Origin of the sequence: Halomonas sp. A29, assembly GCF_046723295.1 — a bacterium.
In the GTDB taxonomy this organism is placed as follows: domain Bacteria; phylum Pseudomonadota; class Gammaproteobacteria; order Pseudomonadales; family Halomonadaceae; genus Halomonas.
Map to the genome: position 1 here is coordinate 1 of NZ_JAXQPR010000007.1, position 224,248 is coordinate 224,248.

A 224,248-nucleotide genomic window follows, 5' to 3' on the forward strand; every position below is an offset into this window, starting at 1 on the left:
TCGAGCCGGGTATGCAGCTCGCGCAGCCGTTCGCCGTCGGTGTCCACCACCGTGATGTCATTCTCCTCGCGGGCCAGGTGCTCGGCCAGCGTGCCGCCGACCTGGCCGGCGCCCAGGATGATGATCTTCATATGCTGTCATGCCCATCAAACGACTCTGCGACGCCGTTATGGCGCCGCAGCATCCGTGGCTAGCATAAACCAGCCGAAGGTGATGTAACAGGTGCGTATGGTGCTGTCCGCCGTCAGTCTAAGGTGAAGCCCACCTTGAGAGTGACCTGCCAGTGGCCGACACGGCCGTTCTCGATATGCCCGCGGGTATCGGTCACTTCGAACCAGCGCATGCCGTGAAGGGATTGGGAAGCCTTGTCGAGAGCGCGCTGAATGGCGTCCTCGATGCTCTTCTCGGAAGAACCGGTCAGTTCGATATGCTTGTAGACATGATCGCTCATGGGTGCTCCTTGCTCGTGTGAACGATGGGCGGAGTCGGGTTCAACTCCGCTTCTTCAGTCTGGCATAAAAGAAGCCGTCGTGACTGTCGGGCTCGGGCAGCAACTGGCGCCCGGGACCCACCACGCGGCCCCAGCTCACTTCTGCGGGCGTGGTGATGCTGGCGTCGGGGGTGCGCTCGAGGAAGGCGCGGACCTGCTCGTCGTTCTCCTCACGCAATACCGAGCAGGTGGCATACAGCAGCGAACCGCCCGGACGCAGCAGCGGCCACAGGTTGTCGAGCAGGTGCGCCTGCAGCTCGGCCAGCTTGGCGATGTCGGAGGGGCGCCGCAGCCGCTTGATATCGGGGTGGCGACGAATCACGCCGGTGCCGGAGCAGGGCGCATCGAGCAGGATGGCATCGAAGGGCGTACCGTCCCACCAATCGCGAGCGGTGGCATCGGCATGCACCAGCGTGGCCGAAAGGCCGAGTCGCTCCAGAGTCTCCTCGACCCGGGCCAGGCGTACGGCGTCGCTGTCGAGCGCTAGCAGTTCGATGTCGAACAGCTCGAGCAGGTGGGCCGTCTTGCCGCCGGGAGCGCAGCAGGCGTCCAGCACCCGACCGCCGGGGCGTGGTGCCAGCGCAGGCCCCAGCAGTTCGGCGGCGAGCTGGGCGGCCTCGTCCTGTACGCTGACGTCACCCTCGGCGAAACCAGGCAGCGTCTGCACGTCGCAGGGTTTTTCCAAGGTCAGGCCATCGGGCGAGTGCGCGCATAGCCTTGCCTCGATGCCACTCTCCAGCAGTTTTGCCAGATAGGCTTCCCGGTCGCCACGGCGGCGGTTGATACGCAGCGTCATCGGCCCCGGCTGGTTGTTGGCCTCGGCAATGGCGCGCCAGTCATCGGGCCACGCCTGACGCAGCACCTTCAGCAGCCAGCGGGGATGCAGCATGGCTACCGCCGGATCCTGGTCGACCTCGGCCTGCAGTGCCGCGGATTCCCGCGTGAGCCGGCGCAGGCAGCCGTTCAACACGCGTGTCGCCCACTCCTTGCCGAGCTGGCGCGCGGCGCCAGCGGTCTCACCCACGGCGGCATGCGCCGGGATGCGCAGGTAGAGCAACTGGTAGATGCCCAGCAGCAGCAGCGCCTGGATGTCGGCGTCACGGGCCTTGAACGGTGTCTTGAGCAGGCGCTCGGCCAATGCCTCGAGGCGCGGCAGTGTGCGACAAACGCCATAGCACATCGCCTTGAACAGTGCCCGGTCGCGAATCACCACCTGATGATCGTCCAGTTCGTTGAGCGAGCCCTTGCCGGTGATCACCGGGACCAGCGCGCGGGCGGCGCTGGCGCGCACCGCCTGGCCGCCGTCCTGGACGTTCTTGCCGGCGCGGGTGGAGGGCGTGGAGCGATGCATCAGGCGCTCTCCTCGCTGGTCTGGCCCAGGATTCGCCCTGGGGCGAGCCTCTCGTTGCGAGCGTTGAGCAGGTCGCGGGCCGGCAGTGGTTTGCCTCCCGGCAATTGGGCGCGGGTGACCCGCAGTACCTCGTTACCCTGCGGGCCACAGGCGATGCGCAGGGCGTCGGCATCATGCTTGAGCAAGGTGCCCGGTGTGGCGGCGGATTCGTCATCGGGAAGGCGCATCGCTTCGGCCATCAGCAGCCGCAGCCGCTCACTGCCGAAGGCGCACCAGGTCACCGGCCAGGGGTTGAAGGCGCGCACCCTGGCGGCAAGCTCGCTGGCCGGACGGGTGAAATCGAGTTCGGCCTCGGCCTTGGAGAGCTTGGCGGCATAGGTCACGCCCTCCAGCGGCTGGGGTGTGGCGGCAAGTCCTTCGCCTGCCAGCGCGTCGAGTACCTCGACCATCGCCTCGCCGCCGAGCGTGGCCAGGGTGTCGTGCAGCTCACCGCCGGTGGTCGCCGCGGTGATAGGCGTGCGTCGCGTGAGCAGCATGGCGCCGGTGTCGAGCCCGGCGTCCATTTGCATGATGGTCACGCCGCTCTCGCTGTCGCCGGCCTCGATGGCGCGCTGGATCGGCGCGGCACCGCGCCAGCGCGGCAGCAGCGAGGCGTGAACGTTGAGGCAGCCCAGCCGGGGAACATCGAGTACCGCCTGGGGCAGGATCAGGCCGTAGGCGACCACCACCATGATGTCCGCTTCGAAGGCGGCCAGTTCGGCCTGGACCTCGGCGGACTTCAGGCTCTCGGGTTGGCGGACCGGCAGGTCATGCTCGAGGGCGAGCGACTTGACCGGGCTGGCGGTCAGCTTGCGACCTCGGCCGGCCGGCCGGTCGGGCTGGGTGTAGACGGCCACCACCCTGTGCTGGCTCTGCAGCAGGGCAGCTAGGCTGGCAGCGGCAAAATCGGGAGTGCCGGCGAAGATGACGCGCAGGGGACGGGACATGTGTCGAGCCTTGCCAGTGGATGGGTCCACTCCATCATAACGGAGACGGCCCCAAACGACGAAGGCTGACGCGGTTCGCGTCAGCCTTCAGGGTCGGTGTGCTACGGGATTCAGGCGGATTGCATCAGCTTGTGTCGCTTCTGCATCTTCTTCAGGACGCGGTCGCGCTTGAGCGCTGACAGGTAATCGACGAACAGAATGCCTTCGAGATGATCGTGTTCGTGCTGGATGCAGTGAGCCAGCAGCCCTTCGGCCTCGAGCTCGTAGGGCTTGCCGTCGCGGTCCAGCGCCTTGAGCTGCACCTTGAGCGCTCGCGGCACCTCGGCATAATACTCGGGGATCGACAGGCAGCCCTCGGACATCAGCTCGCGTTCGTCACCGATCGGCGTGTATTCCGGGTTGATCAGCACCAGAGGGTTGGCCCTGTCGTCGCTGACATCCATCACGATCACGCGACGATGGACGTCTACCTGGGTGGCGGCAAGTCCGATGCCGGAGGCATCGTACATGGTCTCGAGCATGTCGTCGACCAGCCGGCGCACCTCGTCATCGACCGTCTCGACCGGCGCGGCCTTGGTGCGCAGCCGCTCGTCGGGAAATTCGAGAATCGTCAATTTGGCCATGGCGTTGGAACCACCGTTATGCTGTCATTCGGGAATTGCCCCTATTCTAAGGGGCGGCAGGCCAGGGTGAAACCGCTGGCGTGCATATCAATTCAATAGCATTGGACTATAGCACGACACGCCGGTTCCCGGCGTGGTCGGGTGAGGGCGGCAGCGCCGAGGGCATGGGGGTGGCGGGATGGACGAGAATGCAAAGCGGCGGCAGGATGGCCCGCTGAGTCGAGCATGGGCGTTGGGGGCCGGCCTTGCCCTGCTGCTGGCGGCTTCGCTGGCCCAGGCTCAGGGGCTCAGTTGGGAGCAGGGGCTGCGCAGCGACGCGCCGGACCGCTATACGGTTGTGCGTGGCGATACCCTCTGGCATATCTCGGGACGTTTTCTGCGCCATCCCTGGCAGTGGCCGGAGGTGTGGCAGGTCAACCCGCAGATCCGCAATCCGCACCTGATCTACCCCGGCGACGTGGTCTATCTGTACGACTGCAATGGCCGCCCGTGCCTGGGGCTCGAACGCGGCCAGGGTGAAGTGCGGCTATCGCCCGAGGTTCGCCGCATCCCGGTACGCGAGGCGATCGAACCGATTCCTCTCGACACGGTCCGTCACTTCCTGCGCGACCATCGGGTCATCGACGACCCTGAAACCCTGGATGAGCTCGCCTACGTGGTGGCCGGCAACGATCGTCGCATCATCAGCGGTGCCGGCGATCGGATCTATGCCCGCGGCGAGCTGCAGCGTGCACAGCGCTACGGCATCTATCGCATTGGCGATCGCTACAGCGACGCTGCAACCGGCGAGACCCTGGGATTGGAGCTGATCAGCATCGGGCGCGCCCGGGCCGAGCGCAGTGACGGGGATATTGCCATCATGGAGGTTCTCTCCGCCAGCCAGGAGGTGCGTAACGATGACATCGTGCTGCCGCTGGAAGAGCGCGAGCTGGCCAGTGAGTTCGTGCCCCGCGCGCCGGATCATGACGTCAACGGCACTATCCTCGCCGTGCCAGGGGGCGTGCGTTTCATCGGCCGGCTGCAGGTGGTGGCGCTGGACCGAGGCCGCCGCGACGGGCTCGAAACGGGCCATGTGCTCGAAGTCGAGCAGCAGGGCGAGCGCGTCGTCGACCCGCGCACCGGCGAATCGCTGCGCCTGCCCGGTACCGATGCCGGGCTGATCATGGTGTTCCGGCCCTACGAAAGGATGAGCTATGGCCTGGTGATGCGGGCGACCCGCTCCCTCGAGGTCGGCGATCGCGTTTACAACCCCCGCCGCGGGGTGGGGGTGGCTCAGCGGTGAGCGAAGCGCAGCGTATGCCGAGCCAGCGCGATTGGCTGGCATTGATGCGGCTGCCCGGAATGGGCGCTTCGCGACTGGCAGAGATCCTGTCCGTCGCCCCGGAGTGGCCCGCCGGCTGGCTGGCTCGCTTGCCGAGCCCGGCGGCCATGGCACTGCGGCTATGGCTCGATCACCCTTCCCGCAGCCCGCTGACCCAGGCGGTAGATGCCGACCTGGCCTGGCTCGCGGCCGCGCCTGCCCGCCATCTGCTGCATCCAGGGCATCCCGCCTGGCCGGCCCTGTTGGAGCAGATCGGCGACCCGCCGCCGGTGCTCTGGGCCCTGGGTGACCTGGCCGCGCTGCAGCCGCCGCGGCTGGCCATCGTTGGTTCGCGTCGGCCCACCCGCGAGGGGCTGACCAATGCCGCGGCCTTTGGCCGTGAGCTGGCCCGACGCGACTGGTGCGTCGTCAGCGGCCTGGCACTGGGCGTCGACGGTGCCGCCCAGCAGGCTGCGCTGGAAGCCGGTGGGCGCAGCGTGGCGGTACTGGGTTGCGGCGTCGACGTGATCTATCCACCGCGCCATGCGCAGCTCTATCAGCAACTGCTCGACCGCGGTGGGCTGATTCTCTCGGAGCATCTTCCCGGTACGGCGGCGCGGCCGGCATTCTTTCCGCGACGCAACCGTATCGTTACAGGCCTTTCGCTGGGCGTGCTGGTGGTGGAAGCCGCCGAGAAGAGCGGCTCCCTGGTCAGCGCCAGGCTCGCCATGGAGCAGAACCGCGAGGTCTTCGCGCTGCCCGGCTCGATCCACAACCCCCAGGCTCGTGGCTGCCTGCGCTTGATCCGCCAGGGAGCCGTACTGGTGCGCCACGTCGACGATATCCTTGAGGAGTTGACCCAGTGGGCGGCCTCGAGCCCCGCCCTGGCTCGACCCCAGGAGATGGCATCGCAGGACGCCGGCGGCGGCGATCCACTGTTGCGTTGGCTCAGCGATGCACCCTCGCCACTCGATGCCTTGGTGAACCTGACCGGCTTGGCCGTGCCCGACTGCCAACGGCGCCTGCTGGAGCTCGAACTCGAGGGGCGGGCCGCCCAGGCGCCAGGCGGCTGGGTGCGCCTGCCTGAGGGCGCCTAGGCGTGTTAGCATGAGAGCCCTCATCAGAACCGCTGCGGTACTCTGCCGGCGGTTGCTGTACTGAATGACTTGGCAGGAGACATGACCGTGGCCGAATCGCTCGATGCAGCCGTTGCCGCGCTGCGCGCTGGCGGTGTGATTGCCTACCCTACCGAGGGTGTGTGGGGACTGGGCTGTGACCCCGACAACGACGAGGCCGTGGCCCATCTGCTGCGGCTCAAGGAGCGTGACCCGGCCAAGGGGCTGATCCTGGTAGCAGCCTCCATTGGGCAGTTCGCGCCCTGGCTCGAAGGTCTGGCGCCGGAGCTGCACGCTCCGCTGATCACCAGCTGGCCCGGCCCCAACACCTGGCTGGTGCCGCATAATGGGCGTACCCATGCGCTGGTACGCGGTGGCCACGACTGCGTCGCGCTGCGGGTCAGCGCCCACCCGGGGGTGGCGGCCCTGTGTCGGGCCTTCGGTGGCCCGCTGGTGTCGACCTCGGCCAACAAGGCCAACGAACCCTCGGCCATGAGTGCCGCCGAGGTCCGCAGTATCTTCGGCGACGAACTCGATGTCGTCGTCGAGGGGGAACTGGGCGGGCTTGACGGGCCCAGTACCATCCGCGATCTACGCAGTGGTCGGGTGCTGAGAGCCTGAGGGCACCTAGCGGCGTCTCCGGGTGGCCGGCAGGTTGGGCGCACATTCGCGAATGACACGCATCGGAAGCACAGGAAGACGACATGGCGCATGCCAATCTCGAAACGGTGAAGAGCTACCTGCTCGACCTTCAGGACAGGCTCTGCGCTGGCCTCGCTGCCGAGGACGGCGGCGCCGGCTTTCGTGAGGAGAGCTGGCAGCGCGAGGCCGGCGGTGGCGGCCGCTCGCGGGTGATCGAGAATGGCCGCGTATTCGAGAAGGGCGGGGTCAATTTCTCTCACGTTCATGGCGATCAGTTGCCGCCTTCGGCCACCGCCGCCAGGCCCCAGCTCGCCGGCCGCGGTTTCCATGCGGTGGGCGTTTCCTGGGTGTTGCATCCCGAGAACCCCCACGTGCCCACCAGCCATGGCAACGTGCGCTTCTTCATCGCCGAGAAAGCGGGTGAGGCCCCGGTATGGTGGTTCGGCGGCGGCTTCGACCTGACGCCCTACTATCCGGTGCGCGAGGACGTGGTGCACTGGCACCGGGTGGCCCGCGATGCCTGCGCCCCTTTTGGTGAGGATGTCTACCCACGCTTCAAGGCGTGGTGTGACGACTACTTCTATCTCAAGCATCGCGAGGAGACCCGCGGCGTGGGTGGGCTGTTCTTCGACGATTTCAACGAGTGGGACTTCGACGCCAGCTTCGCTTTCCAGCGCACCGTGGGCGACGCCTTTCTCGAGGCCTACCTACCCATCGTGCAGCGCCGCCGCGATACGCCCTGGAGCGAGCGCGAACGCGATTTCCAGCTCTACCGCCGTGGGCGCTACGTGGAGTTCAACCTGGTGTGGGACCGCGGCACCCTGTTCGGCTTGCAGAGCGGCGGGCGCACCGAATCGATCTTGATGTCGATGCCGCCCCTGGCACGCTGGGAGTATGGCTGGCAGCCGCAGCCGGGCAGCGCCGAAGAGGTGCTGTATCGGGAGTATCTCCATCCACGCGACTGGCTGGGGGAAGAGGAGCCTAACCCATGACTGACCGCTACTGCGTCTTTGGTAATCCCATCTCGCACTCGAAGTCGCCGGCGATCCACACCGCTTTCGCCGAGCAGACCGGTGAAGATATCGAATACACCGCCATCGCGGCGCCGCTGGACGACTTCGCCGGCGCCTGGCGCCGCTTCACGGCCGAAAGGGGGCGAGGGGCCAACGTCACCGTGCCGTTCAAGGAGGAGGCGTTTCGGCTCTGCGACACCCTGAGCCAGCGTGCACAGCGGGCCAGGGCGGTGAACACCCTGCTGCTGGGCAAGAATGGCCTCACTTATGGCGACACCACCGACGGCATCGGCCTGGCACGCGACCTCGGGCGCCATGGGGTCGCTCTGGCCGGTGCCCGTATCCTGGTGCTCGGCGCCGGCGGGGCGGTACGTGGCGTGCTGGAGCCGCTGCTGGCGGCGGGACCTGCGAGCCTGCTGGTGGCTAACCGCACCGCCGAGAAGGCCGAGGCGTTGGCTGCCGACTTCCGCGACCTCGGCACGATCAGTGGTGGCGGCTTCGACGCCGTGGCCGGCCCCTTCGATCTGGTGATCAACGGCACCAGCGCGAGCCTGGCCGGCGACCTGCCGCCGCTACCCGACGGCCTGTTCGCCGCGGGAGCCACCGCCTACGACATGATGTACGGCGCCGAGCCTACCGTCTTCCTGCGCTGGGCCGCCAAGCGTGGCGCGCACACCTTCGATGGCCTGGGCATGTTGGTGGAGCAGGCCGCCGAATCCTTCTTTCAATGGCGCGGCAAGCGTCCCGAGACCGACTCGGTGCGGGAGGCGCTGCGCGCGGGGTTGTAATCGGCGGCTCATGCCCGCCCATCGCGAATATTGCCGAAGTACGCATCCGAGCCGACCTGCCCGCCCTTGAGCGCCACCTCGAGCCCATCGAAGCCCGGTTCGTCGCTGTAGGCACGACACAGCGGTGAGCCGGGCGTCTCCGGTAGTGGTAGGCGGATGGTCAAGGCGTGGACTCGCAGCTCGCGCAGGGCGTGGCTCGAGGTATCCCCGCCGGCGATGGCGACCCGGCGCAGCCCATGGATCTCGACCAGCCGGCGCAGTAGTTGCCCCAGCGAGCGGCCGATGCGATGGCGTGCCTGCGAGCCCCCCTTTGCTATCGCCGAGGCGTTCGTCTCTGGCCCCATGGCGGTATGCAGGATCACGCTCATGCCATCGGCCAGGGCGCCATTGGCCGCCTCCAGCGCGGCCTGCATGATGTCTTCGCCGCGTTCGTCACTGATCAGTCCTTCCGCATCCAGCGCGATGGCGCGGAAGCCGTTGGTTTCGGCCCAGCGGATCTGGCGGGCCGTGACCTCCGAGCAGCTACCCGATACCACGGCGAGTTTTTCCACCGCCCTCGGCGGCGGAAAGGAAGGCGCCGCGGCGGGAATTTGCTGCTGCCGGCGCCAGGCCTCGAGCAGCGCGTATTCGACACCGGACGAGCCCACCACGTAGCCGCCCTTGGGCTGGCGGGTGCGCCACAGCTGGTGCCCGACCTCGGCCTGGTGTCGCATGTCGAGTACATCGTAGAGCAGCGCCTGATGGACTGCGCTTAGCCGGTCGATGCGCTCGTCGATATCCGGCTGGGCGAGACACAATACGTCCGCCAGGCCGATGGAGAGGGCGGTCTGGCCAGACAGGTGGCGACGCAGGTCGGCCTCGCCCATGGGGGTGACCGGATGACGGCTCATCACCGGATGACGGTCGAGACGATGCGCCTCGCCGTCGAACATGGCGAAGTGCTGGCCGAAGACGGTATAGCGCTTCAACTGCGGAGCCCCCACCACCAGCGGCACGCACGCCTGGTCGAACAGCGCCTGGCCGATCTCCAGGGCGCGGCCGATATTTCCCACTTCCGGTGCGCTGTCGAAGGTCGAGCAGACCTTGTAGTGGCAGAGTGCGGCGTCGAGCGACCGCAGCCAGGCGAGGGCATGATGCAGATGGTCGTCCATCCACGCGGGCGTCTCGCTGCGGCTGGTGCCGGCGAGCCCGATCGCTTGGCAATCGGCGAAGCGTGCCAACTGCTCATCGCTGGGCAGGTCGAGGAACAGTACGGTGGCAATGCCGCCGAGGCTCAAGGCTTCCATGACGTCGGTGGAACCGGTCAGATCGTCACCGTAGTACGACAGCAGCAGTGAAGAAGACATCAGCGGAAGCTCTCCATGGCCTGGGCGAGTTCGACGTGATCGCGTGAGTAGACCTCCGGGGCGATGCCGGCGGCGGCCGCTTCCCAAGCCTGGCGCAGGCTGGCCACGCCGCCGGCAATGCCGCCGGGATGGGCCATGATGCCGCCGCCGCAGCAGTAGATCAGGTCGCTGTTGCCCAAGGCCGCATGGGTATCCTCCACCTGGACGGCGCTCTGCCCCGAGGAGAAGACCGGCATCACCGTGTAGTCCGGCGTGGCCGGCCCGAACAGCGGTGCCTGGCAGGCCCGGGCGCTGGCGATGACGCTGTCATCCGCCTCGCTGAACTTGTTGCGTAGGCCGTTGACGTGGAGATGATCGACGCCGGCCAGGCGCCACAGCTTGTGATAGGCAGCGAAACCGATGCCCACATGCGGCGAGCGACTGAAGAGCCCCCAGCCGGCCCGGTGGCCATGCAGGGCGACCTGGCAGTGGCGGCGCAGGTGGGCGACGCCGGCCAGGCCGACGCTGTTGATCGCCACCATGACGCAGGTGCCGCCGGCGGCGACCACGTAGTCGTGGTGTACGCGCATCTCGTCGATGTCTCCGCTGATGTTGAAGGCGTACATCACCTTCTTCCCGGTGCGTTCGGCGTGGGCGTTGATCAGCGGCATGATCGCATCGACCCGCGCCCTGAGCGGGCTATGGGGACCATTGGCCTGGAGTTCGTCATCCTTGATGAAGTCGATGCCGCCCTCGATCAGTTGCTGCACCATCGCGGCGGTCTGGGCGGGCGTCAGGCCGACGCTCGGCTTGATGATGGTGCCGATCAGTGGTCCCTGCTCTACGCCGCTGAGCCACCGGGTCCCCGCGGTGCCGAACTGGGGGCCCGGATAGGCCTCGGCGAAGGCAGTAGGAAGCTCGAGATCGAGAAGCCTCAGGCCCGAGAACTCCTTCAGCTCGAAGAGATTGCCAGCGACTGTCGAAACCAGGTTGGGCAGCGACGGGCCGAGGTTCGCGAGGGGCCAGGAGAGTTCGACGAGAGCGCGCTGGTAACCGCGTCGGGCTGTTGGTGCCAGGTCTGCACGCATCGGCAGCGAGGGGCAATTGACGACTTCCAGGTGTTGGATGGACTCGACCCTGGCACCGTGCGCCTCGCGCAGGGCATCGGTTTCGCTGGCCAGACGGGTAAAGGTGCCCGAAGACTGTTCACCGGCCATTACCTGGGTGGCATGCTCGAGGTCATAGGGGGTTTCGACGAAATAGTGGGCGTGGATTCTGTCACTCATCCTGGCAGCTCCGGGGGCATTAGGGGCGCGGCTCAATAGAGCAGGTCGCGCAGCAGCAGGGAGATAGATGGCACATAGGTGATCAGCATCAGGCAGGTGATGATGGTCAGTACCGGCGGCAGCAGGTAGCGGAAGAGTTGCTCCACCGGCAGCTTGGCAACCTGGGCGGCGGCGAACAGGTTGACGCCGAGCGGTGGGGTGAACATGCCGAGGGCCAGGTTGACCACGATGATGATGCCGAAATGCACCGGGTCGATGCCGAAGCCAATGGCGATGGGGGCCAGGATCGGCGCCAGGATCAGGATGGCGGCCGAGGTCTCGATGAACATCCCCACCAGCAGCAGCAGCATGTTGATCGCCAGCAGGAAGGTATAGCGGTTGTCGAAGGAACTCTGGGCCCAGGCGCCGATGTCCGTGGCCAGCCCCGAACGCCCGATGACGAAGCTCAGGGCCGAAGCTGCCGCAATGATCAGCATGACGGCACCCGCGGACATGGCGCTCTCGCGGAAGATCCTCGGCAGATCCTGCAGGGAGATGGTGCGGTAGACCGCCATGCCCAGGAACAGCCCATAGGCCACTGCCACGGCGGAGGCTTCGGTGGGTGTGAAGATGCCGCCATAGATTCCCCCGATGATGATGACCGGCATCAGCAGGGCGAGAAAGGCGCGGCGAAAGGCGGGCCAGATCGGGCTGCGCAGCTCGCCGTCCCGGGTACCGTAACCCTTGATGCGGCACCAGATCGCGATCATCAGGATCAGTGCAGCGCCGATCAGCAACCCAGGGCCGAAGCCGGCCATGAACAGCTGGGTAATCGAAGTCTCGGTACTGACGCCATACAGGATCAACGGCACCGAGGGGGGAATGATGATGCCGAGTTCCGCCGAGGAGGCCTGGACCGAGGCGGCCATCGGGGGCGGGTAGCCGCGCTGTACCATGGCGGGAATCAGGATGGCACCGATAGCGAAGGTGGTGGCCACGCTGGAACCGGAGATGGCCGCGAAGAGCATGCAGGTGACCACGCAGGTGCAGGCCAGCCCACCCTGGATGCCGCCGACCAGGGAGCGGGCGAACTCCACCATGCGCGCGGCGATGCCACCGTTGCTCATGATGTGGCCGGCGAGGATGAAGAAGGGCACGGCCATCAGCGGAAAGCTGTCGAGGCCGACGAACATCCGCTGTGGCACGACCTGGAGAGGGACGCTGGTGAAGAAGTAGAGGCCCGCGGCGGCAGCCAGGGCGATGGCGACGGCGATGGGAATCGAGAGAGCGAAGAGCCCGACCAGCACGGAGCCGATGGCAAAGTTCATGGGTGTTCTCCTGCCTGCCGCTCACCCATGGCTGGGGCATGCCGAGCGCGGCGATGTTCCTGCTCCCGTACAAGCTGACGTGCGATGACGGCAATGGCGGCGGCGGCGCAGCCTACCGGGATGGCGGCGTAGAACCACGACATGGAAATCTCGAGCATGGCGATCTGCTGGCGGGAGACCCTTGCCGTGATCAGGTAGCCCTGCCAGACAAGCAGACCCAGCAAGGTCAACACTGCGGCGCATACCAGGCGATGGCCATGAATGCGCAGATGTGTTGGAAGGCGCGAGATGAACAGGCCGATGGCGATCATGGCGCCGTGCCAGAAGGCGGCGGCACTGACCAGGAATACGCTCCAGATGATCAGGCCGCGGGCGAGGATTTCCGACCAGGACGCGGGGTTGCCGAGAATGAAGCGGGTGAAGACTTGGTAGAAGACCAAGGCCACGGCAACGGCCAGCAGCAGGGCCGCGAGGTTATGAGTGAGCCTGACCAATCCCTGTGCCAGGGCACTGAACAGAGAGAACATGAGGGCGCTCCTCGTCATTCAGGAGGAGGCGCCGCCCGGAGGAGGCGCCCGGTCGGGGATCACTGGGTGTTGCGGATACGCTCCAGCAGGTCGCCGTTGAACTCGCCGGCGAAACGGTCGTAGACGGGCTGCACGGCGGCGCGGAACTGCTCGTAGTCGATATCTTCGACTACCTGCATGCCGTTCTCGCGTAGCAGCTCGACGCCCTCGGCTTCGATACGCGCGACCGACTCGCGGGAGGCCTGGGCTGCCGCCTGGGCCGCCTGGCGGAACCAGCCCTGTTGCTCCTCGCTGAGGCCATCCCAGTAGATCTGCGACATGACCACGGCGGTCGGCGAGTAGACGTGGCCGGTCAGGGTCAGGTGGTCCTGGATCTCCCAGATGCTGTTGACGGTCAGGATCGGGGTCGGATTCTCCTGACCGTCGATGGTGCCCTGCTGCAGCGCAGTGATCACCTCTGTCCAGGAGAGTGGGGCCGGCGCCGCACCCAGCTCGCGGAAGGTTTCCAGGTGCACCCGGTTCTCCATGGTGCGAATCTTCATGCCGCGCAAATCGTCGGGAGTCTCGACAGGGCGCAGGCTGTTGGTCAGGTGCCGAAAGCCGTTCTCGGCCCAAGCCAGGCCGATCAATCCCTCATTCTCGAACTCCGCCAGCAGCTCCTGGCCGATCTCGCCATCGAGTACGGCATGAGCGTGCTCGTAGTCACGGAACAGGAAGGGAAAATCCAGCGCATAGATTGATGGGATGAAGTTGCCGATGGGCCCTGTCGAAGTCAGCGTCAGTTCCACCGAACCGATCTGCAATCCTTCGAGAACGTCGCGCTCGCCCCCCATGGCGCTGGCAGGCTGCAGAATGATCTTGAACTCGCCGTCGCTGAGACGTTCGATCTCCTCGGCGAAGGCGCGACCGGCATCGCCGTAGTGGGAGTTCAGCGGCGGAGTGAAGGCCAGGTTCATTTCCTGTGCGGCGAGGGCGATGCCGCCCGGAAGCAGAGGAAGGGCAAGCGCAATGGCGATGGCTGTCTTCTTGAGGCTGTAGGTCTTCATGGTCGGCTCCTGATTGTTGTCGTTGTACTTGTGTCATTGTGCTGGCGGTGTCCCGAGGCTGACCTCAGGTGATACGGCGGATGCTCTCGGCGATCTCCTCGGGCTCGAAGACCCGCTTCCAGTCGTCGCGCATGAGCTGTGGCTTGGCATTCTCGATGGCTTTGTTGCAGGCGTCAGAGAACACCCCGGGCTGCTCCTCGAAGGTTACGGCGGCGAGGATATTCATATGGCCGAGCAGGAAGTCGCGGGCGCACTGCTTGTCCACTCCGCGTGCCACGACCTCATCCATGGCTTCGCGCATCACCGCCAGCAGAGTGGCGCAGACGGTTTCCGACAGGCCCGGCTCGAGCAGTGCCATCTGCTCCACGGAAACCTTGTGTGAACGCACCACGGGGGCGTAGATGGTCCTCGCGATCTCCTCGCCGAGGGCGAACATCTCCTCGGGGCCTTGCATCAGGGCACTGACGATATGCTGCTTGGCCAGATGGCCGCCGAAGAAGTCGCGCTTGGCTTGTGGATCGGTCTCGTCGTTGAAGATCGGTGGGTGACAGGGGTGGGTCACGAAGTAGACCAGGTCGTCGCGTTCCGGCAGGTGGCCGGCGAAGGGCGCGGCGGCATCGAGGGTAATCACCATGGTGCCACCGGCCATCAGCGGCGAGAGGCCCTCGGCGATGCGGCCGACCAGATTGTCGGGCACCGCCAGGATCACCACGTCGGCGCCGGGCACGGCTTGATCGGCATCCACACAGTGAATGCCGAGGCCTTGGGCGAGGCGTTCCCGTCCGGCGTCGCTGACTTCCACGTGGCTGACGTCATAGTTGGATCGTTGCAGGTTGCTGGAGAGGCGATAGCCCATCTTTCCGCCAGCACCGATCAGCGCAATTTTGGTCATGAGAGACTCCTGATCGAAGGGGTCACCGCCAGCCAGGCGGCGGTGTCGGCCGGGCTCGCGAAGCGGAAGAAGGCGTTGCCCGGCAACTGGTATGATGACATAATATCTGTACCACTTAGTCAAATGCTGCTTTAGTCGTATTTGAGCGCCACGGGGTGATGTCGATAGACTGCCAGCGCGCCTGGCACAGCTGGATTCCATCTGGGTTGGCCGTCGTCCAGAGGCTTGCGAGGAGAAGAAACATGCATCCGACACCCAAGATCACCCGGCGCAAGCTGTCCGACGAGGTCTTCGACCGGCTCTACGAGATGATCGAATCCGGGCAATACCGTCCAGGCGATACCCTGCCCTCGGAGCGGGAGTTGATGGATACCTATGGGGTAGGGCGGCCGGCGATTCGTGAAGCGATGCAGTCGTTGGAGAGAATCGGCCTAGTGGGGATCAATCATGGCCAGCGTCCCAAGGTGTTGCAGCCCACGGCGATGGGGCTGATTTCCCAGATAGACCTGACCGCACGCCATATGCTGGCCAGTTCCCCACAGGCGCTGGAGCAGTTGAAGGAGGCGAGAACTTTCTTCGAGCTGGGTATGGTAGAGAAGGCGGCGCGCCAGGCGACGCCTGAGGATGTGGCGAGGTTACGGGAGCTGGTGGCGGAGCAGCGCAGTCATTTGAATGAGGATGCTGCGGCCTTTGTGCAGGCCGACATGGCTTTCCATACGGCAATAGCCGGCATGACGCGCAATCCGATCTTTACCGCCACCAGCCAGGCGATGCTAGGCTGGCTCGCCCGCTTTCACGCCAGCATCCTGCACTGGGAAGGCAATGAAGCGATCACGCTCATGGAACATGAGCGGATCATCGACTGTATCGAAGCAGCGGAGCCCGAGCAGGCGGTCAGCGAAATGAAGAAGCACCTGGAGCGGGCTCGGGCGCTTTATGCCTTGGGCAAACCGACCTAGCCGATGATGGCTAGGCACGGTTCGCCAGGCAGGCACTCAACGCCGCTTCACATACAGCCCAATCATGCACATCACCACACCAGCCACCGACAGCAGCATGCCGCCGTTGACCAGCCATGGCTGGCGCTCTACCCAGGGAACGAAAGGCTGGGGTGTTTCACGGCATACGCCCGCCAGGTAGTCCCAGTAGCCGCTCTGGACCAGGGTGCATTCGCGTACGTCGCTGAGTTCCCAGAAATACACGCCCATCAGTACGAAGATGGGCAGAATCAACAGCAGCAGTCCAAGACGTAACATCAGCTTTCCAAAGTTGAAATAGGGCTTGGGGAGACGCTGATTTATGCCGCGAGCGATGAGAGGCTGGTCGCCGCCGGAGCGCAGAACCGAGCGAAGCGACAAACATCCAGAGGATGGCCCCCGAAGGGGCGAGAAACCGAAGGTTTCGAGTCAACCGGAGTGTAGCTCGCTACATGAGGATTCCGATCACCGCCGACGGGCAGGATATCGAGCGCAGCAATAAATCAGCGTTTCCCTAGGGGCGCGGGCAATTTGGCTGCCGCCCTGCCTGGCGGGCCTGCTCGTAGCGGGCCAGGGCATTGTCCATCTCGGCCTGCAGCCCTTGGGTACGCTGACCGTGGCTGGGGTGGGTGGACATCCAGGCGGGCGGGCGGGCCCCCCCCTCAGCGCCCATGTTCTCCCACAGCGCGATGCTGGCACGTGGGTCGAAGCCGGCATCGGCCATCAGGCGCAGGCCGATAACGTCGGCCTCGCTCTCGTGGCGGCGCGAGAAGGGCAGCATGATGCCGTACTGGGCGCCGAGGCCCAGGGCGCCCATCAGCTGCTCGCCACCCGGTCCCTGCATGCCGGCGGCGGAGCTCAGCACCGACAGTGCCAACTGGGTCGAGGTTTGGGTCGAGACGCGTTCGTTGGCGTGACGCGCCAGCACATGGCCGATCTCGTGACCGATTACCGAGGCGACCTGATCCTGGTCCCGAGCCACTTTGAGCAGACCGGTATTGATACCCATGTAGCCACCGGGCAGTGCAAAGGCATTGGCCTGTTCCGATTCGAACACGCGGATCTGCCAGTCCTGGTTGCGCTCACGCTCCGGCAATACGGCGACAAGCGCTTCGGCGATGCACTGCGCATAGCGCTGCTGGGCCTGGCCGGCCGGAGGCAGGTCCTTCTGGTATTGCTCGAAGGCTTCCTGACCCATCTGGTTGAGCTGCGCATCCGACATCAGCGTCAGCTGCTGACGCCCGGTCGGCGAAGTGGTGCAAGCGGTTACGGCGAGGGCCAGGGCACCCACGGCAAGGCAGCGAATCCAGCGCATGATAGTTTTCCTCGTATTAGTCAGAACCTGAGACCCTGGACGGGGGATAACGGTTCGCCACAAGATACCCCGAACCGTAGTAAGGTCAACTGTAAACAGTGAAAGTCCCGAGGAGATGCCAACGATGGACGCCGAGCTGAGCCGACGCCTGAGTCGCCTGTTGGATCACGTGGAGCACTGGCTGCCGCCCGCTCCGCAGGAGGTCGACTGGACGCGTGACGTGGCCGCGCTGTGGCAACGCCATGTGCTGGGCGGTCGGCTGTTGCCGGTGCCGCCCCGCGATGCCCTGTCGCTCGACGACCTGCTGGGCATCGAACGCCAGAAGCTGGCGCTGGTCGATAACACGCGTGCCTTCCTGCAGGGTTTGCCGGCCAACCATGCCTTGCTGTGGGGCTCCCGTGGCAGCGGCAAGTCATCGTTGATCCGCGCCCTGCTCAACAGCCTGGCGGTGGAAGGGTTGCGCCTGGTGCAGGTCGATCGCCACGACCTGGCCGGGTTGCCCATGCTGGTGGAGCAGCTGCGTCAGCAGCCGCATCGTTTCGTGGTCTACTGCGACGACCTCTCCTTCGAGGGCCATGACGACGCCTACAAGGCGCTCAAGAGCGTACTCGATGGGGCGCTGACCGGCCCGCCGGAGAACGTGCTGCTCTACGCCACGTCCAACCGGCGCCACCTGCTTCCTGAGTCCATGGCCGACAATGAGGGTTCGCGTCTGGTGGGAGAGGAGCTGCATCACGGCGACGCGGTGGAGGAGAAGATCTCGCTCTCAGACCGCTTCGGCCTCTGGCTCGGTTTTTATCCCTTCAATCAGGAAACGTATCTGGAGGCCTGCTGCCATTGGGTCACGCAGCTGGGTGGCACCCAGGACTGGAACGCCGAGGCTCGCGCCGAGGCGATCCGCTATGCCACCCTGCGCGGCGGACGCAGCGGGCGGGGCGCCTGGCAGTTCGCCTGCCACTGGGTCGGCCGCCGTCGGTTGCACGAAACCCAGCGCCAGGCGAAATGATCAGCGCTGCGGGGTCAGCTCGCCGTCCGGACCCACGGCGAAGCGCAGGGTCGGTGTCCACAGCCCGGCCGGCAGCGTCACACCGAGACCGCGCAGGCTGCCCGGGGTGATGGCCAGCTCGCTGCCTGCGGGTAATTCGCCCTGGCTGGCCAGTTGGGTGGCGAGTTCCACCATGGGGGCCAGGCGCCGGGTGTCGGTGGCCAGCACGTCGAAGGCCACGGGCAGACGCAGGCGGGTGTCGTCGCCGGAGGTCAGCGTCACGTCCTGCTGATAGTTGCCGCTTACCGGCTCGGCGCCGGGCACGTCCAGGGTCCAGCGGAAACCTGACATCTCCACCGCCGGCATGCCGACGGGAAGCGACAGCCCCATGGCCACGGTGGCCTGTATCGGCAGGCTGCCCATGCCCAGGCTGGAGGCCACCAGCGAGGCGATGTCGCTGGTATCGAGGCCGGCCTGGATTGAGTAGGGGCCGATGCGGACGTCCTCGATGCCGAGCGAGGTCACTGCGAGGCGGAAGGCGAACAGACCGGTCTGGGGAAGGGCCAGGCAGCCGGTGAGAAGCATGGCCAGACTCAGCGGGGCAAACAGGCGCCAGCGGCGGCGCGGTGAGACGAACGACAGTACGCGACTCAGGAACATCGGCTCCTCCTGTTGGACGAAGCGGGTCAGTAAATGGGGTTGGTAGCAGGGTAGCTCATGCACTACCGATGGTGCCCGGCCTTGTCAGCCGGGCACTTGGACAAGGGTCAGCGGCGTTTGTTGCGGGCTTCGCGGGTGCGCCCCAGTTCACGCTGCTTGGCTTTCTCCCGGTCGCTGGCGCCCGCCAGCGGGTCGAACGGGTTGTTGCCGGAGCGGAACTCGAAGCGGATCGGCGTGCCGCGCACCTTGAGTACCTTGCGAAAGGTGTTGGTCAGGAAGCGCTTGTAGGCTTCGGGCAGGGCTTCGGTCTGGTTGCCGTGCACCACGATGATCGGCGGATTGCTGCCGCCCTGATGGGCCATGCGCAGCTTGATCCGGCGACCGTGGACCAGCGGCGGTGGATGCTGGCTGACGGCGTCCTGCAGCAGGGTGGTGAGCCGGTTGGTCGACCAGTGGCTGTTGGCTGAAGCGAAGGCGCGCTCGATGGAGGGGTAGAGATCGCCCACGGCGGTGCCGTGCAGGGCCGAGATGAAGTGCAGCTCGGCGTAGTCGGCAAAGCCCAGGCGGCGCTTGATCTCGGCGCGCATCTTCTCCTTGGCTTCCTGCTCCAGGCCGTCCCACTTGTTTACCGCCAGTACCAGGGCGCGGCCGGTGGTCAGCACGTAGTCGAGCAGGTGCAGGTCCTGTTCCACCAGTCCGCTGCGCGCATCGAGCACCATGATCGCGACGTGGCACTCCTTGATCGCTTCCAGTGTCTTGATGATCGAGAACTTCTCGGCAATCTCGCTGACATTCTTGCGCCGCCGCACGCCAGCGGTATCGATCAGCACGTAGGGCTTGCCGCGCCGCTCGAAAGGGATCTCGATGGCATCGCGGGTGGTGCCGGCTTCATCGAAGACCACTACCCGCTCTTCGCCGAGCAGACGGTTGACCAGCGTCGACTTGCCCACGTTGGGCCGGCCGATGACACCGATGCGAATGCCCTTGGTGCCGGTATCCGCCGGAATGCTCAGGTCGCGTTCGGGGAAAGGCTCCAGCACTTCCTCGATCAGGCTGGTGACGTTGCGTCCGTGGGCGGCAGCGATGGGCCGAGGGTCGCCCAGCCCCAGTTTCCAGAAGTCGGCCATGGCCGAGTGTTCTTCAAGACCATCGGTCTTGTTGACGACCAGCCAGGTCTTCTTCTGGTTGACCCGCAGGTGGTTGGCGATGGCTTCGTCGGCCACATGCAGGCCGGCCCGGGCGTCGACCAGGAACAGTACGATGTCGGCCTCGTCGATGGCCGCCAACGACTGCTCGGCCATGGCGGCATCGATGCCCTCCTCGTCACCGCTGATGCCGCCGGTATCGATGACGGTGTAGGCCTTGTCACCGAGCAGACCGTTGCCGTACTTGCGGTCACGGGTGAGCCCGGGAAAGTCGGCCACCAAGGCATCGCGGCTGCGGGTCAGGCGGTTGAACAGGGTCGACTTGCCCACATTGGGACGGCCGACCAGGGCGATCACGGGTGTCATCGTTTGATTTCCAGGGCCTCGAGACGGCCGCTGTTGGCCAGCACGTAGATACGGCGGAAATCGGTGATCGGGCGCACGCTGATGCCTGAACTGTCGACCCGGGTGCGAGCCGTGAAGCGACCGTTCTGGATATCGAGCAGGTGCACGTAGCCTTCGAAGTCGCCCAGCACCAGGTTGCCGTCGGCAAAGGCCGGTGAGGTCAGCCAGCGGCCCTCCAGGTCACGGTTGCGCCATACCTCTTCGCCGGTGCGAGAGTCGAAGGCAATCACGTGGCTGGCTTCGGTAACGGTGAACAGGCGGTCGCCCACCAGCACCGGGGTCTGGAAGCTGGAGTGCTCGCGCTCCCACAGGACTTCGCCAGTGGGTGCTTCCAGGGCCACCAGGCGGCCGTTGTAGCTGGTCACGAATAGCCGGCCGTCGGGTGTCAGCACCGGCTGGCCACCCAGGTCGACCATGCGATCGATCTCGCTGCGCCCACGGGGCACGGCGATGCGCCGCTCCCACAGCGGCTGGCCGCTGCGGTTGTCCAGCGTGACCAGGCGGCCGTTGGCAAAGCCGGCGAAGGTCACCGGGTCGATGACCGTGGGCGTGCCGGTGCCGCGCAGTGTGAGGGCGGGTTCGGTGGTGGTGTGGACCCAGCGCTCGCGCCCGGTGAGGCGGTCAAGCGCCGTGACGGTGCCGTCGACGCTCTGCACGATGAGCAGTTCGTTGTTGGGCTGTGGCGGGGCGAGCACTTCGCTGGAGACGCGCGCGCGCCAGCTGACGTCACCGCTGGACTGGCTCAGTGCCAGCACTTCGCCGTTGCGGGTGCCGAGATAGACCTGCCCGGCGATGGCGGTCAGGCCGCTGGAAATGCCGACCTCAAGGTCGGTCTGCCAGCGGCGCTCGCCGCTCTGGGCGTCCATGGCCATGACCCGGCCGCGCTCGTCGGCAGAGTAGATCACGCCGTTATCGAGCGACGGCGCGATGGGATAGGTAGCCCGTCCCAGGCCCCGGCCGACCCGCTGGCGCCAATCGGTGTCGAGCTCGGCGCGGGCGTCGAAGCGCTGCAGCTCCTTGGGGCTGTAGCGCGGTTCCGCCTTGTTGGCGCAGCCGGCCAGCAGGCCGAGTGCAAGGGTAGCCACCAGGGCCAGGGAGGACTTGCGAGCCAGGGATGACTTGCGCGTTTGTGTCGTCTTCATAGCGTGGCCTCTTCGGCACCCAGGGCGTCGAGCTTGAGCTGGACGCCGTAGATCGGCTGATTGCGTTGTTCGGCGACCGCAAGGGCCTCCTGCCAGGCTTGGCGGGCATCGTCGTTGCGGCCCAGGGCGTGCAGGGCATCGCCGCGCACGTCGGCCTGCTGGGCGGCCAGGGCCGCCGGGACGTCACGTGACAGGGTATCGAGCGCGGCTTCTGCGTCACCTTCGGCTACCTGCAGCCTCGCCAGGCGCACGCGTGCCAGCCCCTGTACGTAAGCGCGTCCGCTGGATTCGATCACGCTCTCGAGGACTCGGCGGGCTTCGCCCAGGTCACCCTCGTCCACGGCGAGACGGGCGTCGATCAGACGGGCCAGGTCGGCATACAGCGTACGGCCGTGATTGTCGGTGATCTCGCCGACCAGATTGCGGGCCTCGCCGACTTCACCGCCGTCGGCCAGGCTGACCAGGTGCTGATAGCGCATCGAGGCCGCTTCCGCCTGGTTGTCCTGATAGTTCTGCCAGGCATTCCAGCCCACCACACCGGCGATGGCGATGGCTACGCCGGCGATCAGCGCGGTGCCGTTCTCCTTCCACCAGCGCTTGATGGCTTCCAGCTGCTCTTCTTCGGTTCTCAGCTCCGCCACGGGCGGTCTCCTTTATACAGCAAAATGCGGTTCGGTCAGGCGCGCTCGCCGCTCACCAGGGGGGCAAGGGTCTCGGCCAGGGCATCCTGGGACAGGCTCAGTTGATCGCGCTCCTCGCGCAGGAACTTCAGCGTGGCGCGGCCCTGGGCCAGTTCGTCCTCGCCCAGCAACAACGCCAGGCGGGCGCCGCTCCTGTCGGCCTTCTTGATGCGGCTCTTGAAGCTGCCGCCGCCGCAGTGCAGCTGCAGGCGCAGCGCGGGAAGCTCACTTCTGATTCTTTCGGCGAGCAGCATGGCCTGGGCGTTGGCGACATCATCCATGGGCAGCACGTAGAGGTCCAGCTCGTCCAGGGCGGCGTCGGGTACCAGCTCCAGGGTTTCGAGCAGCAGGATCAGCCGCTCGATGCCCATGGCGAAGCCCACCGCCGGAGTCGGTTTGCCACCGAGTTGCTCGACCAGGCCGTCGTAGCGGCCGCCGGCGCACACCGTGCCCTGGCTGCCCAGCGCGTTGGTGGTCCACTCGAACACGGTGCGGCCGTAGTAGTCGAGGCCGCGCACCAGGCGCGGGTTGATCACGTAGTCGATGCCGGCGGCCTCGAGCAGGGCGGTAAGGCCTGCGAAGTGCTCGCGTGAGGCATCGTCGAGGTGATCCATCAGCTTGGGCGCGTCGGCCAGCATCGGCGCCATGTCGGGATTCTTGGAGTCGAGAATGCGCAGCGGATTGCTGGTGAGGCGGCGCAGGGAGTCCTCGTCGAGCTGGTCGCGATGCTGCTCGAAGAAAGCCACCAGCTTGTCGCGATAGGCTGCGCGGGCCTCGCTGGAACCCAGCGAGTTGAGTTCCAGGGTGACGTGTTCGATGAGCCCTAGCTCCTTCCACAGTCGCGCCGAGAGCAGGATCACCTCGGCATCGATGTCCGGGCCTTCGAGGCCGAAGGCTTCCACGCCGACCTGATGGAACTGGCGGTAGCGGCCCTTCTGCGGGCGCTCGTGGCGGAACATCGGGCCCTGGTACCACAGCCGCTGAGTCTGGTTGTGCAGCAGGCCGTGCTCCATGGCGGCACGCACGCAGCTCGCCGTACCCTCTGGGCGTAGGGTCAGGCTGTCGCCGTTACGATCCTCGAAGGTGTACATCTCCTTCTCGACGATGTCGGTGACCTCGCCGATGGAGCGAGCGAACAGGGCGGTCTGCTCGACGATGGGCGTGCGGATCTCGGCATAGCCGTAGCGCCGCGTCAGCGCCTGGACGGTACCTTCGAAGTACTGCCACAGGGCGGACTGGCCCGGCAGCAGGTCGTTCATGCCACGAATGGCCTGGATCTTCTTCTGGCCGGACTCTTTAGTGCTCGGGGACTTGCTCAACGGTGACTCCTTGATGGTCGACGGCCGCTCAGGCCTCGCGGGCGATCACGTTCTGTTCGGCCTGTTCCTTCTCGCGTACCTTCGCGCGGATCAGGGCCTCGAGATCGTCGACCAGATGTTCATTGCCTAGCTTGGATGCGGGCTTGCCGTCGATGTAGACGAGATTGGCGGGGCTGCCGCCGGTCAGGCCGATGTCGCTCTCCTTGGCCTCGCCGGGGCCGTTCACCACACAGCCGATCACCGAGACGTCGAGGGGCGTCATGATGTCTTCCAGGCGCTCTTCGAGGGCGTTCATGGTGCCGATCACGTCGAAGTTCTGGCGCGAGCAGCTGGGGCAGGCGATGAAGTTGATTCCCTTGCTGCGTAGGCGCAGGCTCTTGAGCATGTCGTAGCCGACCTTGATCTCTTCCACCGGGTCGGCGGCAAGCGATACGCGAATGGTATCGCCGATGCCATCCATCAGCAGCATGCCGAGGCCGATCGACGACTTGACGGTCCCCGAGCGCAGCCCGCCGGCCTCGGTGATGCCGAGGTGCAGCGGTTGCTCGATCAGCTTGGCCAACTGGCGGTAGGCGGCCACGGCCATGAACACGTCGCTGGCCTTGACGCTGACCTTGTACTCCTGGAAATCGAGGCGGTCGAGGTGGTCGATGTGGCGCATGGCCGATTCTACCAGCGCTTCCGGCGTGGGTTCGCCGTACTTGCGCTGCAGTTCCTTCTCCAGCGAACCGGCATTGACGCCGATGCGGATCGGGATGCCATTGTCGCGAGCGGCAGAGACCACGGCGCGCACGCGATCTTCCTTGCCGATGTTGCCGGGGTTGATGCGCAGGCAGTCGACGCCGAGTTCGGCTACGCGAAGGGCGATCTTGTAGTCGAAGTGAATGTCGGCCACCAGCGGTACGTTGACCTGCTGCTTGATGCGGCCGAAGGCCTCGGCGGCGTCCATGCTCGGCACCGAGACACGCACGATATCGGCCCCGGCGGCCTCGAGGCGCTCGATCTGGGCGACGGTGGCAGCCACGTCCAGGGTGTCGCTGTTGGTCATGCTCTGCACCGAAATCGGGGCGTTGCCACCGACCGGTACCTTGCCGACGTGGATCTGGCGCGACTTGCGGCGAACGATGGGCGATGGGGAATGCATAGGCATCACTCTCCCAGGGTGAAACGGGCGACGTTGTTGGCCCCGGCGCGGGCGCTCAGGTCGACGCGCTCGCCAGCCCAGCTCAGCTCGACGCCCGTAGCGTTGCCGATGGTCAGGCGGAAGGGGGGCTCTCCTTCGACGGTTGCCGTGGTGCCGGGTTCCTGAAGGCCGACGAAAACGCGCCGATTGTTGGCATCGAAGATCTCGGTCCAGGACTGCTCATTGAAGGTCAGCTGCAGCATGGTACGGTCGGCGGGCGACGGTACCTCGGCTTGCTCAGGCTCTTGCTCGTCGATGATCGGCTGCTCGGTAGGTGCCTCGACGCTGGCCTCGTCAGCGATGACCGGCTCCTCCTCGCTCATGCCGGTGATCAGCTCGGCTCCGGCGGGGTCGACTTCGCTGGGCGGCGGCGTGGTCTCGTCGCCGAGCGGGTCGACGCCCTCCAGCGGCACCGGCGGCAGTGCCTCCTCGACCTCGGGGCGTGGCTCCTCCTCGATGGTCGTCGTGCCATCCAGGGTCTCGACCGAAACCGGACCGGTCGCATCGACTTCAGGGGGCTCGTTGCCGTCGCGGCTTTGCCACCACACCAGGGTCAGGCCGATCAAGCCGGCAATGACCAGCAGGGTGACCAGCTTGAACAGCCAGGCGCCAATGCGCGACGGTGGTTTGGTTATCTGTACCGGTGTCACCCGCTGCTCGGTCTCCTGGCTGCCGAAGCGGTCTGCGTAGGCTTGCAGCACAGGGCGATCGTCCACGCCCAGCAGGCGGGCATAGGCACGCAGGTAGCCGCGGCGATAGGTGGCAACCGGAATCTGCTCGTAGTTGTCCTCCTCCATGCCAATGACCACGGCAGGGCGCAGGTTCAATGCGGTAGCGACTTCCTCGCGGGACAGTCCTTGCGTTTCACGCTCACGGCGAAGCAGCTCCCCTGGGGAAGCCGGGGACGCGAAGTCGACGGCATCGATATCTTGATTGTCGCTCATGGCTGAGCATCCTTCGTCTAGAGTCGTTGATCAAGGTGCGTCACGCGGGGTATCGGATCCGGGGGTGACGGTCATGTTCGGGGCGCTGGTGATCTGCTGTGCCAGTGCCTGTGCGGCCGGCGTCAGGCCGGCAAGTCCTACGAATATTTCCAGCTGCTGCCGGGCGCGGTCGGGGTTGCCCTGTTCCAGCTCCAGCTCAGCCAGGGTGAAATAGGTTCTCGGGTTACGCGGGTCGAGGCTGCGAGAACGCTCCAGGCTATGTCGTGCCTTGTCTATCTCGCCGATGTCCCGCTGGCACTGGCCCAGGTTGGCAAAGAGCTGAGCCCGGTTGGCATAGCGGGTGTCCTGGGATGCCAGTTCGAGCTGCTCGCAGGCGCGCCGTATCTGGCCGTTGTCATAGAGAAAGACGGCATAGTTGTTACGGGCGCGGCTATTGTTGGGAGCCGCATCGATGGCCCGTCGGAACATCTCGTCGGCCTGCTGCCGCTCGCCCTGGCGCTGGTAGACGATGGCCATGGCCTGCAGCGCCTCGGGATCGTTGGGCGCGCGCTCCAGGGCACGATTGAGAGCCGCCATGGCGCGCGGCAGATTGTTGTGCTCCAGGTATGCCATGCCCAGCTCGGTAAAGGCCTCGGCCGGGTCTGCGTCGCCCTGCTGAACGGGTTGGCCGGCGCAGCCGGCAAGCCACAACGATACGATCACCATCGCTACCAGCGGCATTCGTCGGCTTGGCAGATAGGGGGAGCGCGTCATGGCATCCTCATGGTCGGGCCTGTCGGGCTGTCGTTGACTTGCGTGCCTGGCGCCCGAGCGGCGCTGGCCAGGGGTAAAAAAAGCCTGTCCATCAAAGCGCCGTGACGTGTTGAAGTCAAGGCAGCACACCGCTTCAATCGGCGTCGATCTGGATCGAGCGGATATAGCGCTCGTGGCGCCGCGTACGGTCCTTCACGCGCCCCACCAGTTGGCCGCAGGCGGCATCGATGTCATCGCCGCGGGTGCTACGGATCGGCGCCGTGTAACCCAGCTCGTAGAGCCACTGCTGAAAGCGCACCACCTGGTTGCGCGATGGCTTCTCGTAGCCCGAGTGGGGGAACGGGTTGAACGGGATCAGGTTGATCTTGCACGGCAGCTCGCGCAGCAGCTCGGCGAGCTGTCGGGCGTGCTCCTCCTGGTCGTTGACGTCCTTTATCACCGTGTACTCGATGGTGACCATGCGTGTATCGTCGCACTTGGCCAGATAGCGGTGGCAGGCGTCCAGCAGGGTGCGGATGTTGTACTTGCGATTGAGCGGTACCAACTCGCTGCGCAGCTCGTCGGTAGCGGCATGCAGCGAGACGGCCAGGCTCACGTCGAGTTCGTCGCCGAGCTTGTCGAGCATCGGCACCACCCCGGAGGTGGAAAGCGTGACACGACGCTTGGATAGTCCATAGCCGTTGTCGTCGAGCATCAGCTTCATCGCCGGCACGACGTTGTCGTAGTTCATCAAGGGTTCGCCCATGCCCATCATCACCACGTTGGTGACCGGACGGTTGGCGGTATCCTTGCGCGGGCCCACGCTGCGTTGGGCGACCCACACCTGGCCGATGATCTCGGCGGCGGTGAGGTTGCGCTGGAAGCCCTGCTTGCCGGTGGAGCAGAAGCTGCAGTCGAGCGAGCAGCCCACCTGGGACGAAACGCACAGGGTGCGGCGCTTGCCGCCGTCGGCGGGGATCAGCACCGTCTCCACGTAGCTGCCGTCCTCCACCTCAAGTACCCACTTGCGAGTACCATCGCTTGACGTGCCCTCATAGACCACGCCGGGGCCGCGAATCTCGGCCACCTCGGCGAGCCGCTGGCGCAGCGCCTTGGAGAGGTTGGTCATGGACTCGAAGTCGTCGCAGCCCTCGTGATGAATCCACTTCATCACCTGGGCGGCGCGGAACTTCTTCTCGCCGATGGAGAGGAAGAAGTTTTCCATCTCCTCGCGAGTCATGCCGAGCAGGTTGGTACGTTGGGCGGTGGTGGTCATGGCATCACGTAGGTCGGGGCGGGACGAGAGCGGGGGCTGGAGCGCCCCCGCGAAATGCTCGGCTGGCCGGAAGTGGCTCAGCGCGGGCAGATTTCGTCGCTGTTGAAGAAATAAGCCACTTCACGCTCGGCGGAAGCCGGCGAGTCGGAGCCGTGCACGGCGTTGGCGTCGATGGTCTCGGCAAAGTCGGCACGGATGGTGCCCGGCGCGGCTTCCTTGGGGTTGGTGGCACCCATCAGGTCGCGGTTCTTGGCAATGGCGTCATCGCCTTCGAGTACCTGGACGACCACCGGGCCGGAAGTCATGAAGCCCACCAGATCCTTGAAGAAGGGGCGCTCCTTGTGCTCGGCATAGAAGCCGCCGGCCTGCTCTTCGGACAGGTGCAGCATCTTGGCGGCAACGACCTTGAGGCCGGCCTTCTCGAAGCGGGAGATGATCTCGCCAATGGCATTCTTGGCGACTGCATCGGGCTTGATGATGGACAGGGTACGTTCGGTTGCCATGAGGCTCTCCGTTGATGGTGGGCTGATGGTCGAATGGTGATAGCGCCGCGTCATACCGGATCTCTCTGGGAGTCAGCATGGCGCGGCGCTACGGGGTACCTGATGCGCTCGATGTCACCGGCCTCGAACCTATCGGCAGGGCGACGGGGCTGCGCAAACGATAATGGGCGCAGAGTATACCGCTGCCGGAGGGCGTTGAACAATCGTCGTCCCGGAGAGAAGGGTCGCCCAAGTGGAGGGTTGCTTCAAACGGTGAAGCTCTCGCCGCACCCGCACTGATCCTTCACGTTGGGATTGTTGAAGCGGAAGAAGCGATTGAGCCCCTCCGAGACGTAGTCGACTTCACTGCCGTCGAGCATTTCCAGGGCCTCCGGGGCGACGAAGACGGTAGCGCCGTGCTCTTCGAACACCGCATCGTCGTTCGCGGCTTCATCGGCGAAGTCGAGCACGTAGCTGTAGCCGGAGCATCCGCTGGGCTTGACCGAGACCCGCAGGCCCAGGCCGTGGCCGCGCTCCTCGAGCACCCGCTGGATCTGCTCGGCGGCGTTGGTGGTAATCGATAGATGCGCCATGTCGTTCTCCTGCAGCGAAAAGTGGCTTGGCGACGGTCAGCGTCGCAGGCCCGGAAGGGCATGATGCAGAGCCCCGAGCGCCGCGTCGATATCGGCTTCGGTGGTGAAGCGGCCGAAACTGAAACGCAGCGAAGCCAGGGCCAGCGAGCGCGGCACGCCAATACCCTTCAATACATAGGATGGCTCGACGCTGGCCGAGTTGCATGCCGACCCGGTCGACAGGGCGATGCTGCGCAGCGCCATCAGCAGCGACTCGCCGTCTACGCCCTCGAACGCCAGATTGAGAATGTTGGGCACCGCCACCTCGATGGCGGTGTTGCAGTGAATGCCATCCAGGTCGGACAACCCGTCGAGCAGACGGTTCCGTAGTGCCAGGATGCGCGCCTGGTTGGCTTCACCTTCGGCGCCAGCCAGGCTGAAGGCTTCACCCATGCCGACGATCTGGTGAGTGGCCAGGGTGCCGGAGCGCATGCCGCGCTCGTGGCCGCCGCCGTGTATCAACGGCTCGATGCGCAGGTCCGGGCTGCGCCGGACGAACAGTGCGCCGATGCCCTTGGGGCCATAGGCCTTGTGACCCGACAGCGACATCAGGTCGATGCCCAGGCGACCTACGTCGAGATCGATGCGTCCTACGCCCTGTGCGGCATCGACATGAAAAGCCGCCTCGCCGGCATGCGCCACCTCGGCAAGGGCGGCCAGATCGTGCATGCAGCCCAGCTCGTTGTTCACCGCCATCAGCGATACCAGGATGGTGTCGGGACGCATGGCCTCGCGCAACTGCTCGGGCGTGATGAGGCCGTTGGCGCCAGGTGTCAGCCAGGTGACATCGAAGCCCTCCTTCTCCAGCGCCGTGGCGGTATCCACCACCGCCTTGTGCTCGATGATCGAGGTGACAAGATGCCGGCCGCGTTCGCGATTGGCGCGCATGAAGCCGATCAGTGCCAGGTTGTCGGCCTCGGTGGCGCCGCTGGTCCAGACGATCTCGCGCGGGTCGGCACCGATCAGGTCGGCTACCTGGCGGCGCGCGCTCTCGACCGCCTGCTCGGCCTGCCAGCCGAGCATGTGGCTGCGCGAGGCGGGGTTGGCATAGGTGCCATCCATCGTGAGGTAGCGCTGCATTACGCCAGCGACCCTGGGGTCGACCGGGGTAGTGGCGGCGTAGTCGAGATAGACGAGGGCGCTCATGGGCTCACGGAATCTCCGGTCTGTTCCTCTGCCGGGGTGTTCAGGGCGAGGAGGTCAGGATGGTGTTGTCTGAGTGGCGACTGCGCTGGCGGGCAGCGATGCGGCGCACGTCGCCATGCTCGACCAGCTGGCCGAGGGTGATGCCGTCGAGGAAGCCGCGGATCTGCTCGGAGAGGTCGCACCACAGATGGTGGGTCAGGCAGGTGTCGCCCTGCTGGCAATCCGACAGCCCCTGGCAGCGGGTGGCGTCGACCGATTCGTCCACCGCGTCGATGACTCGTGACACCGATATCTCGGCAGCGGGTAGCGCCAACAGGTAGCCACCCCCCGGGCCGCGAACGCTGTTGACCAGCCCGGCGCGACGCAGGCGGGCGAAGAGCTGCTCGAGGTAGGGCAGGGATATCTCCTGGCGACGCGAGATATCGGCTAGGCAAATGGCCCCCTTGTCCGCGTTCAGGGCCAGATCAAGCATGGCGGTGACGGCGTAGCGTCCCTTGGTAGTCAAACGCATGGCGGGCTCTTCAGGCGCATCGGAAAGCGTGCCTCAGCCCCGTGGAGGGGGCGGAAGGTCAGCGAGCGCTCGCCGCAGGCAGCGAGCCGTGAATCAATGCGCCATTATGGTAATGCCCGAGTGCGAAGGTCAACCATTCCCCCGCGGCGTGTCTTGGCCGCCTTGATCTGGATCATGCCCGGAGCCGTTGTCGACGGTTGGGCCGCAGCAGCCATCGACGTCGGAGAGCATGTCGGCGAAGTCCTCGTCGCGCAATGCGGGCAGTTTGCCCTCGCGATAGCTGGCGTCGAGCTTGCGCAGGGTGCCGCACATGCGCTCGATGCGCTCATCCACGGCGTGCATGTGATCGAGCATGGCCTGGATCGAACGTGCCACCGGATCGGGCATGTCCTCGCTCACGCCGTAGGCGTCGAAACCGAACTTGCGTCGCATCGCCTCGCGGCGTTCGGGGTCGATCTCCAGTACCTCGGTGGTATCCGGGTCGGCGCGCTTGACGATCTTGCCCGGGATGCCGACCACCGTGGCGCCGGCGGGCACCTCCTTGGTCACCACGGCGTTGGAGCCGACCTTGGCGCCGGCGCCGACGCTGAAGGGGCCCAGGATCTTGGCGCCGGCGCCGACGATGACGCCATCCTCGAGCGTCGGGTGGCGCTTGCCCTTGTGCCAGCTGGTGCCGCCCAGGGTGACGCCCTGGTAGAGAGTGACATCGTCGCCGACCTCGGCGGTCTCGCCGATCACGACGCCCATGCCATGGTCGATGAAGAAGCGTCGGCCGATCTTCGCCCCAGGATGGATCTCGATGCCGGTGAGCCAGCGCGAGAAGGTCGACAAGGTGCGGGCCAGCCACTTGAGATGCTTTTTCCACAGCCAATGGGCGAGGCGATGCAGCAGCAGCGCATGCAGCCCCGGATAGTTGGTCAGCACTTCCAGGAAATTGCGTGCCGCCGGGTCGCGGGCAAATACGCTATTGATGTCCTCGCGCAGTCGTTGAAACATGCAGCGGTCCTTGGTGGCGGTGAAGCGGCCTGGGCGGCGGGAGTGGGTGAATGACCCTCATATGGGGGCGCGCCGGGCAGCGTTCAAGGTGCTTCGCGTGCGAGCCATGGCGGCCGTCCTAGGTCTCTCCGTTGCGACACTCCCCGGCCTGGCTTGCGCTGGTCTTGGCGGAGGCATCCGTGTTGCCCGCCGCGCACTTCTCCGTGGCTGTCAGCATGCCACGCAGAATATTGAGCTCCATGCGTTCGGGGCGGGCGCGCAGGGTGAAGCGCCGCAGCCGGGCCATCAGCTGGCGCGGCTGCGCCGGATCGTGAAAGCCGATAGAGATCAGGGCGCGCTCCAGATGAGCGAAGTAGTGTTCCAGCTCCTCGTGGCTTGCCAGCGGCTGGTGCGGCTCCTCTTCCTGCTCTTGCGCACCGCTGCCGGCTTCGAGCCACGACAGGCGACACTCGTAGGCCAGTACCTGCACGGCGGCGGCCAGGTTGAGCGAGCTGAAGTCCGGGTTGGTGGGGATGTGCACGTGGGCATGGCAGCGCTGCAGCTCGGCATTGGAGAGCCCGCTGTCCTCGCGACCGAACACCAGCGCTACCCGCGCTTCCGGGGCGACGAGCTCACTCGGCAGGCGCTCGCCCAGGGCTCTTGGCGTGATCATCGGCCAGGGCAGGGTACGTGAGCGGGCGCTGGCACCCACTGCCAGGGTGCAGTCGGCGACGGCTTCCTCGAGGGTCTCGACAAGGCGGGCATCGTGCACGATATGGTCGGCCCCGGAGGCCCGCGAGATGCTCTCGCTGGTCAGCGGCTCGCAGCGCGGTGCCACCAGAGCAAGGTCGGCGAGTCCCATGTTGTGCATGGCGCGGGCAACGGCGCCGATGTTGCCGGGATGGCTGGTGCCGATCAGCACGATGCGAATACGGTCGAGCATGCAGGACTGCCTCTGCCGTTGGCGTGATAAGTACGGGTAATCAGGAAAGGGATAAGTCTACCATGCTCGCCAAGGGCAATGGCGGATGCCAAGCGATTCTGCTAGGATGCGCGCCACGCGTTCGACCCCGTACGCCGCGTTCGACTCGAGCTACGCGTTCGAACTAGCCTGTTCTTTAACATCACCGACGCTCCAAGGCCCGATCATGCATCCGATGGTCCAATTTGCCCTGCGCGCCACGCGCAGCGCCGCTGAACAGTTCCTGCGCATTCGTGAGCGCATCGAGAACGCTCACGAGGAACATAGTCTCGAGCGACTGCTCGAGGATACCGCCCGCAATGCCGAAACGCTGATCGTTCGTCAGCTAAACCGCGGCTACCCCCAGCATGGGGTCGTTGGCCGTTTCACGCCCTACCGTGCCGGTGAAGGCGAAGGGCGGGACATCGAATGGCGCATCGAGCCCTTCCATGGCTATTCCAGCCTGGGCGTGGCCGGCAGCGGCTTTGCCCTGTCGGTGGTGTGCCTGGTGAAGGGACGCCCGGAGCATGCGGTGGTGATCTGCCCCTTCAGCGACGACGAATACCTGACCAGCCGCGGCCGTGGTGCCCAGCACAACGGCAAGCGTATCCGTGTGCCCAAGTCCAGCGTCATCCTCGGCGCGCGGGTGGCCATGAGCCTGCCCGAGAGCGGGCAGCGCTCGCGCCACCTGCCGGCCTATCTGACCCTGATCCAGCAGCTCGGTCCTCAGGTCGAGGCCCAGCTGGCTACCGGCAGTGGCCTGCTCGACATGGCCGAACTGGCTGCCGGCCGCGTCGACGCTGCCTTCGTGCTGGGGCTGGAGGAGCAGGACCGTCTGGTTGGATCCCTGTTGCTCAAGGAAGCCGGTGCGCTGATGGGCACGCCCGACGGCCAGCCCAGCATCGAGGCGGAAAGCCAGCTGATGGCCGCCGGCCCGCGCCTGTACAAGGCGTTGGTGCAGCAGCTCAAGCCGCATTTCTAAGCATCGATTCAGCCCGCAACGAAACCGCCCCCGCAGCGCTGCTGCGGGGGCGGTTTGCGTTGCGCGCCCAGAATGGTGGGAAAGGCTTTAGAGCGCGGTAGACCTCAAGGCAACTGCTCCTCTTCCTCGTGCTCCTCCTTCTTCGGCGGGATCAGGTCCTTGCGCTCCAGCTTCACGGCCAGCAGCAGGGCCGCTGCCACGTAGATGGAGGAGAAGGTACCCACGACCACGCCCAGGATCAGCGCGATGGAGAAGTAGTGGATCATGTCGCCGCCCAGCAGCAGCAGGGCCATCAGCACCAGCAGGGTGGTGCCGGACGTCGCCAGTGTGCGTGACAGGGTGAGGTTGATCGCTTCGTTGAAGATCGCTGGCATGTCGTCGATCCGCGAGGTTCGGATCGTCTCGCGAATACGGTCATAGACGACGATGGTGTCGTTGAGCGAATAGCCGATCACCGCCAGCAGTGCGGCCAGCACGGTGAGATCGAAGTCGAGCTGGAACAGCGAGAACACGCCGACCACGATGATCACGTCGTGCATCAACGCCAGCAGCGCGCCGATGGCGAACTTGTACTGGAAGCGGAAGGCGACGTAGAGCATTACCACGCCCAAGGCCACCAGCAGCCCCAGGCCGCTCTGGTCGCGCAGCTGCTCGCCGACCTGGGCGCCGACGAATTCGGCACGTACCAGCTCCACGGCATCGCCTTCGGCGCGAAGCAGGGCGATCACCCGGTCGCCCACTTCCGGGTCGAAAGCTTGCTGCAGGCGGATCAGTACCTCGGTGGAGGCGCCGAAGGTCTGCACCGAAACGTCGCGGAACTCGGCAGCTTCCAGTGTCTGGCGAACCGCATCCAGCGAAGGCGCCACGGCGTAGCGCACCTCGACCAGCGTGCCGCCGGTGAAGTCGAGCCCCAGGTTGAGCTGCTGGAACAGCAGCGAGGCGATCGACACCAGGATCATCAGCGCCGAGATCGCGAAGGCGATCCGGCGCTTGCCCATGAAGTCGAACTGTCGGTTGACGAGGGTCTTCATAACCACCTCAAGTTGGTGAGCCTTAGATCCAGAGCTTCTTGACCGGTTTGCCGCCGTAGACGAGGTTCACCATCGCTCGGGTCACCAAGAGTGCGGTGAACAGCGAGGTGATGATCCCCAGCGACAGGGTCACGGCGAAGCCCTTGACCGGGCCGGTGCCGATCGAGAACAGGATGACCGCCACCAGCAGGGTGGTGATGTTGGCATCGACGATCGAGCTGAAGGCGCGTTCGTAACCTGCATGGATCGCCTGCTGAATCGACAGTCCTCCCCGCAGCTCCTCGCGTATTCGCTCGAAAATCAGAACGTTGGCGTCTACCGCCATGCCCAGGGTCAGCACGATGCCGGCGATGCCAGGCAGTGTCAGGGTGGCGCCGAGCAATGACATCGCCGCGATCAGCAGGGTCAGGTTCAGCGCCAGGGCCACGTTGGCGAAGATGCCGAACACCTTGTAGCGGATCAGCATGAACAGCACGACGAGCAGCAGGCCGATCTGCACCGACATCACGCCGCGCTTGATGTTCTCGGCGCCGAGGCTCGGGCCGATGGTGCGCTCCTGAACGAAGTAGATCGGTGCCGCCAGCGAGCCGGAGCGCAGCAGCAGGGCCAGTTCCGCCGCTTCGGTGGGCGAGTCGAGCCCGGTGATGCGGAAGCTGTTACCCAGTGCACTCTGGATGGTGGCCAGGCTGATCAGGCCGCGCTCGGTATAGGGCTCGCGAACCGTGACTTCCTCGCCATCCTCCATCACCACCCGGTCGCGGGTCTTGTGCTCGATGAAGAGCACCGCCATGTTGCGGCCGATGTTGGTGCGGGTGGCGCGGTTCATCAGCGTGCCGCCGGTGCCGTCCAGGTTGATGTTGACCTGTGGGCGACCGTTCTCGTCGAAACTGCGGCTAGCGCTGGATACGCTGTCGCCGGTGATGATGACGTCGCGCATCAGGTCGGCGGTGCGATTGGGGTTGTTGCGGAAGGCGAAGCTCTCGGTCTCGACGTCCGGCGTGTCCGGACGCGCCTCCAGGCGGAACTCGAGGTTGGCGGTGGCACCCACCACGCGCTTGGCGGCCACGGTATCCTGCACGCCGGGTAGCTCGACCACGATACGATCCGGCCCCTGGCGCTGCACCAGCGGCTCCGCCACGCCCAGCTCGTCCACCCGGTTGCGCAGGGTGGTGAGGTTCTGGTTGATGGCGTAGTCCTGGATCTCGGCCACCGCCTGGTCGGTCAGCGTCATTACCAGCAGCGAGGCGCGGCCTTCCTCCTCGTTGGCGTAGTCGAAGTCGCGGAACTCACGGCTGATCAAGCGGCGAGCGGTATCTCGGTCCTCGTCGCTGGCAAAGGTGATGGTCAGCGCGCGGCCGTCGATATCGGTACCACGGTAGCGGATGCGCTCGCTGCGCAGCTGTTCGCGCATGGCACTGGCGTTGACTTCGAGGCGCTGGGTCACCGCTGCGTCCATGTCCACTTCGAGCAGGAAGTGCACGCCACCGCGCAGGTCCAGGCCCAGGGTCATGGGCGAGGCGGCCAGGCTCTGCAGCCAGGTGGGGGTGGATTCCGCCAGGTTGAGCGCCACCACGAAGTCGTTGCCGAGCTGCTCAGCCACCAGGTCGCGGGTACGCAACTGGTGGTCGGCGTCGTCGAGGCGAATCAGCACGCGGGCTTCTTCACGCTCCACGGCCTTGATGCCGATGCCGGCATCTTGAAGGGACTGCTGGACGCGCTCGAGCTGCGCATCGTCGAGGGTCGTGTCGCCCTGAACGCTGCTGATCTGCACCGCCGGATCCTCGGGATAGAGGTTGGGCAGCGAGTAGACCAGGCCGACGAGCAGCACGATGAGTATCAGCAGATACTTCCACAAGGGGTAACGGTTGAGCATGGGAGCCCTGCCTAGGTTGCGTAAAGAAGGCTACAGGACGGCAGCGCGGCCGGGAGCCCCAATCCACGAATGGAGAAGGGCTCCGGCCGCCATGCGACCCTCGCCGTCACCCGGCTCAAGGAAGAGCCATCGGCAAGGGCGAGGAGCATTGCGTCAGATGGACTTGATGGTGCCCTTGGGCAACACGTTGGCCACGGCACTCTTCTGTACGTTGACTTCGGTATTGTCGGAGATTTCCAGGGTGATGAACTCGTCGCTCACCTTGGTGATGCGACCCACCAGGCCGCCACCGATCACTACCTCGTCGCCTTTTGACAGGCCGCCGACCAGTTCGCGGTGCTGCTTGGCACGCTTGGCTTGGGGGCGCCACAGCAGGAAATAGAAGATCAGCACGAAGCCGACCAGCATGACGATCTGGGCGATGCCGCCACCGGCACCACCGGCGTCCTGGGCCATGGCCGGGGAGATGAAGAAGTCCAGCATGAGAAGCGTATCTCCTGAAAGGTAAGTTAAGCCGCGAGTGAGAGTGTTGCTGCCGGCCGGCACGGTCATCTACCCGACATCACCGGCCGGTCATTCATTCTGGTGCGTCAGGTACCGGCAGCCCCCGCTGCGCATAGTAGCCTTCCACGAAGTCAGCCAATGTACCCGCTTCGATGGCACCGCGCAAACCGGCCATCAGGCGCTGATAATAGCGCAAGTTGTGGATGGTATTGAGCATCGAGCCGAGCATTTCGCCGCAGCGGTCCAGATGGTGCAGATAGCCCCGGGAGAAGTTCTGGCAGGTGTAGCAGTCGCAGTCCTCTTCCAGCGGGCGTGTATCGTGGCGATGCTTGGCGTTGCGGATCTTGATCGTGCCCTCGGCGGTGAACAGGTGGCCGTTGCGGGCGTTGCGGGTAGGCATCACGCAGTCGAACATGTCGACGCCGCGGCGCACGCCTTCCACCAGGTCTTCCGGCTTGCCCACACCCATCAGGTAGCGCGGGTACTCCTCAGGCATCCACTGGGGCAGATAGTTCAGTACCCCGATCATCTCGTTCTTGGGTTCACCCACGGAAAGACCGCCGATGGCCAGGCCATCGAAGCCGATCTCCAGCAACCCCTCCAGCGAGCGGTGACGCAGCTCCGGATACATGCCGCCCTGAATGATGCCGAACAGTGCCGAGGGCGAGCTGCCGTGGGCATCGCGTGAGCGCTTGGCCCAGCGCAGCGAGCGCTCCATGGAGAGCTCGGCTTCCTTCTCGGTGGCCGGGTAGGGCGTGCACTCGTCGAAGATCATCACCACGTCGGAACCCAGCGAGCGCTGCACTGCCATCGACTCCTCTGGGCCCATGAACACCTTGGCGCCGTCCACCGGCGAGCGGAAGTGCACGCCCTCTTCGGTGATCTTGCGCATCTCGCCCAGCGAGAAGACCTGGAAGCCGCCGGAATCGGTAAGGATCGGTTTGTGCCACTGGGCGAAGTCGTGCAGGTCGCCGTGGGCCTCGATCACTTCGGTACCCGGGCGCAGCCACAGGTGGAAGGTGTTGCCGAGAATGATCTCGGCGCCGATCTCTTCCACCGATTTGGGCGTCATGCCCTTGACCGTGCCGTAGGTGCCCACCGGCATGAAGGCCGGCGTCTCCACCGTGCCGCGGGGGAAGGTGAGGCGGCCGCGTCGCGCCCGGCCGTCGCTGGCCAGCCGCTCGAAGGACATGAAGCTTTCGTTTCGCATGAAAATCTCTTCTTTCTGCAAGGCGTCGCGAAGGGCGGGATGCCTTGCGGGCCAGTAACTTATGCGGATCGGTAACTCGTACGGGTCAAGAACATGGCATCGCCGTAGCTGAAGAAGGCGTAGCGCGCGGCCACGGCTTCGCGATAGGCCGCCATGATCGTCTCGTACCCGGCGAACGAGGAAACCAGCATCAGCAGGGTCGACTCGGGCAGGTGGAAGTTGGTGATCAGGGCATCCACGCAGCGCCACTCGTAGCCGGGGTAGATGTAAATGTCGGTCTCGCCGCTGTAGGGCGCGATCTCTCCGCTGGCACTCTTCATGCAGGCGCTCTCGAGGCAGCGCACGCTGGTGGTGCCTACGGCGACAACGCGACGCCCTGCGGCCTTGGCCGCGCGCACCTTGTCGCAGGCCGCTTGGCTCACCTCGATCCACTCGCTGTGCATCTGGTGCTCGCGGATATCGTCGGCGCGCACCGGCTGGAAAGTGCCGGCACCCACGTGCAGGGTGGCGAAGGCACTTTCGATTCCCTTCGCCGCCAGGCGTTCCAGCAGCGGCTCGTCGAAATGCAGCCCGGCGGTGGGAGCGGCCACGGCGCCATCACGACGGGCATAGACGGTCTGGTAGCGGTCGCGGTCGGCGAGTTCGTCGGCTCGGTCGATATAAGGCGGCAGCGGCATGTGGCCGTGGCGTTCGAGCAGCTCGATCAGCGGCGTCTCGCCGAGAAAACGCAACTCGAACAACGCCTCGCGGCGGCCCTCCACGACGGCGCGTACATCGCCCTCGAAAATCAGTTCGGTACCCGGCTTGGGCGACTTGCTGGAACGGATGTGGGCAAGACCTCGATGGGCGTCCAACGGACGTTCCAGCAACATCTCTATCTTGCCGCCGCTGGCCTTGTGGCCGTGCAGCCGCGCCGGAATCACCCGGGTGTCGTTGAACACCAGCAGGTCGCCGGGTTCGAGCAGTTCCAGCAGGTCGGTGAAGCGGCGGTGGGCAAGCTCGCCGCTCTCGCCGTTCACACACAGCAGGCGGCAGTCGCTGCGCCGTTCGGACGGATAGCGGGCGATCAGCTCCTCGGGAAGCTCGTAATGGAAGTCGGCGCGCTGCATGCAGTGGGTCCACGAAAAGATCGAAACGGGCGACTGCCGGGCAGCCGCAAACAGCCGGCAAGGATACCGAAAATTGCCCTTCGCGTCAGGTCTGGCGATTGACCTGCCGCACCGGCCACGTATAATGCTCGGCGCTGCCGGCGTGGCGGAATTGGTAGACGCAGCGGATTCAAAATCCGCCGGGTGCAAGCCCTTGTCGGTTCGAGTCCGACCGCCGGTACCATCCTATAGCTCTTTGTATTGTGATGACTTTCCTTCGGAAGGCGGGCCTTGTGGCCCTGCTGCTATCCACGCCTTAGTGACACATGGCGTGACACTTGTACCCTGAGAAGTGTTCCTGCCAGCATAACGCTCTCCATTAGGGCAGGCAGGCTGCAGCCTCGATTCTCGCGCCCCTCACGACCCTTCATGCCGTTTTCTCAGCATACCCTAACCACGTATCGGTGCAGGCATCTTCACGCTTCCCGGCGCTCCTAGGGCATATCCGTTATGCAAAATATGCCGAGTAGTTCTGTGCGGGTATCTGGCGCGTTCCGCGCTGCTCCCGTCCCCATGCTGGGTGCTGCGCCGCATGCCTCCGGCCCCCTTCTGGCAGCTCGAAGCCCGGCAGATCCTGGCCACTCGGGTCCGGCCTGTGCAGCGGCAAGGAGAGGTTAGGTGCTAGCCTTGTAGCCTTGCCGCTTAGGCCAGTTTCCGCCGTAGGGTCTCGGTACTCTCGGCCATGCCGTACCTTACATATGAGGGCGGGAAATAACGTCCGGTTGTACTGGACAGCTCCGTCTGGCCCGAGCCTTGGTGAGAGCCTTGCCCCTGTCTGCCAGGCGTTTACGAGCAGGCAGGCAGTGGCCAGAAGCGTTCCGAGAAGGTGGAGAAGAGGGTGGCTGTGCGTGGCCGTGCTTGCCGCCGCGGCAGCAGCGAGCCAGGCCCTCCGGTGAGGTGCGAGGGCAAGGGCGGCTAGCCCACCAATACCCTTATTTCCTCACCTTGGCGGGCCTCTGGCCCGCAACCGCCGTAGGCGGGAGTTGAAGAGGAATCAATAGGTTAGTACAAAAAGCCCACTATAGAAGAGAGCAAAGCATTCGAAGTCCAGAAAGTCCGGGACACTCCGTTAGGAGGAAGAATAGAAAGAAACGGGTAGCTATCGCGTCCAGGCAGTCCAGGACATCCCAAGCAATCCAAGGCAGCCGGGGGCTTACAGGATATAAGGGATACATGCCTTGTGCCTCGGTGCTGTCATACCACCCCAGCAGTGGCGATGACGGAGACGGCGGAGGTGGGCCGCTTGGATGGCCGCCATTGAGCCCAAGAGCGCTTTTCAGAGGCTTCATGCAGTGTGGGCTACCAAGGTAGCCCTATGTCAGTGCGGGCCGTAGCGGGGCTGGTGAGCGGTATCCGATTCACTGAGCTGCCTTGATGGCCCGCTGCACGGTGCTAGGGCTGCAACCCAAGATGTCCGCCGTTTTGCGAACGCTGAGGCCTTGGCCCCGAAGCTCTCTGATGCGCTGGTGCAGCTTCTGGTCCGATGGGCGGCCCTTGTATTGGCCTCGTTCCTTGGCCTGCTGGATACCCTCCGCCTGCCTCCGGCGCCTGTCGTCGTAGTCTTTGCGGGCTACTGCGGCCAGCATGTCCATAAGCATCGAGTTCACAGCGTCCAGCATGCGGCCTGTGAAATCGTCGCTGGCGCTAACGGTCATGGCTGCATGGCTGGTGGGCAAGTCCAAGGATACTATGCGTATGCCAGCGGTCTGTATCGCCCCCTTGAGGTGTTCCCAATCGCCCTTGTTCAAGCGGGTCAGGCGGTCCACTTGCTCGATCAGCAGCACATCGCCCGGCTCGGCGTCATCAATCAACCTCATCAGCTCAGAGCGATCTGTACTAGCCCCGCTGGCATTCTCCACGTACCACGCTGCTACCTTCCGCCCGCGCTCCTTAGCGAAGCTCGTTAGGGCCTTCTTGGCGCGGCTGGCATTCTGGTCCTCACTGGACGCCCTGAGGTATGCCCTGATGAATGTCTGGTTTGTCATGGTTGCGCTTCCGAATGCTGGTGTAACCGTTAGGGTGTGCTCAATATGGATGTAACCGTTTGGGTTGTAAAGAGGGATTTATGGGTACAGATTTGGCGCATTCAGAGCCGTGCTCGTCCAGGTATACTCATGTCGGTACGCTCCCTGTCGTCTAACTCGCCGATATGGTGCGGATCTGGGAGACAAGCAGTAGGTAAGGTATGTTGGGCCTGACTCGGACTAGATAGGCGGGCTGCCAGTGACAAGCGTATTCTTCTCCTACTCACATGCAGACGAAGAGCTGCGAGACCAGCTAGAAAAGCAACTGTCCATTCTGAGGCGGCAAGGTGTAATCGAGACATGGCATGATCGGCGGATAGGCGCAGGCCAAGAGCTTCACGGTGAGATCAGCCAGCATGTGGAAAATGACGATGTAATTCTGCTCCTGGTCAGTTCGGATTTTCTTGCTTCAGATTATTGTTACGAGACTGAGATGCTCCGGGCGATAGAGCGTCACGATGCGGGCGAGGCTGTTGTGATACCCGTCATCTTGCGTGCATGCGACTGGCACAGCGCCCCCTTTGGCAAGCTAATGGCTACTCCGACAGACGGCAAGCCCGTGATGCAGTGGGCGGATCGGGACCAAGCAATGCTAGAAGTCGTGCGGGCTGTGCGCGAAGCGGTGCAACGCATAGCCGGGCAGCCTAAGGGGAGTGTCGTTAGGCGGCAGGAGTCCCGCCGTGTATCAGAAAGCGGAAGTCTGCCCAGCTCGGACCCTGTTAGATCGAGCAATTTGCGAGTGGCCAAGCGCTTCTCCGACCGGGATAAGGATGCCTTCAGGCACGAGACGTTCGAGTATCTAGCGAAGTTTTTCGAAAACTCCCTTGAGGAACTAGCCAATCGTAACCCTGATGTGGATGGCTCCTTTCGACGTGTCGATGCAAACCGCTTTACCGCGACTGTTTATCGTGATGGTAAAACCATCCGAAGCTGTACCGTCTTCCTTGGTGGGCTTGGTGACGGTATCGCCTTTGCTCAAGGAACAACAGATCAGAGCAGCAGTTACAATGAGCTGCTCTCTGTCCACGCGGATGACCAAATGCTGTATTTGAGGAGTTTGGGTATGGCCCACATGGGCAGGTTTGCCGGGGATAGAGAGGAAAAGCTGTCCCCGCAAGGTGCCGCTGAGCTTTACTGGGAAATTCTCATTGAGCCTCTACAGCATAGATAGTTCCCAGGTGGCGGCGAGCGGGGCGTGAGGCAGTTGGAGCACATCCTTGTGCCGCTGTGGGATGCTTTGTGGCAGCCTTTAGATCAGCGGCTTGAAGTAGCGCCCGCTGACATCGATCTTGTGGCTGGGGCTCCCCTTGACGTGGCCGGTCAAATCAAAGCTTTTGTCAGTAGCAGGCCCGCTCACCTCTAGCTCGAACTGATCTGCTGGCCCGAAGATCGATTGAGCACCTGGGTTGAACCTCGTTACCTCCAGGGTGGCGCTCACGCCTTGCCCGTCATCTTGGAGACGACCTTGGTATACGTAGGCGTAATCACCACCGTTTACTGCTCCGTCGGTGATCACCACCACGCCTGAGCCCTCGTCAGTAGCTGACCTAAAGTGAACAACGTATAGTCCGTCGATCATGTAACTTCTCCTAACTGTGGGTTGCATTACAAGAAGTAACACGTCCAACGACAGGCCACAATGAAGGCAAGCGGACCGCGTCGTGCACGGCAGGCAGTGCAGACCACGAGTAAGCGGCAAATACCGCCACAGAGGCAGGCTCGGCTCGGGCAAGCGTTACACCAGTCTACCGCTGTAGACCATCTACGCCGCATAAACACGCACTTGCAGCCATCTGTCTGTTTTGAATTTGCATGCCTGGGCCGCTGGCGCCGCATTGACGCCTAGGGCCTTCTCGAATCGTCCCGCTTATGTTCCTCGTCCTTAGCGGCCTCCCTTGCCTTACGGTCGCCATGGGCGAGCATCCAGACCAGCCAGGCGAAGCCTGCCAATACCAGCCACGTCCCTACCTCAGTGCTCACGATGTCCGAGTGAACCCGCCCCGGCCAGCCTGTTATCCAGTCGATGAGAGCCTGCATGCTGCCTCCTTGTTTTCTCTCACTCTAACCCGACACCAACAAAGAGCCCACTAAAGGAGATACCGGCGCTAGGCCTCTAGTGGTCGCGGCGGCTCCGCAATCGCTCGCATGTGCGGGTTCAGCAACTAACACCGGGAGGGCAAGATGAGCAAATGTATAGAGTGGGTCGGAGCGGTAAACTCTGGGGGATACGGAAATCGCATCTTTGATGGGTGCATGACAGGCGCACATCGGGCTGCATATTGCGAGGCACGGCAACTCCGACTCAAGGATATTGCGGGCTTAGTGGTCAGGCAGGAATGCGGAAACCGGCTTTGTATCAATCCGGAACATCTGAAGCTTGGGAGCCTGTCTGAAGCGATGCGGGCAGCACACCGCAGGCGCGTGAGTCTCCAAGAAGAACGACTAGAGCAACGGCAAGCAGCCACAGCCCCAAGTGAACAAGAGAGGGTGCGGCCAGAAAGACTCCATGGACAGCCAGTCACTCTCCGCAGCCTCATGGGGAATTTGTACCACTTCCCGTGCCAGAAGGTGGCCGTGGAAATACTCGACCTTGACCAATCGGCCTTGAGCAAGCTGGTACGGGGTAAGGTGCAGCGTCACAAGGGGTGGGCGATGGCATGATCCAAGAGCCCAGTGGGTAAGCTTGGGCTCCTGGTCGCGCAGGCTTAGTTAAAGCAGTTGGTACACTAATGGTTTAAGCAGAGCCCCGGTTATCCGGGCGCTCTGTCTGTTTCTTTTAAACCTGAGAGGCTGAGTCTCGGATGTCGTTACCTTCTAGCGCGCCGGTCAGCCAGGAGCCCCATACTTTCATGGCCTCCCGCTTTTCCCGCAGGTACTCATAGCGGTCATAGTGGCGACTGGATACATCGTGCATAGCATGCCCGTGCAGTCGATCCCGGATGTCCTTGGAGACACCCAGCTCCCCAAGGATGGTTTTGGCGGTGCGTCGGATGTCTTCGATAGCCCACCCCGAGGTCTTGTACGCATCCCTGTGCCTGGCTACCAGTTGAGCGGGGCTCGTGGTGCTCATGTGCCGATCCGGTCGGTTCCTGTGAGGGAACAGCATCTCAGTGCCCCTGGCCTTCGAGCGGTGCACCAGGCGCTCCAGTATCTCATGGGCTTGCCCGGTGAGCGGCACGACATGCGGCCTACCCGCCTTCATGCTCGAACCGGGCATGTCCAGCAGTCCACGCTTCAGGTGTACGTCCTGCACCGTGAGGCGCACGAGGGAGACGAGCCGCTGCCCGGCTGTAGCCACACAGAGCTGCACGAGCGGCACTGTTAGTACATCCTTCTGCACCATCCCCGGCAGTGTCGTCCAGACTCCTCGGACATCAGATAGAGTCATAACATGCTCGCCCTGGCGCTCCCAGTCCTGCTGTAACGGGACGAAGGAGACCGGGTTTAGCAGTACACCCCACCTAAGACTGGAAGCCCTACGAGGGTCATTCTCGGCCTTCAGTGCGTACTGGAAGGCGGCATGCATCCAGGCACGCAGCCGGTTAACTTGGGTGGTCACTCCCCGCTGGATGTGGAAGGCCAGGACCCGCTTCACCACCTGCGCATCCACGTCACGAGCCTGCATGCGCCATACGTCCGGGAATGGCCGCAAGATGTACCCCTCGGTGCACTTCCTGAACTCGTTGTGAGACGTCCTCCCTCGCAGCTTTAAGTCCTGCTGGTACTCCTGCATAAGCTCGCCCACTGTTCCGTACAGTGTGGCGGGGGCTTCAGGCTTGCCCTCTGACGGCTTCGGGTAGGTGGGTGGGGCCAATGTATTTCCTGGGCGCTCTAAGCCCTCTGAAGCCGTCCTGTGCACGCTCACGCGGGCCTGTTCCAGTGGCATCTCCGGCCAGGTGCCGATAGTCTTGAAGCGGCGCTTGCCGCCCTGGATGGTGCGGACCCGCCACTCCTTCCTGCCGCCCTTGCGAACCGTGAGGATCAGGCGCACCCCGGTGCGTTGCCGGGTATCGTCAGAGCGGTTGTAATCCTTCCCGATGTCCTTGAAGCCCCGAATCTGGCTTTCTGTAAGCATTTCTAACCCCCACCTCATGTGACACATGGTATGACATTTGTGTTAGGTGGGCACGAGAAACCCGAGGTATTCCTAGGTAAGCCATTGTTTAACAAAGAGGATGGCTGTCGGGGTGTGATTCAAAATCCGCCGGGTGCAAGCCCTTGTCGGTTCGAGTCCGACCGCCGGTACCATTGATAGAAAAATTATTAAAAACAGCCGCTTATGAGCGGCTGTTTTGCGTTTCTGGCCTTCCGTTCCGGTGCTGGACCGCAGTTTGGGCGCAGTGCTCCTACCCAAACCACCTGGCCAATGTGGCCTTGGCCTGCTCCCGGTGCTTGTCGTTGATATGCGCGGCGACGATGGCGAGCGCGCCGGCCAGCACGCCCATGTCGTCGGTGTAGCCGATGATGGGGGTGAGGTCGGGGATGGCGTCGATGGGCGAGATGAAGTAGCCCAGCGCACCATAGATGGCGGTTTTCGCCCATAATGGCGTGCTGGGGTCCTGGGCGGAATAGTACATCTTGAGCGCCGGCTCCAGGGTTTTCCTGCCTGCTCGACGGGCGCTGTGGGCAACCTTGTCCCAGAAGCCTTCCTCGGAATAGTGCGCCTCGTTGGCTTCCAAGGTGGCCGCGACATCGCGGGGTTTACTACTGCCGTGGAGAGTGTCAGCTGTCTGCATGGTGGCTCTCGACTGGGTAAAAGCGTTCCTCCTTCGACCCTCCCGGACATCCCATGTTCCACTCTCTTGTTGTGCCGGCTTCTCGTTCAGGGGCGGTATTTCCACTTTCCTTGATGTACCTCCCGTTCCGCTGCATGCTGAGGCCTATACTCGAAGCTGAGGACTGCGGAATGGGTGTGAAATGGTTCGCCTGGGTGCTGGTGGCGCTTGGGCTGGCGTTGGCGGCGTATGGCTGGCAGGCGTGGAACCCGGTGGCGTTCGTGGGGCTTGCCCTTGCCGCGGTGGGCATCGTGGTGCTGGCCACTTCGGGGCGCCGCCCAGGAGGGTAGCGCTCGCGCAGTCTCATCCGGGCCTGACATTGCGTGGGCTTGGGCTTATGATAGTGAGAGTCACAGTCCTTCTCCCCGCTTTGGGGCGAAGGGCTGTTTTCGTTGCATGGCCGGCAGCAACTATCGCAGCAATCAATGCAGCAACTCGTGCTGCCGGTGCCAAGGAGGTCGTATGTCGTCTCGTCCCCCCATCATCATCAACCGTCTGGACGCGGAGCGGCTGCAGCGCCTGATCGACCAGGCGAATGAGAAGGACCGCTTCGTTGCCGACTGCCTGGAAGAGGAGCTCGAGCGCGGCGAGGTGATCGATCCCGAAGAGATCCCCGAAGATGTCGTCAGCATGAACAGCCAGGTGCAGTTCACCGATCTGACACGTAACCGTCAGATGATACGCACGCTGGTCTACCCGCATGCGCTGGCCAACACCGAGGACGGTATCTCGGTGATGGCGCCCATCGGCGCCGGCCTCATCGGACTGCGCATCGGTGACGAGATCGACTGGCCGCTGCCCGGCGGGACGGAGGTGCGCCTGCGTATCGATGCGATCCTCTGGCAACCCGAGCGGGAAGGCCAGTTCCACCGTTGAGATAAAGGCGCCACTGCGCCACAAAAGTCGAAGAGGAGCGGGGATGCCGCTTTCATTATGGATGTCGCTAGTGGCCGTATGCGCCATGGGCGCGATGTCGCCGGGGCCAAGCCTGGCCCTGGTGCTGCGCCATACGCTTGGCGGCGGGCGCATGCCCGGCATCGTGGCGGCACTCTCCCATGCCCTGGGGGTGGGGTTCTATGCCCTGCTCACGGTGCTGGGGCTGGGGGCGCTGATCGTGCGTTTTCCCACGCTGTTCCAGGCCATCACCTGGGGTGGAGCGGCTTACCTGGCCTGGCTCGGCATCAAGGCCCTGCGTGCCGGCAGGGCGGCAGCGTTGGAGGCGGCTGGCGTGGCGACTACCCGCCGCCAGGCGGCCCGCGAGGGCATGTTGGTGGCGCTGGGCAATCCCAAGCTGATCCTGTTCTTCGTTGCGCTGCTCAGCCAGTTCGTTACCCCGGACATGTCGCTTGCCGCCAAGGCGGTGATCGTGCTCACGGCGATGATCATCGACGGTGGCTGGTACGTGATGGTGGCGGTGTCATTGACGCATTCACGTGTCCTGCCCTGGCTGCAGGCGCGGGCGCACTGGATTCATCGCATTACTGGCGTGATGTTGCTGGCCCTTGCGCTGCGCGTGGTGGCAGGTCCCATCGGTTGATGGGGCAGCGTTGACAAGCTGGCCGGCCGGTCGTCAGGGATGATGGTAGTCTCAGGATAATTCGAGAGCGGATCCTCCCTGATGAATATCTTAGCGGATGTGGAAGACGAGCGAGCCTTGGCCATGGTGCTCGACGAGGATCCCGACGTGGTGGCGATCCTGTCGCTACAGCTGCACGTGCTGGGGCTGGAGAGCCGCTGCTACCGCCGGGCCGATGCCTTGCTGGCGGAACTCGACGAATGCGCACCGCAACTGGTGATCATGGGGCTGGAGTTCGGCGCCGCGGATGGCATCGAGCTCTTGCGGCTGCTGGCCGAACAGCGCTTCGCCGGCTGGGTGCTGCTGCTGGGAGGCGTCGAGCGCAAGATCTCGCGTATCGCCGAGCGGGTCGGACAAACCCTGGGGCTGCAAATGCTCGGCTCGCTGGACAAGCCGATGCGGTTGGCCGAACTCCGCCAGCGCCTGGACCGCCTGCGTCCCGGCGGGAAACCCAACACCGTGCCCGAAGACAGTCCCTTCTTCTCCGCCGATGAGTTGGAGTCGGCGCTCCAGCGCCGCGAACTCACCGTGCACTATCAGCCTCAGTTCGAACTGGCCAGCGGCCGCCTGAGCGGCGTCGAGGCGCTGGTACGCTGGACACATCCCGAGATCGGCCTGATCGGTCCGGCGAGTTTTCTACCCATGCTCACCGCCGGGCAGAGCCGGCGGCTGACCTGCCATGTACTCGAACAGGCCCTGGCCGATGCCAGGCGCTGGCGCGAGCAGGGCGTACTGCTGTCGCTGTCGGTCAACGTTACCGCCGACGACCTGCTGGAATCGCAGCTGCCGCAGCTCACTCGCCATCTCGTCCCGGGGGATTCGCCGCTGGTGATTCTCGAGATTACCGAAACGGCGGCCATGGACGACGAGCTGCTGGGCTCCGAGATCGCCGCGCGTCTGCACCTGAGCGGCATGGAGGTGGCAGTGGACGATTTCGGCGTCGGCTTTTCGTCCCTGGCACGCCTGCAGATGCTGCCCATCAGCGAAATCAAGATCGACCGTAGCTTCGTGCGCCACGTGAAGCACGAGAGCCAGGATGCGGCCATCGTCGAGGCGATTGCCTTGCTCGGCCGGCGTCTGGGCATTCGCGTGGTGGCCGAGGGTATCGAAGAGCTCGACTGCCTGCCCATCCTGGCCCGATTCGGCTGTACCCACGTGCAGGGCTTCGGCCTGTCGCGGCCGGTACCGGCGGACGAGATTCCGCTGCTGGCGTCCGATCAGTCGCCGATTCGCGCCAGAATCGCCGCCAGCGGCGCACCGGCCGGCAGCACGCCGTAGACGGGGCTTGCCTCCACGCCGAGGCGCGAGCGGCAGAAGGTCTCGGCAACCTCGCTGGGGCCATGACGCAGCAGCAACGCAGCCTGCAGGCTCTGGGTCAGGCGTTGGGCCAGCCAGCGTGCGCGCGACTCGAGTTCCTCGGCGGGCAGCGCCAGATCGTGCTCGAGCCCGGCCAGGGCCAGGTCGAGGTCCTGCTGCAGGCCCTGAGCCGCGCGTAGTTCGTCGCGCAAGGCGGCGATCGATTCGGGATGACGCGCCAGTACCCGCAGCAGGTCCAGGCAGATCACGTTGCCCGACCCCTCCCAGATGGAATTCACCGGTGCCTCGCGGTAGAGCCTCGCGAGCGGCGTCTCTTCCACGTAGCCGATACCGCCCAGGCACTCCATGGCCTCGGCCATGAAGCCCGGGCCACGCTTGTTGTGCCAGTACTTGGCCAGGGTAGGCAGCACTCGTGCCAGGGCGGTCTCGTGGGCCTCACCGCGGGCATCGCCGTCGAAGGCTCGGGCGGTACGCAGGACAAGGGCCAGGCCGGCTTCCACTTCCAGCGCCAGGTCGGCGATCACTGCCTGCATCAGGGGCTGCTCCGAGAGCTGGCGGCCGAAGGCATGACGCTGGCGCACGTGCCCCCACGCTTCGGCAAGTGCCTGCCGCATCATGCCCACCGGTGCGGTGGCGGCATCCAGGCGGGTCTGTTGCACCATGTCGATGATGGTGGTTACGCCACGGCCCGGTTCGCCCACCAGCGTGGCCCAGGCACCGTGATACTCGATCTCGGCCGAGGCGTTGGCCCGGTTGCCGCACTTTTCCTTGAGTCGCTGGATCTCGATGGCATTGCGCTCGCCGTCTGGTGCAAAGCGCGGTGCCAGGAAGCAGGAAAGGCCTGCATCGGTTTGCGCCAGGGTAAGGAAGGCATCGGACATCGGCGCGCTGCAGAACCACTTGTGGCCGGTCAGACGCCAGCCCTCTCCGTCGCGCTCGGCGCGGGTGGTGTTGCGACGCACGTCGCTGCCGCCTTGCTTCTCGGTCATGGCCATGCCGAAGGTGAGGCCGTGCTTCTCGCAGGCAGGTAAGGGACGCGGGTCGTAGGCATTGGCCAGCAGCCCCGGTGCCCATTCCGCCTCGATCTGCTGGCTACGGCGCAACACCGGCATGGCAGCGTGGGTCATGGTCACCGGGCAACAGAAGCCCGGCTCGGCCTGGGTCAGCAGGTAGAGGGCGGCGACATGGGCCTGGTGCCCACCGCGGCCCTCCTCCTGCCAGGCCACGGCGTGCCAGCCGCTCTCCATGGCCAGGCGCATCAGCTCATGATAGGCGGGGTGATAGCGCACTTCGTCCAGCCGTCGGCCGTGGCGGTCGAACAGGCGCAGCTCCGGAGGATGACGGTTGGCCGTTTCTCCTAGCTCCTGCACGTGCACGCTGCCCAGGCGGCGGGCCAGCGGTGCCAGGCGCTCGGCCACCCAGGCCGGGGCCTCGCGCTCGAGCGCTTCGCGCAGCGGCAGGTCGCAGGCCAGCAGATCCCGGTCGCCGGCGGGCTCGGGCTGGTTGAGTACTTCATGGGTGGCCAGGCGGCTACGGGGGGCGTCGTTGCGCATGTCACCTGTCCTCCGTGCGTTGCTTCGGGTTGCGTATCTATCGCAGCATGGCCAGTCGTTCGAGTACGGTCAACGCGCGCTGGGCGTGACGACGCTGCCGCTTCTCGGTAGGCTTGAGGCTGGCGTACCGGTTACGTCTGGCTGGGCCGGCAGCGTGAAGAAGCTGCCCCGGCGCGCTGAGTGATGCTACGTGTCAAACGTGGCGTGGTGAAAGGTGATAGCGAGGCGGGTGAAGTATGGCCATCCACGAACACGAATGCCGCACCTTTCGCGGCGAACCCTTCAACCTGGGTGCCCTGCAGGGGCAGGTGCTGTTGATCGTGAACGTGGCCAGCCGCTGCGGTTTCACGCCTCAGCTCGGTGAACTGGAGCGCCTCTACCGGCGCCACCGTGATCGCGGCTTCACCGTGCTGGCCTTTCCCTGCAATCAGTTCGCCCGTCAGTCGCCGGAAACGGCCTTGGATTTCTGCGCCTTCAGTTCGAGTCAGTATGGCGCCACTTTCCCGGTCATGGAGAAGGTCAAGGTAAACGGCCGCGGTGCGCATCCGCTGTTCGTCGAACTCAAGCGCAAGGCGCCGGGCGTGATGCATACCACGATGATCAAGTGGAACTTCACCAAGTTCCTGGTGGCGCGGGATGGCCGGGTGATACAGCGCTTCTCGCCGCGGGCGAGCGGCCAGGAGCTGGAGCGAGCCCTGGAGCAGGCGCTCGACGAAGACTTTCAGGTTTGAATCAAGGCGACTCGCCGCGTTCCATCATCACCCGGGCCATCAGCTCGTTCCAGCGGTGCCGGGTCATCATCGTGGTCAGCCCCGAGAACAGCGCCCAGCTCTTGCGACGCCAGCCCGTGAGCCGCAGGTTGTGAGCCACCAGTTGTTGCATCAACTGGTAGTCGTCGAACTCGCGCCATTTGCCGGCGATCGACATCTGGTTACGCGCCAGCACAGGGGCCAGTTCGAGGCGAAAGATCCACTCCAGTTCGTGCAGCGTCAGCTCGTGGCGCTGGATCACCTCCACCATGCGTGCGTAGTGGCGTTCGCTGGGCTCGCGATCCAGCCACAGCGGGGCCAGTGCCAGCCACAGCTCGCCGCGCTCGTCCACTAGTGCCTGTGCGTTCATACCCACCTCCTGCCATGGCATTGCCGGGGTTGCATCGTGCCCCAGGTGCCATCGTCGCTCAAGTGCGGACAGACGCAAGCGTGGCCGCTAGAATGTCGCCACTGTCCATTCGTATCGATCCGGCGTCCTGCGCGGCGCTGCTACATCAATAATGAGGTCTGTCGTGATCATCAAACCCAAGGTTCGCGGTTTCATCTGTACCACTACCCATCCGGTCGGCTGCGAGAAAAACGTGCTCGAGCAGATCGAGGCGACCCGTGCGCGTCAGTTCGACAAGGCCAGTGGGCCGAAGAAGGTGCTGGTGGTGGGTGCCTCCAGCGGCTACGGCCTGGCGGCACGCATCACCGCGGCGTTCGGCTACGGCGCCGATACCCTGGGTGTGTTCTTCGAGAAGCCCGGCAGCGAGAAGAAGCCCGGCACCGCAGGTTGGTACAACGCCGCCGCCTTCGACAGGTTCGCCAAGGCCGAAGGGCTCTACAGCAAGTCGATCAACGGCGATGCCTTCTCCCATGAGGCGCGCGAGAAGGCCATCGAGCTGATCAAGCAGGACATGGGGCAGATCGACCTGGTGGTCTACTCGCTGGCTTCGCCGGTGCGCAAGCTGCCTGACAGCGGTGAGCTCAAGCGCTCCGCGCTCAAGCCGATCGGCGAGACCTACCGCGCCACCGCCATCGACACCAACAAGGACACCATCATCGAAGCCGAGGTCGAGCCCGCCACCGAGCAGGAGATCGAGGATACCAAGGCGGTGATGGGCGGCGAAGACTGGGAGCTGTGGATCGATGCACTGGACCGTGCCGGCGTGCTGGCACCCGGCGCCCGCAGCGTGGCGTTCAGCTATATCGGCACCGAGATCACCTGGCCGATCTACTGGCATGGCGCGCTGGGCAAGGCCAAGGAGGATCTCGATCGCGCCGCGGGCGAGATCGACGCCAGGCTCAAGACCAGCGGCGGCGGCGCCAACGTGGCGGTACTCAAGTCGGTGGTGACCCAGGCCAGTGCCGCCATTCCGGTCATGCCGCTCTATATCGCCATGGTCTACAAGGTAATGAAGGAGAAGGGCCTGCACGAGGGCACCATCGAGCAGCTCAACCGCCTGTTCGGCGAACGGCTCTATTCATCTCAAGGGCAGGGAGGAGAGATGACGACCGACGAAGCGGGTCGCCTGCGCCTGGACGATTGGGAACTACGTGACGACGTACAGCAGGCGTGCAAGGACCTGTGGCCCCAGGTGACCACCGAGAACTTGTTCGACATCACCGACTATGCTGGTTACAAGCACGACTTCTTGAAGCTGTTCGGGTTCGAGCGCGATGACGTCGACTATGATGCCGATGTGAACCCGGACGTTGATTTCGATGTCGTGACTTTATAGGCCCGTCGAAGCGGAAATCGGCTTTCCATGGCGGGCGAATCCAGCGCCATAAGGAGGTGCCCCATGGACACCAGGGAGAGCAAAACGCCGCAGGAAGAGTACGAACACCTCAGGGAAGTGAGGATGCCCGAGGACTATGAGCACCCGGAGCCTGATGCCGAACAGCCGGAAGCCAAGCGGCCCGCCAAGGGCTGGCACTGGCTGGTGCTGGGGGTGGCGATAGCCATCGGCCTGTTTTTGACCTATCGGCTGCTGTCGGTGGCCTGGCTCTGACCTGCCCGCCGACATGATGTGACGCGCCCTGTGGTTCCGGGCCAGGGGGCGTCGTTATCCTGCGGTATTGCCAACGCTGCCGATCGAGTACCATTTCCGCTTCGATCCGGCACATGGCGCTGTGCAATGCCTGACACCTCCACCTCCGATGCTCGCGACAATCCGACCCGCTGGGTGGGGGTGCTGACGCTGCCGGGATTCTCGCTGCTGGCCCAGGCTTGCGCGCTGGAGCCGTTGATGGTGGTCAACCAGTTGGCTGGCCGGCGGCTCTATCGGCTCCAGGCGTTCACGCCCGAAGGTGGTGAGGTCTCCAGCATGGCTGACATCAGCCAGGCAGCCTGTACCCCCTTCGAGCTTGCCTCGGCCGAGCTGGACATGCTGATCGTCTGCGCGCCGAGCCCGCTACCGCCGATGCACGAGAGTGCTCTGCCGGGCCAGTTGCGCCTGCTGGGGCGCAGCGGCGTGGTGCTGGTAGGTGTCGGTGGGGGTACCGAACTACTGGCCCGCGCCGGTGTGCTGGACGGCTATCGCGCCACATTGCCGTGGCAGCGTTTCGCCGCCTTCACCCGTGCCTTCCCTCGCGTGCGTTTGACCCAGCAGCTGTTCGAGATCGACCGTGAACGCCTCACCTGCGGCGGCGGCACCGCGGCGATGGACATGATGATGACCCTGATCGCCTCCCACCACGGCAGCGAGCTGGCCGAGCGGGTCTCCGAGCACTTCGTGCTGGAACGGGTGCGCATGGCGGATGAGCCGCAGCAGGTACCGCTGCGTGCCCGGCTGGGCCATGCCCCGGCACCGCTGGTGGATGCCGTGATGCTGATGGAGGCCAACATCGAGGAGCCGCTGACCACCCATGAGTTGGCCGAGCACCTCGGCATCTCGCGCCGCCAGCTCGAGCGGCTGTTCAAGAAGTACCTGCAGGCGGTTCCCGGCCGCTACTATCTCGACTTGCGTCTGAAGGAGGCGCGGCGCCTGCTGCGCGAGAGCGACCTGCCCGCCGGTGAGATCGCCATGAAGACCGGCTTCTCCTCGCCGGCGCATTTCTCCACCGCCTACCGCAACCATTTCGGCGTGACGCCACGCGAAGAGCGTCTCTAACCGCGTTTTACAGCCTTTTATACAAATCGGGGTCCCATTGGTGAAAGCCGACCGGCGTGTCGCTCCTTATACTCGAACGACATCGTTGCGTTGCTATCACCCCTGCAGGAATGGAGACCGAGATGAGCCATACCCCGACCCGTGCCGATTTCGACCAGTACATGGTGCCGAACTACTCCCCCCAGAAGGTCATACCGGTGCGCGGAGAGGGTAGCCGACTGTGGGATCAGGAGGGACGCGAGTACATCGACTTCGCCGGCGGCATCGCCGTCAATTCCCTGGGGCACTGCCATCCGGTGCTGGTGAAAGCGCTCACCGAGCAGGCCAATAAACTGTGGCATCTCTCCAACGTCTATACCAACGAGCCGTCGTTGAAACTGGCCAAGACCCTGGTGGAGCGCACCTTTGCCGACAAGGCCTATTTCTGCTCGTCCGGCGGCGAAGCCAACGAGGCGGCGCTCAAGCTGGCGCGGCGCTGGGCCCACGACAACTTCGGCGAGCACAAGCACCGCATCGTCTCGTTCCGTCAGTCGTTCCACGGTCGCACCTTCTTCACCGTCAGCGTCGGCGGTCAGCCCAAGTACTCCCAGGGCTTCGGCCCGATACCCGGGGGCATCGTCCACGGCGAGTTCAACGACCTCGACAGCGTGCGTGACCTGATCGACGACGATACTTGTGCGGTGATGGTCGAGCCGATGCAGGGCGAAGGCGGCATCCAGCCGGCCACCCAGGAATTCCTGCAGGGGCTGCGTGACCTGTGCGACGCTCACGATGCGCTGCTGATCTTCGACGAGGTGCAGACCGGCGTGGGCCGCACCGGCTCGCTCTACGCCTACATGGAGTACGGCATCGAGCCGGATATCCTCACCAGCGCCAAGGCGCTGGGCGGCGGCTTCCCCATCGGTGCCATGCTCACCACCGATCGCGTCGCCCCCGCCCTGGCCATTGGCACCCACGGTTCCACCTACGGCGGCAACGCCCTGGCCTCGGCCGTGGCCCTGGCCGCAGTGGAGCACATCGACACCCCGCAAGTGCTGGATGGCGTCAAGCAGCGCCATGATCTGTTCCGCGAGCACCTCGAGGCGATCAACCGCAAGCACGGCGTGTTCAAGGAGATCCGCGGCATGGGTCTGCTGGTTGGCGCCGAGATGTCGTCCGAGTACCAGGACCGTGCCAAGGACATCCTGCCGCTGGCCATCGAAGAGGGTCTGATGGCACTGATCGCCGGTCCAAACGTGCTGCGCATGGCGCCCTCGCTGGTAATTCCCGAGGCCGACATCGCCGAGGGCATGGTGCGGCTGGAGCGTGCCGTGGCGCGGCTGGTGGCGGCCAAGTGAAGGCAGGCCGAGCCATGCAGGACACCACCGTCAATCGAGGAGATCCCGCCATGATGGTCGTTCGTCCCGTCAGGCAAGCCGATCTGCCGGCACTCGAGCGGTTGGCTGGCTTGGCCACGCCGAGCCTGACCAACCTGCCGGCCCATCGCGACCGCCTCGAGGAGCGTATTGCCCGTTCGCGGCAGTCGTTCGGCCGCGAGGTGGATTTCCCCGGCGACGAGCATTACACCTTCGTGCTCGAGGATCTCGAGCGGGGCGAGGTCGTGGGGACTGCCACCCTGCGCGCCGAGGCCGGCGCGCGGGAGGCCTACTACACCTACCGCCAGGAAACCCTGATCCACGCTTCGCAGCCGTTCAATGTGCGCCGCGAGGTGCAGACCCTGTCGCTCTCCCATGAGGTTTCCGAAACCACCCAGCTGTGCGCCCTGTCGCTGGACCCGCGCTATCGCGGCACCAGTGCCGAGAGCCTGCTGCGCCGTGCGCGGCTGATGTTCATCGCCCAGTACCCGGAGCGCTTCGCCGAGGTGCTGGCGATGGCCTTCCCGGGTTATCTCGATGAGCAGGGGGAGTCGCCGTTCTGGAACAGCGTGGGGCGCCACTTCCTTTCGTGCGCGACTACCACGAGATCAATTACCTGGCCGGGGTGCGCTCGAAGAGCTTCATCGCCGAGGTGATGCCGCAGTTCCCGCTCTACCTGGCGCTGCTCACGCCCCAGGCGCGGGCCGCCATCGGTCGCGAACACCCGGCCCACGAGGCGGCCATGGCCGAGATGCTGGCCGAGGGCTTCATGCGCTCGCGCCACGTCGACCTGTTCGACGCCGGCCCGGTGATCAAGGGCGAGCGCGACCGCTTGCACACCTTCCGCCGTGCCGCCTGGCATCCGGTTCGGGTGCGCCCGGCCCACGCCCTGCCGGACGCCGAGCCGGCGATGATCGCCAACCAGCGCCTGGCCGACTTCCGCTGCGTGGTGGCGCGCTACGCACTGTCGCCCACCGGGCAGTTGATGCTCTCACCGGAGCATGCCGAGCTGCTCGGCGTTGAGGAGGGACGAGCGGTGCTGGCGGCGCCTCTGGCGTTGCCGACCGCGGGCGAGGACGAGCTGGGTTTCGACGAGGGGGAGCTGTGATGCGTATCCGACCGATTGTCGAGGGCGACCTGGACGAACTGCAGAAGATCGCCCGCGAGACCGGTGTCGGCTTCACCTCGCTGCCCGACAACCGCGAGTTCCTCGCCGCCAAGATCACCGCCGCGATGGCCGCTTTCGAGCAGCGCACGCCGGCTGACCGGCGCAACTACTTCTTCGTGCTGGAGGACGAGGCGAGCGGTGAGCTGGCGGGCTGCTGCGCCATCGAGGGACAGGTGGGCCGCGAGGTGCCGTTCTATCATTATCGCCTGGGCACGCTGGCCCACTCATCGGTGCAGCTCGACCTGCACCGCACCATCGATACCCTGTTCCTCAGCTCCGACCACACCGGCGACGCCGAGGTGGCCTCGCTGTTCCTGCGCCCCCAATACCGGGGCAAGGAACGCCAGCATCAGCGCAACGGCGCGCTGCTGTCGATGATGCGCTGGCTGTTCATGGCCGAGTTCCGCGACCAGTTCCCCGACAAGGTGTTGGCCGAGATGCGTGGCGTGTTCGACGAGCGTGGCAAGAGCCCGTTCTGGGAGTGTCTGGGCAGCCATTTCTTCCCCATGGACTTCGACGAGGCCGACCGCCTCACCGGGCTCGGTCAGAAGAGCTTCATCGGCGAGCTGATGCCCAAGTTCCCGATCTATACCCCGTTCCTTTCCGACGAGGCACGGGCCTGTATCGGCCAGGTGCACCGGCACACCCGCCCGGCGCTGGCCATGCTCAAGAAGGAAGGGCTGCGCTGGGAAGGCTTCATCGACATCTTCGATGGCGGTCCCACGGTGGAAGCCTATATCGACGACGTGCGGGCAGTGCGCAAGTCTCGCCGCTGCCGGGTCGAGGTTCACAGCGGCAGCGAGACGCCGCCTGCGCGCCCGCGCTGGTTGGCGGCAAGCACCCACATGGCGGATTTCCGTTCCGCCTGGGTGGCCCATGGCCCCGACGAAGAGGGCACTCTCACCCTGAGCGAGACGGAAGCCCAGCGGCTGGGCGTTGCGGCCGGCGACCCCCTGCGGGTACTGGATACCGAGGAGACTTCATGAAAGCGATGCAACAGCTGATGATCGGCGGCCGCTGGCTGCAGGGCGAGGCGACGGGCTTCACCAAGCGCGATCCGGTCTCCGGCGAAACTCTGTGGCAGGGCGCTGCCGCCAGCGATAACCAGGTGGCGGCAGCGGTGGACGCCGCCCGCTGTGCCTTTCCGGGCTGGGCCCGGCTCGCCTTTGCCGAACGCCTGAGCGTGGTGGAGCGCTTCCGCGAGCTGCTCGAGACCCACCGCGAGGACCTGGCCCGCGCCATCGCCGGCGAGACCGGCAAGCCGCTGTGGGAGGCCCGCACCGAAGTGGGCGCCATGATCGGCAAGGTGGCGATCTCGGTGCGCGCCTATCAGGAGCGCACCGGCGAGCGTAGCCGCGACCTGGGCGACACCACCGCCGTGCTGCGCCATCGCCCTCATGGCGTGATGGCGGTGTTCGGCCCCTACAATTTCCCCGGCCACCTGCCCAACGGTCACATGGTGCCGGCGCTGCTGGCCGGCAACACGGTGGTGTTCAAGCCCAGCGAGCAGACCCCGCTGACGGCCGATCTCACCCTGCAGTGCTGGCAGCAGGCGGGCCTGCCTGCCGGCGTGATAAACCTGGTGCAGGGTGCCGCCCCGGTGGGCCAGGCGCTGTCGTCGCATCCTGGCATCGACGGGCTGCTGTTCACCGGCAGCGCCCGGGTCGGTGGCCTGCTCAACCGTCAGTTCGCCGACCAGATCGAGAAGATTCTGGCGCTGGAGCTGGGTGGCAACAACCCGCTGGTGGTCAAGGAGGTGCACGACCAGGACGCCGCGGTACTGGCCATTCTGCAGTCGGCCTTCCTTTCCGGCGGCCAGCGCTGTACCTGCGCGCGGCGGCTGATCGTGCCCGAGGGGCAGATTGGCGATCACCTGCTCGACGCGCTGGTCGATGCCATGGCCCGTTTGCGGGTCGCAGGGCAGTTCGAGGAGCCGGCGCCGTTCTACGGTGGCCTGGTCAGCCCCGAAGCGGCCCAGGGTTTGCTCAAGGCCCAGGACGAGCTCGAAGCGCTGGGCGGCGTGGTGCTGGCGCGCATGGAGTGCCTGCAGGAGAACACCAGCCTGCTCTCGCCGGCGCTGATCGACGTCACCGGCCTGCCGGTGCCCGACGAGGAGCACTTCGGTCCGCTGCTCAAGGTTTACCGCTATCGCGACTGGGACCACGCTCTCGAGCTGGCCAACGATACCCGCTATGGCCTTGCTGCGGGCCTGATTGGCGGCGAGCGCGCCGACTGGGACGACTTCCTGCTGCGCATTCGTGCCGGCATCGTCAACTGGAATCGCCAGACTACCGGTGCCTCCGGCGACGCCCCCTTCGGTGGCGTGGGCATCAGTGGCAACCATCGCCCCAGCGCCTATTACGCCGCGGACTACTGCGCCTATCCGGTGGCCTCGATGGAGGCCGAGACCCTGACCCTGCCCGACAACCTGCCGCCTGGAGTCGTGCTATGAGCGAAACGACGAATGCCGCCGACTACCGGGAAGTCAATTTCGACGGCCTGGTGGGTCCAACCCACAACTACTCGGGCCTGGCCCACGGCAACGTGGCCTCGATGCGGCACGGTGGACTGATTTCCAATCCCCGCGAAGCGGCGCTGCAGGGGCTGGGCAAGATGAAGGCGCTGATGGATGCCGGTTATGCCCAGGGCGTGCTGCCGCCCCAGCAGCGCCCGGACCTCGGCGCGCTGCGCTCGCTCGGTTTCTCCGGCAGCAATCGCGAGGTGCTGGCGCGGGCGGCCGGTGAGGCGCCCCAGGTACTGCGTGCGGTGTGCTCGGCTTCGAGCATGTGGACGGCCAATGCCGGCACGGTGACGCCAAGCCGCGATGCGCCGGATGGGCGAGCGCACTTCACTCCTGCCAACCTGCAGTCGAGCTTCCATCGCTTCCTGGAGCCGGAGACCACCGGTCGGGTGCTGGCGGCGATCTTCCGCAACGAGGCGCACTTCGCTCATCACCCGGTGCTGCCGGCCACACCGGCCTTCTCCGACGAGGGTGCGGCCAACCACACGCGGCTCGCCGGTGAACACGGCGATGCCGGGGTGCACCTGTTCGTCTACGGTCGCCAGGCCTTCGGAGGGAATCCTGCCCAAGAGCCCAAGCGCTTCCCCGCGCGCCAGACCCTGGAGGCGAGCCAGGCGGTGGCCCGCCAGCACGGCCTCACGGCGGCACAGACGGTGTTTGCCCAGCAGCATCCCGATGCCATCGACGCCGGCGTCTTCCACAACGACGTGATCGCAGTGGGCAACGGGCCGGTGCTGCTCTATCACGAGATGGCTTTCCGCGATGAGCATGCCACCCTCGACGCGCTGCGCAGCAAGATGGCCTCGCCCTTGATTCCGGTGCGTGTGCCCAGCGAAGCGGTGAGCCTCGATGACGCAGTGGCTTCCTACCTCTTCAACTCGCAATTGCTGAGCAACCCTGACGGCAGCATGAGCCTGGTGGTGCCCGGAGAATGCCAGGAGCGCGAGGCGGTGTGGCGCACTATTCAAGACCTGCTGCTGGCCGGGCATAATCCCATCGGTGAAGTCGTGGTAAAGGACGTGAAGCAGAGCATGCGCAACGGCGGCGGCCCTGCCTGCCTGCGCCTGCGGGTGGTACTCTCCGACCAGGAGCGTGCGGCATTGACTGGCCGGGTGCTGCTCACCGACGGCCTGCACGCCGAACTCACCGCCTGGGTCGAGCGCCACTACCGCGACCGCCTGGCACCCGACGACCTGGCCGACCCGCAGTTGGCCGACGAGACACTCACCGCGCTGGACGAACTGACCCGCATCCTCGAGATCGGTTCGGTCTATCCCTTCCAACTGGGCTAAGCGTCCAGCGCGGTGAAGAGAGTAAACGGATAAGGACATCATGCGAGATCTCATCATCGTACGCTTGAGCCCTGACTCGCCCCATGTTGCTACGGTGGCGAGCTGGACATTTGCCGAGTGGGGGCACCTGCACCCCGGCAGCACCGCCGAATCCTACCGTGAGGCCTTCCGCCGCGAATGCGGCGAAGGCGGCGTGCCTTCGGTATTCGTCGCCATGGCGGGCGACCGGCCGGTGGGTACGGCGTCACTGCTGGCCGAGGACATGGACAGCCGCCGCGAGCTCACGCCCTGGCTGGCTTCGGTATTTGTGCTGCCTGAGTGGCGTGGGCGGGGCATCGCCGCTGGGCTGATTCGCCGCGTCGAAGAGGAAGCCGCAGCCAGCGGTTTCGACCATTTCTACCTGTTTACCCCTGACCAGCAGGGGCTTTATCGTCGGCTCGGCTGGCAAGACCATGAAGAGCTGAGCTACCGGGGTGAAGAGATCACCATCATGCTGCGCCAGCTCGAGGCATGACTGCCGCATCACCGCTGGCACTGTATCGCGATGCGGTAGAGCGTCACGGCTTCGCCCCCGACGAGGCGCAGCAAGCTGCCGCCGCACGGCTCGACGCCTGCTTCCAGACGCTGCATGGCGAGGCCGATCTGATGAGCCGTCGGGCCATACCCGGGGTCTATCTTTGGGGGCCGGTGGGTCGCGGCAAGACCTGGCTGATGGATGGCTTTCATCGCCACTTGCAGGTGCCCTCCCGGCGTCTGCATTTTCACCACTTCATGCGCTGGGTGCACCAGCGTCAGTTCCAACTGAGCGGTACCAGCGACCCTCTCAAGGCGCTGGCGCGAGAGCTGGCGTCGGAGGTGCGTGTGCTGTGCCTCGACGAACTGTTCGTCAGCGACATTGCCGATGCCATGCTGCTGGGCCGACTGATGCAGGCCCTGTTCGAGCACGGCCTGGTGCTGGTGTGCACCTCCAACCAAGCGCCGAGCCAGCTGTATGCCGACGGCTTCAACCGCGAGCGCTTCCAGCCGGCCATCGAAGCCATCGAGCGCTGCATGGAGGTGGTGGAGCTCGACGGCGGCTTCGATCACCGCCTGCACCCCGGCCGAGCGTGTCAGCGCTACTGGGTGGCCGAGCCTGGCCGGCCGAGCGCAATGGCAGTCGTCTTCGAGCGCTTGAGCGAGGGGGAGACGACAAGCACCAAGCCCAGCGCCGATTTTATCGAGCTGGGTCATCGTCGCATCGCGGTGGAGCGGCGCAGTCAGCGAGTGGTGTGGTGTCGTTACGCCGAGCTGTGCGAGCAGCCGCTGGCGGCAATGGATTTCATCGCACTGGCCGATGAGTTCGAGCATGTCCTGCTGAGCGAGGTACCGCGGCTGAACGATGCCCATGCTCTGGGTAGTATCGCCCGCGGAACCGAGGATGGTGCCGAGCGTGTCGAGGCCGGCGAGCGAGAACTCCCGCCGCTGTCGCGACGCGACGATGGTGTGCGCCGCTTCATTGCCCTGGTCGACGAGTGCTACGACCGCCATGTGCCGCTCTACGTGGAGGCCGAGGTCGCCATGGACGAGCTGTACCCCAATGGCTACCTGGCATTTGCCTTCCGGCGTACCTTGAGCCGGCTGCGCGAAATGCAACTGGTGAGGTTTGGTGGTCTACCTGCAAGCGACGAAACTGACTTCGTCATTCGGTAAGCGGTGCCCCAATGCACTGCGTGAAAACCGCGACCATGGGGTCATAATCGCAACAATAAGCGGCAATGTTGGCTCGGATCCACTCGTCCCGGTCGAGCCCGGCCCATGATATCTCGTAGCCGCAATTGATGATCAGGTGTTCGAAGAGGAGTCGCTGCGCCCTGCCGTTACCATCACGAAAAGGATGCAGGACATTGAGCTCACCGTAAAACTCGGCAGCGGCGACTACCAGCTCGTTACGTTCAAGGCCTGTGTACCAATTGGCGTTTGCTAGCTGTGTAAACAGTTTTTGGGCTTCCGGCTCGATGCGGCCACAATGACAGAATCGCGTATCGCCTTTGGAAATGTCTATGATGCGGACTTCGCCGGCCCAAGGGTACAGATCGCCGAAGAGCTGTCGGTGCAGGGCCTTGAGGTAGTTGAAGTCATAGGGAGGGGGGCTGAACGGGATCCCGTCGGCAGCAATAATCGTCAGCTCGCGTTCGGCTTCCTGCAGGATTGCATCGTCACGAATCTCGAGGAGATTCTTGAAAATATTCGTTCCGTCGTAACAGTAGGGGTCCTGACCGACGCCGTACTTGTCCATGACAGTGGCGAGCGGCCACGCTCAACGCTGGCGATATTTTTCCAGGGTAGCGGACTTGCTGGGCAGGCTATGAGGCGCGTCGGGAGCGCTGAATCCCTCCAGGCGCAGGCTAGCCGCATAATTGTGTAGCCTGACCTTGGCGAAATAGTCCTGCTTGGTCTTGAGGGGTACCTTGATCATGGGTCTACCTCGAAGTTGCCGATGGCCCTATTTTAACGCATATCAGCCCACGATGCTTCTTGTCTGTAGCGCATCGCTTGTCGTCGAACAGGTGCCCCGGTATCGGCCTGATGGCCGATACCGGGGCTTGAGCCGCTAGCTGTTGGCCGCCCCGCCGACGATGCCGCCGCGCAGGCCACCCTGCCTGTCGCTGCCACGCAGGTGCTGCACCACGGTATCCTCCGGAGAGCCGGCCATTTCGCGGAACATGCCCATGGAGCCGAGCAGGGCGGAGGATTCGTAGGGCACGAAGACCCGTTCGCCGTTCTTGGCCATATTGGGCAGAACCTTGATGTAGCTCTGGCCGAGCAAGTAGCCCACTACGGTACGCTTGTGCTCGTCGCTTTCGCCGATGGCGCTAAGCACCAGCTTGATTGACTCCTGCTCACCCTGGGCGCGCAGGATGGCCGATTCCTTGTCACCCTGGGCGTTGAGGATAGCCGACTCGCGCTGGCCCTGGGCCATGGCGATGGCGGCGGCCTTCTCGCCCTCCGCTTCGGTCACGGTGGCACGGCGCTTTCGCTCGGCGGCCATCTGCAGGCGCATGGCGGACTCCACCTCTTCCGGCATGGCGATGTCCTGGACCTCGACGCGGGAGATCTTCACCCCCCACTTGGAAGCGGCTTCTTCCATGGCGGCCTGGATCTCGTTGTTGACCTCGGCCCGAGACTCGAACAGCTTGTCGAGCTCCATCTTGCCCACTACCGAGCGCAGGGTGGTCTTGGCCAGCACTTCCACCGCCTGGCTCATGTTCTCCACCTCATAGACGGCGCGTCTCGGGTCGATGATCTGGTAGTAGAGCGCGCCGTTGATGTTGACCGTAACGTTATCGGTGGTCACCACCGGCTGGCCCGGGAAATCCATGACCGTTTCACGACGATCGATGCGGACCTCGTTGCTGGTTATCGGATGGTAGTCCTCGCCCATCTTGCGATAGCGAATCATGGTGATGGCGCGGGGTTGTTCGATGAAGGGAATGATGATGTTGATGCCGCTTTCCAGCAGGCGATTGAAGGATCCCAGTCGCTCGATGACCATCACCTCGGACTGGCGCACGATGACCAGCCCCTTGGCGATGATCAGAATGCCGATGACGACGACGATGAGGGCGAGTAGCAGCCCCGGATTGATGGGTAGATCCATGTTCACGTTCCTTCATGTTGTGGCGTAGGTGCTGACGGGGCAGGCGTTCGCCCCTCAACGGTCATGCTCGGTTCAGCGCGGTTGGATATGGCTGACGATGGCCGTGGTGCCGTCGAACTGCTGGAAGACCACGAGCGTACCCTCGGGCAGCTCGGTCTCGCCGGTCTCGGCCACGCGCAGGCGATAGAAATCGCCGTTGATCTTGACGCCGCTGGCGCCGTCGAAGTCGCGCTTGAGGGTGGTATAGGTGTGCCCCTGCTCCACACCGGTGCCGGTGGTGCCGTAGGAGACGCCGCTAGGCGAGAACCAGGGGCGGATCACCTTGACCGCAAGCGGAATCATGATGCCCGAGAACACGCCCATGGCCAGTAACTGCCAGGGCAGCGTGAGGCCGAATGCCGCCAGGGCCGAGGTGAGGGCGGCAGCCACGCCCAGCGACAGCAGCACCAGGCCGCCGGAGGAGAGTTCGGCCAGGCCCAGCAGCAGGGCGATGGCCAGCCATATCAGGGCGGGGTTCCAGTCCATGGTAGTCTCGGTAATGAATTGTTTCCCAGAGCGCCGGTGCGATGATCTTCGCGGCGCCTGGTTCTATCGTAGTCGTACGACACCCATGGTAAAGGAGAGCACCATGTCGCACACCCTGGCAGTCCGTCCTTTTTCTGCACTTGCCCTCATACTGGCCGGCAGCGCCTTGCTGGTAGCGCCAGCCCTGGCCTCGGAAGAGGAAGCCCAGGCACAGGAACAGATCGAGCAGGCTGAACCCGCCGAGGCGGAGGAGCAGCAGACCCAGGATGAAACCGACGATGCCAACGAGGCCGACGCGGATGGAGCCAGCGGCGAAGAGGCTGTCGACGCACATGCCGCCGATCACGACCACGTCCAGGAGCCGGACGAGCACGCCGACAACGAGGCCGTGCAGGCCTACCGCGAGGTCAACCGGCGCATGCATGAGGACATGGCGATCGACTTCACCGGCAACCCCGATGCCGACTTCTCCCGCAGCATGATCCCTCATCACCAGGGTGCCATCGACATGGCCAACGTGGTGTTGATGCACGGCGAGGACGAGGCAATCCGCGACCTCGCCCGCGAGGTCATCGAAGCCCAGGAGGAGGAAATTGCTTTTCTGCGCGACTGGCTGGCCCAGCACGGCCATGAGGTCGAATAGTCCTCTTCCGTTGCGTTGAACCCGTTCGGCGGCATGCACAGATGCCGCCGAACCTGTTTCTACTCCAGTCGCGGTCCCACTACGCCCCACCCATACGCCACCGCTACGCCCCCCGGGGAGGAGGACGCCTGCGCCGCGATTGGCGAGTCTAGGCGTGTCCCCCCGCGCCTTGCCGCAATGGCATTTGGCGCCGATAACAACAACCCGGAGGTTCAAACTCATGCTTCGGACACGCCACGGTGTGCTTCTCCCTTTGCTGGCCGTGCTCGGCGGCGCTCTGGCTGTCTCCGCCAACGCCTTTGGCGACGACCGGCTGACGATCTGGATGGGTGACAACAAGGGCTACGACGGTATCCGCGAAGTCGCGCGCCAGTTCACCGACGACACCGGCATCGAAGTGCAGGTCGTCAACCCGGACAACCTCACCGACCGCTTCCAGCAGGCGGCGGGTAGCGGCCAGGGGCCCGACATCGTCATCTGGGCCCACGACCGCATCGGCGAATGGGCCCAGAGCGGCCTGCTTGTCCCGGTCACCCCCGGCGACGATTTCCGCGAACGCTACTTCGACTTCACCTGGGACGCCACGCTGTGGAACGGCGAGCACTACGGCTACCCGATCTCGGTGGAGGCGCTGGGCCTGATCTACAACAAGGCGCTGGTCGAGACGCCTCCGGAGAGCTTTGCGGAGTTGGTGGCGCTCGATGCCGAGCTTATCGGGCAGGGCAAGAAGGCGATCCTGTTCGACTACGGCGAGCCCTACTACGGCTGGACGCTGCTGGCGGCCAACGGCGGCTACCCCTTCCGTCAGACCGAGGAAGGCTTCGACGTCGACGATATCGGCGTCAACAACGAAGGAGCCCTCCAGGGCGCTGAGCTGCTGCTGGAGCTGATCGAGAGCGGGGTGCTGCCGCGGGGCACCGACTACAGCATCATGGACACGCGCTTCAACCGAGGCGAAGTGGCTGCCATGATCAGCGGCCCATGGGCCTGGAGCAATCTGGAGCAGAGTGGTATCGACTACGGCGTGGCGCTGCTGCCCAAGGTGGGCGACGAGCGCGCCAAGCCGATGTTCGGCGTAATGGCAGCGATGATCAACACGGCCTCGCCCAACGACTTCCTGGCTGTGGAATTCCTCGAGAACTACCTGCTCGTCGAGGAGGGCATGCATACCTTCAATAGCGACGGCACGCTGGGTGCCGTGGCGCATATCGGCTACCAGCAGGAGCTGGAGCGCGACCCCAACATCGCCGCCACGCTGGAGAACGCCGAACTTGGCATGCCGATGCCCAACATCCCCGAGATGGGCGCGTTCTGGGCGGCCATGGAGCCGGCGCTGCAGAACATCGGCAGTGGCCGCCAGTCGCCTCGTGAAGCCCTGGACGCCGCGGCCCGCCGCATGCGCCAGTAACGAGGACGCAACCCCATGTACACGACCAATGCTTCCCGGGGGCTGCCGCGGCATCGCTCCCGCTACCCTTCCGAGCGTTACACTCGCTGGGCACTGCGCGGCCTGGTGGCGGCCCTGGTCCTGGCCCTGCTGTGGCTGGTGCTGGCCTTCCATCTCAACGGCCAGCCGATCTTCGCCATGTTGTTCCTGGTGCTAGGCGCTGCGCTGGGCGTGGTCTTCACCCGCCGTCGCTTGATGAGCCACCGCTATATCTTTCCTGCCGTGGCCAGCATGGTGGTATTCGTCATATTTCCCCTGCTTTATACCGTTGGTATCAGCTTCAGCAACTACAGCTCCAGCAACCTGCTCAGTGAGGAGCGGGTGCGTTCCCAGCTGTTGTCGCGTACCTACCAGGAGGAGAGCGCCACCTTCGGCTTCTGGCTCTATGCCACCGAGGAGGGCGTGCGGCTCTTTCTCGAGCGCGAGGGCAGCCCGGGTGGGGCAATGGACGAGGGCGAAGCCGAGGCTGAGGCGGCGCTACGCGGTGTGACGCGTTTCGCCACGGGTCCGATGGCGCTCGGGGGTGGCGAACGCCGCCATGTAGTCATCCAGCCCGCTGAAGTAGAGCCGAAAGGCGAAGCGCTGCCCATGCGTGAGGTAATCGCCAATCGCACAGCGCTGCAGAACCTGGTGCTGGTGACACCCGAAGGGCTCGAGCTGCGCATGGCCGGGCTGCGCCACTACGCCCCCATGCTCGACCGTTATGAAGTCCGTGACGACGGCAGCCTTCACGACCGCCGCGACGACCGGCTATTGGTCGCCGATAGAGAGACGGGCTTCTTCGTCACCGACGAGGGCGAGCGCATCACGCCGGGATGGCCGGTGGCGGTGGGGCTCGACAACTACGCGCGGATCTTTCTCGACCCCGACATTCGCGGTCCTTTCCTGCAGATATTCGTCTGGACCTTCGCCTTCGCCGGGCTCACCGTGCTGTTCACTTTGATCGTCGGCTTCGTGCTCGCCTCGTTGCTGCAGTGGGATCAATTGCGCGGCAAGGCGCTCTACCGCACCCTGCTGATCCTGCCCTACGCGGTGCCGGCGTTCATCTCGATCCTGATCTTCAAGGGCATGTTCAATCAGCACTTCGGCGAGATAAACCTTATCCTCGATGCCCTGTTCGGCGTTCGCCCCAATTGGTTCACCGACCCCTGGCTCGCTCGCACCATGCTGCTGGTCGTCAACACCTGGCTCGGCTACCCCTACATGCTGCTACTGTGCATGGGCCTGATCCAGTCGATACCCAAGGACCTGTACGAAGCCTCTGCGGTGGATGGCGGCGGCCCGTTCACCAACCTGTTCCAGATCACCCTGCCGCTGATCCTCAAGCCGCTCACGCCCCTTTTGATCGCCTGCTTCGCTTTCAACTTCAACAACTTCGTGCTGATCGCCCTGCTCACCGGGGGCAACCCCGACATCCTCGGCGCGAGCACCCCGGCGGGCACCACCGACCTGCTGGTGAGCTACACCTACCGCATCGCCTTCCAGGACGCCGGACAGAACTTCGGGCTGGCGGCCGCCATCGCCACGCTGATCTTCCTGCTGGTTGCGGGCCTGGCGCTGCTCAATTTGCGCCTGGCCAAGGTCAGGGTCTGATTCGCAAGGTCACAGGAGAATCGTCATGGCCATGGTCCAACCCCGCTCGATTCGTTTGCGCAAGCTGGCGGCTCATCTCGCCCTGATCGGCTTTCTCACGCTGATCCTCTTCCCGCTGCTGCTGGTGATCTCGATCTCCTTTCGCGAGGGCAACTTCGCCACCGGCAGCCTGATCCCCGAGCGCTTCTCGCTGGAGCACTGGTCGTTGGCGCTGGGCATTCCCTGGGAGCGTGCCGACGGCAGCGTAGTGCAGCCGCCGTTCCCGGTGCTGCTGTGGCTGTGGAACTCGATCAAGGTGGCGCTGGTGTCGTCGCTGCTTATCGTGCTGCTCTCCACCACCAGCGCCTACGCCTTCGCCCGCATGCGCTTTGCCGGCAAGGCGCCGATTCTCAAGGGGATGCTGATCTTCCAGATGTTCCCGGCAGTGCTCTCGCTGGTGGCGCTCTACGCCCTGTTCGACCGCCTGGGGCAGTTGGTGCCGGCGCTGGGTATCAATACTCATGGTGCGTTGATCGTCGCCTCGCTGGGGGCGGTGGCGCTGCACATCTGGACCATCAAGGGCTACTTCGAATCCATCGACGGCTCGCTGGAAGAGGCCGCCATGGTCGACGGCGCCAGTACCTGGCAGGCATTCCGCTACATCCTGCTGCCGCTGTCGCTGCCGATCCTGATGGTGGTGTTCATCCTCGCCTTCGTCATGAGCATCATGGAGTACCCCATGGCCTCGGTGCTGCTCGTCGACGAGCACAAGCTGACGCTGGCGGTCGGTGCCCAGCAGTACCTGGCCGACCACAACCAGCGCTGGGGCAACTTCGCCGCGGCGGCGGTACTCTCCGGCCTGCCCATCACCGTGGCCTTCCTGATCTGCCAGCGCTGGATCATCGGTGGGCTCACGGCGGGGGGCGTTAAGGGCTGACAACAAGCACGAAGACTGGCTGCGCTCATACCAACGACGCCCCGGCCTCTGGCGAGGTCGGGGCGTCGTTGGTAGCCGTGGACGCTGGTGCTAGTGGGTCACGCCGGGGATGCGTGCCTGGCGCGGGCAGGCCATGCCGTCACTGGCGAACAGATGGCAGCGCTCACCGGAGAGGCCAAGCTCGATTCGTTGCTCATTCTCCAGCTCGGCCAGGCCGTCCAGGCGCTGGGTCAGAGTCTCGCTGATGCCTTCCACCCGCAGGTGGGCGAGGGTCTCGTAGCCGAGTTTCTCGGCTACCATCAGGCGTGCCGCCAGACGCGCGTCGGCGGCGTCGGGTGCGACGAAATCCTCGGCGCGCACCGCCAGGGTGGCGCTATCGCCGGCCTTGAGGCGGGCGCCGTCCACCGCCACGGCAAGCGTCCCGCCGTTGGGCAGGCGCACCGAGGTGCGCTGGCGGCCGGGGTCGAGAACCTCAACCGGTACGAGATTGATCCGCGGCGAGCCGATGAAGCGTGCTACCTCCAGCGTGGCCGGGTAGTGGTAGAGCGACAGCGGCGCGCCGACCTGGGCGATGTGGCCGCCGGCCAGCAGCACGATGCGATCGGCCAGGGTCATCGCCTCGACCTGGTCGTGGGTCACGTAGATCATGGTGGCGCCCAGCCGTCGGTGCAGCTCGGCGATCTGCACCCGCATGTCGACCCGCAGTGCGGCGTCGAGGTTGGAGAGCGGTTCGTCGAACAGGAACACTGCCGGTTCCTTGACCAGGGTGCGGCCGATGGCCACCCGCTGGCGTTGGCCGCCGGAGAGCTCCTTGGGCTTGCGCTCGAGCAGCTCGCCGAGATGCAGCATCTCGGCGGCGTGTGCGACGCGACGGCGAATCTCGGCCTTGTCGGTGCGGGCCAGCTTGAGACCGAAGGCCATGTTCTCGGCCACCGTCATGTGCGGGTAGAGCGCATAGGACTGGAACACCATGCCGATGTCGCGCTCCTGGGGCGGCACCTCGTTGATACGCTCACCGTCGAGTCGCATCTCGCCGCGGCTGATTTCCTCCAGCCCGGCGATCATGCGCAGCAGAGTCGATTTGCCGCAGCCGGAGGGGCCGACGAAGACGACGAATTCGCCGTCCTCGATGGTCAGGTCGATGTCGCGGGAGACCTCGATACCTTCGTAGTCCTTGCCAATGCCGGTCAGTGTCAGACGTCCCATGTGAATTCCTCCCCGATTGGACAGCGGGCGATGGCGATGCCGCAAGGCGGAAGGTGAACCTTGCCAGCGTTCCAGGTACCGTTGACCAGGCCGGGGGCGTCATCGAGCGGCTTCGCTCCCTGCGGGGCGTTCAGGGCGCGAGGCTCGTAGCTGAAGTTGAGCGCTACCAGCAGCCGCCCGCGTGGGGCGTGTTCGGGGTGGCTGCGCTCCAGGCACAGCACGCCGTCGCGCAGCGGGTGGTAGCGAATGGCTCCTTTCACCAGCTCCACGTGCTCGCGGCGGAAGGCGAGGAAGGTGCGGTAAGCGTTGAGCAGCGAGTCGGGATCGTCGTCCTGCCGGTTCATGGCCAGGCCCAGGTGCTCATCGGGTACCGGCAGCCAGGGCTTGCCCTGGGAGAAGTCGCCGTGGCGTCTCTCGGCGGACCAGGGATGCGGTGTGCGGCAGCCGTCGCGGCCCTTGTAGGCCGGCCAGAAAGTGATGCCGGCCGGGTCGGCCAGCTGTTCCAGGGCGAGCTCGGCTTCAGTCAGCCCCAACTCCTCACCCTGATAGAGGCAGACGCTGCCGCGCTGGGTCAGCAGGAAGGCGAGGTAGAGGCGCAGCCTGGCCGGGTCATCCGCTGCGTTCCAGCGTGTGGCGACCCGGGGGACGTCATGGTTGCCCAGCGCCCAGCATGGCCAGCCGTCACCTATGCGCTCCTCCATGGCGGTCATGGTCTGGTGCAGGAACTCGGGGTCGTGGCGCTCGCCCAGCAGGTCGAAGGAGTAGGCCATGTGCAGGCGGTTGCCGCCTTGGGTATAGGTCGCCATCACCTTCAGTGAATCGTCGTCGCCCACCTCGCCGACGCTGGTGGCGCCGGGGTATTCGTCGAGCAGGGTGCGCAGCTTCTCGAGGAAGGCGAGGTTCTCCGGCTGGGTCTTGTCGTGCAGGTGCAACTGGTAGCCGTAGGGATTGTCGCGGCGCACGCCAAGAAAGCCATCCTCCAATTCGCTCCGGGGCGGGTTGTCGACGAGCTCGCCATGGGTGCAGAAGTTGACGGCATCCAGGCGGAAGCCGTCGACCCCGCGGTCGAGCCAGAAGCGTACCTCCTCGAGAATGGCTTCGACCACTTCGGGGTTGCGGAAGTTGAGATCCGGCTGGCTGACGAGGAAATTGTGCAGGTAGTACTGGCAGCGGCGGGTGTCCCACTGCCAGGAGCTGCCGCCGAACACCGACTGCCAATTGGTAGGCGGTGAGCCGTCGGCCTTGGCGTCGGCCCATACGTACCAGTCGGCCTTGGGGTTGTCGCGGCTGGCCCGGCTCTCGACGAACCAGGGATGCTGGTCGGAGGTGTGGGACAGCACCTGGTCGATGGTGACCTTGAGCCCGCGGGCGTGGGCGGCCTCCACCAGGCGGTCGAAGTCGTCGAGCGTGCCGAACATGGGATCGACGTCGCGGTAGTCGGCGACGTCGTAGCCGAAGTCCTTCATTGGAGAGGTGAAGAAGGGCGACAGCCAGATGGCGTCGACGTTCAGCGAGGCGATGTAGTCGAGCTTGTCGATGATCCCCTTGAGGTCGCCGATACCGTCGCCGTTGCTATCCATGAAGCTGCGTGGATAGATCTGGTAGATTACCGCGCCGCGCCACCAGTCCTGGCCCTGCCTGCCGAAGAGTTGCCTTGTGTTCATGCGTTGTCCTTGTCGCCGTCGTATCGGTAAAAAAAGAAGCCTGAACACGATGGTGCCGCGACCCATGGTGGGAGCCATCCTCTGCCCTTCGAGGGGCAAAGGCGTAGATGGGGGGAGGAGGCGCAGGAAGCCGAGCTACTCTCCCTGGATGCGCGACAGCAGCTCGCCGGCCAATGCGATGGCTTCCTCACGACGCCGAATGTTCTGCTTCTGATACAGGCTGCGGATGTGCGTCTTGACCGTGGTGGGGGCCACCGTGAGCTGCTCGGCGATCTGTTCGTTGGAGAGTCCGGCATGGATCAGACCCAGTATCTGCCACTCGCGGCGGGTCAAGGGCGAGGTGCGGATCAGCTCCGGTACGTCGGGGCGCGAGACGATGTCGTCGATCACCGAGTCGTCGAGCATCAGGCGTACGGCGCGGCCGAACTCGCGCTGGCGCCGGGCCAGGCCCACCAACCGCTCGGCATGGCCTCGGGCCATGGGCTCCAGGGCGTCATCGGCGAGCAGCCGTTCGAGCATCTCGGGCAATACCTGGCCCAGGCGCAGGAAGCTGCCGGTCAGTGCGGTGCGGGTGGCCAGCGCCAGCGCCTGGCGCAAATGCTCCAGGGCTGCTTCGTGTCGGCCTTGCTGCCAGACCAGTGCCGCCAGGCACAGGCGGTTGCGGTTGGCGTCGGTGACGAGCCCCAGGCGCTCGGTCTGGCGCTCGAGCTCGACGAGCAATACTTCGGCTTCGTCGAAGCGGCCGAGCAGTATCATGGCGCGGGCGTGGTTGCGCAGGTTGCACTGGGCGAAGTGGTTGGTGGCCCGTGTCGGATCGCCGGGCGGCGCTTCCTGTAGCCAGCGCGCCACGGCGTCGAGGTCGCCATTGGCTTGCCACCAGGCGAGCAGGGTGGCATGGGCATTGGCCTGCCAGTCGATGTGGTAATCACCCTGCACCAGGATCTTGCGCAGGCGCCGGATATGGTCGGCGCACTGGGCCTGGTCACCGCGCGAGAGCGCTACCTTGGCCAGGCTGATGTGGCACTGCAGGGTCCAGCGCTCGCCCTGCGTATCGAGCACCTCGATACCCTTGAGTGCCGCCTGTTCGGACTCTTCCAGCCGCTGCCACTCCCACAGCAGTTGGCTGCGGATGCGATAGAGGAACTCCGCCACCGGCAGGCGCTCGAGCCCGCTGCGCTCGACATGGGCGATGGCACGCTCCTGCACGTCGAAGGCAGCCTGCAGGCGCCCCTGTGCCACCAGCGTTTCCGACTGGTGGCACAGCGCCCACAGCAGCATCTGGTCGTCGCCGAGGCGGCTTGCTTCACGCTCCACGTTGCGAATGCGTTGCAGTGACTCGTCGAGCTGTCCCTGTACGAAGCGCGCCTCGCCGAGAATCGCCGCGGCGGTAAGCGGCGTGGTGGCCAGGTAGCGGGGTGGCAGGGTCAGCGCCCGCTCGGCGAGCGGTGCTGCCCGCTCGGCGTCGCCCTCGTTGATTGCCAGTTGGGCGCGCAGGGTGGCGAACTCGGCGGCCAGCGTCGCCCACGCGGGCTCCTCGAGCTGCGCCTCGATCCAGTCGATGGCCTGGCGGGTACGATCGAAGTGGTACTGGGCATGGGAGGCCCAGCCGTGCAGCAGGGTCAGTTTGGGCGAGCCGACCAGTCGCGTGTCGCCGAGTGCGGCAAGCCCGCGGGCCAACAGCGAGAAGTGGCCATTGGCCAGCAGGGCGGGGCCCTCCTGCTCGAGCAGTTCGGCCAGCGGCTCGGGTTCTTCGGCCTCGATGGCCTGGGCCAGTGCCAGCGCGGGGTTACCCAGGCGTAGCCAGGCGGTGCTGGCACGCTGGTGCAGCTCGTGCTGCGTGGTCAGGCTGAGTTCGTGGCGGCGATGACGCAGGTAGCCGGCGAACAGCGGGTGGAAACGCAGCCATTGGGAATGGGGCTCGACTCTTTCGATGAACAGGCCGGCCCGGTCCAGCGCCTCCAGGCGTTGGGAGAGCCGTTCGCCCTCCAGCAGTCGGGCCACCAGATTGGGCGAGAAACGCTCCAGCACGCCGAGCTGCAGCAGTAGCTGGTGGTCCTGATCGTCGATGCAGCCTTCGAGCAGCTCGTCGAACCAGGCGACGAAATCTGGGTGGCTGCCGTCGAGGCGCTCGAGCAGGCTGTCGAAAGAGGCACGGGTGGTGGTGCGTTCGATCAGCCAGGCCAGCGCCAGCGGCCACCCTTCGGTGCGGCGCAGGGCACGCTCCAGGCTGACCCGGGTGGGCGGGAAGCTGAGCTGCTCGGCGCACAGCGTCTGGGCCTCCTCCGGGGCGAAGGCCAGCTCGGCCAGGCCGATTTCCTCCAGCTCGCCGCGCAGCCGAAGCTCGGGCAGGCCCAAGGCGGGGCGGGTGCGCGAGGCAAGCGTCAGGGTCAGCCAGGAGGGCTGGTGGCGTAGCCAGTGATGCAAGGCTTCGAGGATTTGCGGATGGCGCAGGTGATGGAAGTCATCGAGTACCAGCCGGCCGGGTTCGGACTGGCGTGGCAGGGCGGCGAGCCAGCCCTCCATGGCCTCGGCCAAGGGGGCAGCGTGCGGCAGCTCGACCGCGAGGCCGAGCTCCCGACACAGGCTGGCCAGGGCTTCACGGAAGTAGCTGGCGAAGCGCGCGGGATCGTCGTCGCGTGGGTCCAGGCGCAGCCAGGCTGCCGGCTGTTCCAACTGCGGCAGGCGCTCGGCCAGCAAGGCGCTCTTGCCATAGCCGGGCGGCGCCTGGACCACCAGCAGGCGTACCCGCTCGGTCAGGGCGAAGCGGTCGTTGAGCCGTTCCCGAGCCACCGCGGTGGCGGGTAGCACGGGCGGGCTGAGCTTTTCCTGAAGCAGGGGCATGGCGAACCGGTGGCCGAACTTTAACGTTTCAGTTTTGCAGTATGCCGGCAGATCCGCTCTGTTTGTGAGCCATTCGACCAAGGATGTAGAGCCGAGGCAAAGGCCGGCCGAGCCGAGTGGCCCGACCGGTGTGCGTGAGAGTAGCCGTTGGTGGTTACAGGCCCAGGCGTTCCTTGACCCGCCCGAAGGCGGCGAGGGCGAACTCCAGGTCGTCGCGGCTCAGGGCGGCGGACATCTGGGTGCGGATGCGCGCGCGGCCCTGGGGTACCACCGGGTAGGAGAAAGCGATCACGTAGACGCCTTCCTTGAGCATCTCCTCGGCGAAGCGGGCGGCAAGGCCAGCGTCGTGCAGCATCACCGGCACGATGGGGTGCTCACCTGGCAGCAGCTCGAAGCCGAGACGCTCGAGGCCCTCGCGGAAGAAGGCCGTGTTCTCCTTGAGGCGGTCGCGCAGCTCGGGGGACTCGGCGGCAAGCTCGATCGCCTTCAGCGCGCCAGCGACCACCGGCGGCGCCACGGTGTTGGAGAACAGATAGGGCCGCGAGCGCTGGCGCAGCAGCTCTATGACTTCGCGCTTGCCGCTGGTGTAGCCGCCGCTGGCGCCGCCCAGGGCCTTGCCCAGGGTGCCGGTGGTGATGTCGATACGGTCCATGCAGCCGCGATATTCGTGGGTGCCGCGGCCGCTCTCGCCGAGGAAACCGGTGGCATGGCAGTCGTCGAAGTGCACCAGGGCATCAAAGCGCTCGGCCAGGTCGCATATCTCGTCGAGCCGAGCGATGTAGCCGTCCATGGAGAACACGCCATCGGTGGTGATTAGCTTGAAGCGTGCACCGTCGCGCTCGGCGGCCTTGAGCTGCTGTTCGAGATCGGCCATGTCGTTGTTACGGTAGCGGTAGCGCCGAGCCTTGCAGAGCCGTACACCGTCGATGATGCTGGCGTGGTTGAGCTCATCGGAGATCACCGCGTCCTCGGCGCCGAGCAGGGTCTCGAACAGCCCGCCGTTGGCATCGAAGCAGGAGGGGTAGAGGATGGTGTCCTCGGTGCCGAGGAAATCGGTCAGGCGCTGCTCGAGCTGCTTGTGCAGACTCTGGGTGCCGCAGATGAAGCGCACCGAGGCCAGGCCGTAGCCCCACTCTTCCAGGCCCGCCTTGGCGGCCGCGTTGACCTCGGGGTGCTGAGCCAGCCCCAGGTAGTTGTTGGCGCACAGGTTGAGCACTTCCTGGCCGGCACTGATGCCGACATGCGCTCCCTGGGGCGTGGTCAGCTGGCGTTCGTGCTTGTACAGTCCGGCCTGTTGAATGGCGTCGAGCTCGCCTTGCAGGTGCTGTCGAAAGGCTGCGTACATGGTCATGGCTCCCAGTTGAGGACGACCTTGCTCGCTTCACCGCTCAGCATGGCATCGAAACCCTGCTGGAATTCGGTGTAGGGCAGGCGGTGGGTGATCACCGGCGAGATGTCGAGGCCGGACTCGATCATCACCGACATCTTGTACCAGGTCTCGTACATCTCGCGGCCGTAGATTCCCTTCAGCGTCAGCATGTTAAAGATCACCGTATTCCAATCTATGGCGATCTCCTCGGTGGGAATGCCGAGCATCGAGACCTTGCCGCCATGGCACATGTTGGCCAGCATGTCGCGAAAGGCGGCAGGGCTGCCGGACATCTCCAGGCCCACGTCGAAGCCTTCGGTCAGCCCCAGCTCGCGCTGCACGTCGGGCAGCGTCTCGTGGCGCACGTCCACGGTGCGGGTGGCGCCGAGACGCTTGGCCAGCTCGAGGCGGCCCGGGTTGAGATCCGTCACTACCACGTGGCGTGCCCCGGCGTGGCGGCACACCGCGGCGGCCATGGCGCCGATGGGACCGGCGCCGGTGATCAGCACGTCCTCACCGAGCAGGTCGAACTGCAGCGCGGTGTGCACGGCGTTGCCCAGGGGGTCGAACAGTGCTGCCACATCCAGATCGATGCCTGGCTTGTGCTCCCATACGTTGGACATTGGCAGGGAGACGTACTCGGCAAAGGCGCCCGGGCGATTCACCCCCACGCCACTGGTGTGGGCGCACAGGTGGCGGCGCCCGGCCAGGCAGTTGCGGCAGCGGCCACACACAACATGGCCCTCGCCGGAGACGATCTGGCCGGGATGGAAGTCATTGACGTTGGAGCCGACCTCGACGATCTCGCCGACGAATTCGTGGCCCACCACCATGGGCACCGGAATGGTCTTCTGGGCCCAACTGTCCCACTTGTAGATGTGCACGTCGGTGCCGCAGATGGCGGTGCGCTTCACCTTGATCAGCACATCGTTAATGCCGACCTGTGGTTCCGGCACTTCGTCCAGCCACAGGCCGGGTGCCGCCTCCTTCTTGATGAGTGCTTTCATTTCTCTACCTTCCTGACTTGTGGTTGGAGGATTCAGGTGAGTGGGCTGCGAGTGGCTTGTGGCAATTCGCAACGAGACGTTTACTATAGAAGAATGAATTCCAGTATTGCAGAACATTTCTTCTATGCAAGAAAAAATTCCTTCATGGTAGAAATCCGTTTGCCATCAGGATGGCCCTCGAACCCAAGCAGCGCCTGGAGATGTCTGGGTCGGTGAGGAGAAGTGTAGGTGGACGATAGAACGATGACCGAGTCGCAGGCGGAAGCCGGAAGTCTCTCCACCCGTGTGATCGAGCTGCGCAAGCGGCGCGGACTCACCCTGGAGCAGTTGGCGGCGGCATCGGGGGTCAGCCGCTCGATGCTCAGCCAGATCGAGCGCGGCAAGGCCAATCCGACCCTGGCGGTGACGCTGCGCATCGCCCAGGCCTTCGACATGAACATCGGCGACCTGGTGGATCAGCCCTGGACGGCTTCGCGCATCGAGGTGGTGCGCGGCAATGATGCCAGCCAGCTGTTTCGCGACGACCACGACTGCCGCATTCGTACGCTCTCGCCGCTGCACATGGAGAAGAATGTCGAGTTCTACGAGATCCGGCTCGCGCCGGGGGCACGCCTGCACAGCGCCGCCCACTTCGAGGGAACCCGGGAATTGCTGACCGTTACCCAGGGGCAGGCGCGGGTTGTGGCAGGAGAGAATCGCTGTGAGCTGAATCCGGGAGATTCGGCGCACTACCATGCCGACCTTGAACACACCATCGAGAACTGCGGCGAGGGGGAGCTGGTGAGCTTTCTCGTCGTGACCTATCAATGAGCGGGCGGGTAATGACCGGCGCGCGAATAACACACGAATCGGGAGAGCGACTTGACGGGGCTGGTGTACTGGCTGGACATGGCGGGTGTGATCGTCTTTGCCCTCTCGGGCGTGATACTCGCCTGTCGCTCACGCATGGATCCGTTCGGTATGCTGGTGCTGGCAGCGGTCACCGGTATCGGCGGTGGTACCCTGCGCGACCTGGTGCTCGGCGTGCGGCCGGTATTCTGGGTCGCCGACCCCACCTATCTATGGGTGATCCTCGCCACCGTGGGCCTGTCGATCGTCGGCTTCCACTACATTCACCGGCTGTCCCGCGTATTTCTGCCGGTGGCCGATGCCTTCGGGCTGGCGCTGTTCACGGTGATCGGCGCGCACAAGGCGCTGCAACTGGGGGCGCCCGGCGTGGTGGCGGTGCTGATGGGACTGTTGACGGGCGTGGCCGGCGGCATGGTACGCGACGTGCTGGCGCGACGCGTACCGATGGTGCTGCGCCAGGAAGTGTATGCCACGGCCTCCATCGCTGGCGGCATTACCTACGTGGGTCTGGGGGCGCTGGGTATACCGGCCGGAGTCGCCATCGGCTTGGCGCTTGCGGTGACGCTGGGCCTGCGCCTGGCGGCCATCCACTGGAAGGTATCGTTGCCCGTGTTCGCCTGGGTCGTGATTCATCCCCCCGCCGAGCCACCGCCGGCTGGCGTCGACTCCCGGGCCGAAGCGGTCGCCGACAACACGGCAGAGAAGAGGGCGGCACGCCCCAAGGTCAGGGTACGCATGATCTCGCCCCGTCAGCGGGACAGAAAAAATGGCTGAAGGCGCCCTGCAATACCGCTTCGCCGGGCGTTGGCTCATCGCTCTCCTGCTGGCGTGGTTGGCCGGCTGCACGACTGTGGTCTCGTCGCCAGCGGAGGATCACCGGGCCGCAGGTCAGGCGATCCAGGCCGTCTATGAGGCGGCCTTGCCCGAGTTACCTCACGACAAGCAGCGTCACTATGCCCAGCGGCTCTACCGCATCAGCGGTGACGCGCGCTATCTCGAATTCCTCGAAGCGCACGGTCGCCTGCTCCTGACCCAGCTCGAGCGTGACATCGCCGGTCTCGAGGAGCCTGGCTATGCGCCGGCTCGCGCCCGAGAGATCGTGGCCAACTATCCGCAGCGTTCTGCCAAGCAAAGGGCGCGCAGGGCCATGCTGGAGGAGTGGGGAGAGATCGCCTTTGGCCGACAGCTGCTGTTTCGCTTGATGCAGGCGGACTACTACGGCCTGCTGGAAGGGTTGCCGGAGCGTCGACAGGCTCTGGACTACCTGGCGAGCCTGGAGTGGCGGCGTTTCCTGACCGACCCCGAGGTCATGCGCATCTATGCCGCCCAGGTGGCGAACCAGGCCTGGTTCCTGCATCAGCTCGGCATCGTCGACCTGCGTGATGAAATGGTCGAGGCATTCCACTCCGTCTATCCCGCGCAGGCAGTGGTGGACTTGGGCGAAGTCGACTACCACAACCGGCTATATGGCATGACCCACATCGTGATTGCCGACAGCCGCTACTATCAGCGCTGGGTGTCGGCCGAGCGGCATGCCTGGATCCTCGATGCCTTTGCTGCCGAGATCGAGCGCATTCTCGACCAGGCTACCGAGGACATCCAGGCCGAGGTGGCACTTGCCTTCCTGCTGACGGGTAACGAAGGCCACCCCGCCGTGCCCCGGATTCGCCAACGCCTGACGGAGTCGGTGGACCCACGGGCCGGAATCATCCCTTCAACGCGGGGCGATACCGACCTGGCGCGAGGCGAGCACCGTAACGTGCTGGCGATCATGGTGCTCACCTGGCCGGGGCAACTGCACCCGGGTCCGAGTCTGTCACGACTGTTCCACCAAGCTGAGCAGGTCGCTATCGGCCAGGGCGTGGGCCAACTGAGTGGCGAGCTGATGCCGAATGTTACGATAGGGTTCGACCAGCTCAGGGTGCATATCCTGCTGGGCAACGACGTTATCGATATAGAAGGCATTGCGCAGGCCATGTAGTTCGATCGTATCGCCGATACGCCTGAAGCGAAAACCCGACATGGCCAGCAGCCGCGGCAAGCGCGACGACATCATGGCGAATATGTGTCGGCGATCGACCAGCTCAACCAGCGCATGGGTAGCCAGAAACAGCGCGATGGTCAGCAATGGGAAGACGCGTCTCTCCTCGGGCGAGAAATCATATGCGAGATTGTTCTTGTCGAGCGTTTCGTGCTTGATCGGGCGGTTACGGAACTCACGTGCCGTGGCGAAGCGTGATATTTCGCAGATCTTGTCGATGGGAAGCCGGTCGGGATGCAGCGTCTTGTGGGTCAGGCTCCGCCCCCCATACTCCTGCAAGGGGAGCCTTATCTTCGAGCGCTGGCAATCGTGGGCAGGCAGGACGAGCCGAAAGCAGCCTGCCGAGACTCCCGATTTGCGGTGCTCCAGCAGGCAGTGCAGGGAGTTCTCGTCGTAGGCATCCAGCTCGAGGGCGGCATTATCCTCGTTTGGAGGGTTGTAACCGATTTCCTGACAGTAGACTCGATATCTCAAACGGTAGACACGACGTCTATCATGATCGTCGTAAGCCAGCTTGAAGACGAAATCTTCACCAAACTGTACGAAGAGCTCGCTCCTGTTGACCGTTCCCTGCGGGGGAAGCCTGCGTGGTCCCATGATGCGCTCCTTGCTGGTTCGTGTTGTAGTAAAAAACCTCTTAGCTGTAAGTTAGTCGTTAGGGCGATAAGGAAAAGTCAAAAGGTGTCGCTTAGTGGCGCTGGCTTTCCAAGATGGTAGCCCTGGCCGTAAGAGATGCCGTAGGAGATGAGAAGAGGGATCAGGGCTTCCTGGTCCACGAACTCGGCGATTGCCAGCTTGCCGAAGCCTGACGCGATGTCGGCAATGGCCTTGACGATGACCTGGCTGTCCGGGTTGGTATTCAGTGTACGAATGAAGGCGCCGTCGATCTTGATGAAGTCGACGGGCAGCTCGCCGAGGTAGTGAAAACTGCTGAAGCCGACGCCGAAGTCGTCGAGGGCGGTGCGGCAACCTATGTCGCGTAGCGCCTGCAGCACCCCACGAGCGCTGGAAAAATCCGTGACGGCAGCCGTCTCGGTGATCTCGAGGATCAAATGATGCGGGTCCGCACCGGTGGCCGATAGTTCTTCCATGAGAAATTGCTTGAGCCCGTCGTCATGCAGGGTCTGGCCCGACAGATTGACGGCAAGGCTGATGCCTTGGGCCTGAACGCGGCTCAAGGCGCGCAAGCTATGGCGTAGCACCCAGCGGTCGATTTGCACGATCTGGCCGCTGCGCTCCGCCACGGGAATGAAGTGAGCAGGTGAAATGAGGGCTCCCTTGGGGCCTCGCATACGCAAGAGCACTTCGTAATGGCGTACGTCGCCATCACTCAGGCGCACGATCGGCTGCGCCATCAGCTCGAATCCCTCTTCGTCGATGGCCTGGCGAATTCGTTCCACCCAGTAGACCCGCTCCTGCAACTCATCCTTGGCGCGCTCGAGCGTCGAGAGCAGATGCCAGCGCTGTGAACCGCTCTCCTTCGCCTTGTACATGGCCAGGTCGGCGTTGGCCATCAGGTCGGCGGGGTTGTCACCATGGGTGGGGAACAGGGCGATGCCGAGGCTCGAAGTTGCCCTGTGGCGCTGGCCGCCGGCATCCAGGCCGGTACTGTCGAGCAGCGGAGTGATTTGTCGGGCAATACTGATGGCTTTCCGGGTGTCGGCGCCCTCCAGCAGTATCGCGAATTCATCGCCGCCCAGGCGCGCAATGGTGCCGCAATGACCGAATTCCTGAAACAGTGTATCGGCCACCATGCGCAGCAGTTGGTCGCCAGTATGGTGGCCGCTGAGCTCGTTGACATCCCTGAAGTGATCGAGATCGAGCAACAGAACAGCGCCGCTGCGTCCTCGCCGCATGACGTTGCCCAATACTTCCTGGAAGTAGCGACGGTTGTACAGCTCCGTCAATGGATCCCGCTCGGCTAGCCAGGTAAGGCGCGCCTCGGCCAGCTTGCGCTCGGTGATATCGAGCCCGACCGAGATTCGTGACGCCCGCGCATCGCTGCGTGAAGCCAGAGGAGCGTGATACCAGGCAATGGTCCGTTGCCGGCCGTCTGCCGTCACCAGGCTGCGCTCTTCCTGAGTCATTTCGTCATCGGTGTCACTGCTTTCCCGAGGAGTGAAGACGCCGTCGAAAGGACGACCTAGCAGCCGTTCTTCTTGCATGGCCAGTGTCGTGAGGGCGTAGTCATTGACCAGTGTGATGCGTCCTTGGGCATCCTGGGTGACGATGAAGACACGTGCGGTATCCAGCAGGCTGCCGACGAAATCACGCTCACGAGCCAGCTCGTCCACTCGTTCGGCAAGTTGAAACCCTCGGGCGGTGACCTCCCGCTCCAGCGTTTCCAACTGATCGGAGAGTGCCAGCGTCGTACCTTCCAGCACGTCGATCTCGTCTTCGAAGCGGCTGTGGGGGGCGGGAATGGCGCTGCGGGTCTCGGCGAAGCCGCCGTGGGCCAAGGCCGGAAGAACGCCAGCCAGCCGGCGCAGCCTGGCCATCGGGCGCAGCAGGATGGCAAGCAGCAACAGCTCGGCTGCCAGCCAGCCACCGATGCCGACCAGCAGCAGATTGCGGGTATTTTCCTGGATGGCTCGAATCTGGGTGCTGATGTCGGCTGCGAGGAGGAAGAAACCGCTGCTGCGCCGGCCATCTTCTGCTTCCATGCGGACTGCGGACAATTCGTAATCGCGACCGCCGTGTTGCAGGCGCAGCGGTGTCTCGAGGATTTGGCCGAGCGTGCCCACTCGGGCGGCCTGCTGCAGTATCGGGAGGTAATGATCCGGGTGCGTCAGCGCAGCCAGGTGGCCGTTCCAGTTAGCCAAGTGTCGCTCGGGAGCCACTTCCGCTTCCTGAGCCCCGGTGATCAGCAGGGCGACATCGCTGCCGGATACCTGTTGGGCCTGGCGGGTCACGTCTGCCAACGAGCGTGACAGTATCACCATGCCGACGCTCCCGCCTCCGACCAGGATGGGCACGGCGGCATATTGCCGGCAATCATTGGCGCAACGCAGTGCTGAGAGCGGATACTCGGTTTCCATTACCTGGCGTATCCAATCCTGAACTGGCCGCTCCTGGTCCGTTTGGCCCTGGCCCCACTCGGCCAATTGGCGGCCCTGGGCGTCGAATACCATGATCTCGTCGATACCGGCTTCCAACTGAAGCGTGGGCCACTGGGATGAGAGCGATCCGACCAGTTGCGTCTGGTCGCCGCTCGCAAGCGCCGGCCCCAGGTCGGGAGAGGCGGCTGCCAGTGCCGCGATCTGTTGCAGGCTTACCTCGGAGCGCTGCAGGGCAAGCTGGATTTCTCGTGCTTCCCGCTGGTTGCTCTCCTTTCGGCTCTCCTCGAACTGACGGGTCAGATTGGCGTGGCCAAGCCAGGTGAACAGTCCCGCCAATACGAGCAGCAGCAGGCTACTCAGAGCGAGCACTCGCCAGGTCAGGCTAAAATAAGGGCGAGGTTCCCGGGATGTGGAAGCGCTCATGCGGGCAATCTCTGACCGATTCGAGTGAAAGGTATGGATCAGAAGCGCAGTGAGAGCTGGAACAGCACCATGTTCCAGCGTCGGCGCGTCTGTGTGGGGTCGGGTTCATCCTGAAGGGGCAGCCAGGCCGTACCATCGATGTGATGATACTCGGCGGCCACCAGCACTCGGGGTGTCACGCTCCATTGCAGGCCCAGAGTTATGTCCTTGGCATACTGGGTATGGGCCGGCCCGCCGCCCATGGCCTCGAAGGCCCGGCCGGAGCGGTCGTCGCGATTGTTGACCAGGCTGTCATAGCGTACCAGCCACTGCCAGTCATCATGGAAGCGCCGCGTATACTGCACGTACCAGCTCTCACCGGTAACGTCAAAATTCATGAACGGGTTGGCGAAGCCGTCCAGCGTCGAGTTTCTCACCGCATACTCGCCAGTCAGACTCCACAACTCGGCGTTGTACTGCAGCGAGAGAATCCAGGGCCGAAAATGGAAGCTGCCATCACTCATGCCGGGGGTGCCGGATTCGAAGCGGGCGCGGGCGCTGGCTGTGCTGAGTGCGGCAACCATGCGGCCTCCATCATGCTCGTAGCGTACCTGGCCGATGGCCGAGCGTCTGGGTTCCAGTGAGCCGGGCGTGTTCTCGAGGCGCATGGTACGCCTGAGATCGTCGCCCGCCTGTATGTCTCCGACGCCGACTTGGGTACGAATGATGCCACCAGTGGGAATGCGCTCTTCGTGATAAACGGTCAGCCCATCGGCAGCAAGCCCGAGTGAGCGGGTGCGGTCGAAGTAGATCGACTGGGGTAACAGGATGCTGGGGCGGGTGAAGGCAACGTCCCGTGTCTGGTTGTAGAAGCCGAAGGGGTTCTTGAAGCGCCCCACTTGAATACCCAGGGTCCGGCGCTGATCGGAGAATGGCTGATAATCGACCACGCCGTAGTCGAGTGCCGGCCGAGCGTCGCTGCCGTCTCCACCGGCCCTTCGGCTGAGTACCTGTGCTGCCACAAGCACGTCATGACGCGGCCGAATCGAGGCATTGGCGCCGATCTCGGTGTATTTGAGGCTGCCTCCGCTGCTGCTGGGCCCGAAGAAGTCGTTGTGATCGGTGATGACGAGCGCCTGGCTGAGAAAGCCATGTACCTGCAAGGTGTCCATGACCCCTTCCGCCAGGGTCGTGGGAGCCCAGGCGAGAGCCAGCGCCAGGAGCACTGGGCGTGAGCGACGGCTACTCCAGGGTAATGACTTGGACTCTCTCATCCAGATACTCCCTTTCCAGATACCCAAGGGCGCCAGGTGTTGTGGCGACGCGTTCCAGCATCTCTGACTGGCTATTGACCTGGCTTGGTGCCTGTCCCGTCCCCGAGAACACCATGCGATCCCAGGCCAGCTGCAGTTGATGGGGGTAAACGGTAAGCCGTTCCTTGGCGAAGCGTGCATGGACGGGATGGGCATTGGGCAATACGAAGACACGAACGGCCTGGCCATCGGGCCAGCTGCGCTGGCGCATGGCAAAGATTGCCCGGGTGGTGTCGCGGGTCAGAAAGGCGTTGGCCACATTCGGGTGAGCGATCAGAACTATCTGTCGCTCCGCGGCCTGCACGGACAAGGGTAGCAATGCCAGCACTAATGGCAGCAGCAACCAGCGTGTCAGTCCAGCCACGCGCCACCGTCCCGAAGACTTTGCAGTGCCGAACCTGCGTGACCCGGAAAAATGGCTCCCAAGCCTGGCTCAACGTAGACGATGGCTGACCAGGACTTTCTGAGCGTATCGATAGTGTTATCCCCCAATCCCTGACTAGCTGGAGCGGTCATGCCCGTTAGGCCATGCTCCCTGATGATTATGTCTCGTACTTTAGCCGTTGGGCGTCGTTGTACAATATACGTATACCACAAGAATGACGAGTGTCGGCAAAGTCGCCAAGGGCCGGGGGGCAGGCCACTCATTGTTAGCACAGCATACTGAATTCAATGGCTTATGTTTTCGCTGTGATGAGCAGGCTGGAAACGGCAGGATCAAGGCGGCGTAGGTGTCGTGTGTGCTCGCCCCGGCTGGAAGTGGCCGCGCCGATGGAAAAAATGGCATTATCGCCAACTTGAGCTATTCCAACCAAGGACAGGCCAGAACACGCATGTTTCTCGACCCTTACCATACGCAAGCGGGCGCGGGCGTTCGTATCTCCGCGCAGCAGGCCAGCGATTTCGCCAAGCGCGTCGCCGGCGACTTCAATCCCATACACGATGCGGGAGCCCGGCGGTTCTGCGTTCCCGGTGACCTGCTGTTCGCCCTGGTGCTGAGCCGGTTCGGTCTCTCGCGGCACATGGACTTTCGTTTTCGCAGCATGGTAGGCGACGGAACCCTGCTGAGCCTGGAACAGAACGCCGCGGGGCAGGTAGAAGTCAGGGACGAAGAGGGCAAGCAGTATCTGGAAGTGAGCCGGGAAGGCGATACCAACCATGAAGTCGCCGCCATCGAAGCCTTCACGCGCTGCTATGTGGCTTTCTCGGGCAAGAACTTCCCCCATGTACTCAAGCCGTTGCTCGAGTCACGAGGGGTGATGTTCAACCCCAAGCGCCCGCTGGTGATCTACGATAGCATGGGCTTTTCACTGGACCGGCTCGACCTGGCCGAGCCTTGCCTGGAGCTGGTCGACTCGAGCCTCGAGGTGAGTGGCAAGCGCGGTGACGTCAAGCTCGAGTTTCGCATCAACGACCGTGGCGAGCCGGTCGGAAGTGGCTCGAAGAAGCTGGTCGTCAGCGGCCTGAGCGACTACGACGCCGCCGCGATGGACGACATCGTAGCCGAGTTCTATCGCTTGAAGTCGGCTTACGAGGCCACCAGCTGAGGAGCCTCCTGGCGGGAGGGGGCGCTACACCACTACGGTGATCGGGCAGTGAGCCAGGTCGATGGCACGATGGCTGACACTGCCCACCAGTTTCTCGCGCAAGGTTCCCATACCTCTGCGACCCATGACGATGACCGGGTTATTTTCGAGCCCATGGGCAAACTCGGTGATCGCTTCCGCGTAGCGGTCGCTTTGCAGCAGGTGGGTCGTGATGCCCGCCGGCACCTCTCCCAAATGCTGCAGCGCCTGGCTAAAGACCAGCTCGGATTCATCTGCGCCATTCTTCTGCGGGGGCGGCGCTCCGGCTGGACGGCACAGCAGTAGCTCCACCTGCGCCCCTGCGCTGCGGGCAAGGTCTCCTGCCAGCCTGGCGGCGTGGTCGCTGTGGCGAGAACCGTCGACGGGCAATACCACTCTGCCGATTCGCCCACCATCCTCTGCGGCTGCCTCGGGATGCACTATCGTGACCGGGCAGGTGGCCTTGTGCACGATCTCGTCGCTGATGCTGCCTTCCACCAGCTTGCCAAGATCGCTCAGGTGGCGGGCACCGACCACGAGCAGGCAGCCTTCGTGCTGGCGTGCGTAATCGACCAGGGTGCGGGCTGGGTGGCGCACGAAGCCGCTCTCTTCCAGCGTAACCTCCTGTGGGGGTGAGTCGAGTGCCGGCTCTATGGCTTGCCTGGCACTGGCAAAGGCATCTCTGGCCGCCGCCAGCCGCTGGGAGCGGTCGCGGTCCTGCTCGGCCTGACGGTTGGCCGGAACGTCGCTCAATTCCGCTGGATTGAGGGGCATGACATGTACCAGCCGCAGGGGAGCGTGAAGCAGGTGGGACAGCAGTGCAGCATGGCGAGCCGCGGCTTGTGCCGTGGGCGAGCCATCGACCGGTACGATCACGAGCGAGATGTGATCACTCATGCAAGGTTCCCCCTGATTTCGAGAAGAGAGCTGTCGTTTCAGGCATATAGCCTAGCGCATTTGAGGGGCGGGCGTCTGTCGGTCCGCTGGTACGTACAGGGTCTTGCCGAACAGCATGCCACCCCCGGGAATGCGGTTGGCGACCCAGTTCAACGCGATGGAGCCGGCCATGCCCACTATGATCAACAACAGCGAATAGACGAACAGCGAGAAGGAAACGAATTCACTGGCGAAGTCCACCATGGCAAAGAACATGGGGTGGGCCAGATAGATGCCGAAAGAGTAGCGATTGACGAACTTGACCAAAGGCGTGGCCCGAACATTTCGCAACCGCGTGACGGCAAACAGCGTGAACAGGATGAAGAGCGGCACGACCCAGGTTTCCTTGGAGGAGTGTTCCAACCAGCCGAACCAGGTGAACAGCCCGATCACGACGACGTAGGCCAACAGCAGCTCTGGTCGCGACAGCCATTTGATCCAGGGCACTTCGTGCAGCCGCTGAGGTGTGAGCTGCGGATAATGGCGTACCACCAGCATGGCCAGGAAGAACAGGTAGATCCAGCCGAGCGGGGCGATCCAGAGCAGGTAGCCCGGCGGGTCGATGGCGAAGTAACGGGTCAGGCCCCAGTAGGCAATACCGATCAGGCTGCCGATCACCAGCCAGGGGCCGGGAGGCAGACATCTCTCCAGGCCATAGCGGGAGTAGAGCCAGTAGAAGGCATAGAACTGCATGGCGATGATCAGGAAATAGCCGTGCCAGCCGGCATAGATCAGATAGTCGACCAGGGTGTCGACGAGGTCGACCGGCACGCCCTCGCGGCGCAGGTTTGCATACTTCGTCAGTGAATAGATCAGGCCGTAGACGACGTAGGGCACCATCACGTACTGCAGGCGCTTGACCAGGAAACCGTCAGGTGGCCGGTCGCCATAGCGGGCCGAGAACAGGAAGATCGAGATGAAGATGAAGATGGGCGTACCGAGTACGGTAGGGATACGGCCCAGGTCGATATAGACGCTGCTGATGTACTGGTTCAAGCGGTCGAAAAAGTGGAAGCCGAACACGGCCAGGCAGCCATAGAAACGCAGCCAATAGATTTCTTCGATTCGCCTCATGAACGCCTGGCCTTCCCTGGAGCAAGGAACATCGGTCACCGTTTCCCTGTCGGACCATGATGAGGTGGAAAGATTCCATTAACACGCTAGCTTTTTTCGGCACAGTTTTTCCAGCACAGGGAGTCAAGTGCTATGACACTCAAGCGTACGATTGCCGCTCTGCTGGCGGCGTTGTGGTGTGGGCCGATGGCCCAGGCCAGCGAGGTCACTTTTCACCGCTTTTCTTCGGAAATTCTGGGGCGGGATTATCACTACACCCTCTACCTGCCCGACGGTTATCACGAGACGAACCAGGCCTACCCGATTCTCTACCTGTTGCATGGCTCGTTCGGCAGCGAGCGGGATTGGGTCGAGAGCGGCAATCTGAAGGAGACCGCCGACCGCATGATTCGCAACGGCGTCCTGCCGCCGACGATCATCGTCATGCCCGGCAGCGTGAGCTGGTGGATCGACGGTCACAACGAGTCGGCGCGCTCGGCTTTTCTCGACGAGCTGATGCCCTACGTGGAGGAAACCTGGCAGGTCGTTTCCCAGCGCGAGTGGCGCGCCATTGCCGGGCTTTCCGCGGGGGGCTACGGCACTCTCAACTTCGTGTTCGAACGCCCGGAACTGTTTGCCGCCGCTGCGGCCCTCAGCCCGGCGAGCTACCACCCGTTGCCACCTAGGAACTCGTCGGCATGGCGGCACCCCGCCTTCCTCGACGCAGCGGGTAACTTCGACGAGGAGCTGTGGCAGCGTCGCAACTATACCGCCTACCTGGATCGCTACCTGGAGCGAGGAGAGGCCGTACCGCTCTACCTGAGTGCCGGCAACCGCGATGCCTACAACGCGGAGCACCATGCACGGCTCGTGCGCCAGGCACTGGTACCGCACCAACCGGACCTGGTGGCAATGGAAGTGCTCAACGGCGGTCACACCTGGCGTGTCTGGCGAGCCAGCCTGCCCAATGCTCTGGCCTGGATAGGGCGCTTTCTGCAGGGGCCGGTGCCGCTCGAGGTCCTGGCCGAGGATACCGCCGCGGAAGAGGCATCCACTGTCACCGGTCATTGATGCGACCAAAGCGCGTGTCATGGCAGCCGAAAGCGGGGTTGGCGTCGCGCCCTGTAGACCTTAGTCTCAAGTCTCGACTCTCTTTCAGGTCCATCGGATGCACCCACAACGCGAACGCCTGCACAACGAACTGCACGCCCGTCCGTCGATCTATTTCTCGGAGCCGGCGCACCTCTACCATTACGCCTTCCTGGCCGATGCCCAGGGCCATGCCGATCTCCTGGCACGGCTGGGCGAAACGACTGGCCTTGGCTTCGACAGCGAGGTGGTCCAGCAGATCCTTACTCACCAGGACCAGGTGTTGAAGTGGGAGCGGCACACCGAATTTTCCACCCTGACCCTGATGGTGCCCAAAGCCGGGAGCGACGACCCCTGGGCTGAGCCGCCGGCATGGCTGGCGCAGGTCATCGAGTCCCACAGCGACATCCTGATCAATGCCACCCTGGTGCTGGTGGAGGGCAACGATACCTGGCGAGGCAGTGCCGAGGCCTACGGTTTCACCGATCCGGCCGGCTCCCAGGTCGGCGGCGGTGATGCCACGGTATGGAGCGATTTCCATCTCGATGCGAGAGGTGTCAACCGCCTGCTGTTGCTCAACCATGGCCTCAATGCGTTCCGGCTTGGGCGCATGGTGCGCCGTCTGCTGGAGATCGAGACCTACCGCATGATGGCTTCGCTGTCGCTGCCCCTGGCCAAGGAACTGGCCACCGAACTGCAGGAATACGAGGTGGAACTGGGCGAGCTTTCCGATCGCAACGCCGAGCAGGAGGATGCCAACCCACGACCGCTGCTGACCGCACTGTCGCAGCTCTCGGCACGGCTGGAGCGCAGCGGTTCTCGTTCGCGCCAGCGCTTCAGCGCCACGGATGCCTATGCGCGCATCGTCTTCTCCCGCATCGAGGAGCTCAGGGAGGCTCGGGTCGACCACTGCCCCCGCCTCGGCACTTTCATTCTTAGGCGGTTTCGGCCCACGGTGCATTACTGTGCCGCCATTCATCAGCGACAGGAGAACCTGGCCGAGAGCGCTGCCAGGCTCAACGATCTGCTGCGCACCCGCGCCCAGGTGGAGATCGAGGAGCAGAACTCGAGCATCCTCAACAGCCTCAACGAGCGGGCCAGCAGCCAGCTCAAGATCCAGAAGGCGGTGGAGGGGCTCTCGATCATCGTCATCAGCTACTATGTCTTCAGCCTGTTCAAGCTGGGCTTGGAGAGCCTGGATGCGTTGGGCGTTGCGGTTCCACCCCACACCGCGGCGACCGTCCTCGGGCCGCTTGGCGTGTTGATCGTCGGCCTGCTGGCCTGGCGAATCTGGCGGGTGAAACGGCACTGAGAGGCGCTCAGCGGCCGGTGCTGTGCCTCACCCTGGCGCGAAGGGCAACGAGACCCAGCATCAATAGACCGACCAGAGCGGTCAGCAGCAGGGGAAAGGCGCCCGTACCGGCGCGTTCCAGCAGTGGGCCGGTCAGGGAGGGCAGTGCCATGCCGCCGAGCCCGCTGGCCAGGAATATCCAGCCGGTGGTACGTCCGCTGGCGGGCATCAGCTGATTGCTCAGGCCGAACAGGATGGGAAAGACCGCCGATGAAGCGAGGCCGAAGAGCAGGGCCACCAGCGGCAACGGCAGCCACAGGAAGTGCAGTGCCAGGGCGCTGAACAGGCCCAGCCCAAGGCAGCCGCGCAGCACCTTCCACGGCGACAGCCGGCGAACCAGAGGGATGGCCAGCAAGCGCCCGGCCGACAGCGTCAGCCAGAACAGCGTCACCAGCAGGGCGGCATCTCCTGGCGCGCGGCCGGTGAGGACGCCATAGGCGGTTATCCAGCCAGCGAAGGTGACCTCCATGCCGACGTAGAGGCCGAACATCAGCAGGAAGATCGCCAATCGCCAGCCATCCTGGGGTGGTGGGGCATCGCGTTCGCTCACAGTGAGGTCGGGCGGGCGCGGGCTCTGCAGGCGCAACAGCGGGACCAGCAGAAGTGCAACATAGAAGGCGACGAGCCAGAACGCCCAGGCGAAGGAGAATTGCAGGCGCAGCACCGCCACCAGCACCAGCGGTACCAGCATATTGCCCAGCCCGAAGCAGAAATGCAGCGCGCTGATCCAGGGCGGTGACGCAGCTCCGTGGGTCCACAGCAGCAGGGTGTTGGCGCCAGCATTGACCGATACCTCGGCCAGGCCGAGCAGGAACATCACGGCGGTGAGCACTGCCAGCGCTTGGCTGAACGGTACCGCGGCGAGCCCGACGGCCAGCAGCAACAGCATCGCTGCCAGTACCTTGTGTCCATCGAAGCGATCTATCAGCGCACCGGACAGCACCGAGCCGAGCATGGTGCCCAGTGCGCGAGCGGTAAACAGGATGGCGATCTGCCCCATGCCCGATCCCGTCATGTCGGCGAGGTGTGGCAGTGCCGGACCGAGCAGACCGACACACATGCCGATGACGATGAAAGTGACGAAATAGCACAGGGTAACCCGTCTTCCATGATCGAGCCTCAGCGTCGGCATGTATTCTCCAAGGTATGAGGTAGGGCAGGCGGTGCTCTCGCGCGCTTATACTCTCCGAGAATGGCGTTTGGGGAAATACCCGTCGCCGGAGGCGGCTCAGGAAATGGCTGGACACGCGTCGCCATTATGCTGGAACAACATCTGTGAGGCCCTATGACCCGTATCGCAAAGACACCGGAGCCGCCTTACTACGCGGTCATCTTCACTTCGCTGCGCACCGCCGGCGACAACGGCTATGGGCTGATGGCCGAGCGCATGGCCGAACTGGCCGCCCAACAGCCGGGTTTTCTCGGGCTAGAGTCTGCCCGTGAGGAGCTGGGCGTGACGGTTTCCTACTGGCAGAGCCTGGAGGCGATCCAGCAGTGGAAACAGCAAGTCGAGCACCGCGAAGCGCAGCGTCTCGGGCGCAACGACTGGTATGCCGCCTTCCAGGTGCGCATCGCTAAGGTCGAGCGCGACTACGCGTTCGGTGATCGCGGCGGCTTCGAGGACTGAGCCGCCCCGTTATTCGAGGTGCCGGGGCGAGCCTCAATCTTTGCCGTCGATGCGCTCGAGCAGGTCGGCCACCGCCTGTTCGAGCTGGCGGTCGCGTCCGGCCACCTCGTCCTGCGGCGTCTGCTCGACCAATAGATTCGGTATGGCGCCGTTGTGCTCCATGTCGGTTCCGTCCGGCAGGTACCAGCCGCGGAAGGGGCGCCGCACGGTGGCGCCGTCGATCAGGGTGTGACTGTTGGTGGAGATCACCCCGCCGTAGGTCTGCTGGCCGACCAGCGTGCCGCGACCGAGTGTGGTGAAGGCATGCGCCAGGATCTCCGCATTGGAGTAGCTCTTCTCGTTGGCCAGCATATTGATCGGCAGCGTATAGCGCGGCGCATCGAGGCGATCCTGCGGATAGTGGCCGGTTTCGCCGCGGTCGGCACCCGCCGGGATCGTGTAGGCATGCACGCCGGCCATGATCGAGGTCAGGATACGGTCCGTGGTGTTGCCGCCGCCGTTGTTGCGCACGTCGATGATCAGGCCGTCCTTGTCTGCCGCCGCGGCATAGAGATCGCCCTGGAAGCCCTCCAGCGAGGTCTGGTTCATGGCCTGGATATGCAGATAGCCGAGTCGACCGTCCGATAGCTCGTCGACGCGACGCCGGCTCTCCTCGCGGAAGGCGTCGTACTTGAGCCGGGCGAGTTCGGAGAGGCCGACTGTGCGCAGCATAGTGCGGTATTCGGTGTAACCGTGATCCCCCGGGCGGTCGAAGGTGATGATCACCTCCTGGTCCACCTGGCCGCTCAGCCGCCGCAGCAGCGTCTCGTTCTCCTCGAAGGGCTGCAGGCCGATCGCGGTGATGATGTCGCCCCGCGCCAGCGGCATGGGGCCGCGATTGGCCGGTCCGCCGGGTATCACTGCGATGACGCGATAACCGATGCGGCCATCCTGCTGCGAGATGATGCGTTCGTACTCGATTCCCAGCCGGCCCGAGGGTTCGCGCAGTGCCGATACCGGCCCGGGGTTGGATACTCCCATGTGTGACGCCGCCAGCTCGCCCATCAGCCGGTTGGCAATGTCGCTGAATTCACTGGAGGTGCGTGCGCGGCGAATCAGCGCCGCATATTCTTCGACGACGTCGGGCCAGTCCAGGCCTTTCAGGTCGGTGCGGTAGAAGTTCTCACCGATGACCCGGGCCGCCTCGTGGAATTTCTGCAGCGCCTGCTGGCGCAGGTCGATGCGTAGCCGGTCGGAGATGTCCAAGTAGCGGGGAGAGCCATTGCCGGAGAGATTGGCCACGCCAACCCGGCCGTTGACGATATAGACGACCTGCTCGCCAGTGATGTTGAGATGCTGAACGTTGGCGCTCGGGCCGATGCGGGTGCGGTTGCTGCCGTCCCAGTTCATTGCCACGAGCCCCTCGCTACCGGCGTTGAAGACGTAGCGGTCGCCCCCTGGGCTCATCTCGTTGGCCGTCTGGTGGGCCGGCGAGGCGGTGATACGCTCGACGCGACGCCAGGCGTCTTCCAGCTCGAGCTCCGCCTCTGCCTCATCCCTTGTCACGCCTTCCTCGGCCTCGCCATGCACCGGCAACGGTGAGGTGCCCAGGGCCTCGTCCCGGGCGTTGCGGTAATAGGTGCTGAGTTCACGTGGCGTGTAGGTTTCGATGTCACGGTCCAGGTAGACCCGGTAGAGATCGTAGTTCTCGCCGGAGCGGTTGGAAATAAAGGTCAGCTTGCGGCCGTCTGCCGACCAGCGCGGGTTGAGATCGTTGCGCGGATGGCGAGTGATGTTGACCGGCTTCGCCGAGCCGTCAGCCGGTACCACGAAGATGTTGGCGCTGTAGTCGAGGTCATTCTGGGAGTAGGCGATGTAGCGGCTATCGGGAGACCAGCGCCACCGCATGAAGCTGTCCCAGCCTTCGACCAGGGTGCGCTCTTCGCCGCTCTCGAGTTCGAGGATCACCAGGTCACCGCGTCCACGGCGAAAGGCCAGGGAGCGCCCGTCCGGCGAAGGTGACACATCGCGATCATTGGTCGCCTTGGCGACTACCGGGTTGACCTCGAACTGAATGGCATCGTGCCAGCGGGTCGGATCGCGGTCGGCGGGAAGATCGTCGGGCAGTTCCTCCTCCAGTTCCTCCTCGGGAATGCTCTCGACTTCTACCGGGGGATCCTGGGGCGGTGGCGGTATGTCGGTGGGGGCGCCGGGCCGTGGGATCAGTACGGGATCCAGGATGAAACCGGGATCCTGCGGCGCGAAGGGGTCCTCCGGTTCCTCGCCACGCATCGCCAGGTCGGGGTCATAGTCCGCCTCGGGTTCCTCCGGGAGATCGATGTCGATACTGGGGGCCGTCGAAGCCAACGGGACGGTGGGCTCGCCGTCCCAATGACGGCCTGAGGCTCGCCCCCTGGCACGCTGGCGCTCATGACTGCGGCGTACCTCGTCCCGGGTCAGTACCACTCGCGCCTCGTAGATCGACTCGCTGCCGTCGGCATCGTTGACGAAATAGAGTCGCAGGCCATCGGGCGACCAGGCCAGGCTGTGATGCCGGGCGTGGGAGCCGGGCGTGACCAGCAGCGTCGGGCTCTGCTCGTCCACGTGACGCACGTAGACGCGACCATAGGCTATGTAGGCCATGGTCTGGCCGTCCGGACTCAATGCCGCCTCGCTGACGTCGCGGTCGATGCGCCGCAGAGAGTAGTTGTCACGGCCATCGTCGGGCGCGCGCAGGACGATGGGCTCGGGTTCGGCGTCCGGTGTCTCCAGGTCGAGGGCCAGCAAGGTATCCCAGATCTGAAGCACGGCGGTGCTGCCATCCAGAGAGACATCGAAATACTGCAGGTCATGCTCGTCGAACTGGGTGAGACGCTCGATGGTGCGCTCGGCGTCGAGTTCCATGCGGTAGAGATTGACTGTCTGGTCCTCGCGGTCGGACATGAACAGCAGGGTGTTCTCATCGATCCAGCGGGCCATGCCGTCGTCGCCGTCGCGCTCGGTCAGCGGTTCGAAATGATCGGTGCCGAGTTCGTGCAGCCAGATATTCATGGCATCCGGGCCGCGGTAGTGGCGCCGGTTCCAGTCGTGATAGGCGCCTCCCCGGGTGAAGACGACGCGCTTGCCATCGGGCGAAAGCTGCGGTTCGGAACCGAAGGCGTCATGCAGCCGGGTGTACTCTCCGCCTTCCGGTGAGAGCAGGTAGGGGCGCTGGTCGCGGTACACGTCGGCCTCGAGCATGCCCGAGAAGGCGATGACCGGCTCACCGTTCTCGTCGCGACCGAAGGAGGGGTTGCGCAGGTGCTGGTCACCGTGGGTGAGCTGGGCAAGCTGGCTGCCGTCTCGGCGCATGCGCCACAGGTTGAGATAGCCGTCGCGCATCGAGGCGAACACGACCCACTCCCCATCAGGGCTCCAACTGGAGTGCAGGTCATCGAGATTGTGGCGGGTCAGGCGCACCGCTTCACCGCCTTCGGTCGAAGCGCGCCACAGGTCGCCGCGCCAACTGAAGATGAGCTCCGAACCGTCCGGGCTGATGGAGGGAAAGCGGGGCAGCCCGACCTGGCTGGCCTGCGCCCAGGCAGTGGCTGGCACGCTGGTCAGCAGGCCAACCACGAGTATCAATAGCGTGGGCCTGTGTGCAGCCTTGCTCGGCGCTCGAAAGTGCTGGGCTAATACCTTCTTCATACCGATCCTCTAGCCATGCCATGCTTTCCTCCATGCCTTCCCAACGTAGCAACGATTGCCTGGCACTTCGAATGCGAATCGGTCACTTTTGGCTCGTCCAGCCAGCCTGGGCTAGGCTGCTGGCTGGAAGCGGGCGTTTCATCATCCATTCAGGGAAGGAGAGGCCATGAGCAGCGCACGCGACCCATATCCCGATGCGTTGCGTGCCATTGCACTGCTGGTCGTGGTACTCGGCCACTGGGTGGCCACGCTGCCGCGAATCGAGCACGGCATGCTGGTCGAGACCGGGCACCTTCTCGACGCCTGGGGACCGGCGGGCTATTTCACCTGGATCTTCCAGGTCGTGCCGCTGTTTCTCTTCGTCTCCGCCGCGGTCAGCGCGGAAGGGGTATGGGAGCGCTATCGGGCCGGCGAGTCACATGCGCACTGGTGGACGGAGCGGGCCTTGGGGTTGGCTCGGCCCACCGTGACCTACCTGGCCGTGCTGGCCATCTTCGTGGGGGTCGCCTTCTTCACCCGCGAAGGCGTGCTGGGGCCCCTCAACCACTCGTTGACTGTACACCTCTGGTTCCTGCTGATCCTGCTGGGGGTACAGCTCATGCTGCCGCTCTGCGTCTGGGCCGACCGGCGGTTCGGCCTGTGGGCGGCGGCCATGCTGATCGTCGGCATTGCCGTGGTGGATCTGCTGCGTTCGCGTCCCGCTGCGGTCGACGAGTGGCTCCAACTGGGTTCACTGGTCACCGAGCGCCACGACTATTTCGCCTGGATCAATACGCTGTTCTTCTGGCTGCTCCCCCAGCAGCTCGGCATTGCCTGGTGGAGCGGTCGATTCGCCGGGCGGCGCACGGGAATCGTGCTGATGCTCTTGGGCCTGGCCTGGCTGGTCTCGGCACTGGCTCTTGGCTATCCCGCCTCGATGGTCAATGGAAACCCCGGGGGCGAAACCAACCTTTTACCGCCGACCCTGGCCCTGCTCGGGGTAATGTGGTTCCAGGTCGGACTGGTCGTGCTGTTCGAAACGCCGGTGCGACGCTTCCTGCAACGGCTGCATCTGGGCCGCTGGATGGCCATGCTTGGTGCGCTGGGGCTGCAACTCTACCTCTGGCACAAGTTCGCCGAGCTGCCGGCGGCCTGGCTGGGCCGGCGGCTCGGCTGGCCGATCGATGCCGGCTTGCCGGGCGAGCCGGGGTTCTGGGTCGGCCGCCTGGAATGGATCGGGCTGTGTGCCCTGATGGTGGTACCGATAATGCTCGTGGTCGTGGCTTTCGAGCGTTACCGCAAGCAGCACGTGGCAGCGACGGAGCGCCCTGGCCGGATCGTGGCTGGTGGTTTGGCGCTCTTCGTCGGCCTTGCTGTCAGCCTGGGGCTGGGGGCTCGCCCGGGGGCGCTCATCGGCCTGCCGCTGGTGGCCGTGGCCTCTTGGCTGCTGCGGGCGCCACGCCAGAAGTAGATGACGTACCGTGTCATGTGCCGCCGTTTTGCCTGGCGGCAGGAGATTCGATCACCCAGGGCTGACGGTCGACCTCATCGCGGCAGCTGTCGTCGATGGAGGCATGGGGGTCGTCGAGGAAGTCCTGGACCATGGTCGAGCGGCACTCGTTGACGGGGTTGTGCCCGAGCCCCTGGAAGACGACGTACTGCAGGTTGGGCATGGTGCGGCCGAGGTGTTCGCTCCAGCGCGGAGTGCAGCAGGGGTCCATCTCGCCGTGCAGCGCCAGCACCGGCGTCTCGCTGACGGGCGGATCGTTGTGCTCGGCGGGCACGTCGCCATCTTCACCCCACCAGGCACACAGCCAGGGCGGCTCGAAGCCGAGCACGGCGGGTTCGCGGGCCACGGCGGCGGTGGAGTCGGCCACGCTTGGTCGATTCGAGCCCATGTCGTTGCACACATGGGCGAGAAAATAGCCGAGCGCATAATTGGGCGCCTCGGGTTCGGGATCGTAGTCATCGATGCGGAAGAAGCCGGGCAGGCGAGAGTAGTCGCCTACCTCGATGCCCGCCACGAGGCTGGGTAGCTCGGCGTAGTCGTCGGCCAGCGTCAGGTAGAGGGTGTCGAGGAAGGCGGCGCCGTCGAAGTAGAGCGCCTTCTCGCTGCCGTCGGCTTCCTGCACCTGGGCGACGAAGGGACGGCCGTCCAACGTACGGCGAGCACGATCGATGGCCTGGAACCAGTTAGGCAGCAGCTCGCGGCAGGCCTCGTCTTCGGCGACGCATAGTGCCAGGGCGTCGGTGAAGGAGTGCTTGGCCGTATACAGCTCATCGACGGGCGAGCGGTTGCGCAGGTGGTTGTACCAGGCCCAGCCGAGGATCGCAGCACGGATGCTGTCGGGGTAGTACTGAATGAACGAGACGACCGTGCCGCTGCCGGTGGAGGAGCCGAAGGCATCGATCCGGTCGTAGCCGAGTAGCTGTCGAATCTCGTCCACGTCGCGCGAGACCGCATGGGCATTGTACTGGCTGACGTCGATGCCCTCTTCGACCAGCTTGCGATAGCAGTCGCTCACGCCACCGGTGATCTTTTCCATGCGCTCCATCGGGTCCAGCGAGGCGGTGATTGCCGGGGTGTGAATGATGTTGTGATAGGGCGAAACCACAGCGTATTCGGGGCACTCCAGGGCCGGTTCGGCATGAATGAAGCCGCGGTGGTCCATGGTCACCAGGGTTCGCTCGCCGATGTCCTCGAGCAACTGCTCCATGTACTCGCGCTCGCCCAGCGAGGAGTAGCCTGGACCACCGGGAAAGAAGAATACCGGGGGCGTATCCTCATCCGGCTCGCCGCCCTCCGGTTCGAGCACAGCGACGGGCAACGAGATCGTATTGCCGTAAGGAGCTTCCCAGTTCTCGGGGGCGTGAAAGGTGTGGCAGGTCGCACCCAGCTCCCGAAGAGCCTCGGTCGGACACTCCGCGCTCTCGAGACGGGGCAAGTCGTCGTTGGTTTGTGCTGCGCCTGGTGTGGAGAACAGTAGTGTCAGCGGCAGGGCACCCAGCAAGTGCCAGACGCGAGAATCCCTTCTTCTCATGGCGGACCCCAGTGTTGTCGTCGGTCGTTGTGGCTGGGCTTCGCTAGTCAAGCTAGCAGCCGCGGAAGAGGCGTCAAATCACGGGAAACCTCCCTTAACCGACAGTAATAAATAAAGACAGGGTTGGTTTTGATGCGACCAATGCCACGAACTATTTTTTAGATGGACTCAGCAGGAAGCAGCGCGGTTTCGATCGTGCGACATGTAAGAAAGGAGGTAATCATGCAAGTACGTGAAGTGATGACCAAGCGTCCCGATTATTGCCCGGCCGATGCCACCATCCGCCAAGTCGCCGAGCGTATGCGCAAGGACAATTCCGGTTTCGAGCCGTTGGTCCAGAATGATCGGATCGTGGGTACCGTCACCGACCGCGATCTCACGGTTCGCGCTCTCGCCGAAGGCAAGAGTCCGGACGACAAGGCAAGCTCCGTTGCCTCTACTGATGTGCTGTACACCTTCGAGGACCAGGACGTGAAGGATGTGCTGCGTAACATGCAGCAGCAGCGAGTACAGCGTCTGGTAGTGCTCAACAATCAGAACGAGAAAAGCCTCGTTGGTGTGGTGACGCTCAGCGACATTGCAGGTCGCTGTGAAGACGATGAGATGGCGCGCGAGATCACCAACTGCAGCAAGCACTACCATTGAGCATGCCAATTCTTCGAGGAGCGCCATCGGCACGTTGGACGTTCCTGCGCACTGGGCATTGCCACGGCGATGCCCTTTCTCTTGTTTGAGCTTTAGAAATGTCAGAGTGGCCCAGGGCTCGGTCGCGCCATGGGGGGCGTATCGGCAGGCGTGTCGCGTAGCGCCTTAGACGGTGCGGATTGGGCAGAGACGAGCCGCTCACACAGCACCTCGAGTACGCTTGGTCGTGTGAAGGCCGAGACGTTGGCCATACGGCCCAGGTTCTCCCCATCTGCGGTCAGGGTGTGGGCGTGGCGCAATTGGATGTGGCACTGCGGTGCCTGAAGATGTTCCACGGTATCGTCATGACGAGGCGTATGCCGTAGCAGGCGGGTCATGACGAAGGCAAGCATCAGGCGTAGCCAGGAGCGCTGGCGCACTGCCACTACATCCAGCAGGCCGTCGTCGATCCGCGCTTCGGCGATGTCGTGGCCGCCGCCGAAATAGGCACCCGAGGCAATGGCGATGGTGAGCCAGCGGCCCTCGGCGACCTTTTCACCGCACTCGATGCGGCCCTGGATACCACTCTGCAGCCCGATTCGTCGCGCCAGGGTGAGCAGATAGCTGAAGCGGCCCAGGCGCCGTTTTTGCGCCTGGGAGGCATCCCGGGCGGGAAGGGTGCCGAGCCCGATATGGGCGACATTGAGAAACATGTGGCCGTTGAGCCAGGCCGCGTCGACTTTTACGCTCTGGCCCGAACGTACCAGGCGACACAGCGCAGCCGGATCCTCCGGCAAGCCCAGGTTGCGCGCGAAGTCGTTCGCCGTGCCCGAGGGCAGTACGCCGAGGACGGCTTTGCGCTCGACGCAGACCGAGGCTACCCGATTGACCGAGCCATCGCCGCCGGCCGCCAGGATCCGGTCTCCCGGCGCCACTTCCCGCTCCCACTCGGTATCCTCGAGCGCGCGAACACGTACCTGATCGATTCCCGCCGTCCGGAGGTGCTCGCGCCAGTAGCTCTCGCCTCGGTTGCCATCGCCGGCAGCGTCGTTGACGATCAGCCAGTAGTTCATCGGTGTCTCCTTCACCTTGGTTTCTCCTGGCTGTAAGAATAGCGAGCGATCTTTTGCTGCGCCTTAGCCCAGGTGATGCCGGTTCGCCGAAAGAACACCCACTCGGAACCCACAAAAACAGAAAAAAATCCACGGGCTCAACGGTATGCAGCCACGGGCAGGGCGTGATTCAATCTGCCCCATATCGACACGCCGGACAGGCAGTCCCACCTCCATTCGCTTTTTTATCGTTCCACCACGACGCTCGGGCGGCGCGACCAACGCGCTGGCTCTTCGGCATGTCGTTGCCTGGAAGCGGCGAAGTGAGAATGCGAGGGGGAGCCATTTGCTCCGGCGTGGTAAGCGACCGCCATCGAGGCTCAGCCAGGAGGACCACCATGCCTACAGAGAACGTGCCGAGCATTCCGGCCACCATGAACGCCATGGTCCTGACCGGCCACGGCGACATCGACAAGCTGGTCTATCGCGACGACGTCGCCACCCCACGCCCGGGGCCGGGCGAGGTACTGGTGCAGGTCACTGCCACGGCCAAGAACAACACCGACCGCAAGGCCCGAGAGGGGCTCTATCCGACCAAGGACAAGGGTGACGTGACCTCGTTCGCCATGGGCGGCGAGCCGACCCTGACCTTCCCGCGCATCCAGGGTGCCGACGTGGCCGGTCGCGTGGTGGCGGTGGGCGAGGGTGTCGCTGCCTCGCGCATCGGCGAGCGTGGCCTGCTCGACTTCAACCTCTACCCCGACGCGCGGCGCGACATCAACCTGACCCCCGACTACTACGGCCATGGCGCCGACGGCGGTTATGCCGAGTACGTTGCCGTGCCGTCGGACCAGTTCCATCACGTATCCAACCCCGAGCTCGCCGATGCCGAGCTGGCGGCGATGGGCATGTGTTCCTACCAGACCGGCTACCACATGATGACCTCGGCCAGGGTGGCGGCGGGCGAGCGAGTGCTGGTCAGCGGCGCCAGTGGGGGCGTGGGGGCCGCGCTGATCCAGATGTGCCGTATCGTCGGTGCGATTCCCTATGCGGTGAGCCAGCCCGACAAGGCCGAGGCACTGCTGGCGCTGGGCGCCGAGGCGGTGATCGACCGCGGCGACCTGTCGAGCTTCGTCGAGCGCGTGCTCGAAGCCACCGGCGGTGCACCCATCGACGCCGTGATGGACCTGGTTGGCGGCGAGATGACCGATCTGTTCATCGATACCATGATCGGCGACATGAAGGCCCGTACCACCTATCCACGGCTCTCCATTGCCGGTGCCAGCGGCGGCAACCTGAGCGAGATCATGTGGACACGCATCTACCTCTACCAGGTGCAGATCTTCGGCGTTTCCCACGGCACCCGCGAAGAGGCCGAGCAGTTGATCGAGTGGATTCGCGGTGGCCAGCTCAAGCCGGTGCTGCACGCGGCGTTCAAGCTTTCCGAACTGCATGAGGCGGAGCGCTACTTCGTCAATCGCGGCAGCAACTACCTGGGCAAGATCGTCATCGTGCCCGATTCCCAATGGGCCGCTCACGGTGCCCCTTTTGCCCTGAAGGAAAACGCATGAGCCACGAACTCACGCTACAGCTGCTCGACACCCACGCCGGCGGCGACGTCAGCCGCATCGTGATCGGCGGCATCGATCCGCTGCCCGGCGACACCGTGCGCCAGCAGATGGAGTACCTGGAGAACGACGCCGATGGCCTGCGCAAGCTGCTGCTGAACGAGCCCTACGGCATTCCCGAGATGTCGGTGGACCTGATCGTGCCCGCCACCGATCCCAAGGCGCAGATGGGCTACATCATCATGGAGGTGATGGGCTACCCGGTCTATTCCGGCTCCAATACCATCTGCACCGCTACCGCGCTGCTCGAGACCGGGCTGATTCCCAAGCGCGAGGGCATCCAGCACTTCACGCTGGAATCCCCCGCCGGGCTGGTGCAGATCGAGGCGCGGGTCGAGAACGGTGTGGTCGAGGCCATCACCTGCGGCGGCCTGCCGAGCTACATCGACACCCACCGGGCGCGCATCCAAGTGCCGCAGGTGGGCGACGTAACTTACAGCATCGCCTACAGCGGCGGCTTCTATGCCTTGGTGGATGCCGAAGAACTCGGCTTCTCGCTCAAACGCGAAGAGGAGCGGGCACTGGCGGAGTGCGCCCACCGCATCGTCGAGGCGATCCAGGCCCACAGCGGCTTCTCCCACTACACCCTGGGCGATGTAGGGCCGCTGCCGTTCCTGCACTTCATGGGGTCGGTGGAGCAGATCGCCGACGATTTCTACCGCTCGCGTTCGGCGACCTACGTCCATCCCGGCGTGATCTGCCGCAGTACCACCGGTACCGGTACCTCGGCGCGGCTGGCGCTGATGCACTACGAGGGCACCATCAAACCCGGCGACAAGCTGGAGACGGTATCGCTGCGCGAGACCGGTTTCATCGGCCAGTTCGTCGAAGCCCGCGAGGCCGGTGGCAAGCACCAAGTGGTGGAGAACACCATCACCGGCAAGAGCTACGTGCTGGCGCGCTCGGAAATTGTGGTCAACTGCGACGACCCGATGGTCGACTGTGGCGGGGTGCATCATATTCTCAGCTCACGCCACCCCTGATCGGGGCCGCAGCGCCTCAGTCGTAGCGGCGCCGCCACTGCTTGACGGCGATCTGCTCCTTGACCAGCTCGAGCATGTCGACGAGCACCTGTTCGGTCACCCGATCAGTGTGCTCGTCGACCTGCAGCCAGGTATCGAAGCCGCTGTCGGCCAGGCGCTCCACCAGCGCGGTGAACTCCGGCGAGCGTAGCCCCGCCATCGCCTCGTCCACCAGACGGCAGGCCAGATCGCGCAGGCTCGACTCCATGCTGCGCGCGAACGTATCTCCCATCGGCAGGCGGCGCAGGCGTTTTATCTCCTGGCTTTCGGCCACGGTACGCCCAACCAGCGAACTCACGTAGTGCATCGTCTCCTGGCGGTTACGCGCATAGGCGTTGCCGGTCATCTCCTCCAGCCGTCGTGAAAGCTCGTGGATCAGCTGCTGCTTGCGCGGCATCACCACCCGGTCGATGACTCGCGTCGACAGGGAGTCGCTGGAGAGAATCTGCTCCTGCATGTTGCCCAGCAGACGAATCGCCACGCGGTCGGAAAGCTCCTCGAAGAAGATCTCGTAGTACTTGGCGTAGACGGCATAGAGCCGCCAGCCGCGCACGTCGATCAGCCTCAGCCGGTGCAGCCGGGTGAGCAGCGAGATCACGCGCAGGATGCGCAGCAGGCGGAAGCCGCCCACCGGAATGCAGCCGAGCACGTCGTACCAGTGCACGAAGGGATAGAAGAACCAGCGGTGGTAGCGACGCTCGGCAATGGCCACGCCCCAGCCCAGCAGCACGTCGAGCACGAAGATGGCCACGAACACCAGATCGATCTCGACGAAGTTGGCGTGAACGTTGTTGTCGTAAGCGGCATGAAGGCCCGGTGCGATGGCAGCGAAGACGTTGTTGATAGGGCCGAGAAGGAAGAGGCTGTCGAACAAAAGCAGGGCCAGATTGGCCACCACCAGCACGATGATCAGCAGGTCCCAGATCAGATGCAGGCGCTCCAGAGCAGGGCTGAGCGGGCGCGAGACTCTCCTGGGCGGCATGGCGGCTCCTTAGCTGGCAGCGTTTGCTTAAGCCTAGCAGGCGCTTACGGTTTTACCTTTCCGCGCAGCGACTTGGTCTGACCCTTCTTGGTCTTGCTATCCATGCGCCTGCGCTTCGAGCCGAGGGTCGGCTTGGTCGGCTTGCGCGCCTTGCGCGTCTTCACCGCTTCCTGAATCAGCTCCTTGAGGCGCTCCAATGCATCCTCGCGGTTTTGCTCGAAGGTGCGGTGGCTCTGTGCCTTGATCACCACCACGCCTTCCTTGGTGATACGCCGGTCGGAAAGCGTCATTAGCCGCTCCTTGTAGAAGGGTGGCAGGCTCGATGCGGAGATATCGAAGCGCAGGTGCACCGCCGAGGCGACCTTGTTGACGTTCTGGCCGCCCGCACCCTGGGCGCGGATCTGGCTGATCTCGATCTCGTGGTCGCCCAGCTCCACGGTATTGGAAATGCGCAGCATCGCTCCCTTGCCCGTTCATCGTATTGAGCGCCCAGGCTAACACAGGGCAGGCAGTAGAGGTTTGGTGTAGCCCATGGTCTAGGCCTGGTCGCCGTAGGCGTGGTGCACCTCGTCGAGCAGCCAGGTCTGGAAGGCCTCCATGGCGGGGCCCGGGGTACGTGACTTGAGTCGCGTGATCCAGTAGCTGCCAAGCGCAGCATGGATGTCGAAGGGTTGTACGATCTCGCCACTGCTCATCTGGCGGGCAAACATTCGCGGCGGGGCGAGGGCCACGCCCGCGCCCTGGACCGCGGCTTCCATCATCGCCAGGGAGGAGTCGAACGTCACGCCATGGGCACGTGCCGGTGGCCGCGATACGCCTGCGGCAGCGAACCAGTGCGTCCATTCGTTCTCGCGATAGGAGCGCAGCAGGGTGTGGCGGGCCAGGTCTGCCGGTATTTGCAGGGATTCGGCCAGGCGAGGAGTACACAGGGCAGACAGCGGGGCATCGAAGAGCCGCTGCGCCTCGAGCCCGTGCCAGGCGCCATCGCCGAAGCGAATGGCGTAATCGAGTCCCTCGATGGCCATGTCGACCCGATTGTTGTGGGTCGAAATGCGCACCTCGACAAGGGGATGGACGGACTGAAAGCGCTGCAGGCGCGGCAGCAGCCAGCCCACCGCAAAGGTTCCCACCGCACCCACGTTGAGAACGTCGCGTACCTTGCCGCCTTCGAGCCGTTCCAGCATGTTCGCCATGCGGTCGAAGGCATCGCGCATCACGGGAAGCAGCGCCTCGCCCTCGGCGGTAATCATCAACCCGCGGGGCAGGCGCTTGAACAGCGCCACGCCCAGGCGCTCCTCCAGCAGCTTGACCTGGTGGCTCACCGCCGCCTGGGTCACATTCAACTCGTCGGCGGCGCGGGTGAAGCTCAGGTGGCGGGCCGAGGCCTCGAAGGCGCGCAGGGCGTTCAATGGCAGGTAGGGTCTCGTCATAAGCCCAAGCTCAGTTTATGGCTCATGCAAGATATCATGGTTTGTGGTAGCTGCGAGGCCTTCGCTAATCTCCCTTCCGACGCGTCGCTTCACCCCTGATGAACGAACCCATGACAAGCGGATGGAATCATGACCCCAAGACCCTTGAAGCTAAAAAAACTGGCGCAAAGGACAATGATGGCTGGCGCTCTCGTGTTGGCCCTGACTCCCTTCAGTGCCTTGGCCGATGCCTGGCAGGAACGCGCCGACTGGAGCGAGATCTTTAGTGCCAACGAGGCCAGCGGTACGCTGCTGGTGGTCGACAAGCGTGACGGTGCCAACGCGACGCTGGTGCATGACAGCGATCGAGCCCGACAACGCTTCTTGCCCGCCTCCACCTTCAAGATCCCCCACACCCTTTTCGTTCTGGATGCCGATGTCGTGGAGGATGAGTTCCAGGTGTTTCCCTGGGATGGCGTCGAGCGTGAGTTCTCGCAGTGGAACGCCGACCACGATCTGCGCTCGGGTATGCGCCTTTCGGTGGTATGGCTCTATCAGCTCTTCGCCCGGGAGCTCGGTGAGGAGAGGGAGAAAAGCTATCTGGAGGCGATCGACTACGGCAACGCCGACATCGGCGACGACCTTGAAAACTTCTGGCTCGAGGAAGGCATGCTGGAGATATCGGCCGAGGAGCAGATCGAATTTCTCGAGCGGCTCTATCGCAACGAGCTGCCGTTCGACGAGGCGGATCAGCGACTGGTCAAGGACCTGATGATCACCGCCGCCGGTAGCGACTGGATCCTGCGCGGCAAGACCGGCTGGAGCGGCAAGCTCGGCTGGTGGGTAGGCTGGGTGGAGCGTCCAAGCGGCCCGGTTTTCTTCGCTCTCAATATGGAAACGCCCAACCGTATGGCCGACCTGCCCAAGCGCCAAGGCATCGTCAATGAGGCGCTGCGCACCATCGAGGCGCTGCCGCCCGAGGGTTGATCCAAGCCGGGTTGCCCGTTGAGTCAGCGCCAGCCGCCGCCCATACCACGATGGGGCGGCGGCTGGTGTTTCGCTCAGTCGAGCCTTCGTTCGATGGCCTCGAAGTAATCGCGTATGCGGGCTGCATTGGCGCCTACATCGCCGCGTCCCATCCGCGAAGCCGAGCGTACGTCGATACGCACGTTCTCATCGGCTTCGCTCAGGCGGATCACCACGTCATCCTTGAAGCCGAACCAGGTAGTCGTGTCGGTCGCCTCGATACTCGTGAGCGAGTTGTGGGCGATTTCCCAGCCCATATCCAGTACCGCCGCTTCGGCGACTTCCCGCGCCAGACCCAGCGGTAGCTCGAGAACGAGCGGCTCGATGTCGGGATAGGCCTCGCGCTGCTGACGGGCGAATGCCTCGCCGGGATATTCCACTGCGTTGGGCGCGGCTTCGCGGGCTTCTGCTAGCGCTTCGAAGGCGGGTGGATTCTCTGTATCGGTGGTGATGTCGTGGATCGGCGGAGCCGTCTGGGCACGCTGCCAATGCAGCCATGGCACGGCAAGCATGGCGGCAGTGGCAGCCATCACCAACCCACCGATCAGCGCCGGCCGCAAGCGGCGACAGAAGGTGGCGGCGATCAGCGCCAGGAAGCCGACGATCGCCGCTGCGGCGGAGATTTGCACACCGCGGCGCAGCATGCCGAAGGCGCTGCCCAGCGGCAGCAGATCCAGACGATAGGCCGGACCGGCGCCTGCCAGCAACAATGCGGCCACCAGCAGCAACAGCACACTGAGCCAGGCGATGCGTGCCGGCCAGCGCCCGCCGCGCAGGTGGCGTTGGTGTCTCAGAGCGGACATGGGTCCTCCGGCTGGCAGCAAATAATACTTCCTAGCATATCCGGCCAAGCGAAGGCGTGCCGCATCGCCCTGCACGATCCCCACTCACGGCTGCTATCGTGATTTCAAGGGCGCATGCCCGGCGCCATACGAGGTAGCCATGCACCGACGCGGCGTGCCCGCGCAGTTTTCCGGAGGCAAAGGATATGCCGACTCACTCCGATTCCGACCGCTATGGCAGTTCCCAGCGACACAACCTGCTAGGTGTGCCCGTGCACCGCGCCGTCTTTCTCACCGCGGCCACCGTCATCCTCACCTTGGTGGCCTTCGGTGCCGCCATGCCCGAGCGGCTTCAGTCCGGGGCCGAGGCGGTGCAGGACGCCATCGCCGATAATCTCGGCTGGTTCTACCTGCTGGCAATGAACGCCTTCCTCATTCTGGCGCTCTACTTGATCCTCAGTCGCTATGGCAGCGTGCGTCTTGGCGGAGAGGACGAACGTCCGGAGTTCTCCAACTGGGGCTGGTTCTCGATGCTGTTCGCCGCCGGTACCGGGGTCGGCTTGCTGTTCTACGGCGTGGCCGAACCGGTTTCCTTCTTCGCCGACCCACCCTTCGGCGAGGCCGAGACCGAGCAGGCGGCAAGCGACGCCCTGGTGCACAGCTACTTCCACTGGGGACTGCACGGCTGGTCCATGTACGGCTTGGTTGGGCTGTCGCTGTGCTATTTCTGCTACAACCGCGGGCTGCCACTGACCATACGCTCGGCGTTCATGCCATTACTGGGAAAGAAGCGGGTAGTGGGGCCGATTGGCAACGGCATCGATGCCATGGCGGCGGCAGGCACGTTGATCGGTGTGGCGGTATCGTTGGGCCTGGGTGTGCGCCAGATCAATACCGGCCTGGGGCACGCCTATGGAGTGCCCGACAACCTTGGCGTGCAGATCGCGCTGATCGCCGGTATCACCACGGTGGCGCTGATCTCGGTGCTCTCGGGGCTGGCCAAGGGCATTCAGCAGTTGTCGAAGCTGGCACTGCTGCTTGGCGCGGTGCTGGTGGTCTATGTGCTGCTCTTCGGGCCGACGCAGTTCATCTTCAACTCGATGCTGCAGAGCCTGGGCAACTACATCAACGAGATTCCCCGTCGCGGCACCTACACCGAGGCCTTCAATCCCCCCGGTGCGGAAGCCTGGCAGAACGAGTGGACCCTGTTCTATTTCGCCTGGTGGATCTCCTGGTCGCCCTTCGTCGGGCTGTTCATCGCCCGTGTCTCCCGTGGTCGTACCCTGCGCCAGTACCTGCTCGGTGTGCTGTTGGTGCCCACATTGGCATCAGTGCTGTGGCTCACGGCAATGGGCGGCTCGGCCCTGTACCGGGAGTTGTTCGAAGCGGCCGGGCTGGTCGACATCGTCGAGGACGAACCTGAGCTGGCATTCTTCCTCTTCCTCGACAACTTTCAGATGCCGGAGTGGGTGGTGTTGACCAGCATGACCATGATGATCGCCACGGTAGCGATCTTCTTCGTCACCTCGTCGGATTCCGGTTCGCTGATCATCGACATCATAACTTCCGGAGGCGACCCCCATCCGCCCAAGACCACGCGCGTATTCTGGGCCACTCTGGAAGGTATGGTGGCAGCCATCCTGCTCACGGCTGGCGGCCTTGAGGCACTCCAGGCGGTAGCGACCATCTCGGGGTTGCCGTTCGTGGTTATCCTGCTGCTGATGTGTGTCGGACTCACCCTGGGGCTGCGGCGATACGAGGGGGCCGGCCAGCAGCCATCAGGAAAGTCATGAGAAGAGCGAGCGCAGCATCTGTCGAAGTGAAAGGAGACAGCATGACCATGCAGGTCGAATACATGGCGTCGGCGCCGAGCCTCGAGGAAGTGCGTTCCCTTGCAGGCGTCACCGTGCTCGAGTTCGGCACCCCCTGGTGCGGCTTCTGCCAGATTGCCCAGCCCGGGCTCGCGCGGGCTCTGGCGCGCCGCCACGACGTGCACCATCTCAAGGTCGAGGACGGTCCCGGCCGGCGTCTGGGGCGAGCATTTCGCATCAAGCTGTGGCCGACGCTGGTGTTTCTCCACAACGGTGAGGAGGTGGCGCGGCTAGTGCGCCCTGGCAGTGGAGAGGCCATCGAACAGACCCTCGAGGCCGTGGCGGCGTGAGTGCGCTGGCACATCGCCGGGCGGGCGGCAACTTGACGAAGCCTGCTATCGGGACCAGCTTGAAGAGAAAGGAGGTCAGCACAACGGTAAAGCCAAGGAGGCAAGACTATGGGCCGTTATCAGCAACGTCGGGCAGACGAACTTGAGGTTGATATCCGTCATTCCCGTGCCCACCTCGACGATACCTTGCACGAACTCGAAAGCAGGCTTGCGCCAGCGCAGCTCAAGCAGAACGTCTTGCAGCACATGCCCAGCAGAGATGGGGTCACGGCCAGCGTTCTCGGCAGCCTGGGGCGTTCGATCCGCGAACATCCCATGCCTGCGCTGGTGACCGGCATCGGCCTGGGCTGGCTGCTCGTCTCCCAACTGCGCTCCGGTACCCGTGGGCAGGCACATTCGGGCGATGCCCTTGTAGCGCGTGGCACGATGCCTTCGGCTCGCCTGGAAGCCCCACAGCGCATGGTGGCCACCCACCTGGGCACCCAGCAGGGGCGGGCGGAAATCTCGACGCACCGGCCCGATGTGGTCGGCGAGGCGACTCATCTGGGTACCGGCCAGGGATGGCGCGGCTACGTGTATCCAGGAGCATGAGCTGGCATGGCCGCAAGCGGCACGACATCACCGGGAGGCTATCGCTTTCATATCAAGGAGTAAGGTTGGGTTGCGTAACGCTCACGCAGTTTGCTATTCGTTAACGTTTTGCTTCGCTACGTTTCTGGCAGCTCATGGTTGCAACCGCCTATCTTGACGAAATAGGACCACTCAAGGAGAAGTGCCATGAAAAGGACATTACTGGCTGTCGCCATCGGTGCCATCTCTGCCGGGCTCGTCGGCGGTGCTTTGGCGCAGGACAACGAGGCCGAACTCAACGATGATGCCGCGATGGGCGAAGAGCAGGCCGCCGAAACCCAGCAGGCTCAAGAGGAGAGGGAGCGGCTTGAGGAGGAGCAGGACGCCTCTGCCGATCAGGAAGAGCAGGATGCCGCGGCAGACGAGGAGGACGACCAGTCCGATGTCTCGGTAGACGAAGAAGAGTTGCCTGACGAAGGCGCCGATGCCGAAGACTACGAGGAGGTGCGTGAGGAAGAGGCCGAGAACGGCGATCAGGCTGACATGGAAGACCCGGAAGCCGACGGCGACGAAGAAATGCAGACCGACCCGGGCGAGCAGGCGACTTCAGCCGAACCCGCTGCGGAGCAGGCCCCCGACGGCGAGCAGGAAGACCAGGCCGGACAAGCCGCACAGAGCGATACCGAGGCGGGCTTCGAGGAGATGGAACCAGCAGGTGCCTCCCTGGATCCGTCGATCGCCTCCATGCAGGTCAGCGAGATCGAAGGCATGACCATCGTCAACGCCGAAGGCGAGACCTTGGGGCAGGTCGAGAACGTGCTGCGTCATGACGATGCCGGCGACCTCCATGCCGTCGTCTCGGTGGGTGGCTTCTGGATCTTCGGTGGCTCCGAAGTCGCCCTGCCGTTAGCCGACATGCAACTCGAAGGCGAGCAATTGGTGCTACAGGACACCATCGGCCAGGACGAACTCGACGGTCTGGCCAGCGATTACGACGAGGATCGCTACAGCGAGGTGGATGGCGACATGACCTTGTCAGACGCTATGGGTCGCTAGTTTCTCCCTTCGGGTAAGTAAGCATTGATAGTGACAAGTCCAGGCAAGGCCAACTGGCCTTGCCTGGCTTTTTGAGGGATTGGGGAAACACATCAGTTACTTTCGGTTTCCATTCGTATCCTAATTTTTCTTATGGCGGCCAGGGTAAGCGCTATTGTCAAAAGGTGGGACTTAAGTCAACTCTAGGAGGGAGTGAGATGAAAAGGACATTATTGGCAATCATGATCGGCGCCATCTCCACTGGCTTGGCAGGAGGCGCCCTGGCCCAGGACACCGCAGACGAGGAAAATGTTCTCGATGGTGATGCCGCCGTAGGCGAAGAGCAGGCCACCATGGAGGAAGGCAACCAGAACGATGCCGACCTGATGGAAGATGCGCCAGACATGGAGGCCGATGAGGCGGCTCCAGGCGCTGAGGCCGGAACAACGGGTGCCGACGGCATGGCGACAGGTAACCAGTTGGACGACTCGCTGCGCGACAAGCAGATCAGTGAGATCGAGGGTATGACCGTCGTCAATCAAGAAGACGAAGAGATCGGTGACGTCCAGAACGTCGTTCGGGACAACGACACCGGCGATCTGCATGTCGTCGTCACCGTAGGCGGCCTGTGGGGCATGGGTGGTACCGACATCACCCTGCCGCTGGCCGAGATGCGGCTGCAGGACGACCAGTTGGTGACCCAGCAAGCCTACGGCGAGGATGAGCTCGAAGAGTCCGCAGAGGAGTACGACGAAGAGCGTTACACCGAGCTGGACGATGATGATATGACCTTGGGCGATGCCTGGGGCCAGTAATTCACGCTGAGGTTTCGAAGCCGGCAATGCCGGTGACGACAAGAAGGCAAGGCCGAATGGCCTTGCCTTTATTATTGTGAGCTCATTCCCTGAACCGCTTCGCCAAGCCATGTTGCACGACATCTGGCAGACTACGCTGAAACGTATTTATTTCCGTTGAGAAGGGAAGCCATATGAGTGAGAGACACAAGCCATGGGCCGAGCCCATGTCGGAAACACAGTTCACCCTGATGCAGCGCATCCTGGATGCTCCCAGCCCCGTAGGACTGGAAGGGGCGATGACCTATGGTGTGCTCAAGCCTCACTTCGCGAGCTTCGCCCCCGAGGGCTGGCACCTGCATCAGTACAAGGGACACGCCGGGGTGGTGTGGGATACCCACCCGGGACGCGACGACCTGTTCAAGGTGATGATCATCGGCCACGCCGACAAGATCCGCATGCAGGTGCGCAGCATCGGCGACGACGGCAAGATCTGGATCAACACGGATTCCTTCCTGCCCAACGTACTGATAGGCCATGAGGTCAAGCTGTTCAGCGAGGATCCGGAGCGGCCGGGTCGTTATCGCATCATTCAGGGCGGGACCGTGGAGGCACTGGGCGCGATTCACTTCTCCGACCCGGCTCAGCGCGAAGGGCGCAAGGGCATCAAGAAGGAACAGATCTACCTCGACCTGCAGATCCATGGTCAGAACAAGAAGCAGCAGGTGCTCAACCTCGGCGTGCGCCCCGGCGACTCGATCATCTTCGACCGCCCCATTCGCCACGGCTTCAGCCCCAATACTTTCTACGGCGCCTACCTCGACAACGGCCTGGGCTGCTTCGTCACCGCCGAAGTGGCGCGACTGATCGCCGAGGCCGGTGGCACCGAGAAGGTACGTGTACTGTTCGCCATTGCGAGCTATGAAGAGATCGGCCGCTTCGGTAGCCGCGTGCTGGCCGGCGAACTCGAGCCCGATGTGGTGATCGGTGTCGACGTCAACCACGACTACGTAGCTGCCCCTGGCATCGGTGACCGGCGCATGCAGCCGCTGGAGATGGGCAAGGGCTTCACCATGTCGGTAGGAGCGATCGCCAGCGAGCAGCTCAATCGCATCATCGAAACCACGGCACGGGAGCATGGCATCCCCATGCAGCGCGACATTGTCGGCGCCGATACCGGCACCGATGGCATGGCCGGCGTGCTGGCCGCCATCGACTGCGCTGCGACTTCCATCGGTTTCCCCATCCGTAACATGCACACCATCTCGGAGACCGGCAACACCCAGGACGTGCTGGCTGCCATCCATGTGCTTGCACACACACTCCTGGCGCTGGATGCCCTGCCGGATCCGCATCGCGAATTCCTCGACAACCACCCGCGGCTCGACCAGGCCGAACGCCTGACGCACCAGGGGGCGGCCAAAGAGCCGGAGCAGGACGATACGGGCCATCAGCAGAAGCATCCATCCTGAGCGAAGACAGGATAGTCCTGCGGCCACGTTCCCAACCTCGCATCGGGACGTGGCCCGGCCCCAGGCAAGAATCGAAGGAGAACAGAATGAGTGTCGAGAAGCGCACTTTCGGTGCAATGCGAGTAGCCAGGCATGTCGGCATGCTGTGCCCCCTGGTCGCGGCGGCCTGGCTGATGATGGCAAGCCAGCTGCTATGGGCGCACTCCCATGTAGCCGCCACGTACCCTGAGGCCGGTGCGACGCTGGAACAGCCGCCGGAGCGGCTGGAGCTCCAGTTCGACTCGCCGATTCGTATCACCCAGTTCGACGTCACAGGCCCGGAAGGTATGGTGAAACTGGGCGAAGACCCGCTCGGCCCGCTGGCGGCAGAGCATAGTGCCATGCCGGCTGAAACCCTGCCGCCGGGAGAGTACGAAGTCGTATGGCGCGGCATCGCCGAGGATGGTCATACCATGTCGGGTGGTTATCGCTTCACGATTCAAGAGTAGGCGACGAACGTAATGGCATTGTCCGACCTGGATGCATGGACGATCGGTCGTGTTCTCGTCCTTGCAGGATTTTACCTCTCGGCCCTGCTGGCGGTGGGGGGCGTGCTGTTTCGCTGCGCTTTTCCCGCACTGCTGCCACGCGACATACGTGTTCTCGACCGCTGTACATGCATTGCCGCCTGGTGCGGTGCCGGCATGCTCCTGCTGCTGTGGCTGCTGCAAGCCGCCTACCTGGGAGGCGGCAACTGGAGCTCGGCCTTCAATCCGGTATTGCTCGGCATCGTTGGCGAAAGCGCCCAGGGCGAGCGGCTGCGCCTGGCAATCCTGGGGTTGTTGCTGCTGCCGCTGGCCTTGTGGCAGGGCACGCCGCTGACCGTGAGCTACGTGGTCAGTGTGCTCGGCATCGGCCTGGTGCTGGTGGGTTTCGCCCAGGTTGGCCACACTCGCGGTTCACCATGGCAGAGTGCGCTGCTGATGCTGCATTTGAGCCTGGCTGCCTTCTGGGCCGCGGCACTACTGCCGCTCTACCGGCTGGCCAGAAACGGCTCGCCTGACGAGTCGGCTCGGCTGCTGCTGCGCTTTGGACGCTTCGGTCTGTTGCTGGTGCCGTTGCTGCTCGTCGCCGGGGGTAGCCTGGCCATGTGGCTTCTCGGCGGTAAGCCAAACGCCCTGTTGAATACGCCCTACGGCCAGTTGCTTTCGGTAAAGCTGGCCCTGGTGGCGCTGCTGCTGTTGCTCGGCGCGGTCAACCGCTGGTGGCTGGTACCCGCGGTGGCACGGGGCGAGCGCAAGGCCCCTCAGTGGCTGAGCTGCAGTATTGTTCTCGAAGCGGGGCTGATGCTGAACATCGTCCTGGTTGCCGCCTTGCTGCTGACCACTTCCTCGCCGGCGCGGTAGGCTAACCCTTCACGAGCCGAGTTACCGATCTGTCATGACACACGAAGCCAGTTTGCCTACCCAGGCCCGACATCTGCTCGAAGCCGCCCCGGCGACCTCGCTGCCGATGACCTACCAGCAGCTTGCCCACGCTCTGGGGCTCACCCCACCGCGCACCATCCAGCGCGTGGCCCAGGCACTCGAAACGCTGATGCGCGATGATGCCGAGCAGGGCCGCCCCTTCATCGCCGCACTGGTGGTAAGCCGGCGAGGCGATCTGCCGGCACCAGGCTTCTTCGAACTGGCAGTGGCATTGGGCCGTTTTTCCACCGACCCGGCCCGGCATGCCGAGGCGTATCGCGAGGAGTTCCGGCGTGCGTTGGTCGAACGGTAAGGGTGGCAATCACCCCTGAGCCGTTTCCAGCCATGTGAAGAGTTCATCGAAGTTTTCCAGGACGGTTGTAGCCGCACTGAAGTCATGCTGACGCGTCATCCTGTTGGGAATGGCGATGCAGCTTATGCCCGCCGCCGTCGCTGCGCTTACGCCATGTTCCGTGTCCTCGATGGCAAAGCATTCCGACGCAGCGATGCCCAGTCGCTCGAGGGCGAGAAGATAGACATCTGGCGCCGGCTTGCTTGCAGTGACATCATCCCCAGACACGACGGTGGCAAAATGCCTGTGCAATCCATTGTGCCGAAGAGTGGCTTCCACGCCATTACGACCCGCGCCAGTTACGACCCCCAGCATCAATCCTTGTGCATGGCAGAAATCGATGACCTCTTTCACTGCGGGGCGGAGTGGAAATGCCTCGGTATCGAGTCGCCGTTGTGTCACGAGGCTCTTCTTTGCCGCCAGTTCCTGATGAGGACGTTCCAGGTGAAAGCGTTCCACCATGTCCTTGGCATTGTCCGTGGTTGGCTTACCTGCGTATTGGGCTATGTAGGTTTCCTCGAGCAGCGTCACGCCATGATCCGCGAGGATGCGTTCCCACATGTGGAAATGAACGGGCTCGGAGTCGACCAGGGTACCGTCATGATCGAAGAGCAGGGCTCGAATTGGCATGTCAGGGATGCTCCCGTTGCGGCCGAAGCGGTTCGAGTAGCTCACCAAGGCCGTTATGGTCGATCTCGAACATCAAATGAAGCAGCTCGCCGATCTCGCCTGAGGGAAAACCCTCCCGGGCAAACCAGTTGAGGTAGGGGCCCGGCAGGTCGGCGATCAACCAGCCTTCGTACTTGCCGAACGGCATCCTGCGGGTGACCAGCTTTTCCAGATCCTCGGGCTTCACTCGCTCTCTCCTTCATCGGTTCGCCAGGATGTATCCAACCAGTAAAACCTGCACAGAGGCAAGCTGTCGCCACGTTTGCTCTACGAAACACATGGTTACAGGTTGCGCATTGTATTGCTGCGGGTGCGTACTAGGGTCCAAGAGAACCCACTCCTCAATGACCGATGGAAGGGAGGTGCAGGCATGGAATCCGATCGCTCTCACGACCCGGCACGTCGCAAATTCGTCGGCGGCTTGGCCAGCGGTATGGCCGCCGCTGTCGCTGCCCCCGCCTTTGCTCAGCAGAACGGCGGCAACCAGGCATCGGCCCAGGGCAGCCCCGCAGACAGCCCCCTCACGCAGCAGCAGGACCCGCGGGAGCAATTTCCCAAGCCGCCGTTTCCCGAGCAGCCCCAGGAGTGGCCGGGCTTGGCAGGCGAAATGGAACCGCGGCCTGACCATGGCGAAGAGAGTTACCGCGGCAGCGGCCGGCTCACGGGGCGCAAGGCGCTGATTACCGGTGGCGATTCCGGCATCGGCCGAGCAGCGGCCATCGCCTACGCCCGCGAGGGAGCCGACGTGGCCATCAATTATCTGGAGGTGGAGGAGCCGGACGCCCGCGAGGTGATCGAACTGATCGAGGCGGAAGGGCGCACCGCGGTGGCCATTCCCGGCGACATTCGTGACGAGGCGTTCTGCCAAGAGCTGGTGGAAACCGCGGTGGAGCAGCTCGGCGGGCTCGACATCCTGGTCAACAACGCCGCGCGGCAGCAGTGGGCGGAGACGATCATGGACGTCAGCACCGAGATATTCGACGACACCATGAAGACCAACCTGTATGCGATGTTCTGGATCACCAAGGCGGCCCTGCCGCATCTCGAGGAAGGGGCTTCGATCATCAACGTCGCCTCTATGGTGGCCGAAGATCCGCCCAAGATCCTGCTTGAGTACAACATGACCAAGGCGGCCATCGTCAACTTCTCCAAGACGCTGTCCAAACAGGTCGCCGACCGTGGCATTCGTGTCAATTCGATCTCGCCCGGCCCGTTCTGGACCCCGCTGCAGCCCAGCGGTGGCCAACCTCAAGAGGAAGTCGCCACCTTCGGCGAGGACTCCCTGATGGGCCGTCCGGGGCAGCCGGTGGAGATCGCCGGAGTGTTTGTTCTGCTCGCCTCGCAGGAGTCCAGCTTTGCCACAGGGCAGGACTATGCCGCCACGGGTGGTGCATAGCGTAATCGTGGCAGGTGGTTACCAGGCCCCGAGGCGGGGCCTGGTCCGGGTCGGCTCAGTGCTGCGGTTGGTAGGGCAGCGACGAGTGGTGGAGGCGGATGCGAAGGTCGCCGTCCTCGTCCTGGAAATACCCGAAGGTGAATTCAACTTTGACTTCGTCGCCTGAGTTGGCGTCGGTGAAGTAGTAGTTGCCCATGGCAAGGGCAGAGTCTTCATCGAGGATGATGCCATCGTTCTCGAAGCGGACATCGCTCCAAGGCTGAATGGCGAAGCCATGATCCTCCGGTACGCTTCCGGTCACGAAATAGGAGAGAGCTTCCTCCTTGCTCGAACGGAACTGCTCCTCTGCTGCCTTGGTTGGCTTGAACAGAACGGATCCTTCGTCATAGCCGTACAGTCTGTCGATGACCTCTTCGGCCAACGCTTCGTAGTCCTCCTGCGAGGTATACGCCTCGCCGATAGCGACGATGGCCTCGCCCCAGACCTGCTGGGCATGGATGACATCCTCTTCGGTAATCTGCCCGTCTTGACCTGCCATTACCTGGCCAGAGCCAGCAAATACAAGACCTGAAATTACCAGCGCTGACAGTAAATTTCTCGCATGCATTTTCACTCTCCATTGAGAATAGTCAGGGTTTTAATATCTAATTTTTCTTCGAGTGTAGGCCGAAACATCCAAGCACAAGAGCTGAATGAGATATATGAAATGAGGCTAAGCTTTGAAGTCAGCACGTGTTTATTTGTACCGACGCTGCGATGACCATCGTAGGTTCTGTCCTGCATTAGTCCATCTATATATGCCCTGATGCGTCACTCTGCCACAGCTCGGCCGCCCATTGATGCGGAAAAAGGATAGGTATCGGTTGATTCAGAAATGGGTCTGCGATTGACACATACCCTTGATCCGCGCGAGGCTAAGAGTAGCGTCGCAAGGCGTCCACGTCCGCGGAAAGGGCTGCGCCCATCGCTTCATATCGCTGATTCCATACGACTCCCGGCCTGCCCGGCGGACACAGGCGCATGGAGGGAATCGTATGTCCACGCTCCCCCGGCGTGACGCCACGTCACACGGCCGCTTCAATCTCGAACAGCAGCGCAAGCGCGCCAAGGAACTGCTCAAGGCCGCCCGTGGCGATGAGCCTACCGCCCTGGCACGGATCATTCAGCACATCCCACCGCGCGAGGCGCCGCTGAAGCTAAGCGATGCCCAGTGCGTCATCGCCCGCGAATGCGGTTTTCCCAGTTGGCCGAAGCTCAAGTCGCATATCGAGTCGCTCGATGTTTCGCGACGGCTATTGAACGAGCATGGCGACCGCGACATGGCCACGCTGCACATTCGCTGCGGTTCGGATATCGAGCATACCCTGCGCACCGCCGGTTTCGAGGGCGACTTCCTCGAATTCTCCGATCCGTTCTGCATCGGCCCACTGCGCGACCTATCACCTGAGGAGCTGATGCATCTGCGTGCACGCTACTTGACGGAAATCTCCGGCATGGCCGAGCGCGACGTCCTGGCCCGGCTGCGCAAGGGTTACGAAGCGCTGGACGACCTCTCACGCTATGAACGCATCGTGCTGTGGTTCGAACACGACAGCTACGACCAACTGATCCTTGCCTACCTGCTTCACCGGCTACGTCAGAGCCCGCCCGAGGCCCGGGTCGAGCTGGTGGCGGTAGAGTCGATACCGGGTGTGGAGCGCTTCATCGGCATCGGCCAGCTTGCACCGGATCTACTAGCCTGGCTATGGCGGCAGCGACGCCCCGTCGAGGCATCGCTGCTCGAGCTGGGCACCCGGGCCTGGCGGGCACTCACGGCCGAAAGTCCCGAAGCGCTACAGGCACTGGCCGCCGCCGGCACGCCGGCCCTGCCGATGATGGGCCGCGCGCTGGCCCGGCACCTGCAGGAATCGCCAGCTCCAGATACCGGCCTTGGCCTGACGGAACGGCTGACGCTCAAAATCGTACGCGACCATGGCCCGCTAACGGTGGGCAAGGCATTCTCCTATCTGATGCGTGAATACGAGCCGCTGCCTTACCTGGGCGACCTGATGTTCTGGTGGCTTCTCCAGTCGTTGATTGCCGAACCAGAGCCGCTTCTAGCCATCAGCGATATCCACCGGGAGTGGCCCCACCGCCAGCTCGCCCTTACGAAGTGGGGGCGGGACGTGCTCGAAGGGTGACGTATCTGGACGCCGCAGTAACGGTACGGAGAGCAGTGAAACGTCGGATCAATCGTTCGATGGAATGGCCGCCGGGTCCATCCAGAATGACTCCCACACATGGCCGTCGGGGTCGGCCAGTGCGCAGCTGTACATGAAGCCGTGGTCCTGACGCGGGTTGACGTCGGCGGTGCCGCCATTGGCGCCGGCCGCCTCGTTCATGACATCTACCGCTGCGCGGTTCTCGCAGGAGAGAGCCAGCATCACCTCGCTAGAATTGGTTGGCGGAATCGGGCGGTCGGTGAAGGTTCGCCACTTGGCGTGAGTGAGCAGCATCACGTGGATCGTTTCGCTCAGCACCATGCAAGCCGCCGTCTCGTCGGTGAAGTGTGGGTTGTTGGTAAAGCCGAGCGCCTCGTAGAACGCCATCGACTTCTCGAGATCGGCAACGGGCAAATTCACGAAGATCATGCGCGACATGGCAAAGCTCCATCGGATTGAGGAAGGGGTACTCCTCAGTATCGGATGGAGCGGGGCGATTTCGACAGCCAATATGAGAAAGGCGCCCTCGGGCGCCTTGGCATGGATTACATCGGTGAAATTACATCTGCGAGAGCAGGTAGTTCGGCTTGCCCAGCATCTTGATCAGCCGCAGCTGTTGCTCCAGCCAGTGGGCATGATCCTCTTCGGTATCGGCCAGCAGCCCGAGGAGTACGTCGCGGGTCTGGAAGTCGCGCTCCCGCTCGCACAGGGCCATGGCTTCCTTGAGTGCGTCGCCCACTTCGTATTCGAGCTGCAGATCGTTGGCGATCATCTCTTCCACGTCGCTGCCGATACGCACCGGGGTTCGGGTATGAATGTCGGGCTTGCCTTCCAGGAACAGGATGCGCTCGATCAGCTGCTTGGCATGGCCCTTCTCGTCGTCGAACTCGTGGGCGATGCGTTCGTAGAGCTTGGTGAGGCCCCAGTCGGCGTACATCTCCGAGTGGAGGAAGTACTGATCCATGGCGGCGAGCTCTGCTGCCAGCAGGCCGTTCAGGGCGTCGATGATCTCTTGGTTGCCTTTCATGCGGTTCCCTGTATTAGCGCTAACGGGTAGATTGACTCATCCTAGGGTGAATCATTGGCTAGGTCAATTTTCCTTTAAATTCATATGGTTGATATTGAATTCGCGTGCGATTCGCATTTGATTCCCAAAGCGGTCACGACGGCCAGGTGTGGCCAGGATTGACCATCTCAGGACAGGCGATGCAATGCGATGGAGGATGAAAGATACTAAGCAGAGTAACGATTGTCAGGAATATACGCGAGGCGACATGAATCCCACCATCGAACTGCTGAAATCCCACCGCTCGATTCGCAAATTCACCGACCGCAAGATTCCGCACGAACTGCTGCTCGAACTGATTCGTGCCGGCCAGGCTGCGGCGACCTCCAGCCACGTCCAGGCCTACACCGTCATTCACGTGCAGAACCCGGCCAACCGCGAGATGATTGCCGAGCTGGCAGGGGGCCAGTCGTATGTCGTCACCGCCTCCGACTTCCTGGTCTTCTGCGCCGACATGAAGCGACCCACCGAGGCCTCCGAGCGTACCGGTGCCAACGTCGTGCGTGGCATGACCGAGCAACTGCTGGTGGCCAGCGTCGATACCGCGCTGATGGCGCAGAATGTGGCCATTGCCGCCGAATCCGAAGGGCTCGGCATCTGTTATATCGGCGGCGTACGCAACAATCCTCAGACCATCAGCGACCTGTTGCGCTTGCCGGAGCATGTCTATCCGGTGTTCGGCATGTGTCTCGGCTACCCGGCCGCCGATCCGGACGTCAAACCGCGCCTGCCGGTGGAAGCTATCCTCAAGGAGGACTACTACACCGACGACAGCGAACAGGTGGCGGCCTTCGACGAAGCCATGCAGGCCTATTACAGCGAGCGTAAGGGCGGCAACAAGGACAGCAACTGGTCGCGGAACCTGACCCCGCTGTTCGACAGCAAGCTGCGAGCCCATATGCGCGACTTTCTGGTCGAGCGCGGCTTCGAGATGAAGTGACGCACACCAAACTCAAGCGGAGGCACCATGGAAACGCTACTGAACTCGCAATCGGAGGTGACGGAGGCAGCCCTGGCCGCCATCGCGCACATGCCCACCGCCAGTTTGCCGGTGCTGGTGGATGATGCCTTCACCCAGCGCTTGGCCGATGCCGACTTCATGCGGATCGCGGTGCTGCTGGCACAGAAGAGCCATGACGAGGGCGGCTGCCCCATCGGCGCAGTAATCGTCGATAACGCCACGCGTCGCATCCTCGGCAAGGGACATAACACCCTGGTGCAGGAGAATCACCCCTACAACCACGGCGAGACCTCAGCCATTCGCGATGCCGGCCGCCTCGACTTCAGCCAGGCCACGCTCTTTACCTCCCTGAGCCCCTGCGAGATCTGCGCAACCCTGCTGCACATGCGGGGCTTCGCCCGCGTAGTGGTGGGAGATGTCACCAATGCCTCCGGGACAGAACCTCTGCTGCGCGACAAGGGCGTCCAGGTGGACATTCTGGAAGACTCTTACGGTATCGAGCTCTACGCTCGCTTCCGTGCCGAACGGCCCGAGCTGGACCTCGAAGACTGGATGGGTGTGAGAGCCACGCGGTGAACCATGGGGTTTCAATTACTACCGAACTGCCGATCGGTGTCATCAGCGATACCCACGGGCTGCTGCGTCCCGAGGCGCTGACGATGGTGGAGGGCTGCGAGCTTATCCTGCACCTGGGCGACGTGGGCAGCCGGGACGAGGATGCCGCCATCCTCAAGAGGCTGGCGGAGCTGGCACCGGTGGTGGCGGTACGCGGCAATATCGACACCGCCCCTTGGGCCGAGGCGTTGCCGCTGACGCTGGATCTCACCGTCAACGGCTGGCACCTGCACCTCGTACATATCCTGCAGGCTTTCGATCCGGCCACGCCCTGCGACGCGGTACTCCACGGCCACTCCCACAAGCCGCGCAACGAGTGGCAGGATGACCGGCTGCTGTTCAATCCCGGTGCCGCCGGCAAGCGCCGCTTTCGCCTGCCCATCACCCTGGGCAAGCTGTGGGCCGACGAGCGCGGCTTGCGGGGCGCCATCCTGCACTTGCCGCTGTAACTCCGAGCTAAGTCAGTCGGCATCGGCCGCAAAGGCCACGTCTCGCTGCGCCTCAAGCATCTGAAGCCGCGCTTCCAGCGCCTGCTTGATGCCCGTATACGCTGAACTGCCGAGTGCCAGCCGCATGGGTGGTTGCGCCGCGTCGGCGGCAGCGATCATGGCCTCTACTGTTCTTTCGGCATCGCCCTTTATCTCGAAGCTGCCCTCTGCCACGGCGCGCCTGACATCGCCCGCCGGCGTGGCGTCGTAGACCGCCATCGGCGTGCCGTACACGAGCCCTGTGGCGAAATCGGTCGCGGTGGGGCCCGGTTCGACAATGATGAAGTCGATCCCGAACGGCGCCACGTCCTGCGCCGTCGATTCGACGAAGCCCTCGATGCCCCACTTGGTGGCGTGGTAGAGCGAGAAGTTGGGGTAGGCCTTCTGGCCGCCTTCGGAGGAGACCTGCACGATGCGCCCGCCGCCCTGGTCGCGCAGGTAGGGCAGCACCGCGCGAATCAGTTGAATCGAGCCGGTGAGGTTGGTGGCGATCTGGTGATCGATCTGTTCATCGCTGCACTCTTCGGCGGCACCGAAGAGCCCATAGCCGGCATTGGATACCACCACATCGATCCTTCCCATGCGCTCGAAGGCCTGGCGGGTGACCTCGCGGATCCCGGCCACATCGGTAAGATCGAGTTTCAGCACCAGCAGGCGCTCGCCATGGGCCTGCTGCAGTTCGTCGAGCACGCCTTCCCGGCGCAGCGTGGCAACCACGCGATCGCCACGCGCCAGCAGGCGCTCCGACATCAGACGGCCGAGGCCTGAAGAGGCTCCGGTAATCAACCATGTCTTGCTCATCGTTTCGTTCCTTCCTTCGGATGGATTGACGAAACCATGGTCGCGCTTCCGATTGGAACGCAGAAGTAGGCTACTGTTGTATGAACTCGTGAGAGAAATTCACCAATGAGCAAGCCAAGCATAACCAAGCCAACTCTGGTCGACCTGGAAGCCTTTGCGGTGGTGGCTGCCGAACGCAGCTTTCGACGCGCCGCCGACGTCATCGGTGTCTCACGCTCGGCGCTGAGCCACCGCATGCGGCATCTGGAAGAGCAGCTCGGTGTGCGGCTACTGCACCGCACCACCCGCAGCGTTTCCCTGACCGATGCCGGCAGTCGGTTCCTGGCGCGTATCACGCCCACCTTGAGTGAACTGAACGCCACGCTAGATACCCTCGCCGACGACCGTGGCGAACCCGGCGGCATGCTGCGCATCAACGCCAGCAGAGCGGCGGCCCGGCTGCTGCTTGCCCATGTCGTGCCGGATTACCTGCGCCGCTACCCGGCGGTGGAGCTCGATATCGTCAGCGAAGGGCGGCTCGTCGACATCGTCGAACAGGGCTTCGACGCCGGGGTACGGCTTGGCGAGGCGGTCCCCCAGGACATGATTGCGGTGAAGCTGGGCGGTGCCATGCGCTTCCTGGCGGTGGCTTCACCGGATTACCTGCACCGCTTCGGCACGCCAAGCGTTCCCGACGACCTGCACAAGCACCGCTGCATACGTCAGCGTTTGCCCAGCGGCAAGCGCTACCGCTGGGAGTTCGAGCGGCGAGGGCAGGAGATCGCCATCGACGTTCCCGGCACGCTGACGCTAGACGATAACGAGCTCATGGTCGAAGCGGCAGCCGACGGCCTCGGCATAGCCTACGTTCCCGAAATTGTGGCCAGCGAGCGCCTCGCCTCGGGGCAGCTCGTGGCGCTGCTCGAAGCCTGGAGCCCGCCATACCCCGGCTTGATGCTCTACTACCCCGGCCATCGCCACGTGCCTGCGGCACTACGTGCCTTCATCGATCTGCTGAAGGTGTCAGATGTCTAGGCGGGCATGCGTATGGCTCAGGACGGCAAATGATGGCCGTAAAGCCGATCATGCACTAAGCCTGAACGAACCATCGCATGGGCTTGGCGCGTCTTGCACAGGCTCCACCAGGGAGGCGCCATGACGCCACAAGACCTATATCGCCGGATTGCGCGCGGAATGTCTTTCCTGTTTCTGGCAAGCACGATGGCAATACCATCGACGATTTTTGCCGATACCGCAAAACCGACCCTGGCCTTGGCCCAATTCGATTTCCAAGACACATCGGGCGAAGACCAGGATCAAAGCGCCGAGCACGCCGCGAGACTGAGATCGCTCAATGCGACGTTGCACGGCGGCCTTGCCGGTAACCGGGAGATCACGCTTGTCGGCCTGACCTGCGAGGTGGAACGCTGTACGCACCGGACCCCCGGCCTGGCCGTTCTAACAAGCCAGGCCAAAGCCGCTGGTGCTCGATATCTCCTTGTCGGCGAGGTTCACAAAGTGAGCACGCTGATTGGAAGGGTAAGGCTGGCTGTATTGGATCTGAACGACAACAACAAGTTTGCCTGCGAGCAACTCTTGTCTTATCGGGGCGATACCGATGAAGCATGGCAACGCATGGCACAGTACACCTTGCGTCACATCGAGGAGAGCTGCATTCCACTGCGCTGATACTAAGGCAGCATAGCCTTGGAAAGGTAATGAGCCCGCTCGCCTGCGTGCGGCTGACGGGCGACGACAGGCTGTGGTTCGAGGCAGAAGGTGTCACTGAACGCTCCCTAGGCATTGCGCGCTTTCATCGACCTGTTGAAAGCGTCAGACATCTGTTGACATGTCTCCGAGTCTGGGCTAAATCTGAATGCAATGGGTAAAGACGAGTTAGTCGAATCCCATTGGACTCACTGTCGAGTCCTCGATTACAGGACCATAGAGGCTCCCTGACTGGCGGCTCACTTGCTGAGCCGGAGGCGGGGGGCTTTTTTTTTGGAGGCGTTTTTTCATGGGACGATTGCGTTCCGCCGATGCATGGGTCGTGGGTATCTTGTTCTCTCGAACGGGTGTGACTTCCGTCATAGAGAATTCCCAGTTCAACGGGGCCCTGCTGGCGATAGAGGAGATCAATGAAGCCGGGGGAGTCCTCGGGCGTCCGATCGAGCCGATCTGCTACGACCCCGCTTCGGTGGTGAGTCGCTATGGAGAGCTGGCAGAGCGTCTTCTTGCTGAGGATGGCGTCAACGTCATTTTCGGCTGTTATATGTCTTCTACGCGCAAAGAGGTGCTGCCCATAATCGAGCGGCGCAATGCACTTTTCTTCTACCCCACCCTATATGAGGGGTTCGAGTACTCAGCCAACGTCATCTACAGCGGCGCCGTACCCAATCAGAACAGCGTTCCCCTAGCCAGCTACCTGCTGGAAAACTACGGGAACCGGTTCTATTTTGTCGGCTCGGATTACATCTACCCCCGCGAGTCCAATCGCGTCATGCGCAATATCCTGCGTCAGGGGGGCGGCGAGGTCGTGGGCGAGCGTTATGTCTCGCTGGAAGCCGGAGCCGAGGATTTTGCCGATGTGTTGGAAGAGATCGAGGCCCTGGCACCCGACGCCATCTTTTCCACTGTGGTCGGCACCGGTACCGTGAACTTCTATCGGGCTTACCTGAAAGCGACCAATGGGGACAGGCGGGCTCCCATCGCAAGCCTTACCACCAACGAGGCTGAGGTGGCGGAGATGGGGGCAGAGGCAGCGGCCGGCCACATCACCGCCGCGCCCTATTTTCACAACATCAAATCGGCGGCCAACAGTCAGTTTCTCGAGCGCTACTACAAGCGGTTCGGCACCGTAGATACGGTGACCAGCTGCTGCGAAGCGGCCTACTTCCAGGTTCACCTGTTCGCCAATGCTTTGCGCCTCACCGGATGCATGGATACCGACCACCTGCGTGAAGCCCTGCGCGGCGCCGAATTCGATGCTCCGCAGGGACGAGTGAAGATCGATCCTGACAACAACCATACCTACCTGCATTCGCGCATCGCGAAGCTGGATGAGCAAGGGGAGTTTGTCGTCGAGCTGGAGGTCAGGCGTCCGATCAAGCCTGACCCCTACCTGGTGGTGCCGGCGCTCAACGACTGGAACTTCAGGCTTACACCACTGAAGCAGGGCTTGAGTAACTGACCGGGAGACTGGATGGCAACGAGCAACATCATCAGAGACGTGCGTGCCCTGAGGGTGCTGGTGCTGCATCCTCAGGACACCCACGCCGAAGAGCTGCTGCAGCAGATCAGGCGCATCGGTTGCAGGGCCGAGGCAAGCTGGCCGCTGCCAGGCCGCTTGCCGGTGGGCGTGGACGTGGTGTTTGTTGAGGTCAAGGAAACTACGCCGAAAGGGCTCGACAGCCTGTTCGGGGCTGAAACCCTGGATCGCCCAACGCTCATCGGGGTGGCCGGCTACGAGAACCCTTCGGTGTTGCAGAACCTGCTCGATCTCAAGGTCGATGCCGTGGTGACCAAGCCCCTGCGCCCCTACGGGGTATTGAGCAGCATCGTCATGGCTCGACGGATCTGGCAGGAGTTTCGGGCGGTAGATAGGCAGATAGCGCAGTTGAAGGACAAGGTGCAGAACATTCAGAAGGTCAGCCAGGCCAAGTTCATTCTCATGCGACTGCACCAGATAACGGAAGAGGAGGCATACAAGGTCATACGGTCGCAGGCAATGGCCAAGCGAACCACTACCGCCGAAATTGCCCAGGCGATCATCAACGCTGATGGCATACTCGGAAATATAAGTACAAAAAAAATTATCTATGAAAGTAATGAGAATATTAATAAAGCTACAGGCTATGACGAAGTAGATTCGTAGACCGACCTCGGCGAGGAGAGCTTATGTCGAGAAAATGCATCGAATTGTACGTCTGATTAACAGGTATCCGCGCTTCTGTATCGCGCTTGCTGACGTTCTGCTCGATCGCGAATCGTCTCGCTTCGAGCGGGCGGCAATGGTGCCGTTTGATGATCTTCAGCAAGGTGGCTGAGTTCAGAGGATTGATTTGGTGTTGCCTGTTGGATATGGAAAAAATGCCTGCTTTATTTGGTGGGATGATACGTTGCGTCAAATGCTTTTGTTTGGTGTTGCAAGTTAAAAAATAATGCTTGCAAGAGTGGTATTTTTGTTCTTAGAGTGAAGTAAGTCCCGGTGCCGACAATGTCACAGGGTCTACAACAGGCAGAGAAGCCCCTTGGTTCGCGATGACCAGTCGCAGCTGAGGGGCTTTTTTGTTTTCCAAAAATAAAAAAGCCCCTTGCTGGTACAGCGGGCACAGAAGGAGAAACAACAAATGAAAAGGCGTGATTTCTTGAAGGGCGTGGCGGTGGCGGGAGCCGCCGGCGTGGTCGGCTTCCCGGGAATTTGGACACAGCGAAAAGCGGCCTGGGCAGCGAATGGTGAAATCCCGGTCGGGATTCTCTTTTCGCTCACTGGCGCCGTGGCAGTCGTGGAGCGTACGTTGCACGACGCCGCACTGCTGGCGATCGAGGAGATCAATGACAACGGCGGCATACATGGCATGCGCCTGCGTCCTTACATTGAAGATCCTGCATCGGACCCAGCGACTTATGCGGATCGTGCTCGTCGACTGGTATTGCGTGACAACTGCGTTAGCGTATTTGGCTCCTATACATCAGCGAGTCGCCAGGCGGTACTGCCTGTGGTGGAAGGCAGGGACAATCTCTACTGGTACCCCACCCTGTACGAGGGGCGCGAGTGTTCACGTAACGTCATGTACGGCGGTGCGGTACCCAACCAGCAGCAACAGGAGTTCGTACCCTGGCTTGTAGAAAACTTCGGTGGGCGCTTCTATTTGATCGGCAATAACTACGTCTACCCCAGGGAAGAGAACAATGTCTGCAAGATGATCCTGGAGCAAGTTGGTGGTGGGCCTGTACATGAAGAGTACGTTCCCATGGGCCACTCCGACTTCAGTTCGGTCATCAACCGAATCCGCCAGACCAACCCGGACGTCATCTTCTGCACCTTGGTGGGCGATTCTGACGTGGCCTTCCAGCGGCAGTTCCATGCGGCCGGCTTCGACCCGGAGCAGCTCCCTGTGGCCAGCCTTACCCGCTCCGAAGTCGAGGTCAAGGCGATGGGCGGGGCGGCCGCTGCGGGGCACTTCAGCTCCGCACCTTATTTCATGGCTCATGCCTCTCCGGAGAACGCCCGCTTCGTCGAAGCCTATCAGCGTAAATACGGATCGGATCAGGTCACTCATTTCGTCAGCGAGGCGGCCTACTTTCAGATTTATCAGTTCAAGGCAGCGGTCGAGCAGCTGGCTCCCAGCGACATCACACCGACCAACATCCGAGCTGCCGCGGTGGGGCAAACCTTCATGGCACCGCAAGGCGAAATCCTCATCGATGAAAACCTGCATACCCACCTCTGGCCCAAGGTTGCCCAGTGGGATCGTAGCGGTCAGGCAAAAGTCGTCCTGGAGCCGCAGGAGCGCATCGCCCCGGAGCCCTACTGGGCCTACGAAGGGCAGCAGTGCACCGGCGAAGGCCTCGTCACGTCGTGAAAAAACAACGGTGCGCCCGCGCATTGGACGGCTGCCGGGCGCACCAGCTGAATCTGAGGTGTCTCAATGGATGCTTTCCTAAATCAAGCCTTCGCCGGGCTCAGCATGGCATCGATCCTGCTCATGGTGGCTCTCGGCCTGGCCATCATCTACGGCGCCATGGGTGTGATCAACCTGGCGCATGGTGAGTTCGTCATGCTCGGTGCCTACAGTGCCTGGCTGCTGCAGACCTACCTGGGGCTGGGCATCCTTGTAGCGTTGCCACTTGTGTTCCTGATGGTCGCCATGGTGGGGCTACTGGTGGAGCGGGGCGTCGTTCGCTGGCTCTATCACCGCCCCCTGGACACGATCCTGGCGACCTGGGGTGTAGCGATTCTCCTGCAGCAGGTGGTCCGTAGCGTTATCGGACCCGAATCGCGCTATGTGGCAGGTCCTTCCATTCTGGACGGAAACCTCGTCCTGGGTGGTGTGGTGATGTCCAACTACCGAATTTTCCTGATCTTCTTCTCTTTGTCGGTGGTTGGCGCCACCTGGTTTCTACTCAAGCGCAGCGAGTTCGGCACCAAGCTCCGGGCGGTGATCCAGAACAAGGAGATCTCGGAGTGCTACGGCATCCGTGCGGACCGGGTCTATGCCCTGGCGTTCGCCTACGGTGCGGGTCTTGCCGGCATGGCTGGCGCGCTGATCACGCCCCTCGTCAGCGTCACTCCCACCATGGGTACCTACCTCGTCGTCGACGCCTTCCTGGTGGTGATCGTCGGTGGTGTCGGCAGCCTGCTTGGCACCGTTGCCGCTGCCGGCCTGGTGGGTGAGGCAACGGCCATGTTCTCGATGTTGTTGAACGACACCCTCGGGCGTATCGCGGTCTTGCTCGCCATCATCTTCCTGATTCGGTTCAAGCCCATGGGCCTGTTCCCGGACAAGGTACGCCGCTGAGGAGTCTCACCATGAACAGAACCTTCAAGACTGACTGCATCGGCTACGCCTTGTTCGCGATACTGCTGTTCGTCGTCATCCCCTGGGTCGTGAGCTTCGACGGCTTCGCCCTCAACACCTACGCGCGTTACCTTGCCCTGGGCATGGTGGCGATGGCATTGGCGCTGTCCTGGGGCTATGCGGGTATCCTCAATCTCGGCCAGGCCGTGCCGTTCTCCCTGGGCGCCTACATCATGGCGATGCACCTGAAGTTGCAGGCCAGTGCCCACATGCCCGGCAGCCTGCCGGACTTTATGGGCTGGACCAACGTCGAGGCGTTGCCCTGGTTCTGGCAGCCGTTCCATTCGCTGCCGGTCACCCTGATCGCCGGTATCGCGATACCTGTCGCCCTGGCGGCGCTGCTGGCGGTGTTCATGTTCCGCGGGCGGATCACCGGCGTGTTCGTCGCCATCATCACGCTGGCGTTCCTGGTAGCGGTCCAACTGGTATTTATCGAGGAGCAGCGCTACACCGGCGGCCAGAACGGGCTGACGGGACTGGCGCCGCTGCAGCTGTTCGGCTGGCGCGTGGACAACTACAGCACCCAGTTCTACTACCTGGTGGCCGTCTGCCTCATGACTTCCTTGACGATCGGGCTCGCCCTGGTACGCAGCAAGGTGGGTCTGGTGCTCAAGGCCATTCGTGAGGATGCAAGCCGGGTGCGCTTCTTCGGCTACGACGTCGCTCGCTACGAAACCCTAGCGTTCTGCACCTCCGCGGCGATTGCAGGTTGGGCGGGCATGCTCTACGTCCTGGTCCTCGAGTTTGCCTCTCCTACCTACATGGGTGTCACCTTCAGCCTGGCCATCGTGATCTGGTGCGCGGTGGGCGGACGGGAGTCGCTAGTGGCCGCCGCCTTGGGCGGGATCATCGTCAACCTGCTGGAGGGCAGGCTGTCCGACATGTTCGTCGACGGTTGGACCTTCTTTATCGGTGCACTCTTCATCGTCGTGGTTCTGGTCGCTCCCCGGGGGCTGTTCGGACTGGTGCAGAGCGCTGTTCGTCATACCAGCAAGGCGCTTCGCTCGGAGAGAGGCGGCACACGTGCCAGGTGGCTGGCCACCGGTGTGGGTACGCGGCGAATCGACAACGGAGGACGCTGACATGGCGCATTTGGAACTCAAGAACCTGTCGGTCCATTTCGGTGGCTTGAAGGCTGTCAATAACCTCGACCTGTGCGTGGCGCAAGGCGAGCTGCGCTGCCTGCTCGGCCCCAACGGCGCGGGTAAGTCGACCACGCTGGATCTTATCTGTGGCAAGACCGCCGCCACCTCGGGCCAGATCCTGTTCGAAGGGCGCGACATTACCAGCTTGAGTGAGCACAGGCGGGCGCGCCTGGGAATCGGACGAAAGTTCCAGACACCCTCGGTCTTCAAGGAGCTGACGGTGTTGGAAAACATGGAAATTGCACGCTCCCAGAACCCCGGCATCCTGGCATCGGGCTTCGTCTTTCGCACCCACATTCGGGGCCGATTGAGGGAGATCCTGGAGCTGGTGGAGCTGAAAGATCACGTCCACACCAAAGCGGGCAATCTCTCCCACGGTCAGACCCAGTGGCTCGAAATTGCCATGCTGCTTATTCAGGAGGCCAAGCTGATTCTCATGGACGAGCCGACGGCAGGCATGACGATCCAGGAGACCCGGCGTACCGGTGAGATATTCAACTCGCTGAAGGGGCATCACACCATGATCGTGGTCGAGCACGACATGACCTTTGTGCGACAGATTGCCGAGACGGTAACGGTGATGGAGCTGGGAGCCATGCTGGCGCAAGGCTCGATCAAGGAGATAGAGAGCGATCCGAAGGTCAGGGCAGCCTATCTGGGTAATGAGGTGGCCAATCATGCTTGAAGCACACGACCTTTATTCGTTCTACGGCAAGAGTCCGGTACTCCAAGGTGTCAACTTCAAGGCGGAAAAAGGCGAGCTTGTCAGCATCCTGGGCCGCAACGGTGTCGGCAAGACCACGTTGCTAAAGAGCATCATGGGGCTGACGGACGGCATCAAGGGGTCACTGCGGTTCAAGGAAGAAAGCATCGGAGAGCTGCCCACCCCGGAACGCGCCCGCCGGCGGATCGGCTACATCCCCCAGGGCCGAGCCATCATCCCCCGCTTCACCGTCAAGGAGAACATTCTAATGGGCGCCTTCGGCCGTGAAGATGGCCGGCGCGAGATGCCGGAAGGGGTTCTGGAGCTCTTTCCCATTCTCAAGGAGTTCATGAACCGCCGCGGTGGTGACCTGTCCGGCGGACAGCAGCAGCAACTGGCCATTGCGCGCGCCCTGGCGCTTGGCCCTGAGGTGCTGTTGCTGGACGAGCCCACCGAAGGCATCCAGCCCAATATCGTTCAGCAAATCGAGGAGGTGATCGTCCATCTCAACAAGAAGATGGGAATAACCGTCTTGCTGGTGGAGCAGAACATCCCGTTCGCACGCCGGGTTTCCGACAAGTTCATCGTACTCGACAAAGGCCGGGTAGCGGTGGCGGGCAGTGCCGAGGATCTCACTGACGAAGTCGCTCACGAGTTCCTCGCGTTCTAAGGCTGGCCTTGCGTCAGCAGTATTTGCTGCGTAAAGGCGGCGATCTTGAGACGTAAAACAACAGGAGTGGAATCATGAGACACGGTGATATTTCGAGCAGTAACGATACGGTAGGCGTGGCCGTCGTCAACTACAAGATGCCGCGCTTGCATACTCGCCAGGAGGTCCATGAAAACGCCCAGAGGATTGCCGACATTATTGTTGGCATGAAACAGGGCCTGCCGGGCATGGACCTGGTGATTTTCCCGGAGTACAGCCTGCAGGGGATCATGTACGACCCCGATGAGATGATGGAGACCGCTGTCACCATTCCGGGAGAAGAAACCGAGATTTTCGCCCGCGCATGCCGCAAGGCCAACACCTGGGGGGTATTCTCCCTCACCGGCGAGCGCCACGAGGATCACCCCAAGCGCAATCCCTACAACACCCTGATCCTCATGAACAACCAGGGCGAGATCGTGCAGACCTACAGGAAGATCATCCCCTGGTGCCCTATCGAAGGCTGGTACCCCGGCAATCAGACCTTCGTCAGTGAAGGCCCCAAGGGTATGAAGATCAGTCTGATCATCTGCGATGACGGCAACTACCCCGAGATCTGGCGCGACTGTGCCATGCGTGGTGCCGAGCTGATCGTCCGCTGCCAGGGCTACATGTATCCCGCCAAGGAGCAGCAGATCAACATGGCCAAATGCATGGCCTGGGCCAACAACTGCTATGTGGCCGTGGCCAACGCCGCTGGCTTCGATGGTATCTACAGCTACTTCGGCCACTCCTCGATCATCGGTTTCGACGGGCGCACTCTGGGCGAGTGCGGCACCGAGGAGAACGGGATCCAATACGCCCAACTTTCTGTCAGTGCGATCCGCGATGCGCGCGCCAATGACCAGTCACAGAATCACCTGTTCAAGATCCTGCATCGAGGTTACTCAGCTCTGCACGCCGCAGGCGATGGAGACAAGGGCGTGGCGGACTGCCCGTTCGAGTTCTACCGCAACTGGGTGAACGATGCAGAAAAAACCCGCGAGCATGTCGAGAGTTTCACCCGCTCCAAGGTCGGTGTCGCCTGCGCTCCGGTCGGAACGCTACCGTACGATGCCAAGGAAGAGGAACGCGGCGGCTGACCTGCCGTTGTACTGACCCGGTCCGGCCGATAGGCCGGGCCGGACCCATGCAGGGGGAGCGATATGCCTTTTCTCAATGAAATGCTGGATGAAAGCAGCCGCAAGCGGCTGGAGCATGAGCGCCTTGCGGCGGAAAACGAGGGTGCTGCCGTACCGGCGCAATCGCTGGGTGCCGCGACAATTGAAAGTCGTTACCGCTTCGACGTAGACGGTATCATGGCGGCCGTGCGCAGCGAGATACTCGGACAGGACGAAGCCTTGGCGGCACTCGAACGGGCACTACGTATCGTACGAGCGGACATTGCCGACCCTCGGCGCCCGCTGCATATAGCCTTGTTTCTCGGTCCGACAGGCGTAGGCAAGACCGAGATGGTCCGTGCCCTGGCCCGAGCTCTGCACGGCGACGCCGATGCGTTCTGTCGCATAGACATGAATACTCTGGCACAGGAGCACTATGCTGCCGCCCTGACCGGTGCTCCGCCGGGTTACGTGGGTAGCAAGGAGGGTACCACCCTGTTCGACCAGAGCCTGATCGAGGGCTCCTCTGGCAAACCGGGCATCGTGCTCTTCGATGAGCTGGAAAAGGCCTCGGATGAAGTGGTTCAGGCACTGCTCAACGTATTCGACAATGGACGCCTGACGGTTGCCTCAGGAGAGCGTACCTATAGCTTCCGAAATTCGCTGGTGTTCATGACCAGCAATCTGGGCGCCAAGCGCATCCAGGCTCATGAACGTGCCAAGAGCCGTTGGCCGAAGCGGCTGCTGCCGACATCACCGCAGCGAGACAAGAAGGTCCTTGCGAAGCTTGCAGAGCACGAGTTGCTGCACCGCTTCACTCCGGAGTTCGTCAATCGAATCGACACGATAACCGTCTTCAACTGGCTGAACAGCGATATCCTCGATTCACTGATCGACATGGAAATTCAGCGTGTCAATCGCCGTCTGGCGAAGCACGGGGTCACACTTACGCTGGACCACGCCGTCAAGCAGCATATCGGCAAGACCGGCTTCGACAGGAAGTACGGTGCACGTTCGCTGCGCCGCGCGATACGCCAGCACGTAGAGGCCCCGCTTGCGGTCTTTCTTCTCAGTGATTTGAAGCGTGGTACTGAACATCAGGTGTTGGAAGCGTTTCTGGAGGCGGGAACGGTGAAGTTTCGGCATAGCGAAGTGGAGCGCACTAGGTAACGGGTACCGCTTCGACACCAAGCTCAATTGCCCTCTTCAAGGACGATGGTTCGTACTTCTCGTTCGGTGACCAGGCTGATGTGGCGTGGGGCTACTCCTCCTCACGCCCCATATCGTCACGGTCACAGTCGTAGCGCTTCATGTGCGGGAACGGCGGCAGCCAGGACTCGCGACGGACGGTCCAGCTCTCGTAGGTGGGCATCAGCTGGTCGGGCTCATCCAGTATGCCCAGGTGCACTTCGATCTCGTCTCCGGTGCGTGCGAAAACGGAAGAGCCGCAGAGGGGACAGAAAAAACGCCCCTTGTAGTCGCGTGTCTCGCCTTCGATCGTCACCGCATTCTCGGGGAACACAGCCGAGGCGTAAAAAAGCGCTCCGTGGTGCTTGCGGCAATCCAAGCAGTGGCAAAGGCCGACCCGATAGGGCCGGCCCGACGCCGCAATTCGAACGTTACCGCAGAGGCAACCGCCCGTGAATCGGTCCATGCTGCGCCTCCTCAGTCCGGCCTCGCCAATGGCTATTCCGATGAACTAGAAAAATAGCAGATAGACGCATGGCCGGACGCAGACAGTTTCCGGCCAATGCCTGGCGAAGCTCAGGCAGTCGTCAGCCCCCTTTGATCTACCAGCCTTGGCGCTTGGGCTTCTGCGCGTGAAGGCAGGGCTGCCATGGTATCGGCCTCCCGAGATCCGTCCGCCAGCTTGAATCGCGCCACCGCTTCATCGAGGCGCTGCGCCTCGGCCTGAAGCTGGCTTGCGGCCAGGCTCGCCTGCTCGACGAGGGCGGCGTTCTGCTGGGTGGTATGGTCCATGTCGCCGACCGCCGTGTTGACCTCACCGATGCCGGAGCGCTGTTCGTTGGACGCCACGGCAATCTCGTTCATCAGCTCGTTGACGCGCTGCACCGAGGCCATGATCGAACCCATGGTACTGCTGGCGCTATCGGCCTGCTGGGTGCCGGCTTCGACCTGACGCACGGAAGTCTCGATGAGCTGGCGGATCTCCGTGGCGGCATCGGCGCTACGCGTGGCGAGCTTGCGCACTTCGTTGGCCACCACCGCAAAGCCGCGGCCATGCTCGCCGGCGCGAGCCGCTTCCACCGAGGCGTTCAAGGCCAGGATATTGGTCTGAAAGGCGATGGAGTCCATCAGACCGATGATCTCCGTAACCCGCTGGGAGCTCTCGCGAATTTCCTCCATGCGCGAGACTACGTTGGCAACCACATCACCGCCTCTGTCGGCTCGCTGGGCGGCCTCGCGGGCCATCTCGCTGGCCAGCGAGGCGTTCTCGCTGTTGCGCTCCATGGTGGAAGTCATCTCCTCCATGCTCGAAGCCGTTTCGGTCAGCGAGGCGGACTGGCGCTCGGTGCGTGCCGCCAGGTCGCGGTTGCCACTGGCGATCTCGCGAGAATTGGAGAGAATTTCCGCACTGCTGTCGCGTACCGTGGCGACCGTCGTCGCGAGCCCTTGCTGCATGGTTGCCAGCGCCGCGAAGAGCTTGCCAATCTCGTTCTTGCCGTGCGACTCCACGGGTGCCGAGAGATCGCCGCTGGCCATGCGCTGGAAGTGCTGCACGATACGATCCAGCGGCCCGATCAGGCTGGCGCTGACGCCCCGGTAGACGACGCCGATCACGATAAGCGCGACGATGAAGACGAGCACGATCACCCGCTGCGCGGTGGTGACCACCGTGCCGAAGCTTTCTGCGCGTTCGGCCCCTTCCGCTTCCACTTGGTGGAAGAAGCCGACGGCGGCCTGGTAGAAGCCGGCGTTGGCGGCAGCGGCCCAGTCACGCAGCGCCTGGTAGGTGGCCAGATCGCCGGCTGCCAGGGCCTCTGCCTGCGGCAGCAGGCTGCTTTCCATCATGGCGTTGAAGCTGGCCTCGATGGGTCCCATCAGCGCCGCGTGCTCGGGGCGAACGGGCAGCTCGAGGAAGAGATTGAAGTTGTCGGTAACGGCTTCGAGCCGCTCACCGAGACGATGGGCATCCGAGCCATGGGCGCCGGCCCCGGCAACGGAACTCTCCAGGAGCTCCTCATAAACGCCGGCCATGTCGATCCGTACGCTTTGCAGCATCGAGTTGGCGCGGTTGAGCGCGGCCTGCTGGCTGACGTTCACCGCACTGAAGGTGTCGAAGCTGCGCTGGCTGTGGTTGACCGCGTAGAGCCCCATGGCGCTCAGTGCGATCAGCAGGGCAAGAAAGGCGAGCAGGACCAGCGTCCAGCTCATTTTCACGGAAAGATGGCTCAGGCTTTTCACTTGTGGCTCCTGGTGGCCCTTGGTCAGGGCTCGAGATGCATCGCGATGGAGAGGTGCTCGGCCCGGCCGGGGCCGGGCCGAGCTCAGCTGTTGCTGGCCTGGCCAGCCGAGCCTTCCTGGCGATGGGAGTAAGTGACGCCTTCCCGGTCCTGAGTGGTTCTATTGCTCTTTCCTTCGGCGCAGGCCATCCGCTCGCGCTCACGCTCCTCATCGGCCAGGGAGACTCGGGGCAGAACGAGATTGAGGGTGAAGGCGGTGATGGCTGCGACCACGATGGGCGCGCCGCCGATCATGCTCTGTATCCATTCGGGCAGCTGTGCGATTGCCTCGGGCACCTGGGCGATGCCCAGGCTCAGGGCCAGCGACAGGCCGACGATGGTCATGTTGCGGGCCGAAAGCTCATCCTTTATCAGCAGCTTGATGCCGGTCATGGTGATCATGCCGAAGACGATGACGGTGGCGCCGCCGAGCACGGGGTAGGGAATGGTCGTCACAAGGGCGCCGAACTTGGGGCTGAATCCCGCCAGCAGCATGAAGCCGCCGGCCAGCGCCAGGACGAAGCGACTGATCACGCGGGTCATCGCCACGATGCCGACGTTCTGGCTGAAGGTGGCGGTGGGCAGGGCGCCGAAGAAGGCGCTCAGGGTGGTGGTCAAGCCGTTGCCCAGCAGCCCCCCGGTGAGCTCGCGGGTTCTCAGCTCGCGGTTCATGCCGCCCACGGTGGTGGCTGACAGATCGCCGATGGTCTGCACGGAATTGATCACGCAGATGATCACCATGGCGATGATCGCCGAGGTGTGGAACTCCAGCGTGAAGGGCATGAACCGGGGCACCGCGACCCAGCCGGCATCGGCGACTGCCGCGAAGCTGACCATGCCGAGAAGCAGCGACAGCGCATAGCCCACCACAATGCCGACGATGATGGCCGAGAGCTTCACCACACCCCTGCCGAACTGCGAGGCGACCAGCACCGTTGCCAGGGTGACGAGGGCTACCAGCCAGTTGAGCGGCTCGCCAAAGCCGGGTGCCTCGACGTTGCCACTGCCCGCCATGTAGCGCACCGCGATGTCATACAGCGACAGGCCGATCACCAGCACCACTGTGCCGGCCACCACCGGCGGGAACAGATGGCGGATGTACTGGATGAAATAGCCCACCACCATCATGCAGATACCGCCGATGAGCTGGGCACCGAAGATGCCGGCGAGGCCGTACTGGCCGCCTACGGCGACCAGGGTGGGCACATAGGCGAAGCCCACGCCGAAGATGGCGGGCAGGCGCGCGCCGAACTTCCAGGCACCATAGAGCTGGAACAGCGTGCTGACGCCGGACGCCAGCACCGCGATCTGGATCAGCAGCAGCCGTTCTTCGACGCTGGCACCCACCACGCCCGCCACGATGATGGGCGGGGTGATGACGCCGGCGATCATGGCCAGCACATGCTGAAGGGAGAGGGGCAGGGCCTTGGCCACGCTTGGCCTGCCGTGAAAGTCAAAAATGGACCTGTTGGCCTGCTGCTTGGGCATGAGGACTTCCGATCTGTTCTTGGATTTGTATTACATCTGCTTTCTATGATGTCTACAGTGGCCCATAAAATTGTATACTAAAAATATTTTTCACAGATGAATCGGGTCAGCACAAGGATGAACTGGCTGTTCGCCTGGGTGTGCCTGCCGCCAGAGCATGTTGCTCAAGCGGGGCGTGATCGAGTCGACCGATATCGCTGTGGGCAACCATCTCGAGAGATACGTGCTGCCGGCTCAGTGAGTCTCACTGCAGCGGCAGATGTGGAAATTCCCGGCACCGATATAGGCCGAGGGCAGGGCATCGAACATGTCGCGGGCCGTGCGCACCAGGTGCGGCTGGTCGTAGAAGCCCGCTTCCGCGGCCAAGGTGGAGAGGGTCATGCCTGGCTGCCAACGGGCCATGGCGCGAGTGATCTTCAGGTAGAGCAGGAAGCGTCGCAGCCTCACCCCCGTTTGCTCGCGAAACAGATGCGTGAGTCGCGACGTGGAGACCCCGGCGCGCTCGGCCAGCGCCGCGGCATCCAGTTTCTCCGGCAGGGCTTCTCGCAAGTGGTGGCAGATATCCGCGATCCGCGGATCCAGCGGCAGCGGTGGCGCGTCGGTGGTGGCGAGAAATTGCGCCAGGTTGTTCGAAAGGGTGAGGCAATCGTCGCTACTGGCCAGCATCCGGGCCAGGTCCTCGGCCAAGGGCAGGTCCATGCTGACCTGCCCCGCCAGCTTGCCGGCCAGGCGGCGCCAGGCATCGCTGTCAGGGTCGAGCTGGGCCACCAGCATGGTGGTCTGGCCCGGGTTCAGGGCCTGGGCCACGTCCGGCGCCACCACCGCGGCTCGGGTCTGGCGGCACTCGCCTTCTACTTCCAGCTCGAACGCCCCATCCAACCCCAGCAACAGCGACGCGCTGACGTGCCGGTGCGCCCTGTTGGCCGGCAGGTGGCCAAGCAGCATCCAGCGGTCATTCCACAGGTAGAGGGTTCCGCGCACCGGCGAAGTATCCGTCACAGGCAGTCCGTGGCAATCGGTTAATAAAACCGAGAATACGCCATTCAGGCAGCCACCGGTGCGACAGGCTCAATGTCCGGCTGGGCGCGGCACGTGCAGCCCCAGCTTGTGCGCCACTTCGAAGGTGACGAAGATCGGACCTATCAGCAGGAATACCAGATCCTCGATGAAGGACGGCTTCTTGCCCTCCACCTTGTGGCCCCACACCTGCACCGCCCACGACGCCACCCAGACGATCAGCGAGATCCACAACAACGACCACCCCGTATTCAGGATGGCGAGAATGCCCAATACGGAAAGAGCGAACCAGGCGACCATCATCAGGAAGACACCGAAGGAGAGGCGCAGGTAGACCAAACCGGCAAGCGCGCCCAGCAGGGTGGCGCCGTTGACCCACTCTGCCGCACCGGCCTCCAGCCCCAGCCAACGGCCAATCGGCACCAGCCATAGCAAGCCCAGGGTAGAGAAGAAAATGGCCGGTACACAGACGATGTGCACCCACTGGTTCACCGGATGGCGATGGCTCTCGCCGTAGTCGTCGAGAAATTGCTGCAGGCTACGCATGGTCGTGCCCTCGTTGTTCTTGGAGGCTCAGGGTTATGCCCATGCTAGGCTCCTCAGTGGGACGCTGCCTTGTATGTAACTGCTACGAGTTAAAAGCGAGAAACTTCCTTAACTACGAGTCGAAGTGATGACCGCCACCGAGCCCCGTATCATCCTGAATCCGCAAATTCACCGAGTGCAGGTCATGATCGGCGACACACTGCTCGCCGACACCAGCCGCGCCTTCGAGCTACGCGAGCGTGGCTATCCGCCACGGTTTTATTTTCCCCGCGAAGACGTGCGCATGGACCTGCTGACCCGCTCCGATACCGTGACTCACTGCCCGTTCAAGGGCGATGCCGCCTACTTCTCGTTCGGCGACCAGTCCGATGTGGCATGGAGCTATGAGCGACCGTTAGAGGGCATGGAGACGATAGCGGAATATCTGGCATTCGATGACGCCAAGGCCGTCGTGACACAAGGCCGTTAGACGGTATGGCTTAGCCGCCTGGACTATGCTTCAGCTCATTGAATACAAGGGCCACAAGCGCCACGCCAGCCAGGACGAGCCGCAATACGAGATCAAGAGCGACAAGACGGATCACATCGCCATGCACATGGATTCGGCGCTCACCAAGCTGGGCGACTAGGCTTGGCTATCCAAGAGTAAGCTCATCGACACTGGCCCTCTCCTTCAGCAACCACGCCCCAAGCCCGGCGACGGCTGGCGAAGAGCATGAAGGTGGCGACATGGCCTTCGGCCCCGACAAGCCTGCCCGCCAAGGGAGAGCCGGCGACCTGACCGATCGAGGTGGCGAGCAGCGGCAGCACCGGGCCGAAGGCGGGTGCCTTGGAAATGATTTGTGTGCTCCTGACCAAGTGGAAACCGGTAAGAATGCTTATATAGGCCGATCTATCTAAATATAGGCAAATCTAAAACCAGCAGCGCCGGAGGTGTCAAACGATTACGCCTTGGCTCCATACTGAAGACCAAACCATTCGAATAATCTTGATATGGGAGAAATTATGCTTCGATGCTAGGCTGAATCAAATATAATCTAACGATACAAGCAATACGAATACGGGGTGGCACGCTAGAGCTGACGTTGTTTGCTGACGAAATCTGAACGTCAAGGTGGCCCATGGTAGCTAGAGCATTCAACGCAATAGATGAGCATTTGCCGGATATTTACCTGGGGCTGGATGGCCTTGCCGAAGAGTCGGCCGAGCGTACCCTGCTCGAGATCCTGCATGCCCTGCGCACCCATCTAGGCATGGAAGTCGCCTTTATCTCGGAGTTTAAAGACGGTAAGCGATTTTTTCGCTTTGTGGACGAAGAGGCGGATGCACCACACCTAGAAGTCGGGGCATCGGATCCTCTTGGTGAAAGCTACTGCCAGAGAGTTGTGGAGGGCAGGCTGCCGGAGGTGATCCAGGATGCTCAACAGGAGCCGGCGGCGCTGGACCTTGCGGCCACCCGGGCGGTGCCGGTAGGCGCGCACCTCAGCGTGCCCATACGTCTGAAGGATGGGAGTATTTACGGCACGCTGTGCTGCTTCGATCGCCAATCCAATGCCACATTGAATGAGCTTGACCTGGCCATGATGCGGGTCTTCGCTGATTTTGCTGCACGGCAGCTCGAACGCCAGCGCACGCACAACCTGCAGCATGAGGCCGCCGAGGCAAGAATACGCGATGTGCTCGACCATCGTCGCTTCCACATCGTCTTCCAGCCCATGTACGATCTCGTCGACCAGCGTATCGCCGGTTATGAAGCGCTGTCGCGCTTCGTCGCCGGGCCAAGCCGAGGTCCCGACAAGTGGTTCGAGGAAGCCGCGACGGTGGGGCTGCGAGTGGAACTCGAGCTGGCGGCCATCGAGTTGGCGTTGCAGGCACTGCCCGAGATTCCTAACACGGCCTATCTGTCGCTCAATGCCTCGCCGGTCACCATCCTATCCGGCCGGCTTGCCGATCTGCTCGCCCCCTATCCCCTTGACCGCCTAATGCTCGAGGTCACCGAACACGATGTTGTTGATGACTACGCCTGCCTCTTCGAGGCGCTGGTCGCGATGCGCAGGCAAGGGCTCAGGCTGGCGATCGATGATGCTGGCGCCGGCTATGCCAGCTTTCGTCATATTCTTCGCCTGGCGCCGGACGTCATCAAGCTGGATCGATCCCTGACCCATGGCATAGACACTTGTGCCGACAGCCGAGCACTGACCGCGGCACTCGTGGGCTTCACCGCCGTAACGGGCAGCCGGCTGCTCGCCGAGGGCGTCGAGACGCAGGCCGAATTGGAAGCATTACGTGGCATCGGGGTTCGCAAGGCCCAGGGCTACCTGCTGGGTCGGCCGGGGCCCCTGCCTTCCTGACGAGGCCCCGCCGGTGTGTTGGGGTTAGGCGGCTCCCGACTCCCGGAAGTGATGCCAGGCATGATGGTAGAGCACGCCGGCATAGCCGTTGCGCTGGATGATCTTGAGAATCTTCGCAGGATTTTCGTCATCCAGGGCCTTGTGCAGTTTCGCCCGCTGCTCTTCATCCAGGGCCTCGTACCAGTGGTAGGGCGTGCCCTGGGCATTGCTATCCTCGGCCTTGCGCATCAGGTCCATTTCGATGCGCCCGCCATGTCGATACAGGATATCGAAGCCCTCCTGCAGTTGGGTCGACGGTACGTCGCATGGCTTTTCGAGACCTTCCAGCACGTTGTAGTAGTAATAGCTCAGCGGTTGCATGTGGCTCCTCCAGCGGTATGCCGTTGCTTGTGTCTGCCAACCTGCCTTCCTTTCTCCATCCTGCCTGAGACAAGGCGACAGGCTCAATGGAAAAATGTAACGCCATCCGCGCACCTGCTCCCTCCCTGAGTCGGCCACGGCGGAGCCGCACGGGAGCAAGCCTCATCTCGTCGGAATCACTGCTGGAAGATATTTGGCCAGAGGCTATCGGCAGCGGCGATGTGGCCAGGGATGTCTCGTTCCCAGCGCCACTGGATCAACCTGCTGAAGTTCAGATAGAGCTTGCCGTCGACGATCTTCCACGCCTCGGGAATGGTCGCCGCGGCCTCACCTCGCGCCGCCGCCCAGGCGTACCAACCACCGTACTGGGGCACATAGGCCTCGGGGTCCGCCTGGATCGGTCGCGATGCTCGGCCGAGGCGAATCGCCAGGTGGCATTGCCCCACTCCACCTGATAGTCGGGCGAGCCTTGCACCGGCTGCCCGTGAGTGAAGTAGGCCACCGGATCCGTGCCGCCGATGGCCAGGCCATGGCGGGTAAAGATGCGCCCCTCGGCGAATGCCCCCAGGGGGCCAAGCCAGGCCGATCAACAGGGCGGCTGCCAGCCACCAACTCGTACGCTTCATGCTTTACCTCCTCGCGACTCGTCGCTCCAGAGGCGCTGTCGAGAAGTGGCCCTACACCTTAACTTAGCTACCGAACTTCTTGTTCTCGCCAAGGTTCGGCTTAGCGTTTTTCTTGACATTGGCCTTGGCAAACTCATAGAGGATAGAACGCTCCTTGAGCGGATATGTCATGGCAGGCGTTCATGCTCCGGTAGGGCAGCCAAATAGTTAAAGGGCCGTCTTCTTGCGAAGACGGCCCTTCAATCGTGCGCTTACTTATAAAGCAAGTATTATTGATGCGATGCGCTGGCCGATTTCTTGCTCTTGTCGGCCTGCTGCTGGCTTTTCTGTTGAGTACCGTCAGCCTTTTCCTTACCTTTTTGCAAGCTGTTCTCTACTTGCTCCTTTCCCTTCTGCATGCCTTTTGCCGTCAACTGCTGAGTCTCCTGTAAATACTCCTGGCTCAAGGCACGAATTTTTTCAGCGTCTTCCTTCATCTTCTCACTCAGCTCTCGAACGGCCTGCTGTTGCTGCTCGATCACCTGCCGAAAACTGTCGGAATCTTTGACTTCAAGCCAGGAGCGTGATTGCGCCAGACTAGTGTCCGCGAAGGCGCGAACGGCGTCGAACTGAGCCGCGAAGAGCTTTTCAAAGTAATCGGTGGTCAGTGCGCCGTAGGCACGTACCGGCTCGACGATGGCCTCGTCGAATTGCTGGTTGCCGCGTGCGGTACTCTGGTTGCTATCCGACTTGGTTTTTTCAGTATTCATCTAATATTTCCTTCTCTGTAACAAGCAAGCAAAATCGTTCAGGTGAATACTTGATTCAGAAGTTGTTTCTCAACAAGCTGCTGTTAACTTCACCTGCCACGACATACCAAAGCATGAACGCTGCAAGAGATTATTTCCGTGCGGTAGCACACCGAACTCACCTTATTTGCCATTAAGCCTTGAAGAAAACAATGACAAATAGTTTTGTTTTGTAAGGGCTTTGTTGGCTCGGGTTCCTCCACTCTTGGAGTTGATCCAAAAACGGTTCGTGGGGACGAACACGGTGCTCACTCCTCGTGGCCAGGCGGCAAATGGTATTCGGTTGACGATAACGCCCACCCCAGAGGGAAGATTTCCCATTCGCTGGTCTATGCTACCAGCACGAACCCTTTACCCCTGATGAGAGGTGAGCAATGGCCAAGCGATTCAAGGTGGGCGACCATGTACGCTGGAACTCCGAGGCAGGGCACGTCAGCGGAAAGATCGTCCGCGTTCATACCCAGGACACGGAGTACAAGGGACACAAGCGTCATGCCAGCGAAGACGAGCCGCAGTACGAGATCAAGAGCGACAAGACCGATCACATCGCCATGCACAAGGACTCGGCGCTGACCAAGATTGACGACTAGCGGCCTACGTCGACGGCAGCTAGCGCCGCACCTATCCTCGTTAATGCCGCCCTCACCGGAGCCCTGCCATGTCCGATTCACTGCATCTGGCCTGTCCCCACTGTCTGGCCATCAACCGTGTGGCCACGGCGCGGCTGGCCGACGCCTCGCGCTGCGGCAAGTGCAAGCAGCCACTGTTCACCGCCGCGCCCCTGGAACTCACCAGCGCCAACTACACGGCCCTGGTCGAGCGCAGCGAGCTGCCGGTAGTGGTGGACTTCTGGGCCGGCTGGTGCGGCCCCTGCAAGATGATGGCGCCGATCTTTGCCCAGGCCGCCGCCGAGCTGGAGCCGCGCATCCGCTTCGCCAAGCTCGACACCGAGGCGGAACCGGCCCTTGCCGGGCGCTTCGGCATTCGCAGCATTCCCATGCTGATCGTTTTCAAGGAAGGTCGTGAGATCGCCCGTCAGGCCGGGCTGGTGCAAGGGCCGCAACTGAAGCGCTGGCTCGAGCCGCATCTCATCTAAGCCAGACCGGCAATGGTCCTTGGTTGACCTGTGAGCCGAGACGCTCTCGCCGACATCGAGCGCACCCTGGCCAAGACCCGCTTCTGGCAGCGATTCGCCGAAGCCGGCCTGTTGCCGGAGCAGATCAAGGTGCTCAATCGTTTGCTGGATGGGGGAGAACAGAACTTCGAGAATGGCTTCGAGGGTGGCATCAGTGCTGCTCAGTATCAGAAGGTGGCCAAGGTCAGTAAGGCCACTGCGACCCGCCATCTTTCCGATCTGCTGGCCAAGGGCTGCCTGGAGAAACTGCCGGGGGAGGGCGAAGCACGCGCCACCGAGTGGTGGGTTACGGCCCGCCGCCTGTCCCGTGAGCGGACATAGACCTTTAAACCTACCGGAGAGAGACCATGATGGAGCGCCTGACCCCATCGGCTGTATTGAAGACGCTGCAGGACAATGACGGTGTGCCCTTCGCCGAGGTATTCCGGCACGGCTCGCTCCAGGTCGAGATCTACAAGCCGGAAGGCGTGGATCGCCAAATACCGCATACCCGAGATGAGGTGTACGTCGTCATCTCCGGCGCGGGTCATTTCGTCAACGGAGACACCCGACAGCCCTTCGAAGCCGGTGAGGTGCTGTTCGTGCCGGCGGGCGTCGTCCACCGGTTCGAAGACTTCACCGAAGACTTCGCCACCTGGGTGTTCTTCTATGGCCCGGAAGGTGGCGAAGCTGTGCCGGACACTCCCTGATCCGGGAACTCCGAGCGTCAGAGCGCTAACTGGCCCTTGGCAAGCGCCACACCGAGGCGATCGACGGCGGAGGCCAGCTTCTCGTCGATGACATGGAGATATTCCGTCCAGTCGTCGACGTGGTGCAGCTCTGTCTTGCCGTCCGAAATGCCGCGCAGCACGATCAGCGGTACGTCGAAGCGCATGCAGGCGCGCAGGCAGGCATAGCTCTCCATGTCCACCATGTCGGCGGCGATGGCGGCATAGGCCTCGCCCGAGATGATGTTGGCACCGGTGGAGAGCGTAGCCTCACGAATGCCGGGAATGCGCAGCGGTAGGGGAACGGTCGCCGGCAGGTCGAGAAAGGGCGTGGCGCCCTTTTCGAAGCCCAACGGCGAGGCGTCCATGTCGCGGTAGGCGATGGAAGTCGCCTGATAGATCTTGGTCTGTTCGAGTGCCCGACTACCGGCCGAGCCCAGCGACACCACCAGATCCGGCAGGCGCTCGCTCTGGGCGAGGGCGGCAAGGGCAGCGGTGAGTTCCACGGCCGCCTCGACGGGGCCAACGCCGATGACCAAAGGATCGAAACGCTTCCTGAGATGTGTGCCGTATTCGGCCTCGGCCGCCATCGCGAACAGGACGTTGTGGCCGCCCAGTGGCGTCAGCGGCGCCTGCGTGTGCTGTGCCGCGTTCATGCTTCGATCCTCATCCGTGCCTCAGGCATCGCTCGCGTTGCCGACCGTCTGAATGACCTCGAACCCTTCGAAGTTCGGCGGGCCCAGGTAGAGCCCCTCGCGCTTGCTCTGGCCGGCGTTGGCGTGCGCCTTGCGGAATGCCTCGGAGTGCGTCCAGGCTTCGAAGTCCTCGCGTGAGCGCCAGATAGTGTGCGAGGCGTAGAGCACGTGATCCTCCTTCTCGGGGCCGCGCAGCATATGGAACTCGACGAAGCCGGGCAGGCCCTGCAGGTGGGTCTCCCGCTCCAGCCAGATCTGCTCGAACTCTTCCACTCGCTCGGGGTTGACCCGAAAGCGGTTCATGGCGATGAACACGATATTGCTCCTTGTGGTCAGGCGGCCAATGGTCACCGGAAGACGATGACACCGACGCCGGCAGGGGGCAAGCATGTTAGAGCCCGGCGCTCTTCCCCTTGATCGGATGGCCTTCAACCCCTGCCGGTCGACTCGAGGATCGCCTGGCGCAGTGCCTCGGGCGGTTGGGCGCCCGACAGGCCGGTGGTGCCGTTGATGATGAAGGTGGGCACACCGCTCACTCCCAGGCGCCGCGCCTCTTCAAGGCCGGCTCTGACCTCTGCCCGGCCCTGGTCGCTGACGAGAAAGGCGGGGATGTCGATGTCCGCTAGCCCGCCGTCTCGGGCGGCGCTGGCCAGTACCGCGCTGCCACCGATGTCCTCGCCCTCGACGAAGTAGCTCCGGAAGAGCGCGTCGACCACGGCCGACTGGACGCCATGCTCTCCGGCGAGCCAGATCAGCCGGTGGGCGTCGAAGGTGTTGGGCGTTCGCCTCATGCGTTCGTGGTGGATCTCGAGACCGGCCTGGGCGGCAGCAGCCTCTACCTGGGCATCGAGAGACTGGGAGCGCTCCCAGGAGCCGAACTTGGCGGTGCGGTAGTCACGCCGCGACAGGCCCTCGGCGGGCATGTCGGGGTTGAGTTCGAAGGGATGCCAGGCCACCGATACGCTGATTCCCTCGGGCAGTTCAGCCAAGGCGAGGTCGAGGTGGCGTTTGCCGATGAAGCACCATGGGCAGATGGCATCGGAGATCACGGTGATGTCGACGTGGGGCATGGTTGCTGAGCCATTGGGTAGGATTCCCTCGAACCCTACCATCTCCAGGTTATGTTTGACGTTGGTTTCAGCCATCGGATACCGAAAGGGGTATCGTAAGCGAAAGTCACCGGGGAGAGACGCCGATGCACCAGGGAAGCTGCCTGTGCGGGAAAGTGAAGTACGAGTACCGCGGCGAGATCGATGAGGTCTCCATGTGCCACTGTCAGCAGTGCCGGAAGGCCCAGGGCTCCGCTTTCGCCGCCGTGGCGCCCATCCGCTCGGCCGACTTTCGCATCACCCAGGGCGCGGAATACCTCAAGGAGTACCGCGCCACGCCGAGCAAGGCGCGGGTGTTCTGCGCCGAGTGCGGCAGCCCGCTCTACAGCGCCCGCGACGACCTGCCCGAAGCCAAGCGCTTGCGGCTGGGCACCCTGGACACGCCGATAGCGCCCAGCAAGCGCTACCACGCCTGGGTCTCATCCAAGGCCGAGTGGTTCGACCTTGCCGACGAGCTGCCCAGGTTTTCCGAATTCGCCCGTTGAGTGATCAGTGGCCCGCACAGGAAGGGCACAGAGTAGAGAAGAGCGTAGTAGAGAAGAGAACAAGAGCAGAGCGCAGGAGAGACCGGATGGCATACGTGGCAACGGCGGTGGGTCTGCTGCTGATAGCGGCACTGGCCATGCAGGCCTGGCGCTTGGCCGATAACCGCGCGGTGGACAAGGCTTGGGCCTGGCTGCAATCCCAGGCGCCCGCCACCGTCGAGACCTTCGATCCCGCCATGGTGGAAGGCCTGCCCGATGCGGCCCGGCGCTACTTCCTCTACACCATCGCCCCGGGCACGCCGCTCCGTGTCGTCAGCGAAATTCATATGAGGGGCGAGATCGGCCTCGGCAGCAAGCAAGCACCCAGCTACCGCCCCATGCGGGCTCGGCAGATACTTGCTCCGCCGCACGGCTTTATCTGGCGGATTCGGGCCGGTGCGGGAATCCTGCAATTAAGCGGCTCTGACGGCATGGCCAACGGCCGCTCCTGGACGCGCTTCTGGCTCAACGGCACGCTGCCCGTCGCCAGGGTAGGGGGTGACGACAACCACCTGCGCGCCTCGTTCGGCCGCGTGGCAGGGGAGGCCGCCTTCTGGGCACCCGCCGGCCTGCTGCCGCAGCATGGCGTTTGCTGGGAAGAAACCGGCGAGCCAAACCTGGCGCGAGCGATCATCACCCACGGCCCGCTGGAGCAATCGATAGAGATCGCCGTGGCCGAAGACGGCCAGCCGTGCTGGGTGCAGTTCCAACGCTGGAGCAACGCCAATCCCGAGAAGGAGTGGCGGCTCCAACCCTTCGGCGGCTATCTCGACGACTTCCGCAATTTCGAAGGCTACACCCTTCCGACCAGGGTCGACGGTGGCAATCACTTCGGCACGGAGGCGTACTTTCCGTTCTTCCGGGCGAGGGTGGAGGAGGTACGGTTTCCGGTGCGGTAGCGCGGCTTGACGGCGAGAAGCTGAATCCTCACTCCACCAATCGCAGCTCGAGGACATGGCGAATTCGCTCGCCGTCCCACTCATAGCCAAGGTGCCTGCCCTGCCAAGTGGCCGACAATACTGGCGGACGTAGCACCGCGGCACATTCGCCCCCCGGATCACGCACGCTTGGGTAGACAATCCCATCGGCATGGGACTCCCAGGCCTTGCGGCCAAACGCTTGGCCCGCGCTCCAATCATCCGGGGCCAGTAGAGGGGCAGCCCCGGGGGGATTGTCGCGCAAGTCGATGAGTTCGCCCTGTAGGTCCGCCAGGTAGACCCGCTGTTGGAGCTGCATGGGCGGCTCATTGGATTCCTGCATGAAGCGCTCGGCGCGATAGCGGGTTTCCGCGATGGCCGTGGCCTCGGTCAAGGCACAGTAATAGGCGCCAAAGGTGCCATCGGTGAACCGGGTGCCGTGCTCACTGAAATGACAGAACGCCGCCATCACCGGCGTCCAGCCGGGGCCATATCGGCGGTCTTCATCGCGTACCAGGTGAATCGCCCCGGCCTGCTCTCGTAGACGCGCCGAGGTCTCTCCCTCAAGCTCCTGCAGCAGGTCCCAGTCGTCAGGTGTCGCAACCCGCTCGAACAAGTCGATAGGCGGGAAACGCGAAGGAATGATTCGGTAGCAGGGGCGCCAGCACACAGGTGAGAGTGGAAACGTCACGCATGGCCCCCACCTCGGGCGGTATCGAGGTGCTGGCGGACCACATAGAGGTCTTGCACCAAGCCGCTGCGCAGCCGATCCAGAGGTGACTGGCCTGCGAACAGGGGGTTGCGATTTGGCCGGCGCAACCAGGAATCCGCGGCGTCGGCCCGCGGCAGCAGGATCTGGAGGGCCTTGTAGATCCCCAGGATCAGCGACATGCGCTCAAGCTGATTGACGTCGAGACGCGCCGCCGTGGGCTGCTTGCGCCAACGCCGATAGGTCGACTCAGGCACGCCAAGGAGCAAGGCGGCTTCCTGCTCCTTCAGCCCCCAGTCGTTGGCGATGTTGGGGTACGTACGCATTGCCGCGGCGCTCATGTGCTGGCGCTTTTCGACAGGTAGCTGGGGTAGGGCCATAACGTCCTCCATTCGCCAAATGGCGGATATACGTGATTATCGCTCAAATGGAGGTTTTGCGCCAATAGCGGGAGGCGAGGCCGGTACCCGCTCCCTCTCTCGTCACTTGTTGTTGTCGCCTTCAGCCTGCTCCCGACGTTTCTGCATGGCATCGCTGAAGGCGGCAGCCAGGATGCCGGTCGGCATGGCGATCATGCCTATGCCGACGATGGCGGTCAGGCCTGCAAACAGCTGCCCAGCCGCGGTCACCGGCGTTACGTCCCCATAGCCCACCGTAGTGAGTGTGGCCACGCTCCACCAGAGCGCCCTGGGAATGCTTCCGAAGGCCTCGGGCTGATGGCTGGCTTCCAGGACATAGATCACGCTGCTGGTGACGATCAGCAGTGCCACAGCCACCATCAGGCTCACCGTGAGTTCGTAGCGCCGTCCGCGAACTGCCTGATAGAGATCGCCGATTGCATTGGAAAAGCGCCCCAGCCGCGCGAGCCTGAGTAGCCGGATTAGCTTGAGCAGACGCAAGGCGAAGGCGTTGACTGCCCCCATGGTGAGGAAGAAAGGCAAGATAGCGAGCAGGTCGATGATCGCCCATGGGCTGACCATGAAGCGTAAACGTCCAGCCAGCCCTCGATAGCGGGGGTCTTCGCCGGCCGCGATCACGCGCGTGACGTACTCGACCAGAAAAGCCAAGGCCAGCACTGCCTCGGCGGTGACGAAGAGGCTTGGCGCAAGCGCTCGGACGACCGGCTCAGCCTCCAGAACGGTCAGTGCCGTTGCGAGGATTATCAGAACAGCTATGAAGCGGTTGGTGATCGATAGCCCAGGGGCTTGTCGAGCGGTGGGCTCGAGCATCAGGTAAAGGCGACGGCGCCAACCCGCATAGGGGCTGGCCTTCTGGCTATCCGATTGCTGCATGCATCCCCCTATCCGTCGCCAGCTGCCCAGTGCACGATTCTCAGACCCACCGCCAAAGCGAATGGGGAACGCAGCATTATTAACATAATGCTCAGCTCACGGATGGCGCTATTGCCAACGCTTCCACCGAGCCCTGTGCGGTTCGGACGACATGGCGGAAGGCCGCTTCTGGCTCAGTGTCAGCGGCACACTACCCGTCGCCCTCGCCCGAGCAAGCTGAGCCCACCGCACCACTAAATGTCGATTCCTTGGCGCTACTTCTTTCGGAAGAATTATCGCCCGAGAATAAAAAATCCGAAGAAGAATATGCAGATCTTCTAATCGATTTAATCGCTCTCAATGTGTCCACCGCAGAGCAGCTACGCATGATCTTGAGGCGCCATATGAATGCTGTACGTAAGGCTGATGCTGAGTAGGCTGCGATCTATAGATCGAAAGCAACTGCCTCAGAAATCGATAAGCGAGAACGTCTTGATAGGGGCGTGTATTTTGCCCATGTTGGCTTGGCGCGCACGGCGCTTCGCAAGGAATTTGGTGATGAGAAATTGAATAGCGTGTTTGAGGAAAGGCTCGCCAAGAAGTGGAAGGCTCGTCCTAGCAAGAAGGCGTCGCCTGCCAGCTAACAATTCTTCCAAGCCGAGGCTGAACTTCCCCCACTCTAGTGGACATGCATCGATAACTCCCCATCCTAGCGCTCGACCCCGAACTGCGGGTCGATGTTCCCTCAGCATCACGATATGCCCTCGCGACATCGAGAAGTGCCCGCGCCCTTGGGAAGAGCAGGGGTACCGGCAGATCGTGCGATGAGGATGGCCGAACACGGGGGCACTTTCCGTCGCTGGAGGTACCGGAGTATTTCGACAAAGATCTGTGAGGAAGGCAGGTTGCGCTTTCCACGCGAATCGTCGTTGGCGCTTCCTTCGTGCTGACCGGAAAAGCTCAGACGATACAGTGGCTTCGCCAGAGCCTAAGGCAGCCGGGGATCTTGACAGCACGCCTCGTTACCAGGGCCTATTGGGTGTCTGGCAAGACGGGCTTGGACTGACCTCGGAGTGCAGTCTCGGCAAGTGCTAACGACTGCATCGAGCGCCACGGCATCTTATTCGCGCTACGAAAGGATGTGACGGCCTGCGGCCCGCCTAGCAGTTCCCTGCCCGTTCGAAGCCCTCGCGCAACGGTGTCCACGCGCTATGAAGGCGACCTACTGCAATGATGCTGCCCCCCGCCAGCTCATAGCAGCACGCCCAGCTGGCAGTAAATGATCATACTTTGTCGTTCCTGCCACTCACGCGCTCTTGAGGGAGGGGAGTATCGTTCAGCCGTTCAACATTAAAACACCTCAACACGAAGGAGGCCCCCATGGCTGATGAGAAGATGGGAGTAGATATACCCGACAGCACAAAGCTATCGCATTGGGACTGGTCAGATTCGCCGGCATTACCACTAAAGATGGCGATCCTGGTAGCGCCGGGATACCAGGCGGTGGACATTGTCGGTATTCACACCGCGTTCGGCCTGATGCCGGGGGTGGAGATCCACTTGGTGTGGAAGAACACGGACGAGGTCATTGGTCTACCAACATTCCCCACCCGACCGACCACCGCCTACGCCGACTGTCCGCGCGATCTGGACATCCTGTATGCCGGCGCGGTGGCACCTGAAGTGTTCGAGGACGAGGAGACGTTGGAGTTCCTTGCCGATCGGGGCAGTCGTGCCCGCTGGGTAGCTGGATCGTGCACGGGTTCCCTGCTTTTAGGCGCCGCTGGTTTGCTCAAGGGCTACAGGGCGACGACGAACTTCCAGGCCGCGCACCTATTGCCCTACGCCGGAGCCACGCGCATGCCGGGCAATGTCGTGGAGGACCGAAATCGGATCACGGCCGGCCCGGCCACCGGGGGGTTTGAAATCGCCTTCCGGTTAATTCAGGACATCTATGGCGATGAGATGTCCCGCGAGGCGATCCTGCAGGCCGAATACGCACCGAAGCCGCTGTTCGAGACGGGTACACCAGAGTTGGCGGGTCCCGAACTCACCGCACGCGCCAGGGCTCACACGCTCCAAATGGTGCGCCCCTTGGAGGAAGTGATGTTGCGAGCTGGCGCTCGATTGGGCACAGCGGCGGTGACGGCCTAGATGCAAGCCAGACTTGAGGATGTATCGATGGATAGACGGGCACTACCGCGGGCGGAAAGCGGGTTTGAGCGCGAGCAACTGAAGCGGCTGGAGGTCTTGTCGATCATCGAGGCGACCACGCTCGTCCTGCTGGTCTGCGTCGCTGTGCCGTTGAACCATATTGTCGGATTGCCACTCGGATCACGGATTCTCGGCCCGGTTCACGGAGTCGCCTTTCTGGCCTATACGTGGACTGCGTTGCAGACAGTAGCAGGCGGCGGCTGGCGGGGGCGTGATATGGCGCGGCTGTTCATTGTGGCTTTTCTGCCGTTTGCCGGATTCTCCAATCTTTCCTGGCTTCGGCAGAGGGCTGCGTCGCTCAATGGCGAGTGCATCAAGTGACGATTCTGGCGTTCTATCCCTATTTTGTGGCCGCGCATGTAACCGCGGTGGTATTCCTTGTCGGTAGCATGCTTGCGCACGATCGGATGGTGAGGACGATTGCGGAATATCCGCAGGAGCAGCAAGTCGGTATTCTCGCCGTTCTGCTTCGGCTCGACCGCTGTGTCACGACACCGGCATTGCTGCTTACTTGGATATTCGGTCTTTCGCTGGCACTTTCGGCGGGTTGGTTCGCTTCGCGGTGGTTGATCGTCAAGCTTGCCTTCGTCGTCGCTCTTTCGGCGCTCCATGGCGTGCAGTCGGGGCGACTGCGCCGCTTCGTCCGAGACGGAAAGCTCGCGCAGGGCATTCCGGGAGCTGGCATCGGCATAGTGATCGCCATGCTGACGATCGCCATTTTGGCAGTCGTAAAGCCGATTTAGAAAGCCGAGGGACCAACCGCGCACAACAACATCGAGCCATATCTGCGGTTCGATCGCGCAATCTTTTAATTGAGCAGTCTTCGCGCGCCGCCTTCTGAGGCAAGAAACTTCTCAGGATTTCCCGTTGTTCCCTGGGGAGAGCTAAACCGGCGGCGGTATTCCGTTGGAGTGAGCCCGACCATGCCACGGAACCGTGTGCGAAACGTAACGGGAGAGTCGAAACCTGCCAGCGCGGCGATTTGATCGACCGACATATGACTAACTTCCAAGAGTTCTTGTGCCCGTTGAATTCGCATCATCAGAATGTACTGTAGCGGCGTGGTTCCAATCTGTTCGCGGAACCGTCGGGCGAAGGTCCGTGTGCTCATACAAGCCTGCTTCGCAAGAGTATCGATATCGAGTGGTTTGTCGATATTGGTCGTTATCCACTCAAGCAGCGATGCTAGGCTGGATCGAGAAGTCGGAAGCTCGTGGCGAATGAATTGGGCCTGCCCACCATCCCGGCTCAAAGGTGCGACAGCAAGCCGCGCCGACTGCGCTGCAACGGCCTGGCCGTGATCGCGGCGTATCAGGTACAGGCACATATCGAGTCCCGCGGAAGCTCCGGCGGAGGTAATGATGCGGCCTTCGTCGACAAACAACACGTCGGGTTCGACAGTGATTTGCGGATACAACTCTGCCAGCTTCGCAGTGCCTACCCAATGAGTGGTGGCACGTCTGCCATCAAGCAGACCGGTGGCTGCGAGCACGAAGGCGCCTGAGCAGATGCTCGCCATTCTTGCACCACGTTTCCACGCCTGCCGCAGCGCAGCCAATACCGGCTTCGGCACAGCGACAGATGGGTCCTCGATACCGGGGACGATAACAGTGTTAGCACGCGCAAGTGTCTCCAGCCCATGAGAAACGCGCATTTCAAAGTGACGCGAGCGGAGTGTCCGGGCCTGACCGCAGACGTGCACACGGTAGGCTGGTTTTCCGTTGGAAGCGCTGGCGCGCTCGAACACCTCGCAGGCAATGCTCAGGTCGTAAGGAACGAAGTCGTGGAGCGCGAGGACGGCGATCTTGTGCATCGTAGTTATCCTCCGAACTCAAGCCTAGCAGGAAGTCAAATGGCAGTAAATGATTCATCTATGTTCTTTCTGCCACTCACGCTATTGCTCTGACAGCGACTATCGTTATGTGACCTTCAGCGAAAAGGGGGCGCCATGCCTGCGCACGACACATTTGAAGGAGTAGAACCATTCGCGTTCAGAATGCTGCTCTATCCACACTTCATATACCGACGGATTTGCCTTATTGCCACATGCGCCCTGCATGCGATCAGTGGCTTGGTCTTAGTCGCAGCACAGACCGTCACGGCGCAGACTGCCGACCGCCAGCCGGATTTCGGCACCGAATACACCGCCATCGGCTATACCGGGACGCCGGAGCAGAACCCCATCGCACAGCTTGCCGCGCGTCTGGGGAGCGGCGAGTGCAACTCGAATTTCAGCCCGCCCGCCTCCACCTGGACTCGCTGCTTGCGGCGCTGAATATCGATCCTAGCTCCCAGGTGCTGATTTACTCACGTACCAGCCTGCAGACCCGGTTGATTAGCGCCGCACTGACATCGGAAAAGGACCTTGCGGCGATCCAGTCAGCCAGCGAGTGGGCTGATCGGCGAGAAATCCGTCGTATTGCGCTGGGAGTTGAGCGACGGCCGCATTAGAGCTCCCCTTGATCTATAGCTTGCCTGGCTTTTTTCGGGTGCCCTGAACTCAGCGTGCCGGGAGCCTGGGAATCGGAAGTGTTCAGGTCATTGGTGATTGTCCGCTTCTGGCCGAAAGCCATCACTCACCCTCGGAGCTATCGCCTGTTCACATGCGGTGATTCTCTAGCAGGAAGTCCACGAACAATCGCACCCGCGCCGGCATCGCCGAGCCACCCACGAACACCGCATGAATGGGTTCCCTATCACCGGGATTGAAGGCTTCCAGCAGTGGCACCAGGTCGCCGCGCTGCAAATCCTCGGCCACGCTGAATTCGCCGATGCGCGCGATGCCGGCGCCCACCCGTGCGAATTGCGCCAGCGCCTCACCGCTGCTGCATTCGATATTGCCGCATACCTTGAGGGAGAATGCCTGGTCGTCGCGGATGAACGGCCAGTTCGGTTCAGCACGTCGGAAGTTGAAGCGCAGGCAGTTGTGTTGCAACAGGTCTTCCGGTTGCTGCGGCGTGCCGTGGCGCTGGAGATAGTCTGGGGAGGCCACCACCACCTGGCCGGTATCGCCTATGCGGCGAGCGGTCAGTGGGCTGTCGGGCAGATGGCCGAAGCGCACGGCTACGTCGGCCTGGCCGCCGAGAATATCGACGACTTCGTCGCCCAGAGTGAGGTCGACTGTGATGTTCGGGTAACGCGCGCTGAATGCGGTCACCAACGGCACGATGGCCAGCCGCCCGTGGCCGAGCGCAGCACTTACGCGCAAGCGGCCTTTGGGCACGCCCTGGTCAGCAATAGCCTCTTCGACCTCGGCCATATCGGCAAGGATGCGTCGAGCACCACGCAGATAGGCCTCGCCTTCGGCGGTCAAAGTGATCGTGCGGGTAGTGCGCAGCAACAGGCGGGTACCGAGGCGTTGTTCAGTGCGCGCGATGATTCGGCTAACGGCCGAGGGTGTCAGCCCCAACGCTCGCGCGGCGGCCGACAGGCTGCCTTCCTCCGCCACGCTGGCGAACACGACCATTTCACCTGACCTGCCGCTAAAGTCCATTTGTTCCCCAAAAGCAAAGGTGTTTGCAGAAAAGGCTACCTACCGCTTGCAGTGTCCGAATTGTAGCATTCGCGGCATAGATGAGGAGCCTTCCATGCGTATAAATCCCCCCCTTGTTGCGCTCGCCATCGGTGCCTTCGGCATTGGTGTCACCGAGTTCTCCCCTATGGGCTTGTTGCCGGGCATCGCGCTCGATCTCGGCGTTTCCATTCCTGCTGCCGGCCTGCTGGTCAGCGCCTATGCGCTGGGCGTGCTGCTCGGCGCGCCCCTTATGACCCTGACCACGGGCAGGATCCCCCGGCGTTACCTGCTGATCGGACTGATGGCCATCTTCACTCTGGGCAACCTGATGTCGGCGCTGGCGACTGACTACTACAGCCTGCTTGTCGCCCGGCTGGTGACCTCGCTTAATCACGGCGCCTTCTTTGGCGTCGGCTCCATCGTCGCCGCCAGTCTGGTCGCGCCGGACAAACGGGCGGGGGCGGTGGCGGCGATGTTCATGGGCTTAACCCTGGCGACCATCGGTGGCGTGCCGTTGGCAGCCTGGTTTGGCGAGGTGTTTGGCTGGCGCACGGCATTCTGGGGCATTACCGGCCTTGGTGTGTTGACCATGCTTGCGCTGTGGTTCGCATTGCCCAATGTGCCTCTGCCGAAAGGCGGCGGCGTGCTGGCTGAAATCCGCGTGCTGGGCCGTGGCTCTGTGCTGGCAGCCTTGGCCCTGACCGTGATCGGGTCCAGTGCGATGTTTACCGTATTCACCTATATCGCGCCGATCCTCAGCAGCGAGACCCAGGCGTCCACCACCTTCATCACCGCCATGCTAGTGCTATACGGCATCGGCCTGACGTTGGGCAACATATGGGGCGGAAAGGCGGCGGATCGCTCTGTCGACCGCACCCTGATCGTCTCGCTGAGTGCGCTGATCTTGGTATTGCTGGCGTTCACGGTGCTGATGCGCTGGCCGCTACCGGCTGCTGCGGCCATTCTGATCTGGGGTATCGCCAGCTTCGCCATTGTGCCGCCGCTGCAGATGCGGGTGATGGAAGCCGCCAAGGACGCTCCCAACTTGGCCTCGGCTGTGAACATCGGCGCCTTCAACCTGGGCAATGCGATTGGCGCGGCGCTGGGTGGTGCGATGATCAACTTCGGCCTGGGCTACCCGGCGATTTCCTTGGCCGGTGCGGCGATGGCCGGGCTGGGGCTGTTGATGGTGTTGGGGTTTGCCTGGCGTTCCAGGGCGGTGGCGGCTGCAGTGGTGTAAAGGCCGGCCTGTGTCAACTGGGGAAGCCACGGTTTGAAATGAATCGTGGCCTGTCCCCGATTCTTTGCTGGCCTACCGAGCATCCTTGCCTTCGCAGGCCTGAGCAGTCGCAGCGGGGATTGGCCTAGCTCGCTTATGGCCTGGCGTCAGTCGTGCCCATTGAGCGATGCAGGGCGGTAAAGTCGCACTCACCTAGCCAGGTGCCAAAACGCCAGTTGTATCGCCCAAGATTTCGCAGAGGCATTCAAGCGGCAGCTTCTGGCCGTAAGCGGTCAGCATGCCTTTGAGAGAAGCATTCATATGCTCCCTCAGAGGCAATAAATCGTGGTGCAACAAGCAGGTGGCGCGTCAATTGGACATCACTCCGCGAGCCCCTTCCTGTCGGCAAAATTAGCGCGGGCCAAGGCGGTGAACGCCTTGAGCGCGGCGGACGGGTTGCGGCGGTTCGGATAGTAAAGACACAGGGTATCTCTGGGCGGGGTCCAGTCTTCCAATACTCGCTCGAACTCGCCGGTCTCGATTTCGCGGTACACGTCTTGTTCCATAAAAAAGCCGAGCCCAACGCCTTGCTGCACGACGGTCTTGGCGAGGTTTGCTTCGTCCAGTGTGAGTTGCCCGCTCACATCGACTCTGGCCACATCTCCAGCACGCTCGAAATGCCATGGATAGATCGCGCCATTTGGGAGGCGGACGCGCACGCAGTTGTGAAGAAGGAGATCAGACGGCGAACTGGGCCGGCCGTAAGTATCGAAATACGCTGGCGACCCAACCACTGCATAGCGTTGCGGCTTACCAAGACGAATCGCAATCATGTCACTGGGTACGAGGTTCGCAGACCGCACACCGAGATCGAACCCTTCAGAGACTATGTCAACCAGACGGCCCTCAGTAACAAGGTCGATATGTACTTGTGGGTGACGTCGCAGAAACTCCAGCACTAGCGGAAGAAGAGCTTCACGTGCGGCGCTGGCAAAAGCATTGATACGCAAGACACCCGTAGGACCGGCGCTGTGGGATCGCACGGCTTCCAGCGCGCCGCGTAAATCCTGCAATGCCGGACCCACACGATCCACGTACATCATGCCTGCTTCGGTCAGAGACACGCTGCGTGTCGTGCGATTGAACAGCCGCGTGCCGAGATTCGCTTCCAGTTTGGCAATGGTGTTGCTCAAAGCGGTGGTTGAAATACTGAGTTCGATAGCCGCCTGTCGAAACGAGGCCCTGCGTGCCACGGCCAGCGCAGCTTCGAATTCATTGAGGCCTAGGCGTTGTTCTGACATCGGATTGTCCCGTTTTTCGGGATTCGTCATTAATGTACATCCCGATTGTTGGAATTATGGGTGGCTCGTATCCTTACTGCAAGGTTGCTCCATAACCCCGTTGCTTAACAGACAGGAGATCCGATGATGCACCTACTACTACCTAAAGCCGTCGAGACGTACTTTGAAATCAGTAATGGTGGCGACACCTCGCGTGTTGTGGACTGCTTTTGGACAGATGCCACGGTGATCGACGAGAACCAGACACACCAAGGGGTCAAAGCTATCGAGGCCTGGCAGCGTGACGCAAAGCAAGCCTTTACCTACCGTGTCGAGCCCCTGGAGTCATCAAATGAAGAGGGTCAACTGGTCGTCAAGACTCGTGTTGTCGGTAATTTTCCTGGCAGTCCAGCGGAGCTGGGCCACGTATTTCTGCTGCAGGATGGTCGGATTCGCTCATTGGAGATTAAGTAATGATGAACCTCGACTTGGCAGGTAAGCGGGTCTTGATCACCGGGGGGACCAAAGGGGTCGGAAGAGCCGTAGTTGAACTGTTCCTCGATCAGGGAGCAAAGGTGGTGACCTCGGCACGTCAGGCGACCACCGATATGGCTGACGGCCAGTGCGTTTCGGCTGATCTCATGACCAGAGAAGGATGTGATTTCCTGGTGACAGAGGCAAAACGTCTCTTGGGAACAGTGGACATCCTCATTCATGTTTTGGGCGGCTCGTCAGCCCCCGGGGGAGGGTTTGCTGCGCTAAACGACGAGCAGTGGCAAAGCGAATTCAACTTGAATCTGCTTCCTGCCGTGCGCCTGGATCGGGCCTTGCTCCCCGATATGCTGAATCGAAACGAAGGCGTCATCATCCATGTGACTTCTATCCAGAGCAGACTGCCCCTGCCTGAAGCAACGACTGCTTACGCTGCTGCCAAAGCTGCGCTTTCGACCTACAGCAAAAGCCTATCGAAAGAAGTTTCACCGCAAGGTGTTCGAGTCTTGCGAGTTGCACCGGGGTGGGTCGAAACCGAATCATCCATCGCACTGGCGCAGCGACTGGCGAAAGAGGCGGGTACGGATTACGAAGGGGGTAAACAGATAATCATGGACTCAATCGGTGGCATTCCGATCGGTCGCCCTTCCGCGCCGTCCGAGGTTGCTAACCTTATTGCTTTTCTGGCTTCGCCTCGCGCCGCATCCATCACTGGGACGGAATTTGTCATTGACGGAGGAACAGTGCCGACAGCCTAGTACCGCTGCCTCATAGACGCATCAACGACTGACAAGTGAGACTGACGCGAGGCTGCTTTCGGCCGAAGCGGATAATCGCCAGGGTTCGCTCTGGCCGAAAGCCGATCACACCAGCCAATAGTAATATCGGGTGTTCTATACCCCCCCGGCCCACGGGCCAGCACCTCTTGATGCTGCGGCTGCTAGCGCTTGAACACCTACTCGGTGCCCGAGCTGCTCTCCTCTGTCTCTACCTGCCCGCGCCGCTGCAACCAGCGCATCACCAGCCAGCACAGCGAGGCCCAGGCCGCTCCGGCGGTCCAGCCGGCAAGTACATCCGTCGGCCAATGCACGCCGAGGTAGACACGGCTCATGCCTACCAGCAGGGTGAGCAGTATCGCCAGTATCAGCAGGTAGGCCTTCAGCCTCAGCGCTGGCTGTACACGGATGAGCAGGGCGGCCAGGGTGAGGTAGGTGACGGCAGACATCATCGAGTGGCCGCTGGGGAAGCTCGCGGTGTAGACCATGGCTTCATGTGGCACGAGGTCGGGCCGGGGACGATCGAAGCCCATCTTCATCAGCGTGCTGAGCAGCATGCCGCCGGGCACCGCGACCGAGGCAAAGAGCGCCGCACGATAGTGCCGGGCGAGTAGCAGGTAGCCCAGAGCACCCAGTGTGATCACTACCAGCACGCCGACACCACCGAGCGCGGTAAAGTCTCGCCCCATTTCCTCGACCCAACCCGGGCCGAGCGGATCAGTGTGATCGGCAGGATTGCGCAGGGAGAGCAGCAGGGTCTCATCGATGCTCTGGGTTTCTCCCTCGGTGACAGCATCGGCCAGCTCGATGAACCCCCAGATCCCGCCGGAAAGTACTGAGACACACAGCAGCACTGCCAACTCGTAGCGGCCGAACCGAGCCAGCAGGGAAAGTCCGTGGCGTCTCACATGTTCGATTTTTCTGTAGTGTCTCATTTGCAATTCCCTTGCTTTGATAACGACACGCGACGTCTTCCAGATAACCTAGTGTGGCTGTGTTATTGCAACCTCCCCAATCCACTCACCCTGACCACCTCTCTCGTCACCGCTTCATCCAGCATCCCTCGGCCCGTCTCGACCAGCGTGAGCCAATCGCGTGCGCGGGTGATGCCGGTATAGACCAGCTCGCGGGTGAGGATGGGGTTGGGGGCGTCGGGAAGCAGCAGGGCGGTGTGGGTGAATTCCGAGCCCTGGGATTTGTGTACCGTCATGGCGAACACGGTTTCCACCGCCTGCAGGCGGCTGGGCAGTACCCACTTGATGTCACCGCTGGCGGGGAAGGCGACGCGCAGCAGGGTGCGGCCGGGTGTGTCGGTGGCGCTGCGGGCCTCGGGCACGGCGAGGGTGATGCCGATATCGCCGTTCATCAGCCCCAGGCCGTAGTCGTTGCGGGTGACGAGCACCGGGCGGCCTTCGAACCAGCCTTGTTCCAGCTCCAGGTCGCTGGCCTTGAGCCAGCCGGCGCGGCGCAGGGCGCGGCCGATGCGCGGGTTCAGCCCTTCGATTCCCCAGGGGCCTTTCCTGAGCGCACACAGCAACTGGAAATGGCCATGGGCGGCGAGTACCTGGCGGGCCCAGGAGTCGTAGGGCTGGCGTTCATCGCCTTCGCCAAAGAAGGGCTGGGTGGGCCGCGTTGCCTGGATCACGTCCAGGTAGTGGGCGTAGCCGCGGGGCGGGGCGATGGGCTCGCCACGGCGGTCGTGGCGGCCTTCGCCGCCGTTGGTGAATCCAGCCGGGTTGCCGTTCACCACCAGGCGATCCAGCGCCGGGTCGTCGGCGTCCGCCAGGGCAAGGCGGGCGATGTCGGCGTAGCGTGACTTTCCATCGGTGCCGAAGATCTCGCGTACCGCGCGTTTTTTCTCTTTTTGCCCATGCTCGGGTGCGAGCGGGCGGTTGACCGCTTCGGCGAGCTGGCCGATGCCGCTCTTGGCATCGAAGCGGTGGCTCACTCGCAGCATGGCGATGGCCTGGTCGAGCGGCTGGCCCGCTTCGTCCTGGTACTGTTCGGGAATCGGCGTGCCGATCACGTGTTCCAGCCAGTCGCAGGTGGCCGGGGTGTAGTGGCCGCCTTCGGCGCGCTGGCACAGGTCGCCGAGCACGGCGCCGGCTTCCACCGAGGCAAGCTGGTCCTTGTCGCCGAGCAGGATAAGCCGCGCCCTGGGTGGCAGGGCGGTGAGCACGGCGGCCATCATCTCGATATCCACCATCGAGGCTTCGTCGATCACCAGGGCGTCCAGCACCAGCGGGTTGCCGGCGTGGTGGCGGAAGTGGCGGGTATCCGGTCGCGAACCCAGCAGGCGATGCAAGGTGGTGACCTCGGTGGGAATGCTGTCGCGCAGGGTTGAGATATCCACACCCTGTTGGCCCACGGCGGCGGCCAGTTCCACCAGCGAAAGCCCCTGCACCTGCTTGGCGATGGATTCGCTGAGGCGTGCGGCGGCCTTGCCGGTGGGGGCGGCAAGGCGAATGCGCAGCGGGCGTGGGGCGGTGGCGCCGGCTGGTGCGGTTTTGCCCAGGGCCAGCGCCTGCAGCAGCGCAAGCAGCTTGACCACGGTGGTGGTCTTGCCGGTGCCGGGGCCGCCGGTGATCACCGCGAAGCGCGAGCGGCTGGCCAGCGCACAGGCGGCCTGTTGCCAGTCGAGTTTATGGCTTTGGGGAAACAGTGCGGCCAGCGCCCGGGCCAGGGTGGTGGTGTCGGCTTCTGCCTGGATGGGGGCCTCAGTGGCGGAAGCAATCCGGGCGCCGATCAGGCCGCGAATGTCCTGCTCGTACTGCCAGTAGCGGCGCAGGTAGAGCCGCACGTTGCCGTCGCGTTCGCTGCGTACCAGCGGGGTGTTTCCGGGCTGGGGCGTGTTGCTATCCGCCACCAGGGCGGGGTGGTTCAGGGCAGCTTGCCAGGTGGCAAGATCCAATTCAGCCAGCAGGTCGCTGGGCAGCGGCGGCGGGTCGCTCAGGTCGTCGCCTTCCGGCGGCAGCGAGAGCGCCAGGTCGGGGGCGGCCAGAGTCTGGGCCAGGTCGAGACATACGTGGCCGCGGCCGAGCTGATGGCTGGCGAGTGCGGCGGCGAGCAGCAGCAGGGGAGGGGCGTCGCTTACCTCGCGCTGGAAAAAGCTGGCCAGTGCGCGGTCCAGCGCACGCAGCCAGCCGCGCTCTACCCAGCGGTCGAGCAGGGCGAACAGCGCCTGAGTGTCGTTGAGCGCGGCTTGTACATTGCCCTGCGCGGCTTGAGGCGGTTCCGGCCTGGCGGGCTCGTCTTTTTCAGGTGCGTCGCCAATGCCTGCTGATTCCTCTCCGAGATCGGCGAACAGGTCCGGGGTGGCGTCGTCGTGCTTACTGCGCTTGCTCATGCCCGCGCCTCCGTCGTGTTACGGGTGCCTGCCGCTTGGGTATTGCCCTGGAACAGCGCATCCATCGCTTCGATCAGCTCACGCGGGGGGCGCTCGGCGTGCACGCCGCGGCTCTCCGCATTCGCGCCCCTGAGAAAGACGGTGAGCGAGCCACCGATGTGACGGTCGTAGTCGTAGCCCGGCAGGCGCGCCTTGAGCAGCCGGTGCAGGGCCAGCAGGTAGAGCGCGTACTGCAGGTCGTAGCGTTTCTCGGCCACCGCCTGGCGCATCGCTTCGGGGCTGTAGGCGCTGTCGTCCGGCCCCAGGTGGTTCGATTTCCAGTCGGCCACGTAGTAGCGCCCCTCATGCTCGAACACCAGGTCGATGAAGCCCTTGAGCATGCCGTTGAGGGTGTCGGCATCCAGCGCGGGGCGCGGCAGGCTGGTGCCTGGCCTGTCATCTGGATTGGGGAGTGTGTAAGCACTTACGAGGGCGTCCAGCCGGCGGGTGTCGACCTGGCGTGAGGCGAACCAGAACTCCATCTCCACCTGGTAGCTCGTCAGCGTTTCGAGCGTAAGACTGCCTGCGCCATCGGGCAGCGGCAGCGGGGCGGCGAGCAGGGTGCCGAACCAGGCGTGCAGGGTGTTCAGCCACGGTTGCCAGCCGCGCACCTGGCAGCGCCGGGCCAGGGTCTCCTCGCGCAGGGCCGGGTCGCGGGCCACGCGGGCGAAGCCGTGCTCGCCGGCCCACTCCAGAATGCCGTGGAGAAATGTCCCGGGCCCGGGGCCACGAGGGAACCGATGCAAGGAGGGCAGCGGTTCGCTCTGGCCGCTGTCATGGGGTTCCTCGATCACCTCCAGCGCGGTGGCTTCCATGGCGGTGGCCGGTTCCGGCAGGCTGTCGTTTCGCTTCGCTTCGCTGTCATGCAGGGTAGGGGGTAAGTCAGCCCTTACTGGGGCGCTTACCATTTCTCCCGAGAGACGCAACGCCGAGTAGCTGGCGATCCACCAGTGCTCGCGGGCGGGGCGCGTGGGCGTACGCGCTTCGCCAAGTACATCGTCGCGTTCTGTTTGGGTGACGATCTGGGCGTGGGCCGGCGGCGCCGGGGCGATCTCGATGGCGGCGCAATCGCCCTTCAGGCGCTTGAGTGCTTCACTGAACCCGGTCGGACCGAGCAGGTCGCCATTGGCCAGCAGCTGGCCGATGGCGCTGCCTTCGCCGCCCTTGAGCGGGGCCATGCCGAGCCAGGTGGCGTGGCGCGCCCGGGTCAGCGCCACGTAGAGCTTGCGCAGGTCCTCGCCCAGCCGCTCGCGGTCGACGGTGGCCAGGGTCTCCTCGTCGGCCTCCAGGCTGATGCGCAGACGGCCTTCGGCGTCGTGCCAGCGCAGCGGGGAGTCGTCCTTCTTCGTTGGCCGGTGGCTGCAGATGAAGGGCAGGAACACCAGCGGGTACTCCAGCCCCTTGGACTTGTGAATGGTGATGACCTGCACCAGGTCGGCGTCGCTCTCCAGGCGCAGCTTGTGGGTGTCGCCCTGGCCTTCGGGATGGGCGATGGATTCGGCGAGAAAGCGGATCAGCGCGTGTTCGCCGTCGAGTTCCTGACTGGCGTGCTGCAATAACTCCCCTAAGTGCAGCAGGTCGGTGAGTGCTCTCTCACCGTCGCTGGCAGGCCCCCAGGCAAGCAGCCGCGTGGCGACGTCGAAGTCGTGGATGATCTTGCGCACCAGCGGCAGCACGCCCTGGCGCTGCCACAGCCGGTGGTAGTCGCGGAACTGCAGTACGCGGCTTTCCCAGGCCAGCTCGTCCTCGTTCAAGCGATCCAGCGTGGCGATATCGAGCCCCAGCACGGAAGTGGCCAGGGCGGTACGCAGCAGCCTGTCGTCCTCAGGTTCGGCGCAGGCGCGCAGCCAGGCATCGAGCTGGGTGGCGACCGGCGAGGCGAATACCTTGTCCTTGTCGGAGAGGTAGACGCTCTTCACGCCGCGCCGGGCCAGCGCCTGGCGGATCGCCCGCGCCTCGCCCAGGCCGTTGACCAGCACCGCCATATCGGAGGGCTTGAGCGGCTGCAAGCGCTCGCCTTCCTGGAAGCCTGCTTGGCCGCTTTGCCCCTCGTTGAGCAGTTCTACCATAGTGGAGGCGCAGCGCTCGGCCATCACGCCGTGGTAGGCGGTCTTGGAGAGCGGCTCGTCGCTTTCCAGCTGCCACAGGGTCATGGCCGGCAGCGGCTGGCCCTGGCGGGTGAGTGAGTCCTTGCGCCCTTTGGCGCCAACCGCATTGAAAGGAACGGGGTTCCCCTCGGGGGAATTGAACAGGAAGGCGCCGGGCGGATGCGCCTCGGCGAATTCGAAGCAGCGGTTCACGGCTTCGACCATCTCGCTGCTGGAGCGGAAGTTGGTGCCTAGGGTGACGTGGCGGCCTTGGGTATCGCGGCGGGCGCGCAGGTAGGTATGAATGTCGGCGCCGCGGAAGGCGTAGATCGCCTGCTTGGGATCGCCAATCAGAAATACTCCGCACTCCGGCCGGTTCTCGCGGATGCGGTACACGCAGTCGAAGATGCGGTACTGCACCGGGTCGGTGTCCTGGAACTCATCGACCAGGGCGACCGGAAACTGACGGCGGATCTGTGCGCCCAGTGCCTCGCAGTTGGGGCCGGTGAGCGCCCGGTCGAGATGCGTGAGCAGCTCGTTGGGACCCATCTCGGCACGGCGCTCCTGCTCGCGGTCGAGCCGCGCCCGGCACCAGTGCACGGCGTGGGTGAGCAGATCGGCGTAAGGGTCGGGCAGGGCGTGAAGCTCATCCTGCAGGGCTTCCAGCGCGGCCAGGGCCGGATGATTCGGCGGCTCGCCCTTGAGCCAGATATCGGCCATGCCTTGGGGCGTGAGGCGCTTCCAGGCGGCATCGGTCAGGCCGGGCCAGGTGGCATCCCCTTGGCACCATTCGCGCAGGGCGCCGAGCCAGTTGCTGCGGCTTCGGGCATTGAAGCTCTGGCCCTTGAAAGCCTTCTGCTGGGCGGCTTCCTCGAACAGCACCTCGCATTCGTCCACCCATTGGGTCCAGGGGGCCTTGAGCTGAGCCAGGCGCTCGGCGGTCTCGCGCTGGGCGTTGGCCACCGTTTCGGCCGGGGGCGGCGCGCCCTTGTCGAGCGCTTGCGCTTCGGGCATCAGCCCGCGCACCGCCTGGTGCAACTGCTCGGGGGTGCTCCAGTGGCGCACCACGGTGGCCAGCTCATCGAGGTTGAGCGGGTAGTAGAAGCTGCGCCAGTAGTCGCGCACCACCTCGAGTTCCAGCTCGGTCTGGTCGTTTTCCAGGTTCAGCGAGAACAGGCTGCCGCTGTCGAAGGCGTGCTCGCGCAGCATGCGGTAGCACCAGCTGTGGATGGTGGAGACGGCGGCCTCGTCCATCCATTCGGCGGCGAGCTGCAGGCGCCGGGCGCAGGCGGGCCAGGTGGCGGGAGCGTATTCATTGCGTAATTGAAGAAGTAGGTCGTCGCCCTCGGCCCCTTCCGCTGGCTGCAGAAAAACATTAGCCGCCTCCACCAGCCGCGTACGGATACGCTCGCGCAGCTCCTGGGTGGCGGCATTGGTGAAGGTGACGACGAGGATCTCGGGCGGCGTGAGCGGGCGTTCGAAGGCGGCCTCGTCTTCGGCCGAGCGGGCGCCGAGTACCAGGCGCACGTAGAGCAGGGCGATGGTAAAGGTCTTGCCCGTTCCCGCACTCGCCTCGATCAGACGGCTGCCGTGAAGCGGGAACTCAAGCGGCTTTAATTGAGAGACGTCGCTCATGCCTGGCTCCCCGCTTTCTTCGTTTCCTTCTTCCCGCTCTCTTTCTTGTCGCCCTCTTTCTTGTCGCCTTTCACGGCAAGATGCACCGGGGCGAGCAGGCGTTCGGTGAGTTCGGCGAAGCCGAGCCTGTCCTGGCGGGCTTCATATAGCGCGGTGAAGCTGGGCCAGCGGTGGGCGAGGTAGGCGTTGCGGCCTGCCTCGCCGGCGTTGAAGTCGTCGCCGTTGTAGGCGCTGGCGGCGGCGCGCCAGGCATCGCTGTCGCGCTCGGTGTCGGAGGTGCCCAACTTGCTCAGCCAGACGAAGGCGGTATCGCAGGCGAGCGGCAGCGGCATCTGCATGCCCGCCTGCCAGGTGCGGACGATTTCGCGCAGCTGCAGGCGGGCGGCTTCCGGGTCGAGGGGCGGCAGGGTAACGTGGCCGGCCTTGGAAAGCAGCAGGCTGGTCATGGGCCTGTCGTTCAGGTGCCCGGCCAGGTGCGCGACCCAGTGGCGCAGGATGTGCGACCAGCGATACTTGCCTTTCTTCACCAGGCTACTGCTGGCGAGCACCAGGCGGCAGCGCTCGCCCGATTCGCTCTCGCGCAGCTCGTCGAGCCAGTCTTCCAACGACGGGGCGCCGGGTACGTTGAGCTGCACCGGCTCGGGCTCCTCGATGGCCCGGGGCCACGCTTCCAGGGCTTCCTCGTAGGCTTCGAACAGTGCATCCATCGGTTCGATGAGCTGTTCGCGCATGCGCTCGCCGAAGGCGCCCATGGCAAGCACGCCTTGGCCCTGGAGGCGGTCGAGGGTGTCGAGCATGGCGGGCAGGCGCTCGCGGCCTTCATCCAAGGCGCGGCGCTGCTCGCGGATCAGCAGGTCCTGCAGCTGCCAGTTGCCGAGGCCGTCCAGGGCGAAGGGCTCGTGGTCGAGGCTGACGATGTCCTCGCGTTCCAGAAACACCTTGAGCCGGGTGGTGAAGAAGGCCTTGGCTGGGTCGCGCAGGAAGTTGGCCAGTTGAGCCAGGGTCAGCGGCGCGTCCTGTTTATATGCCTCCAGGTCGAGGGGCGCGGCTTCAGCCTGGGTTGCCTCGCCATGCACGTCGCGCCACTCATGGGCGTAGGTGAACAGCCGCCGGGCCGAGACGTCGCGCTCGGCCTGCTGTGCCTCGCTGGGGAAGTAGGTGCGGCTGAACGGCTGCAGCGGGTGTTCGGTGGTCAAGGACTCGAGCAGGTCGCTGCCGTCGCTTTCGCCCTTGTCGGAAAGGCGCCAGCCGGCCTGTAGGTGATCGCGCAGCTGACCGACCAGCACCGAGGGCGGCTTCTCGCCGTTGTCGACGATGCTGCGACCCACCCAGCTCACGTAGAGCTGCTCGCGGGCGGAGAGCAGCGCTTCCAGGAACAGGTAGCGGTCGTCCTCGCGGCGGGAGCGATCGCCGGGGCGGTAGTCGCCGTTCATCAGATCGAAGTCCATCGGCGGGTGACTGCGCGGGTAGTCGCCGTCGTTCATGCCCAGCAGGCACACCCGCTTGAAGGGGATGGCGCGCATCGGCATCAGGGTGGCGAAGTTCACCGCCCCGGCCAGGAAGCGCTGCGACAGGCTCGGCTCGTCGATCTGGGTGAGCCAGTATTCGCGCACCACGGAAAGCGGAAGGTCGCGGGTCAGCCCGGCCGCCTCGGCGCTCTCCTGCCACGCCTGCAGCGTCTGTTCGAGCTGGGCCAGCATCAGGCTGTCTTCGGGGGCGTCGGCGAGAAAGCTCGCTTCCAGCAGGGCACGCAGGCGCTGCACCCAGCCGCTCACGTCGGTGGGCTCACGCAGGCTGCGCCACTGCTGCTCCAGGGTTTCCAGCAGCGCGGCGAGGGGGCCGGCCAGTGCCGCTTCCAGGCCGCCGATGTCGTCGAAGGGTTCGATGCCCTGCCACGGGCCGCTGGCGGCCTCGCCCACGGCGTAGCCCAGCAGTAGCCGGCGCAGGCCGAAGGCCCAGGTGTTCTGTTCCATGCCCTGTGGCAGGTCGAGGCTGCCGCGCTGGCCGGCGTTGAGCCCCCAGCGGATACCGGCGCCTTCGATCCAGCGGCGCAGGGTGGGTACGTCGTCTTCCTCGATGCCGAAGCGTGCGCGCAGGGCGGGCACGTCGATCATGTCGAGCAGGTCGCTCACCGAGAGGCGCAGCTCCGGCAGGCGCAGCAGTTTCTCCAGCGCGATCAGCAGCGGCAGGCGGTGGCGGCTGCCCTGGTCGGAGAGCGTGAAGGGAATGTAGCGCGGGTCGTCGCGTTCCAACTGGCCCCTCGCATATTGACCGAAGACCGCCTGCACGTGGGGCGCGTAGTGGTCGATGTCCGGCACCATCACGATGATGTCGCGGGGCCTGAGGCCGGGGTCGGCGCTGAAGGCGGCGAGCAACTGGTCGTGGAGGATCTCCACTTCGCGCTGGGGGCTGTGGGCGGCGTGGAAGACGATGGAGTCGTCGCGGCTCGGGTCCACCGCCGGCCAGGTCTCGCGGGTCTCGTGCAGCGGGCGCAGCTCGCGGATGTCGTCCTGCAATTGCTGCAGCAGCCGGCCGTTCCCCTCGCGCACGAAGGGCTCGAACAGGTCGATGCGCAGCGAGTCGGCGGCGAACAGGCGCTCGTACTGCTGGGCATCGTCGTGCTCGTCGAGCAGGCGCAGGTAGTCGCGGCCCTGCTTGCCCCAGGCGGCCAGCAGCGGTTGGGCGTGCAGGTGAAGGCTCTGCGCTCCGTCATCGCTGCCAACGCCGAGCACGTCGAGCTGCGCCGGCATGCCCTCCTTGCGCCGTTGGCGGTAGCGCTGGGCGCGGAGCAGGTCCTTGTGCTCGATGATGTCGGCCCAGTAGTGCTGGCAGGGGTTGTGCACGCACAGCACCACCTGGCAGCAGCGGGCGATGGCGGCCAGCGCTTCCAGCGACTGCTGGGGCAGCGAGGAGATGCCGAACACCATCACCCGCCTTGGAAGACCAACGGGGCGATTATCGCCATCGAGCTGGCGCGACGCCTCGAGGAAACGCCGGTGCACCATGGCGCGGCTGGAGGCCACGCCGTCGTCGCCCACGTCTTCGGCAACGCTGTGCACCACGGCTCGCCACAGGGCCGGCTGCCAGCGTTGGGTGTCGTCGATGGGGCGCGCCTCGCCGCGGGCGGAGATCAGCACGTCCTCGCCGCGGGCCCAGGCGTCGAGCCAGTCGGCGCGGTAGACCTGATACTGGTCGAACAGGTCGGCCAGGCGCTCGGCGAGCTGATGGTGCTTGCGCAGGTCGCTGTCGCCTTCGAGGAAACGGCGCAGCGGGGCGAATTCGTCCCGCGGCATCAGCTCGGGCAGCAGGCGCAGCAGCCGCCAGATCAGGTGCGACTTGTCGAAGGGCGAGGTGGCCGGCACCGCGTTGGGGTCGCCTTCCACATGGTTGAGCACGGCGCGGTAGGCCTGCCACAGGAAGCGCGCCGGCAGGGTGACGTCCAGCGCGGCGGCGATGCCGCTGCCGCCATCGGCCTCGTCGGCGGCCAGCGCCAGCTTCATCCACTGGCCGATGCCGTTGCTCTGCACCAGGATCGTCTCGTTCTCCAGCGGTGCGAGCGGGTGGCGTTTCATCCACTCCACCGCCACGCCGCGCAGGTCCTCCAGGCGGTTGCCATGAACGACCATGAAGCCGGGGGTGAGGGGCGTAGCGGCGAACGGCATGGCGGGTCCTTGCTGCATACATGAACTCAACCATGTTGCCATAAATACAGCTTTGCAGTTTTACGGGTTTACGCTTTTACGGTCATGCGCTTCCAAGCCGAGACGCCTATACGGATCGGCGCTTGTCTGGCCGAAAACTCTGAGGCATGGTCTGGAGATCGTGCATTGCACTTCTTCATTAGGGGCGGCCATGGCCTACGATCTCAGCGAACGCCTGGTAATCGGGCTGGCGTCCAGCGCCCTGTTCGATCTGGCGGAGTCCGACCGGGTCTTCCGCGAGCAGGGGGAGGCGTCCTATCGCATCTACCAGCGCGATAACGAGAACAAACCGTTAAGCACCGGCGTTGCCTTCCCGTTCATCAAGCGCCTGCTTTCATTGAATGAACTCAGTCCGGACAATCCGCCCATCGAGGTGGTGCTGCTCTCGCGCAACGACCCGGAAACCGGGCTGCGTGTCATGAAATCCATCGAGCACCATGAACTGGGCATCACGCGGGCGATCTTCCTGCAGGGGCGCTACCCCCACCGCTTCATTCCGGCGTTGAACATCAGCCTTTTCCTGTCGGCCAATCGCCAGGATGTCGATCAGGCGATATTGGCGGGGCACCCGGCGGGGCAGGTGCTGTCTTCGGGCGATCTCGACCTCACCGACGAGGAGGAGCTGCGCATCGCCTTCGACTTCGATGGCGTGCTGGTCACCGACGAATCCGAGACCATCTACCAGCAGCAGGGGATCGAGGCGTTTCGTGAATACGAACGGGCCAATGCCCAGGTACCGTCCGAGGCGGGCCTGCTGGCCGTATTCCTGCGCAAGCTGGCCCACATCCAGATGCTGGAGAAGCAGCGCGAAGAGGAAACCCAGGGCGCCTATCGCCCCAAGGTCAGGGTTTCCATCGTGACGGCCCGCAACGCGCCGGCCCACGAGCGGGTCATCCATACCATGCGTAGCTGGGGCGTGACCGTCAACGAAGCCTACTTCCTCGGCGGCATCGCCAAGGAGCATGTTCTCGGCATCATCAAGCCGCATATCTTTTTCGACGACCAGGCGTCCCACCTCTCGGCCACCAGCGATATCCTGCCGTCGGTGCATGTGCCGTTCGGGCAGCTCAACCAGGGCCTCGTTTCCGGAGAGAAAGAGGCGTCCCGGCCTGTCCATCTCCTGCCTGAAGAGAATTCGCCACGAGACTAGCAATCGTCCAGAACTGACAAAGGGGGCGCTTGGCCCCCTTCTCCATGTGCAGACTGAAATCTGCTGTGACCTGCACATGGCTTTACGCTATGGCGAGCTATCAACGCGGACGGTAGTGGAACTCCTGCCGCGAGATCAGCCCATCATGGTTGCGATCCATGAACAGGAAGATTTCCGGTAGCGTTCCCGCTTGGGCTTCCTCCCGTGAGATATAGCCATCGCCATCAAGATCCAGGCGTTCGAAGCTGTTCTGGCCGGTTGCATTGGAGGATGCGAGGAGCGGCGGAACCGGCTCCTCTGCGCCCCTTTCGGCAAGAGCTGCACTCGAGGCAAGAGCAAGTACAAGAAATAGTGAGATTTTCTGAATTTTCATCGTGTGTTTTCCTTCAATGAAACAGGTGTGAAATTCTTCAAGTCGGCGGGTGCTACTCTTCACGCCGTAGCACCATGCCGGCGTGATAGAGCACGTCGTCGATGAACTCACCGTCGGCAGTGAAGCCCGTATCGTCCCAGTACTCGATGGTGTTGCCGGTTACTTGGTAACGGCCTTGATAAGCGCTTTCACGCTTGCCGCGGGCTTCGTCGTAGCGGTTGTTCGGCAAGAGTTCGTGGCGTATGTGGCCGTCGTCGGTGACCCACATTCCGACGTAGGGGTGGTCTGCCATGGGGAGGTCTCCTTGGAGGTTTTCCGCCTGTGCGCCGATGCTGTGCATCAAGACAGTGGCGAGGACGGCGCACAGTAGCGCTCTAGGTTGAGGGCCGGGGCTGGTCGACATCATCGATCACTCGATAGCACTGGAGCGTCGTTCCGAGAACAGCTCGGAAAGCACTTGCGAGGCGGCAATGGCACGCGGAAACCCGGCCGGTACGGTGATCATGTAAACGATCTCCTTCAACTCATCTTCCGAAGCGCCGACATTGAGGGCGTAGCCGGCATGGACGCGCATGAGGCCGGTTTCTCCCAGAGCCGCCATGGCGGCGACGGCAGCGAGCTGTCGTGTGCGATCGTCGAGTACATCCCGTCCCCAGACATCACCCAGGGCGTATGCTTCCGTCGCTTCAGCGAGGAAGGGAAACTCTTCGCGCATGGCCTCTAGGTTTGGCTGCGCTTCGCCGTTGTTGAGATGACGGATCATCTCGGCGCCTCGTGCGCTGCGCGCTTCAGTCGTTGTCGCCTGAGCCGTGAAGGGCAGGACCGTCATGGCGACGAGGGTGAGGCTGGCGAGCATGGACTTGCGCGGTGTGGAAAATGAGAGCATTGGATTTTCCTCGAAGCGGTCGGGCTCATGCCGGGCTGGCGGTGGGGCGAACCACGATCTCGCTGGTATCCACGTCGTCGGGCTGGGCGATGACATGGGCGATGGCCGCGGCAATGGCGTCGGGCTTGAGTGCGATCTGGCGGAAGCTCGCCATCGCTTCCGCGGCACTGGCATCGGTGATGGTGTTGGCCAGCTCCGACTCCACCACGCCGGGATAGACGCAGGTCACGCGGAGCGTGTCGTTCTCCTGGCGCAGCCCGTCGGAAATGGCGCGCACGGCGTATTTGGTCGCGCAGTAGACGGCGCCTGTGGGCACCACATAGAGGCCGCCGATGGAGGAGATGTTGATCACCTGCCCGCTACCCTGGGATTGCATGGTGGGCAACACGGCGGCAATGCCGTGCAGCACGCCGCGGATGTTGACGTCGATCATGCGGTCCCACTCGTCGATCTTGAGCGAGGCTAGGGGCGAGAGCGGCATGACGCCGGCATTGTTGATGATGACGTCGATACGGCCGTGAAGCTCCAGCGCGGTATCGGCGAAGGCTTGCACGTCTTCGCGCTGGGTGACGTCCAGCGCGCGGTAGTCCGCGCTGCCGCCTTCGGCGCGAATGGCTTGGGCCAGGGTTTCCAGCCTGTCGGTGCGGCGAGCACCAACGACCAGTCGATGGCCGTGACTTGCCAGTAACCGTGCGGTGGCTTCGCCAATGCCGCTGCTGGCGCCGGTGAGAAGAATCACTTTGCTCATGGGATAGGCTCCGTATGAGTGGCTTGGGGCGACACTCTCGCAGGGCTCGGACAATCGATCGTTGAGCCAGAAAACGAGTAAGAGCGTCGTTGTGACAAGCCTACGGAGGCGGCGGGAATGTCGACAGATCAATTCCTATCGATATATTGCCTAATCCTATTGGTGGGGCTTTCCTTGAGATGTCATATGTTGGATATTGTTGCCTAAAGATGAATCCATCAGGAAGTGAAAGAGGGGGCTGTGCGATGACATCAAGGCCTGTCAGCCTTCCCCATGAACGGATGGTCGAGCAGCTGTATCGGCTCGCGCCGCATGAGGGCTACACCCAATCCTTGCTGGATGGGGTGCGCTTCCTGCGTTCGAATCGCCCACTGAAGCTCACGCCGGTGCTGTACGAGCCGAGCATCGTCATCGTGTGCCAGGGGCGCAAGCGAGGCTACCTGGGCGGCGAGGTCTATCTCTACGATGCTCTGCACTATCTGGTGCTGTCGGTGCCGCTTCCCTTTTCCTCTGAAACCGAGGCAAGCCCCGAGGAACCTCTGCTGGCCATGTCGATTCGCTTGGACATGGCCGTGGTGGCGGAGCTGGTCTTCCTGCTGGACCAGACGGATTCACGTTCGGCGGCACCGCCGCGGGGCATGCTCTCCACACCGCTCGGTGCGCCTATGGCGGATGCCACTCTCAGGCTGCTCGAGGCGTTGACTTCACCTCTCGAGGCGCAGGTGCTGGCGCCCGATATCGTGCGGGAGATCTACTACCGCGTACTGGTCGGCGAACAGGGCGGAAGCGTGCGCGCGGCGCTGGCTCATCAGGGCCAGTTCGGCAGGATTGCCAAGGCGCTGCAGCGTATCCACGCGGATTATGCCGAGCCCCTGGAGGTGGGGCGCCTGGCCAGCGAGGTCGGCATGAGTACCGCGGTGTTCCATGTGCACTTCAAGGCGGTGACGCAGACGTCGCCTCTTCAATACATCAAGTCGACGCGGCTGCATCAGGCCCGGATCATGATGATCCGTGATGGCCTGCCCGCCGCGTCAGCCGCCGCCAGGGTGGGCTACGAGAGCCCTTCGCAGTTCAGCCGCGAGTTCAAGCGCTTCTTCGGCCGGCCTCCCGGTGAAGAGGTGCGTGAAATGAAAGCCACGCTGGCCTTGCTGCCCCCGACACAGGTGGAAGGGCTGGCGCTGACGCATTGAGCGGTTCAGCGACAGGTGTAGGATGGGAGGCCTCACCGACTGCAGCAAGGGCTGGCCATGAGCGACTATTTGCTGGAAGAGGCGCCGCTGAGCAGCGGCGCCATCTATCGTTTGTTTTGCGGAACGATCTGTCCGCGCCCCATCGCCTGGGTGTCGACCCATGATCGAGACGGTAATACCAACCTGGCGCCGTTCTCCTTCTTCAATGTGGTGAGCGTGGCGCCGCCGGTGCTGGGTTTCTCGCCGCTGCTCAACGGCGAAGGCCAGCCCAAGGACACCATCCGCAACCTGGAGCAGGTGCCGGAGTGCGTGGTGCACATCAGTGGCGAAGCGCTGGTGGAGGCGATGAACGTCACCAGCGCCAGCCTGCCGGCGGGAGAAGACGAGTTCGCCCTGGCGGGGCTGGAGAAGGTGACCATGCCGGGGTTGTCGGTGCCGCGGGTGGCGGCTGCCCCGGTGGCCTTCGGTTGCCGACTGCGCGAGATCGTACGCTTCGGCGACCAGCCCATGGCGGGCTGCCTGGTGCTTGCCGAGGTCGTGTCAATCCACGTTGACGATGCGATATGGAATGGCCGCCATGTCTCGGTGGACGAGCTCAAGCCCATCGGGCGCATGGCGGGCAGCGACTATGCCCGTACGAGTGACCTGTTCGGGGTGGAAAGGCCGGCCTGAACGGAAACTAGTCCGCCTTGCCGCCGAGCGTTTCCCGGTCGAAGGCGGCGGCTTCGGCCAGCAGCCAGTCGATGAATCGACCGACCGCGGGCGGTGCGTCGCCGGTGGCGGGCACCAGCAGGTCGTAGGTCATGGGCGAGGCGAGAACGTAGCGTTCGCCGAAGGGGCGCACGAGGATGCCGCTCTTCAATCGATCCATCGCGATGGGGTGGTTGGCGAGCATGATGCCGTGCCCGGCGATGGCCTGATCCAGGGCCAGGCCGAACAGCGAATAACGGCGCTGTGGTGGGGCGACCTTGTCGCCGACGCCGGCGGCCTCGAGCCATTCGCTCCAGCCGGGAAAGTCGATCCCTTGTCGCGATTCCCAACTGACGTCCAGCAGGGTGTGCTCGGCCAGGTCGGCGGGTTCCCGCAGAGGCTGGCCCTGTTGCAGCAATGACGGGGCGCAGACGGGAAACAGTTCATCGGCGAACAGGCGATGGCTCGTCACGCCCGGCCAGGGGCCACGGCCATAGCGAATCGCCAGGCGCGCGCCGTCGCCTTGCCAGGCGGGCACGGTAAGCGATTGGTTGGCATCGAGGGAGATGCTGAGCTCCTGCTCCGAGGCTTCGAAATTTGCCAGACGCGGCAGCAGCCACAACTGCAGGAAGGAGGGTGGGGCGCTCAGCGACAGGGTGGCGGCGCTGCGTGCCCGCTCCCTTGCGGCCGCGACCCCCGCGGCGATGCGCTCCAGGCCGCTGTCGATGTCGGCGGCCAGGTGGCGTCCGGCCTCGTTCAGGCGGACGCCGTTGGCGTGCCGATCGAAGAGAGGAATCCCCAGCCTATCCTCGAGCTGCTTGATCTGTCGGCTGACCGCACCGGGAGTGACACCCAGGCGGCCGGCGGCGGTCTTGAAGCTTCCCTCCCGTGCCGCTTCGGCAAACGCCCGGAGTGCGTTGAGGGGCAGGCGCTCGATCTTCATAGAGTGATTTTTCCTGAGCCTAGGGCGGCCGAGTAATCGTTTGGAGCAAGTTCTAACAGCTGCTTGACTGGCGGTATTCATGGTCAAGGAGGCAGTATGGAACACACCAGGAGATTGACTCAAACTGAGTCTGTGGCGAGCACAGCCACACGCCGTCACATCGACTTGCCGGCGAGCGGCCTGATGGTGCTGTTCTGCCTGGCGCTCGGGCTTCAGCAGGTTGCGATCAAGGCGGTCGCTGCCGATATCTCGCCGCTGGCGCAGATCGCCCTGCGTTCCACCATCGCGGCGCTACTAGTGGTGGCCTTGGCCTACCGGCATGGCTTGCGGCTGGCCGATTTTCGCGCCCGCCTCGGGCCAGGGCTATTGGTGGGGTTGGGGTTCACCGCGGAATTCGTGTTCGTGGCGTGGGGGCTGAACCATACGCTGGCATCGCACATGTCGGTGTTTCTGTACACCGCGCCGGTGTTCGCCGCGCTGGGGCTGCATTGGTGGGTGCCAGGCGAGCAACTGACGAGGCGGCAGTGGGCGGGTGTCGGGTTGGCCTTCGCCGGCATGGCCATGGCGATGGCGCCGACGACCGCTGTCGAGAACGCCGGAGCCATCCTGCTGGGCGATGCCCTGGGGCTGCTGGCGGGTCTCTCCTGGGCCGCGACCACGCTGGTGATTCGGCGCTCGTCGCTGTCCGAAGCGCCGCCGGTCCAGACCTTGTGCTACCAGCTCGTCATCGCCGGCCTGTTGCTGTTGCCCGTCGCCACGCTACTGGGCGATCTCGGCCGCATTCATGCGACCGGTGGCGTCATCGCCAGTCTGGCCTTTCAGACACTGGTGATCTCCTTTGCCGCGCTGTTGCTGTGGTTCTCGCTGCTGCGGCGCTATTTCGCCTCGCAACTGGGTATCTTCTCGTTCCTGTCGCCGGTATTCGGCGTGCTATTCGGCGCTGCCCTGCTCGGCGAACCGCTGACGATGAATTTCATCGCCGGTGGCATTGCGCTGTTGGCCGGACTGCTGATGGTGACGCGCTAGGGGGCCGGTCCGGCATGCCCATCGACTGCTTGCAGAGAATTCGCCATGAGCGACTATCCTGCTAGATAGGCATCGCTCGCAGCCCCCTCTATCCTCCGTTCTGCCCGCCGATTTGCCCGCGCCAGTGCCAACACGTCTTGACGATGCAGGATCGCATCCCGTACCGCCTCAGTTAGCCGGCGACACGGCCACAAGGGAATTGGAATCATGAGAAAGCGTCCTTCGCCCCAGGGTCCGAGCCGTTCGCAGGACCTCTGGCGGCAATCGGCCACGACATTAGTGGCCCTTATCCGATCCGGGGAAGTATCGAGCCGCGAGGTGATCGATGCGCACCTGGCGCGGATCGAGGCGGTCAATCCAACCCTCAACGCTGTCACTGTCATGCTGCTCACGTCGGCTCGTGAGACGGCGGATGCGGCGGACGCCTATCGTAAAAAGATGGGGGAACGCGATCTGCTGCCCCTGCACGGGGTGCCGATCACGGTGAAGGAGAATATCGATTGCCTCGGTACCCCGACCACCTTCGGCCTGGCCGCGAACGCCAATGCTTTGCCACAGCAGGATGCACCGGTGGTCGAGCGGATGCGCGCCGCCGGCGCCATTCCCATCGGGCGTACCAACATGCCGGAAATGGGCCTGCGGGTCTCTACCAGTAACCCGTTCAGAGGGCTGACGCGCAATCCGTGGAACGCACAGCTGACCGCGGGGGGCAGTAGTGGTGGAGAAGGTTCGGCCGTGGCGTCCGGTATGTCGCCGCTCGGCATCGGCAATGACATCGGCGGATCACTGAGAAATCCTGCGTTCTGCTGCGGTGTCGCGGCATTGAAACCCACCCAGGGGCGCGTTCCCTTCGGGGGGGCCGGCGACGGCTTCCTGAGTGCCCAGGTGATGCTGACCGATGGCCCCATAGCCCGCAGCGTGGCCGATCTCAGGCTCGTGCTGGAGCAGGTTCACGGGCAGCACGTGCGCGATCCTCGTTCGGTCACGGTGGCGCTGGAAGGCCCACGAGTCCCGCGACGTGTTGCCATGGTGACATCGCTGCCTGGCACTATTGTCGAGCCGACTATTGTCGCCGGCGTGCAGGCGGCCGGCGAGGCACTTGCTGCTGCCGGTTACCAGGTGGAGGAGGCGATACCGCCGGAAATCGAGCTGATCAACCATCTCTGGACGCAATTCCAGATGTCCGACCTGAGCCTTACGGCCGAGCCGATGCGTCCTATGCTCAGCGCGGAGGCGGCCATGCTCATGGATGCCCTGATCGCCAAGGTTGATCCGACGGTGACCCATGCCGCGCTGTATCAGGAGCGTTCGCGTCTCGGCCGGGCCTGGGCGGCGTTCTTTGCGGAGTATCCCATTATTCTGGGACCCGTCTGGCCTTCGGCACCGTTCGTGCATGATGCCGATGTCGCATCGCCCGCCGGCGCTGATCTGATGCTGAGCATGCAGTGGTTCGTCACCCCCGGCAATCTGCTCGGCTTCCCCGCTGTCGTGTTGCCGACCCAGCCGATCGACAACGCACCGATGACCGTTCAGCTGTACGCCGATCGCTTCCGCGACGACCTGGTGCTGGAGGCGGCCGAGGTCATCGAGGCCGCGTTTGGGCCGTGCACGCCGGTAGATCCCTTTGTAGCTTGAGACGCTTCCTGGGCTTTGTCTGAAAAGTCGGCGAGCGAAGGCCAGGCAAGGCAAAAAATGGCGAAAAGACGGAGTTTACGGGGTGTAAATGAGTACTTTGAGCCTATTTTTAACGCCGTATGGCCGAGCGCAGCCAGTTTTCGGACAGAGCCTAGCTCGGCGGCTGTTTTCTGATGGAAATCACCGGCAGGCTCGTCAGATCGACTTCCCCGTGCTGGCTGGTCACGGTAAACCGGCTCTGGCCTCCTTGCTGCTGGGCAAAGCCACTGATGCGATGGTCAAGAGTGTCATAGACCCGGAGGGAATCTTCGGTCTGCACGACGAGGCGCCGAGCCTGGGCAAAGTAGGCGTAGCGTAAACCGTTCTGCTCGCCGGTCGCGCTGGGAGTGCCGAGTTCCGCCGGCCACCAGGCAGGGTTCTCTTCCGCGGCGGGCCAAGCCGACTGATGGGCAACTATCTCACCCGCTTGCTCACCAATCATCTCCCCAATCTCGTGGCACAGCGCATCCACGCGAGCGTTCAAGGCATGGTTGAGAGGGTCGCTCAGCATCAGCATGCCACCCTGCATCCATTGGCCGGGGCCGCCGAATTCGGGATGCGAAAACATCGCCATCTGGCCATTACCGTCGGCCACGGCCGATACCATGTGCGCAATGGCGTCGCGACTGAAAGCGTGACGCTCGGCGAGCTCGTCGACAATGGCGAGTCCCTGGGGGCTGAGTGCGTGCATGACGGTTTGACTCACAGTTCTCCTGCCAGCTTCTTCTCTACCAGCTCCAGGCGGTCCTGACCCCAGAACGGCTCCCCTTCGACAACGTACCAAGGAACGCCGAAGCAGCCGGCGGCGATGGCCTGCTCGCAGGCCGCGTCGAGGCGCTGCTGCCCTTGATCTTCTTGTGCTTCCTGTAACAACGCCTGGCCATCCAGGCCGCAGGCGTCTGCTATCTCGCGCAGCGTGGCGAGGTCGGCAATGTCGCGCTCCTCGGCCCAACAGGCCCTGAGTATCGCTAACGCCAGTTCGGCAATGTCGTGCCCCTGGGCCTTGGCGGTCAGCGCCAGGCGCGCCGCCGGGCGATCATCGGTAGGGAAATGCTTGGGTTCCACGTTGAGCGGTACACCGAGCTGGTGTGGCCAGCGTCGCAGCTCCGCCAGGCGATAGGCCTGGCGTTCGGGCGCGCGCTTGGGCAGCGGCAGCCCGCCTGTCCTGGGGAAGATGCCGCTGACCGAGACCGGCACGTAGTCGATCGTTGCGCCGTGGCGGGCGGCGATCTCGCCGAGCCGGGCATGGCCCAGGTAGGTCCAGGGTGATACCAGGCTCAGATAGTAGGTAATGTGCTTGGGCATGGATTGCTCCTCTCGTCCGTTGCATACGGTTACCAGAGGCTAGCTCGCCCGGGGCAAGGTGTCCCGTTATTGTGTCCAAGACAGGACATCGCGATTGCACGCGGCGCGGTGGCGCGAATACCAAGCTCTCAGTCGTTTTGACTAAGCCTTTATGTTGAGGAAAGCGCTATGGTCAGCCATTGGGCCTCTCTCCGACAACAATACCGAGTACTTCCATGCGTCTTCGATTCCGCTCCCTTCGACTGCTCGTCGTCGCCCTGGCCGGTGCCTGTCTTCTGGCCGTGACGGCTGCGCTGGTGAGCTATTCGCTGGTGTCCGCTTCGCGCACCCAGGACGTGGTAGCCGAACACACCCAGTCCCTGCTCGAGAGCGGCATCGACCAGCGGCTCTCCTCGCTGGCCCACGCCGAAGCCGAGCGCATTCGCAACGAACTGGATCGGGCGCTGACTCTGGCCAGCCAATTGGCCCATACCAACGCTCTCATGGGAATGCCGGGTGAGGATGGCCGTCCTCAACTACGCCTGAGCCGCAAGGAGCTCTCCCAACTGGTGCGTCACACGGTGGTCGAGAATGCCGAGTTGCTGGATGCCTATATCGGCTGGGAGCCCAACGCCTTCGGTGCCGATGCCATGTATACCGAAACCGGGTTTGCCGAGGGCAGCGGACGCTTCCGCCCTTGGTGGGTCCGCGAGGCCGATGGCAGCATGCGACTGGGCGTTCTCACCGAGGAGAACATGGAAAGCGAGGCGCCGCTGGGCAACGGCATGCGACGGGGCGAATACTATCTCTGTCCGCGCGATACCCTGGCGCCCTGCATCATCGACCCGGCAGCCTACGATTATGCCGGGGTCATGCGCATGGTCACCTCTTTCAACGTACCGATCGTCGTTGAGGGTGAGTTCCGCGGTATCGCTGGTGTCGACATGTCGGTGGATTTCACCCAGGAGTTCCTGACTCAAGCCAACCAGGGGCTTTATGACGGCGCCGGCGAGATGGCGCTGATTGCCTCGCTGGGCAGCGTGGCGGCCTATACCGCCGATGACGGCTCCCTGGGGGAGGCGGCTGGGCAGGTGATGGGCGATGCGGTACAGCAGCGCATTCTCGAGGCCCAGCGCAGCGGTGAGATGCAGCGCATAGAGGATGCCGACGGCATGCTGGAACTCTACTTGCCCTTCAGCGTCAGCGACGACCAGGCGCCCTGGGTGCTGCTCACCCGTCTGCCGCGGGAGGTGGTGCTGGCCGAGTTGGGTGCACTGCAGCGTACCCTGGGCGACCAGCGTCGCCAGCACTTGTGGGGCATGGGGCTGGTGGGGCTGCTGGTCGCCGGCCTTGGCCTGGTGGCGATCTGGTTGGTGGGCGGTGGCATTGCCAGGCCGTTGCGGGAGCTGGCCGGGCGTATGCGCCAAATCGCCTCCGGCGACGGCGACCTGACCCAGCGTCTGCCGGTCGAAGGGCGTGACGAGAGCGCAGAGCTGGCCATTCAGTTCAATGCCTTCGCCGACAAGATCCATGACGTGTTGCTCGAGGTGCGCGTAAGCAGCGAGGCGGTGCGTGTCGCCGCCACCGAGATCGCCAGCGGTGGACAGGATTTGTCGCGGCGTACCGATACTGCCGCCGCCAGTTTGCAGCAGACCTCGGCTTCGATGGAGGAAATCACCAGTACCGTGGAGCACACAGCCGAGTCCGCTCGTGAAGCCAATGCGCTGTCGCAGTCGGCCTCCGAGGTTGCCGCTCGCGGTGGTGAAGTGGTGTCTCGGGTGGTGTCCACCATGGATGAGATCAACGGCGCCTCGCGCCAGATCGCCGAGATCGTCACTGTGATGGATGGCATCGCCTTCCAGACCAACCTGCTGGCATTGAACGCCTCGGTGGAGGCGGCCCGCGCCGGCGAGCAGGGGCGGGGCTTCGCCGTGGTTGCCGGTGAAGTGCGCCAGTTGGCCAGCCGTTCGGCGGCCGCCGCGCGAGAGGTAAAGGCCCTGATCGATGCTTCGGAGACGAAGGTACGCAGCGGCTCCGAATTGGTCACTCAGGCCGGCGCGACCATGAACGAGATCGTCACCAGCGTTTCCCGAGTGAGCGACGTGCTACAGCAGATCACCGCGGCCACCGGCGAGCAGAGCGACGGCATCGGCCAGGTCAATGTGGCGGTCGCCGAGCTGGACCGCATGACCCAGGAGAATGCCGCCCTGGTTGAAGAATCGAGCGCCGCCGCCGAGCGGCTCGAGGAGCAGTCGCTGCGCCTGGCCGAGGTGGTGGGTGCCTTCACCCTGGCCGATACGACCCGGGCTCCGCTCCGCTCCCCTGTCGCCTTGCCGGCAGCGACAGCCTCGCGGATCGAAGAGGATGCCTATTATCGATAAGGCTCAGCCCAGCACTTTGCCTTCGCGCCAGTAGCCCATGCTGCTGACGTAGCGCTTGGGCAGCCCGCATTCGTTGACCAGGTAACGGCGAATGCCGAGCGCCACCTTGCTCTCGGCGGCGATCCAGGCGTAGAAGGGGGCGCCGTCATCGGCCGTTGCGGCTTCCCAGAGCAGCTCGTCACCGGGCTCCTCATGGACATCGGCATTGGCGTCGACACTCTCGGGCTTGCCGCCGAGGCTTGCGACTTCGGCGCGCAGGTCGATGTCGCGCACGGCGCGCAGCAGCCGCCCGCCGTGGGCGCAGCCGGGTGTGGCATCACGCGGCAGCCAGCTGACCTTGGCCGTCGAAGGAAGTGTCTGGGTATCGTCGCCCAGCGGCACCTCGATCAGTGCCTCCACCTGCGGACGATCGGCACGCACGGCGAGTTCCTCCAGGATGCCGGCCGCCGCCGGCAGGGCGGTTTCGTCGGCCACCACCAGGATGCGCTTCACGCCGCGCGGCGGCTTCCACTCGTAGCCCACGCCGGCGCTCTCCACATCGGCGACCGGGGCGGTCATGGCCAGGCGATCGCCTGGCTGGGCGCGCATGGCCCAGCTCGAGGCGGGCCCGGTATCACCGTGCAGCACGAACTCGACGTCCACTTCGCCACGTTCGGCGCGCAGCTCGCGAATGGTGTAGGTGCGCATTGGCGGGCGCAGGGCTTCCGGCAGGGCGCGATAGGCGGCGTACCAGTCGTCGGGTTCGCCTTCGACGCAGCCGAACAGAGCATCAAGACTACCGCTGCCGATGGGAAAGAACAGCTTGATGCGTTGATCCGGCGCGTAGGTCGCCATGCGCGATACATCGGAGCCGGTGAAGGTGAACCTGACCAGCGAAGGGCTGACCTGGGTGCGGCGGGAAAGGGTAATGTCGAAGACTTGGTAGCTCTGCTTGGCCATGGTGGCGGGACTCCGCGAAAGATGGCAGCAGGCTAGCATTCACGATAATCATTCTCAATAATGGCTCTCAATAATATTATGCCTCCGGGGCTGTCCTCCGGCGGCGTTTGCGTGCTGGGCGCTGGCGCTTACTGCGCTTCCGGCGGCACCAGCTCGTCCGGCACCTCGATGCCGATCTCGCGGTAGTAGCGCAGCGCGCCGGCATGCAGCGGGGTGGCGGTGTTCTCCACCGAGATCTCCGGGCTCATGCCCTGGGCCGGGGCGAAGGTCTGGCCCAGCTTCTCGATGTTTTCCCAATAGGCGCGCGTGAACTCGTAGGCGGCGTCCTCGTCGAGGTCGCTGGTGGCGGCGATGCCGATATAGGTGCCAAGGGTGGTGGCGGCCGGCATGTCGCGGTAGGTGCCTTCGGGGATCTCGGTGGGCGCGAGGAAGGGCAGCGCCTCGGTGGCGGTGGCGACCTGCTCGTCGGTCAGCGAGAGCACCCGCAGCGGGCGCGAGGAGTGCACTTCGGTGAAGGCCGGGATCGGCGGGATGCCGTTGTAGCTGAAGCCGACGATGCGTCCGTCGACCACGGCATCGGCGGCATCGGACATGCTCATGCGCTGGAAGTCCGGCGCGATGCCCAGGGCGTTGAACACCAGCTCGGTGATGTACTCACCACCGCCGCCGATGCTGCTGGGGTTGAAGCGTTCGCCAGCGAGATCCTCGAAGGTCTCGATGCCGCTGTCCTGACGTACCGCCCAGTGCATGGTCGAGGGCGCCACCCACAGCACCATGCGCATCTGGTCGATGGCGTCGTTCTCGTAGCGCCCCGTGCCGGTGTAGGCCTCATAGGCGCCCGGCGCGTCGATCAGGCCCATGTCGAGCTCGCCACGGCCGAGGCGAATGGCGTTCTCCCGCGAGCCGCCGGTCTCGCGCACCGATACCTCGAGCGGGGCGTCGGCGCTGACCAGCCGCGAGAGCTCCGAGAAGCCGAAGTACCAGCCGGAGGCGGCCGGCGATGTGCCGATACTGACCGCTTGCTGGGCCGCCGCTGGTGCGGCCAGACTGGTGATGAGCGCCGCCGCGGCAAGTGGCTTCAGGGCATGCTGGAATGAGCTGGGCAATCTCATGGCGGATCTCCTCGTTTGTCGTTGTGGTTGTACACGGCCTGTTTACTCGGCCAGGTTCTTCACCGGCTGACCCGCGTCGAAGGCCAGCAGGTTGTCGAAGGCGTCTCCGAAGTAGAGCTCGTAGCTGTCCTTCTCGACGTAGCCCAGGTGCGGCGTGGCGAGGAAGTTGGGCAGTTCGAGCAGCGGATGGCGCGTCACGGGCTCTTCTTCGAACACATCCACCGCAGCACGGCCCGGCCGGCCGGCACGCAGGGCGGCCTCCAAGGCGCCCGGCTCGATCAGCGGCGCTCGGCTGGTATTGACCAGCAGGGCGCTGGGCTTCATGCGTGCAAGATCCTCGGCGGTGACGATCCCCTGAGTACCGTCATTGAGTCGCAGGTGCAGGCTCAGCACGTCGCTGCGTTCGAACAGCTCGGCCTGGCTTCCCGCTACTTCGAGGCCGGCTTCCACGGCGCGGGCGCGGGTGCTCTCGCGGCCCCATACCAGCACGTTCATCTCGAAGGCCTGGCCGTAGCAGGCCATCAGCTTGCCGATCTTGCCGTAGCCGAAGAGCCCCAGGGTGCGGCCCTTGAGACCGGTACCCAGGGTGCGCTGCCAGCGGCCGGCCTTGAGGTTCTCGAACTCCTCGGGAATGTGGCGCATGGCGGCCAGCACCAGGCCCCAGGTGAGTTCGGCTGCGGCATGGGGCGAGCCGGTGCCGGCCATGACCGTGACCCCGTGACGCTTGCAGGCGACCATGTCGACGTGGGCCGCGCCGCCGCCGGTCTGGCTGATCGCCTTGAGTCGGGGCAGCCGGGCCAGCAGTGAGGCGGTGATCGGTGTGCGCTCGCGAATCAGCACTAAGGCGTCAGCATCACCGAAGCGTTCCACGAGGGCGTCCTGATCGGTCACGGTGTCGTTGTAGAGGGTGACGTCGTGGCCCTCCAGCTTGGCGAAGGCGTCGAGATGGCGCACGCAGTCCTGATAGTCGTCGGGTATCACGATCTTCATTGGGCAGGCTCCTTGCTGGCCACAGGTGAAGAAGAAGCTTCTAATGTGCTGCGATTCTGGCGATATTGCCAGGCCCATACGCCGCCGATCAGGGCGATGCCCAGTGCGTCGGTGATCCATTGGCCGCTGATCAGCATCAGGGCCGCGGCCAGCAGCAGGCCGCGCTCGGGCCAGGAGCAGGGGCGCAGGAAGTAGCCGATGGTGGAGGCCGCCAGGGCAATGATGCCGAGCACGCCGCTGCCTACCGCCAGGGCGATCTCCAGCCCCGTACCGTTGCCCAGCAGCGGCGGGTGGTAGATGAACATGTAGGGGATCAAGAAGCCGCCCAGCGAGATCTTGGTGGCGGTGAGCGCGGTGTGGAACCAGTGCGAGCCGGCGATGGCGCCACCGATGTAGGCGGCCAGTGCCACCGGCGGAGTGACGCCGGAAAGGATGGCGAAGTAGAGGATGAACAGGTGGGCCGAGAGGCTCGGCAACCCGGCCTCGACGAAGGCCGCGGCGACCACGGAGGCAGCCAGCATGTAGGCCGCGACGGTGGGCAGGCCCATGCCGAGGATGATCGCCACCACCATGGCCAGCAGCAGTGTCACCAGCACGTCGCCGCCACTGACGACGAGGATCACCGAGGAAACCTTGAGCCCCAGGCCGGTGAGGCTGATCACCGAGGCGATGATCGCCACGCTGCCGATGATCACCGCGATCATGGCCGCGGTCATGGCGCCGGCTTCCAAGGCGGCCGGCAGCGACTTCAGGCGCTCGACGAAGGTGCCGGGGCTGCGCCAGGAGAGCAGATAGAGCAGCAGGGCGGTGAAGTAGGCGGCTACCGCGGCGGTGGTGGGGGTGTAGCGCATCACCAGCAGGGCGATCAGCACCGCCAGCGGAATCACCAGCGTTTCGATGTTGAACAGGCCCTCGCGCAGGGTGGGACGCTCCGACTTGGGGATCGGGTTGAGGCCCAGGCGCTTGGCTTCGAAGTGCACGCTCATCCATATGGCGAGATAGAACAGCAGCGCCGGGATCAGCGCCGCACCGATGATGTTCAGGTAGCTGGTCGAGATCACGTCGGCCATGACGAAGGCCGCCGCGCCCATGACCGGCGGCAGGATCTGACCACCGGTGGAGGCCGAAGCCTCGGTGGCGGCGGCGAAGCGCGGGCTGTAGCCATTGCGCTTCATCAGCGGGATGGTGAACACGCCGGTAGTGGCCACGTTGGCGGCGGTGCTGCCGCTGATGCTGCCGAACATGGCGCTGCACAGGGTGGCGGCCTTGGCCGGTCCGCCCGCCATGCGTCCGGTGGCGGCATTGGAGAGGCGCATGAAGGTATCGCCGCCACCGGTGGTGACCAGCAGCGCGCCGAACATGATGAAGATCACGATTACCGTGGAGGAAGTGCGCATCAGGCTGCCGTAGATGCCGGTGGGGCTCATGTAGAAGGTGGCCACCAGGTCGTCCCAGCGGAAGCCGCCATGGCCCCATACGCCGGGCAGGTAGTGGCCGAAGGCCGCATAGGCCAGGGCGATCAGCACCAGGATGGGAAAGGCCAGGCCGATGGCGCGTCGGCAGGCTTCCAGCAGCAGCAGGATGGCCGAGGCGCCGAGCACCAGGTCCAGCGTGGTAGGCATCAGGTAGCCCAGTTGGTAGATGATGCGATCAAAGTGATAGACGTAATAAGCGCTGATCGCCACGCCCAGGGCGATCGGCACGATGTCGAACCAGGGAACGCGGTTGGCGTCGCGGGCTCTGCAGTTGTAGGCCAGGAAGATCAGCGGGAGGGCGAACAGCAGGTGTACCGCGTTCTGGGTGTTCACCGGGCCGGTTACCGCCGTGTAGAGATGGAACAGGGCCATGGCCACCGCGGCAAGGCGTGTCACCAAGAACCAGAAGCCCGTGAGCTTACGCTTTCCCGAGTCCTCGGAATATTTTTCGACCACTTTTGCGTTCTGGGGGGCGTCCATCGGTTGACTCCCACGCCGTCGCCTCCGGGAGGCGACGACGTGTCAGGCTGCGTTATCTCTGCCCCGCATGGCATGTCGGCGGGACACGTGCGGCTGGGTTACTGCGCTTCGGGGGGAATCACGTCATCGGGGATGTCGAGCCCCAGCTCCTGGTAGTAGCGCAGCGCACCGGCATGTAGCGGGAAGGTGGCGTTGTCGATCACGGTCTGCGGGGTCACACCCTCGGCGGGCTTGAACGAGGCGGCAACCTGCTCCTGATTCTCCCAGTACGCCTTGGTGATCTCGTAGACCAGGTCGTCGTCAAGATCGGCGTTGGCCGCCACGCCCATGAAGATGCCGAGCGACGTGGCCTCGGGCATGTCGCGATAGGTGCCCTCGGGAATCACGGTGCCGGTCAGGTAGGGCAGTTCTTCGGTGACCTGGTCGACCTGTTCGTCGGAGAGCGAGAGCAGCCGCAGCGGGCGCGACGAATGCACCTCGGTGAAGGCCGGGATCGGCGGCACGCCGTTGTAGCTGAAGCCGACCAGGCGGCCGTCGACAACGCCCTCGGCGGCATCGTCGATACGCATGCGCTGGAAGTCGGGTTCGACGCCGAGGATCTCGAACACCAGCTCGGTGATGTACTCGCCGCCACCACCAATGCTGCTGGGGTTGAAGCGTTGCCCAGTGAGGCCTTCGAAGGAGTCGATGTCGCTGTCCTGACGCACCGCCCAGTGCATGGTAGAGGGGGCGATCCAGTAGATCAGCCGGGCATCCGGGTTGGGCGTATCCTCGAAGCGACCGGTGCCGTTGTACATCTCGTAGCCCACCAGCGCTTCGGTGAAAGCCAGGTCAAGCTCGCCGCGGGTCAGGCGGATGGCGTTCTCGCGGGTGCCACCGGTCTCGCGCACCGTGATCTCGTAGGGCGTGTTGGCACTGATTACCCGTGCACCCTCGGAGATGCCGAAGAACCAGCCGGTACCGGTGGGAACGGCTCCCAGGTTGAGCGAAGTATTGGCCTGGGCGCCAGTGGCGGCCAAACTGCTGATCACCAGCAGGGAAGCGGGAATGAGATGGCGTGTCTTCCAGGTGAAACAAGTCATTGTTATGTCCTCATCTGATTCGAGAAGCCGTTGTTGTCCAGGCGTATGCCGTGAAGCTTCCCTGATCGAATCGAGCCACAGGAGCCTGGTATGAGCGTGTCCCATTGCGGCGCGAAAAAGGCGATCGTGTCTCGCCATGCTCTATTGATACCCTCTCGAAAGGGCCTTGTGTATTGGTGATTCAAGACCCTTCCTTCGCGGATGGAGAAGGCTGAAAGTGATCTATTACTTGCTGCAGTCGCGAAGAAAAAAGGCAGTTCAGGCCGATCTTTCAAGCGCTGATTCCTCCTTTCCAGTGGCCGAAAGCACCAGATGATCGACGAACAGTCGGGCTGCCATGGAAAGCCGCTCCACGTCCTTCACGTAAATGCTCAGTTCGCGTCTGGCCCAATCGTCGCGGATCGTCAGCACCTTGACCTGCAGGCCGCCCACATACTGGCGGATGGCACCCCTTGGCACCACGCCAATGCCCAGACCAGCCTGCACCATCATGCAAAGCGCGTCGTAGCTGGTGACCTGGATGCGCAACTTCAGCGGCCGGTTGGCGAGACTTGCGGCCTTGAGCAACTCGAGGTTGATGGCACTAGAGGTGTGCAGGCCGACATAGGCGTGGTCGAGGCTTTCGCGAAACTCGATGCTTTCATGCCGGGCCAACGGGTGGTTGAGTGGAGTGACCAGTACCAGGTTGTCAGTGTGATAAGGAAATTCGGCCAGGTCATAGCCGTGGGTGAGCTTGGCGCAGATGCCGATGTCTGCGCCATTGCTCATGACTTCCCTGGTGATGATCGGGCTGACTTTTTCTTCTAGATGTACGCCGATATCGGGATACTTGGCAAAGAAATGCTGGGTTTCACCGGGCAGGTATTGGGTAATGGCCGACATGTTGGCGTAGACCCGAATGTTGCCCCGCGCACCGCTGGCATATTCCTGCATTTGCAGGTCGAGATCCTCCAGGCCATGAAGTACGCCACGAGAGAGGTTGAGCAGGGCGTTGCCGGCGGGTGTCAGTTCCACTCCCCGGTTATTGCGTCGCAGGAGTGGCGTGCTGAAGTGCGCCTCGAGTTCGCTCAAGCGTTTGCTGACAGCCGATATGGCGATGAACTCCGCCTCGGCCGCACCGGTGATGGTGCCCATTTCGGCAACGCGCACGAACAGCCGCAGCGAAGTCGGATCCAGCCTGGTCATCATGTCATCCCTGGGCAGCCGCCCGCCGGTCGCCTATCTCGGCATCGGTATGACGACTCCACAGCCCCTCGCCAAGGCTCGTCCGGAGGGGGAGCGGCTCGAGGAACTGCTCGAGCCTTCGATGGGTGTACTGGGCCATCTGAATTCTCGCCGGTCATATTGTCGTTGTCGTTGTCATTGTCGTTGATCGAGTGGCGTTGCATCGATAATTGTATGCAACTATGCTCGATTTTTGACAAATTTAGGTCAGGAATGCGCCTTCGGGCAAATTATCGTACACAACTTTGGTGCTGGCAGGGCCATTACCCCTTGCTTCGCATCCTCAGGAAAACCGACCATGACCGCCGCCGATCGTGTCTATCAGATCATCAAGCAGCGCATTCTCAACGGCCGGTATCCGGCGGGGAGCTATGTACGCGAGGCCACCATCGGCCAGGAGCTGGAACTCAGTCGTACACCGATACGCGAGGCCTTGCGACGCTTGGTGTCCGATGGCTGGGTAGAGGCGATACCGCATCACGGCGCCCGGGTGGTGGCTTGGACCCAGCGCGACGTGGAGGAGGTATTCGAGCTGCGTGTACTGCTCGAACCCCAGGTGGTCAGGCGCGCCGCCTCGCGTATCACGCCCGAGCGTCTCGCAACGCTCGAGGCGCTGGCCGAGCGCATGGATAGTCTGGCGGAACGTGACGATGAGGTGACCATCGAGGAGATCGCCATGCTCAACAATCAGTACCACGCCGAACTCGTGGCCGCCGCGGACAGCCCTCGCTTGCAGCGCTTGCTGGAAACCATCGTGCAAATACCGGTGTCTCGACGCAGTTTTCATCACTACACCGCCGAGGAGCTGCACGGAAGCATGCAGCATCACCGTGAACTCATCCGCGCGCTAGCCGCCGGGGACGGCGAGTGGGCCGCCTCGGTGATGCGTGCCCATATCCTCGCGGCTCGTGCAGCTCAGCTTCGCCCCACGGCGGGAGAGGAGGTGGGCGAAGCGTTGCGACGACGCCTGGGCTGATCCATCGCATCTTTTCGTGCGTCCACCGCAGCGCTCTGCAGCGTTTGAGCAGCGTCTGCGCCTTGGCGCCTTTCACCTTCGGGGCGGTGGACTCCGGCTATGCGCGCCGTGCGCTGATGGTATACCTTGTTTTCCATTGCCTTGGTGACTGCACCCTGTTCGGGAAATTCGTCCGTACCTGTTTATTATGCTGTTTTCATTGGTCAACTGAGTCTTTGTGCGCTTCTTGTGAATAATCGATTATTTTGTGTTGACAGGTTTTTTGCGCTTGGCTAGGCTGGCTTCTGAGAGTGTTGGTATACCAATTGCTCGGATTGCCGAGCCGAACGGGGTAGACCTATGCGTGCCGTGGATACGGGTTCCTCTGCTCTACGCTCCTTGGGTGAGCTCAAGCAGGAGCTGATCAAGGACTACAACGAGGTCAACCACCGTATCTTCGGTATCGGCGTGGTGCGCCAGAAGGTCGACGTTCAGGGTGACAGGATTCTTATCCTTGCCCTGCACAAGCGAGTGCCGGCGCTGGGTTACCTCAATGGGCTCAACAGCAACGTGAGCGAGCTGGCAGACCACTATCTCATCAAGGGCTTCAAGCACGAATTCAGGCAACTGCTGGTGGAGAAGTACGGTTTCGAGATCCTGTCCATCTTCAAGGACTACGACGCCGAAGCCGAGCTCTCCGCCACCGTGGTGGTAATGAAGAAGGATGTGCGCGACTACCTCTGACGCCACCTGCGTCGGGCATGGTCCGCAAATCTGCAGGCAAGACGTTGACTGGTGATGTGAACTCGCCCTGAGAAGGCGAGTGCTCGAGACCGTCAGCGCAGTTGGAGGCATCAGGCCTCCTGCTGTGCTGGCGGTCTTTTTTTATGGCTACGAGAGGAGAACAACGATGGCCAAGGTAGCGGATATCGTCAATGCGATGAGCGTGATCACGGGTGGCAGGACGGTCTCGTCCATGGAGGAGGTGAAGCGGGGCGACCATCCTTTCGTGATCCTCAAGTCTTCGGGCATCTACGGCAAGGAGGTGTTGGAGATACCCGGGCTGATCTATGGCGACCCGCACAAGGAGGTGAAGAAGATCGCCGTATGCATGACCATGACGGAGCTGGTGATCGAGCTGGCCGGTGCCACCGGCGTGGATGCGGTGGTGGCGCACCATCCCATCGCCGATGCCGCCAGCTGCGGCGGGGTGACGCTGAAGAACTACCTCGACCTCTACGACGTGGCGGGGCTGGAGTGCCATGAGGCCTTCCACGGCCTGCACCCCGGGATTCCCTACTTGCACGGCCACAAGGTGCTGAAAGGCAGCATTTCCTATGGTGGCGTTCACGGCAACATCATGTTCGTCGGCCGCGCACTGCCGGGCATCGCCACCCTGGGTGACATCCTCGACCGGCTGGATGGCTTCATGGCGCTGGATCAGGACCGTGCCCTGCTGGCCGAGGAGCGGCTGGTGCGTGGTATCGAGGAGATCCGCGAGACCAGCGTCGAGACCCGCGGCTTCATTCACCTGGGCGAGCGCGAAAGCCGGGTCGAGAACATACTGCACATCTTCCCGCATACCGGCTTCTCGCCGGAGAATCTGCGCCAGGCGGTGGCCGAGAACCCCGGCGTGGACACCGTGCTGGCCTCGATCAGCCGCGTCTACGCCGGACACGCTTTGATCGAGACAGCCCGGGAGCTGGGGCTCAACTTCCTGGTCGGTAACTGCCACGTGATGGAGATCCTGGAGAACGGGCTGCCCCTGGCCCATGCCCTGGCCGAACTGCTCGAGGGGGTGGAGGTGGTGCTGTTCCGTGACCGGGTCACTTCCACTCCGGTGCACCGGGTGGGCAACGATGCGATGCAGGTCTACGCCCGGGAGATGGCGGCGAAACACCTGCTGGGCAAGCATGCATTGAGCGAGACCTAGACAGTTAATGACAAAATAGACACAAGTTATCCACAAGCGCCCGATCAATAACAAGGTCTGTCCAAAAACAACAGAGGCACCGACATGAAGACCTCAATCACTACCCCTGAAGCGAAACCCTCCCTGCCTGCGAGCAAGCGGGCCTGGAAGCGCATCGAAGTGGTCGGCATCGTACTGCTGTGCATCTGCCTGCTGATGCTGCTGCTCTCTCCCACCAGTCTCTCGGGGCTGTTCAACTCGATTCTAAATTCCGTGCGGCCGGTGGTGGTCGACGTCTTCCTTACCGGTGTGGTCGGCACTGCGATCATCGTCAGCGTGATCATCGGCCGCCTGCTCGAGCGGCTGGGCTTCACCGATGCCCTGGTGCGCATCTTCGTTCCCGCCATGAAGCTGCTGGGTGTCAATCCGGCGGTGATCATCCCCAGCGTCTACAACATCTTCGGCGATATCAATGCGGCGGGTAAGATCTCCGGCCCGATCCTCAAGAAGGCGGGCGCCACCAAGGATGAACAGAAGCTGGCCGTGGCCACCATGGTGCAGTCGCAGCAGTCGTTCTCCACCTTCATGCTGGGGCTGATGGCGCTGACCTTCGCGGGAGTGAACGTCTTTGCCGTGGTGCTGCTGGCGGTGTTCCTGCCGCTAGTGGTCGTGCCGCTGATCCTGTCGAAGGTGCTCTATCGCGACGTCAAGCGGGTCGAGATCGGCCATCTTCCGACCTTCACCCCCGACCGCGACTTCATGCCCACGCTGTTCAGCGCCGCGCGGGAGGGCGTCGAGCTGCTGCTGCTGATCCTGATTCCCGCCGTGGCATTGGTCTTCGCCGTGATCGGCGTACTCGACCATGTCGGCATCTGGGCGCCGATCGAGGCGGGCCTGGGCAAGGTCATGCTGCTGTTCAACATCCATCCGGAAACCGGGGTGCTGGCGGTGCTGGTCAGCCCGACCCTGGCCATGGGGCAACTTCAGAGCATCGCCGCCGATCTCGACCCCTCACTGGTGGTGGGCTCGTTCGTGCTGGCTTCCTCGGGCCTGCCACTGTCGGCCGTGTTTGGCCAGGTGCCGGTGGTGTGGGCGGAGAGCTCCGATCTCTCCGAGCGTGAAGCCATGGGTGCCGCCGTATTGGGCATTGTCATGCGCCTGGCAACGGCGTTCCTGATTGCCTTCTTCGTCACCCCGCTGGTGGTATAGCAACCAAACAAAGGCACGACCGGCCGGTCAGCACCGGCCGGCCGTTCCAAGGAGCCAAAAGCTTCCAATAATTTTGCCCGGTTGATTAGATGGGGTTAGCGTTCCGCCGTAACCTCCTCGAACATTGCTCTACCGCGGTCCAGGATCAGCTGTCGGTCTTTCTCCAGCATCAGGCCATCGGCCACAAGCTCGCTCACTGCCGCGTCGAGTGCTGTAGCATAGGCGGTCGCGTCCACGTAACGGGCATCGACCGGTATCCTGCTGTCCCTATTCTCATCTTGGTTTTGCAATGTAGCGGCAAAGGGAAGATAGCTGCCTTCGAGCCCGCAAAGGCTACCGCCCGCGAACCCATCGTTACGAAGGTTCCAGCCCCACGAGGTTCCCAGGGGCGCAGCCAATGCCGGGTCGCGCACGCCACCTAGAGGATTGCCATCTTCGTCGAGCTGAGGCACCAGAACCGGATAGCTGGGGCCAGCCGTAGGCGGAACTGTCGAGTGATCTCGCATTCGCAACTCGTTATAGACCGGGATGATTGCGCCCAGTCCCGGATCTGGTATACGCAGATCGCCGAGAGCCACTAGTGTGCCATCCGCAACGGAGGGATAGCGACTTGCCGGCGGTTCCCTACCTTCACTGACCCAAGCTTGCATAGCTGTGAGCAGCCCCCGCATCACCGGCGCGACACTCAAGGGGTTGGTGGGAAAGCGGCAAAGCTGGGTCTGCACGCTGGTGGTATCCCATGACTTGAAATGCGGCGTACCGGATAGGAAGTAGAGTCGCACATTTTCCGGCATCTCCAGCGGTTCACCCGAAGGCGACGTCGAGATAAGCGCTGCGCGTGCCTGCCAGAACTCAGTCGAGGTGTCGGTATGCATGATCTTCGGACAAGTTCCGTCGGCTTCACACGCAGACATGATAGACCCGCTCAGCCCACTCAGCGGATCGGTGATCTCGGTATAGCTGAAGGGAAACTGATCTCCATAAAAGTCGTGATCTTCATGCTGGCGCGAATAGCGCCCGGGTTGGGCGAATCGTGTGTTGGTGAAAGATTTCCGCGACCCGGCGATATGGGGAATGGCTCCATCCAGCACTTGCGCTCCGGATTCGTCGGTGTTGAAGCCCTGCCAGATCAAATCGCGCAGGAAACGGCCCGATTGTGAAATACCAACGCCGAGCACATGTTCCACGTCTTCCAACAGAGCTTCGGCCTCATGCCCGGGATTTCCACGCAGCCAGGAAATCACGTCACTCGTTGCGGCGAAAGCCATACCCGCAGGGACCGAATCTCTTGCCGGGTAAATGAATTCCAAGATGGCTCCGGCATCGAGTTCCGCTGGGCGTGTGATCTCGATCTCGGTCGGAGATAAGTAGCGGAATGACAAGCCCGCGACTGTGCTTCGTGGATCCTCGGGGCGCAACCTGACAGTCAGGGTGGCGAGCTCCGGATCTTGATCCACTGCGGGATAGCTAAGTTGTACCGTGCTGACGGTGCCCGGATCGTCAAAGATGATCTCTTCCCGGACAAGACCCGTGATGTCATTCAGGATTGGAAGCGACATCTGCATCAGGCCGTCCGGCAACGCCGTTTGCCAACCGCTCCAGACGATCGTGTAACCCTCGGTCATCAGATGGCCGTCGCCCGCCTCTTCCACCGTAGCAGGGATCGCTGTCGAATCCGTGAGGTTGAAAAGATTGAACAACAGATTCCGCCCACGGTTTGGCACGTCGTAAAGCAGTGTGCCGTTGCCTGCGGCTGCTGAGATCGGCCGCAGGATGCTGACCTCGGTCGTCCAACGCACCTTGCCGTCGGAATCCTGTGGTACGTGCTCCAGATCAACGATGCGCTTGCCGCGAGGGCTTTCGGGATCGATGGCCAGGTAGGCAATGCCATCGATCCGCTCATATTGGCCTACCGAGCCAAAGGAGACCGCATCGAATGCCGGGCTGACCCGGTTCACGACCTCGAACCGCTCCACCAGAGCGTAGGCCGGCTTAGTAAAACCAATGGCGCAGGTGACCATCAGCGGCACTAGCCGCACGATATAGCGGTTCATGTGTTTCCCTCCCAGGCGTTGCCTACCGATAGATGTCCTGATAGCGATTGCGCAGCTCGTTCTTCTGCACCTTGCCCATGGTGTTGCGCGGCAGGCTGTCGACAAAGAACACCCGCTTGGGCTGCTTGTACTTCGCCAGCCGCCCTTCGAGATGAGCGAGTATCTGCTTCTCCTCCAGCGCGGCGTCCGGCTCCGGTACCACCACGGCGGTCACGCCTTCGCCGAAGTCCGGGTGCGGCAGGCCGATCACCGCCGATTCCACCACGCCCTCCATCTCGTCGATGACCTGTTCGACCTCCTTGGGGTAGACGTTGTAGCCACCCGAGATCACCAGGTCCTTGTCGCGCCCGACGATGTGCACGTAGCCCTGCGCGTCGGTCATGGCCAGATCGCCGGTGATGAAGAAGCCATCCTCGAGCAGTTCCTCGCGGGTCTTCTCAGGCATGCGCCAGTAGCCGATGAAGACGTTGGGGCCGCGAATCTCGAGCATGCCGATCTCGCCCTGGGGCACCGGCTCGTGGGTCTCGCGGTCGGTGATGCGGTACTCCACCCCTGGTAGCGGCATGCCTACGGTGCCGGCACGGCGCTCGCCGTCGTAGGGGTTGGAGATGTTCATGTTGGTCTCGGTCATGCCGTAGCGCTCGAGAATGGCGTGCCCGGTCTTTGCCGCGAAGGCCTGGTGGGTCTCGGCGGTGAGCGGGGCGGAGCCGGAGACGAACAGGCGCATGTTGGTGGTGACCTCGGGGGTGAGGCGCTCGTCCGCCACCAGGCGGGTGTAGAAGGTGGGCACGCCCATCAGCACCGTGCCGTGGGGCATCTCCTCGAAGATCGTGTCGGCATCGAACTTGGGCAGGAACAGCATGCTCGAACCGGCCATCAGCGTGACGTTGCAGCCGACGAACAGGCCGTGGGTGTGGAAGATGGGCAGGGCGTGAATCAGACGGTCCTCGGCGGAGAAGCGCCAGGCCTCCACCAGGGTGGCGGCGTTGGAGCCCAGGTTGCGATGGGTCAGCATGGCGCCCTTGGAGCGCCCCGTGGTTCCCGAGGTATAGAGAATCGCGGCCAGGTCGTCGTCCGCCCGCGGTTCGATGCCCGTGTGGGGTTCGGCCCGCTGAGCCAGCTCCATCAGGCTGCCGTCGGCATCGGTGCCCAGCGTTTCCACCGCGGGGCAGCCCGACTCTTGCGCCACCTTGCGCGCCGCCTCGAAGGCGGCAGGGCGGCAGACGAACAGTGCCGGTTCGGCGTCGGTGAGGAAATAGCGGATCTCATCGGCGGTATAGCCGGTATTGAGCGGCAGATAGACGCCGCCCATGCGCAGGCAGGCGAGGTAGAGCAGAATCGCTTCGGGGCTCTTGTCGACCTGCACCGCGACACGGTCGCCGGGGGTCACGCCCAGCTCGATCAGGGCGCCGGCCAGGCGGGCGCTGGCCTCCAGGGTGTCACTATAAGAGTAGCGTCGTCCTTCTCGGGTGATGATGAAGTCGGCGTCGCCGCGGTCGCGCATATGGGCGGCGAAGGTTTCGAAGAGGTTGTGACTCATTTGGCTGGCTCTCCCTTGGCCATTTTCCTGGCGCGGCGGTTGAGGTCGCGGACCTCGTTGGAACAGACCACGGTGGCGTTGGCGGTGTAGTTCTCATGGTTACGCTCGATGTCGTCGAGCACGTAGAGGTAGTTGACCATGAGTCCGACGGCCTGCTTCAAGCCCTTGGGCGAGATATCGCCGAGCCAGTTGATGCGATGCAGCTCGGCACCGTTGCCGAGATGGAAGCGTGCCACCGGGTTGAGCGGCAGTCCGTGGGCATTTTTCTCCTCGACCAGGTAGCGGGCCGCCAGCGGCTTGACTACGGCCTTGAGTCGCTCGCTCTGGGCGGGGTCGAGATGCCACTCCGGGGCGTCGAGCTCGTGCAGCACTTGGCCCAACTCGTCGGGTAGCGTTTCATCGTCGCGCCGCTCGGCGAGCCAGTGGGCAAAGCCCGGCACCGGGGAGAGCGTGACAAAGTACTTGAGCTGCGGCAGCTCCAGCTTGAGCTCCTGCACCACCTGCTTGATCAGGAAGTTGCCGAAGGAGATGCCGCGCAGGCCGGTTTGGCAGTTGCTGATGCCGAAAAAGGCGGCGGCATCGGCGGCCTCGGGGTCGTCGATGTCGCGCTCGCCGGCGCTCTCGCCCGACAGGATGGGTTGGATACGGTCGGGCAGCCCCTTGCACAGCGCCACCTCGACGAAGATCAGCGGCTCGTCGCCGATGGCGGGGTGGAAGAAGGCGAAGCAGCGGCGGTCGCGGGCATCGAGGCGCCGGCGCAAGTCGTCCCAGTCGCGGATCTCGTGCACCGCCTCGTAGCGAATGATCTTCTCCAGTATCGAGGCCGGGGTATTCCAGTCGATGCGCTTGAGCATCAAGAAGCCGCGATTGAACCAGGAGCCGAACAGGTGGGAGAAGTCGGCGTCGATGGCGCTCAGCTCCTGGCTATCGTCGCCGGCCCGGTCGCGCAACCGAGACAGCAGCCCTTCGCGCATGCGAACCAGCTCGAAAGTACCGTTGCTGGCCAGGTTGAGGCGCCGGAACAGCTCCTGGCGACGCGGCTCGCAGGCGTCGAACAGGGCATGCAGGCTGGGGTTGTCGCGGGCCTCGCGATAGGCCTCGTAGGCCTGGTCGATGAGTGCCGGGTCGGCGGCGAACTCGCGGGCCAGTCCCTCGAAGAAACGGGTGCGTTCGTCTTCCGTCAGCCGGTTGTACATCGACAGCGCGCGGCTGGCCAGGCTGATGCTCGAAGCCTCGCCATCGCTTTCCAGCAGCGCCCGGCAGGCCGCCAACATCTGGGCGTGGTCGGGCGCGCTGAGCTCGCCCTGCCGGCGCCATAGTCGGGCATCGCGCTGGGTGATGCTGTTGAACAGCTCCTGCAGGAAGGTCATGTTCATGATTCCACTCTCAGTCAGCCCATGATCAGGTTGGGCAGCCACAGGGCAATGCCCGGGAAGAAGCACAGCAGAAGGATGCCGAGCACCATGCACAGGGCGTAAGGTAGGCTGCCCATCAGGATGTTGCGCAGCGAGATGTCCGGCGCGATGCCCTTGATGATGAACAGGTTCAAACCCACCGGCGGCGTGATCAGGCCGATCTCCAGGTTGATGGTCAGGATCACCGCGAACCAGTAGGGGTCGAAGTCGGCGGCGAGGATGATCGGCAGCAGGATCGGCGCGGTCATCACGATCACCGCCACCGGCGGCAGAAAGAAGCCGGCGACCAGCAGGAAGAGGTTGATGATGCCCATCAGCACCCAGCGATTCACTTCCATGTTGGCGATGGCGGCGGCCACGGTCTGGGTGATGAACATCGAGGAGAGGGCGTAGGCGAACACCTCGGCGCAGGCGATGACCAGCATGATCATCACGCTTTCGCGCAGGGAGTCGCGCATGATCAGCTTGATCGGCCCCACCTGCCACATGCGGTAGATGAGCACCGCCAGCGCCACGCAGAGGAAGGCACCGACGCCAGCGGCCTCGGAGGGCGTGGCCACCCCGCCGTAGAGGGCGAACAGGATCCCTGCGATCACCGCCATGAAGGGCAGCACACGCACCAGCGCCTTGAGGTTGGCGTCGACGTTGGCCTTGACGTTCTGCTTCATCTTGACAGCGGCCTGGGCCATGGGGTTGTCATAGCCCCCCGCCAGGCGGCAGGCGATCATGGTCCAGGCCATGAACAGCCCGGCCAGCATCAGCCCCGGCATGACCCCGGCGATGAACAGCCGGCCGATCGAGGTCTCGGTGGAGATGCCGTAGATGATCATGGTCACCGAGGGCGGGATCAGGATGCCGAGGGTGCCACCGGCGGCGATGCAGCCGGCGGCCACGCCATCGGGATAGCCGCGGCTGCGCATCTCGGGAATGCCCATCTTGCCGATGGCGGCACAGGTGGCCGGCGACGAGCCGGAGAGTGCGGAGAAGATGGTGCAGGCGCCTATGTTGGACACGGCGAGCCCGCCCGGCAGGCGGCCCATCCACAGGTCCAGCGAGCGGTAGAGGTCGCGTCCGGTGGGCGAGGAGGCCACGGCGGCACCCATCAGGATGAACATCGGGATGGCGACGAAGCCGAACTCGGCAATACGGTCGAAGAAGGTCTCGCCGAAGTAGACCAGCTCCGGCAGGCCGCGGTCGTAGATGAGGGCGAGCAGCGATACGCCGCCCAGGGCGAAGGCGATGGGCGTACCGATGGCCATCAGCACGATGAGCGCAATGGCGACGATGATGCCCAGGGTAATCGGGTCCATGCTCACACCTCCCCGCGCAGGATTTCGGCGACGTACTGCAGCGAGAGCAGGCTGGTACCCACCGCCATTGGCAGCAGCCCCGGCCACAGCAGCGGATTCCACACCGTGCCGGTGCGCCAGTTGAACATGTAGGCCTCGATCACGTAGACCCAGGAGGCGTAAGCCAATGCCGCACAGAAGGCCAGGCCGATCAGCGCGGCCATCAGGCGCATGATCTTGCGCGCCAGCCCGCCCAGGGCATCGGGCAGGATGGTGATGGCCACATGGCCGCCGGTCATCAGCACGTAGGGGCTGCCCATCAGCATGGCACCGGTCACCGAGAACACCGTGAACTCGGTCTGCCAACTGGTACTCATGCCGAGCACGTAGCGGATGAAGACCATCTGGCAGATCACCGCTACGCCGGCGATGAACATTGCGGCCGCCAGATAGGCGCTGGCGCGGGACAGGGTATCCATCAGGCGAATATAGCCGCCGATGATACCGGATCGTTGAGCAAGGGATTGAGAGTGGGCCATGGCCATGCAGTCCTCCCGGGATTCGAAACGGGGGCCACCCATTGCGGGTGGCCCGGCATGCGCTGGGAAGGGCTGGGCGTCACTCGACGGCGAGAGCCGCGTCGATGATGGCCTGGCCGTTGGGCACGCTGTCGGCGAAGTTCTTGTAGGAGGTTTCGCGGGCGATCTCGAGCCAGGCGTTGTAGTCCTCCTCGCTCATGCGCACCACTTCGATGCCGTTCTGCTCGTAGACCTCGACCATCTTGGCGTCGATGGCGGCGGCTTCGGCGGCGAAAAATTCCTCGGCGGCTTTGCCGGCCTCCATCAGCGCGTTCTGCTGCTCTTCGTTGAGGCGCTGCCATACCTGTTCGGAGATCAGCACCGGTTCATACATGAACCACAGCGCGAAATCGCCCGGCTCGGTCAGGCACTCCACCTGTTCGTAGAGGCGAAAGGAGATGAACGACATCGACGAAGTATTGGCGGCGTCCAGTACGCCGGTCTGCATGGCGGTGTAAACCTCCGAGGAGGGCATGGAAGCGATGGAGGCGCCGGCAGCCTGCAGCATCTGCTCGAAGGCAGGGCCGGCAGCACGGATGTTCTGGCCGCGTACGGTGTCGGGGGAGGTGATGCACTGCTCGCTGGAGGCGAAGCCGCCGGATAGCCAGGCATCGGCCAGCACCCTGGCGCCGTTGTCCTGGATCACCTGCTTGATCAGGTCCATGTATTCCGACTCGTTGAGCCGCTGGGCGTGCTCGTGGTTGCGTACCAGCCCCGGCATCAAGGTGGCGGAGAACTCAGGATGGCGTCCGCTGGCGTAGTCGAGCGGCAGAGCGGTGATATCGAGGCGGCCGCGTACCAGGGCGCCCCACTGTTCGTTGGCCTTGAACAGCGACTGGCCGGGGTAGACCTGGATTTCGAGGCCCACGTCGGCTTCGGCCACTTGGCGGGCCATCATCTGCACCATCTCGTCGCGCACGTCACCCTGGCCACCGGGGAACTGGTGCGAGGCGCGCAGTACGGTATTGGCAGAGGCGGCACTGCTGAAGGCGATGGCCAGGCCGAGAGCTGCGGCGAAAGCGGGTAGGATATGGCGTTGCATTTGGCGTCTCCACGGGGGTTGTTCTTATGTAGGAGTTGGTTTGTGTAATGTTTATCAGCTGCGCTGATATATACTTCAATAGCCCTTGCGTATACTGATGTCAAATCCGTTACAGTTAAAAGATGCTCTGAATGTCCGTTCGAGAGACGCCGCGAAGGAAGGAGGGTGACCATGACTAGCCCCAAGCGCTCGAGTGCACAGCGCCTGCGAGATTCGCTGGAGAACGCCATCATCAACGGGCGCCTGGCACCCGGTGAGAGGCTCGATCCCGAAGCGCTGGGCCGTGAGTTCAACGTCTCACGCACGCCGGTGCGCGAGGCGATCCAGCAGCTCGTGGCGAGCGGGCTGGTCACGGTCACGCCGAAGAAGGGCACCTTCGTGGCCAAGGTGGGTATCGATCAGTTGATCGAGATGTTCGAGGTCATGGCCGAGCTGGAGGCCATGTGCGGGCGCCTGGCGGCGCGGCGTATCAACGACGCGGAGCTGGCCGAGCTGCGCGGCGCGCTGGAGCGCTGCGAGGCCGCTGCCCTGGCTGGTGACACCGACGAGTACTACTACGAGAACGAGGCCTTCCACGACTGTATCTATCGCGCCAGCCACAACACCTTTCTGCTGGGTGAAGCGCGGCAGCTCAAGCAGCGGCTCAAGCCTTACCGGCGCTTGCAACTGCAGGTACGTCAGCGCATGCATAGCTCGCTGAGCGAGCACCGGACCGTGGTAGCCGCCATCGAAGCCGGTGACCCGGCGGCGGCGGAGCACGCCCTGCGCGATCATGTTTTGATCCAGGGCGAGCGCTTCAGCGATTTCGTGGCCAGCATTCGTGAGCTCGAGCGTCCGGTCTCCGCTACCGGCTAGTCGCTTGCAACCAGCCGCTTGTAAGGGGATGCAAAGACTCTCGATTTTCGCCCGACGCCCACCTACAGTGACGGCAGGAACGTCAGTGGAGTCACCATGTTTCCCCCCTTCACCCTTCGCTATGCCCGTCTGCCGGAACGCTTCTATGCGCACTTCGAGCCGGTGCCCGTGCGTGAGCCGCACCTGATTGCCTTCAACCGGCCGCTGGCCGAGGCGCTCGGCTTCGAGCTATCCGCTTTCGATGCCGAAGAGGCGGCGGTGTGGTTTTCCGGCAACGTAGTGCCGCGCGGCGCCGAGCCGCTGGCGCAAGCCTATGCCGGGCATCAGTTCGGCGGCTTCGTGCCGCAGCTGGGCGATGGACGTGCCGTACTGCTCGGTGAGGTGACCGACCGCGACGGCCGGCTGCGCGACATCCAGCTCAAGGGGGCCGGGCGCACGCCCTTTTCCCGCGGCGGCGATGGGCGCTCGCCGCTGGGGCCGGTGCTGCGCGAGTACCTGGTCAGCGAGGCGATGCATGCCATGGGCATTCCCTCCACCCGGGCGCTTGCCGCGGTTGCCACCGGTGAGCGCGTCATGCGCGGCATACCCGAGCCGGGGGCGATCCTCACCCGGGTGGCGGCCAGCCATATCCGCGTGGGCACCTTCCAGTACTTCGCTGCCCGTGGCGACCTGGAAGGCGTGCGCGAGCTGGCCGATCACGTCATCGAGCGCCACTATCCCGAACTCGCCAGGCGTGAGGGCGGCGAGCGCTACCTGGGGCTGCTGGAAGCGGTGCAGGCACGCCAGGCGGCCTTGATCGCCAAGTGGATGGGCGTCGGCTTCATCCACGGAGTGATGAATACCGACAATACCTCGGTCTCGGGTGAGACCATCGACTTCGGCCCCTGCGCCTTCATGGAGCAGTACGACCCCAGGATGGTGTTCAGCTCCATCGACGAAGGCGGGCGCTACGCCTACGCCAACCAGCCGTGGATCGCCCAGTGGAACCTGGCGCGGCTGGCCGAGACTTTGCTGCCCTTGATCGATGAGGATGGCGACAAGGCAGTGGAGCGAGCCACCGAGCTGCTGCAGCGCTTCGCCGAGCAGTACGAAGCCGAATGGCTCGATGTGATGCGCGCCAAGCTCGGCCTGGAGCGGGCACAGCCCGGCGACAAGGCGCTGATCGAAGCGCTCCTGGCGACCATGCATCGTGGCCGTGCCGACTTCACCCTGACCTTCCGCCACCTGGCGGATGCCGCCGAGACCCCCGAGGCGGAAGCCACCGTCGAGGCGCTGTTCGAACGCCCCGATGAGATCGCCGGATGGCTTGCGGATTGGCGCGAGCGCCTTGCCCAGGAGCTATGGACCGAGGAGGAACGGGCGCAGCGCATGCGTCTGGCCAACCCGGCCTTCATCCCGCGCAATCATCGCGTGCAGCAGGCGCTCACCGCGGCCATGGACGAGAACGACTTCGCCCCCTTCGAGACGCTGCTCGATGTCGTCACCCACCCCTTCGACGATCAGCCCGGCCGCGAGGAGTACACGCGACCGGCTGAACCCACCGAACGGGTCTTCCGTACGTTTTGCGGAACCTGAGGCTGCACTTTATTCGCCCTCTCGGCGATTTGTGATGACGGCATGTAGCGTATGCGCCAGGGCCCCTGCCGCCGAGCCCCCGGCTTCTCCCTGGCGCATGACCAGGTACCAGTTCAGGTAGAGCCCTCGCTCGGTCAGAGCGATCGAGGCCAGGTCGCCCGCCGCTAGATACGACGCCAGTGTCCAGGCCGGCAAAACGCTGACCCCCAGGCCATGACGCACCAGGCTCAGCACGGCCTCGGTCACCCCGGCGCTTATCACCCGGGCCGGCAGTACGCCGGCGGGACTGAACAGCTGTTCGTACTCGCGGCCCTTCTCCGGTGTGGTGTGATAGGCGATATAGGGCTCGGCGGCAACTTCCTCGGCACTGGCCCAGTCGCGCCGTGCCAGTGCGTGACCATGGGTCACTACCAGGCGCAGCTCGTCGCGGCGCAGCAAGATGGCCTCGAACCCGGTGGGCGGATGGCTGCCGGCAACCAGGACCAGATCCACATGGCCGCGCCTGAGCGCGCGGCAGGGCTCCAGCGAGACGTCCGGGACGATTTCCACACCGATACTTGGATGGTTGGCGGCGAAGGCGGCCAGGCAGTCGGGCAGCCAGTGGTAGCCGCCGCACGCCTCCACGCCCAGGCGCACTACCTCTTCGATGCCTACCGACAACCAATGGATATCGCGCTCGGTGCGCTCCAGCTCGGCCAGCACACCGCGGGCGGCGTGCAACAGCCGCCGACCCGCCTGTGTCGGATTCAGCCGCCGCTGACCTCGGGTGAACAGTGCGGCCCCCAGCAGGCGCTCAGCTTCCTTGAGTCGATGGCTAAGTGCCGACTGGGTCAGGCCGAGCTGCACGGCGGCATCGGACATGCTGCCGGCATCGGCGATAGCCACCATCATCTGCATCTGGCGAGTGCTGAGGCGTGTCGTCATATTATTTTATTTCATGGAAAGATGTCTTTTTATCAAATTTCAATGTCTCCAGCACCTTCGTACACTGACGGAAAGACGCGGTGGAGAATGACCATGACCAGGCACGATGAATCCCCGGTGCGCAGCGCCACGGTGGATCTGACACAAGAGGCGGTGCACTGGGACCAGCCGATGAGCTATGGCGAGTACCTGCAACTGGGGCCGCTGTTGTCCGCGCAGCAGCCGGGCACCGATGAGCACGACGAAATGCTGTTCATCGTCATCCATCAAGTCTCGGAGCTGTGGCTCAAGCAGTGCCTGCACGAGGCCCATGCGGCTGCCGCCCACATTGCTGCCGATCGGCTGCGCCCGGCGTTCAAGATGCTGACGCGAGTGGCGCGGATCCAGGCCCAGATGATCAGCGCCTGGGAGGTGCTGGTGACCCTGACGCCGGCGGATTACGCACGCTTTCGCGACAGCCTGGGGCAGAGCTCCGGCTTTCAGTCGTATCAGTACCGCGAGCTGGAGTTCCTGCTCGGCAACAAGAACGCCGTCATGGTCGAGGTGCACCGCCGTCATCCCGAGCGCTACCGGCGGCTCAGCGAGGTGCTGCACGCACCGAGCCTCTACGACGTCAGCCTGCAGCTGCTGGCCCGGCGTGGCTTCGCAATCCCGGATTCGGTCGTCGAGCGCGACTGGTCGGAGCCCTATCGACCCTGTGCCGCGGTGGAGCAGGCCTGGGCTTCGATCTACCGTGACACCGAACATCATTGGGAACTGTATGAGCTGGCCGAGAAGCTGGTCGACACCGAGTACCACTTCCATCAGTGGCGCTTCAGCCACCTCAAGACCGTGGAGCGTATCATCGGACAGAAACCCGGAACCGGCGGCACCGGTGGCGTCTCCTTCCTGGCCAAGGCGCTGGAGCTGCAGTTCTTCCCCGAACTGTGGTCGGTGCGCACCACTCTCGAGGAGGGTGCCTCATGAGCCGGCTCTACGATATCTCCCAGCCGCTGCGCCCCGGCATGCCGGTGTGGCCCGGTGATACGCCTTTTGTCCACGAGCCGACCTGGGTGCTCGGCGACCAGTGTCCGGTCAACGTCTCACGTCTGGTGCTCTCCACCCACACCGGTACCCATGCCGATGCGCCGTGCCACTACGCCGCCGAGGGGCAAGCCATCGATGCGGTGGACTTGGCGAAATACATCGGCTCCTGCGTGGTGCTCGACATGCGCCATGCCGGACCGAGGGTCGAGCCTGAGCACCTGCTGCCCGTGCTTCCGGAAAGGGTAGAGCGGGTACTGCTGCGCACCTGGGAGCATTTTCCCCATGACGAATGGCGCAGCGACTTCATCACGCTGGCGCCGGAGAGCATCGACCTGCTGGCCGAGCGAGGTGCAAGGCTGATCGGCGTGGACAGCCCTTCCCTCGACCCCGAGGTGGACAGCCGGCTGCTGGCGCACTGGCGCGTGCACCACCATGGCATGGCGATTCTCGAAGGGCTGGTGCTGGACGCGGTGCCGCCCGGCCGCTACGAGCTGATTGCCCTGCCACTCAAGCTGGCCGGGGCCGACGCCTCGCCGGTGCGTGCGCTGCTGCGCGAACTTGATAGATAGCTGCGCGCGCTGATTGATCACCGCTTTCTTGATCCCTGTTTCCCTTGCTGGAGCCGACCATGCCCCTGACTCTCGATGATGTCCGTGAGCTGGACCGCCAGGACCCGCTGGCCTCTTTCAAGTCCCGCTTTGCCCTGCCCGCCGGAACGATCTATCTCGACGGCAACTCCCTGGGGGCTCAGCCGAGCGCTGCGGTGGAAGCCGTCAATGGCCTGATGACGCAGTGGCGCGATTCGCTGATCCAGGGCTGGAACCAGGGCTGGTTCGACGCGCCGGAGCGGCTCGGCGATCGGCTGGCGCCGCTGCTGGGAGCCGGGCCGGGCGAGGCGTTGGTCACCGACACCATCACCCACAACATCTTCAAGCTGCTGGGCTATATCACTGAAGGGCAGGGCCGGGCGCGCCCGGTGATTCTCAGCGAAGGGGGCAACTTTCCCACCGACGGCTACATCGCCCAGGGCTTCTGCCGCTTCGGCGGCTTCGAGCACCGGGTAGTGTCGGAAGGCGAGGCGCTGGATGTGTATCTCGACGACCGGGTGGCGGCGGTGGTGCTCAGCCACGTGCACTATCGCACCGGCAGGCTGCGCGACATGGCAGCGATCACCCGGCAGGTGCATGCCAGCGGCGCCGAGGTCATCTGGGACCTGGCCCACTCGGCCGGCGCACTGCCCGTCGAGCTGGCGGCCTGCGGGGTACGCTATGCCGTGGGCTGTACCTACAAGTACCTCAACGGCGGCCCCGGGGCGCCGGCCTTCCTCTATGTGCAGCGCGACTGCCAAGCGCTGGGCTGGCAGCCGCTATCGGGCTGGCTGGGTCACGCAGCGCCCTTTGCCTTCGAAGCCGATTACGCGCCGGCACCGGGCATCTCGCGCTTTCGTACCGGCACCCATTCGCCGCTGGCCTTTGCGGCACTGGAGGCGTCGCTGACGCTGTGGCAGGAGGTGGACCTCGCTCAGCTGCGGCGCAAGAGCCAGCGCTTGATCGAGCTGTTTCGCGAGTCGCTGGCCGGCTGCCTTGAGGAGCACGGCATCAGTGACATCACGCCGGACGAGGCACAGCGCGGTAGTCAGGTGGGGTTGGTGGCCCCAAACGATGGCTATGCCATCGTCCAGGCGCTGATCGAGCGCGGGGTGATTGGCGACTACCGCGAGCCGGGGCTGATGCGCTTCGGCTTCGCGCCTCTCTACCTGAGCCATGAGGACGTCTGGCAGGCGGCCCGGCACCTGCGTGAGGTGCTGGCCGAAGGCGAGTATCTCGCCCCGCGCTTTCAGCAGCGCGGGGCGGTGACCTGAGGGGCTAGTTGATCATCCCAGGTAGCCAGGTGGCGATGCCGGGGAATACGATCAGCAGCGCGACCAGCAGCATCGAACAGAGGATATAGGGGATCGCCGCGGAATATATCTCGCGCATGGTGGTGCCCTTGGGCGCCACTCCCTTCATCACGAACAGCAACAGTCCCAGCGGCGGAGTTGAAAAGCTGATCTCCAGCGCCAGCAGCATGATGATGCCGAACCAGATCGGGTCGAAGCCGAGCACCTGAGCCAGCGGGAAGAAGAACGGCACCGTCAGCATCATGATCGAGATCTGCTCCATGAAGGTGCCGAGCACCAGCAGCACGGCGAACATCGCCAACAGCATCAGAATCGGCGCCAGGTCGAAGCTGGTGGCCCACTGGATCAGCCCGCTGGAGGCGCCGGAGAACGCCAGCAGCTGGCTGAAGGTGGCCGAGCCGAACACGATCAGGTAGGCCATCAGTGTGACCTTCAATGCGCCGATCACCGAGAGCTTGAACGCCTCCCAGGTCATGCAGCGAAAGATCACCGCCAGCACGATGGCGCCCAGGGCACCGAACGCCGCCGCCTCTGAGGGGGTGGCGAAGCCCAGCAGCATCAGCGCCACGATGAATACCATCACGCTGATCATCGGCAGGATATCGGTGAGCACCAGCAGCAGCTTCTTGCCTAGCGGTACGGGCTCCAGCGCGTAGTTGGGCGCCGCATCCGGATCCAGCCGGGTCTGGATCCAGATCGTGGCGATGTAGAACCCGGCCAGCACCAGGCCCGGCATGATGCCGGCGATCAGCAGGGCGCCGATGTCGACCTTGGCCAGGGTGGCCAGCAGTACGGCCAGCGCCGAAGGCGGAATGATGATGGCAAGCCCGCCGGTACCGAGAATCGGACCGATGGTCATGCGCTTCTTGTAGCCGCGACGCTCCATCTCTGGCACCAGCAGCGAACCCATCAGTGCGGTGGAACCCATCGACGATCCGCTGAGGGTGGAGAAGCCGGTGCCGCCCACCACGGTGACGTAGGAGAGCCGCCCGGGCACCTTGCCCATCAGCTGGTCGATGGCGTTGAACATGCGCATGCCCAGGCCGGTGCGGAAGAACAGCTCGCCCATCAGCAGGAACAGCGGAATCGGCACCAGGTTGAAGCTGGAGAGGGCGCCGAAGCCGTTGTTGAGCAACTGGATGAGCCCGTTCTGGCCGCCCATGAAGTGCCAGGCGCCAATGACGTTGGCGGCGAGGAAGGCCAGGGCGATCGGCGTGCCGATGGCCATGAAGCCGAGAATCAGGGCCAGCAGGAAGGCCAGGGCCAGATACCATTCCATTATTCCTTGATCCCCGCTTCGCCGCTGTGAAGGATGTCGCGCCCGATCACGAAGCGAGCGAATTCGATGGCCATCATGAAGAAACACACCGGGTAGGCGATGGTGAGGATCCATTTCGGCACGAAGAAGGCACGCACGTCATAGTCGTTGCGCGCCAGATTCATCGACACCAGGTCATACCCCTTCCAGGCCAGCACCACGCAGACTGCCACGCACAGCAGCGCCACCAGGCGGCTCAGCACCTGAAGCGCTATGGGTGGCAATATCGAGGTGAGCAGTTCGATATGTACGTGGCCCTTGTGCCGAACCAGCCAGGGTGCGCCCAGCAGGGTCAGGTAGAACATGGCGTACTCGGTGGAGAGGAAGAACCACGCCGAGGGCTGCAGGCCCAGGTTGCGGATCACCACCGAGAGCACGATGGCGACCATCAGCCACACCAGCATGATGGCGGCGGCAAGGGCCATGCCGTTGAGCAGCAGTAGATAAGCACGACTGGCGTAACGCATAGATATCCCCGGGCGCGATGAAGGCAGCGACAAGCCGGCAAAGACGAGCCGTTGAGAGTGGGCCGGCCGCCAGCGATGGCCGGCCCGCTCGGCTTACAGGTCGTTGAACTTCTCGATCAGCTCTTCGTAGTGCTCGAGGCCCGTGGGGTGGCGCTCCATCTGGCGGCGCATGCGCTCCCAGGTAGCTTCGCGGGCGGCCTCGGAGAAGCGTTCGCCGGCCTCGCCTTCCAGGCGGAAGACCTGCATGCCGTCGGCTTCCAGCTCGGCCTGCTGCTCTTCGGCCAGCACTTCGAAACGCTCGGCGCTCTCGCGCTCATGTTCGATCGCCACTTCCTGCAGGAGCTCGCGGGCCTCCTCGCTCAGGCCGTTCCAGCTGTCGAGGTTGACGATCACGCCCATGTCGGTGGAGAAGAAATCGGGGTCGATTCGGTAGTTGAGGAAGCGATCCCAGTTGAGGTCCTTCAGGCCGATCTGGGTCCAACCGGTGGCGTTGACCACGTTGCGCTCCAGCGCCGAGTAGACGTCGGTGGTCGGCAGGCTGATCGGCTGGGCGCCCAGGTAGTCCTGAAAGAAGGCGTCATACACTGGGTTGCTGCGCAGGGTCATGCCCGACACGCTGAGATTGCCTTCGCCGTCCAGCTGCGGCTCGTTGATGGTGTAGAGGTTGTAGCTCACGCCGCTGTCGAACCAGCCCAGGTAGTAGACCCCCATCTTGTCCTGGTGGATCTGGTTGAGCAGGTCGATGCCGCCATTCTCGCGGGCGAAGATGGCATTGGTGTTGGAGGCCACCATGGCGTCTCGCTCGGGCACGGTGCCGGCATAGAAGCTCGCTGCGGTGTAGGCCATGTCGACCACGCCGTTGCGCACGGCGTCGGGCTGCTCGGAGAGGCCGATCACCTCGGGGCCGCCACGCACGTCGATCTGCACCACGCCCTCGCCGCGTTCGTTCACCTTGTCGACGAACTCGAGGAAGCTCTGGGTGTAGATCAGCGAAGGTGGAAAGGCGTGAACGGCGCTGAGGCGTTCAACGGCCAGGGCATGGCCGGAAGCTACCAGGGCGGCCAGGCTCAGGGAAACGACGAGAGGCTTGTTCATGGTTGTTCTCCTTGTTTACGGCGTCGGTTGTCCTGCGGTGTTGTTGAGTCCCTAGGGGGCTTCAGCTCCGCGCGATCAACTGTGATGGCATGGTGTCGAGCCAGGGGCGTTGGCTGGCATAGCGGTTGACGAAACGTTCGATTTCGTCGGCGTGCTGCCGGGTCATGTCGATGTCGTCCCAGCCGTTGAGCAGCTTGGTGCGCCAGGTAGGAGAGATCGCGAAACCGACGCTCAGTTCGCCGGTAACGATGCGCTGCGCTTCCAAATCGATGTGCAGCGCCCCAGGGGCTTCGCCCAGCGCGGCGAGCAGCGCTTCGGCGTCCTCTTCGCTGACCGTGGCGGGCAGCAGCCCGTTGTTGACCGCGTTGGAGGCGAAGATGTCGCCGAAGCTCGGTGCGACCACGCAGCGAAAGCCGAAGTCCACCAGCGCATAGACGGCCGCCTCCCGCGAAGAACCGGCGCCGAAGTTGCGCCGCGCCACCAGAGTTCTTGCCTGCGCCGCCTGCGGGTGGTTGAGGATGAACTCCTCGACCGGCCGGCCGTTCTCGTCGTGACGCAGGTCGTGCAGCAGGAACTGGCCATAGCCAATGCTGCGTGGCTCCTTCATGAAGCGCGCCGGAATCAGCTGGTCGGTGTCGACGTTGGCCAGCGGCAGCGGGCAGGCCAGGGCGTCGAGAGTCTCGATCGGTTCCATCATTGGGCTCCTGACAGCTCGCGCACGTCGGCCAGGCGGCCGGCCACGGCGGCTGCAGCCACCATGGCCGGGGACATCAGGTGGGTCCTGGCGCCCGGACCCTGACGGCCCTTGAAGTTACGGTTGGTGGTGGAGGCGCAGCGTTCGCCGGGTGGTACCAGATCTCCGTTCATGCCCACGCACATGGAGCAGCCCGATTCACGCCACTCGAGGCCCGCCTCGCGAAACACCGCATCCAGGCCTTCGGCTTCCGCCTGCTGCTTCACTTGGGTCGAGCCAGGAGAGACGATGCCCGGTACCTTGCTGCGGCGGCCACGCAGCACGGCAGCCGCGGAGCGCAGGTCCTCCAAGCGGGCATTGGTGCAGGAGCCGATGAAGACCCGGTCGATGACGATGTCGGTGAGCCTCTGGCCGGGCTTGAGCCCCATGTAGCCGAGGCTGTCGCGCAACTGGCGAGCCTTGCCGGCATCGCTCTGATCGGCCGGGTCGGGCACTCGGGCGTCGATGGGCAGTGCCTCTTCCGGCGAAACGCCCCAGGTCACGGTGGGGGAGATCTCGCCAGCCACCAGCGTCACTTCGCGGTCGAAGCGGGCATCGGCGTCGCTTTTCAGCGTGTGCCAGTAGGCCAGCGCCTGCTCCCGGCGTTCTCCTTTCGGGGCGAAGGGGCGTTCACGCAGGTAGGCGAAGGTGGTCTCGTCGGGGGCGATCATGCCGCAGCGGGCGCCGCCCTCGATGGAGAGGTTGCACAGCGTCAGGCGCGCTTCCATCGACAGGCTGCGAATGGCGCTGCCGGCATACTCGATGGCATAGCCGCGGGCACCGTCGGCACCCAGGCGAGCGATCCAGGTCAGGGCGATGTCCTTGGCGGTAATGCCGGGAGACAGTTCGCCCTCTACGGTCAGACGCATCTTCTTCGGTCGGCTCTGCCACAGTGTCTGAGTCGCCAGCACGTGGGCGACTTCCGAGGCACCGATACCGAAGGCGATGCTGCCAAAGGCGCCGTGGGTGGAGGTATGGCTGTCGCCACACACCATCAGCAGTCCAGGCTGGGTCAATCCCTGCTCGGGGCCAAGCACGTGCACGATACCCTGACGCGGGTCGTCGAGGCCGAACAGGGTGATGCCGTGCTTGCGAGCGTTAGCGGAGAGCTGTTCGATCATGCCGCGTACCTTGGGGTCGACGATATCGTCGAGCCGCCGGGTCAGGGTCGGTACGTAGTGGTCGGCAATGCCGAAGGTCAAATCGGGACGCGCCACCGTCAGTTCGCGCTCATGCAGCTTGTTGAAGGCGTGGAAGGAGCCTTCGTGCACGAAGTGGCGGTCGATCCACAGCAGGCTCTGGCCGCTTTCGCTGCGCAGAATCTCGTGGGCATCCCACACCTTGTCGAACAGGGTCGTTGGCATTGTCATGTCGGTCGCTTCAACGGGGTTGCATCATTCTTGTATCGCTATCCTTCATACAACTATCCCAGACCAATATCTCAGGTCAAATGTATTTTATTGCCTTTTTTATATGTATTAAAAATAGAACATATGCTCAGATGGATTGGCTGCCGGTTCACGCCTCATGCTCGGTTTCCTCACGCTGGGGTTCCGGTGTCATGGGCTCCCAGTAGCGAGCCGCCTCGTCGCCGGTGCGATTGAGGTCGATCTGGATGCGGTAGCGGTCGGGGCGGTAAAGCGCATCGAGGTGCTCCACACCGCGGCCCTCTTCGTCATACACCACTCGGGTGAGGGCGATCAGCGGTGAACCCACCGAGACGTCCAGCGCTTCTGCCACCTCATGAGTCGCCAGGCTGGCGGAGATGGTCTGAGCGGCGTGGTCGACCTTCACGCCGCTGCGCTCAAGCAAGGCGAACAGCGGCGTCTGTGACAGGTCCGCCTCGTTGTAGTGCAGGGCGATGTACTCCGGTACATGGGTCACCAGATAGGAGAACGGCTTGCCGTCGGCCATGCGCACACGAATCGAGCGCTGTACCTTGTCGCCCTCGCGCAGCCCCAGGCTCTCGCGCACCGGCTCCGGCGGCTTGACGTAGCAGAACTCCAGCAGCCGCACCCGCGAGGCCTTGCTCATCTTGACCATGTTGGGCAGCAGGTTGGCGACGCTGGCGGTCATCACCGTGGCGTCCAGCGGCTGCTCCAGCACCACGGTGCCGAGCCCCGGCTTGCGCGCTACCAGCCCTGCTTCGTCGAGCGCCTGCATGGCACGCCTGACCGTGACCCGCGATACGCCGTACTGCTCCGCCAGCTTCAGCTCTCCGGGCAGCTTGCGCCCTGGTGCCAGTCGACCGCTGAGAATCGCATCCTTGAGCAGCAGATAGATGCGATGGGACTTGGTGCCCCCAAGGGAATTCGCATGCGTATCGTTCATGGTTCGGTCCTTGTACGTTGTTGCCGGCGTAGTAAAGCGCTTGACGCGAGACGTTAAGTAGACATAGAAATGTATTATGCATAGGACAAGTTGCTGTGCCATGCAATTCGAAGAATAGCGCCAAACAACGATAAAGGCTCTCCTGGAGAAGACCCATGCCAGTCGATACGCCCGCCGCCTCCTCCGTGGGGCTCGTGCGAACTTTCCTCGCGGCCATGGAAGCACGCGATCTCGAACGTGCCGGTGCCTTGCTCGGCGCAGATTTCATCATGGTCTTTCCCGGGAGTGGCGTGATGCATCGACTCGAAGAGCTGGTGGTGTGGGCCGCTGAACGCTACCGCTTCGTACACAAGCGCATCGCGGCCGTGGAAGCCTGTGACCGGGGCGAATTCATTGCCGTGTTCTGTCATGGCGAACTCGACGGTGAATGGCTCGACGGCAGTCCTTTTGCAGGCGTGCGCTTCATCGACCGCTTCGAAGTACGCCACGGCCGGATAGTGCGCCAGCAGGTCTGGAACGACCTGGCGTTGGCACGGCCCTGAGCGGACCTTCCACCTCCTTTCCGATTTCCCGAACATGCGAGGAACCCACCTGCCATGACTCTTCACGCCAGCGAATTGAAGGCCAGGCTGCATGCCCCCGAGATCGTCGTTGCGCCGGGTGTCTATGATGCTCTGAGTGCTTCCCTTGCCGCCGACGCCGGTTTCGACACCGTGTACCTTTCCGGAGCCAGCATCGCCTATACCCAGCTTGGCCGTCCCGATATCGGCCTGGTCAGCGTGAGCGAGGTCAATGACGTGATGTCGCACATCCGCGAGCGTACCGAACTGTCGGTTGTGGTCGACTGCGACACCGGCTTCGGCAACGCCATGAACGTGATGCGCAGCGTGTGCATGCTGGAGCGTGCGGGAGCCAATGCCATCCAGTTGGAAGACCAGACCTACCCCAAGCGCTGCGGCCACCTGCGCGGCAAGACGCTGGTACCCGAGGACGAGATGGTGGGCAAGCTCAAGGCCGCGCTTGACGCCCGCGCAAGCGACGCGACCCTGATCATCGGGCGCACCGACGCCGTGGCGGTGGAGGGCACCGCGCGGGCTATCGAGCGCGCCCATGCCTACCGCGAAGCCGGGGTCGACATGTTGTTCATCGAAGGCATTCGTAGCGACGATGATATCGCCAGGATCATGGCCGAGTTCCGCGGCCAGATCCCGATCATGGCCAACATGGTGGAGGGCGGCGATACGCCGCTGCAGAACGCCCAGGCGCTGCAGGAACTGGGTTTCTCTCTGGTGATCTTCCCCGGGGCCCTGGTGCGTGCCTTCACTCATATGGCGGGGCAGTTCTTCGACACTCTGCGCCGCGACGGCACCACCGACGCCTTCCGCGAACGCATGCTCGACTTCAGCCAGCTCAACGAGGTGCTCGGCACCCGCAAGATGCTCGAGTTGGGCGAGAAGTACGACGGCCGCTGACGCCAAGAACAACTGACTGCAGGAGAAAGCGATGATCACGACCGACAAGACCGCCAAGGAGATCTTCTTCGAGGTGATGGCCAATCCCCAGCGCGTGCCGTTCGGCTTCGGCAACAAGGCGGTGCTGGTCAACGTCGACCCGCAGAAGGCCTACACCCGCACCGATCTCTACAACACCGCCTACGAGACCGACCCCAATCAGCTCGACTACGTGAACCAGCTCGCGAGTGGCTTCCGCAAGCTCGGCTGGCCGGTGGTGTGGACCCACGTGGCCTTCCTCGACTCCGCCGAGGATGCCGGCGTGTGGGGCACGCGCACCGACACCCCCGACTCGCTGCAGAACATCAAGTACGGCTCCGACCGCGCCGCCTTCGACGAGCGGGTGCAAATCGAAAAGGGTGACGTGGTCTACACCAAGCGCATGCCCTCGGCCTTCTTCGAAACGCCCCTGCAGTCGCTGCTGGTGTGGCATCAGGTCGACACCGTGATCGTCACCGGCGGCTCCACCTCCGGTTGCATTCGTGCCACGGCAGTGGACAGCCTGTCGCGGGGTTATCGCACCATCGTGCCGATGGAGTGCGTGGCCGACAAGCACGAGAGCTACCACTACGCCAACCTCACCGACCTGCACCTGAAGTACGCCGACGTGATGAACGTGGCCGACGTGCTGGCCTGGCTCGAATCGCGCGCCGCCGAGCAGGGCTGAACGCCCCGGCGTGAGTGGAAGAGGAGTGTGCAACATGAAGGAAACGCTTGGCGCCTACGACTACTGGCCCTACGAGAGCCGGCCCAGGATCACCTGGCCCGGCGGTGCGCGGGTCGCCTTCTGGGTGGCGCCCAACATCGAGTACTACGAGCTCGATCCGCCGTCCAACCCGCAGCGCAAGCCGTGGCCCACACCGCACCCCTCGGTGCCGGGCTTCAGCATCCGCGACTACGGCAACCGGGTCGGCCATCAGCGCCAGATGGCGCTGCTCGACAAGTACGGCATTCGCGGCTCGGTATCGCTCTCGGTGGCACTCTGCGAGCACCACCCCGAGATCATCGCGATGTGCCGCGAGCGCGACTGGGAGTTCTTCAGTCACGGCATCTACAACACCCGCTATACCTATGGCCTCAGCGAGGCCCAGGAGCGGGAGATGATCCGTGATGGTATCGAGACGATCCATCGCCACACCGGGCAGAAATGCGCCGGCTACCTGGCGCCGGCGCTGTCCCACTCGGAGCACACCCTGGCGTTGTTCGCCGAGGTGGGCCAGGAGCTGTTCGGCGAAGAGGGCGGCATCTACACATGCGACCTGTTCCATGACGACCAGCCCACGCCGATCCGGCTGCGTTCGGGGCGTCGCTTCATCTCCATGCCCTATTCGCTGGAGATGAACGACACCATCGTCTATGCGGTGAACAAGGTAGAGCCGCGCCACTACCTGACCATGCTAAAGCGCCACTTCGACCGGCTCTACGCCGAGGGCGCCGAGTCGGGCACGGTGATGTGCATTCCCACCCACAGCTACCAGATCAGCTGCCCGCACCGCATCAAGGCCTTCGAGGAGGCGCTGGAGTACATCACCGGCCACCGCGACGTGTGGATCGCCACCGGCCGTGAGATCGCTCAGTACTATCTCTCCCATCACTACGACGAGGCCCTGCGCGACATCGATGCCAAGGCCGCCACGGCAGGGAGGAACTGATCCATGTCTTCCAAGAACTCGTCCCTCGAACCGGAATACCTGCACTACCCCTGGCGTCGCCACGGCTACGATCACCAGCGCTACACATGGTCGATGCTCGGCGACCGCCCGCCGGTCCGCTGGCCCGGCGACAAGCCCCTGGCGGTGTGGATCAACGTCTCGCTGCAGTTCTATCCGCTCAACCAGCGTGGCGTGCCGTTCAAGGTGCCCAACGGCATGACCATGCCCTACCCGGACCTGCGCCACTATTCGCTGCGCGACTACGGCAACCGGGTCGGCATCTACCGCATGCTCAAGGCCTTCGAGTCGCGCGGCATCCGCCCTACCTGGGCGATCAACGCCCAGCTCGCCGAGCAGCACCCCTACCTGCTGAATCGCTTGAAGGCCTATGGCGGCGAGTTCCTGTGCCACGGCTGGAACATGGACCACCTGCACTACGGCGGCCAGGATCGCGGCGAAGAAGCGGAGATCGTGTGCCGTTCGGTGACGACGCTACGCGAGCTGACCGGCCAGCCGGTGCGGGGCTGGCTGAGCCCGGCCAAGCACCAGAGCGGGAACACGCCGGACCTGCTGGCCGAGAACGGCATCGAGTACTGCTGCGACTGGGTCAATGACGACATGCCCTACGCCTTCGCCACCGAGCGCGGCGAACTGACCATGATGCCGCTCCCCACCGAGATCGAAGATCAGTTCGTGATGTGCCAGAACCTGCACTCGGAGGACAGCTGGGTGACCCAGGTGACGGACGCTTTCGATTACCTGCTGCAAGAAGGGCGGGAGCAGGGCGGCCGGCTGCTGGCGCTCAACCTGCACCCCTGGCTGGTGGGTCAGCCCCATCGCATCGCCTGCCTGGAAGCGGTGCTCGACCATATCGCCGGGCATGCAGAAGTATGGCAGGCCCCGGCCGGGGAGATTCTCGATGCCTACCGGGCTCAGGCCAGCAGCAACGACTGAGGAGTAATGCCATGGCAATCGTGGCCTTTGGGGGTGAAGAGACGTTCGAAGCGCATGTGCCGCTGGTGATCGTCGGCGCGGGCGCCTGTGGTCTTGTCGCAGCGCTCGCTGCCCATGAGCATGGCGTCTCGGCCGTCGTGTTGGAGCGTGATGCGTTGCCATGGGGGAGTACCTCCATGTCCCAGGGCTTCATTCCGGCGGCGGGCACACGCTTCCAGGAGCAGCTCGGCGTGGTGGACAGCCCCGCACTGATGGCTGCGGACATTCAGCGCAAGAATGGCCATCAGGCGGATCCTGCCATCGTGCGTGCGCTGACCGAGGCCTCGGCCGGCGTGGTGGAGTGGCTGGCCGATGCTCACGGCGTGCCCTTCGACCTGGTGGAGGGTTTTCTCTACCCCGGCCACAGCCGCATGCGTATGCACGCCACGCCGAGGCGCACGGGTGAGGAGCTGATGGGCAGCCTGCTCAATGCGGTGGAAGCGGCAGGTATCGACCTGCTTACCGAGGCTCAAGTAGTGGATCTTCATGTGGACGGCACCGGCCGGGTACGGGGTGTCACGCTCGAACGTCCCGACGGCAGTCAGGAGTCTTTCGGTTGTGACTCCCTGATCCTTGCCTGCAACGGCTATGGCGGCAACTCCGAGCTGGTGGCGCGCCACTTGCCGATGCTCAAGGATGCCCTCTACTTCGGTCACGAGGGCAACCAGGGCGATGCTGTGCTGTGGGGTGAGGCCATGGGGGCCAGCCTCAAGGACCTGGGCGCCTGCCAAGGGCACGGTTCGCTGGCGATGCCGCACCAGACCCTGATCACCTGGGCGGTGATGATGCGCGGCGGGGTGCAGATCAATCGTGAAGGCCGACGCTTCTCCAATGAGCACGGCGGTTATTCGGAGCAGGCGGCCAAGGTATTGGCACAGCCGGGCGGTATGGCCTGGAACCTCTTTGACCGGCGCATTCACCTGGCAGCGCTGGAGTTCGAAGATTACCGCAATGCCCATATTGCCGGGGCGGTGCGCACTTTCGACAGTCTGGAGGCCATGGCGGCAGACCTTTCACTGTCGTTTGAAGCCCTGCGCGAGACCTTTGCCGAGATGCAGGTCCTGGCCGAGAGCGGCGAGGCCGATGCTTTCGGGCGCGCTTTCAGCAGTAAGGATCTGCTGGAGGCTCCCTACCATGCGATCAAGGTGACCGGGGCGCTGTTCCACACCCAGGGCGGGCTCGAAGTGAACAGCCAGGCGCGCGTGCTGCGCCAGGATGGTTCTCCCTTCGACAATCTGTTCGCCGCCGGCGGTGCGGCGCGTGGGGTTTCCGGCTCGGGCGACAGTGGCTATCTCTCCGGTAACGGCCTGCTCAGCGCCGTGGTGCTGGGCGCCATAGCAGGGCGGGAGGCCGCACGGCAACTTGGCTGCGACTCGGCCGCTTGAGCGGAAGCCCAAGGTGAGGTGCGGGATGATTACTAGGCCTTCAACCGGCGACCAGTCAGGCCGTTTGGGCTGCGGCCTAACCGAGACTCAGTGAGTGGGGGCGCATGTTTGGCGGAGTTTGCGGAGCCACTTGGGAAAGCGGCGCATGGTTTTACAATGTCCCTAATAACAATTTCTTACCAATTTGTTAATAAAGATAACGTTAATAGATAGTTAAGCTGTCACTCTAACTGCTACACAGAGAAACAGGTCTTGCCTGCATCATGTTGCGAAGAGGCAGCTTGCCACAAGGTTCGATTCGCGGCGCGCTATGGCGTCGTCTGAATACGCTGCAGAAGCGCTTGCTGGTTGGGTTGGTAATGACCTGGCTTGTCATCGTCGGGTTGCTGTTGTTCGTTGCCTGGGGAAGCGGTCAGAGATTGATGCACGAAGCCAATCTCTCCCACTTGGGGTACCAGGCAGAAATTTTGGGTCGTGAACTAAGGGACCGCCTGGGTTTGCGCTTTGCCGCGCTGGAGATGCTCTCTTCGCAGCTTGCTGATGTCTCGGGCGATAACGCTTCGCTTCTCCTGCAGCAAAATCCCAGCCTGCTGGCCTATTTCGAAGGCATTATCATCAGCAATGCCGATGGCGAGCTCATTGCCGACTTGCCCGAAGTGCCGGGGCGCGTGGGCTTTGATATTTCCGACACCGAATACTTCGGCATGGTGAGCAATTCCCGCTGGCCCTACGTCAGCCGGCCTTTCTTTGGTCGAACCAGTCATCAGCCCCTGGTAATGCTGCTGGTGCCTCGCTTTACTGCCGAAGGGGAGTTCGACGGGATCATCGGGGGGCTTCTGAACTTCTCCCATGGGCAGTTTTTCAGCAGCATATCCTCACTGACCTTTGAGCATAACGGTCACGTAGCCATCTTCACCTTCGCCGGTGAGCCACTGTTCGTGCCTGGCTCCATAAGCCGACTCGTCGGATCGCTGCAGCACCTCGATCCTCCGGATTTTCAGCTGGCCCTCGACGGGTGGCAGGGCGAGACGTTCCATGAGCTGGGCGGCGAAGCCGTGCTGGTGGGCTACCGTCAGGTGTGGGAAGCGGACTGGGTGGTGGCCATGATGATGCCGCGCCAGTCGATGTTGATGCCGTTCCAGAACTTCCTGGAACGGCTCTGGTGGACCTGGCTGGTGGTGGCCCTGTTCCTGCTGGTCGTCATTCGCTGGCTGGTCGGTCACCAGCTCAAGCCGCTGCATCGGCTCGAAAGGCAAATAGGAGAAATAAGCTCCGGTGTCCGCCAGCGGTTGGCGCTGTCGACCAGCCTGAGGGAGCTGACGCAAATTTCCGATGCCTTCAACGGCCTGGAACAGGAGCGCAAGGATGCCTTGCAACACCTGAGGCATCGGGAGGCCTTTCTCGATGCCGTACTCGGCTCGACCCCAGTGGGTATGTTCGTTGCCGATCAAGAAGGCGACCTCATTTACCTCAACCCGGCCCTTTCGGCAATGCTGGGGCTACGGGCCGATGCCTCAACGCATGATCTTTGGCAGCTTGTTCACGAGGATGATCGTGAAGATGCCCATGACATGTGGCTGCATGCCATGAGCCAGGGAAAGGAGTTTCTGCGCCAGCTTCGCATGCGAGATGACAAGGGCTCCCTGCTATGGGTCGAAATCCATGCCAGCCGAGTGCAGGGGGACGGGGGCTCGTTGGGGATCGTGGGTACGATCAAGGACATCACCGAGCGGCAGCAACAAGAGGCCCTGCAACGTTGGGAAGCCGAACATGACCCGTTGACTGGCTTGCTCAACCGTCGTGGTTATCAACGACGTCTTGAAGACGCGATGGCGGACTTCACCAAGCTTGGCACGCCTTCGGCAGTGATTCTCTTCGATCTGGATTACTTCAAGCCGATAAATGACGAGGGTGGCCACGCGCTTGGCGATGAACTGCTGCGTCGCGTGGCGCAGGTATTGGTGTGGGAGGTGCGGCGCAGCGACCATGTCGCCAGGCAAGGGGGAGATGAATTCGGCCTGTTGCTGCCGAGCTGCACGCTCAGCCAGGCCGTGACAATTGCCGAGTCGCTTCGCAGCGCCATCCATCAGGTCAGCGTCAACCAAGCAGGCAAGGAGTACTTCGTGACGGCGAGTATCGGCCTTACCGCGTTTAGTGAAGGCGATGACAATCTCGATGCGATTCTGGCGCGGGCCGATGCCGCGAGTTACGACGCCAAGAAGCAGGGACGAAACAGGGTAGTCGTATATGACAGCGAAGCCTCTCAAAGCCGTATATCCGCCTCGACTGACAATAATGCTGCGGGGTCAGCCGAGAGAGGCGGGTAGCGTTAATTCATCCGTCTCACCCATGAGCAGGCCTCGATTGACCTCCAAGGCCTCGCGCAGGAAGTCCCACAGCAGCCTTACTCGCGCCAGGCGGCGCTGCTCCTGACGCGCGGTGATCCAGAACTGGCGCACGATCTCTACCTCGTCATTCAGCACGCTCTCGAGCCGGTCGCCGGTCTCGGCCATGAAGCAGGGCAGCACGGCAAGCCCGGCTCCCTGCTGGGCGGCGGCGTGCTGGGTGGTCACGCTGGTGCTGCGGATGGAGAAGTGCGGCACCGTTCCCACGACGGCGGGGTCGAGCAGCGGGTCGAGATAACTCAACTGCTCGCTGAAGATCAAATCGTCGACGTAGCCGATCAGCCGGTGCTGCCCAAGCTCGGAAAGCTTGGCAGGGCGGCCGTGGCGCTGAAAATAACTCTGACTGCCGTAGAGCCTGAGGCGATAGTCGCACAGCCGAGAGGTGACCAGCCCTTGGCTAGCCGGACGCTCCACTGTGATGGCGAGGTCCGCCTCGTGGCGACTCAGATTGACTACCCGCGGCAGGGCGAGCAGGTCCAGAG

General features: G+C 63.6%; 217 protein-coding genes, 1 tRNA gene and 3 pseudogenes (1 of these 221 cut by a window edge). 104 read left to right on the forward strand and 117 right to left on the reverse strand.

The genetic code is table 11. The features are described 5' to 3' along the window. From SPH52_RS14290 to def, 5 genes are all read right to left on the reverse strand, one after another. On the reverse strand, positions 1-131 hold a 131-nt coding region (locus SPH52_RS14290), incomplete at its 3' end, for an NAD-binding protein (RefSeq protein WP_411796058.1). Positions 132-244: 113 nt separating this feature from the next. Beyond that, entirely contained in the window at positions 245-451 is a 207-nt protein-coding gene (locus tag SPH52_RS14295) for a dodecin (RefSeq protein ID WP_411795708.1), read from the reverse strand. Positions 452-491: 40 nt separating this feature from the next. Further along, positions 492-1,841 carry a 16S rRNA (cytosine(967)-C(5))-methyltransferase RsmB gene (gene rsmB, locus SPH52_RS14300; protein ID WP_411795709.1) on the reverse strand — a complete coding sequence of 450 codons (1,350 nt, stop codon included), beginning with the start codon at positions 1,839-1,841 and terminating at the stop codon, positions 492-494. Further along, a complete protein-coding gene (gene fmt / locus SPH52_RS14305; protein WP_411795710.1) occupies positions 1,841-2,827 on the reverse strand; it encodes a methionyl-tRNA formyltransferase in 987 nt (328 codons plus the stop codon). The genes rsmB and fmt overlap by 1 nt, the downstream gene beginning before the upstream one ends. 110 nt (positions 2,828-2,937) lie before the next feature. Beyond that, positions 2,938-3,450 carry a peptide deformylase gene (gene def, locus SPH52_RS14310; protein WP_411795711.1) on the reverse strand — a complete coding sequence of 171 codons (513 nt, stop codon included), beginning with the start codon at positions 3,448-3,450 and terminating at the stop codon, positions 2,938-2,940. Between the two features lie 178 nt (positions 3,451-3,628). Here def and SPH52_RS14315 point away from each other — a divergent pair, with 178 nt between their 5' ends. From SPH52_RS14315 to aroE, 5 genes are all read left to right on the forward strand, one after another. After that, positions 3,629-4,732, forward strand: a complete 1,104-nt coding sequence (locus SPH52_RS14315; protein WP_411795712.1) for a LysM peptidoglycan-binding domain-containing protein — start codon at positions 3,629-3,631, stop codon at positions 4,730-4,732. Positions 4,733-4,746: 14 nt separating this feature from the next. Beyond that, positions 4,747-5,847: a DNA-processing protein DprA gene (dprA, locus tag SPH52_RS14320; RefSeq protein ID WP_411796059.1), complete on the forward strand. Its 1,101-nt coding sequence runs from the start codon at positions 4,747-4,749 to the stop codon at positions 5,845-5,847. 81 nt (positions 5,848-5,928) lie between these two features. Further along, positions 5,929-6,486: an L-threonylcarbamoyladenylate synthase gene (locus SPH52_RS14325; RefSeq protein ID WP_411795713.1), complete on the forward strand. Its 558-nt coding sequence runs from the start codon at positions 5,929-5,931 to the stop codon at positions 6,484-6,486. An 83-nt stretch (positions 6,487-6,569) separates the two neighbouring features. Beyond that, positions 6,570-7,499 carry an oxygen-dependent coproporphyrinogen oxidase gene (gene hemF, locus SPH52_RS14330; protein WP_411795714.1) on the forward strand — a complete coding sequence of 310 codons (930 nt, stop codon included), beginning with the start codon at positions 6,570-6,572 and terminating at the stop codon, positions 7,497-7,499. Next, positions 7,496-8,308: a shikimate dehydrogenase gene (gene aroE / locus SPH52_RS14335; RefSeq protein ID WP_411795715.1), complete on the forward strand. Its 813-nt coding sequence runs from the start codon at positions 7,496-7,498 to the stop codon at positions 8,306-8,308. The genes hemF and aroE overlap by 4 nt, the downstream gene beginning before the upstream one ends. An 8-nt stretch (positions 8,309-8,316) precedes the next feature. On the opposite strand, the gene SPH52_RS14340 is transcribed toward aroE, so the two are convergent. The 6 genes from SPH52_RS14340 to SPH52_RS14365 form a co-directional block, all read right to left on the reverse strand. Continuing rightward, positions 8,317-9,654, reverse strand: a complete 1,338-nt coding sequence (locus SPH52_RS14340) for a four-carbon acid sugar kinase family protein (protein ID WP_411795716.1) — start codon at positions 9,652-9,654, stop codon at positions 8,317-8,319. Further along, positions 9,654-10,919, reverse strand: coding sequence for a ribulose-bisphosphate carboxylase large subunit family protein (locus tag SPH52_RS14345; protein ID WP_411795717.1), 1,266 nt, complete (start codon positions 10,917-10,919; stop codon positions 9,654-9,656). The genes SPH52_RS14340 and SPH52_RS14345 overlap by 1 nt, the downstream gene beginning before the upstream one ends. Before the next feature lie 32 nt (positions 10,920-10,951). After that, positions 10,952-12,226: a TRAP transporter large permease gene (locus SPH52_RS14350; RefSeq protein WP_411795718.1), complete on the reverse strand. Its 1,275-nt coding sequence runs from the start codon at positions 12,224-12,226 to the stop codon at positions 10,952-10,954. Next, on the reverse strand, positions 12,223-12,753 hold the full coding sequence (locus SPH52_RS14355) for a TRAP transporter small permease (protein WP_411795719.1): 531 nt from the start codon (positions 12,751-12,753) through the stop codon (positions 12,223-12,225). Before SPH52_RS14355 ends, SPH52_RS14350 begins: the two co-directional genes overlap by 4 nt. A 59-nt stretch (positions 12,754-12,812) precedes the next feature. Next, positions 12,813-13,799, reverse strand: a complete 987-nt coding sequence (locus tag SPH52_RS14360) for a TRAP transporter substrate-binding protein (protein WP_411795720.1) — start codon at positions 13,797-13,799, stop codon at positions 12,813-12,815. A gap of 64 nt (positions 13,800-13,863) precedes the next feature. Then, positions 13,864-14,691 (reverse strand): phosphogluconate dehydrogenase C-terminal domain-containing protein, encoded by an 828-nt coding sequence (locus tag SPH52_RS14365; RefSeq protein ID WP_411795721.1) that lies wholly within the window; start codon positions 14,689-14,691, stop codon positions 13,864-13,866. 242 nt (positions 14,692-14,933) lie between these two features. On the opposite strand from SPH52_RS14365, the gene SPH52_RS14370 reads away from it, so the two are divergent. After that, positions 14,934-15,650: a transcriptional regulator NanR gene (locus SPH52_RS14370; protein WP_411795722.1), complete on the forward strand. Its 717-nt coding sequence runs from the start codon at positions 14,934-14,936 to the stop codon at positions 15,648-15,650. Positions 15,651-15,686: 36 nt separating this feature from the next. Here the strand turns inward: SPH52_RS14370 and SPH52_RS14375 are convergent, their stop codons facing one another. Beyond that, positions 15,687-15,947 carry a hypothetical protein gene (locus SPH52_RS14375; protein WP_411795723.1) on the reverse strand — a complete coding sequence of 87 codons (261 nt, stop codon included), beginning with the start codon at positions 15,945-15,947 and terminating at the stop codon, positions 15,687-15,689. 235 nt (positions 15,948-16,182) lie between these two features. After that, complete coding sequence (locus tag SPH52_RS14380; protein WP_411795724.1) at positions 16,183-16,983, reverse strand: M48 family metallopeptidase; 801 nt, start codon at positions 16,981-16,983, stop codon at positions 16,183-16,185. 124 nt (positions 16,984-17,107) lie between these two features. Between SPH52_RS14380 and SPH52_RS14385 the strand changes: the two genes are divergently transcribed. Next, positions 17,108-17,989: an ATP-binding protein gene (locus tag SPH52_RS14385; RefSeq protein WP_411795725.1), complete on the forward strand. Its 882-nt coding sequence runs from the start codon at positions 17,108-17,110 to the stop codon at positions 17,987-17,989. Here SPH52_RS14385 and SPH52_RS14390 read toward each other — a convergent pair whose 3' ends face one another. From SPH52_RS14390 to trmJ, 15 genes and pseudogenes are all read right to left on the reverse strand, one after another. Continuing rightward, complete coding sequence (locus SPH52_RS14390; protein ID WP_411795726.1) at positions 17,990-18,628, reverse strand: hypothetical protein; 639 nt, start codon at positions 18,626-18,628, stop codon at positions 17,990-17,992. A 107-nt stretch (positions 18,629-18,735) separates the two neighbouring features. Continuing rightward, positions 18,736-20,139, reverse strand: coding sequence for a ribosome biogenesis GTPase Der (gene der, locus SPH52_RS14395; protein ID WP_411795727.1), 1,404 nt, complete (start codon positions 20,137-20,139; stop codon positions 18,736-18,738). Next, the gene (bamB, locus tag SPH52_RS14400) at positions 20,136-21,320 is read right to left on the reverse strand and encodes an outer membrane protein assembly factor BamB (RefSeq protein ID WP_411795728.1); all 1,185 of its coding nucleotides are present in this window, start codon (positions 21,318-21,320) and stop codon (positions 20,136-20,138) included. The genes der and bamB overlap by 4 nt, the downstream gene beginning before the upstream one ends. Beyond that, the gene (locus tag SPH52_RS14405; RefSeq protein WP_411795729.1) at positions 21,317-21,961 is read right to left on the reverse strand and encodes a YfgM family protein; all 645 of its coding nucleotides are present in this window, start codon (positions 21,959-21,961) and stop codon (positions 21,317-21,319) included. The genes bamB and SPH52_RS14405 overlap by 4 nt, the downstream gene beginning before the upstream one ends. 35 nt (positions 21,962-21,996) lie before the next feature. Beyond that, entirely contained in the window at positions 21,997-23,319 is a 1,323-nt protein-coding gene (gene hisS, locus SPH52_RS14410; protein WP_411795730.1) for a histidine--tRNA ligase, read from the reverse strand. Positions 23,320-23,347: 28 nt separating this feature from the next. Further along, a complete protein-coding gene (gene ispG / locus SPH52_RS14415) occupies positions 23,348-24,463 on the reverse strand; it encodes a flavodoxin-dependent (E)-4-hydroxy-3-methylbut-2-enyl-diphosphate synthase (protein WP_411795731.1) in 1,116 nt (371 codons plus the stop codon). A gap of 5 nt (positions 24,464-24,468) precedes the next feature. After that, complete coding sequence (locus tag SPH52_RS14420) at positions 24,469-25,446, reverse strand: RodZ domain-containing protein (RefSeq protein ID WP_411795732.1); 978 nt, start codon at positions 25,444-25,446, stop codon at positions 24,469-24,471. A gap of 30 nt (positions 25,447-25,476) precedes the next feature. Continuing rightward, entirely contained in the window at positions 25,477-26,199 is a 723-nt protein-coding gene (gene pilW / locus SPH52_RS14425; RefSeq protein ID WP_411795733.1) for a type IV pilus biogenesis/stability protein PilW, read from the reverse strand. A 133-nt stretch (positions 26,200-26,332) separates the two neighbouring features. Beyond that, positions 26,333-27,454, reverse strand: a complete 1,122-nt coding sequence (gene rlmN, locus SPH52_RS14430) for a 23S rRNA (adenine(2503)-C(2))-methyltransferase RlmN (protein ID WP_411795734.1) — start codon at positions 27,452-27,454, stop codon at positions 26,333-26,335. A gap of 77 nt (positions 27,455-27,531) precedes the next feature. Further along, a complete protein-coding gene (ndk, locus tag SPH52_RS14435; RefSeq protein ID WP_197566509.1) occupies positions 27,532-27,957 on the reverse strand; it encodes a nucleoside-diphosphate kinase in 426 nt (141 codons plus the stop codon). 245 nt (positions 27,958-28,202) lie between these two features. Next, positions 28,203-28,529 carry a HesB/IscA family protein gene (locus SPH52_RS14440; RefSeq protein WP_411795735.1) on the reverse strand — a complete coding sequence of 109 codons (327 nt, stop codon included), beginning with the start codon at positions 28,527-28,529 and terminating at the stop codon, positions 28,203-28,205. A gap of 36 nt (positions 28,530-28,565) precedes the next feature. Continuing rightward, positions 28,566-29,714: an aminotransferase class V-fold PLP-dependent enzyme gene (locus SPH52_RS14445; protein WP_411795736.1), complete on the reverse strand. Its 1,149-nt coding sequence runs from the start codon at positions 29,712-29,714 to the stop codon at positions 28,566-28,568. A 40-nt stretch (positions 29,715-29,754) separates the two neighbouring features. After that, entirely contained in the window at positions 29,755-30,225 is a 471-nt protein-coding gene (iscR, locus tag SPH52_RS14450) for a Fe-S cluster assembly transcriptional regulator IscR (RefSeq protein ID WP_411795737.1), read from the reverse strand. Between the two features lie 129 nt (positions 30,226-30,354). Further along, positions 30,355-31,224: pseudogene (gene cysE, locus SPH52_RS14455) on the reverse strand (serine O-acetyltransferase); the annotation flags it as partial. 115 nt (positions 31,225-31,339) lie between these two features. After that, a complete protein-coding gene (gene trmJ / locus SPH52_RS14460) occupies positions 31,340-32,143 on the reverse strand; it encodes a tRNA (cytosine(32)/uridine(32)-2'-O)-methyltransferase TrmJ (RefSeq protein ID WP_411795738.1) in 804 nt (267 codons plus the stop codon). A gap of 205 nt (positions 32,144-32,348) precedes the next feature. On the opposite strand from trmJ, the gene SPH52_RS14465 reads away from it, so the two are divergent. Beyond that, positions 32,349-33,143, forward strand: a complete 795-nt coding sequence (locus tag SPH52_RS14465) for an inositol monophosphatase family protein (protein ID WP_411795739.1) — start codon at positions 32,349-32,351, stop codon at positions 33,141-33,143. Between the two features lie 104 nt (positions 33,144-33,247). Here SPH52_RS14465 and secF read toward each other — a convergent pair whose 3' ends face one another. The 5 genes from secF to queA form a co-directional block, all read right to left on the reverse strand. Continuing rightward, the gene (gene secF, locus SPH52_RS14470) at positions 33,248-34,174 is read right to left on the reverse strand and encodes a protein translocase subunit SecF (protein WP_411795740.1); all 927 of its coding nucleotides are present in this window, start codon (positions 34,172-34,174) and stop codon (positions 33,248-33,250) included. A gap of 22 nt (positions 34,175-34,196) precedes the next feature. Next, entirely contained in the window at positions 34,197-36,047 is a 1,851-nt protein-coding gene (gene secD / locus SPH52_RS14475) for a protein translocase subunit SecD (RefSeq protein ID WP_411795741.1), read from the reverse strand. Between the two features lie 153 nt (positions 36,048-36,200). Continuing rightward, entirely contained in the window at positions 36,201-36,530 is a 330-nt protein-coding gene (yajC, locus tag SPH52_RS14480) for a preprotein translocase subunit YajC (protein ID WP_411795742.1), read from the reverse strand. A 94-nt stretch (positions 36,531-36,624) separates the two neighbouring features. Further along, on the reverse strand, positions 36,625-37,743 hold the full coding sequence (gene tgt / locus SPH52_RS14485) for a tRNA guanosine(34) transglycosylase Tgt (protein WP_411796060.1): 1,119 nt from the start codon (positions 37,741-37,743) through the stop codon (positions 36,625-36,627). Between the two features lie 77 nt (positions 37,744-37,820). Next, a complete protein-coding gene (queA, locus tag SPH52_RS14490) occupies positions 37,821-38,870 on the reverse strand; it encodes a tRNA preQ1(34) S-adenosylmethionine ribosyltransferase-isomerase QueA (RefSeq protein ID WP_411795743.1) in 1,050 nt (349 codons plus the stop codon). Between the two features lie 136 nt (positions 38,871-39,006). Between queA and SPH52_RS14495 the strand changes: the two genes are divergently transcribed. Continuing rightward, positions 39,007-39,093: transfer RNA gene (locus SPH52_RS14495), tRNA-Leu, on the forward strand. A gap of 1,174 nt (positions 39,094-40,267) precedes the next feature. Here SPH52_RS14495 and SPH52_RS14500 read toward each other — a convergent pair. Continuing rightward, positions 40,268-40,894, reverse strand: coding sequence for a recombinase family protein (locus tag SPH52_RS14500; protein WP_411795744.1), 627 nt, complete (start codon positions 40,892-40,894; stop codon positions 40,268-40,270). 238 nt (positions 40,895-41,132) lie between these two features. Here SPH52_RS14500 and SPH52_RS14505 point away from each other — a divergent pair, with 238 nt between their 5' ends. After that, a complete protein-coding gene (locus tag SPH52_RS14505) occupies positions 41,133-42,104 on the forward strand; it encodes a toll/interleukin-1 receptor domain-containing protein (RefSeq protein WP_411795745.1) in 972 nt (323 codons plus the stop codon). A 78-nt stretch (positions 42,105-42,182) separates the two neighbouring features. Here the strand turns inward: SPH52_RS14505 and SPH52_RS14510 are convergent, their stop codons facing one another. From SPH52_RS14510 to SPH52_RS14520, 3 genes are all read right to left on the reverse strand, one after another. Next, positions 42,183-42,512, reverse strand: coding sequence for a GrlR family regulatory protein (locus tag SPH52_RS14510; protein ID WP_411795746.1), 330 nt, complete (start codon positions 42,510-42,512; stop codon positions 42,183-42,185). Positions 42,513-43,709: 1,197 nt separating this feature from the next. Beyond that, entirely contained in the window at positions 43,710-45,008 is a 1,299-nt protein-coding gene (locus tag SPH52_RS14515; protein ID WP_411795747.1) for a tyrosine-type recombinase/integrase, read from the reverse strand. 271 nt (positions 45,009-45,279) lie between these two features. Then, the gene (locus tag SPH52_RS14520) at positions 45,280-45,669 is read right to left on the reverse strand and encodes a YkvA family protein (protein ID WP_411795748.1); all 390 of its coding nucleotides are present in this window, start codon (positions 45,667-45,669) and stop codon (positions 45,280-45,282) included. A gap of 170 nt (positions 45,670-45,839) precedes the next feature. On the opposite strand from SPH52_RS14520, the gene SPH52_RS14525 reads away from it, so the two are divergent. The 4 genes from SPH52_RS14525 (at position 45,840) to SPH52_RS14540 (ending at position 48,562) form a co-directional block, all read left to right on the forward strand. Beyond that, positions 45,840-45,998 carry a hypothetical protein gene (locus SPH52_RS14525; RefSeq protein WP_411795749.1) on the forward strand — a complete coding sequence of 53 codons (159 nt, stop codon included), beginning with the start codon at positions 45,840-45,842 and terminating at the stop codon, positions 45,996-45,998. A 172-nt stretch (positions 45,999-46,170) separates the two neighbouring features. After that, complete coding sequence (rnk, locus tag SPH52_RS14530; RefSeq protein WP_411795750.1) at positions 46,171-46,584, forward strand: nucleoside diphosphate kinase regulator; 414 nt, start codon at positions 46,171-46,173, stop codon at positions 46,582-46,584. A gap of 43 nt (positions 46,585-46,627) precedes the next feature. After that, positions 46,628-47,245 carry a LysE family translocator gene (locus SPH52_RS14535; RefSeq protein ID WP_411795751.1) on the forward strand — a complete coding sequence of 206 codons (618 nt, stop codon included), beginning with the start codon at positions 46,628-46,630 and terminating at the stop codon, positions 47,243-47,245. A gap of 81 nt (positions 47,246-47,326) precedes the next feature. Further along, positions 47,327-48,562, forward strand: a complete 1,236-nt coding sequence (locus SPH52_RS14540; RefSeq protein WP_411795752.1) for an EAL domain-containing protein — start codon at positions 47,327-47,329, stop codon at positions 48,560-48,562. Here the strand turns inward: SPH52_RS14540 and SPH52_RS14545 are convergent. Then, positions 48,502-50,154, reverse strand: coding sequence for an acyl-CoA dehydrogenase family protein (locus tag SPH52_RS14545; protein ID WP_411795753.1), 1,653 nt, complete (start codon positions 50,152-50,154; stop codon positions 48,502-48,504). The genes SPH52_RS14540 and SPH52_RS14545 overlap by 61 nt on opposite strands. 236 nt (positions 50,155-50,390) lie before the next feature. Between SPH52_RS14545 and SPH52_RS14550 the strand changes: the two genes are divergently transcribed. After that, on the forward strand, positions 50,391-50,885 hold the full coding sequence (locus tag SPH52_RS14550) for a glutathione peroxidase (protein ID WP_411795754.1): 495 nt from the start codon (positions 50,391-50,393) through the stop codon (positions 50,883-50,885). A gap of 1 nt (position 50,886) precedes the next feature. Here the strand turns inward: SPH52_RS14550 and SPH52_RS14555 are convergent, their stop codons facing one another. Further along, positions 50,887-51,273, reverse strand: coding sequence for a hypothetical protein (locus tag SPH52_RS14555; protein WP_411795755.1), 387 nt, complete (start codon positions 51,271-51,273; stop codon positions 50,887-50,889). A 163-nt stretch (positions 51,274-51,436) separates the two neighbouring features. On the opposite strand from SPH52_RS14555, the gene fabV reads away from it, so the two are divergent. The 10 genes and pseudogenes from fabV to zapE all read left to right on the forward strand — a co-directional run bounded on the left by fabV (position 51,437) and on the right by zapE (position 62,047). Then, entirely contained in the window at positions 51,437-52,648 is a 1,212-nt protein-coding gene (fabV, locus tag SPH52_RS14560) for an enoyl-ACP reductase FabV (protein ID WP_411795756.1), read from the forward strand. Between the two features lie 63 nt (positions 52,649-52,711). Beyond that, positions 52,712-52,921, forward strand: coding sequence for a hypothetical protein (locus SPH52_RS14565; protein WP_411795757.1), 210 nt, complete (start codon positions 52,712-52,714; stop codon positions 52,919-52,921). Between the two features lie 126 nt (positions 52,922-53,047). Further along, a complete protein-coding gene (locus SPH52_RS14570; protein ID WP_411795758.1) occupies positions 53,048-54,022 on the forward strand; it encodes a GlxA family transcriptional regulator in 975 nt (324 codons plus the stop codon). A gap of 122 nt (positions 54,023-54,144) precedes the next feature. Then, the gene (locus SPH52_RS14575) at positions 54,145-55,359 is read left to right on the forward strand and encodes an aspartate aminotransferase family protein (protein WP_411795759.1); all 1,215 of its coding nucleotides are present in this window, start codon (positions 54,145-54,147) and stop codon (positions 55,357-55,359) included. A 50-nt stretch (positions 55,360-55,409) separates the two neighbouring features. Beyond that, positions 55,410-56,485 (forward strand): annotated as a pseudogene (locus SPH52_RS14580) (arginine N-succinyltransferase). Beyond that, on the forward strand, positions 56,485-57,531 hold the full coding sequence (astA, locus tag SPH52_RS14585; RefSeq protein ID WP_411795760.1) for an arginine N-succinyltransferase: 1,047 nt from the start codon (positions 56,485-56,487) through the stop codon (positions 57,529-57,531). The pseudogene SPH52_RS14580 and the gene astA overlap by 1 nt, the downstream one beginning before the upstream one ends. Further along, positions 57,528-58,997 (forward strand): succinylglutamate-semialdehyde dehydrogenase, encoded by a 1,470-nt coding sequence (astD, locus tag SPH52_RS14590; protein ID WP_411795761.1) that lies wholly within the window; start codon positions 57,528-57,530, stop codon positions 58,995-58,997. The genes astA and astD overlap by 4 nt, the downstream gene beginning before the upstream one ends. Next, complete coding sequence (gene astB, locus SPH52_RS14595; protein WP_411795762.1) at positions 58,994-60,358, forward strand: N-succinylarginine dihydrolase; 1,365 nt, start codon at positions 58,994-58,996, stop codon at positions 60,356-60,358. Before astD ends, astB begins: the two co-directional genes overlap by 4 nt. 40 nt (positions 60,359-60,398) lie before the next feature. After that, positions 60,399-60,872, forward strand: coding sequence for a GNAT family N-acetyltransferase (locus SPH52_RS14600; RefSeq protein ID WP_411795763.1), 474 nt, complete (start codon positions 60,399-60,401; stop codon positions 60,870-60,872). Continuing rightward, a complete protein-coding gene (gene zapE, locus SPH52_RS14605; RefSeq protein ID WP_411795764.1) occupies positions 60,869-62,047 on the forward strand; it encodes a cell division protein ZapE in 1,179 nt (392 codons plus the stop codon). Before SPH52_RS14600 ends, zapE begins: the two co-directional genes overlap by 4 nt. Here zapE and SPH52_RS14610 read toward each other — a convergent pair. From SPH52_RS14610 to SPH52_RS14625, 4 genes are all read right to left on the reverse strand, one after another. Then, positions 62,037-62,633: a putative adenosine monophosphate-protein transferase Fic gene (locus tag SPH52_RS14610; protein WP_411795765.1), complete on the reverse strand. Its 597-nt coding sequence runs from the start codon at positions 62,631-62,633 to the stop codon at positions 62,037-62,039. The genes zapE and SPH52_RS14610 overlap by 11 nt on opposite strands. Before the next feature lie 21 nt (positions 62,634-62,654). Then, positions 62,655-62,813, reverse strand: a complete 159-nt coding sequence (locus SPH52_RS14615) for a YhfG family protein (RefSeq protein WP_411795766.1) — start codon at positions 62,811-62,813, stop codon at positions 62,655-62,657. 135 nt (positions 62,814-62,948) lie between these two features. Further along, positions 62,949-63,995 (reverse strand): SPFH domain-containing protein, encoded by a 1,047-nt coding sequence (locus SPH52_RS14620; protein WP_411795767.1) that lies wholly within the window; start codon positions 63,993-63,995, stop codon positions 62,949-62,951. 72 nt (positions 63,996-64,067) lie between these two features. Next, positions 64,068-64,520, reverse strand: a complete 453-nt coding sequence (locus tag SPH52_RS14625; RefSeq protein ID WP_411795768.1) for an NfeD family protein — start codon at positions 64,518-64,520, stop codon at positions 64,068-64,070. Between the two features lie 103 nt (positions 64,521-64,623). Here SPH52_RS14625 and SPH52_RS14630 point away from each other — a divergent pair, with 103 nt between their 5' ends. From SPH52_RS14630 to malG, 4 genes are all read left to right on the forward strand, one after another. Next, positions 64,624-65,163 (forward strand): DUF305 domain-containing protein, encoded by a 540-nt coding sequence (locus SPH52_RS14630; protein ID WP_411795769.1) that lies wholly within the window; start codon positions 64,624-64,626, stop codon positions 65,161-65,163. A 220-nt stretch (positions 65,164-65,383) separates the two neighbouring features. After that, on the forward strand, positions 65,384-66,571 hold the full coding sequence (gene malE / locus SPH52_RS14635) for a maltose/maltodextrin ABC transporter substrate-binding protein MalE (protein ID WP_411795770.1): 1,188 nt from the start codon (positions 65,384-65,386) through the stop codon (positions 66,569-66,571). 15 nt (positions 66,572-66,586) lie between these two features. Continuing rightward, positions 66,587-68,203 (forward strand): maltose ABC transporter permease MalF, encoded by a 1,617-nt coding sequence (gene malF / locus SPH52_RS14640; RefSeq protein ID WP_411795771.1) that lies wholly within the window; start codon positions 66,587-66,589, stop codon positions 68,201-68,203. 25 nt (positions 68,204-68,228) lie between these two features. Further along, on the forward strand, positions 68,229-69,119 hold the full coding sequence (gene malG / locus SPH52_RS14645) for a maltose ABC transporter permease MalG (RefSeq protein ID WP_411795772.1): 891 nt from the start codon (positions 68,229-68,231) through the stop codon (positions 69,117-69,119). A 90-nt stretch (positions 69,120-69,209) separates the two neighbouring features. On the opposite strand, the gene ugpC is transcribed toward malG, so the two are convergent. The 5 genes from ugpC to tdh form a co-directional block, all read right to left on the reverse strand. Continuing rightward, positions 69,210-70,325, reverse strand: coding sequence for a sn-glycerol-3-phosphate ABC transporter ATP-binding protein UgpC (ugpC, locus tag SPH52_RS14650; RefSeq protein WP_411795773.1), 1,116 nt, complete (start codon positions 70,323-70,325; stop codon positions 69,210-69,212). Then, positions 70,313-71,989: an alpha-amylase family glycosyl hydrolase gene (locus SPH52_RS14655; RefSeq protein WP_411795774.1), complete on the reverse strand. Its 1,677-nt coding sequence runs from the start codon at positions 71,987-71,989 to the stop codon at positions 70,313-70,315. The genes ugpC and SPH52_RS14655 overlap by 13 nt, the downstream gene beginning before the upstream one ends. Before the next feature lie 135 nt (positions 71,990-72,124). Further along, positions 72,125-74,830: an HTH-type transcriptional regulator MalT gene (gene malT / locus SPH52_RS14660; protein WP_411795775.1), complete on the reverse strand. Its 2,706-nt coding sequence runs from the start codon at positions 74,828-74,830 to the stop codon at positions 72,125-72,127. Positions 74,831-74,984: 154 nt separating this feature from the next. After that, on the reverse strand, positions 74,985-76,175 hold the full coding sequence (kbl, locus tag SPH52_RS14665; RefSeq protein ID WP_411795776.1) for a glycine C-acetyltransferase: 1,191 nt from the start codon (positions 76,173-76,175) through the stop codon (positions 74,985-74,987). 2 nt (positions 76,176-76,177) lie between these two features. Then, positions 76,178-77,206, reverse strand: coding sequence for an L-threonine 3-dehydrogenase (tdh, locus tag SPH52_RS14670; RefSeq protein WP_411795777.1), 1,029 nt, complete (start codon positions 77,204-77,206; stop codon positions 76,178-76,180). 228 nt (positions 77,207-77,434) lie between these two features. On the opposite strand from tdh, the gene SPH52_RS14675 reads away from it, so the two are divergent. The 3 genes from SPH52_RS14675 to SPH52_RS14685 are packed head-to-tail and all read left to right on the forward strand — an operon-like array spanning position 77,435 to position 80,036. Further along, positions 77,435-78,016: a helix-turn-helix domain-containing protein gene (locus tag SPH52_RS14675; RefSeq protein ID WP_411795778.1), complete on the forward strand. Its 582-nt coding sequence runs from the start codon at positions 77,435-77,437 to the stop codon at positions 78,014-78,016. Positions 78,017-78,067: 51 nt separating this feature from the next. Beyond that, positions 78,068-78,829 carry a trimeric intracellular cation channel family protein gene (locus tag SPH52_RS14680; RefSeq protein ID WP_411795779.1) on the forward strand — a complete coding sequence of 254 codons (762 nt, stop codon included), beginning with the start codon at positions 78,068-78,070 and terminating at the stop codon, positions 78,827-78,829. Beyond that, a complete protein-coding gene (locus SPH52_RS14685; RefSeq protein WP_411795780.1) occupies positions 78,822-80,036 on the forward strand; it encodes a DUF3541 domain-containing protein in 1,215 nt (404 codons plus the stop codon). Before SPH52_RS14680 ends, SPH52_RS14685 begins: the two co-directional genes overlap by 8 nt. Here the strand turns inward: SPH52_RS14685 and SPH52_RS14690 are convergent. The 4 genes and pseudogenes from SPH52_RS14690 to SPH52_RS14705 all read right to left on the reverse strand — a co-directional run. After that, positions 79,998-80,693, reverse strand: a pseudogene (locus SPH52_RS14690) (PEP-CTERM/exosortase system-associated acyltransferase); the annotation flags it as partial. The gene SPH52_RS14685 and the pseudogene SPH52_RS14690 sit on opposite strands and share 39 nt — an antisense overlap. Positions 80,694-80,770: 77 nt before the next feature. Next, positions 80,771-83,578, reverse strand: a complete 2,808-nt coding sequence (locus tag SPH52_RS14695) for an EAL domain-containing protein (RefSeq protein WP_411795781.1) — start codon at positions 83,576-83,578, stop codon at positions 80,771-80,773. Between the two features lie 38 nt (positions 83,579-83,616). Next, complete coding sequence (locus tag SPH52_RS14700; protein WP_411795782.1) at positions 83,617-84,831, reverse strand: hypothetical protein; 1,215 nt, start codon at positions 84,829-84,831, stop codon at positions 83,617-83,619. Next, entirely contained in the window at positions 84,800-85,234 is a 435-nt protein-coding gene (locus tag SPH52_RS14705) for a hypothetical protein (protein ID WP_411795783.1), read from the reverse strand. Before SPH52_RS14705 ends, SPH52_RS14700 begins: the two co-directional genes overlap by 32 nt. A 469-nt stretch (positions 85,235-85,703) precedes the next feature. Between SPH52_RS14705 and SPH52_RS14710 the strand changes: the two genes are divergently transcribed. Next, positions 85,704-86,417: a DUF3581 domain-containing protein gene (locus SPH52_RS14710; RefSeq protein ID WP_411795784.1), complete on the forward strand. Its 714-nt coding sequence runs from the start codon at positions 85,704-85,706 to the stop codon at positions 86,415-86,417. Between the two features lie 24 nt (positions 86,418-86,441). Here the strand turns inward: SPH52_RS14710 and SPH52_RS14715 are convergent, their stop codons facing one another. Together SPH52_RS14715 and SPH52_RS14720 are read right to left on the reverse strand one after the other, a co-directional pair. Next, positions 86,442-87,332, reverse strand: a complete 891-nt coding sequence (locus SPH52_RS14715; protein WP_411795785.1) for a universal stress protein — start codon at positions 87,330-87,332, stop codon at positions 86,442-86,444. Positions 87,333-87,383: 51 nt separating this feature from the next. Beyond that, entirely contained in the window at positions 87,384-88,445 is a 1,062-nt protein-coding gene (locus SPH52_RS14720; RefSeq protein WP_411795786.1) for an acyltransferase family protein, read from the reverse strand. A gap of 132 nt (positions 88,446-88,577) precedes the next feature. Here SPH52_RS14720 and SPH52_RS14725 point away from each other — a divergent pair, with 132 nt between their 5' ends. Together SPH52_RS14725 and SPH52_RS14730 are read left to right on the forward strand one after the other, a co-directional pair. Continuing rightward, positions 88,578-89,495, forward strand: a complete 918-nt coding sequence (locus SPH52_RS14725; RefSeq protein WP_411795787.1) for an alpha/beta hydrolase — start codon at positions 88,578-88,580, stop codon at positions 89,493-89,495. Positions 89,496-89,592: 97 nt separating this feature from the next. Continuing rightward, positions 89,593-90,825, forward strand: a complete 1,233-nt coding sequence (locus tag SPH52_RS14730; protein ID WP_411795788.1) for a DUF3422 domain-containing protein — start codon at positions 89,593-89,595, stop codon at positions 90,823-90,825. A 7-nt stretch (positions 90,826-90,832) separates the two neighbouring features. On the opposite strand, the gene SPH52_RS14735 is transcribed toward SPH52_RS14730, so the two are convergent. Beyond that, positions 90,833-91,996 carry an MFS transporter gene (locus tag SPH52_RS14735; protein WP_411795789.1) on the reverse strand — a complete coding sequence of 388 codons (1,164 nt, stop codon included), beginning with the start codon at positions 91,994-91,996 and terminating at the stop codon, positions 90,833-90,835. A 153-nt stretch (positions 91,997-92,149) separates the two neighbouring features. Between SPH52_RS14735 and SPH52_RS14740 the strand changes: the two genes are divergently transcribed. After that, positions 92,150-92,491, forward strand: a complete 342-nt coding sequence (locus SPH52_RS14740; RefSeq protein ID WP_411795790.1) for an antibiotic biosynthesis monooxygenase family protein — start codon at positions 92,150-92,152, stop codon at positions 92,489-92,491. A gap of 33 nt (positions 92,492-92,524) precedes the next feature. Here the strand turns inward: SPH52_RS14740 and SPH52_RS14745 are convergent, their stop codons facing one another. Further along, positions 92,525-96,157 carry a S41 family peptidase gene (locus SPH52_RS14745; protein WP_411795791.1) on the reverse strand — a complete coding sequence of 1,211 codons (3,633 nt, stop codon included), beginning with the start codon at positions 96,155-96,157 and terminating at the stop codon, positions 92,525-92,527. A gap of 166 nt (positions 96,158-96,323) precedes the next feature. Here SPH52_RS14745 and SPH52_RS14750 point away from each other — a divergent pair, with 166 nt between their 5' ends. Then, entirely contained in the window at positions 96,324-97,607 is a 1,284-nt protein-coding gene (locus SPH52_RS14750; protein WP_411795792.1) for an acyltransferase family protein, read from the forward strand. A gap of 13 nt (positions 97,608-97,620) precedes the next feature. On the opposite strand, the gene SPH52_RS14755 is transcribed toward SPH52_RS14750, so the two are convergent. After that, on the reverse strand, positions 97,621-99,177 hold the full coding sequence (locus tag SPH52_RS14755) for an alpha/beta fold hydrolase (protein WP_411795793.1): 1,557 nt from the start codon (positions 99,175-99,177) through the stop codon (positions 97,621-97,623). A gap of 222 nt (positions 99,178-99,399) precedes the next feature. Between SPH52_RS14755 and SPH52_RS14760 the strand changes: the two genes are divergently transcribed. Next, positions 99,400-99,822 carry a CBS domain-containing protein gene (locus tag SPH52_RS14760; protein ID WP_411795794.1) on the forward strand — a complete coding sequence of 141 codons (423 nt, stop codon included), beginning with the start codon at positions 99,400-99,402 and terminating at the stop codon, positions 99,820-99,822. Positions 99,823-99,923: 101 nt separating this feature from the next. Here SPH52_RS14760 and SPH52_RS14765 read toward each other — a convergent pair whose 3' ends face one another. Beyond that, on the reverse strand, positions 99,924-100,874 hold the full coding sequence (locus tag SPH52_RS14765) for a diacylglycerol/lipid kinase family protein (RefSeq protein ID WP_411795795.1): 951 nt from the start codon (positions 100,872-100,874) through the stop codon (positions 99,924-99,926). Between the two features lie 377 nt (positions 100,875-101,251). On the opposite strand from SPH52_RS14765, the gene SPH52_RS14770 reads away from it, so the two are divergent. Together SPH52_RS14770 and SPH52_RS14775 are read left to right on the forward strand one after the other, a co-directional pair. Then, a complete protein-coding gene (locus SPH52_RS14770; protein ID WP_411795796.1) occupies positions 101,252-102,424 on the forward strand; it encodes a zinc-binding dehydrogenase in 1,173 nt (390 codons plus the stop codon). Further along, on the forward strand, positions 102,421-103,464 hold the full coding sequence (locus SPH52_RS14775) for a proline racemase family protein (RefSeq protein WP_411795797.1): 1,044 nt from the start codon (positions 102,421-102,423) through the stop codon (positions 103,462-103,464). Before SPH52_RS14770 ends, SPH52_RS14775 begins: the two co-directional genes overlap by 4 nt. 16 nt (positions 103,465-103,480) lie before the next feature. Here the strand turns inward: SPH52_RS14775 and SPH52_RS14780 are convergent, their stop codons facing one another. The 3 genes from SPH52_RS14780 to SPH52_RS14790 form a co-directional block, all read right to left on the reverse strand. Beyond that, positions 103,481-104,485, reverse strand: coding sequence for an ion transporter (locus SPH52_RS14780; protein WP_411795798.1), 1,005 nt, complete (start codon positions 104,483-104,485; stop codon positions 103,481-103,483). A gap of 44 nt (positions 104,486-104,529) precedes the next feature. Continuing rightward, positions 104,530-104,943, reverse strand: coding sequence for an alternative ribosome rescue aminoacyl-tRNA hydrolase ArfB (gene arfB / locus SPH52_RS14785; RefSeq protein WP_411795799.1), 414 nt, complete (start codon positions 104,941-104,943; stop codon positions 104,530-104,532). A 78-nt stretch (positions 104,944-105,021) separates the two neighbouring features. Then, positions 105,022-105,915 (reverse strand): LysR family transcriptional regulator, encoded by an 894-nt coding sequence (locus SPH52_RS14790; protein ID WP_411795800.1) that lies wholly within the window; start codon positions 105,913-105,915, stop codon positions 105,022-105,024. A gap of 177 nt (positions 105,916-106,092) precedes the next feature. Here SPH52_RS14790 and blaOXA point away from each other — a divergent pair, with 177 nt between their 5' ends. Continuing rightward, entirely contained in the window at positions 106,093-106,881 is a 789-nt protein-coding gene (gene blaOXA / locus SPH52_RS14795; RefSeq protein WP_411795801.1) for a class D beta-lactamase, read from the forward strand. A 74-nt stretch (positions 106,882-106,955) separates the two neighbouring features. Here blaOXA and SPH52_RS14800 read toward each other — a convergent pair whose 3' ends face one another. Further along, positions 106,956-107,723: a DUF1499 domain-containing protein gene (locus tag SPH52_RS14800; RefSeq protein ID WP_411795802.1), complete on the reverse strand. Its 768-nt coding sequence runs from the start codon at positions 107,721-107,723 to the stop codon at positions 106,956-106,958. A 185-nt stretch (positions 107,724-107,908) separates the two neighbouring features. Between SPH52_RS14800 and SPH52_RS14805 the strand changes: the two genes are divergently transcribed. From SPH52_RS14805 to SPH52_RS14845, 9 genes are all read left to right on the forward strand, one after another. Next, on the forward strand, positions 107,909-109,495 hold the full coding sequence (locus SPH52_RS14805; RefSeq protein ID WP_411795803.1) for a BCCT family transporter: 1,587 nt from the start codon (positions 107,909-107,911) through the stop codon (positions 109,493-109,495). 41 nt (positions 109,496-109,536) lie between these two features. Beyond that, a complete protein-coding gene (locus SPH52_RS14810; RefSeq protein WP_411795804.1) occupies positions 109,537-109,863 on the forward strand; it encodes a thioredoxin family protein in 327 nt (108 codons plus the stop codon). Positions 109,864-109,971: 108 nt separating this feature from the next. Continuing rightward, the gene (locus SPH52_RS14815) at positions 109,972-110,454 is read left to right on the forward strand and encodes a DUF3618 domain-containing protein (RefSeq protein ID WP_411795805.1); all 483 of its coding nucleotides are present in this window, start codon (positions 109,972-109,974) and stop codon (positions 110,452-110,454) included. A 186-nt stretch (positions 110,455-110,640) separates the two neighbouring features. Continuing rightward, positions 110,641-111,489 (forward strand): PRC-barrel domain-containing protein, encoded by an 849-nt coding sequence (locus tag SPH52_RS14820; protein WP_411795806.1) that lies wholly within the window; start codon positions 110,641-110,643, stop codon positions 111,487-111,489. A gap of 197 nt (positions 111,490-111,686) precedes the next feature. Then, positions 111,687-112,283 (forward strand): PRC-barrel domain-containing protein, encoded by a 597-nt coding sequence (locus SPH52_RS14825; protein ID WP_411795807.1) that lies wholly within the window; start codon positions 111,687-111,689, stop codon positions 112,281-112,283. Positions 112,284-112,456: 173 nt separating this feature from the next. After that, positions 112,457-113,734 (forward strand): M20/M25/M40 family metallo-hydrolase, encoded by a 1,278-nt coding sequence (locus SPH52_RS14830; protein WP_411795808.1) that lies wholly within the window; start codon positions 112,457-112,459, stop codon positions 113,732-113,734. A gap of 86 nt (positions 113,735-113,820) precedes the next feature. Further along, positions 113,821-114,222, forward strand: coding sequence for a copper resistance protein CopC (locus SPH52_RS14835; protein ID WP_411795809.1), 402 nt, complete (start codon positions 113,821-113,823; stop codon positions 114,220-114,222). A 12-nt stretch (positions 114,223-114,234) separates the two neighbouring features. Continuing rightward, positions 114,235-115,119, forward strand: a complete 885-nt coding sequence (locus tag SPH52_RS14840) for a CopD family protein (protein WP_411795810.1) — start codon at positions 114,235-114,237, stop codon at positions 115,117-115,119. Between the two features lie 34 nt (positions 115,120-115,153). Continuing rightward, a complete protein-coding gene (locus SPH52_RS14845) occupies positions 115,154-115,492 on the forward strand; it encodes a hypothetical protein (protein WP_411795811.1) in 339 nt (112 codons plus the stop codon). A gap of 9 nt (positions 115,493-115,501) precedes the next feature. Here the strand turns inward: SPH52_RS14845 and SPH52_RS14850 are convergent, their stop codons facing one another. Both SPH52_RS14850 and SPH52_RS14855 read right to left on the reverse strand, forming a co-directional pair. Continuing rightward, entirely contained in the window at positions 115,502-116,161 is a 660-nt protein-coding gene (locus SPH52_RS14850; RefSeq protein WP_411795812.1) for an HAD family hydrolase, read from the reverse strand. A gap of 1 nt (position 116,162) precedes the next feature. Continuing rightward, entirely contained in the window at positions 116,163-116,387 is a 225-nt protein-coding gene (locus tag SPH52_RS14855; RefSeq protein WP_411795813.1) for a DUF3820 family protein, read from the reverse strand. A 183-nt stretch (positions 116,388-116,570) separates the two neighbouring features. Here SPH52_RS14855 and SPH52_RS14860 point away from each other — a divergent pair, with 183 nt between their 5' ends. Then, on the forward strand, positions 116,571-117,596 hold the full coding sequence (locus SPH52_RS14860) for an SDR family oxidoreductase (protein WP_411795814.1): 1,026 nt from the start codon (positions 116,571-116,573) through the stop codon (positions 117,594-117,596). A 55-nt stretch (positions 117,597-117,651) separates the two neighbouring features. Here the strand turns inward: SPH52_RS14860 and SPH52_RS14865 are convergent, their stop codons facing one another. Then, on the reverse strand, positions 117,652-118,203 hold the full coding sequence (locus tag SPH52_RS14865; protein WP_411795815.1) for a phosphoribosyl-AMP cyclohydrolase: 552 nt from the start codon (positions 118,201-118,203) through the stop codon (positions 117,652-117,654). Between the two features lie 427 nt (positions 118,204-118,630). On the opposite strand from SPH52_RS14865, the gene SPH52_RS14870 reads away from it, so the two are divergent. Beyond that, a complete protein-coding gene (locus tag SPH52_RS14870; RefSeq protein WP_411795816.1) occupies positions 118,631-119,776 on the forward strand; it encodes a DUF1835 domain-containing protein in 1,146 nt (381 codons plus the stop codon). Positions 119,777-119,824: 48 nt separating this feature from the next. Here the strand turns inward: SPH52_RS14870 and SPH52_RS14875 are convergent, their stop codons facing one another. Further along, on the reverse strand, positions 119,825-120,235 hold the full coding sequence (locus SPH52_RS14875) for a VOC family protein (protein WP_411795817.1): 411 nt from the start codon (positions 120,233-120,235) through the stop codon (positions 119,825-119,827). A gap of 121 nt (positions 120,236-120,356) precedes the next feature. After that, a complete protein-coding gene (bfr, locus tag SPH52_RS14880) occupies positions 120,357-120,824 on the reverse strand; it encodes a bacterioferritin (protein ID WP_234269911.1) in 468 nt (155 codons plus the stop codon). A 247-nt stretch (positions 120,825-121,071) separates the two neighbouring features. On the opposite strand from bfr, the gene nfsA reads away from it, so the two are divergent. From nfsA to SPH52_RS14895, 3 genes are read left to right on the forward strand one after another with little or no spacing between them, the layout of a single operon-like run. Continuing rightward, positions 121,072-121,803 (forward strand): oxygen-insensitive NADPH nitroreductase, encoded by a 732-nt coding sequence (gene nfsA, locus SPH52_RS14885; protein ID WP_411795818.1) that lies wholly within the window; start codon positions 121,072-121,074, stop codon positions 121,801-121,803. Between the two features lie 27 nt (positions 121,804-121,830). Next, entirely contained in the window at positions 121,831-122,400 is a 570-nt protein-coding gene (locus SPH52_RS14890) for a nucleoside deaminase (protein ID WP_411795819.1), read from the forward strand. Further along, positions 122,397-122,888: a metallophosphoesterase family protein gene (locus SPH52_RS14895; RefSeq protein WP_411795820.1), complete on the forward strand. Its 492-nt coding sequence runs from the start codon at positions 122,397-122,399 to the stop codon at positions 122,886-122,888. The genes SPH52_RS14890 and SPH52_RS14895 overlap by 4 nt, the downstream gene beginning before the upstream one ends. Positions 122,889-122,900: 12 nt before the next feature. On the opposite strand, the gene SPH52_RS14900 is transcribed toward SPH52_RS14895, so the two are convergent. Then, positions 122,901-123,728 (reverse strand): SDR family oxidoreductase, encoded by an 828-nt coding sequence (locus SPH52_RS14900; protein ID WP_411795821.1) that lies wholly within the window; start codon positions 123,726-123,728, stop codon positions 122,901-122,903. Between the two features lie 105 nt (positions 123,729-123,833). Here SPH52_RS14900 and SPH52_RS14905 point away from each other — a divergent pair, with 105 nt between their 5' ends. The 11 genes from SPH52_RS14905 (at position 123,834) to SPH52_RS14955 (ending at position 135,115) form a co-directional block, all read left to right on the forward strand. Next, on the forward strand, positions 123,834-124,742 hold the full coding sequence (locus tag SPH52_RS14905) for a LysR family transcriptional regulator (protein WP_411795822.1): 909 nt from the start codon (positions 123,834-123,836) through the stop codon (positions 124,740-124,742). A gap of 120 nt (positions 124,743-124,862) precedes the next feature. Next, positions 124,863-125,396: a DUF2380 domain-containing protein gene (locus SPH52_RS14910; protein WP_411795823.1), complete on the forward strand. Its 534-nt coding sequence runs from the start codon at positions 124,863-124,865 to the stop codon at positions 125,394-125,396. A gap of 328 nt (positions 125,397-125,724) precedes the next feature. Further along, positions 125,725-126,897, forward strand: a complete 1,173-nt coding sequence (locus SPH52_RS14915) for a transporter substrate-binding domain-containing protein (RefSeq protein ID WP_411795824.1) — start codon at positions 125,725-125,727, stop codon at positions 126,895-126,897. A 12-nt stretch (positions 126,898-126,909) separates the two neighbouring features. Further along, positions 126,910-127,581 carry an ANTAR domain-containing response regulator gene (locus SPH52_RS14920; protein WP_411795825.1) on the forward strand — a complete coding sequence of 224 codons (672 nt, stop codon included), beginning with the start codon at positions 126,910-126,912 and terminating at the stop codon, positions 127,579-127,581. A gap of 475 nt (positions 127,582-128,056) precedes the next feature. Then, positions 128,057-129,292 carry a transporter substrate-binding domain-containing protein gene (locus tag SPH52_RS14925; RefSeq protein ID WP_411795826.1) on the forward strand — a complete coding sequence of 412 codons (1,236 nt, stop codon included), beginning with the start codon at positions 128,057-128,059 and terminating at the stop codon, positions 129,290-129,292. A gap of 66 nt (positions 129,293-129,358) precedes the next feature. Further along, a complete protein-coding gene (urtB, locus tag SPH52_RS14930) occupies positions 129,359-130,228 on the forward strand; it encodes an urea ABC transporter permease subunit UrtB (RefSeq protein WP_411795827.1) in 870 nt (289 codons plus the stop codon). An 11-nt stretch (positions 130,229-130,239) separates the two neighbouring features. Beyond that, positions 130,240-131,370 carry an urea ABC transporter permease subunit UrtC gene (urtC, locus tag SPH52_RS14935; protein ID WP_411795828.1) on the forward strand — a complete coding sequence of 377 codons (1,131 nt, stop codon included), beginning with the start codon at positions 130,240-130,242 and terminating at the stop codon, positions 131,368-131,370. 1 nt (position 131,371) lies between these two features. Further along, on the forward strand, positions 131,372-132,118 hold the full coding sequence (urtD, locus tag SPH52_RS14940) for an urea ABC transporter ATP-binding protein UrtD (RefSeq protein WP_411795829.1): 747 nt from the start codon (positions 131,372-131,374) through the stop codon (positions 132,116-132,118). Beyond that, on the forward strand, positions 132,111-132,806 hold the full coding sequence (urtE, locus tag SPH52_RS14945) for an urea ABC transporter ATP-binding subunit UrtE (protein WP_411795830.1): 696 nt from the start codon (positions 132,111-132,113) through the stop codon (positions 132,804-132,806). Before urtD ends, urtE begins: the two co-directional genes overlap by 8 nt. Positions 132,807-132,880: 74 nt before the next feature. Beyond that, positions 132,881-133,927, forward strand: coding sequence for an aliphatic amidase (locus SPH52_RS14950; protein WP_411795831.1), 1,047 nt, complete (start codon positions 132,881-132,883; stop codon positions 133,925-133,927). Positions 133,928-133,990: 63 nt separating this feature from the next. After that, a complete protein-coding gene (locus SPH52_RS14955; protein WP_411795832.1) occupies positions 133,991-135,115 on the forward strand; it encodes an AAA family ATPase in 1,125 nt (374 codons plus the stop codon). A 91-nt stretch (positions 135,116-135,206) separates the two neighbouring features. Here SPH52_RS14955 and SPH52_RS14960 read toward each other — a convergent pair whose 3' ends face one another. The 5 genes from SPH52_RS14960 to SPH52_RS14980 form a co-directional block, all read right to left on the reverse strand. Then, positions 135,207-135,599, reverse strand: a complete 393-nt coding sequence (locus tag SPH52_RS14960) for a GFA family protein (protein ID WP_411795833.1) — start codon at positions 135,597-135,599, stop codon at positions 135,207-135,209. A 110-nt stretch (positions 135,600-135,709) separates the two neighbouring features. Beyond that, the gene (locus SPH52_RS14965; RefSeq protein WP_411795834.1) at positions 135,710-137,371 is read right to left on the reverse strand and encodes a methyl-accepting chemotaxis protein; all 1,662 of its coding nucleotides are present in this window, start codon (positions 137,369-137,371) and stop codon (positions 135,710-135,712) included. Between the two features lie 83 nt (positions 137,372-137,454). After that, positions 137,455-138,897, reverse strand: coding sequence for a uracil-xanthine permease family protein (locus SPH52_RS14970; RefSeq protein ID WP_411795835.1), 1,443 nt, complete (start codon positions 138,895-138,897; stop codon positions 137,455-137,457). A gap of 234 nt (positions 138,898-139,131) precedes the next feature. Further along, a complete protein-coding gene (locus SPH52_RS14975) occupies positions 139,132-139,896 on the reverse strand; it encodes a helix-turn-helix domain-containing protein (protein ID WP_411795836.1) in 765 nt (254 codons plus the stop codon). A gap of 69 nt (positions 139,897-139,965) precedes the next feature. Then, positions 139,966-140,460 carry a DUF962 domain-containing protein gene (locus tag SPH52_RS14980; protein ID WP_411795837.1) on the reverse strand — a complete coding sequence of 165 codons (495 nt, stop codon included), beginning with the start codon at positions 140,458-140,460 and terminating at the stop codon, positions 139,966-139,968. Between the two features lie 127 nt (positions 140,461-140,587). On the opposite strand from SPH52_RS14980, the gene SPH52_RS14985 reads away from it, so the two are divergent. Continuing rightward, a complete protein-coding gene (locus SPH52_RS14985) occupies positions 140,588-140,929 on the forward strand; it encodes a DUF427 domain-containing protein (protein ID WP_411795839.1) in 342 nt (113 codons plus the stop codon). A gap of 25 nt (positions 140,930-140,954) precedes the next feature. Continuing rightward, positions 140,955-141,089, forward strand: coding sequence for a DUF2945 domain-containing protein (locus SPH52_RS14990; RefSeq protein ID WP_411795840.1), 135 nt, complete (start codon positions 140,955-140,957; stop codon positions 141,087-141,089). 22 nt (positions 141,090-141,111) lie between these two features. On the opposite strand, the gene SPH52_RS14995 is transcribed toward SPH52_RS14990, so the two are convergent. Next, complete coding sequence (locus SPH52_RS14995) at positions 141,112-141,318, reverse strand: hypothetical protein (protein WP_411795841.1); 207 nt, start codon at positions 141,316-141,318, stop codon at positions 141,112-141,114. A 263-nt stretch (positions 141,319-141,581) separates the two neighbouring features. Between SPH52_RS14995 and SPH52_RS15000 the strand changes: the two genes are divergently transcribed. Next, on the forward strand, positions 141,582-142,811 hold the full coding sequence (locus tag SPH52_RS15000; protein ID WP_411795842.1) for an EAL domain-containing protein: 1,230 nt from the start codon (positions 141,582-141,584) through the stop codon (positions 142,809-142,811). Positions 142,812-142,835: 24 nt separating this feature from the next. Here SPH52_RS15000 and SPH52_RS15005 read toward each other — a convergent pair whose 3' ends face one another. From SPH52_RS15005 to SPH52_RS15015, 3 genes are all read right to left on the reverse strand, one after another. Next, the gene (locus SPH52_RS15005; protein ID WP_411795843.1) at positions 142,836-143,171 is read right to left on the reverse strand and encodes a hypothetical protein; all 336 of its coding nucleotides are present in this window, start codon (positions 143,169-143,171) and stop codon (positions 142,836-142,838) included. Positions 143,172-143,347: 176 nt separating this feature from the next. Further along, a complete protein-coding gene (locus tag SPH52_RS15010) occupies positions 143,348-143,797 on the reverse strand; it encodes a YHS domain-containing (seleno)protein (RefSeq protein WP_411795844.1) in 450 nt (149 codons plus the stop codon). Positions 143,798-144,066: 269 nt separating this feature from the next. Then, the gene (locus tag SPH52_RS15015) at positions 144,067-144,546 is read right to left on the reverse strand and encodes a phasin family protein (protein WP_411795845.1); all 480 of its coding nucleotides are present in this window, start codon (positions 144,544-144,546) and stop codon (positions 144,067-144,069) included. Between the two features lie 413 nt (positions 144,547-144,959). Between SPH52_RS15015 and SPH52_RS15020 the strand changes: the two genes are divergently transcribed. From SPH52_RS15020 to SPH52_RS15035, 4 genes are all read left to right on the forward strand, one after another. Further along, on the forward strand, positions 144,960-145,175 hold the full coding sequence (locus SPH52_RS15020) for a DUF2945 domain-containing protein (protein WP_411795846.1): 216 nt from the start codon (positions 144,960-144,962) through the stop codon (positions 145,173-145,175). A gap of 68 nt (positions 145,176-145,243) precedes the next feature. Further along, positions 145,244-145,681 (forward strand): thioredoxin TrxC, encoded by a 438-nt coding sequence (gene trxC, locus SPH52_RS15025; RefSeq protein WP_411795847.1) that lies wholly within the window; start codon positions 145,244-145,246, stop codon positions 145,679-145,681. 30 nt (positions 145,682-145,711) lie between these two features. Next, positions 145,712-146,041: a MarR family transcriptional regulator gene (locus tag SPH52_RS15030; RefSeq protein WP_411795848.1), complete on the forward strand. Its 330-nt coding sequence runs from the start codon at positions 145,712-145,714 to the stop codon at positions 146,039-146,041. Between the two features lie 26 nt (positions 146,042-146,067). Further along, on the forward strand, positions 146,068-146,409 hold the full coding sequence (locus SPH52_RS15035; protein WP_411795849.1) for a cupin domain-containing protein: 342 nt from the start codon (positions 146,068-146,070) through the stop codon (positions 146,407-146,409). Positions 146,410-146,426: 17 nt separating this feature from the next. On the opposite strand, the gene SPH52_RS15040 is transcribed toward SPH52_RS15035, so the two are convergent. From SPH52_RS15040 to SPH52_RS15050, 3 genes are all read right to left on the reverse strand, one after another. Next, positions 146,427-147,083 (reverse strand): 5'-methylthioadenosine/S-adenosylhomocysteine nucleosidase, encoded by a 657-nt coding sequence (locus SPH52_RS15040; protein WP_411795850.1) that lies wholly within the window; start codon positions 147,081-147,083, stop codon positions 146,427-146,429. 21 nt (positions 147,084-147,104) lie between these two features. Next, positions 147,105-147,437: an antibiotic biosynthesis monooxygenase family protein gene (locus tag SPH52_RS15045; protein WP_411795851.1), complete on the reverse strand. Its 333-nt coding sequence runs from the start codon at positions 147,435-147,437 to the stop codon at positions 147,105-147,107. 113 nt (positions 147,438-147,550) lie between these two features. Continuing rightward, complete coding sequence (locus SPH52_RS15050) at positions 147,551-148,192, reverse strand: DsbA family oxidoreductase (RefSeq protein ID WP_411795852.1); 642 nt, start codon at positions 148,190-148,192, stop codon at positions 147,551-147,553. 125 nt (positions 148,193-148,317) lie between these two features. On the opposite strand from SPH52_RS15050, the gene SPH52_RS15055 reads away from it, so the two are divergent. Further along, positions 148,318-148,716 (forward strand): GFA family protein, encoded by a 399-nt coding sequence (locus SPH52_RS15055; protein ID WP_411795853.1) that lies wholly within the window; start codon positions 148,318-148,320, stop codon positions 148,714-148,716. A gap of 86 nt (positions 148,717-148,802) precedes the next feature. Beyond that, positions 148,803-149,654 (forward strand): DUF6544 family protein, encoded by an 852-nt coding sequence (locus SPH52_RS15060; RefSeq protein WP_411795854.1) that lies wholly within the window; start codon positions 148,803-148,805, stop codon positions 149,652-149,654. A 28-nt stretch (positions 149,655-149,682) separates the two neighbouring features. Here SPH52_RS15060 and SPH52_RS15065 read toward each other — a convergent pair whose 3' ends face one another. The 3 genes from SPH52_RS15065 to SPH52_RS15075 all read right to left on the reverse strand — a co-directional run bounded on the left by SPH52_RS15065 (position 149,683) and on the right by SPH52_RS15075 (position 151,673). After that, complete coding sequence (locus SPH52_RS15065) at positions 149,683-150,363, reverse strand: RES family NAD+ phosphorylase (protein ID WP_411795855.1); 681 nt, start codon at positions 150,361-150,363, stop codon at positions 149,683-149,685. Beyond that, the gene (locus tag SPH52_RS15070) at positions 150,360-150,761 is read right to left on the reverse strand and encodes an antitoxin Xre-like helix-turn-helix domain-containing protein (RefSeq protein WP_411795856.1); all 402 of its coding nucleotides are present in this window, start codon (positions 150,759-150,761) and stop codon (positions 150,360-150,362) included. The genes SPH52_RS15065 and SPH52_RS15070 overlap by 4 nt, the downstream gene beginning before the upstream one ends. A gap of 102 nt (positions 150,762-150,863) precedes the next feature. Beyond that, positions 150,864-151,673, reverse strand: coding sequence for a potassium channel family protein (locus SPH52_RS15075; protein ID WP_411795857.1), 810 nt, complete (start codon positions 151,671-151,673; stop codon positions 150,864-150,866). 1,359 nt (positions 151,674-153,032) lie between these two features. Between SPH52_RS15075 and SPH52_RS15080 the strand changes: the two genes are divergently transcribed. The 3 genes from SPH52_RS15080 to SPH52_RS15090 are packed head-to-tail and all read left to right on the forward strand — an operon-like array spanning position 153,033 to position 154,609. After that, positions 153,033-153,806 carry a DJ-1/PfpI family protein gene (locus SPH52_RS15080; RefSeq protein ID WP_411795858.1) on the forward strand — a complete coding sequence of 258 codons (774 nt, stop codon included), beginning with the start codon at positions 153,033-153,035 and terminating at the stop codon, positions 153,804-153,806. A 27-nt stretch (positions 153,807-153,833) separates the two neighbouring features. Continuing rightward, the gene (locus SPH52_RS15085) at positions 153,834-154,187 is read left to right on the forward strand and encodes a DUF3817 domain-containing protein (RefSeq protein ID WP_411795859.1); all 354 of its coding nucleotides are present in this window, start codon (positions 153,834-153,836) and stop codon (positions 154,185-154,187) included. Continuing rightward, complete coding sequence (locus SPH52_RS15090; protein WP_411795860.1) at positions 154,184-154,609, forward strand: CopD family protein; 426 nt, start codon at positions 154,184-154,186, stop codon at positions 154,607-154,609. The genes SPH52_RS15085 and SPH52_RS15090 overlap by 4 nt, the downstream gene beginning before the upstream one ends. A 65-nt stretch (positions 154,610-154,674) precedes the next feature. Here SPH52_RS15090 and SPH52_RS15095 read toward each other — a convergent pair whose 3' ends face one another. Next, positions 154,675-155,679: a GlxA family transcriptional regulator gene (locus SPH52_RS15095; RefSeq protein ID WP_411795861.1), complete on the reverse strand. Its 1,005-nt coding sequence runs from the start codon at positions 155,677-155,679 to the stop codon at positions 154,675-154,677. A gap of 135 nt (positions 155,680-155,814) precedes the next feature. Here SPH52_RS15095 and SPH52_RS15100 point away from each other — a divergent pair, with 135 nt between their 5' ends. Then, entirely contained in the window at positions 155,815-156,141 is a 327-nt protein-coding gene (locus tag SPH52_RS15100; RefSeq protein ID WP_411795862.1) for a hypothetical protein, read from the forward strand. Between the two features lie 324 nt (positions 156,142-156,465). Here SPH52_RS15100 and SPH52_RS15105 read toward each other — a convergent pair whose 3' ends face one another. Beyond that, positions 156,466-157,332 (reverse strand): LysR family transcriptional regulator, encoded by an 867-nt coding sequence (locus SPH52_RS15105; RefSeq protein ID WP_411795863.1) that lies wholly within the window; start codon positions 157,330-157,332, stop codon positions 156,466-156,468. A gap of 121 nt (positions 157,333-157,453) precedes the next feature. On the opposite strand from SPH52_RS15105, the gene SPH52_RS15110 reads away from it, so the two are divergent. Further along, positions 157,454-158,620 carry an MFS transporter gene (locus SPH52_RS15110; protein ID WP_411795864.1) on the forward strand — a complete coding sequence of 389 codons (1,167 nt, stop codon included), beginning with the start codon at positions 157,454-157,456 and terminating at the stop codon, positions 158,618-158,620. Positions 158,621-158,979: 359 nt separating this feature from the next. On the opposite strand, the gene SPH52_RS15115 is transcribed toward SPH52_RS15110, so the two are convergent. Continuing rightward, positions 158,980-159,930: a LysR substrate-binding domain-containing protein gene (locus SPH52_RS15115; protein WP_411795865.1), complete on the reverse strand. Its 951-nt coding sequence runs from the start codon at positions 159,928-159,930 to the stop codon at positions 158,980-158,982. Positions 159,931-160,023: 93 nt separating this feature from the next. Between SPH52_RS15115 and SPH52_RS15120 the strand changes: the two genes are divergently transcribed. Together SPH52_RS15120 and SPH52_RS15125 are read left to right on the forward strand one after the other, a co-directional pair. Beyond that, a complete protein-coding gene (locus SPH52_RS15120) occupies positions 160,024-160,353 on the forward strand; it encodes a nuclear transport factor 2 family protein (protein ID WP_411795866.1) in 330 nt (109 codons plus the stop codon). Further along, positions 160,353-161,129 (forward strand): SDR family oxidoreductase, encoded by a 777-nt coding sequence (locus tag SPH52_RS15125; protein ID WP_411795867.1) that lies wholly within the window; start codon positions 160,353-160,355, stop codon positions 161,127-161,129. The genes SPH52_RS15120 and SPH52_RS15125 overlap by 1 nt, the downstream gene beginning before the upstream one ends. Positions 161,130-161,326: 197 nt before the next feature. On the opposite strand, the gene SPH52_RS15130 is transcribed toward SPH52_RS15125, so the two are convergent. The 4 genes from SPH52_RS15130 to recC all read right to left on the reverse strand — a co-directional run bounded on the left by SPH52_RS15130 (position 161,327) and on the right by recC (position 171,934). Then, positions 161,327-162,082 (reverse strand): phosphatase PAP2 family protein, encoded by a 756-nt coding sequence (locus SPH52_RS15130; protein ID WP_411795868.1) that lies wholly within the window; start codon positions 162,080-162,082, stop codon positions 161,327-161,329. Positions 162,083-162,144: 62 nt separating this feature from the next. Next, positions 162,145-164,493: an exodeoxyribonuclease V subunit alpha gene (gene recD, locus SPH52_RS15135; protein ID WP_411795869.1), complete on the reverse strand. Its 2,349-nt coding sequence runs from the start codon at positions 164,491-164,493 to the stop codon at positions 162,145-162,147. Further along, positions 164,490-168,254, reverse strand: a complete 3,765-nt coding sequence (gene recB / locus SPH52_RS15140) for an exodeoxyribonuclease V subunit beta (protein ID WP_411795870.1) — start codon at positions 168,252-168,254, stop codon at positions 164,490-164,492. Before recB ends, recD begins: the two co-directional genes overlap by 4 nt. After that, on the reverse strand, positions 168,251-171,934 hold the full coding sequence (gene recC, locus SPH52_RS15145; RefSeq protein ID WP_411795871.1) for an exodeoxyribonuclease V subunit gamma: 3,684 nt from the start codon (positions 171,932-171,934) through the stop codon (positions 168,251-168,253). The genes recB and recC overlap by 4 nt, the downstream gene beginning before the upstream one ends. 172 nt (positions 171,935-172,106) lie before the next feature. Between recC and SPH52_RS15150 the strand changes: the two genes are divergently transcribed. Next, on the forward strand, positions 172,107-173,105 hold the full coding sequence (locus tag SPH52_RS15150) for a 5'-nucleotidase (protein ID WP_411795872.1): 999 nt from the start codon (positions 172,107-172,109) through the stop codon (positions 173,103-173,105). 100 nt (positions 173,106-173,205) lie between these two features. Here the strand turns inward: SPH52_RS15150 and SPH52_RS15155 are convergent, their stop codons facing one another. The 4 genes from SPH52_RS15155 to SPH52_RS15170 all read right to left on the reverse strand — a co-directional run bounded on the left by SPH52_RS15155 (position 173,206) and on the right by SPH52_RS15170 (position 175,112). Continuing rightward, on the reverse strand, positions 173,206-173,478 hold the full coding sequence (locus tag SPH52_RS15155; protein WP_411795873.1) for a hypothetical protein: 273 nt from the start codon (positions 173,476-173,478) through the stop codon (positions 173,206-173,208). A 52-nt stretch (positions 173,479-173,530) separates the two neighbouring features. Next, positions 173,531-173,770, reverse strand: coding sequence for an Atu4866 domain-containing protein (locus SPH52_RS15160; RefSeq protein WP_411795874.1), 240 nt, complete (start codon positions 173,768-173,770; stop codon positions 173,531-173,533). Between the two features lie 117 nt (positions 173,771-173,887). After that, complete coding sequence (locus SPH52_RS15165; RefSeq protein WP_411795875.1) at positions 173,888-174,364, reverse strand: carboxymuconolactone decarboxylase family protein; 477 nt, start codon at positions 174,362-174,364, stop codon at positions 173,888-173,890. A 25-nt stretch (positions 174,365-174,389) separates the two neighbouring features. Continuing rightward, positions 174,390-175,112: an SDR family oxidoreductase gene (locus SPH52_RS15170; protein WP_411795876.1), complete on the reverse strand. Its 723-nt coding sequence runs from the start codon at positions 175,110-175,112 to the stop codon at positions 174,390-174,392. Between the two features lie 245 nt (positions 175,113-175,357). Between SPH52_RS15170 and SPH52_RS15175 the strand changes: the two genes are divergently transcribed. Both SPH52_RS15175 and SPH52_RS15180 read left to right on the forward strand, forming a co-directional pair. Beyond that, positions 175,358-176,302 carry an AraC family transcriptional regulator N-terminal domain-containing protein gene (locus tag SPH52_RS15175; RefSeq protein WP_411795877.1) on the forward strand — a complete coding sequence of 315 codons (945 nt, stop codon included), beginning with the start codon at positions 175,358-175,360 and terminating at the stop codon, positions 176,300-176,302. 57 nt (positions 176,303-176,359) lie between these two features. Next, complete coding sequence (locus tag SPH52_RS15180; RefSeq protein WP_411795878.1) at positions 176,360-176,974, forward strand: flavin reductase family protein; 615 nt, start codon at positions 176,360-176,362, stop codon at positions 176,972-176,974. A 7-nt stretch (positions 176,975-176,981) separates the two neighbouring features. Here SPH52_RS15180 and SPH52_RS15185 read toward each other — a convergent pair whose 3' ends face one another. Continuing rightward, on the reverse strand, positions 176,982-177,935 hold the full coding sequence (locus SPH52_RS15185; RefSeq protein ID WP_411795879.1) for a LysR substrate-binding domain-containing protein: 954 nt from the start codon (positions 177,933-177,935) through the stop codon (positions 176,982-176,984). 96 nt (positions 177,936-178,031) lie between these two features. On the opposite strand from SPH52_RS15185, the gene SPH52_RS15190 reads away from it, so the two are divergent. Beyond that, positions 178,032-178,961 carry a DMT family transporter gene (locus tag SPH52_RS15190; protein ID WP_411795880.1) on the forward strand — a complete coding sequence of 310 codons (930 nt, stop codon included), beginning with the start codon at positions 178,032-178,034 and terminating at the stop codon, positions 178,959-178,961. A 207-nt stretch (positions 178,962-179,168) separates the two neighbouring features. Next, the gene (locus SPH52_RS15195; protein ID WP_411795881.1) at positions 179,169-180,596 is read left to right on the forward strand and encodes an amidase; all 1,428 of its coding nucleotides are present in this window, start codon (positions 179,169-179,171) and stop codon (positions 180,594-180,596) included. A 151-nt stretch (positions 180,597-180,747) separates the two neighbouring features. Here the strand turns inward: SPH52_RS15195 and SPH52_RS15200 are convergent, their stop codons facing one another. Both SPH52_RS15200 and SPH52_RS15205 read right to left on the reverse strand, forming a co-directional pair. After that, positions 180,748-181,341, reverse strand: a complete 594-nt coding sequence (locus SPH52_RS15200) for a hypothetical protein (RefSeq protein ID WP_411795882.1) — start codon at positions 181,339-181,341, stop codon at positions 180,748-180,750. Continuing rightward, positions 181,338-181,940, reverse strand: a complete 603-nt coding sequence (locus SPH52_RS15205) for a 2-hydroxychromene-2-carboxylate isomerase (protein WP_411795883.1) — start codon at positions 181,938-181,940, stop codon at positions 181,338-181,340. Before SPH52_RS15205 ends, SPH52_RS15200 begins: the two co-directional genes overlap by 4 nt. 215 nt (positions 181,941-182,155) lie before the next feature. On the opposite strand from SPH52_RS15205, the gene SPH52_RS15210 reads away from it, so the two are divergent. Next, on the forward strand, positions 182,156-184,300 hold the full coding sequence (locus tag SPH52_RS15210) for a methyl-accepting chemotaxis protein (protein ID WP_411795884.1): 2,145 nt from the start codon (positions 182,156-182,158) through the stop codon (positions 184,298-184,300). Between the two features lie 3 nt (positions 184,301-184,303). On the opposite strand, the gene SPH52_RS15215 is transcribed toward SPH52_RS15210, so the two are convergent. The 6 genes from SPH52_RS15215 to SPH52_RS15240 form a co-directional block, all read right to left on the reverse strand. Then, entirely contained in the window at positions 184,304-185,239 is a 936-nt protein-coding gene (locus SPH52_RS15215) for a siderophore-interacting protein (protein ID WP_411795885.1), read from the reverse strand. 128 nt (positions 185,240-185,367) lie between these two features. Then, positions 185,368-186,351 (reverse strand): TAXI family TRAP transporter solute-binding subunit, encoded by a 984-nt coding sequence (locus SPH52_RS15220; protein WP_411795886.1) that lies wholly within the window; start codon positions 186,349-186,351, stop codon positions 185,368-185,370. A 42-nt stretch (positions 186,352-186,393) separates the two neighbouring features. Continuing rightward, complete coding sequence (locus SPH52_RS15225; protein ID WP_411795887.1) at positions 186,394-187,341, reverse strand: D-2-hydroxyacid dehydrogenase family protein; 948 nt, start codon at positions 187,339-187,341, stop codon at positions 186,394-186,396. Beyond that, entirely contained in the window at positions 187,338-189,296 is a 1,959-nt protein-coding gene (locus SPH52_RS15230; RefSeq protein ID WP_411795888.1) for a TRAP transporter permease, read from the reverse strand. Before SPH52_RS15230 ends, SPH52_RS15225 begins: the two co-directional genes overlap by 4 nt. A gap of 98 nt (positions 189,297-189,394) precedes the next feature. Next, entirely contained in the window at positions 189,395-190,378 is a 984-nt protein-coding gene (locus SPH52_RS15235; RefSeq protein ID WP_411795889.1) for a TAXI family TRAP transporter solute-binding subunit, read from the reverse strand. A 258-nt stretch (positions 190,379-190,636) separates the two neighbouring features. Beyond that, on the reverse strand, positions 190,637-191,563 hold the full coding sequence (locus SPH52_RS15240; protein ID WP_411795890.1) for a LysR family transcriptional regulator: 927 nt from the start codon (positions 191,561-191,563) through the stop codon (positions 190,637-190,639). A 337-nt stretch (positions 191,564-191,900) separates the two neighbouring features. Between SPH52_RS15240 and SPH52_RS15245 the strand changes: the two genes are divergently transcribed. The 4 genes from SPH52_RS15245 to SPH52_RS15260 all read left to right on the forward strand — a co-directional run bounded on the left by SPH52_RS15245 (position 191,901) and on the right by SPH52_RS15260 (position 195,678). After that, the gene (locus SPH52_RS15245; RefSeq protein WP_411795891.1) at positions 191,901-192,578 is read left to right on the forward strand and encodes a GntR family transcriptional regulator; all 678 of its coding nucleotides are present in this window, start codon (positions 191,901-191,903) and stop codon (positions 192,576-192,578) included. A gap of 339 nt (positions 192,579-192,917) precedes the next feature. Further along, positions 192,918-193,301 (forward strand): DUF2294 domain-containing protein, encoded by a 384-nt coding sequence (locus SPH52_RS15250; protein WP_411795892.1) that lies wholly within the window; start codon positions 192,918-192,920, stop codon positions 193,299-193,301. A gap of 166 nt (positions 193,302-193,467) precedes the next feature. Further along, the gene (locus tag SPH52_RS15255) at positions 193,468-194,490 is read left to right on the forward strand and encodes a Nif3-like dinuclear metal center hexameric protein (protein ID WP_411795893.1); all 1,023 of its coding nucleotides are present in this window, start codon (positions 193,468-193,470) and stop codon (positions 194,488-194,490) included. Between the two features lie 84 nt (positions 194,491-194,574). After that, positions 194,575-195,678 carry a hypothetical protein gene (locus SPH52_RS15260; protein ID WP_411795894.1) on the forward strand — a complete coding sequence of 368 codons (1,104 nt, stop codon included), beginning with the start codon at positions 194,575-194,577 and terminating at the stop codon, positions 195,676-195,678. A gap of 95 nt (positions 195,679-195,773) precedes the next feature. Here SPH52_RS15260 and SPH52_RS15265 read toward each other — a convergent pair whose 3' ends face one another. From SPH52_RS15265 to dctP (SPH52_RS15290), 6 genes are all read right to left on the reverse strand, one after another. Next, positions 195,774-197,732, reverse strand: coding sequence for an alpha/beta hydrolase domain-containing protein (locus tag SPH52_RS15265; RefSeq protein WP_411795895.1), 1,959 nt, complete (start codon positions 197,730-197,732; stop codon positions 195,774-195,776). Between the two features lie 22 nt (positions 197,733-197,754). Next, positions 197,755-199,272, reverse strand: a complete 1,518-nt coding sequence (locus SPH52_RS15270) for a malonate--CoA ligase (protein ID WP_411795896.1) — start codon at positions 199,270-199,272, stop codon at positions 197,755-197,757. Beyond that, complete coding sequence (locus SPH52_RS15275) at positions 199,269-200,648, reverse strand: malonyl-CoA decarboxylase (protein ID WP_411795897.1); 1,380 nt, start codon at positions 200,646-200,648, stop codon at positions 199,269-199,271. The genes SPH52_RS15270 and SPH52_RS15275 overlap by 4 nt, the downstream gene beginning before the upstream one ends. A 14-nt stretch (positions 200,649-200,662) precedes the next feature. Then, positions 200,663-201,997, reverse strand: coding sequence for a TRAP transporter large permease (locus SPH52_RS15280; protein ID WP_411795898.1), 1,335 nt, complete (start codon positions 201,995-201,997; stop codon positions 200,663-200,665). Between the two features lie 2 nt (positions 201,998-201,999). After that, entirely contained in the window at positions 202,000-202,521 is a 522-nt protein-coding gene (locus SPH52_RS15285; RefSeq protein WP_411795899.1) for a TRAP transporter small permease subunit, read from the reverse strand. A gap of 73 nt (positions 202,522-202,594) precedes the next feature. Continuing rightward, complete coding sequence (gene dctP / locus SPH52_RS15290; protein ID WP_411795900.1) at positions 202,595-203,596, reverse strand: TRAP transporter substrate-binding protein DctP; 1,002 nt, start codon at positions 203,594-203,596, stop codon at positions 202,595-202,597. A 171-nt stretch (positions 203,597-203,767) separates the two neighbouring features. Between dctP (SPH52_RS15290) and SPH52_RS15295 the strand changes: the two genes are divergently transcribed. Together SPH52_RS15295 and SPH52_RS15300 are read left to right on the forward strand one after the other, a co-directional pair. After that, the gene (locus SPH52_RS15295) at positions 203,768-204,451 is read left to right on the forward strand and encodes a GntR family transcriptional regulator (protein WP_411795901.1); all 684 of its coding nucleotides are present in this window, start codon (positions 203,768-203,770) and stop codon (positions 204,449-204,451) included. Positions 204,452-204,547: 96 nt separating this feature from the next. Beyond that, positions 204,548-206,026 carry a protein adenylyltransferase SelO gene (locus SPH52_RS15300; protein WP_411795902.1) on the forward strand — a complete coding sequence of 493 codons (1,479 nt, stop codon included), beginning with the start codon at positions 204,548-204,550 and terminating at the stop codon, positions 206,024-206,026. 9 nt (positions 206,027-206,035) lie between these two features. On the opposite strand, the gene SPH52_RS15305 is transcribed toward SPH52_RS15300, so the two are convergent. Next, positions 206,036-206,950 carry a LysR family transcriptional regulator gene (locus SPH52_RS15305; protein ID WP_411795903.1) on the reverse strand — a complete coding sequence of 305 codons (915 nt, stop codon included), beginning with the start codon at positions 206,948-206,950 and terminating at the stop codon, positions 206,036-206,038. 93 nt (positions 206,951-207,043) lie between these two features. Between SPH52_RS15305 and kynA the strand changes: the two genes are divergently transcribed. The 3 genes from kynA to kynU are packed head-to-tail and all read left to right on the forward strand — an operon-like array spanning position 207,044 to position 209,837. After that, a complete protein-coding gene (gene kynA / locus SPH52_RS15310) occupies positions 207,044-207,916 on the forward strand; it encodes a tryptophan 2,3-dioxygenase (RefSeq protein ID WP_411795904.1) in 873 nt (290 codons plus the stop codon). Next, entirely contained in the window at positions 207,913-208,545 is a 633-nt protein-coding gene (kynB, locus tag SPH52_RS15315; RefSeq protein ID WP_411795905.1) for an arylformamidase, read from the forward strand. Before kynA ends, kynB begins: the two co-directional genes overlap by 4 nt. Before the next feature lie 59 nt (positions 208,546-208,604). Continuing rightward, positions 208,605-209,837: a kynureninase gene (gene kynU / locus SPH52_RS15320; RefSeq protein WP_411795906.1), complete on the forward strand. Its 1,233-nt coding sequence runs from the start codon at positions 208,605-208,607 to the stop codon at positions 209,835-209,837. 4 nt (positions 209,838-209,841) lie between these two features. On the opposite strand, the gene SPH52_RS15325 is transcribed toward kynU, so the two are convergent. The 6 genes from SPH52_RS15325 to SPH52_RS15350 all read right to left on the reverse strand — a co-directional run bounded on the left by SPH52_RS15325 (position 209,842) and on the right by SPH52_RS15350 (position 215,820). Further along, positions 209,842-211,155 carry a TRAP transporter large permease gene (locus SPH52_RS15325; RefSeq protein ID WP_411795907.1) on the reverse strand — a complete coding sequence of 438 codons (1,314 nt, stop codon included), beginning with the start codon at positions 211,153-211,155 and terminating at the stop codon, positions 209,842-209,844. Further along, positions 211,155-211,661 (reverse strand): TRAP transporter small permease, encoded by a 507-nt coding sequence (locus tag SPH52_RS15330; RefSeq protein ID WP_411795908.1) that lies wholly within the window; start codon positions 211,659-211,661, stop codon positions 211,155-211,157. Before SPH52_RS15330 ends, SPH52_RS15325 begins: the two co-directional genes overlap by 1 nt. A 93-nt stretch (positions 211,662-211,754) precedes the next feature. After that, on the reverse strand, positions 211,755-212,756 hold the full coding sequence (dctP, locus tag SPH52_RS15335; protein ID WP_411795909.1) for a TRAP transporter substrate-binding protein DctP: 1,002 nt from the start codon (positions 212,754-212,756) through the stop codon (positions 211,755-211,757). 61 nt (positions 212,757-212,817) lie between these two features. Next, positions 212,818-213,450 carry a 3-isopropylmalate dehydratase small subunit gene (gene leuD / locus SPH52_RS15340; RefSeq protein ID WP_411795910.1) on the reverse strand — a complete coding sequence of 211 codons (633 nt, stop codon included), beginning with the start codon at positions 213,448-213,450 and terminating at the stop codon, positions 212,818-212,820. Continuing rightward, positions 213,450-214,859 (reverse strand): 3-isopropylmalate dehydratase large subunit, encoded by a 1,410-nt coding sequence (leuC, locus tag SPH52_RS15345; protein ID WP_411795911.1) that lies wholly within the window; start codon positions 214,857-214,859, stop codon positions 213,450-213,452. The genes leuD and leuC overlap by 1 nt, the downstream gene beginning before the upstream one ends. Before the next feature lie 148 nt (positions 214,860-215,007). Further along, entirely contained in the window at positions 215,008-215,820 is an 813-nt protein-coding gene (locus tag SPH52_RS15350; protein WP_411795912.1) for a GntR family transcriptional regulator, read from the reverse strand. A gap of 155 nt (positions 215,821-215,975) precedes the next feature. Between SPH52_RS15350 and SPH52_RS15355 the strand changes: the two genes are divergently transcribed. The 7 genes from SPH52_RS15355 to SPH52_RS15385 all read left to right on the forward strand — a co-directional run bounded on the left by SPH52_RS15355 (position 215,976) and on the right by SPH52_RS15385 (position 223,688). Continuing rightward, the gene (locus SPH52_RS15355) at positions 215,976-216,362 is read left to right on the forward strand and encodes a nuclear transport factor 2 family protein (RefSeq protein WP_411795913.1); all 387 of its coding nucleotides are present in this window, start codon (positions 215,976-215,978) and stop codon (positions 216,360-216,362) included. 54 nt (positions 216,363-216,416) lie between these two features. Then, positions 216,417-217,292 (forward strand): oxaloacetate decarboxylase, encoded by an 876-nt coding sequence (locus tag SPH52_RS15360; RefSeq protein ID WP_411795914.1) that lies wholly within the window; start codon positions 216,417-216,419, stop codon positions 217,290-217,292. 31 nt (positions 217,293-217,323) lie between these two features. Continuing rightward, positions 217,324-217,998: an isochorismatase family protein gene (locus SPH52_RS15365; RefSeq protein WP_411795915.1), complete on the forward strand. Its 675-nt coding sequence runs from the start codon at positions 217,324-217,326 to the stop codon at positions 217,996-217,998. A gap of 34 nt (positions 217,999-218,032) precedes the next feature. Beyond that, positions 218,033-218,983, forward strand: coding sequence for a polysaccharide deacetylase family protein (locus SPH52_RS15370; RefSeq protein ID WP_411795916.1), 951 nt, complete (start codon positions 218,033-218,035; stop codon positions 218,981-218,983). 3 nt (positions 218,984-218,986) lie between these two features. Then, complete coding sequence (locus SPH52_RS15375) at positions 218,987-219,937, forward strand: polysaccharide deacetylase family protein (protein WP_411795917.1); 951 nt, start codon at positions 218,987-218,989, stop codon at positions 219,935-219,937. Positions 219,938-219,948: 11 nt separating this feature from the next. Continuing rightward, entirely contained in the window at positions 219,949-221,361 is a 1,413-nt protein-coding gene (locus SPH52_RS15380; protein WP_411795918.1) for an FAD-dependent oxidoreductase, read from the forward strand. A gap of 281 nt (positions 221,362-221,642) precedes the next feature. Further along, positions 221,643-223,688 carry a diguanylate cyclase gene (locus SPH52_RS15385; RefSeq protein ID WP_411795919.1) on the forward strand — a complete coding sequence of 682 codons (2,046 nt, stop codon included), beginning with the start codon at positions 221,643-221,645 and terminating at the stop codon, positions 223,686-223,688. On the opposite strand, the gene SPH52_RS15390 is transcribed toward SPH52_RS15385, so the two are convergent. Further along, positions 223,668-224,248: the 3' portion of a LysR family transcriptional regulator gene (locus tag SPH52_RS15390; protein WP_411795920.1), read on the reverse strand. It continues 364 nt past the right edge of the window; the window shows 581 of its 945 coding nt (coding positions 365-945); its start codon lies off the right edge, out of view; it ends in the stop codon at positions 223,668-223,670. The two genes, SPH52_RS15385 and SPH52_RS15390, sit on opposite strands and share 21 nt — an antisense overlap.

Excerpts from the sequence above, each read along its gene's own strand:
- SPH52_RS14295 (WP_411795708.1), bottom strand. The coding sequence starts at position 451 with ATGAGCGATCATGTCTACAAGCATATCGAACTGACCGGTTCTTCCGAG.
- rsmB (WP_411795709.1), bottom strand. The coding sequence starts at position 1,841 with ATGCATCGCTCCACGCCCTCCACCCGCGCCGGCAAGAACGTCCAGGAC.
- fmt (WP_411795710.1), bottom strand. The coding sequence starts at position 2,827 with ATGTCCCGTCCCCTGCGCGTCATCTTCGCCGGCACTCCCGATTTTGCC.
- def (WP_411795711.1), bottom strand. The coding sequence starts at position 3,450 with ATGGCCAAATTGACGATTCTCGAATTTCCCGACGAGCGGCTGCGCACC.
- SPH52_RS14315 (WP_411795712.1), top strand. The coding sequence starts at position 3,629 with ATGGACGAGAATGCAAAGCGGCGGCAGGATGGCCCGCTGAGTCGAGCA.
- dprA (WP_411796059.1), top strand. The coding sequence starts at position 4,747 with ATGCCGAGCCAGCGCGATTGGCTGGCATTGATGCGGCTGCCCGGAATG.
- SPH52_RS14325 (WP_411795713.1), top strand. The coding sequence starts at position 5,929 with ATGACCGTGGCCGAATCGCTCGATGCAGCCGTTGCCGCGCTGCGCGCT.
- hemF (WP_411795714.1), top strand. The coding sequence starts at position 6,570 with ATGGCGCATGCCAATCTCGAAACGGTGAAGAGCTACCTGCTCGACCTT.
- aroE (WP_411795715.1), top strand. The coding sequence starts at position 7,496 with ATGACTGACCGCTACTGCGTCTTTGGTAATCCCATCTCGCACTCGAAG.
- SPH52_RS14340 (WP_411795716.1), bottom strand. The coding sequence starts at position 9,654 with ATGTCTTCTTCACTGCTGCTGTCGTACTACGGTGACGATCTGACCGGT.
- SPH52_RS14345 (WP_411795717.1), bottom strand. The coding sequence starts at position 10,919 with ATGAGTGACAGAATCCACGCCCACTATTTCGTCGAAACCCCCTATGAC.
- SPH52_RS14350 (WP_411795718.1), bottom strand. The coding sequence starts at position 12,226 with ATGAACTTTGCCATCGGCTCCGTGCTGGTCGGGCTCTTCGCTCTCTCG.
- SPH52_RS14355 (WP_411795719.1), bottom strand. The coding sequence starts at position 12,753 with ATGTTCTCTCTGTTCAGTGCCCTGGCACAGGGATTGGTCAGGCTCACT.
- SPH52_RS14360 (WP_411795720.1), bottom strand. The coding sequence starts at position 13,799 with ATGAAGACCTACAGCCTCAAGAAGACAGCCATCGCCATTGCGCTTGCC.
- SPH52_RS14365 (WP_411795721.1), bottom strand. The coding sequence starts at position 14,691 with ATGACCAAAATTGCGCTGATCGGTGCTGGCGGAAAGATGGGCTATCGC.
- SPH52_RS14370 (WP_411795722.1), top strand. The coding sequence starts at position 14,934 with ATGCATCCGACACCCAAGATCACCCGGCGCAAGCTGTCCGACGAGGTC.
- SPH52_RS14375 (WP_411795723.1), bottom strand. The coding sequence starts at position 15,947 with ATGTTACGTCTTGGACTGCTGCTGTTGATTCTGCCCATCTTCGTACTG.
- SPH52_RS14380 (WP_411795724.1), bottom strand. The coding sequence starts at position 16,983 with ATGCGCTGGATTCGCTGCCTTGCCGTGGGTGCCCTGGCCCTCGCCGTA.
- SPH52_RS14385 (WP_411795725.1), top strand. The coding sequence starts at position 17,108 with ATGGACGCCGAGCTGAGCCGACGCCTGAGTCGCCTGTTGGATCACGTG.
- SPH52_RS14390 (WP_411795726.1), bottom strand. The coding sequence starts at position 18,628 with ATGTTCCTGAGTCGCGTACTGTCGTTCGTCTCACCGCGCCGCCGCTGG.
- der (WP_411795727.1), bottom strand. The coding sequence starts at position 20,139 with ATGACACCCGTGATCGCCCTGGTCGGCCGTCCCAATGTGGGCAAGTCG.
- bamB (WP_411795728.1), bottom strand. The coding sequence starts at position 21,320 with ATGAAGACGACACAAACGCGCAAGTCATCCCTGGCTCGCAAGTCCTCC.
- ispG (WP_411795731.1), bottom strand. The coding sequence starts at position 24,463 with ATGCATTCCCCATCGCCCATCGTTCGCCGCAAGTCGCGCCAGATCCAC.
- SPH52_RS14420 (WP_411795732.1), bottom strand. The coding sequence starts at position 25,446 with ATGAGCGACAATCAAGATATCGATGCCGTCGACTTCGCGTCCCCGGCT.
- pilW (WP_411795733.1), bottom strand. The coding sequence starts at position 26,199 with ATGACGCGCTCCCCCTATCTGCCAAGCCGACGAATGCCGCTGGTAGCG.
- rlmN (WP_411795734.1), bottom strand. The coding sequence starts at position 27,454 with ATGACCACCACCGCCCAACGTACCAACCTGCTCGGCATGACTCGCGAG.
- ndk (WP_197566509.1), bottom strand. The coding sequence starts at position 27,957 with ATGGCAACCGAACGTACCCTGTCCATCATCAAGCCCGATGCAGTCGCC.
- SPH52_RS14440 (WP_411795735.1), bottom strand. The coding sequence starts at position 28,529 with ATGGCGCATCTATCGATTACCACCAACGCCGCCGAGCAGATCCAGCGG.
- SPH52_RS14445 (WP_411795736.1), bottom strand. The coding sequence starts at position 29,714 with ATGAGCGCCCTCGTCTATCTCGACTACGCCGCCACTACCCCGGTCGAC.
- iscR (WP_411795737.1), bottom strand. The coding sequence starts at position 30,225 with ATGCGTTTGACTACCAAGGGACGCTACGCCGTCACCGCCATGCTTGAT.
- trmJ (WP_411795738.1), bottom strand. The coding sequence starts at position 32,143 with ATGCTCGACCGTATTCGCATCGTGCTGATCGGCACCAGCCATCCCGGC.
- SPH52_RS14465 (WP_411795739.1), top strand. The coding sequence starts at position 32,349 with ATGCATCCGATGGTCCAATTTGCCCTGCGCGCCACGCGCAGCGCCGCT.
- secF (WP_411795740.1), bottom strand. The coding sequence starts at position 34,174 with ATGAAGACCCTCGTCAACCGACAGTTCGACTTCATGGGCAAGCGCCGG.
- secD (WP_411795741.1), bottom strand. The coding sequence starts at position 36,047 with ATGCTCAACCGTTACCCCTTGTGGAAGTATCTGCTGATACTCATCGTG.
- yajC (WP_411795742.1), bottom strand. The coding sequence starts at position 36,530 with ATGCTGGACTTCTTCATCTCCCCGGCCATGGCCCAGGACGCCGGTGGT.
- tgt (WP_411796060.1), bottom strand. The coding sequence starts at position 37,743 with ATGTCCTTCGAGCGGCTGGCCAGCGACGGCCGGGCGCGACGCGGCCGC.
- queA (WP_411795743.1), bottom strand. The coding sequence starts at position 38,870 with ATGCAGCGCGCCGACTTCCATTACGAGCTTCCCGAGGAGCTGATCGCC.
- SPH52_RS14500 (WP_411795744.1), bottom strand. The coding sequence starts at position 40,894 with ATGACAAACCAGACATTCATCAGGGCATACCTCAGGGCGTCCAGTGAG.
- SPH52_RS14510 (WP_411795746.1), bottom strand. The coding sequence starts at position 42,512 with ATGATCGACGGACTATACGTTGTTCACTTTAGGTCAGCTACTGACGAG.
- SPH52_RS14515 (WP_411795747.1), bottom strand. The coding sequence starts at position 45,008 with ATGCTTACAGAAAGCCAGATTCGGGGCTTCAAGGACATCGGGAAGGAT.
- SPH52_RS14520 (WP_411795748.1), bottom strand. The coding sequence starts at position 45,669 with ATGCAGACAGCTGACACTCTCCACGGCAGTAGTAAACCCCGCGATGTC.
- SPH52_RS14525 (WP_411795749.1), top strand. The coding sequence starts at position 45,840 with ATGGGTGTGAAATGGTTCGCCTGGGTGCTGGTGGCGCTTGGGCTGGCG.
- rnk (WP_411795750.1), top strand. The coding sequence starts at position 46,171 with ATGTCGTCTCGTCCCCCCATCATCATCAACCGTCTGGACGCGGAGCGG.
- SPH52_RS14535 (WP_411795751.1), top strand. The coding sequence starts at position 46,628 with ATGCCGCTTTCATTATGGATGTCGCTAGTGGCCGTATGCGCCATGGGC.
- SPH52_RS14540 (WP_411795752.1), top strand. The coding sequence starts at position 47,327 with ATGAATATCTTAGCGGATGTGGAAGACGAGCGAGCCTTGGCCATGGTG.
- SPH52_RS14545 (WP_411795753.1), bottom strand. The coding sequence starts at position 50,154 with ATGCGCAACGACGCCCCCCGTAGCCGCCTGGCCACCCATGAAGTACTC.
- SPH52_RS14550 (WP_411795754.1), top strand. The coding sequence starts at position 50,391 with ATGGCCATCCACGAACACGAATGCCGCACCTTTCGCGGCGAACCCTTC.
- SPH52_RS14555 (WP_411795755.1), bottom strand. The coding sequence starts at position 51,273 with ATGAACGCACAGGCACTAGTGGACGAGCGCGGCGAGCTGTGGCTGGCA.
- SPH52_RS14565 (WP_411795757.1), top strand. The coding sequence starts at position 52,712 with ATGGACACCAGGGAGAGCAAAACGCCGCAGGAAGAGTACGAACACCTC.
- SPH52_RS14570 (WP_411795758.1), top strand. The coding sequence starts at position 53,048 with ATGCCTGACACCTCCACCTCCGATGCTCGCGACAATCCGACCCGCTGG.
- SPH52_RS14575 (WP_411795759.1), top strand. The coding sequence starts at position 54,145 with ATGAGCCATACCCCGACCCGTGCCGATTTCGACCAGTACATGGTGCCG.
- astA (WP_411795760.1), top strand. The coding sequence starts at position 56,485 with ATGCGTATCCGACCGATTGTCGAGGGCGACCTGGACGAACTGCAGAAG.
- astD (WP_411795761.1), top strand. The coding sequence starts at position 57,528 with ATGAAAGCGATGCAACAGCTGATGATCGGCGGCCGCTGGCTGCAGGGC.
- astB (WP_411795762.1), top strand. The coding sequence starts at position 58,994 with ATGAGCGAAACGACGAATGCCGCCGACTACCGGGAAGTCAATTTCGAC.
- SPH52_RS14600 (WP_411795763.1), top strand. The coding sequence starts at position 60,399 with ATGCGAGATCTCATCATCGTACGCTTGAGCCCTGACTCGCCCCATGTT.
- zapE (WP_411795764.1), top strand. The coding sequence starts at position 60,869 with ATGACTGCCGCATCACCGCTGGCACTGTATCGCGATGCGGTAGAGCGT.
- SPH52_RS14610 (WP_411795765.1), bottom strand. The coding sequence starts at position 62,633 with ATGGACAAGTACGGCGTCGGTCAGGACCCCTACTGTTACGACGGAACG.
- SPH52_RS14615 (WP_411795766.1), bottom strand. The coding sequence starts at position 62,813 with ATGATCAAGGTACCCCTCAAGACCAAGCAGGACTATTTCGCCAAGGTC.
- SPH52_RS14620 (WP_411795767.1), bottom strand. The coding sequence starts at position 63,995 with ATGGATCTACCCATCAATCCGGGGCTGCTACTCGCCCTCATCGTCGTC.
- SPH52_RS14625 (WP_411795768.1), bottom strand. The coding sequence starts at position 64,520 with ATGGACTGGAACCCCGCCCTGATATGGCTGGCCATCGCCCTGCTGCTG.
- SPH52_RS14630 (WP_411795769.1), top strand. The coding sequence starts at position 64,624 with ATGTCGCACACCCTGGCAGTCCGTCCTTTTTCTGCACTTGCCCTCATA.
- malE (WP_411795770.1), top strand. The coding sequence starts at position 65,384 with ATGCTTCGGACACGCCACGGTGTGCTTCTCCCTTTGCTGGCCGTGCTC.
- malF (WP_411795771.1), top strand. The coding sequence starts at position 66,587 with ATGTACACGACCAATGCTTCCCGGGGGCTGCCGCGGCATCGCTCCCGC.
- malG (WP_411795772.1), top strand. The coding sequence starts at position 68,229 with ATGGCCATGGTCCAACCCCGCTCGATTCGTTTGCGCAAGCTGGCGGCT.
- ugpC (WP_411795773.1), bottom strand. The coding sequence starts at position 70,325 with ATGGGACGTCTGACACTGACCGGCATTGGCAAGGACTACGAAGGTATC.
- SPH52_RS14655 (WP_411795774.1), bottom strand. The coding sequence starts at position 71,989 with ATGAACACAAGGCAACTCTTCGGCAGGCAGGGCCAGGACTGGTGGCGC.
- malT (WP_411795775.1), bottom strand. The coding sequence starts at position 74,830 with ATGCCCCTGCTTCAGGAAAAGCTCAGCCCGCCCGTGCTACCCGCCACC.
- kbl (WP_411795776.1), bottom strand. The coding sequence starts at position 76,175 with ATGTACGCAGCCTTTCGACAGCACCTGCAAGGCGAGCTCGACGCCATT.
- tdh (WP_411795777.1), bottom strand. The coding sequence starts at position 77,206 with ATGAAAGCACTCATCAAGAAGGAGGCGGCACCCGGCCTGTGGCTGGAC.
- SPH52_RS14685 (WP_411795780.1), top strand. The coding sequence starts at position 78,822 with ATGGCTGAAGGCGCCCTGCAATACCGCTTCGCCGGGCGTTGGCTCATC.
- SPH52_RS14695 (WP_411795781.1), bottom strand. The coding sequence starts at position 83,578 with ATGAGCGCTTCCACATCCCGGGAACCTCGCCCTTATTTTAGCCTGACC.
- SPH52_RS14700 (WP_411795782.1), bottom strand. The coding sequence starts at position 84,831 with ATGAGAGAGTCCAAGTCATTACCCTGGAGTAGCCGTCGCTCACGCCCA.
- SPH52_RS14710 (WP_411795784.1), top strand. The coding sequence starts at position 85,704 with ATGTTTCTCGACCCTTACCATACGCAAGCGGGCGCGGGCGTTCGTATC.
- SPH52_RS14715 (WP_411795785.1), bottom strand. The coding sequence starts at position 87,332 with ATGAGTGATCACATCTCGCTCGTGATCGTACCGGTCGATGGCTCGCCC.
- SPH52_RS14720 (WP_411795786.1), bottom strand. The coding sequence starts at position 88,445 with ATGAGGCGAATCGAAGAAATCTATTGGCTGCGTTTCTATGGCTGCCTG.
- SPH52_RS14725 (WP_411795787.1), top strand. The coding sequence starts at position 88,578 with ATGACACTCAAGCGTACGATTGCCGCTCTGCTGGCGGCGTTGTGGTGT.
- SPH52_RS14730 (WP_411795788.1), top strand. The coding sequence starts at position 89,593 with ATGCACCCACAACGCGAACGCCTGCACAACGAACTGCACGCCCGTCCG.
- SPH52_RS14735 (WP_411795789.1), bottom strand. The coding sequence starts at position 91,996 with ATGCCGACGCTGAGGCTCGATCATGGAAGACGGGTTACCCTGTGCTAT.
- SPH52_RS14740 (WP_411795790.1), top strand. The coding sequence starts at position 92,150 with ATGACCCGTATCGCAAAGACACCGGAGCCGCCTTACTACGCGGTCATC.
- SPH52_RS14745 (WP_411795791.1), bottom strand. The coding sequence starts at position 96,157 with ATGAAGAAGGTATTAGCCCAGCACTTTCGAGCGCCGAGCAAGGCTGCA.
- SPH52_RS14750 (WP_411795792.1), top strand. The coding sequence starts at position 96,324 with ATGAGCAGCGCACGCGACCCATATCCCGATGCGTTGCGTGCCATTGCA.
- SPH52_RS14755 (WP_411795793.1), bottom strand. The coding sequence starts at position 99,177 with ATGAGAAGAAGGGATTCTCGCGTCTGGCACTTGCTGGGTGCCCTGCCG.
- SPH52_RS14760 (WP_411795794.1), top strand. The coding sequence starts at position 99,400 with ATGCAAGTACGTGAAGTGATGACCAAGCGTCCCGATTATTGCCCGGCC.
- SPH52_RS14765 (WP_411795795.1), bottom strand. The coding sequence starts at position 100,874 with ATGAACTACTGGCTGATCGTCAACGACGCTGCCGGCGATGGCAACCGA.
- SPH52_RS14770 (WP_411795796.1), top strand. The coding sequence starts at position 101,252 with ATGCCTACAGAGAACGTGCCGAGCATTCCGGCCACCATGAACGCCATG.
- SPH52_RS14775 (WP_411795797.1), top strand. The coding sequence starts at position 102,421 with ATGAGCCACGAACTCACGCTACAGCTGCTCGACACCCACGCCGGCGGC.
- SPH52_RS14780 (WP_411795798.1), bottom strand. The coding sequence starts at position 104,485 with ATGCCGCCCAGGAGAGTCTCGCGCCCGCTCAGCCCTGCTCTGGAGCGC.
- arfB (WP_411795799.1), bottom strand. The coding sequence starts at position 104,943 with ATGCTGCGCATTTCCAATACCGTGGAGCTGGGCGACCACGAGATCGAG.
- SPH52_RS14790 (WP_411795800.1), bottom strand. The coding sequence starts at position 105,915 with ATGACGAGACCCTACCTGCCATTGAACGCCCTGCGCGCCTTCGAGGCC.
- blaOXA (WP_411795801.1), top strand. The coding sequence starts at position 106,093 with ATGGCTGGCGCTCTCGTGTTGGCCCTGACTCCCTTCAGTGCCTTGGCC.
- SPH52_RS14800 (WP_411795802.1), bottom strand. The coding sequence starts at position 107,723 with ATGTCCGCTCTGAGACACCAACGCCACCTGCGCGGCGGGCGCTGGCCG.
- SPH52_RS14805 (WP_411795803.1), top strand. The coding sequence starts at position 107,909 with ATGCCGACTCACTCCGATTCCGACCGCTATGGCAGTTCCCAGCGACAC.
- SPH52_RS14810 (WP_411795804.1), top strand. The coding sequence starts at position 109,537 with ATGACCATGCAGGTCGAATACATGGCGTCGGCGCCGAGCCTCGAGGAA.
- SPH52_RS14815 (WP_411795805.1), top strand. The coding sequence starts at position 109,972 with ATGGGCCGTTATCAGCAACGTCGGGCAGACGAACTTGAGGTTGATATC.
- SPH52_RS14820 (WP_411795806.1), top strand. The coding sequence starts at position 110,641 with ATGAAAAGGACATTACTGGCTGTCGCCATCGGTGCCATCTCTGCCGGG.
- SPH52_RS14825 (WP_411795807.1), top strand. The coding sequence starts at position 111,687 with ATGAAAAGGACATTATTGGCAATCATGATCGGCGCCATCTCCACTGGC.
- SPH52_RS14830 (WP_411795808.1), top strand. The coding sequence starts at position 112,457 with ATGAGTGAGAGACACAAGCCATGGGCCGAGCCCATGTCGGAAACACAG.
- SPH52_RS14835 (WP_411795809.1), top strand. The coding sequence starts at position 113,821 with ATGAGTGTCGAGAAGCGCACTTTCGGTGCAATGCGAGTAGCCAGGCAT.
- SPH52_RS14840 (WP_411795810.1), top strand. The coding sequence starts at position 114,235 with ATGGCATTGTCCGACCTGGATGCATGGACGATCGGTCGTGTTCTCGTC.
- SPH52_RS14845 (WP_411795811.1), top strand. The coding sequence starts at position 115,154 with ATGACACACGAAGCCAGTTTGCCTACCCAGGCCCGACATCTGCTCGAA.
- SPH52_RS14850 (WP_411795812.1), bottom strand. The coding sequence starts at position 116,161 with ATGCCAATTCGAGCCCTGCTCTTCGATCATGACGGTACCCTGGTCGAC.
- SPH52_RS14860 (WP_411795814.1), top strand. The coding sequence starts at position 116,571 with ATGGAATCCGATCGCTCTCACGACCCGGCACGTCGCAAATTCGTCGGC.
- SPH52_RS14865 (WP_411795815.1), bottom strand. The coding sequence starts at position 118,203 with ATGCATGCGAGAAATTTACTGTCAGCGCTGGTAATTTCAGGTCTTGTA.
- SPH52_RS14870 (WP_411795816.1), top strand. The coding sequence starts at position 118,631 with ATGTCCACGCTCCCCCGGCGTGACGCCACGTCACACGGCCGCTTCAAT.
- SPH52_RS14875 (WP_411795817.1), bottom strand. The coding sequence starts at position 120,235 with ATGTCGCGCATGATCTTCGTGAATTTGCCCGTTGCCGATCTCGAGAAG.
- bfr (WP_234269911.1), bottom strand. The coding sequence starts at position 120,824 with ATGAAAGGCAACCAAGAGATCATCGACGCCCTGAACGGCCTGCTGGCA.
- nfsA (WP_411795818.1), top strand. The coding sequence starts at position 121,072 with ATGAATCCCACCATCGAACTGCTGAAATCCCACCGCTCGATTCGCAAA.
- SPH52_RS14890 (WP_411795819.1), top strand. The coding sequence starts at position 121,831 with ATGGAAACGCTACTGAACTCGCAATCGGAGGTGACGGAGGCAGCCCTG.
- SPH52_RS14900 (WP_411795821.1), bottom strand. The coding sequence starts at position 123,728 with ATGAGCAAGACATGGTTGATTACCGGAGCCTCTTCAGGCCTCGGCCGT.
- SPH52_RS14905 (WP_411795822.1), top strand. The coding sequence starts at position 123,834 with ATGAGCAAGCCAAGCATAACCAAGCCAACTCTGGTCGACCTGGAAGCC.
- SPH52_RS14910 (WP_411795823.1), top strand. The coding sequence starts at position 124,863 with ATGACGCCACAAGACCTATATCGCCGGATTGCGCGCGGAATGTCTTTC.
- SPH52_RS14915 (WP_411795824.1), top strand. The coding sequence starts at position 125,725 with ATGGGACGATTGCGTTCCGCCGATGCATGGGTCGTGGGTATCTTGTTC.
- SPH52_RS14920 (WP_411795825.1), top strand. The coding sequence starts at position 126,910 with ATGGCAACGAGCAACATCATCAGAGACGTGCGTGCCCTGAGGGTGCTG.
- SPH52_RS14925 (WP_411795826.1), top strand. The coding sequence starts at position 128,057 with ATGAAAAGGCGTGATTTCTTGAAGGGCGTGGCGGTGGCGGGAGCCGCC.
- urtB (WP_411795827.1), top strand. The coding sequence starts at position 129,359 with ATGGATGCTTTCCTAAATCAAGCCTTCGCCGGGCTCAGCATGGCATCG.
- urtC (WP_411795828.1), top strand. The coding sequence starts at position 130,240 with ATGAACAGAACCTTCAAGACTGACTGCATCGGCTACGCCTTGTTCGCG.
- urtD (WP_411795829.1), top strand. The coding sequence starts at position 131,372 with ATGGCGCATTTGGAACTCAAGAACCTGTCGGTCCATTTCGGTGGCTTG.
- urtE (WP_411795830.1), top strand. The coding sequence starts at position 132,111 with ATGCTTGAAGCACACGACCTTTATTCGTTCTACGGCAAGAGTCCGGTA.
- SPH52_RS14950 (WP_411795831.1), top strand. The coding sequence starts at position 132,881 with ATGAGACACGGTGATATTTCGAGCAGTAACGATACGGTAGGCGTGGCC.
- SPH52_RS14955 (WP_411795832.1), top strand. The coding sequence starts at position 133,991 with ATGCCTTTTCTCAATGAAATGCTGGATGAAAGCAGCCGCAAGCGGCTG.
- SPH52_RS14960 (WP_411795833.1), bottom strand. The coding sequence starts at position 135,599 with ATGGACCGATTCACGGGCGGTTGCCTCTGCGGTAACGTTCGAATTGCG.
- SPH52_RS14970 (WP_411795835.1), bottom strand. The coding sequence starts at position 138,897 with ATGCCCAAGCAGCAGGCCAACAGGTCCATTTTTGACTTTCACGGCAGG.
- SPH52_RS14980 (WP_411795837.1), bottom strand. The coding sequence starts at position 140,460 with ATGCGTAGCCTGCAGCAATTTCTCGACGACTACGGCGAGAGCCATCGC.
- SPH52_RS14985 (WP_411795839.1), top strand. The coding sequence starts at position 140,588 with ATGACCGCCACCGAGCCCCGTATCATCCTGAATCCGCAAATTCACCGA.
- SPH52_RS14990 (WP_411795840.1), top strand. The coding sequence starts at position 140,955 with ATGCTTCAGCTCATTGAATACAAGGGCCACAAGCGCCACGCCAGCCAG.
- SPH52_RS15000 (WP_411795842.1), top strand. The coding sequence starts at position 141,582 with ATGGTAGCTAGAGCATTCAACGCAATAGATGAGCATTTGCCGGATATT.
- SPH52_RS15005 (WP_411795843.1), bottom strand. The coding sequence starts at position 143,171 with ATGCAACCGCTGAGCTATTACTACTACAACGTGCTGGAAGGTCTCGAA.
- SPH52_RS15010 (WP_411795844.1), bottom strand. The coding sequence starts at position 143,797 with ATGAAGCGTACGAGTTGGTGGCTGGCAGCCGCCCTGTTGATCGGCCTG.
- SPH52_RS15015 (WP_411795845.1), bottom strand. The coding sequence starts at position 144,546 with ATGAATACTGAAAAAACCAAGTCGGATAGCAACCAGAGTACCGCACGC.
- SPH52_RS15020 (WP_411795846.1), top strand. The coding sequence starts at position 144,960 with ATGGCCAAGCGATTCAAGGTGGGCGACCATGTACGCTGGAACTCCGAG.
- trxC (WP_411795847.1), top strand. The coding sequence starts at position 145,244 with ATGTCCGATTCACTGCATCTGGCCTGTCCCCACTGTCTGGCCATCAAC.
- SPH52_RS15035 (WP_411795849.1), top strand. The coding sequence starts at position 146,068 with ATGATGGAGCGCCTGACCCCATCGGCTGTATTGAAGACGCTGCAGGAC.
- SPH52_RS15040 (WP_411795850.1), bottom strand. The coding sequence starts at position 147,083 with ATGAACGCGGCACAGCACACGCAGGCGCCGCTGACGCCACTGGGCGGC.
- SPH52_RS15050 (WP_411795852.1), bottom strand. The coding sequence starts at position 148,192 with ATGCCCCACGTCGACATCACCGTGATCTCCGATGCCATCTGCCCATGG.
- SPH52_RS15055 (WP_411795853.1), top strand. The coding sequence starts at position 148,318 with ATGCACCAGGGAAGCTGCCTGTGCGGGAAAGTGAAGTACGAGTACCGC.
- SPH52_RS15060 (WP_411795854.1), top strand. The coding sequence starts at position 148,803 with ATGGCATACGTGGCAACGGCGGTGGGTCTGCTGCTGATAGCGGCACTG.
- SPH52_RS15070 (WP_411795856.1), bottom strand. The coding sequence starts at position 150,761 with ATGGCCCTACCCCAGCTACCTGTCGAAAAGCGCCAGCACATGAGCGCC.
- SPH52_RS15075 (WP_411795857.1), bottom strand. The coding sequence starts at position 151,673 with ATGCAGCAATCGGATAGCCAGAAGGCCAGCCCCTATGCGGGTTGGCGC.
- SPH52_RS15080 (WP_411795858.1), top strand. The coding sequence starts at position 153,033 with ATGGCTGATGAGAAGATGGGAGTAGATATACCCGACAGCACAAAGCTA.
- SPH52_RS15085 (WP_411795859.1), top strand. The coding sequence starts at position 153,834 with ATGGATAGACGGGCACTACCGCGGGCGGAAAGCGGGTTTGAGCGCGAG.
- SPH52_RS15095 (WP_411795861.1), bottom strand. The coding sequence starts at position 155,679 with ATGCACAAGATCGCCGTCCTCGCGCTCCACGACTTCGTTCCTTACGAC.
- SPH52_RS15100 (WP_411795862.1), top strand. The coding sequence starts at position 155,815 with ATGCCTGCGCACGACACATTTGAAGGAGTAGAACCATTCGCGTTCAGA.
- SPH52_RS15105 (WP_411795863.1), bottom strand. The coding sequence starts at position 157,332 with ATGGTCGTGTTCGCCAGCGTGGCGGAGGAAGGCAGCCTGTCGGCCGCC.
- SPH52_RS15110 (WP_411795864.1), top strand. The coding sequence starts at position 157,454 with ATGCGTATAAATCCCCCCCTTGTTGCGCTCGCCATCGGTGCCTTCGGC.
- SPH52_RS15115 (WP_411795865.1), bottom strand. The coding sequence starts at position 159,930 with ATGACGAATCCCGAAAAACGGGACAATCCGATGTCAGAACAACGCCTA.
- SPH52_RS15120 (WP_411795866.1), top strand. The coding sequence starts at position 160,024 with ATGATGCACCTACTACTACCTAAAGCCGTCGAGACGTACTTTGAAATC.
- SPH52_RS15125 (WP_411795867.1), top strand. The coding sequence starts at position 160,353 with ATGATGAACCTCGACTTGGCAGGTAAGCGGGTCTTGATCACCGGGGGG.
- SPH52_RS15130 (WP_411795868.1), bottom strand. The coding sequence starts at position 162,082 with ATGAGACACTACAGAAAAATCGAACATGTGAGACGCCACGGACTTTCC.
- recD (WP_411795869.1), bottom strand. The coding sequence starts at position 164,493 with ATGAGCAAGCGCAGTAAGCACGACGACGCCACCCCGGACCTGTTCGCC.
- recB (WP_411795870.1), bottom strand. The coding sequence starts at position 168,254 with ATGAGCGACGTCTCTCAATTAAAGCCGCTTGAGTTCCCGCTTCACGGC.
- recC (WP_411795871.1), bottom strand. The coding sequence starts at position 171,934 with ATGCAGCAAGGACCCGCCATGCCGTTCGCCGCTACGCCCCTCACCCCC.
- SPH52_RS15150 (WP_411795872.1), top strand. The coding sequence starts at position 172,107 with ATGGCCTACGATCTCAGCGAACGCCTGGTAATCGGGCTGGCGTCCAGC.
- SPH52_RS15155 (WP_411795873.1), bottom strand. The coding sequence starts at position 173,478 with ATGAAAATTCAGAAAATCTCACTATTTCTTGTACTTGCTCTTGCCTCG.
- SPH52_RS15160 (WP_411795874.1), bottom strand. The coding sequence starts at position 173,770 with ATGGCAGACCACCCCTACGTCGGAATGTGGGTCACCGACGACGGCCAC.
- SPH52_RS15165 (WP_411795875.1), bottom strand. The coding sequence starts at position 174,364 with ATGCTCTCATTTTCCACACCGCGCAAGTCCATGCTCGCCAGCCTCACC.
- SPH52_RS15170 (WP_411795876.1), bottom strand. The coding sequence starts at position 175,112 with ATGAGCAAAGTGATTCTTCTCACCGGCGCCAGCAGCGGCATTGGCGAA.
- SPH52_RS15175 (WP_411795877.1), top strand. The coding sequence starts at position 175,358 with ATGACATCAAGGCCTGTCAGCCTTCCCCATGAACGGATGGTCGAGCAG.
- SPH52_RS15180 (WP_411795878.1), top strand. The coding sequence starts at position 176,360 with ATGAGCGACTATTTGCTGGAAGAGGCGCCGCTGAGCAGCGGCGCCATC.
- SPH52_RS15185 (WP_411795879.1), bottom strand. The coding sequence starts at position 177,935 with ATGAAGATCGAGCGCCTGCCCCTCAACGCACTCCGGGCGTTTGCCGAA.
- SPH52_RS15190 (WP_411795880.1), top strand. The coding sequence starts at position 178,032 with ATGGAACACACCAGGAGATTGACTCAAACTGAGTCTGTGGCGAGCACA.
- SPH52_RS15195 (WP_411795881.1), top strand. The coding sequence starts at position 179,169 with ATGAGAAAGCGTCCTTCGCCCCAGGGTCCGAGCCGTTCGCAGGACCTC.
- SPH52_RS15205 (WP_411795883.1), bottom strand. The coding sequence starts at position 181,940 with ATGCCCAAGCACATTACCTACTATCTGAGCCTGGTATCACCCTGGACC.
- SPH52_RS15210 (WP_411795884.1), top strand. The coding sequence starts at position 182,156 with ATGCGTCTTCGATTCCGCTCCCTTCGACTGCTCGTCGTCGCCCTGGCC.
- SPH52_RS15215 (WP_411795885.1), bottom strand. The coding sequence starts at position 185,239 with ATGGCCAAGCAGAGCTACCAAGTCTTCGACATTACCCTTTCCCGCCGC.
- SPH52_RS15220 (WP_411795886.1), bottom strand. The coding sequence starts at position 186,351 with ATGAGATTGCCCAGCTCATTCCAGCATGCCCTGAAGCCACTTGCCGCG.
- SPH52_RS15225 (WP_411795887.1), bottom strand. The coding sequence starts at position 187,341 with ATGAAGATCGTGATACCCGACGACTATCAGGACTGCGTGCGCCATCTC.
- SPH52_RS15230 (WP_411795888.1), bottom strand. The coding sequence starts at position 189,296 with ATGGACGCCCCCCAGAACGCAAAAGTGGTCGAAAAATATTCCGAGGAC.
- SPH52_RS15235 (WP_411795889.1), bottom strand. The coding sequence starts at position 190,378 with ATGACTTGTTTCACCTGGAAGACACGCCATCTCATTCCCGCTTCCCTG.
- SPH52_RS15240 (WP_411795890.1), bottom strand. The coding sequence starts at position 191,563 with ATGACCAGGCTGGATCCGACTTCGCTGCGGCTGTTCGTGCGCGTTGCC.
- SPH52_RS15245 (WP_411795891.1), top strand. The coding sequence starts at position 191,901 with ATGACCGCCGCCGATCGTGTCTATCAGATCATCAAGCAGCGCATTCTC.
- SPH52_RS15250 (WP_411795892.1), top strand. The coding sequence starts at position 192,918 with ATGCGTGCCGTGGATACGGGTTCCTCTGCTCTACGCTCCTTGGGTGAG.
- SPH52_RS15255 (WP_411795893.1), top strand. The coding sequence starts at position 193,468 with ATGGCCAAGGTAGCGGATATCGTCAATGCGATGAGCGTGATCACGGGT.
- SPH52_RS15260 (WP_411795894.1), top strand. The coding sequence starts at position 194,575 with ATGAAGACCTCAATCACTACCCCTGAAGCGAAACCCTCCCTGCCTGCG.
- SPH52_RS15265 (WP_411795895.1), bottom strand. The coding sequence starts at position 197,732 with ATGAACCGCTATATCGTGCGGCTAGTGCCGCTGATGGTCACCTGCGCC.
- SPH52_RS15270 (WP_411795896.1), bottom strand. The coding sequence starts at position 199,272 with ATGAGTCACAACCTCTTCGAAACCTTCGCCGCCCATATGCGCGACCGC.
- SPH52_RS15275 (WP_411795897.1), bottom strand. The coding sequence starts at position 200,648 with ATGAACATGACCTTCCTGCAGGAGCTGTTCAACAGCATCACCCAGCGC.
- SPH52_RS15280 (WP_411795898.1), bottom strand. The coding sequence starts at position 201,997 with ATGGACCCGATTACCCTGGGCATCATCGTCGCCATTGCGCTCATCGTG.
- SPH52_RS15285 (WP_411795899.1), bottom strand. The coding sequence starts at position 202,521 with ATGGCCATGGCCCACTCTCAATCCCTTGCTCAACGATCCGGTATCATC.
- dctP (WP_411795900.1), bottom strand. The coding sequence starts at position 203,596 with ATGCAACGCCATATCCTACCCGCTTTCGCCGCAGCTCTCGGCCTGGCC.
- SPH52_RS15295 (WP_411795901.1), top strand. The coding sequence starts at position 203,768 with ATGACTAGCCCCAAGCGCTCGAGTGCACAGCGCCTGCGAGATTCGCTG.
- SPH52_RS15300 (WP_411795902.1), top strand. The coding sequence starts at position 204,548 with ATGTTTCCCCCCTTCACCCTTCGCTATGCCCGTCTGCCGGAACGCTTC.
- SPH52_RS15305 (WP_411795903.1), bottom strand. The coding sequence starts at position 206,950 with ATGACGACACGCCTCAGCACTCGCCAGATGCAGATGATGGTGGCTATC.
- kynA (WP_411795904.1), top strand. The coding sequence starts at position 207,044 with ATGACCAGGCACGATGAATCCCCGGTGCGCAGCGCCACGGTGGATCTG.
- kynB (WP_411795905.1), top strand. The coding sequence starts at position 207,913 with ATGAGCCGGCTCTACGATATCTCCCAGCCGCTGCGCCCCGGCATGCCG.
- kynU (WP_411795906.1), top strand. The coding sequence starts at position 208,605 with ATGCCCCTGACTCTCGATGATGTCCGTGAGCTGGACCGCCAGGACCCG.
- SPH52_RS15325 (WP_411795907.1), bottom strand. The coding sequence starts at position 211,155 with ATGGAATGGTATCTGGCCCTGGCCTTCCTGCTGGCCCTGATTCTCGGC.
- SPH52_RS15330 (WP_411795908.1), bottom strand. The coding sequence starts at position 211,661 with ATGCGTTACGCCAGTCGTGCTTATCTACTGCTGCTCAACGGCATGGCC.
- dctP (WP_411795909.1), bottom strand. The coding sequence starts at position 212,756 with ATGAACAAGCCTCTCGTCGTTTCCCTGAGCCTGGCCGCCCTGGTAGCT.
- leuD (WP_411795910.1), bottom strand. The coding sequence starts at position 213,450 with ATGGAACCGATCGAGACTCTCGACGCCCTGGCCTGCCCGCTGCCGCTG.
- leuC (WP_411795911.1), bottom strand. The coding sequence starts at position 214,859 with ATGACAATGCCAACGACCCTGTTCGACAAGGTGTGGGATGCCCACGAG.
- SPH52_RS15350 (WP_411795912.1), bottom strand. The coding sequence starts at position 215,820 with ATGAACGATACGCATGCGAATTCCCTTGGGGGCACCAAGTCCCATCGC.
- SPH52_RS15355 (WP_411795913.1), top strand. The coding sequence starts at position 215,976 with ATGCCAGTCGATACGCCCGCCGCCTCCTCCGTGGGGCTCGTGCGAACT.
- SPH52_RS15360 (WP_411795914.1), top strand. The coding sequence starts at position 216,417 with ATGACTCTTCACGCCAGCGAATTGAAGGCCAGGCTGCATGCCCCCGAG.
- SPH52_RS15365 (WP_411795915.1), top strand. The coding sequence starts at position 217,324 with ATGATCACGACCGACAAGACCGCCAAGGAGATCTTCTTCGAGGTGATG.
- SPH52_RS15370 (WP_411795916.1), top strand. The coding sequence starts at position 218,033 with ATGAAGGAAACGCTTGGCGCCTACGACTACTGGCCCTACGAGAGCCGG.
- SPH52_RS15375 (WP_411795917.1), top strand. The coding sequence starts at position 218,987 with ATGTCTTCCAAGAACTCGTCCCTCGAACCGGAATACCTGCACTACCCC.
- SPH52_RS15380 (WP_411795918.1), top strand. The coding sequence starts at position 219,949 with ATGGCAATCGTGGCCTTTGGGGGTGAAGAGACGTTCGAAGCGCATGTG.